General features: G+C 55.8%; 238 protein-coding genes, 6 tRNA genes, 9 pseudogenes and 1 riboswitch (2 of these 254 only partly in view). Of the genes and pseudogenes, 218 read left to right on the top strand and 35 right to left on the bottom strand.

Annotated features, from left to right (window positions below; genetic code table 11):
• The 7 genes from C1713_RS04360 to C1713_RS04330 all read left to right on the top strand — a co-directional run.
• On the top strand, nt 1-391 hold the 3' portion of the coding sequence (locus C1713_RS04360) for a SufD family Fe-S cluster assembly protein (protein WP_102493139.1). Its footprint begins 461 nt before the window's first position; only the last 391 of its 852 coding nucleotides appear in the window; its start codon lies off the left edge, out of view; it ends in the stop codon at nt 389-391.
• Nucleotides 372-1,610, top strand: a complete 1,239-nt coding sequence (locus tag C1713_RS04355; protein ID WP_102493138.1) for a cysteine desulfurase — start codon at nt 372-374, stop codon at nt 1,608-1,610. Before C1713_RS04360 ends, C1713_RS04355 begins: the two co-directional genes overlap by 20 nt.
• Nucleotides 1,600-2,046: a Fe-S cluster assembly sulfur transfer protein SufU gene (sufU, locus tag C1713_RS04350; RefSeq protein ID WP_061946556.1), complete on the top strand. Its 447-nt coding sequence runs from the start codon at nt 1,600-1,602 to the stop codon at nt 2,044-2,046. Before C1713_RS04355 ends, sufU begins: the two co-directional genes overlap by 11 nt.
• 215 nt (nt 2,047-2,261) lie before the next feature.
• On the top strand, nt 2,262-2,555 hold the full coding sequence (gene rpsF / locus C1713_RS04345; protein ID WP_050341109.1) for a 30S ribosomal protein S6: 294 nt from the start codon (nt 2,262-2,264) through the stop codon (nt 2,553-2,555).
• A 65-nt stretch (nt 2,556-2,620) separates the two neighbouring features.
• Entirely contained in the window at nt 2,621-3,070 is a 450-nt protein-coding gene (locus tag C1713_RS04340) for a single-stranded DNA-binding protein (protein WP_050341107.1), read from the top strand.
• A gap of 46 nt (nt 3,071-3,116) precedes the next feature.
• Nucleotides 3,117-3,350, top strand: coding sequence for a 30S ribosomal protein S18 (rpsR, locus tag C1713_RS04335; protein WP_006306231.1), 234 nt, complete (start codon nt 3,117-3,119; stop codon nt 3,348-3,350).
• Between the two features lie 109 nt (nt 3,351-3,459).
• Entirely contained in the window at nt 3,460-3,780 is a 321-nt protein-coding gene (locus C1713_RS04330; RefSeq protein WP_009442465.1) for a hypothetical protein, read from the top strand.
• Between the two features lie 45 nt (nt 3,781-3,825).
• Here the strand turns inward: C1713_RS04330 and C1713_RS04325 are convergent, their stop codons facing one another.
• The 5 genes from C1713_RS04325 to C1713_RS04305 are packed head-to-tail and all read right to left on the bottom strand — an operon-like array spanning nt 3,826 to nt 8,743.
• Nucleotides 3,826-5,073, bottom strand: a complete 1,248-nt coding sequence (locus C1713_RS04325) for a metallophosphoesterase family protein (protein WP_102493137.1) — start codon at nt 5,071-5,073, stop codon at nt 3,826-3,828.
• Nucleotides 5,070-5,795, bottom strand: coding sequence for a TVP38/TMEM64 family protein (locus tag C1713_RS04320; RefSeq protein ID WP_039980870.1), 726 nt, complete (start codon nt 5,793-5,795; stop codon nt 5,070-5,072). The genes C1713_RS04325 and C1713_RS04320 overlap by 4 nt, the downstream gene beginning before the upstream one ends.
• Before the next feature lie 23 nt (nt 5,796-5,818).
• Complete coding sequence (locus C1713_RS04315; RefSeq protein WP_102493136.1) at nt 5,819-6,166, bottom strand: hypothetical protein; 348 nt, start codon at nt 6,164-6,166, stop codon at nt 5,819-5,821.
• A gap of 29 nt (nt 6,167-6,195) precedes the next feature.
• Nucleotides 6,196-7,041: a peptidoglycan recognition protein family protein gene (locus C1713_RS04310; protein WP_050341093.1), complete on the bottom strand. Its 846-nt coding sequence runs from the start codon at nt 7,039-7,041 to the stop codon at nt 6,196-6,198.
• The gene (locus C1713_RS04305) at nt 7,031-8,743 is read right to left on the bottom strand and encodes an ABC transporter ATP-binding protein/permease (RefSeq protein WP_102493135.1); all 1,713 of its coding nucleotides are present in this window, start codon (nt 8,741-8,743) and stop codon (nt 7,031-7,033) included. The genes C1713_RS04310 and C1713_RS04305 overlap by 11 nt, the downstream gene beginning before the upstream one ends.
• 167 nt (nt 8,744-8,910) lie before the next feature.
• Here C1713_RS04305 and C1713_RS04300 point away from each other — a divergent pair, with 167 nt between their 5' ends.
• Both C1713_RS04300 and C1713_RS04295 read left to right on the top strand, forming a co-directional pair.
• A complete protein-coding gene (locus tag C1713_RS04300) occupies nt 8,911-9,576 on the top strand; it encodes a MotA/TolQ/ExbB proton channel family protein (protein WP_039980867.1) in 666 nt (221 codons plus the stop codon).
• Entirely contained in the window at nt 9,573-9,971 is a 399-nt protein-coding gene (locus tag C1713_RS04295; RefSeq protein ID WP_009442458.1) for an ExbD/TolR family protein, read from the top strand. The genes C1713_RS04300 and C1713_RS04295 overlap by 4 nt, the downstream gene beginning before the upstream one ends.
• A 57-nt stretch (nt 9,972-10,028) precedes the next feature.
• On the opposite strand, the gene C1713_RS04290 is transcribed toward C1713_RS04295, so the two are convergent.
• Nucleotides 10,029-11,723, bottom strand: coding sequence for a DUF4127 family protein (locus C1713_RS04290; RefSeq protein WP_102493134.1), 1,695 nt, complete (start codon nt 11,721-11,723; stop codon nt 10,029-10,031).
• A gap of 336 nt (nt 11,724-12,059) precedes the next feature.
• Between C1713_RS04290 and C1713_RS04285 the strand changes: the two genes are divergently transcribed.
• From C1713_RS04285 to C1713_RS04110, 35 genes and pseudogenes are all read left to right on the top strand, one after another.
• The gene (locus tag C1713_RS04285; RefSeq protein WP_170950765.1) at nt 12,060-13,799 is read left to right on the top strand and encodes a TM1812 family CRISPR-associated protein; all 1,740 of its coding nucleotides are present in this window, start codon (nt 12,060-12,062) and stop codon (nt 13,797-13,799) included.
• Between the two features lies 1 nt (nt 13,800).
• A complete protein-coding gene (locus C1713_RS04280) occupies nt 13,801-15,543 on the top strand; it encodes a TM1812 family CRISPR-associated protein (RefSeq protein WP_102493132.1) in 1,743 nt (580 codons plus the stop codon).
• Nucleotides 15,540-15,905 (top strand): CRISPR-associated protein, encoded by a 366-nt coding sequence (locus C1713_RS04275; protein WP_102493131.1) that lies wholly within the window; start codon nt 15,540-15,542, stop codon nt 15,903-15,905. The genes C1713_RS04280 and C1713_RS04275 overlap by 4 nt, the downstream gene beginning before the upstream one ends.
• 48 nt (nt 15,906-15,953) lie before the next feature.
• Nucleotides 15,954-16,775, top strand: a complete 822-nt coding sequence (gene cas6, locus C1713_RS04270) for a CRISPR system precrRNA processing endoribonuclease RAMP protein Cas6 (protein WP_102493130.1) — start codon at nt 15,954-15,956, stop codon at nt 16,773-16,775.
• 96 nt (nt 16,776-16,871) lie between these two features.
• Nucleotides 16,872-18,461, top strand: a complete 1,590-nt coding sequence (locus C1713_RS04265) for a Cas10/Cmr2 second palm domain-containing protein (protein WP_102493129.1) — start codon at nt 16,872-16,874, stop codon at nt 18,459-18,461.
• A 2-nt stretch (nt 18,462-18,463) separates the two neighbouring features.
• Nucleotides 18,464-19,321: an RAMP superfamily CRISPR-associated protein gene (locus C1713_RS04260; protein WP_009442451.1), complete on the top strand. Its 858-nt coding sequence runs from the start codon at nt 18,464-18,466 to the stop codon at nt 19,319-19,321.
• 5 nt (nt 19,322-19,326) lie between these two features.
• Entirely contained in the window at nt 19,327-20,925 is a 1,599-nt protein-coding gene (locus C1713_RS04255) for a hypothetical protein (protein WP_245870966.1), read from the top strand.
• Nucleotides 20,922-22,307 (top strand): RAMP superfamily CRISPR-associated protein, encoded by a 1,386-nt coding sequence (locus C1713_RS04250; RefSeq protein ID WP_102493128.1) that lies wholly within the window; start codon nt 20,922-20,924, stop codon nt 22,305-22,307. The genes C1713_RS04255 and C1713_RS04250 overlap by 4 nt, the downstream gene beginning before the upstream one ends.
• Nucleotides 22,304-22,906: a type III-D CRISPR-associated protein Csx19 gene (csx19, locus tag C1713_RS04245; protein ID WP_102493127.1), complete on the top strand. Its 603-nt coding sequence runs from the start codon at nt 22,304-22,306 to the stop codon at nt 22,904-22,906. Before C1713_RS04250 ends, csx19 begins: the two co-directional genes overlap by 4 nt.
• Complete coding sequence (locus C1713_RS04240) at nt 22,899-24,707, top strand: TIGR03986 family type III CRISPR-associated RAMP protein (protein WP_102493126.1); 1,809 nt, start codon at nt 22,899-22,901, stop codon at nt 24,705-24,707. Before csx19 ends, C1713_RS04240 begins: the two co-directional genes overlap by 8 nt.
• Before the next feature lie 1,603 nt (nt 24,708-26,310).
• On the top strand, nt 26,311-26,865 hold the full coding sequence (rsmD, locus tag C1713_RS04230) for a 16S rRNA (guanine(966)-N(2))-methyltransferase RsmD (protein ID WP_102493125.1): 555 nt from the start codon (nt 26,311-26,313) through the stop codon (nt 26,863-26,865).
• Complete coding sequence (gene coaD / locus C1713_RS04225; RefSeq protein WP_050341054.1) at nt 26,862-27,353, top strand: pantetheine-phosphate adenylyltransferase; 492 nt, start codon at nt 26,862-26,864, stop codon at nt 27,351-27,353. The genes rsmD and coaD overlap by 4 nt, the downstream gene beginning before the upstream one ends.
• 36 nt (nt 27,354-27,389) lie before the next feature.
• Nucleotides 27,390-27,929 (top strand): hypothetical protein, encoded by a 540-nt coding sequence (locus C1713_RS04220; protein ID WP_009442443.1) that lies wholly within the window; start codon nt 27,390-27,392, stop codon nt 27,927-27,929.
• Between the two features lie 64 nt (nt 27,930-27,993).
• Nucleotides 27,994-28,494: a YceD family protein gene (locus tag C1713_RS04215; protein WP_102493124.1), complete on the top strand. Its 501-nt coding sequence runs from the start codon at nt 27,994-27,996 to the stop codon at nt 28,492-28,494.
• A 15-nt stretch (nt 28,495-28,509) separates the two neighbouring features.
• Complete coding sequence (gene rpmF, locus C1713_RS04210) at nt 28,510-28,689, top strand: 50S ribosomal protein L32 (RefSeq protein ID WP_006306287.1); 180 nt, start codon at nt 28,510-28,512, stop codon at nt 28,687-28,689.
• 155 nt (nt 28,690-28,844) lie between these two features.
• Nucleotides 28,845-29,399, top strand: coding sequence for a transcription factor FapR (fapR, locus tag C1713_RS04205; RefSeq protein ID WP_009442439.1), 555 nt, complete (start codon nt 28,845-28,847; stop codon nt 29,397-29,399).
• A gap of 27 nt (nt 29,400-29,426) precedes the next feature.
• Nucleotides 29,427-30,443: a phosphate acyltransferase PlsX gene (gene plsX, locus C1713_RS04200; protein ID WP_009442438.1), complete on the top strand. Its 1,017-nt coding sequence runs from the start codon at nt 29,427-29,429 to the stop codon at nt 30,441-30,443.
• Nucleotides 30,436-31,440: a beta-ketoacyl-ACP synthase III gene (locus tag C1713_RS04195; RefSeq protein WP_102493123.1), complete on the top strand. Its 1,005-nt coding sequence runs from the start codon at nt 30,436-30,438 to the stop codon at nt 31,438-31,440. Before plsX ends, C1713_RS04195 begins: the two co-directional genes overlap by 8 nt.
• On the top strand, nt 31,440-32,387 hold the full coding sequence (fabK, locus tag C1713_RS04190) for an enoyl-[acyl-carrier-protein] reductase FabK (protein ID WP_009442436.1): 948 nt from the start codon (nt 31,440-31,442) through the stop codon (nt 32,385-32,387). Before C1713_RS04195 ends, fabK begins: the two co-directional genes overlap by 1 nt.
• An 11-nt stretch (nt 32,388-32,398) precedes the next feature.
• A complete protein-coding gene (fabD, locus tag C1713_RS04185) occupies nt 32,399-33,334 on the top strand; it encodes an ACP S-malonyltransferase (RefSeq protein ID WP_050341044.1) in 936 nt (311 codons plus the stop codon).
• Nucleotides 33,335-33,371: 37 nt separating this feature from the next.
• A complete protein-coding gene (gene fabG / locus C1713_RS04180; RefSeq protein WP_009442434.1) occupies nt 33,372-34,115 on the top strand; it encodes a 3-oxoacyl-[acyl-carrier-protein] reductase in 744 nt (247 codons plus the stop codon).
• A 34-nt stretch (nt 34,116-34,149) separates the two neighbouring features.
• On the top strand, nt 34,150-34,380 hold the full coding sequence (locus C1713_RS04175; RefSeq protein WP_009442433.1) for an acyl carrier protein: 231 nt from the start codon (nt 34,150-34,152) through the stop codon (nt 34,378-34,380).
• Between the two features lie 252 nt (nt 34,381-34,632).
• Entirely contained in the window at nt 34,633-35,580 is a 948-nt protein-coding gene (locus C1713_RS04170; RefSeq protein WP_102493122.1) for an NAD(P)H-dependent flavin oxidoreductase, read from the top strand.
• Nucleotides 35,581-35,599: 19 nt separating this feature from the next.
• Entirely contained in the window at nt 35,600-36,850 is a 1,251-nt protein-coding gene (gene fabF / locus C1713_RS04165; protein ID WP_102493121.1) for a beta-ketoacyl-ACP synthase II, read from the top strand.
• On the top strand, nt 36,847-37,563 hold the full coding sequence (gene rnc / locus C1713_RS04160; RefSeq protein WP_102493120.1) for a ribonuclease III: 717 nt from the start codon (nt 36,847-36,849) through the stop codon (nt 37,561-37,563). The genes fabF and rnc overlap by 4 nt, the downstream gene beginning before the upstream one ends.
• A gap of 192 nt (nt 37,564-37,755) precedes the next feature.
• Nucleotides 37,756-38,493 (top strand): GntR family transcriptional regulator, encoded by a 738-nt coding sequence (locus C1713_RS04155; protein ID WP_245870964.1) that lies wholly within the window; start codon nt 37,756-37,758, stop codon nt 38,491-38,493.
• Nucleotides 38,494-38,514: 21 nt separating this feature from the next.
• Nucleotides 38,515-38,979 carry a PTS sugar transporter subunit IIA gene (locus tag C1713_RS04150; protein WP_102493118.1) on the top strand — a complete coding sequence of 155 codons (465 nt, stop codon included), beginning with the start codon at nt 38,515-38,517 and terminating at the stop codon, nt 38,977-38,979.
• 1 nt (nt 38,980) lies between these two features.
• Nucleotides 38,981-39,262 (top strand): PTS sugar transporter subunit IIB, encoded by a 282-nt coding sequence (locus C1713_RS04145; protein WP_102493117.1) that lies wholly within the window; start codon nt 38,981-38,983, stop codon nt 39,260-39,262.
• 68 nt (nt 39,263-39,330) lie between these two features.
• Complete coding sequence (locus C1713_RS04140; RefSeq protein ID WP_102493116.1) at nt 39,331-40,701, top strand: PTS galactitol transporter subunit IIC; 1,371 nt, start codon at nt 39,331-39,333, stop codon at nt 40,699-40,701.
• Between the two features lie 2 nt (nt 40,702-40,703).
• Nucleotides 40,704-42,188: an FGGY-family carbohydrate kinase gene (locus C1713_RS04135; RefSeq protein ID WP_102493115.1), complete on the top strand. Its 1,485-nt coding sequence runs from the start codon at nt 40,704-40,706 to the stop codon at nt 42,186-42,188.
• Nucleotides 42,185-43,018 (top strand): class II aldolase, encoded by an 834-nt coding sequence (locus C1713_RS04130; RefSeq protein WP_102493114.1) that lies wholly within the window; start codon nt 42,185-42,187, stop codon nt 43,016-43,018. The genes C1713_RS04135 and C1713_RS04130 overlap by 4 nt, the downstream gene beginning before the upstream one ends.
• A gap of 166 nt (nt 43,019-43,184) precedes the next feature.
• A pseudogene (locus tag C1713_RS12340) lies at nt 43,185-43,406 on the top strand (transposase); the annotation flags it as partial.
• A gap of 80 nt (nt 43,407-43,486) precedes the next feature.
• Nucleotides 43,487-44,335 (top strand): IS3 family transposase, encoded by an 849-nt coding sequence (locus C1713_RS12150; protein ID WP_138774473.1) that lies wholly within the window; start codon nt 43,487-43,489, stop codon nt 44,333-44,335.
• A 191-nt stretch (nt 44,336-44,526) separates the two neighbouring features.
• Nucleotides 44,527-45,717 carry an efflux RND transporter periplasmic adaptor subunit gene (locus C1713_RS04115; RefSeq protein WP_102493111.1) on the top strand — a complete coding sequence of 397 codons (1,191 nt, stop codon included), beginning with the start codon at nt 44,527-44,529 and terminating at the stop codon, nt 45,715-45,717.
• A gap of 12 nt (nt 45,718-45,729) precedes the next feature.
• A complete protein-coding gene (locus C1713_RS04110; RefSeq protein WP_102493110.1) occupies nt 45,730-48,921 on the top strand; it encodes an efflux RND transporter permease subunit in 3,192 nt (1,063 codons plus the stop codon).
• A 92-nt stretch (nt 48,922-49,013) separates the two neighbouring features.
• Here C1713_RS04110 and C1713_RS04105 read toward each other — a convergent pair whose 3' ends face one another.
• Genes C1713_RS04105 through C1713_RS04095 form a run of 3 tightly spaced genes read right to left on the bottom strand, consistent with a single transcriptional unit; the run spans nt 49,014 to nt 50,604 of the window.
• Entirely contained in the window at nt 49,014-49,346 is a 333-nt protein-coding gene (locus C1713_RS04105) for a branched-chain amino acid transporter permease (RefSeq protein ID WP_102493109.1), read from the bottom strand.
• Nucleotides 49,343-50,050: an AzlC family ABC transporter permease gene (locus C1713_RS04100; protein WP_102493108.1), complete on the bottom strand. Its 708-nt coding sequence runs from the start codon at nt 50,048-50,050 to the stop codon at nt 49,343-49,345. The genes C1713_RS04105 and C1713_RS04100 overlap by 4 nt, the downstream gene beginning before the upstream one ends.
• The gene (locus C1713_RS04095) at nt 50,047-50,604 is read right to left on the bottom strand and encodes a DNA-3-methyladenine glycosylase I (RefSeq protein WP_170950769.1); all 558 of its coding nucleotides are present in this window, start codon (nt 50,602-50,604) and stop codon (nt 50,047-50,049) included. Before C1713_RS04095 ends, C1713_RS04100 begins: the two co-directional genes overlap by 4 nt.
• 261 nt (nt 50,605-50,865) lie before the next feature.
• Between C1713_RS04095 and C1713_RS04090 the strand changes: the two genes are divergently transcribed.
• From C1713_RS04090 to C1713_RS04045, 10 genes are all read left to right on the top strand, one after another.
• Nucleotides 50,866-51,861: an ABC transporter substrate-binding protein gene (locus tag C1713_RS04090; protein ID WP_050341026.1), complete on the top strand. Its 996-nt coding sequence runs from the start codon at nt 50,866-50,868 to the stop codon at nt 51,859-51,861.
• A gap of 24 nt (nt 51,862-51,885) precedes the next feature.
• On the top strand, nt 51,886-52,872 hold the full coding sequence (locus tag C1713_RS04085; RefSeq protein WP_050344134.1) for an ABC transporter substrate-binding protein: 987 nt from the start codon (nt 51,886-51,888) through the stop codon (nt 52,870-52,872).
• 224 nt (nt 52,873-53,096) lie between these two features.
• Nucleotides 53,097-53,978: an ABC transporter permease gene (locus C1713_RS04080; RefSeq protein WP_050341024.1), complete on the top strand. Its 882-nt coding sequence runs from the start codon at nt 53,097-53,099 to the stop codon at nt 53,976-53,978.
• Complete coding sequence (locus tag C1713_RS04075) at nt 53,978-54,772, top strand: ABC transporter ATP-binding protein (protein WP_009442419.1); 795 nt, start codon at nt 53,978-53,980, stop codon at nt 54,770-54,772. Before C1713_RS04080 ends, C1713_RS04075 begins: the two co-directional genes overlap by 1 nt.
• Before the next feature lie 411 nt (nt 54,773-55,183).
• The gene (locus C1713_RS04070; RefSeq protein ID WP_102493105.1) at nt 55,184-56,728 is read left to right on the top strand and encodes a TerB N-terminal domain-containing protein; all 1,545 of its coding nucleotides are present in this window, start codon (nt 55,184-55,186) and stop codon (nt 56,726-56,728) included.
• The gene (locus C1713_RS04065; RefSeq protein ID WP_102493104.1) at nt 56,715-58,040 is read left to right on the top strand and encodes a BREX system ATP-binding domain-containing protein; all 1,326 of its coding nucleotides are present in this window, start codon (nt 56,715-56,717) and stop codon (nt 58,038-58,040) included. The genes C1713_RS04070 and C1713_RS04065 overlap by 14 nt, the downstream gene beginning before the upstream one ends.
• Nucleotides 58,037-60,292, top strand: a complete 2,256-nt coding sequence (locus C1713_RS04060) for a DEAD/DEAH box helicase (protein WP_102493103.1) — start codon at nt 58,037-58,039, stop codon at nt 60,290-60,292. The genes C1713_RS04065 and C1713_RS04060 overlap by 4 nt, the downstream gene beginning before the upstream one ends.
• A 15-nt stretch (nt 60,293-60,307) precedes the next feature.
• Nucleotides 60,308-60,392 (top strand) — tRNA-Leu (locus C1713_RS04055).
• A gap of 217 nt (nt 60,393-60,609) precedes the next feature.
• A complete protein-coding gene (amrA, locus tag C1713_RS04050; protein ID WP_102493102.1) occupies nt 60,610-62,007 on the top strand; it encodes an AmmeMemoRadiSam system protein A in 1,398 nt (465 codons plus the stop codon).
• Nucleotides 62,008-62,042: 35 nt separating this feature from the next.
• Entirely contained in the window at nt 62,043-62,894 is an 852-nt protein-coding gene (locus tag C1713_RS04045; protein WP_102493101.1) for a class I SAM-dependent methyltransferase, read from the top strand.
• 27 nt (nt 62,895-62,921) lie between these two features.
• Here the strand turns inward: C1713_RS04045 and C1713_RS04040 are convergent, their stop codons facing one another.
• The gene (locus C1713_RS04040) at nt 62,922-63,134 is read right to left on the bottom strand and encodes a DUF1858 domain-containing protein (RefSeq protein ID WP_009442412.1); all 213 of its coding nucleotides are present in this window, start codon (nt 63,132-63,134) and stop codon (nt 62,922-62,924) included.
• Between the two features lie 219 nt (nt 63,135-63,353).
• Between C1713_RS04040 and ychF the strand changes: the two genes are divergently transcribed.
• From ychF to purD, 53 genes are all read left to right on the top strand, one after another.
• Entirely contained in the window at nt 63,354-64,460 is a 1,107-nt protein-coding gene (ychF, locus tag C1713_RS04035) for a redox-regulated ATPase YchF (protein WP_102493100.1), read from the top strand.
• A gap of 151 nt (nt 64,461-64,611) precedes the next feature.
• Nucleotides 64,612-65,565 (top strand): magnesium transporter CorA family protein, encoded by a 954-nt coding sequence (locus tag C1713_RS04030; protein WP_039981535.1) that lies wholly within the window; start codon nt 64,612-64,614, stop codon nt 65,563-65,565.
• Nucleotides 65,562-65,786 (top strand): hypothetical protein, encoded by a 225-nt coding sequence (locus C1713_RS04025; protein WP_102493099.1) that lies wholly within the window; start codon nt 65,562-65,564, stop codon nt 65,784-65,786. Before C1713_RS04030 ends, C1713_RS04025 begins: the two co-directional genes overlap by 4 nt.
• 63 nt (nt 65,787-65,849) lie before the next feature.
• Nucleotides 65,850-66,638: an enoyl-CoA hydratase/isomerase family protein gene (locus C1713_RS04020; RefSeq protein WP_102493098.1), complete on the top strand. Its 789-nt coding sequence runs from the start codon at nt 65,850-65,852 to the stop codon at nt 66,636-66,638.
• Between the two features lie 406 nt (nt 66,639-67,044).
• Complete coding sequence (gene nifJ / locus C1713_RS04010; RefSeq protein WP_102493097.1) at nt 67,045-70,572, top strand: pyruvate:ferredoxin (flavodoxin) oxidoreductase; 3,528 nt, start codon at nt 67,045-67,047, stop codon at nt 70,570-70,572.
• Nucleotides 70,573-70,764: 192 nt separating this feature from the next.
• A complete protein-coding gene (locus C1713_RS04005; RefSeq protein ID WP_102493096.1) occupies nt 70,765-72,084 on the top strand; it encodes a dicarboxylate/amino acid:cation symporter in 1,320 nt (439 codons plus the stop codon).
• Nucleotides 72,085-72,113: 29 nt separating this feature from the next.
• Nucleotides 72,114-72,902: an NYN domain-containing protein gene (locus C1713_RS04000; RefSeq protein WP_337956953.1), complete on the top strand. Its 789-nt coding sequence runs from the start codon at nt 72,114-72,116 to the stop codon at nt 72,900-72,902.
• Between the two features lie 225 nt (nt 72,903-73,127).
• Complete coding sequence (locus C1713_RS03995; protein ID WP_009442404.1) at nt 73,128-73,601, top strand: hypothetical protein; 474 nt, start codon at nt 73,128-73,130, stop codon at nt 73,599-73,601.
• A gap of 20 nt (nt 73,602-73,621) precedes the next feature.
• Nucleotides 73,622-74,257: a hypothetical protein gene (locus C1713_RS03990; RefSeq protein WP_102493152.1), complete on the top strand. Its 636-nt coding sequence runs from the start codon at nt 73,622-73,624 to the stop codon at nt 74,255-74,257.
• 127 nt (nt 74,258-74,384) lie between these two features.
• Entirely contained in the window at nt 74,385-74,657 is a 273-nt protein-coding gene (locus tag C1713_RS03985) for an ACT domain-containing protein (RefSeq protein ID WP_009442401.1), read from the top strand.
• A gap of 51 nt (nt 74,658-74,708) precedes the next feature.
• Entirely contained in the window at nt 74,709-76,034 is a 1,326-nt protein-coding gene (locus C1713_RS03980) for a PFL family protein (RefSeq protein ID WP_371137025.1), read from the top strand.
• On the top strand, nt 76,034-76,666 hold the full coding sequence (gene nth, locus C1713_RS03975; protein ID WP_009442399.1) for an endonuclease III: 633 nt from the start codon (nt 76,034-76,036) through the stop codon (nt 76,664-76,666). The genes C1713_RS03980 and nth overlap by 1 nt, the downstream gene beginning before the upstream one ends.
• A 27-nt stretch (nt 76,667-76,693) precedes the next feature.
• Complete coding sequence (locus C1713_RS03970) at nt 76,694-77,143, top strand: N-acetyltransferase (protein ID WP_102493095.1); 450 nt, start codon at nt 76,694-76,696, stop codon at nt 77,141-77,143.
• A gap of 12 nt (nt 77,144-77,155) precedes the next feature.
• Nucleotides 77,156-78,169, top strand: a complete 1,014-nt coding sequence (gene aroF / locus C1713_RS03965; RefSeq protein ID WP_009442397.1) for a 3-deoxy-7-phosphoheptulonate synthase — start codon at nt 77,156-77,158, stop codon at nt 78,167-78,169.
• Nucleotides 78,166-79,056 carry a prephenate dehydrogenase gene (locus tag C1713_RS03960; protein WP_102493094.1) on the top strand — a complete coding sequence of 297 codons (891 nt, stop codon included), beginning with the start codon at nt 78,166-78,168 and terminating at the stop codon, nt 79,054-79,056. The genes aroF and C1713_RS03960 overlap by 4 nt, the downstream gene beginning before the upstream one ends.
• Before the next feature lie 92 nt (nt 79,057-79,148).
• Nucleotides 79,149-79,763: a transcriptional repressor LexA gene (gene lexA, locus C1713_RS03955; protein ID WP_039980857.1), complete on the top strand. Its 615-nt coding sequence runs from the start codon at nt 79,149-79,151 to the stop codon at nt 79,761-79,763.
• 283 nt (nt 79,764-80,046) lie between these two features.
• Nucleotides 80,047-81,156, top strand: coding sequence for a cobalt-precorrin-5B (C(1))-methyltransferase CbiD (cbiD, locus tag C1713_RS03945; protein ID WP_102493093.1), 1,110 nt, complete (start codon nt 80,047-80,049; stop codon nt 81,154-81,156).
• Complete coding sequence (cbiE, locus tag C1713_RS03940) at nt 81,153-81,797, top strand: precorrin-6y C5,15-methyltransferase (decarboxylating) subunit CbiE (RefSeq protein ID WP_245870961.1); 645 nt, start codon at nt 81,153-81,155, stop codon at nt 81,795-81,797. Before cbiD ends, cbiE begins: the two co-directional genes overlap by 4 nt.
• Entirely contained in the window at nt 81,794-82,369 is a 576-nt protein-coding gene (cbiT, locus tag C1713_RS03935) for a precorrin-6Y C5,15-methyltransferase (decarboxylating) subunit CbiT (protein ID WP_009442392.1), read from the top strand. Before cbiE ends, cbiT begins: the two co-directional genes overlap by 4 nt.
• 7 nt (nt 82,370-82,376) lie before the next feature.
• Nucleotides 82,377-83,132 (top strand): precorrin-4 C(11)-methyltransferase, encoded by a 756-nt coding sequence (gene cobM / locus C1713_RS03930; protein ID WP_009442391.1) that lies wholly within the window; start codon nt 82,377-82,379, stop codon nt 83,130-83,132.
• Nucleotides 83,129-84,217 carry a cobalt-precorrin 5A hydrolase gene (locus C1713_RS03925; RefSeq protein ID WP_102493091.1) on the top strand — a complete coding sequence of 363 codons (1,089 nt, stop codon included), beginning with the start codon at nt 83,129-83,131 and terminating at the stop codon, nt 84,215-84,217. Before cobM ends, C1713_RS03925 begins: the two co-directional genes overlap by 4 nt.
• Nucleotides 84,205-84,960, top strand: a complete 756-nt coding sequence (cobJ, locus tag C1713_RS03920) for a precorrin-3B C(17)-methyltransferase (RefSeq protein ID WP_102493090.1) — start codon at nt 84,205-84,207, stop codon at nt 84,958-84,960. Before C1713_RS03925 ends, cobJ begins: the two co-directional genes overlap by 13 nt.
• Nucleotides 84,957-85,739 carry a precorrin-6A reductase gene (cobK, locus tag C1713_RS03915; RefSeq protein WP_009442388.1) on the top strand — a complete coding sequence of 261 codons (783 nt, stop codon included), beginning with the start codon at nt 84,957-84,959 and terminating at the stop codon, nt 85,737-85,739. The genes cobJ and cobK overlap by 4 nt, the downstream gene beginning before the upstream one ends.
• Before the next feature lie 9 nt (nt 85,740-85,748).
• Complete coding sequence (locus tag C1713_RS03910; RefSeq protein ID WP_006691336.1) at nt 85,749-86,384, top strand: precorrin-8X methylmutase; 636 nt, start codon at nt 85,749-85,751, stop codon at nt 86,382-86,384.
• 10 nt (nt 86,385-86,394) lie between these two features.
• Complete coding sequence (locus C1713_RS03905) at nt 86,395-87,774, top strand: cobyrinic acid a,c-diamide synthase CobB (RefSeq protein WP_102493089.1); 1,380 nt, start codon at nt 86,395-86,397, stop codon at nt 87,772-87,774.
• On the top strand, nt 87,753-88,325 hold the full coding sequence (cobU, locus tag C1713_RS03900; RefSeq protein ID WP_102493088.1) for a bifunctional adenosylcobinamide kinase/adenosylcobinamide-phosphate guanylyltransferase: 573 nt from the start codon (nt 87,753-87,755) through the stop codon (nt 88,323-88,325). Before C1713_RS03905 ends, cobU begins: the two co-directional genes overlap by 22 nt.
• Complete coding sequence (locus C1713_RS03895) at nt 88,326-89,867, top strand: cobyric acid synthase (protein ID WP_102493087.1); 1,542 nt, start codon at nt 88,326-88,328, stop codon at nt 89,865-89,867.
• Nucleotides 89,864-90,820, top strand: coding sequence for an adenosylcobinamide-phosphate synthase CbiB (gene cbiB / locus C1713_RS03890; protein WP_102493086.1), 957 nt, complete (start codon nt 89,864-89,866; stop codon nt 90,818-90,820). Before C1713_RS03895 ends, cbiB begins: the two co-directional genes overlap by 4 nt.
• Nucleotides 90,821-90,831: 11 nt before the next feature.
• Nucleotides 90,832-91,602 (top strand): adenosylcobinamide-GDP ribazoletransferase, encoded by a 771-nt coding sequence (gene cobS, locus C1713_RS03885; protein WP_102493085.1) that lies wholly within the window; start codon nt 90,832-90,834, stop codon nt 91,600-91,602.
• A complete protein-coding gene (locus C1713_RS03880; RefSeq protein WP_061946666.1) occupies nt 91,590-92,468 on the top strand; it encodes a GHMP family kinase ATP-binding protein in 879 nt (292 codons plus the stop codon). Before cobS ends, C1713_RS03880 begins: the two co-directional genes overlap by 13 nt.
• Nucleotides 92,469-92,492: 24 nt before the next feature.
• The gene (locus C1713_RS03875; RefSeq protein ID WP_102493084.1) at nt 92,493-93,116 is read left to right on the top strand and encodes a histidine phosphatase family protein; all 624 of its coding nucleotides are present in this window, start codon (nt 92,493-92,495) and stop codon (nt 93,114-93,116) included.
• Nucleotides 93,113-93,484 carry a fluoride efflux transporter CrcB gene (crcB, locus tag C1713_RS03870; protein ID WP_102493083.1) on the top strand — a complete coding sequence of 124 codons (372 nt, stop codon included), beginning with the start codon at nt 93,113-93,115 and terminating at the stop codon, nt 93,482-93,484. Before C1713_RS03875 ends, crcB begins: the two co-directional genes overlap by 4 nt.
• 168 nt (nt 93,485-93,652) lie before the next feature.
• Nucleotides 93,653-93,964, top strand: coding sequence for a 50S ribosomal protein L21 (gene rplU, locus C1713_RS03865; RefSeq protein WP_006691324.1), 312 nt, complete (start codon nt 93,653-93,655; stop codon nt 93,962-93,964).
• A 3-nt stretch (nt 93,965-93,967) separates the two neighbouring features.
• Nucleotides 93,968-94,288 carry a ribosomal-processing cysteine protease Prp gene (locus tag C1713_RS03860; protein ID WP_006691323.1) on the top strand — a complete coding sequence of 107 codons (321 nt, stop codon included), beginning with the start codon at nt 93,968-93,970 and terminating at the stop codon, nt 94,286-94,288.
• Nucleotides 94,285-94,587 carry a 50S ribosomal protein L27 gene (gene rpmA, locus C1713_RS03855; RefSeq protein ID WP_006691322.1) on the top strand — a complete coding sequence of 101 codons (303 nt, stop codon included), beginning with the start codon at nt 94,285-94,287 and terminating at the stop codon, nt 94,585-94,587. Before C1713_RS03860 ends, rpmA begins: the two co-directional genes overlap by 4 nt.
• 123 nt (nt 94,588-94,710) lie before the next feature.
• Nucleotides 94,711-95,994, top strand: a complete 1,284-nt coding sequence (gene obgE / locus C1713_RS03850) for a GTPase ObgE (protein ID WP_102493082.1) — start codon at nt 94,711-94,713, stop codon at nt 95,992-95,994.
• A gap of 13 nt (nt 95,995-96,007) precedes the next feature.
• Complete coding sequence (locus C1713_RS03845) at nt 96,008-96,307, top strand: YhbY family RNA-binding protein (RefSeq protein WP_040572717.1); 300 nt, start codon at nt 96,008-96,010, stop codon at nt 96,305-96,307.
• Nucleotides 96,304-97,428, top strand: a complete 1,125-nt coding sequence (proB, locus tag C1713_RS03840; RefSeq protein ID WP_102493081.1) for a glutamate 5-kinase — start codon at nt 96,304-96,306, stop codon at nt 97,426-97,428. The genes C1713_RS03845 and proB overlap by 4 nt, the downstream gene beginning before the upstream one ends.
• A 12-nt stretch (nt 97,429-97,440) precedes the next feature.
• Entirely contained in the window at nt 97,441-98,736 is a 1,296-nt protein-coding gene (locus C1713_RS03835; protein WP_102493080.1) for a glutamate-5-semialdehyde dehydrogenase, read from the top strand.
• Nucleotides 98,724-98,873, top strand: coding sequence for a hypothetical protein (locus C1713_RS12055; RefSeq protein WP_170950763.1), 150 nt, complete (start codon nt 98,724-98,726; stop codon nt 98,871-98,873). Before C1713_RS03835 ends, C1713_RS12055 begins: the two co-directional genes overlap by 13 nt.
• A gap of 5 nt (nt 98,874-98,878) precedes the next feature.
• The gene (gene nadD, locus C1713_RS03830; protein WP_009442375.1) at nt 98,879-99,499 is read left to right on the top strand and encodes a nicotinate-nucleotide adenylyltransferase; all 621 of its coding nucleotides are present in this window, start codon (nt 98,879-98,881) and stop codon (nt 99,497-99,499) included.
• The gene (gene yqeK, locus C1713_RS03825; RefSeq protein WP_102493151.1) at nt 99,483-100,058 is read left to right on the top strand and encodes a bis(5'-nucleosyl)-tetraphosphatase (symmetrical) YqeK; all 576 of its coding nucleotides are present in this window, start codon (nt 99,483-99,485) and stop codon (nt 100,056-100,058) included. Before nadD ends, yqeK begins: the two co-directional genes overlap by 17 nt.
• A 28-nt stretch (nt 100,059-100,086) precedes the next feature.
• The gene (locus C1713_RS03820; protein WP_102493079.1) at nt 100,087-101,151 is read left to right on the top strand and encodes an LCP family protein; all 1,065 of its coding nucleotides are present in this window, start codon (nt 100,087-100,089) and stop codon (nt 101,149-101,151) included.
• 3 nt (nt 101,152-101,154) lie between these two features.
• Nucleotides 101,155-101,499, top strand: coding sequence for a ribosome silencing factor (rsfS, locus tag C1713_RS03815; protein WP_102493078.1), 345 nt, complete (start codon nt 101,155-101,157; stop codon nt 101,497-101,499).
• Nucleotides 101,500-101,502: 3 nt separating this feature from the next.
• Entirely contained in the window at nt 101,503-102,402 is a 900-nt protein-coding gene (locus C1713_RS03810; protein WP_009442371.1) for a CvfB family protein, read from the top strand.
• Nucleotides 102,403-102,489: 87 nt separating this feature from the next.
• Nucleotides 102,490-103,440 (top strand): chemotaxis protein, encoded by a 951-nt coding sequence (locus tag C1713_RS03805; protein WP_009442370.1) that lies wholly within the window; start codon nt 102,490-102,492, stop codon nt 103,438-103,440.
• 105 nt (nt 103,441-103,545) lie between these two features.
• On the top strand, nt 103,546-104,034 hold the full coding sequence (gene purE / locus C1713_RS03800) for a 5-(carboxyamino)imidazole ribonucleotide mutase (protein WP_009442369.1): 489 nt from the start codon (nt 103,546-103,548) through the stop codon (nt 104,032-104,034).
• 39 nt (nt 104,035-104,073) lie between these two features.
• Entirely contained in the window at nt 104,074-104,787 is a 714-nt protein-coding gene (gene purC, locus C1713_RS03795; protein WP_102493077.1) for a phosphoribosylaminoimidazolesuccinocarboxamide synthase, read from the top strand.
• Nucleotides 104,788-104,792: 5 nt separating this feature from the next.
• Complete coding sequence (gene purF / locus C1713_RS03790) at nt 104,793-106,244, top strand: amidophosphoribosyltransferase (protein ID WP_102493076.1); 1,452 nt, start codon at nt 104,793-104,795, stop codon at nt 106,242-106,244.
• Nucleotides 106,245-106,250: 6 nt separating this feature from the next.
• The gene (gene purM / locus C1713_RS03785; RefSeq protein ID WP_102493150.1) at nt 106,251-107,300 is read left to right on the top strand and encodes a phosphoribosylformylglycinamidine cyclo-ligase; all 1,050 of its coding nucleotides are present in this window, start codon (nt 106,251-106,253) and stop codon (nt 107,298-107,300) included.
• A complete protein-coding gene (purN, locus tag C1713_RS03780; RefSeq protein WP_102493075.1) occupies nt 107,293-107,925 on the top strand; it encodes a phosphoribosylglycinamide formyltransferase in 633 nt (210 codons plus the stop codon). The genes purM and purN overlap by 8 nt, the downstream gene beginning before the upstream one ends.
• Nucleotides 107,922-108,515, top strand: coding sequence for an IMP cyclohydrolase (locus C1713_RS03775; protein WP_009442364.1), 594 nt, complete (start codon nt 107,922-107,924; stop codon nt 108,513-108,515). The genes purN and C1713_RS03775 overlap by 4 nt, the downstream gene beginning before the upstream one ends.
• 10 nt (nt 108,516-108,525) lie before the next feature.
• Nucleotides 108,526-109,785, top strand: a complete 1,260-nt coding sequence (gene purD, locus C1713_RS03770; RefSeq protein ID WP_061946679.1) for a phosphoribosylamine--glycine ligase — start codon at nt 108,526-108,528, stop codon at nt 109,783-109,785.
• Between the two features lie 58 nt (nt 109,786-109,843).
• Here purD and C1713_RS03765 read toward each other — a convergent pair whose 3' ends face one another.
• The gene (locus tag C1713_RS03765) at nt 109,844-110,749 is read right to left on the bottom strand and encodes a metal ABC transporter substrate-binding protein (protein ID WP_102493074.1); all 906 of its coding nucleotides are present in this window, start codon (nt 110,747-110,749) and stop codon (nt 109,844-109,846) included.
• A 287-nt stretch (nt 110,750-111,036) separates the two neighbouring features.
• Here C1713_RS03765 and rpsU point away from each other — a divergent pair, with 287 nt between their 5' ends.
• From rpsU to C1713_RS12555, 8 genes are all read left to right on the top strand, one after another.
• The gene (gene rpsU, locus C1713_RS03760) at nt 111,037-111,219 is read left to right on the top strand and encodes a 30S ribosomal protein S21 (RefSeq protein ID WP_005841552.1); all 183 of its coding nucleotides are present in this window, start codon (nt 111,037-111,039) and stop codon (nt 111,217-111,219) included.
• A gap of 63 nt (nt 111,220-111,282) precedes the next feature.
• A complete protein-coding gene (locus C1713_RS03755; protein WP_061946681.1) occupies nt 111,283-111,726 on the top strand; it encodes a GatB/YqeY domain-containing protein in 444 nt (147 codons plus the stop codon).
• Nucleotides 111,727-111,834: 108 nt separating this feature from the next.
• Nucleotides 111,835-112,974 (top strand): recombinase RecA, encoded by a 1,140-nt coding sequence (recA, locus tag C1713_RS03750; RefSeq protein WP_009442360.1) that lies wholly within the window; start codon nt 111,835-111,837, stop codon nt 112,972-112,974.
• The gene (locus C1713_RS03745) at nt 112,971-113,474 is read left to right on the top strand and encodes a regulatory protein RecX (protein WP_102493073.1); all 504 of its coding nucleotides are present in this window, start codon (nt 112,971-112,973) and stop codon (nt 113,472-113,474) included. The genes recA and C1713_RS03745 overlap by 4 nt, the downstream gene beginning before the upstream one ends.
• 19 nt (nt 113,475-113,493) lie before the next feature.
• Complete coding sequence (gene guaA, locus C1713_RS03740) at nt 113,494-115,050, top strand: glutamine-hydrolyzing GMP synthase (RefSeq protein ID WP_061946683.1); 1,557 nt, start codon at nt 113,494-113,496, stop codon at nt 115,048-115,050.
• Nucleotides 115,051-115,458: 408 nt separating this feature from the next.
• A complete protein-coding gene (locus C1713_RS12560) occupies nt 115,459-115,593 on the top strand; it encodes a hypothetical protein (RefSeq protein ID WP_256359023.1) in 135 nt (44 codons plus the stop codon).
• Nucleotides 115,594-115,642: 49 nt separating this feature from the next.
• Nucleotides 115,643-115,718 (top strand) — tRNA-Ala (locus tag C1713_RS03730).
• Between the two features lie 133 nt (nt 115,719-115,851).
• Nucleotides 115,852-115,983: a hypothetical protein gene (locus C1713_RS12555; protein ID WP_273078467.1), complete on the top strand. Its 132-nt coding sequence runs from the start codon at nt 115,852-115,854 to the stop codon at nt 115,981-115,983.
• 139 nt (nt 115,984-116,122) lie between these two features.
• On the opposite strand, the gene C1713_RS12330 is transcribed toward C1713_RS12555, so the two are convergent.
• The gene (locus C1713_RS12330) at nt 116,123-116,341 is read right to left on the bottom strand and encodes a hypothetical protein (RefSeq protein ID WP_102493072.1); all 219 of its coding nucleotides are present in this window, start codon (nt 116,339-116,341) and stop codon (nt 116,123-116,125) included.
• Between C1713_RS12330 and C1713_RS03715 the strand changes: the two genes are divergently transcribed.
• The 4 genes from C1713_RS03715 to C1713_RS03695 all read left to right on the top strand — a co-directional run bounded on the left by C1713_RS03715 (nt 116,258) and on the right by C1713_RS03695 (nt 119,650).
• On the top strand, nt 116,258-117,475 hold the full coding sequence (locus C1713_RS03715; protein ID WP_245870959.1) for a carboxylesterase/lipase family protein: 1,218 nt from the start codon (nt 116,258-116,260) through the stop codon (nt 117,473-117,475). The genes C1713_RS12330 and C1713_RS03715 overlap by 84 nt on opposite strands.
• 156 nt (nt 117,476-117,631) lie before the next feature.
• Entirely contained in the window at nt 117,632-118,285 is a 654-nt protein-coding gene (locus tag C1713_RS03710) for a flavodoxin (protein WP_102493071.1), read from the top strand.
• Between the two features lie 12 nt (nt 118,286-118,297).
• Complete coding sequence (locus C1713_RS03705) at nt 118,298-119,155, top strand: aldo/keto reductase (protein ID WP_102493070.1); 858 nt, start codon at nt 118,298-118,300, stop codon at nt 119,153-119,155.
• Between the two features lie 273 nt (nt 119,156-119,428).
• A complete protein-coding gene (locus C1713_RS03695) occupies nt 119,429-119,650 on the top strand; it encodes a hypothetical protein (protein ID WP_138774472.1) in 222 nt (73 codons plus the stop codon).
• Nucleotides 119,651-119,907: 257 nt separating this feature from the next.
• On the opposite strand, the gene C1713_RS03690 is transcribed toward C1713_RS03695, so the two are convergent.
• The 5 genes from C1713_RS03690 to ilvA form a co-directional block, all read right to left on the bottom strand.
• Nucleotides 119,908-119,984, bottom strand: a tRNA-Arg gene (locus tag C1713_RS03690).
• A 1-nt stretch (nt 119,985) separates the two neighbouring features.
• Nucleotides 119,986-120,062 (bottom strand) — tRNA-Pro (locus C1713_RS03685).
• 43 nt (nt 120,063-120,105) lie between these two features.
• On the bottom strand, nt 120,106-120,843 hold the full coding sequence (locus C1713_RS03680; protein ID WP_009442344.1) for a C40 family peptidase: 738 nt from the start codon (nt 120,841-120,843) through the stop codon (nt 120,106-120,108).
• 21 nt (nt 120,844-120,864) lie between these two features.
• Complete coding sequence (locus C1713_RS03675) at nt 120,865-121,176, bottom strand: ArsR/SmtB family transcription factor (protein ID WP_009442343.1); 312 nt, start codon at nt 121,174-121,176, stop codon at nt 120,865-120,867.
• Nucleotides 121,177-121,200: 24 nt separating this feature from the next.
• On the bottom strand, nt 121,201-122,448 hold the full coding sequence (gene ilvA / locus C1713_RS03670; protein ID WP_039980845.1) for a threonine ammonia-lyase: 1,248 nt from the start codon (nt 122,446-122,448) through the stop codon (nt 121,201-121,203).
• Nucleotides 122,449-122,589: 141 nt separating this feature from the next.
• On the opposite strand from ilvA, the gene C1713_RS03665 reads away from it, so the two are divergent.
• From C1713_RS03665 to C1713_RS12325, 45 genes are all read left to right on the top strand, one after another.
• Nucleotides 122,590-123,078: a universal stress protein gene (locus C1713_RS03665; protein WP_245870957.1), complete on the top strand. Its 489-nt coding sequence runs from the start codon at nt 122,590-122,592 to the stop codon at nt 123,076-123,078.
• A 28-nt stretch (nt 123,079-123,106) separates the two neighbouring features.
• Complete coding sequence (locus C1713_RS03660; protein ID WP_009442340.1) at nt 123,107-123,523, top strand: universal stress protein; 417 nt, start codon at nt 123,107-123,109, stop codon at nt 123,521-123,523.
• Between the two features lie 73 nt (nt 123,524-123,596).
• On the top strand, nt 123,597-124,331 hold the full coding sequence (locus C1713_RS03655) for a tRNA threonylcarbamoyladenosine dehydratase (protein ID WP_102493068.1): 735 nt from the start codon (nt 123,597-123,599) through the stop codon (nt 124,329-124,331).
• Complete coding sequence (locus C1713_RS03650) at nt 124,328-125,308, top strand: NAD(P)H-dependent glycerol-3-phosphate dehydrogenase (RefSeq protein WP_102493067.1); 981 nt, start codon at nt 124,328-124,330, stop codon at nt 125,306-125,308. The genes C1713_RS03655 and C1713_RS03650 overlap by 4 nt, the downstream gene beginning before the upstream one ends.
• A 3-nt stretch (nt 125,309-125,311) precedes the next feature.
• Nucleotides 125,312-125,710 carry a (deoxy)nucleoside triphosphate pyrophosphohydrolase gene (locus C1713_RS03645; protein ID WP_050344106.1) on the top strand — a complete coding sequence of 133 codons (399 nt, stop codon included), beginning with the start codon at nt 125,312-125,314 and terminating at the stop codon, nt 125,708-125,710.
• 53 nt (nt 125,711-125,763) lie between these two features.
• Nucleotides 125,764-125,852: transfer RNA gene (locus C1713_RS03640), tRNA-Leu, on the top strand.
• Nucleotides 125,853-126,099: 247 nt separating this feature from the next.
• Nucleotides 126,100-127,605: an IMP dehydrogenase gene (locus C1713_RS03635; RefSeq protein WP_102493066.1), complete on the top strand. Its 1,506-nt coding sequence runs from the start codon at nt 126,100-126,102 to the stop codon at nt 127,603-127,605.
• A gap of 148 nt (nt 127,606-127,753) precedes the next feature.
• Complete coding sequence (locus C1713_RS03630) at nt 127,754-128,404, top strand: HAD family hydrolase (protein WP_009442335.1); 651 nt, start codon at nt 127,754-127,756, stop codon at nt 128,402-128,404.
• A 24-nt stretch (nt 128,405-128,428) separates the two neighbouring features.
• Nucleotides 128,429-128,680, top strand: coding sequence for an IreB family regulatory phosphoprotein (locus C1713_RS03625; RefSeq protein WP_009442334.1), 252 nt, complete (start codon nt 128,429-128,431; stop codon nt 128,678-128,680).
• The gene (gene ruvX / locus C1713_RS03620; RefSeq protein WP_170950762.1) at nt 128,677-129,108 is read left to right on the top strand and encodes a Holliday junction resolvase RuvX; all 432 of its coding nucleotides are present in this window, start codon (nt 128,677-128,679) and stop codon (nt 129,106-129,108) included. The genes C1713_RS03625 and ruvX overlap by 4 nt, the downstream gene beginning before the upstream one ends.
• A 63-nt stretch (nt 129,109-129,171) precedes the next feature.
• Nucleotides 129,172-129,477, top strand: a complete 306-nt coding sequence (locus tag C1713_RS03615; protein WP_102493065.1) for a DUF1292 domain-containing protein — start codon at nt 129,172-129,174, stop codon at nt 129,475-129,477.
• Between the two features lie 96 nt (nt 129,478-129,573).
• Entirely contained in the window at nt 129,574-130,677 is a 1,104-nt protein-coding gene (mltG, locus tag C1713_RS03610; protein WP_050344101.1) for an endolytic transglycosylase MltG, read from the top strand.
• Between the two features lie 18 nt (nt 130,678-130,695).
• Nucleotides 130,696-131,937, top strand: coding sequence for a peptidase U32 family protein (locus tag C1713_RS03605; protein WP_102493064.1), 1,242 nt, complete (start codon nt 130,696-130,698; stop codon nt 131,935-131,937).
• Nucleotides 131,934-132,215 carry an acylphosphatase gene (locus C1713_RS03600; RefSeq protein WP_009442329.1) on the top strand — a complete coding sequence of 94 codons (282 nt, stop codon included), beginning with the start codon at nt 131,934-131,936 and terminating at the stop codon, nt 132,213-132,215. Before C1713_RS03605 ends, C1713_RS03600 begins: the two co-directional genes overlap by 4 nt.
• A gap of 9 nt (nt 132,216-132,224) precedes the next feature.
• A complete protein-coding gene (aroQ, locus tag C1713_RS03595; RefSeq protein WP_102493147.1) occupies nt 132,225-132,674 on the top strand; it encodes a type II 3-dehydroquinate dehydratase in 450 nt (149 codons plus the stop codon).
• The gene (locus C1713_RS03590) at nt 132,664-133,740 is read left to right on the top strand and encodes a M24 family metallopeptidase (protein WP_102493063.1); all 1,077 of its coding nucleotides are present in this window, start codon (nt 132,664-132,666) and stop codon (nt 133,738-133,740) included. The genes aroQ and C1713_RS03590 overlap by 11 nt, the downstream gene beginning before the upstream one ends.
• A 48-nt stretch (nt 133,741-133,788) precedes the next feature.
• Nucleotides 133,789-134,346 (top strand): elongation factor P, encoded by a 558-nt coding sequence (gene efp / locus C1713_RS03585; RefSeq protein WP_009442326.1) that lies wholly within the window; start codon nt 133,789-133,791, stop codon nt 134,344-134,346.
• A 32-nt stretch (nt 134,347-134,378) separates the two neighbouring features.
• Nucleotides 134,379-134,780 carry an Asp23/Gls24 family envelope stress response protein gene (locus C1713_RS03580; RefSeq protein ID WP_170950760.1) on the top strand — a complete coding sequence of 134 codons (402 nt, stop codon included), beginning with the start codon at nt 134,379-134,381 and terminating at the stop codon, nt 134,778-134,780.
• A 22-nt stretch (nt 134,781-134,802) separates the two neighbouring features.
• Nucleotides 134,803-135,378, top strand: a complete 576-nt coding sequence (gene amaP, locus C1713_RS03575) for an alkaline shock response membrane anchor protein AmaP (protein WP_009442325.1) — start codon at nt 134,803-134,805, stop codon at nt 135,376-135,378.
• A 12-nt stretch (nt 135,379-135,390) separates the two neighbouring features.
• Complete coding sequence (locus C1713_RS03570; protein ID WP_050344096.1) at nt 135,391-135,633, top strand: DUF2273 domain-containing protein; 243 nt, start codon at nt 135,391-135,393, stop codon at nt 135,631-135,633.
• A complete protein-coding gene (gene nusB, locus C1713_RS03565; protein ID WP_009442323.1) occupies nt 135,630-136,043 on the top strand; it encodes a transcription antitermination factor NusB in 414 nt (137 codons plus the stop codon). Before C1713_RS03570 ends, nusB begins: the two co-directional genes overlap by 4 nt.
• A gap of 71 nt (nt 136,044-136,114) precedes the next feature.
• Nucleotides 136,115-137,323: an exodeoxyribonuclease VII large subunit gene (xseA, locus tag C1713_RS03560; protein ID WP_102493062.1), complete on the top strand. Its 1,209-nt coding sequence runs from the start codon at nt 136,115-136,117 to the stop codon at nt 137,321-137,323.
• Nucleotides 137,313-137,549 carry an exodeoxyribonuclease VII small subunit gene (gene xseB / locus C1713_RS03555; protein WP_102493061.1) on the top strand — a complete coding sequence of 79 codons (237 nt, stop codon included), beginning with the start codon at nt 137,313-137,315 and terminating at the stop codon, nt 137,547-137,549. Before xseA ends, xseB begins: the two co-directional genes overlap by 11 nt.
• Nucleotide 137,550: 1 nt before the next feature.
• Entirely contained in the window at nt 137,551-138,426 is an 876-nt protein-coding gene (locus C1713_RS03550) for a polyprenyl synthetase family protein (protein WP_061946692.1), read from the top strand.
• Between the two features lie 9 nt (nt 138,427-138,435).
• Nucleotides 138,436-139,242, top strand: a complete 807-nt coding sequence (locus C1713_RS03545) for a TlyA family RNA methyltransferase (protein ID WP_009442320.1) — start codon at nt 138,436-138,438, stop codon at nt 139,240-139,242.
• A gap of 15 nt (nt 139,243-139,257) precedes the next feature.
• Nucleotides 139,258-140,112 carry an NAD(+)/NADH kinase gene (locus C1713_RS03540; protein ID WP_009442319.1) on the top strand — a complete coding sequence of 285 codons (855 nt, stop codon included), beginning with the start codon at nt 139,258-139,260 and terminating at the stop codon, nt 140,110-140,112.
• An 11-nt stretch (nt 140,113-140,123) separates the two neighbouring features.
• On the top strand, nt 140,124-140,576 hold the full coding sequence (gene argR, locus C1713_RS03535) for an arginine repressor (RefSeq protein WP_050344084.1): 453 nt from the start codon (nt 140,124-140,126) through the stop codon (nt 140,574-140,576).
• A 15-nt stretch (nt 140,577-140,591) separates the two neighbouring features.
• Complete coding sequence (gene recN, locus C1713_RS03530; protein ID WP_102493146.1) at nt 140,592-142,313, top strand: DNA repair protein RecN; 1,722 nt, start codon at nt 140,592-140,594, stop codon at nt 142,311-142,313.
• Nucleotides 142,313-142,828 carry a DUF4367 domain-containing protein gene (locus C1713_RS03525; protein ID WP_102493060.1) on the top strand — a complete coding sequence of 172 codons (516 nt, stop codon included), beginning with the start codon at nt 142,313-142,315 and terminating at the stop codon, nt 142,826-142,828. Before recN ends, C1713_RS03525 begins: the two co-directional genes overlap by 1 nt.
• A 133-nt stretch (nt 142,829-142,961) precedes the next feature.
• Nucleotides 142,962-143,795 (top strand): 4-hydroxy-3-methylbut-2-enyl diphosphate reductase, encoded by an 834-nt coding sequence (gene ispH / locus C1713_RS03520; protein ID WP_009442315.1) that lies wholly within the window; start codon nt 142,962-142,964, stop codon nt 143,793-143,795.
• Entirely contained in the window at nt 143,792-144,907 is a 1,116-nt protein-coding gene (gene rpsA, locus C1713_RS03515; protein ID WP_050749687.1) for a 30S ribosomal protein S1, read from the top strand. Before ispH ends, rpsA begins: the two co-directional genes overlap by 4 nt.
• A 246-nt stretch (nt 144,908-145,153) precedes the next feature.
• Nucleotides 145,154-145,600 carry an Hsp20/alpha crystallin family protein gene (locus C1713_RS03510; protein ID WP_102493059.1) on the top strand — a complete coding sequence of 149 codons (447 nt, stop codon included), beginning with the start codon at nt 145,154-145,156 and terminating at the stop codon, nt 145,598-145,600.
• A 43-nt stretch (nt 145,601-145,643) separates the two neighbouring features.
• Nucleotides 145,644-146,432, top strand: coding sequence for a CheR family methyltransferase (locus C1713_RS03505; protein ID WP_102493058.1), 789 nt, complete (start codon nt 145,644-145,646; stop codon nt 146,430-146,432).
• Nucleotides 146,429-147,352, top strand: a complete 924-nt coding sequence (locus C1713_RS03500; protein ID WP_102493057.1) for a phenylacetate--CoA ligase family protein — start codon at nt 146,429-146,431, stop codon at nt 147,350-147,352. Before C1713_RS03505 ends, C1713_RS03500 begins: the two co-directional genes overlap by 4 nt.
• Before the next feature lie 4 nt (nt 147,353-147,356).
• Entirely contained in the window at nt 147,357-148,070 is a 714-nt protein-coding gene (gene pyrF / locus C1713_RS03495; protein WP_039981513.1) for an orotidine-5'-phosphate decarboxylase, read from the top strand.
• A complete protein-coding gene (pyrE, locus tag C1713_RS03490; RefSeq protein ID WP_102493056.1) occupies nt 148,070-148,645 on the top strand; it encodes an orotate phosphoribosyltransferase in 576 nt (191 codons plus the stop codon). Before pyrF ends, pyrE begins: the two co-directional genes overlap by 1 nt.
• Before the next feature lie 12 nt (nt 148,646-148,657).
• Nucleotides 148,658-149,359 (top strand): hypothetical protein, encoded by a 702-nt coding sequence (locus tag C1713_RS03485; RefSeq protein ID WP_102493055.1) that lies wholly within the window; start codon nt 148,658-148,660, stop codon nt 149,357-149,359.
• A gap of 18 nt (nt 149,360-149,377) precedes the next feature.
• Entirely contained in the window at nt 149,378-150,616 is a 1,239-nt protein-coding gene (locus C1713_RS03480; protein WP_102493054.1) for a methionine gamma-lyase family protein, read from the top strand.
• 21 nt (nt 150,617-150,637) lie between these two features.
• Nucleotides 150,638-150,907, top strand: a complete 270-nt coding sequence (locus C1713_RS03475) for a hypothetical protein (RefSeq protein ID WP_009442305.1) — start codon at nt 150,638-150,640, stop codon at nt 150,905-150,907.
• 174 nt (nt 150,908-151,081) lie between these two features.
• Nucleotides 151,082-152,200 (top strand): ABC transporter ATP-binding protein, encoded by a 1,119-nt coding sequence (locus C1713_RS03470; protein ID WP_009442304.1) that lies wholly within the window; start codon nt 151,082-151,084, stop codon nt 152,198-152,200.
• Nucleotides 152,193-153,848 carry an ABC transporter permease gene (locus C1713_RS03465; RefSeq protein ID WP_050344073.1) on the top strand — a complete coding sequence of 552 codons (1,656 nt, stop codon included), beginning with the start codon at nt 152,193-152,195 and terminating at the stop codon, nt 153,846-153,848. Before C1713_RS03470 ends, C1713_RS03465 begins: the two co-directional genes overlap by 8 nt.
• Before the next feature lie 68 nt (nt 153,849-153,916).
• Nucleotides 153,917-154,957, top strand: coding sequence for an ABC transporter substrate-binding protein (locus C1713_RS03460; RefSeq protein WP_009442302.1), 1,041 nt, complete (start codon nt 153,917-153,919; stop codon nt 154,955-154,957).
• Nucleotides 154,958-155,241: 284 nt separating this feature from the next.
• Nucleotides 155,242-156,972: a sensor histidine kinase gene (locus C1713_RS03450; RefSeq protein ID WP_102493053.1), complete on the top strand. Its 1,731-nt coding sequence runs from the start codon at nt 155,242-155,244 to the stop codon at nt 156,970-156,972.
• Complete coding sequence (locus C1713_RS03445; protein WP_009442300.1) at nt 156,944-157,708, top strand: response regulator transcription factor; 765 nt, start codon at nt 156,944-156,946, stop codon at nt 157,706-157,708. Before C1713_RS03450 ends, C1713_RS03445 begins: the two co-directional genes overlap by 29 nt.
• A gap of 65 nt (nt 157,709-157,773) precedes the next feature.
• Entirely contained in the window at nt 157,774-157,923 is a 150-nt protein-coding gene (locus C1713_RS12325) for a secretion protein HlyD (RefSeq protein WP_245870955.1), read from the top strand.
• Here the strand turns inward: C1713_RS12325 and C1713_RS03435 are convergent.
• Nucleotides 157,920-158,264: a cupin domain-containing protein gene (locus C1713_RS03435; protein WP_102493052.1), complete on the bottom strand. Its 345-nt coding sequence runs from the start codon at nt 158,262-158,264 to the stop codon at nt 157,920-157,922. The genes C1713_RS12325 and C1713_RS03435 overlap by 4 nt on opposite strands.
• Nucleotides 158,265-158,469: 205 nt before the next feature.
• On the opposite strand from C1713_RS03435, the gene C1713_RS03430 reads away from it, so the two are divergent.
• From C1713_RS03430 to C1713_RS03345, 18 genes are all read left to right on the top strand, one after another.
• Entirely contained in the window at nt 158,470-158,823 is a 354-nt protein-coding gene (locus C1713_RS03430; protein WP_170950759.1) for a hypothetical protein, read from the top strand.
• A gap of 78 nt (nt 158,824-158,901) precedes the next feature.
• Entirely contained in the window at nt 158,902-161,316 is a 2,415-nt protein-coding gene (gene priA, locus C1713_RS03425; RefSeq protein ID WP_102493050.1) for a replication restart helicase PriA, read from the top strand.
• Nucleotides 161,317-161,421: 105 nt separating this feature from the next.
• A complete protein-coding gene (gene ispE, locus C1713_RS03420; protein ID WP_039980828.1) occupies nt 161,422-162,279 on the top strand; it encodes a 4-(cytidine 5'-diphospho)-2-C-methyl-D-erythritol kinase in 858 nt (285 codons plus the stop codon).
• A 30-nt stretch (nt 162,280-162,309) separates the two neighbouring features.
• On the top strand, nt 162,310-163,047 hold the full coding sequence (locus C1713_RS03415) for a GntR family transcriptional regulator (protein ID WP_009442294.1): 738 nt from the start codon (nt 162,310-162,312) through the stop codon (nt 163,045-163,047).
• Nucleotides 163,048-163,074: 27 nt separating this feature from the next.
• The gene (gene glmU / locus C1713_RS03410; protein WP_102493049.1) at nt 163,075-164,439 is read left to right on the top strand and encodes a bifunctional UDP-N-acetylglucosamine diphosphorylase/glucosamine-1-phosphate N-acetyltransferase GlmU; all 1,365 of its coding nucleotides are present in this window, start codon (nt 163,075-163,077) and stop codon (nt 164,437-164,439) included.
• 119 nt (nt 164,440-164,558) lie between these two features.
• Entirely contained in the window at nt 164,559-165,512 is a 954-nt protein-coding gene (locus C1713_RS03405) for a ribose-phosphate diphosphokinase (protein ID WP_102493048.1), read from the top strand.
• Nucleotides 165,513-165,648: 136 nt separating this feature from the next.
• Entirely contained in the window at nt 165,649-166,503 is an 855-nt protein-coding gene (locus C1713_RS03400) for an NAD(P)/FAD-dependent oxidoreductase (RefSeq protein ID WP_102493047.1), read from the top strand.
• A 38-nt stretch (nt 166,504-166,541) separates the two neighbouring features.
• A complete protein-coding gene (locus C1713_RS03395) occupies nt 166,542-167,258 on the top strand; it encodes a Crp/Fnr family transcriptional regulator (RefSeq protein ID WP_039980826.1) in 717 nt (238 codons plus the stop codon).
• Nucleotides 167,252-167,953 (top strand): hypothetical protein, encoded by a 702-nt coding sequence (locus C1713_RS03390; protein WP_009442289.1) that lies wholly within the window; start codon nt 167,252-167,254, stop codon nt 167,951-167,953. The genes C1713_RS03395 and C1713_RS03390 overlap by 7 nt, the downstream gene beginning before the upstream one ends.
• A 32-nt stretch (nt 167,954-167,985) precedes the next feature.
• Nucleotides 167,986-168,060: transfer RNA gene (locus tag C1713_RS03385), tRNA-Arg, on the top strand.
• Between the two features lie 121 nt (nt 168,061-168,181).
• Nucleotides 168,182-170,839 carry an Hsp70 family protein gene (locus C1713_RS03380; RefSeq protein ID WP_102493046.1) on the top strand — a complete coding sequence of 886 codons (2,658 nt, stop codon included), beginning with the start codon at nt 168,182-168,184 and terminating at the stop codon, nt 170,837-170,839.
• A gap of 25 nt (nt 170,840-170,864) precedes the next feature.
• Nucleotides 170,865-171,158 (top strand): late competence development ComFB family protein, encoded by a 294-nt coding sequence (locus tag C1713_RS03375; RefSeq protein ID WP_009442287.1) that lies wholly within the window; start codon nt 170,865-170,867, stop codon nt 171,156-171,158.
• Nucleotides 171,159-171,319: 161 nt separating this feature from the next.
• On the top strand, nt 171,320-172,042 hold the full coding sequence (gene cysE, locus C1713_RS03370; RefSeq protein ID WP_039980823.1) for a serine O-acetyltransferase: 723 nt from the start codon (nt 171,320-171,322) through the stop codon (nt 172,040-172,042).
• 9 nt (nt 172,043-172,051) lie between these two features.
• On the top strand, nt 172,052-173,482 hold the full coding sequence (gene cysS / locus C1713_RS03365) for a cysteine--tRNA ligase (protein ID WP_102493045.1): 1,431 nt from the start codon (nt 172,052-172,054) through the stop codon (nt 173,480-173,482).
• A 7-nt stretch (nt 173,483-173,489) separates the two neighbouring features.
• Nucleotides 173,490-173,990 carry a Mini-ribonuclease 3 gene (locus C1713_RS03360; protein ID WP_009442284.1) on the top strand — a complete coding sequence of 167 codons (501 nt, stop codon included), beginning with the start codon at nt 173,490-173,492 and terminating at the stop codon, nt 173,988-173,990.
• A complete protein-coding gene (gene thyX / locus C1713_RS03355; RefSeq protein ID WP_009442282.1) occupies nt 173,980-174,618 on the top strand; it encodes an FAD-dependent thymidylate synthase in 639 nt (212 codons plus the stop codon). Before C1713_RS03360 ends, thyX begins: the two co-directional genes overlap by 11 nt.
• 20 nt (nt 174,619-174,638) lie before the next feature.
• Nucleotides 174,639-175,436, top strand: a complete 798-nt coding sequence (gene rlmB / locus C1713_RS03350; protein WP_102493145.1) for a 23S rRNA (guanosine(2251)-2'-O)-methyltransferase RlmB — start codon at nt 174,639-174,641, stop codon at nt 175,434-175,436.
• A 1-nt stretch (nt 175,437) separates the two neighbouring features.
• Nucleotides 175,438-175,971 (top strand): NYN domain-containing protein, encoded by a 534-nt coding sequence (locus C1713_RS03345; RefSeq protein WP_102493044.1) that lies wholly within the window; start codon nt 175,438-175,440, stop codon nt 175,969-175,971.
• Nucleotides 175,972-176,015: 44 nt separating this feature from the next.
• On the opposite strand, the gene C1713_RS03340 is transcribed toward C1713_RS03345, so the two are convergent.
• The 3 genes from C1713_RS03340 to trkA are packed head-to-tail and all read right to left on the bottom strand — an operon-like array spanning nt 176,016 to nt 180,259.
• Nucleotides 176,016-177,464, bottom strand: coding sequence for a TrkH family potassium uptake protein (locus tag C1713_RS03340; protein WP_102493043.1), 1,449 nt, complete (start codon nt 177,462-177,464; stop codon nt 176,016-176,018).
• Nucleotides 177,465-177,470: 6 nt separating this feature from the next.
• Nucleotides 177,471-178,910 (bottom strand): TrkH family potassium uptake protein, encoded by a 1,440-nt coding sequence (locus tag C1713_RS03335; RefSeq protein ID WP_102493042.1) that lies wholly within the window; start codon nt 178,908-178,910, stop codon nt 177,471-177,473.
• Nucleotides 178,910-180,259, bottom strand: coding sequence for a Trk system potassium transporter TrkA (gene trkA, locus C1713_RS03330; RefSeq protein ID WP_009442277.1), 1,350 nt, complete (start codon nt 180,257-180,259; stop codon nt 178,910-178,912). Before trkA ends, C1713_RS03335 begins: the two co-directional genes overlap by 1 nt.
• 238 nt (nt 180,260-180,497) lie before the next feature.
• Between trkA and tgt the strand changes: the two genes are divergently transcribed.
• The 10 genes from tgt (at nt 180,498) to C1713_RS03280 (ending at nt 192,809) form a co-directional block, all read left to right on the top strand.
• Nucleotides 180,498-181,622: a tRNA guanosine(34) transglycosylase Tgt gene (gene tgt, locus C1713_RS03325; RefSeq protein WP_102493041.1), complete on the top strand. Its 1,125-nt coding sequence runs from the start codon at nt 180,498-180,500 to the stop codon at nt 181,620-181,622.
• 13 nt (nt 181,623-181,635) lie between these two features.
• Entirely contained in the window at nt 181,636-181,917 is a 282-nt protein-coding gene (yajC, locus tag C1713_RS03320; RefSeq protein WP_006691249.1) for a preprotein translocase subunit YajC, read from the top strand.
• A gap of 10 nt (nt 181,918-181,927) precedes the next feature.
• Nucleotides 181,928-182,524, top strand: coding sequence for a 5-formyltetrahydrofolate cyclo-ligase (locus tag C1713_RS03315; protein WP_102493040.1), 597 nt, complete (start codon nt 181,928-181,930; stop codon nt 182,522-182,524).
• 33 nt (nt 182,525-182,557) lie between these two features.
• A complete protein-coding gene (gene secD / locus C1713_RS03310) occupies nt 182,558-183,787 on the top strand; it encodes a protein translocase subunit SecD (RefSeq protein ID WP_006691247.1) in 1,230 nt (409 codons plus the stop codon).
• On the top strand, nt 183,780-184,697 hold the full coding sequence (gene secF / locus C1713_RS03305; RefSeq protein WP_061946731.1) for a protein translocase subunit SecF: 918 nt from the start codon (nt 183,780-183,782) through the stop codon (nt 184,695-184,697). Before secD ends, secF begins: the two co-directional genes overlap by 8 nt.
• A gap of 73 nt (nt 184,698-184,770) precedes the next feature.
• Nucleotides 184,771-186,759: a single-stranded-DNA-specific exonuclease RecJ gene (gene recJ, locus C1713_RS03300; protein ID WP_170950758.1), complete on the top strand. Its 1,989-nt coding sequence runs from the start codon at nt 184,771-184,773 to the stop codon at nt 186,757-186,759.
• On the top strand, nt 186,749-188,968 hold the full coding sequence (locus C1713_RS03295; protein WP_102493038.1) for a RelA/SpoT family protein: 2,220 nt from the start codon (nt 186,749-186,751) through the stop codon (nt 188,966-188,968). The genes recJ and C1713_RS03295 overlap by 11 nt, the downstream gene beginning before the upstream one ends.
• Before the next feature lie 255 nt (nt 188,969-189,223).
• On the top strand, nt 189,224-190,477 hold the full coding sequence (locus C1713_RS03290; RefSeq protein WP_102493037.1) for an Eco57I restriction-modification methylase domain-containing protein: 1,254 nt from the start codon (nt 189,224-189,226) through the stop codon (nt 190,475-190,477).
• 110 nt (nt 190,478-190,587) lie between these two features.
• Nucleotides 190,588-191,658 carry an IS30 family transposase gene (locus C1713_RS03285; protein WP_102493036.1) on the top strand — a complete coding sequence of 357 codons (1,071 nt, stop codon included), beginning with the start codon at nt 190,588-190,590 and terminating at the stop codon, nt 191,656-191,658.
• A 113-nt stretch (nt 191,659-191,771) separates the two neighbouring features.
• Complete coding sequence (locus tag C1713_RS03280) at nt 191,772-192,809, top strand: IS30 family transposase (protein ID WP_102493035.1); 1,038 nt, start codon at nt 191,772-191,774, stop codon at nt 192,807-192,809.
• Nucleotides 192,810-193,025: 216 nt separating this feature from the next.
• On the opposite strand, the gene C1713_RS03275 is transcribed toward C1713_RS03280, so the two are convergent.
• Together C1713_RS03275 and C1713_RS03270 are read right to left on the bottom strand one after the other, a co-directional pair.
• On the bottom strand, nt 193,026-194,264 hold the full coding sequence (locus tag C1713_RS03275; protein WP_102493034.1) for an aminotransferase class I/II-fold pyridoxal phosphate-dependent enzyme: 1,239 nt from the start codon (nt 194,262-194,264) through the stop codon (nt 193,026-193,028).
• A gap of 150 nt (nt 194,265-194,414) precedes the next feature.
• Nucleotides 194,415-195,647 (bottom strand): aspartate kinase, encoded by a 1,233-nt coding sequence (locus tag C1713_RS03270; protein ID WP_009442268.1) that lies wholly within the window; start codon nt 195,645-195,647, stop codon nt 194,415-194,417.
• A gap of 271 nt (nt 195,648-195,918) precedes the next feature.
• Here C1713_RS03270 and C1713_RS03265 point away from each other — a divergent pair, with 271 nt between their 5' ends.
• The 4 genes from C1713_RS03265 (at nt 195,919) to C1713_RS03250 (ending at nt 199,165) form a co-directional block, all read left to right on the top strand.
• Nucleotides 195,919-196,191: a hypothetical protein gene (locus C1713_RS03265; RefSeq protein ID WP_009442267.1), complete on the top strand. Its 273-nt coding sequence runs from the start codon at nt 195,919-195,921 to the stop codon at nt 196,189-196,191.
• Entirely contained in the window at nt 196,181-197,002 is an 822-nt protein-coding gene (locus tag C1713_RS03260) for a zeta toxin family protein (protein ID WP_170950757.1), read from the top strand. The genes C1713_RS03265 and C1713_RS03260 overlap by 11 nt, the downstream gene beginning before the upstream one ends.
• 28 nt (nt 197,003-197,030) lie before the next feature.
• Nucleotides 197,031-197,573, top strand: coding sequence for a hypothetical protein (locus C1713_RS03255; protein WP_061946741.1), 543 nt, complete (start codon nt 197,031-197,033; stop codon nt 197,571-197,573).
• 359 nt (nt 197,574-197,932) lie between these two features.
• A complete protein-coding gene (locus C1713_RS03250) occupies nt 197,933-199,165 on the top strand; it encodes an ankyrin repeat domain-containing protein (protein WP_102493032.1) in 1,233 nt (410 codons plus the stop codon).
• 384 nt (nt 199,166-199,549) lie between these two features.
• Here the strand turns inward: C1713_RS03250 and C1713_RS03245 are convergent, their stop codons facing one another.
• Complete coding sequence (locus tag C1713_RS03245; protein WP_102493031.1) at nt 199,550-200,959, bottom strand: DASS family sodium-coupled anion symporter; 1,410 nt, start codon at nt 200,957-200,959, stop codon at nt 199,550-199,552.
• 4 nt (nt 200,960-200,963) lie between these two features.
• Nucleotides 200,964-201,317: a hypothetical protein gene (locus C1713_RS12050; RefSeq protein WP_170950756.1), complete on the bottom strand. Its 354-nt coding sequence runs from the start codon at nt 201,315-201,317 to the stop codon at nt 200,964-200,966.
• A riboswitch (cobalamin riboswitch) is annotated at nt 201,276-201,450 on the bottom strand. It overlaps the preceding gene by 42 nt.
• Before the next feature lie 847 nt (nt 201,451-202,297).
• On the opposite strand from C1713_RS12050, the gene C1713_RS03240 reads away from it, so the two are divergent.
• From C1713_RS03240 to C1713_RS12665, 3 genes and pseudogenes are all read left to right on the top strand, one after another.
• Complete coding sequence (locus C1713_RS03240) at nt 202,298-203,053, top strand: class I SAM-dependent methyltransferase (protein WP_102493030.1); 756 nt, start codon at nt 202,298-202,300, stop codon at nt 203,051-203,053.
• Between the two features lie 63 nt (nt 203,054-203,116).
• Nucleotides 203,117-203,704: pseudogene (locus tag C1713_RS03235) on the top strand (magnesium chelatase domain-containing protein); the annotation flags it as partial.
• Nucleotides 203,705-203,731: 27 nt separating this feature from the next.
• Nucleotides 203,732-203,824 (top strand): annotated as a pseudogene (locus C1713_RS12665) (hypothetical protein); the annotation flags it as partial.
• 804 nt (nt 203,825-204,628) lie between these two features.
• Here C1713_RS12665 and C1713_RS03225 read toward each other — a convergent pair.
• Entirely contained in the window at nt 204,629-205,891 is a 1,263-nt protein-coding gene (locus tag C1713_RS03225; protein WP_245870953.1) for an MFS transporter, read from the bottom strand.
• 112 nt (nt 205,892-206,003) lie between these two features.
• Between C1713_RS03225 and C1713_RS03220 the strand changes: the two genes are divergently transcribed.
• From C1713_RS03220 to C1713_RS03210, 3 genes are all read left to right on the top strand, one after another.
• Nucleotides 206,004-207,410 (top strand): aminotransferase-like domain-containing protein, encoded by a 1,407-nt coding sequence (locus C1713_RS03220; RefSeq protein ID WP_102493028.1) that lies wholly within the window; start codon nt 206,004-206,006, stop codon nt 207,408-207,410.
• Nucleotides 207,411-207,503: 93 nt separating this feature from the next.
• A complete protein-coding gene (locus C1713_RS03215; protein ID WP_338063639.1) occupies nt 207,504-208,199 on the top strand; it encodes an aspartate/glutamate racemase family protein in 696 nt (231 codons plus the stop codon).
• Nucleotides 208,200-208,337: 138 nt separating this feature from the next.
• Nucleotides 208,338-209,519 carry a multidrug effflux MFS transporter gene (locus C1713_RS03210; protein WP_102493026.1) on the top strand — a complete coding sequence of 394 codons (1,182 nt, stop codon included), beginning with the start codon at nt 208,338-208,340 and terminating at the stop codon, nt 209,517-209,519.
• 102 nt (nt 209,520-209,621) lie between these two features.
• Here the strand turns inward: C1713_RS03210 and C1713_RS03205 are convergent, their stop codons facing one another.
• Together C1713_RS03205 and C1713_RS03200 are read right to left on the bottom strand one after the other, a co-directional pair.
• Entirely contained in the window at nt 209,622-210,191 is a 570-nt protein-coding gene (locus C1713_RS03205; RefSeq protein ID WP_102493025.1) for an RBBP9/YdeN family alpha/beta hydrolase, read from the bottom strand.
• Between the two features lie 84 nt (nt 210,192-210,275).
• Entirely contained in the window at nt 210,276-210,620 is a 345-nt protein-coding gene (locus C1713_RS03200; protein WP_009442236.1) for a winged helix-turn-helix transcriptional regulator, read from the bottom strand.
• A gap of 113 nt (nt 210,621-210,733) precedes the next feature.
• Here C1713_RS03200 and C1713_RS03195 point away from each other — a divergent pair, with 113 nt between their 5' ends.
• The 5 genes and pseudogenes from C1713_RS03195 to C1713_RS03175 all read left to right on the top strand — a co-directional run.
• Nucleotides 210,734-211,783, top strand: coding sequence for an oxidoreductase (locus C1713_RS03195; RefSeq protein WP_102493024.1), 1,050 nt, complete (start codon nt 210,734-210,736; stop codon nt 211,781-211,783).
• Nucleotides 211,784-211,997: 214 nt separating this feature from the next.
• Nucleotides 211,998-212,297: pseudogene (locus C1713_RS03190) on the top strand (magnesium chelatase domain-containing protein); the annotation flags it as partial.
• Between the two features lie 117 nt (nt 212,298-212,414).
• Complete coding sequence (locus C1713_RS03185) at nt 212,415-214,340, top strand: hypothetical protein (RefSeq protein WP_102493023.1); 1,926 nt, start codon at nt 212,415-212,417, stop codon at nt 214,338-214,340.
• A gap of 728 nt (nt 214,341-215,068) precedes the next feature.
• Nucleotides 215,069-215,503: pseudogene (locus C1713_RS03180) on the top strand (magnesium chelatase domain-containing protein); the annotation flags it as partial.
• Between the two features lie 165 nt (nt 215,504-215,668).
• A pseudogene (locus C1713_RS03175) lies at nt 215,669-216,168 on the top strand (hypothetical protein); the annotation flags it as partial.
• Nucleotides 216,169-216,309: 141 nt separating this feature from the next.
• Here the strand turns inward: C1713_RS03175 and C1713_RS12320 are convergent.
• Nucleotides 216,310-216,465 (bottom strand): annotated as a pseudogene (locus tag C1713_RS12320) (pyridoxamine 5'-phosphate oxidase family protein); the annotation flags it as partial.
• A gap of 380 nt (nt 216,466-216,845) precedes the next feature.
• Here C1713_RS12320 and C1713_RS03165 point away from each other — a divergent pair.
• The 3 genes from C1713_RS03165 to C1713_RS03150 all read left to right on the top strand — a co-directional run bounded on the left by C1713_RS03165 (nt 216,846) and on the right by C1713_RS03150 (nt 218,855).
• Entirely contained in the window at nt 216,846-217,163 is a 318-nt protein-coding gene (locus C1713_RS03165; RefSeq protein WP_037365557.1) for an ArsR/SmtB family transcription factor, read from the top strand.
• Nucleotides 217,164-217,245: 82 nt separating this feature from the next.
• Nucleotides 217,246-218,259, top strand: a complete 1,014-nt coding sequence (locus C1713_RS03160; RefSeq protein ID WP_102493022.1) for a permease — start codon at nt 217,246-217,248, stop codon at nt 218,257-218,259.
• A 224-nt stretch (nt 218,260-218,483) separates the two neighbouring features.
• A complete protein-coding gene (locus C1713_RS03150) occupies nt 218,484-218,855 on the top strand; it encodes a thioredoxin family protein (RefSeq protein WP_102493144.1) in 372 nt (123 codons plus the stop codon).
• A gap of 246 nt (nt 218,856-219,101) precedes the next feature.
• Here the strand turns inward: C1713_RS03150 and C1713_RS03145 are convergent, their stop codons facing one another.
• The gene (locus tag C1713_RS03145; RefSeq protein ID WP_102493020.1) at nt 219,102-220,037 is read right to left on the bottom strand and encodes a LysR family transcriptional regulator; all 936 of its coding nucleotides are present in this window, start codon (nt 220,035-220,037) and stop codon (nt 219,102-219,104) included.
• 122 nt (nt 220,038-220,159) lie between these two features.
• Here C1713_RS03145 and C1713_RS03140 point away from each other — a divergent pair, with 122 nt between their 5' ends.
• The 8 genes and pseudogenes from C1713_RS03140 to C1713_RS03105 all read left to right on the top strand — a co-directional run bounded on the left by C1713_RS03140 (nt 220,160) and on the right by C1713_RS03105 (nt 227,709).
• Nucleotides 220,160-220,972, top strand: a complete 813-nt coding sequence (locus C1713_RS03140; RefSeq protein ID WP_102493019.1) for an MBL fold metallo-hydrolase — start codon at nt 220,160-220,162, stop codon at nt 220,970-220,972.
• A 430-nt stretch (nt 220,973-221,402) separates the two neighbouring features.
• A complete protein-coding gene (locus C1713_RS12660) occupies nt 221,403-221,510 on the top strand; it encodes a 4Fe-4S binding protein (RefSeq protein WP_254654993.1) in 108 nt (35 codons plus the stop codon).
• 98 nt (nt 221,511-221,608) lie between these two features.
• A complete protein-coding gene (locus C1713_RS03130; RefSeq protein WP_245870951.1) occupies nt 221,609-224,149 on the top strand; it encodes an excinuclease ABC subunit UvrA in 2,541 nt (846 codons plus the stop codon).
• A gap of 5 nt (nt 224,150-224,154) precedes the next feature.
• Nucleotides 224,155-224,364 (top strand): hypothetical protein, encoded by a 210-nt coding sequence (locus tag C1713_RS12140; protein WP_102493017.1) that lies wholly within the window; start codon nt 224,155-224,157, stop codon nt 224,362-224,364.
• 259 nt (nt 224,365-224,623) lie between these two features.
• Nucleotides 224,624-224,764 (top strand): annotated as a pseudogene (locus C1713_RS03120) (magnesium chelatase domain-containing protein); the annotation flags it as partial.
• Between the two features lie 7 nt (nt 224,765-224,771).
• Nucleotides 224,772-224,922, top strand: a pseudogene (locus C1713_RS12605) (secretion protein HlyD).
• A gap of 19 nt (nt 224,923-224,941) precedes the next feature.
• Nucleotides 224,942-226,369 carry a DUF389 domain-containing protein gene (locus C1713_RS03110; protein ID WP_102493016.1) on the top strand — a complete coding sequence of 476 codons (1,428 nt, stop codon included), beginning with the start codon at nt 224,942-224,944 and terminating at the stop codon, nt 226,367-226,369.
• Between the two features lie 242 nt (nt 226,370-226,611).
• On the top strand, nt 226,612-227,709 hold the full coding sequence (locus C1713_RS03105; RefSeq protein ID WP_102493015.1) for a YifB family Mg chelatase-like AAA ATPase: 1,098 nt from the start codon (nt 226,612-226,614) through the stop codon (nt 227,707-227,709).
• Nucleotides 227,710-227,792: 83 nt separating this feature from the next.
• Here the strand turns inward: C1713_RS03105 and C1713_RS03100 are convergent, their stop codons facing one another.
• The 5 genes from C1713_RS03100 to C1713_RS03080 all read right to left on the bottom strand — a co-directional run.
• The gene (locus tag C1713_RS03100; RefSeq protein ID WP_245870949.1) at nt 227,793-228,101 is read right to left on the bottom strand and encodes an HTH domain-containing protein; all 309 of its coding nucleotides are present in this window, start codon (nt 228,099-228,101) and stop codon (nt 227,793-227,795) included.
• 35 nt (nt 228,102-228,136) lie between these two features.
• On the bottom strand, nt 228,137-229,048 hold the full coding sequence (locus tag C1713_RS03095; protein ID WP_102493013.1) for an ORF6N domain-containing protein: 912 nt from the start codon (nt 229,046-229,048) through the stop codon (nt 228,137-228,139).
• Between the two features lie 61 nt (nt 229,049-229,109).
• The gene (locus tag C1713_RS03090) at nt 229,110-229,481 is read right to left on the bottom strand and encodes an ORF6N domain-containing protein (protein ID WP_102493012.1); all 372 of its coding nucleotides are present in this window, start codon (nt 229,479-229,481) and stop codon (nt 229,110-229,112) included.
• 18 nt (nt 229,482-229,499) lie between these two features.
• Nucleotides 229,500-230,333, bottom strand: coding sequence for a DNA-methyltransferase (locus tag C1713_RS03085; protein ID WP_102493011.1), 834 nt, complete (start codon nt 230,331-230,333; stop codon nt 229,500-229,502).
• Nucleotides 230,333-230,686, bottom strand: the final stretch of a protein-coding gene (locus tag C1713_RS03080; RefSeq protein WP_102493010.1) for a DNA methyltransferase. 804 nt of this gene lie beyond the right edge of the window; the window shows 354 of its 1,158 coding nt (coding positions 805-1,158); the start codon falls outside the window, past its right edge; its stop codon occupies nt 230,333-230,335. Before C1713_RS03080 ends, C1713_RS03085 begins: the two co-directional genes overlap by 1 nt.

Here is a 230,686-nt window from a genome sequence, read left to right as displayed (position 1 = left end):
TGCCAATATGCAGGTGCGCGGCGCGCTTCTCGGGCACTGTGTCAAGAACTTTCGCGGAACGCTTGACTTTATCCAAGGCGCGCGCGGTTCGGTCGGCAAGGAAGATGAGGAAGTAACGATTCTTTCCCCACATGCACGGAACCGCAGTGTCCCGCTGATGCTTTCCCATGAGGGAGATGTAGACGGACACCATGCCGTCAGCATCGGGCGGATGGATGCGGACAAGCTGTTTTATCTGATGAGCAGGGGGCTCGACGAGCGCGCGGCACAGCAGCTCATCGTCGAGGCATCCTTTGCCCCTGTGCTGGCGCGCATCACGGATGAGAAACTGCGTACGGAGATTGGAGACTATTTGGAGAGGAGACTGTTGGGTGGAACGCAAGGTGAATGAGTATCTGCGGGATTTTCCCATCCTGCAGACGAAGATGAACGGCCGTCCCATTGTTTATCTTGACAATGGCGCAACGACACAGAAACCGGAGACGGTCATCCGTGCAGTCGCTGACTACTGTACGTACTGTAATGCGAACCCGCATCGCGGTGCGTATGAGCTCTCGGTCAAGGCGACGGATATCTATGAACGGGCACGCGTGCGCACGCAGCAGTTCATCGGTGCGGCGCGTCCGGAGGAGGTCGTATTCACGAAGAATGCGACGGAGGCACTGAACCTCGTGGCGTACAGCTATGGTCTTGCGAATGTCCATGAGGGGGATGAGATCGTCATTACGATCTCAGAGCATCACAGCAATATCGTTCCGTGGCAGTTCGTGGCAAAGTCGCGCGGTGCTGTGCTGAAGTATATCTATCTGGGCGAGGACGGCAATCTCTCCGAGGCAGATATTGCAGAAAAGATCACGGAGCGGACGAAGATTGTCGCTGTGACGCAGGTATCCAATGTGCTCGGTCTCGTCAACGATGTGCGCGCCGTTGCCGACCGTGCTCATGCGGTCGGTGCGGTCGTCGTTGTCGACGGCTCGCAGAGCGTACCGCACATCAAGGTGGATGTGCAGGCGATGGATGCGGATTTCTTTGCGTTCTCGGGGCATAAGATGCTTTCCCCGATGGGTATCGGCGTCCTCTATGGCAAGTACGATATACTCGATGCGATGCCGCCCTTCCTCTTTGGCGGGGACATGATCGACTATGTCGGCGAGCAGGAGACGACGTTTGCCGAATTGCCGGCAAAGTTCGAGGCGGGGACGCAGAACGTCAGCGGTGCATCAGGACTGATTGCGGCGATCGACTATCTGGACAAGATCGGCTTTGACCGCATCGAGGCGATTGAGCGCGATCTGCTCAGCTATGCACTGCCGCAGCTGCGGGAACTGCCCTTTGTGGAGCTCTATGGATGCGATTCGACCCGTGGAAATAAGACGGGCATCATCACATTCAACGTCAAGGATGTCCATCCGCATGATGTATCGACGATTCTTGACAGCTACGGCGTTGCGATTCGCGCGGGACACCACTGTGCGCAGCCGCTCATGCGCTATCTCGGACAGAACGCTACCTGCCGCGCGAGTTTCTACCTCTACAATACGCATGAGGACATAGATCAGTTTATCGCGGCGCTGAAAAAGGTACGGGGGGTGCTCGGCTATGCCGACTGAAAACGCAGCTCTCGGCGATCTCTATACAGAGGTCATCGGCGAGCACAGCCGCTCGCCCGAGAACAAGGGCGAGCTCGCAGCGGCGACCGTGCGTGAGCGCGGACATAATCCGAGCTGCGGCGATGAGATCACACTCGAACTCCAGATTGAGAACGGCATCATCAAGGATGCCGCATTTACTGGAGTCGGCTGCGCTATCTCACAGGCGAGCACGGACATCATGATCGACCTCATGCGCGGTAAGACCGTGGAGGAGGCACAGCGCCTCGCCCAACTCTTCACGTCGATGATCAAACGCGAGGTGACAGACGATGCCGCATTGGAGGAGCTCGATGAGGCAATCGCGCTCAAGAACATCTCCAACATGCCCGCGCGCGTCAAGTGCGCAGTGCTGGCATGGCATACGCTGGAAGACGTGCTGAAGAAGGATCAGTGAGATTGAAAGAGGACTGTTTTGAAATAATGCGTTCGAAGCGGTCCTCTTTCTGCTGATTGGATTCCTTTACAATAATGCGCATCGAGTACTTGCGGACTGCATAAAAACATGGTATACTGTCTCTTGTCGCGTGAGTGCGTATTTCGTGCGCGCTCGCAGAAGAATAACTCTGCCGCTGCAAAACGGCGGCCATAGACCAAAGAGGAGGTGATTTCGTGAGATTGTACGAAGTCATATTTATTGTGAAGCCGATGGAGGAAGATGCGACAAACGCCGTCATCGAGAAGTTCACAAAGCTCATTCAGGCAAACGGCGGTAAGATCGAGAAGGAAGACCGCTGGGGCAAGAAGCGTCTCGCCTATGAGATCAAGGACATGACCGAAGGATACTACGTTCTGCTGTACGTCAATGCAGAGCCTGCCTGTGTTGCTGAGTGCGACCGTGTGATGAAGATCACCGACGATCTGCTCAAGCACATGATCGTCCGCGCAGACGGCATCGAGGAGTAAGGGGCGTACGGAGTCATCCGTACGTTCTGTATGCGTGACGGGATTCATTCAGGAGAGAGAAACCCATGAACAGAGTCATACTGATCGGTCGCCTTGCGCGCGACCCTGAGATTCGCTACACACAGAGCGGCAAAGCATTTTGCCGTTTTACGGTGGCGGTTGACCGCCGCTTCTCGCGTGCAGCACAGCAGGAAGGCCAGCAGACGGCTGATTTCATCCCCGTGACATGCTGGGAGAAACTCGCCGAGATCTGCGGCAACAATCTCACCAAGGGACGCCGTATCGGCGTCGAGGGGCGCATCCAGGTGCGCAGCTACGACGGCAGCGACGGACAGCGCAAGTATGCGACGGATGTGGTGGCAGACAATGTGGAGTTCCTTGATTCCAAGAATGCCGGCAGCTCGCAGGGCGGCTATGACGCATCTGCGCCGCGTTCTGCCGCACCCGCTGCGGGCGGCGGAGCTGCACCGGATATGATGGGACCCGTCATTCCCGATGACGACATTCCATTCTGAGCATGAAGATGATCGAAATATCCTGAAATGAGGAGGGACAGCGAACATGATGAAACGAGATCGGGGCCGCAAGCCTCGTCGCAAGGTCTGCTCGTTCTGCGTGGACAAGGTAGACCATATCGACTATAAGGATGCCGCAAAGCTGCGTCGCTTTACGACGGAGCGTGGCAAGATCCTGCCGCGTCGCATTTCCGGCAACTGCGCAAAGCATCAGCGTCAGGTGACGCTTGCCATCAAGCGCGCGCGTAATATTGCGCTTCTTCCGTTTACGGCGGAGTAAACGGATCGCATGACCGCACCTTCGGGTGCGGTTTTTTGTTGGCATCTAAAGCATCCTTAACGCGGCTATGTTACTGTATAGGCAGTGTGATATGAGGAAGGAGTAACCTATGAAGAACAAGAAGTATATCGCCGGAGTGCTGGCTCTTGCCCTGGGCCTCGGTATTGCAGCAGTACCGAGTGCAGAGGCAGCAGCGCCGGCAGTTCAGTCGCTCGATTACATCAACGGGGCGACGAATGAGTACAGTTTTCGCATGAAGGAAGAAGCTCGTGTCCATGAGCAGAACGTGCGCAAGATCCGCTTTGAGTTCCGTCGGGACGGCGATCAGGAGAAGTATGATCGTGCGATGAAGGAAGAGCAGCGGCGTCACGACCGCGCGGTAAAGCAGATCAAGCGGGACTACGATCAGCGTACGCCCTGGCGTCGCTAAAAAAGACCTTATCCTATGCCATTTGACGTAGGATAAGGTTCTTTTTTATTTTTGTCGTTCAACAGTGTCGATCACAGTTCCATCCAGAGCCTCACAGGTGATGCGGAGATGATGTGCATCCGCCTCCAGATAGAGGTAGTTCGATGGTGCGGGATTCGCGGAGGCGGCGAGGTCGTAGGACTCGGGCGGGACATCGAAGTACTCATCGCCGCCCGGTCCGCCAAGGAGATAGAGCGTCCCCTGTGTGTCCGTCTGCCCCGCACGGATCTGACGCCGCCGATAGGCGTGGACGTGTCCCGTGACAACGAGGTCGATGCCGCACGCATCGAATGCATCCATAAAGACGCACCCCACGTCACTGATGCCGTGCTGCGTCTCCTGTACGGTCTGATACTCTCCGTAGGCGAGAATATCCTTGTGCATGAGGATGATTTTCCATGGGGCGGAGGATGCCGCCGCATCGCGTTTCAGCCAGGCGAGCTGCTCCTCATTCAGGGCCGCACCGCACGCACCGCACTCGAGGAACTGTGTATCGAGGACAATCACGTGCACTGCTCCGAGATCGAAGGAATAATAGTGGCCGCGAAATGCCGCGCTGCCATTTTCGGGCAGGGCAAAGGTCTTGAGATACCGCAGCGGCAGGGTATCCGTCCACGCGAGGCTATAATACTCGTGATTGCCGAGCACGGGGACATGAGGAATGCGAGCGAGCGGGGATGGACTCCCCTCCATCGCCGCGAAGAAGCTATCCCAATGCCACGTGGATTCGCCGTTGTCGGTGAGGTCGCCGACGAGTGCGGCAAAATCCGCATCGCTGTGACGCCGCCATGCTGCCTGATAGAGGCTGTTCCAGACGCTGTAATCCTCCCCGCATTGGCTGTCCGAAAAGAGCAGAGCACGCACGGGCGTACGGACTGCATGTGGGGCAGACAGGGGAATCCAATCGGATGCCCCAGCCGTATGCGTGACACGGTAGGCACCGCCGCCTGTAGGCAGAGGGATCTCTGCGTGGTAGACGAATTGCTCTGCGTCGTCTATGGTGAAATGCGTGTAAGAGGGAACGAATGCCGTGATATGTCCATCTCTTCCGCTGCGCAGCTCGACATGTGCGCCGCGCAGGAGAGTGGACGCGTCCCACTGGATCATGCGCGTGTTGCTTGGCTGTGCCGTAATGATCTGGCGCAGGTGGCGGATGCCGTCTGCTGCGGCTGCGGCACGAGATGAAAAGAGACCGCCGAGTCCCATTGTGAGAATGGACTGAAGGGCGGTCTGAAGGAAATGGCGTCGTGTCATGATTTTTTCTCCACATCCTGTACGGCGGCCTCTGTGCGCATCATGCGTCGTTCGAAACGGATGGCGGTGTAGATGAGAATGGCAGCGCAGATAACAACAACGACCAGGCGCGTCTTATCCTCCTGCTGCATGATGAGGTCATGCCCGATGATTGCCTCGATGCCCGTCGAGGGAAATTTTCCGACGAGAGAGGCGAGGACGTAGTCGCGCAGACGGATCGAGGAGAGGGCGCCGACGGCATTCATGATAGCGGAGGGCAGGTATGGCACCATGCGTCCGATGAGCATGATGATGAAGCCCTTGCTGCCGCTGTAGTGATCGACCTTTGCGAGAAAGGGGCTCTTCGCGATCGCCTTTTCTGCCGCATCGCGGAAGTAGAAGCGCATCAGCACGAAGGCAACCGTTACGCCGACGGTCTCTGCGACACAGGACAGAATGATGCCGGGGACAATGCCGAATAGGATGACGTTTGCCGTCGAGAAAATGACGGCGGGCGGAAAGCCAAGTGCATTGGTAAAGAGGGTGAGCAAAAAGGCGAAGAGGACTGCTCCATCGCCGAAGGTGTGAATGTACTCCACCGTCGCCGGAATATCACCGCTGGCAAGCAGCGTGAAGAGTGAGGGGAGGAACTGCGGTGCAATGAGATGGATGATGACAAAGAGAAGGATGATGGCGAGTGCCGCACCGAGTTTGAGGATGCCCATGCCCTGTGGTCGTTTCACGTGAGTACCTCCTCCTGAGGGAGTCAGTTCATAAATAGCATGGCGAATGCACCGAGGAGCAGGGCAAGACTAAAGCCCTGCATGGCGTTCGCAATGCTATTTCCGTAGGCGGCGGAAAAATGTGCTGCGATTTTGCGCAGCTCAAAGATGAGGAAGGACAGACAGAAGAAGGCGAGTGCCGTGTCGTCCTGTGTCCACCCATAGGCGAAGATCAGTGCCGTGAGGACGATGCCGGTCTGCTCCCCACGGGAGAAGAGACGCTGCGGCTCTTGTGCCCGCTCGCGCTCGTCGATCTGCGCGCGGGTCAGCGGAATGCCCATTTCGTCCATTTTTTCCTGATCGCGGTCAAACCACCGGTAGTGGAACCCCATGGATCTTCACCTCCATCGTTTTGTTCGGGCTAATTGGATGCGATGCGCCGCTGCGTCGGCAGATTGCCAGGTTTTGGTAGGTCAGGACGCTTGTTTGGACGCAACGACGGCTTCTCAGGCGCAGGCTGTACGGGCGGATTGGGTGCGCTCGGCGTGGGATGTGACGGGCGGCCGTTCTTATTCTGCGCCGCCTCCATACGCGTGCGCATGCGTGCCCGCTGTTGTTCCTGCTCCGCACGCTCCTGCTGCATGATGCGCAGGCGCTCCGTCTGCAGCTCATCCGAGCCGTAGTAGACGCGTGCCTCCTCCACGATCTCCGGCAGCTCTGCATAGAGATAGCGGCCGGGACAGGCTGTCGCGTTAAAGTCGCGGTGCCCCTTTACCGTGACGCCCCAGATGGGATCCAGCTGATAGACGGTGCAGAGGGCGGCGATCAGATGCGCGGCGCTGTGTTTCTGTGCCTCGGTCGGTACAGCGTCCTCGAAATTTCCGACGATGTTGATGCCGACGGTATGTCGATTCTCGCCGTAGACATGTGCGCCGACGGTGCCCATGGGGCGTCCCTCCTCGATCGTGCCGTCCTTGCGGATGAGGAAGTGGTAGCCGATGCCCGCCCAGCCATTGTGCAGATGCCACTCATGGACGGTCGCGGCGGAGACATCTGCGTTCGTGTTGCCGATGTGATGAATGACGATGCAGTCCGTGACAAAGCGGTTTTCGAGTGCGCCAAAGGAGAGATACGTCGGCTTTATCGTCACGCCCGGAAGGGCGGAGGGAATGTACCATGATGCCTCTGCCGCATCGGGAAAAAAGGGGAAAAGGGCTGCACCGATGCCAACGAGGGTCATGCGGCGCAGAAAGTCTCTACGGTTCATGTGGAATCTCCCGGGAAATGATCGTGTGGTCGTGGATGCGCAGCTCCGTCTCATGCAGCGCATAGAGGGTCGAGCGATGCCCGACGCTGATGATGCCCGACGCAGGAAGCTCCTGTCGGAGCAGCTCGTACAGGGCACGTTCGCGCGGCTCGTCGAGGGCGGATGTTGCCTCATCGAGAAAGATCCAGTCGGGGCGGATGAGCAGGATGCGTGCAAAGGCAAGACGCTGCTGCTCACCGAGCGACAGGATACGGCTCCAGTCGTCCGTGTCGGATAGGCGTGGCGCGAGGTGGGGGAGTCCAACCTGCGCGAGCACGTGCGCCATCTCCGTATCAGAGACGGCCGCCGTACACGGGTAGGAGAGTGCGCGGCGGAGTGTGCCGAGCGGCAGATAGGGATGCTGCGGGAGGAAGAGGCGCGACGAGCGTTCAGGCATCGTCACAGTGCCGCTGCCCGCAAACCAAATCCCTGCGACAGCGCGCAGGAGCGTGCTCTTGCCGACGCCCGACTCCCCCGTAACGAGCACGCGGCTGCCCTCTGGCAGGGTCAGTGCGGAGACGGCAAAGAGCTCCGCACCGTGCGGGAGCGCGACGTGCAGATCACTGAGACGCAATGCGTCCTCCGCATCGTCCTCGTGGACGATCATGGGCGGAACGGCAGCGGCCTCGTTGATATGCGCAGTAAAGCCCGACAGTCGCTGGATGACGGCGGACAGCTCGGCGATGGAGCTGTAGGAGTCAACGAAGAAGGACAGCGCATCCTGCACACGGCCGAATGCCGAGATGGTCTGCATCAGACCGCCGAGGGCGATCTCGCCCGCATAGTAGCGTGGCGCCGCCATGATGAGCGGAAAGATAATAGCGAGCTGCCCGTAGCCGTTCACATAGAAGTTCAGCAGCTTCGTCCGCCGCATCAGCCCCCAGTAGTTTTTAATGACATTGGCAAAGCGTTCCTTGAACCCCTGTGTCTCTGCCATCTCGCCGCGATAGAACGCGATGCTCTCGCTGTTCTCCCGCACGCGCATCATGCTGAAACGGAAATCCGCCTCGTAGCGCTGCTGATCGAAATTCAGTCGGATGAGTTTTCGCCCGACCAGATGGACGAGGACGCTGCCAACGCCCGCATAGAGGAGGGACAGCCAGAACATATAGCCGTAGATGGTGAATGCCTCACTCCCGATGGGGACGGTGAGCGCCCCCGACAGATTCCACAGCACGACGGCGAATGCGCCGAGTGTCGTGAGCTGTTTCAGTGCGCCGACGAGAAGCGTCAGCGTCAGCGTGACGAACTGGTTGATGTCCTCGCTGATACGCTGGTCGGGGTTGTCCGTGTCGCTGCGCAGTACCTGCAGACGGTAGTAGACCTGCCCACGCATCCAGCGCGTGAGATACTCCTCCGTCATCCATGTGCGCCAGTGGATCGTCAGCATCTGCCGCAGATAGACGGCATAGACGGCAATGACGATGTAGAGGAGGGCAAGCCCCGTAAACGTGCCGATGAGCGGCCAAAAGGAAGCCCAGTCATACGCTTGGAGTGCATCGTAGAAATTGCGGTACCAGTCATTGATGCGGACGAGCAGATAGACCATGACGAGATTGAGCACGATCACGGATGCAAGCAGTCCGCGCGCTTTCCACTTTTCCGCAGAGCTCCAATATCCCTTGAACAGCTGCCAAAAGCCACGGATGAGGGGCAGTTTCACGCTGTATCCTCCTTTTTTGAACGAACGGTATTTATTATAGTATTTTTTCATCAGAACCGCAAGGGAGCGCATCGGGAAATGAAAGATGCTATCATTGACGAACACATCAATATATAGTAGAATACAGCTGTATCGTCTATATGGGGATCGAGGGGAAAGGACTTGCCATGGATTCTATCGCGCAGGGCATCACATTTTTTAAGCAGGGCGGCATCGTCATGTATTTCTTGGCGATTGCGTCCATTTTTGTTGTCTTTATTGGAATCGAGCGCGCATTTTACTTTGCACGCGCGGATGCAGGACGTGCGTTTGCGCACGCCTTCATGCTCCATATTGCCAATGCTCGCTATGCGGAGGCGCTTGCCCTTGCACGCGACCAGCGCGGCGCGATTGCCGACATTCTGTTCAGTGCGATCACCAAGAACAGCAGCCGCGCCGATCGGATGAGTGCCTACATGGAGATCCAGTCCGGCATCGCCCTCTCCAAGATGCGGCGGCGCATCTACTACCTGAGCGTGATCGTGACGATGGCGCCGCTTCTTGGCCTCCTAGGGACGATCAGCGGCATGATTACGACGTTCAGCGTGTTCAACATCCAGGCGGGCGAGCCGGCGGCGATCACGGGCGGCATCGGTGAGGCGCTGATTGCGACGGCGATGGGACTCTGCGTTGCCCTCGTCGCCCTGATGGTGCATGCGTATTTCTCCCAGCGGATCGAGAACATCGTCACGGATATGGAGATGTGCTTTTCCGCTGCTGAGAGCAGCCGTCTCGCTCTCGCCGACGCTGCCGGCGTCACGGCGGACGATGCAGCGGAGGGGGCGGCACAATGAGACTGCGTGACCGCAGGGCATTCGGAAAGCCTGAGGTCGTCATCATCCCGATGATCGACATCATGTTCTTCCTGCTCGTCTTCTTCATCATGAGTACACTCTACATGGTCAACGTCAAGACCGTGGATGTCAACCTCCCCAAGGCGCAGTCGGCACAGACGCAGCTGAACGTGACCTATCTCGTCACGGTGCGCAAAGATGGCTCGCTCTGGCTCGAGGATCAGCCGATTGATGCGGATACCCTCGTACAGCAGGCACGCATGGAGTCACAAAAAAATCCGCGCTTTGCCGTCGTCGTGCGCGCGGATGGGGATATGAACTACAGCGGCGTCATGGAGCTGCTGGATCGCTTCCGCCAAGCGGGGATTACGCGCTTTGGACTAGCGGCGCAGTAAGGGAATAGAAACAGGGGCTGCTCTGTACGATTTCGCTTCGTACAGCAGCCCCTATCTTTATGGCATCTTTCGTTCCACCACGGGCGCAGCCTCCAGTCGCACCTCGAACGTGCGCGGCCACGGGTAGTACGCTGTGATATTGCTCCGCACGACCCGCAGCATCATGCCGTTTTGGATCACGGGCATGCGGAATGCGGCGGTTGATTCATAGCTCCTCATGCACCGGCTCAGATCGTTCATCAGGAGATCGTTCGCCCAGCGCCAGTTTCGCGTGAGATCGAGATCGGCACTGTTCGCATAGCCCGCACGGCGGAGCGCGTCGTTCACGCGGTCAATCGTCTCCTTGAGGTAGAACTCGTCCTCTGCCATGCGCCCTGTGAGAAAGGCGAGATTTGCAGCGGCGGCGCGTTCCCGCTCCTCTGCTGTCGCGGCATTTTTCATGGCGCAGTGGTAGAGAACGGCCTCCGCGACTGCCGTACCGATGGCGTTGCTCGCCGTATTCCACCCCGCGTATGCTGTCAGGGCGTTCACGGGGACATTTTTTTCGGTCAGAATGGGGAGCAGTGTCTCCTCCGCACGAAAATGGCGCGATAGATCGACGAGTGCGACGGATTTTTCTGCGGAAAGCAGCCGATGGATCGCGGCGGCAGAGGGTGTGCGTGTGCCAAGCGTATCCGCGTCATTGTCGCCCGCCGCGATGAAGAGGGTTAGGTCGCTGTTCGCATCATCCGGTGCGAGCGTGCCGCCGAGCATGGAGATCTTCTCCCGTGCCGTCACATCGTTCGAGACCGCCATAAAAGGAAAGACAGCGTCTGCCATATCGTCACGCGCATAGCGGAGTGAAATGCGTGGAGGGGCGCCGCCGCGCGCACGCAGATCATCGATGGCCATCCGCGCGAGCATTGAGAGCGCGATCTCATCCGCCCCGTGCACAATCATCGCCCGCTCCGGGGCGATATTTTTTTGTGTGAGCAGGGCGGAGAGCTCCGCCTTTTTCAGATTGCCGACGGAGAACTCCTCGCCGTCGTCCTGCCCGAGCACAAGGCGTGTGAGCGTGCCCTCCTCGGTGAGCGTAATGAGCATGGCGGCGAGTGCCGTGCTCTCGTCGAAGTGCGCAAGATACTTTTGCAGATCCGCATCGGGGATCTCGGCGCGCAGACGTGCCATTTCCTCCGCATCGACCGACAGCCCTGCGCCCGCGCGCCCTAGGAGACGGGCATAGGCGAGGAGCGCGCGCCGCTCGCGCCAGCCCTCGATACCGTCTTGCGGGATCGCGCGCGGCAGAATATAGAACGCGTGCAGGGGGACATCGGGATGCGCTGCGTGTAGGTCACGGAGATACGCGGTGAGCGCGTCGATGTCCTCCACCGAGATATGCGCCTCGCGTGCGGCGAGCAGACCGCCCGAGAGCAGCTGATCGACCGAGAGAATGGCGGCATCCGCCTCATGGATATGCGCAGCCACCCAGCTTCGCATCGCTGCCGTGTCGCCTGCCATGGAGTAGTAGTCCATCAGCTCGGACGGCGGCGTCATGACCTCCCGTCCAATGATTTTGCCGCCGTTTACGACAAACGCCCCGCACGGCGGACGCGAATCGAGCGGGACGAGCAAAATGGGGCGCCGCACTGCCCCATCCTCCATAGCGGTGGAGAGCGGCTGCCACTCTCCCGCGTATATGGGATGGAAGGCAAAATGAAAAAGGAGGAGGGAGAGCGCGAGAAAAGCGGTGATCATCCCGAAACTTTGCTTCATGCAGAATCCCCCTTCGTTTGCTTTATCAGAAGTATTTTACTGGATACCACACTGTTCTGCAATCCGTTGTTTGCTGTAGAAGCAACAAGCCGTTCGGAAAGGTGCAGGGAAAATGGGACAAATGTGTGCACTGCGACCGCTTGAGCATAGCAGATAATATGAGAATCTATTTCTTGCCTATTGCGTTAATTTTAGATAAAATAAGAGATAACTTAGGGGGGGTGCGCGTTCATGAATCAGAATATTGCAATTAATTTTTTCAGCCCGGTACGATGCGAAAAAGATCCCGATGCGGAAACCGGGCTGCGAATTTCTGTTGTCAGAGAAGGTGCTTTTGTGCTGGAGGTGGGAAGTGAGCCGTTCCCGGGATTCCAGACGAACGAAGCACCGCTTGCGAATGTGGTCGATCTGCTGGCACAGAAGAGGGAGCGTCTACACCGTGTCTATTGCCTCGTAACGCCGCAGTGCCTCTCGGCGGAGATGGGCGGCGAGGATAGAGGCCTTGTGGTCGAGGAGCACGGACAGCGCAGCGAATACCCCAGTCAGTTCGAGTTCTGGTGCAGTCGGATGAAACGACTGCGTCCTGCGCTCGTGGAGACGGACTTCATACCAATACTACTCCACTATCATGAGGATACACTGATCGAGGACATCGAGAGTCAGGTCGCATCTCTGACCGAACGCATCAAGGCAGATGCCGGTGGATTCGCCGAATGGCATGCCTGTCACATCTATGCGGATATTACAGGCGGGGCACGCTATGTCACCATGATGATGACATCCGTCATGCAGTTTTTGCAGTATGATGGAATGCGGGTTGAGAAGATGATCTATGCGGATTTCAAGACATTGTCGCTCGAAAACCGCATATTTGATGTGCATGGCACCATTGATGTCTATAAATTGGTCGCGGGAGCGGATGCATTCGTTTCCTATGGCATTTCCCGGACGATTGAGGAGTATTTTGACTACGATGCAGAAAGCGGCAGCTCCGGCAAGCCGATCAGCGACGCTCTCAAGGGCGTGCTTCGTGCCATGCACACGTTTTCGGATGCCATCCAGATCTGTCAGACGGGTAATATCCCACCGGCGCTTTCCGCACTGAGTACAGCGATTACGATATTTTTGGACGTGCCCGAGGAAGACCGTACGGTTGACGATCGTATGTTCATGCAGCTCATTGATACGATCACCGAGGGCTATGGCGAATTGCTCGGAGAGACAGAGGATGAAGCGGAGCGCTACGTGCCGATCATCCGCTGGTGCATAGAGAAGGGACTGCTCCAACAGGCCATGACACTCGCGACCGAGTGGATTCCCGTGTGCTTCGTCCGGCAGGGGATTGTCTATCCTGTGTCGGCGTATATGCCTTGCGCGGAGCAGGCGGTAGATCGGATGCACCCCGGCTGGATGCAGAACTTCATCATCAGTCCCGCATTCTATTGGAACGCGATTCAAGAGATGTGCGTTGATACCTACCGCCCCATACTTACGGATGCACTGGAATCCGGCATTGTTCCAGAGGGCGCACCCTCGCTCGTCTCAGCCGTGCGAGGCGTGAGGCAGACGTTTTCCCAGCTGCGGAGTAATATGGAAGGACTGAGGACGCTCCCAGCAGATGTTCTGGAAATTTATGAGCTCGTCTGCATAAGCCTCGAGAAGGGAAACAGCGGACAATCGTGGACAGTACGCGGGCTTTTACAAGACAACAATGCGTGGCATCTGATCAAGTCGCAGATTTTGAAGAAAAAGAACAATCTCCTGGTCTATCGTCTGCTCGGGATTAAGCAGTGTACCTTTCGGCAGGGCAACCCCAACGATATAGAGGAGCGCTGGGCAGCGTGGGAGGATACATGGATCAAAATGCTGGAGACCATGGGGATTGTGAAGACGGACTGCGGCAGGGAGCCGATGCTGTCCTGCCTGCGTGCGTACTTCTACCTGCGTGGGCAGCGCAATCAGGTCAACCATGCGACTGCAGAAAATACACTGGGGCGCAGGGAGATCGTAGACTTGCTGGACAATGTACTGGCAGAACTTTCTGCGGCAGCATCAAATTCACAGGAGGAGCGGTAATATGCGGACGAACATCATGCTATGCTTCTTGAGCGACGTCAAACTCGTTCGGGAGACGGGTGCAATATCCGTTGCAGACTACCAGAACATCGGCGAAAAAAAGAAATGCCATACGACAAATGAATCTGCCGTTCGCTATCTTCTTAGCGGAGCGCATGAGCCCGCAGACCGGCTGTCACGCCTCTTTCTCGTGCGGACGAACAAGGTGGCGGGGGCTATTCAAGGCTATAACGCCACGCATGACTGGGAGCAGACGCATTATGACTACTTCCTGCACCGGATATCGGATATCGTGCCGCACGCGGAGCAGATCGCTGAGGCGATTGACTTTGACGAGAATGAGCCGATAGAGGAAAATACGAACGTGCTCATCGACGTCGCCTCCCATGTGCGCCGCTATGCAAAGGCCGTCAGAAAGGATCATCCCGACACAGAGATTATCCTCCACGTTGACGTTACGGGTGGGCTGCGCAATGCCTCCATGATCCTCGTCGCGCTCATGCGGCTGCTCCAATATGAGAACATCCGCATCGGCAAAGTCCTCTACTCCGATTACAACAAAAAACGAGTCGAGGAGGTCAACCCGCTCTATTCCTTCTTCGACCTCGTCGCAGGGGCGGAGGAGTTCGTCCGCCACGGAGAAGTCACAGTGATGAACCGTTTCTTTGAGCAGCGCGAAAAAAGTCAGGCACTCAGAGCACTGCTTGCGTCAATGCGTAAATTCGCCGAGGAGCTAAAACTCTGCCACTATGGCGATCTGCGCGATGCGATTGTGGAACTTCAGCGGTCGATCACAGCATTTTCATCCGCCGCGACAGGCAATGCAACGGCGGAAGCAAAACAGAGTGATGAACTCATGCATCAGATGCTCGGGCGCATCGAGGAGGACTATGCGAAGATCCTGAAGGAGGAACTTGACGACATCGCGCTCATCCGCTGGTGTATTGCACATGACCTCCTCCAGCAGGCGATGACGCTCGTTACCGAACGCGTCCCGGAGGCACTCGTAGCGTCCGGCTTTCTATCACTATCGTCCGAGGAGGTGCAGGCGCTATTTGAATGCAAGCTGGAAGAGGACTCCATGCATCGGAACAGAGGGGTCTTTCTGGTCACTGAATTCAAGTGCAAAAATATGAAGAACTTTCAAAAAGCGAGAAATGAATGGCGAGAAAAACGACAACGGTTCTTTAAGGAATTTCGGCAGGAAGTGACGGAGGATAAAATTAACGAGTTTGTTGATGGGAGACTCTCGGATCGTTTCGAGGTTCGTCTGAAAGATGCGGAGACGCTGCGCGCCTTCCTCCTGTGGCTGAACCGTATGCGCAGCCCTGAGAAGTGCAGTTTACAGCATACAGAACATGGCCGTATGTATCTGGAACAGATCAAACCGATATACATAGACGCCACGAAGGGAGACTGGGATGCTTTGCTTGCCAATAAAGATAATTTCGTTGTAGCAAAGCTCATTAGAATCTTGGGCAGCCAAGACAGTAAATGTCCATTCCTTGACATTGAGTGGAAACCGGGGGCATGTCGGCTGTATGAGGCAGGAATCGAGCCGAGGGATAAAAATCTCGCAGAGGATATTCTCGACAAGTATTTTGTCATCAAAGATGAGCGCAACCATACCAATCATGCGCGCGCGGAGAAGGGGCGTATGGCGGTGGACAGCCTCAAGAACATCATGGAGAAGATCCTAACAGACACCGAGATCGCGTGCCGCATGGCAAAGGAGCAGGCATGACGGAATTTATCAACCATACCAACCACCCCTCCTCGCGTTGGGAGGATGGGCAGAGACAGGCCGCAGAGGCGTATGGAACCATTGTCGATCTTCCCTTCCCGCGCATCCCCGCCGACTGGGACGCGCAGGCGGTACACCGTCTGGCAGAGGAAAACGCGCAGGAGATTCTCGCGCGAAAACCGATGGCGGTGCTTGTGCAGGGCGAGTTTACCTATACCTTTGCACTCGTATCCCTGCTAAAAGACGCAGGGATTGCCGTCCTCTCCGCGTGCAGCGAACGCCTTGTACGCGAGCGCACGGATGAGAACGGGGAGATTGTACGCGAGTCACGCTTTCTATTTCGCCGCTTCCGCGCCTACTGATTGCAGGCACCCCTCTGCATAGAGTACCTGCGCCCTTAGGAGGAAAATATGTTAGGCATCCTTGTCCTCCGCCTGCGCACGGAGCGCGGCGGACACTACTCCATGTTCCCCGGCAAGCTGCTGCACGGAGCGCTCTTTCGCTGCATCGCTACATACGATGCGGCGTTCGCGAGCGAGCTTCATGCACGGAAGATGAAACCCTTCACCATCGGATTTTTTCGGCGCACTGGCAGAAGTGCCACAGCCGTCCTCCGCGCACAGGAGCTCAACGAACCGCACTACGCAGAGGGGGAGGAACTGCTGCTGCGGCTGACGGCACTCGACGAGAACGTACTTGCGGCACTCCTTCGGATTCCGCTCGGAACAGTGCTGGAGGCAGGGCAGCTCTCCTTCATCGTCGAGGAAATCCTTGCCGACGGACGGGAAAACACGGGTGTCATCGCGGAGGAGGAACTGATCGCTGCGGCACTTTCGGCGGAGGATGCACAGAAAATACGCGTTTCATTCCGCTCGCCGACCGTCTTTCGCGTGGACAAGGACGACTGTGCCGTCCCACGTCCCGCGCTCATCTTCGCCTCCCTCGCGGACAAGTGGACATGGCAGGGGCTTCCCTTTGCCGTGGACAAAGACATCGTGCGCATGGTCGCGGCGAAACTCATACCGCTGGACTGGCGGGGCGCGGGTGTCAGGATTCGTCAGAGTGAGCGCAAAACGATGCCGGGGTTCACAGGGACGTTTGCGTTCAGCATAGGACGACTCTCCCCAGAGGAACGGGAAATCATCCTCCTGCTCGCGCAGTTCGCCCCGTTCTGTGGCGTAGGTCGCCTGACCGCACAGGGCTTTGGGGAGACCATCGTGGCACTCGGATAAAAATAAGGATTGTCTTATAGAATTGCTATCAAAGATGAAGGGAAAAAGAGTAGAAATGCCGAAATAGAATGTATTCTATATTGAGGAGGTCGAGCTATGCAGTACAAGGCAATACTCTTTGATACGCGCTCCATACAGAAGTACATCTTCTCGAGCAATCAGCTCAAGACAAACATCGGAGCGTCCTATCTTGTGGAGGCTGTCTTCGAGAAGATACTTCTTCCGGCAGTGCGTGAAATCCTAGGGGCGGATACACTGGATGACATGTCGTGGAAGCGGCCGGAGGACACCGATTGGTCGTCCATGACGGCAGCAGCGCGTGTGGGCTACATCGGCGGCGGCAAGGCATTGCTTCTCTTTGCGGAGCATGTGGACGACGACATCCTGAGCGCCGTCATCGCTGCGTTCACGAAAAAGCTCCTGATCCATGCACCCGGGCTTCATACCGGTGCGGCGACCGGCACCCTCGAACTCGCGGCGGACGGACGCTACATTGGAGCGGAGCGGCTGAACCCTCTCTTCGACCGACTCAAGGAGGGGCAGAACACCGTATTTCCGGCAGTCAACGTACCCTACACCGGGCTGACCCTTGCGTGCAGCGAGACCGGGGAGACGGCAAACGCATGGGTAGGCGGTCGCTTCTGCTCGTGGGAAGTCGCCGCCAAACTGCATCCCACATTCCCGTCGGGAAGTGAAGAGGCGGATGTGCAGCAGGCACTCATGGACAAACTCATGACCGTCTTCACGCCCGAAGAGCAGGAACACTTTATCGGACGCTATGACTTCCCCGTCGAGTTCGCCCGCCTTGGACAGAAAACGCCGAAGAATGATATTGCCGTCGTGCATATCGATGGCAACAACATGGGGCGGAAATTTCAAGGCTGCGAAACACTGACCGCATACATCCGACGTTCGCGTGGCATCCGTCACGATACCCTTGCCGCCTTTGCCGCACTCGTCAAACACATCGTGGAGCATATTGACCGGTACAAGGACAGTCTCGATCTCAGAGACGAGCATGGGCTCTGCACCCTTCCCGTTCGTCCTATCGTTCTGGGCGGCGACGATATGACCTTCGTCTGCGCGGGCAAGGCTGCCGTGGAGTTCTCGGCATTTCTGATGCAGCACCTGATGGAGAAAAACATTGCCTCCTGCGCTGGCATCACCATCGTGAACACCTCATACCCGTTCTTTCGTGCCTACGAGATGGCAGAGGAGCTATGCGGCGCAGCGAAGAACGAGATGCGTGCGCTGGAACGTGCGGCAGGACACGAGGTGGACTCCTGCTGGCTCGACTTTGCCATCCTGCACGGCGAGCAGCCGCCGACACTGGAACAGTTCCGGGCACGGGAGTATCGCGGTGCGCGCGGCGATCTGCACTTTGGCCCGTACCGCGTTGATACGGACGGAGCGGGTGCGACGGATGAGCGGCACATCACCGCACTCCTTGCGGGCGTACGGGGGCTGCGTAGGCTTCCGCGGAACAAGGTCAAGGAACTGCGGCGCGTCCTTGCCTATGGAAAACACGAGCAGCAGCAGTTTATGACACAACTAGGTCATCTGAACCTGCAGCTGCCCGATGTACCTGCGTGGCGTGCCTACGCGGAGAACCTGTGGGAACAGGAGCGCACACCCTATATGGATGCGATTGAACTCATGGACTATGTCATGGATGGGGAGGTGTAGTGATGGCAAAGAACCGGAATAAAGACGGCAAAACAGGGCAGAAAAAAATCAAGTATGGAAAGAAAGAACCAATTGTCCGCCAGAGCACCCGAGAACCAGATGAACCGCAGATACGGCAGGCCGACACCGTAGATCCGTTTGCCATGATGCAGGCACAGCCTGCTGGCCTCGGAGATATCGACCCCGCTGCCCCGATTCGCATCCACATCCGAACATTCTCCCCGCTCCATCTCGGCACAGGCTACGCAGATATCCACGTCGATGCGGACGTGGTACAGGATGATGTCGGACTGCCGTATTTCCCCGCCAAGCGGCTCAAAGGACTGCTCTATGAGAGTGGCTGCGAGGTTGCAGAGATGGCAGAGACGGCGGAACTCGACCTCTTTGACAGGGCGGCGCTCGATACACTCTTTCAGCGCGGACGTGTGGGGCAGGTGCAGCTCATCCTACACAACCTCTATATGGAACAGTACGAGGAGATCCATGCAGATCTCAAGCATCTGGAGGAAAAGTATCCCTCCATCTTTCGTCCGGAAGACGTCCTCGGCGTCTACGCGAACCTGCGCTGGCAAACACGGATCAACCGTGAGACGGGCATAGCAGAGCAGACCACACTGCACAACATGCGCGTCATCGAAAAGGGGGCAGAGTTCAGTGGTGAAATCCGGCTAGTCAACGCAGACATAGAGCATCTGTGCATCCTCGCCCTTGCCGTACGTAACCTCTCGCAGTGCGGCGGAAAACGGACACGCGGATTTGGCAGGATCGGATGTACCCTGCGGCAGAACGGCAAAGACATCGTACCTGCGCTCATAACGAAGGCACTCGGGCGTCAGGGGCGGAAAGGGGGCAGACGCTGATGCAGATGATGAAGGTTCGAATCCGAACAAAAGCACCGATGATCCTCTCCGCACCGGGACATACATCCGTCATGACCGCGACGCAGGACAGCTTCAGCGGCTCCGTACTGCGCGGCATCTTTGCCGCACGCTTCATCAAGGCTGCTGCGCTTGAGAATGCGGCGCATGAGAATGACGACTTCATGCGCCTCTTTTATGGCGGCCTGCGCTTCGTTAATGCCTATCCCGTCGAGCCTCTGACGCAGACGCGCGCAATCCCGCTGCCGCTCTCCGTACAGCGCGCGAAGGACGGCAGTGCGATTTGTGACCTCATGTACGGAGAGGCTCCGCGTGATGGGGGCTTCAAGAGTATACGGGGCTTTGCCGCCGTCTGCGACAAAGGACTGCACCCCGTCGCCGTGCAGAAGGAGATCCGCCTCCACATCAGCCGCAGTGATCTGAATGGCGGCAGCGGCAAGGAACGTCTCGCCGGCAGGAGCATGGACGGCGGCATATACAACTACGAAGCGATTGCGCAGGGGCAGAGCTTTGAGGGACTGATCTGCGGCGCAGAGGAAGAGCTACGCCTTCTCTGCGGCACCATCGGCACAGAGACATTCTCTTGCTGTGCAGGACGCTCCAAATATACACAGTATGGACAATGCGAGATCACCGTGACGCCGGCAGAGGATATACTCCCGCCGCCCATCCCGACCGAGGAACGCTTCTGCCTCCGATGCGAGACACCCTTCCTGCCGCATAGAGCCGTGCCGGGGGATGCACGCTCCATGCTCGACGAAGTCGTCGACGCGCTCAATGCAGGGACAGATGGCGGCTTCCTACTGGCAGAGGAACAGCGCAGCATCTATGCGCAGGCGGAGGACATTGACAACTTTGTCGGCGTATGGGGAATGCGCCGCCCACGCGAGACGGCGCTCAGCGCGGGAACCGTGTTTGCCGTCCGAAAAACAGGCGGCTGGCAGCCCTGTGACATGGAGGCGGTGAACGCCATCCTGTGCAGCGGCGTTGGGCGCCGCACAGAGGAGGGGTTCGGACAGCTGCGCATCTGGGACGGCAGGGGGCTCTGCTGCATCGCGCAGGACCCGCCCACACCCGAAGCACGCGAGCTCTGCACAGAGAGCAGACGCATCGCAGAGCAGATCATCCTCGCCCACATCATCGAACAGATCCGCGTGCTGGCGGCAGAGGATGCAGGGCGCGCCCGCAGGACATTCCCGCCCGATGCATCTCATGCATTTGCACGACTAGACAGTGCTCTCGGCATACGCCCGCAGGGCGCATGTGAGCGTATACGGCAGATCGTATTGGACACAAAAAAAGAGATGCCGCTCGGCAAAATGCTGGAGAACGTCAGGGTCGAAGGGCGTCCCCTCCGATCCTACCTCGGAGAGATCATACACGAGGAAATGCCCTATGCTGCACGGGAGCGACAGAACGTCACCGCAGATCAAGACCTCATCGACGCAGGAAAAGAAATCGGCGTATGGGGCGGCACGGCGGCACTCCTGAAGCAGGAAGAAGTGTTTTACGCATACTGGCACACATTCTTCCGCTTTGCAAGAAAAACGGCAGGAAAGCCGGAGAAGGGGGGCGAAAGCGCATGAATACGAACGTGAACCCAGCGCAAATACTGGGACGCATTACCGTGCGGGGGAGACTGCACCTTGCGGCGCCGCTGCTCATCGGCGAAGGAGAAAGCGGGGAGGACCGGAACGATCGAGACATCCACGTCCTGCGCAGCAAGGACGGCGTACCGTTCATCCCCGGCACATCGCTGGCAGGAGCGCTGCGCAGCTTCATCGAAGCAGACACCCCATGTGCGGCAGACATCCTGTTCGGCACAATGCACCGCACCGGTGGGGAGAGCGTATGCGACGAGCGTCAGAGCGCTGTCTCCCTCTATGACGTAGAGCTCAACGATGCAGTGATCGGATCCCGTGACGGCGTCCACATCGACGACGTGACAGGGACGGCAATCGACGCACATAAATACGACTACGAAATCGTCGAGAGCGGGGCAGGCGGCCCGTTCTATGCCGAGATCCTCCTGCGCCGCGTCCATCAGAAAGACGAGCACATGCTGAAAGAAACTCTTCTCCGCCTGAGTGAACTCCTGCGCGGTGGCTTTCATGTCGGTGCGCTCACCACCAAGGGATTTGGACGCATGCAGCTGCGGGATATGGTCGTGGACTGCTATGACTTCCGCAGGACAGAGGACGCCATCGCGTGGCTCTCGCCCCAGCGGGGAAATGCTGCTTGGCACATGGCGTATGACGATACGGCGCAGGCAGAACCGCCGCCTGCAAAGGGGGACTTCGTCATCACAGCGGACTTTGCACTCACCGGCGCACTGATCGTGCGTGACAGTGTGGATCCACTAGCGGCGGCGGACGCTGAGAAAAGCCCTGACGCCCGCATGAAGACGAATGCTGCAGGGCAGAACATCATCCCCGGCACAAGTCTCAAGGGCGTCCTGCGCCATCGCGCCGCATACATCCTATACGCATTGGGAAAAGAACAGACACAGGCAGAGGCAGAGGCCTTCATCGACCGCCTCATGGGGACGACGGCCGCCCGCGGTCGCTTCATCGTCGAGGAAACCGTCGTCGACGCCGAGATGCACACACAGATGCGCAGCCGCATCGACCGCTTTACAGGCGGGACAATCCCCTCCGCACTCTTTTCTACCGCGCCGGTATGGCGGGAGAAAGACGGGGGTCGCTCCGTCACCCTCCGCTTCGGCGTGCGGCAGGCAAATGAGCAGGAGGCAGGGCTTTGCGTCCTCCTCCTCAAGGACCTCTGGCTGGGGCGTACGGCAATCGGCGGGGAGAAATCCATCGGCCGCGGCACACTGGAGGGACTGCACGCCGTCATCCATTACCGAGGGCGCTGTTACGAGCTCACGCAGGGACAAAGCTTTGCGGCGGACACTGTGCAGACACTGCAGGGATATGTGACCGCACTGTGCGAGGAGGATGCGACATGAGCAAGGAGAAGAAACAGAAAATGCGCTGCATTTGTGCGGGAAAAAGCGCAGTAGAGACCGTCGACATCCCTGCCTCAGCGGAAAAACTTTCTCGCGAACTTACACAACGGAACGTGCAGAAAGCGACCGCCGTACTCTGGCAGGTGAATGAAATACGCTGTGGGACATGGCAGCAGGGCACATTCTCCTTTCCCGATGAGGCGCCACTGAACACGAAACTGCTCATCGAACTCCGCATCTTCAACGAAACGAGCGAACTCCATCTGCAGCGCGAGAACGACCGACTCATCGGACGCTTTCGCACCGACGATGAGGGAGAGGCGGCGGAGTACGTCGACACCCTCGCACGCTTCTGGGGAAGCAGGAGCGACGCCGCGCGGGAAGAGGAGAAACACAGCGCATGGATGACCCTGCGCGACCCCGAGCGTAAACTGGAGCTGACCCTGCCCAAAATGGAGGACAGCACAGAGAATACCGTATATGTCGGACTCGTGACGCGTAGCTACATCGGCATCCATACCACAGGACAGGCGGGGTATGTCGATCATCGGTACTGCCGCATCACAGCGGCGGATATGGAGGAGGAGACCAATGGCTAAGGACTACGATACGGCAACAGCACCGTACAACTTCGTATCTCTGCCGCAGGGCGTACTCACCTCGCCCATCGAAGGGGATGCCATGAGCGATGCGGAGCGCGTCGAGAACTATTGTGCCCATGTTCTTGCAAAGGGACGCCTGAGTGGCCGAATCGATCTAGAGATCAAGACACTGACCCCCGTCTTTATTGGCACAGGCGTCGATGCGGGGGACGCCGTCGAGAACTTTTTCGCGCCGACGGGCATCCCCATCCTTCCGGGCAGCTCACTGCGCGGCATGATCAAAAATCTCTTTAAGATCGTCACCTGCAGCGCCATGCGGGCGGGCGAGGACTATCACGATCAGGTGCTCTACTTCCGTACCATGGCAGAAAAAAAGGACAATATGCGCAAACTCTACACGACGGAGATGGCGACGACCGTTCGGAAGGGGACGAACACCATATCCGAAACCAAGGCAGAGGCGGGCTATCTCGTGCAGCAGACCGGCGACGACGGCTACTATATCTGTCCGGCGGAATTTGACATCATGACCTACGGAGTGGGCAGACAGCCGGAGAATGAAGTCCGCTGGGGCGAACCGGGGAGTGGACGGGCGGACTGTTACACGGGACGGATGCACAAGAAAGGCACCTATACCCGCCATCGTGACCCGGACTGGACGCAGCGCATCCCCGTCCCCGATCACGTCGTGCAGGCATATCGTGAGGACAGCAGCCGCAAGGGCGTCGAACTGCTGGACAAAGAGAAGGGGCATTTTTGTGCAAAAAAGGGGGACGCCGCAGCGTCCTTCACAGGATGGGACGACATCCGATTTGTTGCCCCCTGCTTCTACAAGACAGATGCGCAGGGGGAGATTGCACATTTTGGCTTTGGCAGATTTTATCGCATTGCCTACCACATGAGCATCGGGGATCACGTCCTACGCATGGAGAGTGAACGGATCGACTACACCGATGCCCTCTTCGGACGCCGGGAAGAGCGGGAATGTGCGCGAGTAGGCAGGGAGCAGACGAATCGCCGCAGCGGGTGTAAAGAACTCTGGGCGAGCCGCCTTGCCTTTGCCGACGCCGTGCCAAAAGAGACCCCGCGGACCGAAGCCCCGCACTTCCCGCAGATCCTCAGCGCACCGAAACCCACCGCCGTACAGCTCTACCTCGAACAGAAAAACGGGGCGAATCGGCTCGCCCATTGGGACTCTGCAGGTGTCCCCATTCGCGGCTACAAACTCTACTGGCATCAGAAAAATGGGACAGCTTGGATGAACAGAGAACAGGATGAGCCGAACACACAAACCCAGCGCAAGATCCAACCCGTGGCCGCCGGAAACACATTCTACGGCAGCATCCGCTTCGAGCGCCTGTCCGAGGATGAACTCGGTGCACTGCTCAAGGTGCTCTGCCTATGCGGCGGACGCCTCCTCTGCAAGATTGGCAAGGGGAAATCCATCGGACTTGGCAGCATAGAGATCACCCCGCGGCTATTCCTCACCGATACGGAGGACTCCTACCACAGTGCCTTTGATGGAGAGGGCGGCTGGAATACCGCAGAGCGGGAAACCGAGATGAACGCCTACATACAGGCGTTCGAGAGAGAACTGGATCGTCTCGGTAAAGACGTACGCGCACGCTATGAAAAAGCGCAAAAGGAACTCGTCCACCTCCTCCGATGGGATCACACGAAAGACCCGAAATGGGAGGAGAAAATCGCACAGATGACTATTGGACAAGGGGACAAACGGTTCCAAGGACGCGCGATACTGCCAACAGCACTGGATGTAAAGGAAACACTGATAAAATGAGGTCTGCCAGATTGGCGTAGATTTTTTCGTCCGAACGAGGTGGAAAACCGGACGCAGAGTGGTGCTCTGTGGAGGATTTTCCGCCGAAGTGCGGGCAAAAAAGATGCGTCAAGATGGTTGTACCGAATTTATCAGTGCTTCCTAAAGTAAAGGACGCGGTGGAAGGGGGGCTTGCAGCGACACCGCCGACATAATGCCAAGGGGGTGCTGTACGAAGGTTTTCGCTTTGTGCAGCACCCTCTTTGCATGGGCAAACACTTGTCATTTGGCGTAGTCTCTGCTATGATATAGACGGTGCAGAGAACGAAATGGAACGTCGTGGGGATGTGCCGCAAAGCCGCATAACACCGTCGAGACTTTCCAATTTGCTCATGGGCGTGCTAGGTGCTGATCGCGCAAGGGATTGCGCCGGAGAGAGCAGCTGAATAGGAACAGATATTTCACATATTTTCCGTCAGAACGCTCAAATTTCCGGAGACTTTCCAAAAGGGCTTTTTCCCCCAGGGGGACAAGGGCTGCGAGCGATGAGGCTGCACCACACACAAAGCCGCGTGCGGCATTGAAACTTTCTTTTCATGAGGAAAACCTCCTATTGTCCGCTGCACCACACACAAAGCCATGTGCGGCATGGGCGCCCCTATCGGCTCGCTGCGCTCGCCACTTACTGACCTGTCCGAGAAGAAAGCCCATAGGGCACAGCTGAACGGGAAACAGGTCGTATGGGAAAACGTCCCAAGAACACGAGTAAAACGAAGTGTGAATGGCAGACGTTGACCGCTCTCCCGCATCGGCGGGGGAAGCTAAAATACCGTAGCCCTTCACGCTGCGACGGGACTTTGCAGCAGCCCGCATCCTGCGCATCGGAGCGAGAAGCTGACGTGCCGTAAACGAAAAGCCTCCCCTGCGCGAGCGGGGGAGGGGGACCGCGAAGCGGTGGTGGGGGCGAAAGGGAATAGCCGCGTGCGGCATTGAAACCAGAAGTAAGCAGACATAACCAATCCCTCCTCGTGGTTGCACCACAAACAAAGCCGCGTGCGGCATGAGCGCCCCTATCGGCTCGCTGCGCTCGCCACTTACTGACCTGTCCGAGAAGCAAGCCCATAGGGCACAGCTGAACGGGAAACAGGTCGTATGGGAAAACGTCCCAAGAACACGAGTAAAACGAAGTGTGATTGGCAGACGTTGACCGCTCCCCCGCATCGGCGAGGGAAGCTAAAATACCGTAGCCCTTCGCGCTGCGACGGGACTTTGCAGCAGTCCGCGTCCCGCGCATCGGGGCGAGAAGCCGACATGCCGTAAACGAAAAGCCTCCCCTGCGCGAGCGGGGGAGGGGGACCGCGAAGCGGTGGTGGGGGCGAAAGGAAACATTCGCGTATCGCTTCTTATATAGAAGCGTTTGCACAGAAGCTTCAACATGATCTGTGAGATATCGTTGTCAATATTGTCGGAACGAGCTGCATCGTTCCGGCTTTTTGCTGCGCGAAATTCTTTCCCTCAGAGCGGCAGCCACTTTTTTCATTTCGTGTGATACGGGAAGCAGGTTGAAATGCGAATGCGAATTGTGGTAAAATAGGAAAGTCTAATGACTGGCAGGAGGAATGCGATGCGGATCATCACGGGGAGCGCACGCGGTACGCGCCTGAAATCTCCTGCGGGGGATGGGACGCGCCCGACTGCCGACCGCACGCGTGAGGCACTTTTCAGTATGCTCGGCAGCCGCGTGGTCGATGCGCGCGTGCTCGATCTCTTTGCTGGGACGGGGGCGCTCGCGCTGGAGGCACTCTCGCGTGGAGCGGCGTCCGCCGTGCTCGTCGACCGCACGACGCATGCCATTCTCGCGGAGAATGCGGCACGCACGAAGCTCGCAGGGCGCGCGGAGATCCGCCGCAGTGATGTCTATGCCGCCGCCGCAGAGCTCGCACGTGAGGGACGTACGTTCGACCTCATCTTTGCCGACCCGCCCTATGCGCACGGCGATAATGCCCGCATGTTGGAGGCGGCGGCTCGCGGCGCGCTGCTCGCTGCGGGAGGTCTCCTCGTCCTCGAACAGGGGGCGGGAGAGGAGATCGTTCCGCAGGCGGGGGCACTCCGCATGGTGCGCGAGCGGCGCTGCGGTGCGGCGCGGATCTGTTTTTATGCAGAGGAGGAGCAGGGATGAGACGGGCGGTTTTTGCCGGGAGTTTCGATCCCGTAACGACGGGGCACATTGATATTGTGGAGCGCGCAGCGTCCATGTTCGATGAGCTCATTGTCTGCATTTTCCACAATGTCGCCAAGGAGGGATGTTTCCCTCTGGAGCAGCGCGTCGAGTTTCTCCGCACGGCGACGGCACATGTGCCGAATGTGCGCGTGGATGTGTCCTCCGGCCTGCTGACCGACTATATGCGGCGGGAGGGGGCACACGTCGTGGTGCGCGGCCTGCGCTCGGTGAAGGATTTTGAGTATGAGGAGAATCATGCGGCGATGGTGCGCCACCTCATGCCCGAGAGCGATACGATTTTTTTGCTCACGCGCCCGGATCTGACGTTCATCAGTTCCTCGGGGGTGCGCGAGCTGATCCGCTTCCGTGGGCCGGTGCAGGGGATTGTCCCGCCGCCTGTGGAGCAGGCGATTCTGAAACTGTATGAAAAACCCCGCCGGGGATAACGTGCCGTATGGTGCGCAGGAAAAGGAGCTAGATTTATGGCAGTAACGGATACGCTGAAGAAACTGGAAGACCTCGTTGCGGATGCCTCGCATCTTCCCTTTAGCGATAAGGCACTGGTGAATGATGATGAGATTGTGCATCTCGTGGAGGAGCTGCGCATGGATCTCCCCAAGGAGTTGAACCGTGCGGCGGAGATCATGCAGGAGCAGGAGGGGATCATCGCCCGCGCCAATGAGCAGGCGAAGAATATCGTCAGTGCAGCTGAGGCGCGCGCCAATCAGCTCCTCGAGGAGAGCGAGATCGTCATCCAGGCGAAGGAGCGTGCGCGGGCGATCATGCAGCAGTCGCAGGATCAGGCGCGCGAGCTGATGGAGCAGTCGCAGGCGAATGCCACGCGTTTGCAGAGCGATGCGGATGCCTATGCAAATCAGGTGTTCGAGCAGCTGATCGCCCACGTCGGCAGTACGTTCAAGGGCGTCCAGCAGGCGGAGGCCGGGCTGAATCAGGCGCTCAATGTCCTGCGCACGGCCAAGGCACAGATGAATGCGCCGCAGGGCGACGGACAGGAACTCTGAGCAGCATGAAAACCAGCCTTGACAATGGGGAAAACCACCGCTATAATGTGAAAGGTCATGCGTCATGATGAAGCTGGATGTCGCCGCTTTGGCATCTGCTCCGGGGGAAAGCCGTGAATTCACATTTGCGGTGACGCCGGAATCTCTGGATCTTGGGGACAGCACCGCTGCCTATCGTGGGGCGGTGCATGTTGAAGGAACGGTGATGGATACCGGGACGTCCTTCCGTATTGTGGGGACGGTGCGGGCTGTCCGTGCGTTTGTCTGTGACCGCTGTCTTGCCGAAGGCGAGCGGGAAAATACGTATGATTTTTCTGAGGACTATGCGAAGACTCCGGGAGAAGCGGATGAGACGGAGGGCTACGATGGTGAGACCATCGTCCTTGACCCGCTCGTGCGCGATACCCTCCTTGTGGCTGAGCCGCTGCGTGAGCTGTGTAAGTCTGACTGTAAGGGGCTCTGTCCGGTCTGCGGACAGAACCTGAATGAGGGGACATGTACGTGCAATACGTTTGTCCCCGATCCCCGACTGGCGGCTTTAGAGAGCCTGCTCAAGAACGATTAAGGAGGTGTATCCAAAGTGGCAGTACCAAAGAGAAAGACCTCGAAGGCACGTCGCGACCGTCGCCGTGCCAACTGGAAGCTCGAAGCACCGCACTATGTATCGTGCCCGCAGTGTCATGAGCCGAAGCTCCCGCATCACGTGTGCATGGAGTGCGGTTACTATGACGGAAAACCTGTGGCCGAGGCGGCTGAATGAGGACGAAGCGAACAGCTGCAAGAAGTCGAAAGGCTTTTTGCAGCTGTTTTTTTGCGATTTTCTCTTGCTTTTCTTTTTAGTACCTAGTATAATGCTTTCATACTGATAGCAGTAGGTGCTAAAGTGATAGTGAAGCGAGAGGAGGGAACGGCGCGATGACGGAGAAGAAACGACGGCGTCAGGAGTCGTTGGTGCTTGCCGTGCGCAAGGAGCCGTTCCTGACCGATGAGGCACTGGCGCGACGGCTCTCTGTGAGCGTGCAGACGGTACGGCTCGACCGCACAGAGCTGGGGATCCCAGAGCTGCGTGCCCGTGTGCGGACGCTCGCCGAGAATGCGCGTGAGAAGGTGCGCGCCATCCCGCATGCGGAGGTGGTCGGCGATCTGCTGTCCCTTGAGCTGGGAGTGCGTGGGACGTCGGCGCTGAAGGTGACGGACGATCACCTCTTTGCCGACTCGGAGATCGCACGCGGGACGGCGCTCTTTTCACAGGCAAACTCACTGGCACTTGCGATTGTCGATGCGCCGCTCGCGGTCACGGGGGTCGCAAACGTCAAATATAAAACCCCTATCTACAAGGGGGATACGGTCATCGCACAGGCGGAGATCGTGAAGATACGCGGCAATAAAATTTTTGTCTGGGTCAAGACCTACCGTGATGGGCGGGAGGTCTTCCGCGCCAAATTTATCGTGGTTTCACTCGGAAAATGAGGACGACAGGGGAGAAGGGAGTGCAGGATGCGTATAGCAGTTGATGCGATGGGCGGCGATTTTGCGCCGAAGGAGATTGTCCGTGGGGCGATTGATGCGGCGAAGAAATACGACTGCGAGATCGTACTGGTCGGCGATGAGGCAAAGATTCGCGCGGAGCTGGGCGGAGCGGATACGGATGCCCTGCATATCTCCATCGTCCATGCGGCGGATGTGATCGGCATGGACGAGGCTCCGGCGGAGGCAGTGCGCTCCAAGAAGGACGCCTCGATTGTCGTCGCTACGTGCATGGTGAAGGATGGAGAGTGCGACGCCGTGTTTTCCGCGGGCTCGACGGGAGCTGCGGTCACGGCGGCACAGCTCATCCTCCATCGCATCCGTGGGGTCAGCCGCCCCACGATCGCAACACCGATGCCGACCCCGGACGGTGTGACGCTAATGCTGGACTCGGGCGCCAACGTAGACTCGAAGCCCGAGCATCTGGTGCAGAGCGCGGTGATGGGCTCGCTCTACGCCCAGTATGTCTTCGGCGTCGAGCGTCCGCGCGTCGGCCTGCTCAACATCGGCGAGGAGGAGACGAAGGGGAATGAACAGGCAAAGGAGACGTACCCGCTCCTGAAGACCGATCCGAATATATACTTTTGCGGGAATGCTGAGGGGCGCGATGTACCCAAGGGGAATTTCGATGTGGTCGTCTGCGACGGCTTTGTCGGAAATGTCGTGCTGAAGTTCGCCGAGGGGCTTGCCAAGACGATTCTGGGACTGATCCGCGAGGAGATTCGCGGGGCAGGCCTGATGGCAAAACTCGGCGCGCTGCTCCTCATGCCGACCCTGCGGCATCTGGGCAAGCGCCTCGATGTCCGTGAGTACGGCGGCGCGCCGCTCCTCGGCGTGAACGGCTGCTGTGTGATCGGGCATGGCTCTTCGGACGCAAAGTCCATCGCGAGTGCGATCGGTGTGACCGTCAGCTATGTCAACGGCAAGGTGCTCGATCAGATTCGCGATGCACTCGCAAAGGATGAGGAGGAAACAGGCCGTGTCTAAGATTAGTGCAGGCATCCTCGGAACGGGGTACTATGTCCCCGAACGGGTGCTGACGAACTTTGATCTGGAGAAGATGGTGCAGACGAACGATGCCTGGATCGTTGAGCGGACGGGCATTCACGAGCGACGTATTGCTGCACCGGATGAGCCTGTCTCGGCGCTGGCACAGCGCGCTGCCGAGATGGCGCTTGCCGATGCCGGTGTTGCGGCAGCGGATCTCGATCTCATCATCATGGCGACGCTCACCTCCGACCGCATCATTCCCGCGACGGCGTGCGTTTTGCAGGATCGCCTCGGCGCGAAGCACGCGGCAGCGTTTGATCTCTCGGCGGCGTGCTCCGGATTCGTCTATGCTGCGTCGATCGCGGCGCAGTTCATCGAGAGCGGCGTCTATCGTCACGTCCTCGTGATCGGCGGCGAGACCCTCTCGAAGGTCATTGACTGGACGGATCGCAACACCTGTATCCTCTTTGGTGATGGGGCAGGGGCAGCGGTCTTCGGTGCCGTCGAGGACGGCTACGGCATGCGCGCGTTCGATCTCGGCAGCGACGGCTCGGGGGCGGATGCCCTCGATATCCCGTCGAGCGGCAGCCTTTGTCCCGTTACGCCGGAGACGATTGAGCAGCGGCTCAACTTCGTTCACATGGACGGCAAGGCGGTGTTCCGCTTTGCCACCAAGGTCATGGGAAAGACCGTTGAGACATCCCTCCATCGTGCAGGGATGGAGAGGGAGGAGCTGGACTATCTCGTTCCGCATCAGGCGAATATCCGTATTATCCAGGCGGCAGCCAAGCGATTGGCGATGCCGATGGAAAAAGTTATTATAAATATTCATCATTACGGCAATATGTCTGCCGCGTCCATCCCTGTCGCCCTCGCGGAGGCGGCGCACGCACATCGGTTCAAAAAGGGAGACAATATCGCCCTCGCGGGGTTCGGTGCGGGACTCACATGGGCATCGTGTATTATGAAGTGGGCGAAGGAGGAGAACGGTTAATGTTTGAACATAATCCGATCTGTCAGATGCTTGGCATCAAGTATCCTATTTTTCAGGGAGGCATGGCGTGGATCGGCACAGCGGAGCTTGCCTCCGCCGTCTCCAATGCCGGCGGGCTAGGACTCATCGGCGCAGGTCACATGCCGCCCGACGCACTCCGCGCCGAGATTCAGAAGGTCAAGGGATGGACGGATAAGCCCTTCGGTGTCAATGTGATGCTCATGAGTCCGTTTGTCAAAGAGGTCATGCAGGTCGTCCTCGAGGAACGCGTGCCGGTCATCACGACGGGCGCAGGCAATCCCGGCGAGTACGTTCCCGCACTCAAGGAAATCGGCTCGAAGGTCATTCCTGTTGTCGCCTCTGTGGCACTCGCACGCCGCCTAGAGCGTACGGGGGTCGATGCCGTGATCGCTGAGGGCACGGAGTCCGGCGGTCACATCGGCGAGATCACGACGATGGCACTCCTGCCGCAGGTGGTGGATGCGCTCCACGTTCCCGTCATCGGCGCGGGCGGCATCGGTGATGCACGCGGTATGGCGGCGGCGTTTGCCCTTGGCGCACAGGCGATCCAGATGGGGTCGCGCTTCGTCCTGAGCACGGAGTGTATTGCGCATCCGAACTACAAGAATGCCGTTCTGAAGGCAAAGGATCGCTCGACGGTCGTCACGGGACGCTCGCTCGGGCATCCTGCGCGCGTCCTCCACAATAAGCTCTCGCGCAAGTACGAGGAGATGGAGGCGGCGGGGGCGTCGCACGAGGAGCTCGAGCAGCTCGGTGTCGGCAGTCTGCACCGCGCCACCCATGAGGGCGATGTCGAGAACGGCTCGGTCATGATCGGTGAGATCTCGGGCATGCTCTCAGACATCAAGCCGGTCAAGGAGATCATCGAGGATATTGTGCGGGATCTGCCGGGCGCGATGGATGCCGCACGCAAGGTCTGTGACTAAGGAGTACCAGAATGGGAAAACTTGCATTTTTGTTCCCGGGACAGGGGGCACAGGTCGTCGGCATGGGCAGAGACTTCTACGATGCCTATGACCTCGCAAAGGAGCGTTTTGCCGAGGCGGATGAGGCACTCGGCTACTCCATCAGCAAGCTCTGCTTTGAGGGCCCTGCGGATCAGCTCCAGCTGACCGAGAATACCCAGCCGGCCATCCTCACCGTCTCCGTGATTGCGGCGCAGCTGCTGCAGGAACGCGGCGTTTCCCCGGCGATCGCGGGCGGACACAGCCTCGGTGAGTATGCAGCGCTCGTTCTCGCGGGTGCGCTCTCCTTCCGTGACGCCGTCGTGCTCGTGCACAAGCGCGGTGCCTATATGCAGGAGGCTGTGCCCGTGGGCGAGGGCGCGATGGCGGCGATCATCGGTCTGGACGACGCGACGATCATCGACGCCTGTGCCGCAGCAAGTGCACAGGGAGCGGTACAGGCCGTCAACTTCAACTGCCCCGGGCAGACGGTCATCGCCGGTGCCGAAAAGGGCGTCTCTGCTGCGGTCGAACTGCTCAAGGAGAAGGGCGCAAAGAAGGCGGTCATTCTCCCCGTCTCTGCACCGTTCCATTCGACGCTCATGGCACCGGCGGCAAAGAAGCTCGCCGCAGAGCTCGACAAGGTGGCGCTCCATGACGCAGCGTTCCCCGTCGTCTCGAACTATACGGGCGGACTGCAGCAGACGGCAGCGGAGATCAAGGAGAACCTCGTCGCGCAGGCGGATCATCCCGTGCGCTGGATCGCATGTGTTGCGACGATGCGTGACTTCGGTGCGGATACGTACATCGAGTGCGGACCGGGCAAGACGCTCGCAGGCTTCAACAAGCGCATCGACAAGACGCTGACGAGCATGAACGTCGAGGACGAAGCATCTCTGCAAAAAACACTTGACACACTTAACAAGTAATGATTAAATAAATTCGTTATGATGAAGGAGGGCTTTCATGCTTCTTGATGGGGAAATTGCTCTTGTTACGGGCGGATCCCGCGGGATTGGACGTGCGATTGCACTACGTCTTGCCGAAGAGGGGGCGAAAGTCGCGATCAACTATGCCGGCAATCAGACGGCTGCCGAGGAGGTCAAGGCGATCATCGAGCAGCACGGCGGTACGGCGATGATCGTTCAGACCGATGTCTCCGACAGTGCGGCGGCGGCCGAGATGGTCGCACGCGTGCATGAGGAGCTCGGCGGGCTGGATATTCTCGTCAACAACGCGGGCATCACGCGCGATACGCTCCTTGTCCGTATGAAGGATGAGGATTTCGATGCTGTCATCAATACGAATCTCAAGGGAATTTACGCCTGCACGAAGGCCGCTGCCAAGTTCATGACGAAGCAGCGCAGCGGACGTATTGTGAATCTCTCCTCCGTTGTCGGTGAGATCGGAAATATTGGACAGACGAACTACGCTGCTGCAAAGGCGGGCGTGATCGGCTTTTCCAAGGCGGCGGCAAAGGAGCTCGCCGCGCGGCATGTGACGGTCAACGTCGTTGCGCCCGGCTTCATCGACACCGATATGACGGCTGTCCTGAAGGACAGCATCCGCGAGAAGCTCATCGAGGGCATCCCCCTCGGAGCACTCGGCAAACCGGAGCATGTTGCCGATGCCGTTCTCTTCCTTGTAAGCGATGCGGCGTCGTATATTACCGGCCAGGTACTCAACGTAGACGGCGGCATGGTGATGTAGCATATAACATCCTATTTAAAGGAGGTGAGAACACATGGCAACGTTTGACAAGGTTCGCGACATTGTCGTTGAGCAGCTTGGCTCGGAGGCTGATGAGGTCACCTTGGAGTCGACGTTCATTGACGATCTTGGTGCTGATTCCCTCGACATCGTTGAGCTCATCATGGCATTTGAGGAAGAGTTTAACGTCGAGATCCCTGATGAGGCTGCTGAGAAGATCAAGACGGTTCAGGATGTCGTCAATTACATCGACCAGCACAAGTAATGGACTGCGGCCGCGCTGCGGCACTGCACCATATCGGTCTTTTTGGGAAATCCCGTGACAGCTGAGGCGCACGGGATTTTTCTCAAAAGGCGGAATTAATTATGTATAAAACCAGGGCTTCTGTGTGCCCTGCATGAATAGATCCGCCTTCCATCCGGCGGTACAAACGAACAGCAATGGGTGGAGGGGGAGCCGAAACTTCTACGGAGAGACCTGCCGGAGGCAGTGCACTTTCCCGATTGGAGGGCTTATATGAGACTACCCGAGGTGAGGATCGGCAAGAAAGTGGCTACGATCCCCATCATTCAGGGCGGCATGGCGATTCGCATCACGACAGCGCGTCTCGCTGCTGCCGCTGCAAACGAGGGAGGGATCGGGCTCATCGCAGCATCCGGCATGAAGCCGAAGGAGCTGCGCTATGAGATCCGGCTCGCACGCTCACTTTCTCCCCATGGGATCATCGGCATCAACGAGATGGTCGCGGCAAAAGACTTTGCTGATGCCGTTAAAATTGCCATCGACGAGGGCATTGATCTCGTCGTCGCAGGCGCTGGATTCTCCCGTGATATGTTCCAGTATGGCAAGGAATCGGGGACGCCGATCGTGCCGATTGTCTCCTCGGCCAAACTGGCGAAGATATCCGAAAAACTCGGTGCGGCTGCCGTCGTGGTCGAGGGCAAGGAGGCAGGCGGGCATCTCGGTACGGATCAGTCGGTGCGCAGCATCATCTCCGATGTCCGCGCCGCTGTGAAGATCCCCGTGTTCGCTGCCGGCGGCATTCTGACGGGACAGGATATTGCCGATCTGCACAAGATGGGTGCGGACGGCGTGCAGCTCGGCTCGCGCTTTGCTGCGAGCGTCGAGTCCAATGCGGCACCGTCGCTGAAAGAGTACTATTTGAAGACGAAGCAGGAGGACGTGGTCATCATCCACAGTCCCGTGGGGCTTCCCGGGCGTGCTGTGCGCACTCCGTTCTCCGCGCGGATCATGGAAGGACCCGTCCCGCCGAAGGTCTGTGACCACTGCCTCAAGCAGTGCGATCACCACTTCTGCATCATCCGTGCGCTCTCGCGTGCACAGCAGGGCGACGTGGAGACGGGACTTGTCTTTACCGGCGAATTTATGCCGCGTATTGATCGGATTATGAGTGTTCATGAGATATTTGAGGAGTTGAAACAGCAGCTCGCAGCAGCGAATTAGCGGAAAGGAGTCGGTTGGTTTGAAACAGAGGATAGTCGTTACGGGGGTCGGCCCGATCACACCGATCGGCATCGGCAAGGAGGCGTTCTGGGATGCGCTTCTCGCAGGAAAGAACGGCATCGACCGCATCACCCGCTTCGACGCGACACGCTACGCCGCGCAGATTGCCGGCGAGGTCAAGGATTTTTCCATTGACGGTTACATCGACAAGAAGGAAGCCAAGCGCATGGATCGCTATGCGCAGTTTGCCGTCGTCTCGGCGGGCATGGCATTGAAGGATGCGGGGCTCGATCTCGATAAGGAGAACCGTGACCGCATCGGCGCCTATGTCGGCGCGGGCATCGGCGGCATCGAGACGATGCACAGCACCTATGAGCGTCTCTTTGAAAAGGGCCCCGAGCGTGTCAGCCCCTTTTTCATCCCCATGATGATCGCCAACATGGCAGCGGGGCAGGTTGCGATCAACTACGGTCTGCACGGCCCCGTGTCCTGCATCGTGACGGCGTGCGCCACGGGCGCGAACTGTGTCGGTGACGCCTATCGCGTCATGCAGCGCGGCGAGGCAGATGTCATGATCGCGGGCGGCACGGAGGCGAGCATCTCCGAGGCGGCGAGTGCGGGCTTTGCGGCGATGAAGGCGCTCTGCACGGATCACAATGACGATCCTGCGCACGCTTCGCGTCCCTTTGACAAGAACCGCTCGGGGTTCGTCATGGGCGAGGGCGCAGGGCTGGTCGTGCTCGAGACGCTCGAACACGCCGAGGCGCGCGGTGCGCATATCTACGCAGAGCTTGTCGGCTACGGCTCGAACTCGGACGGCTATCATATCACGAGCCCGGCGCCGCACGGCGAGTATCAGGCAAAGTGCATGCAGCTGGCACTCGATGATGCAGGGCTGCGTCCCGAGGACGTCGACTATGTCAATGCACATGGCACGTCCACGCACATGAACGATCTCTGTGAGACCGAGGCGATCAAGACGGTCTGGGGTGCGGCGGCGAAGGATGTCGCCGTCTCCTCGATCAAGTCCATGACGGGACATCTTCTCGGAGCGGCAGGCAGTGTGGAGCTGATCGCGAGCGTTCTTGCGGTGGAGAACGATATGCTCCCGCCGACGATCAACTACGAGACGCCGGATGAGGGGCTGGATCTGGACTATGTGCCGAACAAAGCACGCGCTAAGACAGTGCGTGCGGCGATTTCCAACTCGTTCGGCTTTGGCGGACACAACGCCTGTCTCGTCGTTAAGAAATACGCGAAAGAATCATGACATATCCGATAACGGAAAAAAGGCGCGCGGAACTCGTGCGCCTTTCTGCGTCCCTCGGCATAGATTTTGCCAATCTCTCCACCCTCGACGAGGCGCTGACCCATCCCTCCTATGCCAACGAGGCACGGGGACACGCAGCACATAACGAGCGGCTGGAGTTTCTGGGCGATGCCGTTCTCGAGCTCGCGATCAGTACGTATCTCTACGACGCCTATCCGCACTGTGCGGAGGGGGAGCTGACGAAGATGCGCGCGAGTCTCGTGCAGAGCGAGACGCTCGCACGGCTGGCGCGCCGGCTGCATCTCGGAGCACATCTGCGCATGGGGCGCGGCGAGATGCTCGGCGGCGGAGCAGAGCGGCAGAACAACCTTGAGAACGTCTTTGAGGCGGTGATCGGCGCGGTCTACCTTGACCGTGGCTGGGATGCGGCACGCGCCTATGTGCAGCGTCAGTTTGCCGACGAGCTGCCGCATCTGCGGCAGGAACACGTCGCACAGGATTACAAGACGATGCTGCAGGAATACGTACAAGGTCACAGGCATGAATGTATTGCCTACGAGCAGGTCGCTGAGAGTGGTCCCGACCATGATAAGCGGTTTACCATGCGCGTTCGCATTGGGATGGAGGTCCTGGGCGAAGGAATAGGACGCAGCAAAAAAGAGGCGGAGCAGCATGCGGCAGAAGCCGCACTCAGATGTATAAAGAAGGAGTGAGTTGGGGCTGTTGCACGAAGCTAGAAAACTTCGTGCAACAGCCTCGCTTCTTTTATCATTTCATAAAAACTATATATTTTTCTCAATCGCTATTGACTTTATTGGAGAATGCTGTAAAATACAAGATGTACATAGTTGTATATAGACAAGTAAGTACATCTATATATTTCTATGAGACAAAGGATGTTTATCATGACAAACAATCTTCAAAAGAATGGTATGACGCCGTTGTACGAACAGGTTGCTGATTGGATACGCAATAATATTTATAACGGAACATGGGGGTATGGGCAGCAGATAGATTCTGAAAACAGTATAGTGAATTCTCTAAAGGTTAGTCGTGGAACTGTAAAAAAGGCAATCGCAATTCTTTGTGATGAGGGGTTGCTGTCACAGGTACAAGGGAAAGGGACTTTTGTTACAGATAATAAGATTTCCTATCCACTGAGTAAAGGGCTTCTCTCTTTTGCTGAGGCTCTTGCTGAGCGAAATATTCAGTTTGAGACAATGGTAATAGAGGCTCGTATTGAGCCGGCAAATCCTTACACAGCGGATCGATTGAATATTTCCCCGGGAGATGATGTCTTTTATTTGAAGCGTGTCAGAAGCGTTGATGGTGAGCCTGTCATGCTGATTGAAAATCGAGTAAATATTTCCTTGTGTCGGGGTGTTGAACATGTTGACTTTACCAAGGAATCTCTTTTTACTGCAATTGAACGAATTGCGGGAACAAAGATTAAGTTCTCGGAGAGTCAATATGCGGCTCGTGTAGTCGGCAGAGAGCGTGCAGCCTTCTTACAGGTTTCAGATGATGCACCTGTATTGCATCTAGTTCAGTTAGTCCATCTGGATTCGAGCAAAGTGGTCGAGTTCGGCAACGTATGGCTGAAATCGAATCGATATTACCTAGGTACAGTCTATCAAAGATAGATATTCTAAAGGAGGGCTTTTGTGAAGATTATTATAAACGAAGATCTTATTCAAACAGATGTTATTGCATCGACGCAGAATGAAATCTTTGAACAGTTAGCAAAGCCTCTCTATGATCTTAATCTTGTTAATGAGGGCTTTTTAGAGGGGGTAAGGAGGCGGGAACAAAATTTTCCGACAGGGCTACCAACAGAGCCCTTTGGGGTAGCCATTCCACATACGGATCCCGAATATGTCAAGCAGAATGCAATCAGTGTTGGCGTATTGAGACATCCTGTTACATTCACTGTCATGGGGACAGATGATGAAACCACAGATGTTCGAGTTGTATTTCTTCTGGCGTTAAATGAATCGCAGAAACAGTTAAACATCCTAAAAAGCATTACGGAACTGATTCGTGATGCAAAGCAATTGGAGAAATTGTTATCTTGTGATTCGACTGAAATTTATAAAATATTAGATAGCAAGTTGAAAGGAGAAATCTGATATGACGAAGCATGTACTCTTTGTTTGTGCTACAGGTATAGCGACATCTACAGAGGTTGCAGAAAAGGTCATTGCTTACTGCAAAGAACAAGGCATTGAGATGACGCACCAACAGATCAATGTTGCAAGTGTTCCGGGGTATGACGGAAGTGCAGATCTGATCGTTTCAACGACGAATATCCCCTACGAAACAACAATACCTGTTGTTAAAGGTCTGCCTCTTATCACAGGCATTGGGGAAGAGAAAGTCTATGAGAAAATACGTGAAATCTTAAAAGATTGAAGCATAGCGTAAGAGTGAAAATGCTAAGATGTTGAAAGTATATTTATTTTGGCAAGGAGGTAGGAATCATGGAAGCATTTGGAAACACACTCTTGGAAGTTGTCCAATTTATTTTGGGCATGGGTCCGACGGTGATGCTGCCGGTTGTATTGTTCTTTTTCGCACTTGTTTTCCAAGTTCCTCTCGCTAAGGCGGTGCGTTCAGCATTGACTGTAGGTATTGGATTTGTCGGTATTTATGCTATCTTTGGAATTTTGACGTCCAGTATAGGTCCTGCTGCTCAAGCAATGGTTATCAATAGTGGTGTTAATTTGCCTGTGACCGATCTAGGGTGGCCGCCACTTGCTGCGATTACATGGGGAGGACCCATTGCAGCATTTGTTATCCCCCTGACGATTCTCATTAACATTGTGATGTTGGCATTGCGTCTTACCAAAACGGTAGATGTTGATATGTGGAATTATTGGCATTTTGCTCTTGGTGGGACACTCGTCTATTACAGCACGGGGAGCTTTTGGCTGGGACTACTTGCTGCGGGAATTATTGCAGTGGTCATTCTAAAGCTTGCGGATTGGAGTGCCCCGATGTTGCAGCGTTATTTTGACCTTGAGGGAATTTCTCTTCCGACACTTTCTTCCGCGGTGTTTTTTCCCATTGGTTTGTTGGGTAATCTTATCATTGAGAAAATCCCTGTCATTAATAAAATCTCTATCGATCCGGCTACCATTCAGAAACGCTTTGGGCTTTTGGGTGAACCCATGATGATTGGGATTATTCTAGGCGTTCTTGTCGGTGTCATTGCGCAGTATGATCTGAAAGGTATCCTTTCTCTTGGGATTAATATTGGTGCGGTTATGTTTATACTGCCTCGCATGGTACGTATCCTTATGGAAGGATTGTTGCCGCTGTCTGACGCCATTAAGGGCTTCCTTAAAAAACGTTATCCGGGGCGTGAAGATCTTTACATTGGTCTTGATATTGCTGTTGCGATCGGAAATCCGGCGATTATTTCCACGGCACTTCTTCTTACGCCGATTGCCGTTATCCTTGCTTTTGTGCTGCCTGGCAATGGCGTTTTGCCCCTTGGTGATCTTGCAAACCTCGCAGTATTCGCCTCTATGATTGTGCTTGCGACAAAAGGAAATGTTTTCCGGGCAGTAATCATTGCAATTCCCTGTATCATAGCAGATTTGTTTGTGGCAACCAATATTGCCGGATTTGTTACGCAGATGGCTGCAGATGTCAATTTCCAGATGCCTGCCGGATCGACAGGAATGGTATCGAGTTTCCTCGACGGTGGGAATCCATTCCGCTTCTGGGTGCTGAAGATTTTTGATGGAGATGTGATGGCGCTAGCCTTCATTCCGGTTATTGCAGTTGTTGTCTACGGTGTGTATCGTATGACGAAGAATGTTGTATATGCGGAGGGGAGCGACTGATTGTGCAGGCAGCAGCGGTCGTTATCGATGTAGGAACAACGAATACGAAGATTCTTCTGTTCGATACATCCACAGCTGAACTTTGCAGCAAAAGGAGTTTTCGTACACCGAAGATTATTATTCGTGATGAAGTTGATTTTGACAGTGCACTGTTATTTCAGAATATCACGAATGAAATCAAAAATCTCGCAATGGCTGGTTGCTGGCATATAGAGCATATTCTTATTGCCAGTGTCGGAGAGATGGGCGTTATTGTAGATGCAGCAGGGGCTATTATGGGCCCCATGCTTGCATGGAATGATAGCCGAGGGAAAGAATATATCGATAGCCTTTCCTTCACAGATTGGCAGAGAATTCAAGAGATTACAGGATTGCCACCGCACAGTAATTACAGCATTGCTAAAATTAAATGGTTGGAACAACATTGCCATATTGCATGGGAAGAAGGACTGACCTGGCTCAATTTGCCGGATTATATTTCTTTTTTACTTACGGGTATTCGTCAGACTGTAAGCACGATGGCGAGTCGAACAATGGCGTTTGATCTGCGTCGTGGAGAGTGGTCTGAAGAGCTCATTATGTTGTATGGTGTGCCTCGGAGTATTTTTCCGCCTCTTGCATATGGAGGAGACGTTGCTCACGTGATTAAGCCTTCCATGGCTCGAAGACTAGGTCTTGACGAAAACACGCGAGTTTCAGTGGTCGGACACGACCACATGGTTGGTTCTCTTGCCGTTGGACTAAAAGAAGGCGAGCTGCTTAATTCGACAGGCACAACGGAAGGGTTCTTGCGAATCTCCTCTGAATATCCGATGGGAGAGTGTGAGCGTTCGGCTAAACTTGCAGGAGGACGGTTCGTTTTTCCTGAAAAATTTACACTATATGGCTCCCTTCCGGCAGCAGGCCTCTCTTATGAATGGGCTCGTAAGATGTTTCGGCTTAGTCAAAAAGAGGCAGATCAAGTTTATATGGAGCTGTTGGAGGATTATCGTGCAGGGAAGATGCAGAGTGCACAAGAACTTCTCTTTATTCCACACCTCGTCGGCAGCGGGAGTCCGGATAAAAATATTCATGCGCGCGGGATGCTTTATGGATTGACAGCGAATACGGGCATAAAAGATTTCTTTTATGCTGTTGCACAAGGTGTTTGTATGGAGCTACGGCATCTGTATGATACATTTATCGGGAAAGATAATGCCGTTTCCTCTATTAAAGTTATTGGTCCTGCAACCAAAAATGATCTTTGGCTTCAACTCAAAGCGGATGCATTGAACCAAACCATATTTGTGACAGAGGTTGATGAGGCGGTCTCTTATGGTGCTCTTGTCTATGCATATCCATCGCTTGCCAAGCGCGTGCCAATGTCGGTGCGTGCCGTACATCCGAATGCAGAATATGCGGAGAAGCTCAATCGCCTGTATACAGCCTATGTGGAACTATATGAAAGAAAAATAATGATGGAACATAGTATAGGAGGCTTCAAATGAAACTGATAAATGGCTTTGACTTGATGTCATATGCACAGCGCAGAAAACTTGTTCTTCCTGCATTTAATACGACAAATATGGAGATGACGTTTGCCATTGTCAAAGGCTTGAATGCAGCAAAACTACCGGGATATGTTCAGATTTCATCCAATAATCTCCGCCTGTCCGATCCTGATACGATTGCATATTTAACACGCCGCGCACAGGAAAATAATGATACACCGATTGGTCTACATCTTGATCATGGGAAATCCTATGAAGATGTATGTGCTTGTGTTAAGGCCGGATTCACCTCCATTATGATAGATGCTTCTCATTTGCCTTTTGAGGAAAATATTGCTGAAGTACGCCGTGCTGTGGAATACTGTCATTTCTATAATCTTCCCGTGGAAGCTGAGCTAGGTTCTATTGGCGGGAAGGAAGATGATTTGGTCAGCGAAGCTGATGCGAAAACGGATCCCAATATGGTCGCAGATTTTGTCGAGAGGACAGGATGTGACACCCTTGCGGTTGCTGTGGGAAATGTCCATGGAATCGACGCAGTACCTCATATCGATTTGCCTCTTTTGAAAAAGATTGCGGAAATAAGCCCCGTACCGCTTGTACTTCATGGCGGATCAGGTATTTCTTTCGACATTATTCATGAAGCACGCAAATATAATCTTATTAAAATCAACTATGGTGCGGATCTTCGTCGAGTTTTTGTTGCTACGTATGGAAAAGCTTACGAAAAGAATCATAAAGAAAATCAGATTATCTCAATTAGCTTACAAGCTGTGGATGAAGTTGCCCGTGTGACTAAGAACCTTGTCCAAAAAATTAATGAATAGAAAAGATAGAACTGTAGCTCGCTGTAAGATTATACAGCGAGTTTTTTGTATAAAAGAAAGGGGCTGTTGCACGAGATAAACGTGCAGCAGCCTCAATTGGATCTATACTAAAAAAGTAGACACAAAACAGGACTTTATATTACACTTCAGTAAACACAAAGGAGGAATGTTTTCTATGACACATCGTCCCTACGACGAGGATTTCAAAAAAACTATCGTCGCCCTCTATCAAAATGGAAAAACGCAATCACAACTCTCAAAGGAATATGGCGTTTCCCTTTCTGCTATTGGAAAGTGGATTCATCTTTATTCCGAGGTCAAAACCGTCGATGGCGATATTATGACTGCCAAACAGATCAAAGACTTGCAAAGACGTAACGCCCAGCTCGAGGAGGAAAATCTTATCCTAAAAAAAGCGATTGCCATATTCACGCCACACTCAAACAACGATGAAATGCCGTCCATCAGCTGCGCCTCCAACATGACATCAAAACCCTATGCAGGGTCCTTCACGTCAACCGCAGTTCCTACGATAAGCACTTTAATGCGCCTCCTTCTCCAAGAATCAAGGAGAATCAGAACATTCGTCGCCTCATTCTTCATATCTATGCCGACTACGACAACTGCATCGGTGCTTATAAAATAACGCATATCTTATCCCGTGACTATGGCATTTCCATCAGCAGCGGAAGAGTGTACCGCCTGATGCGCTCCATGACCCTTCCAAAGCCTTCCACCGTTAAGCCAAAACGAACCCCACAGAAAGACTCCGGTGAATGCCACGATCTCCTGCGTCGGCAGTTTCATCAGTCTGCCCCCAATCTTGTTTGGGTCAGTGATTTTACTTATCTTAGGGTCAATCGTACTTGGTATTTCCTTTGTATTGTGATGGATTTGTTTTCCCGAAAGATCATCGGTTGGAGTTTATCCTCCAAACACGATACCGCCCTGATTATCGCAGCCTTCCATAAAGCATATCAGAGCAGAAATATTTCCTACGGACTGATCTTCCATTCCGATCAGGGGGCGGAGTATACCGCTTCTTCTTTCCGTAAGCTTTTGGATGCAAACAATATTGTCCAGTCGTTCTCCAAGAAAGGATGTCCCTTTGACAATGCCTGTTGTGAATCGTTCTTTAAGTTCTTAAAGAAAAATTGTACCAATCGACGTACCTATCACTCTGTCGAGGAGTTACGTTTGGACATCTTCGACTATATCGAGAATCTTTATAACAATCGGCTTCCTCATGGATCTCTTGCATATAAAACCCCGAATGAATTTGAAGCCGATTTCTTCAACCGCTTCTCATCTGTTTAGTTGCTCTTTTTTGTGTCTACTCTATTGACTGTGGTTCAGCCGTGCATCATTTCTTGACTTTTGCCGTGCATTTCGATAAGATAAACACACTATGGCAGGGATTCCGACTATATGGATGCTTGTCCTTCTCTTGTGGGAGTATTTTGACAATTATCTCCTGTTGCGGGAAATGAGAAGAGGAGGTTATTCACTTGTTTGAGATAAGGAAAGGACTTGGCGTATTTGCCGCCGCTGCGCTGGCACTCAGCGTGGTGCTCACGGGCTGTGGCGGAGAAAAGCAGGGGGGCGCACGTCCCACTGCCGTCAAGGCGATGAATGTCCTGCGGCAGGACGCACCGCTGACGCACGTCTACGCCGGACAGATCATGGGCACGGACGAGGTGAAGATCCAGTCGCGCGTCTCCGGCAACATCGTGGAGAAATACATCACCGGCGGCCAGCCTGTACGCGCGGGACAGCCACTCTACCGCATCGACGCGCGCCAGTATGAGAGCGCACTTCTGCAGGCAAAGGCGAACCTCGCGCAGTCGGAGGCGACGCTCGCCAACGCGCGCATGGATCTCGACCGCTACCAGCAGCTCTATGCGAACGCGGCGATCTCAGAGCAGACCGTGAGCAACCAGCAGGCGCAGGTGAATGCCTACGAGGCTGCAGTTGCGGCGCACCAGGCAATGGTGCAGCAGGCGCAGGAGAACCTCGACGATACGACGATCTACGCACCGATGTCGGGGCAGCTCTCCGTCGATGATGTTGCCGTCGGCACCTTTGTGTCGGCAGGTTCGACAACGTTGGTCTCCATGGGCACGTCGAACCCCATCTATGCGAAGTTTAGTCTCTCAGAGAACGAGTACCTGAATTTTGTCGAGCAGGCGGTACAGCAGGGCGGTATCGGCTCTGTCGTAGTGACGCTGACTCTCTCGAACGGCTCGAAGTATCCGATCACAGGCCATATCGTTACGTCTGACCGCGCACTGACGGCACAGACGGGCACGCTGACGGTCAAGGCACTCTTTGACAATCCGGACGGACTTCTCCTGCCGGGGATGTTCGCGCGCGTAACGCTGATCGGCGATACGATTCCGAATGCACTTCTCGTTCCCGAGCGTGCTGTGCAGCAGCTTCTCGGCAAATCCTTTGTGATGGTCGTCGGCGCAAACAACAAGGCAGAAGCCCGCACGATCACCCTCGGGGATAAGATCGGCAGCTACTACGTCGTGAAGGACGGTCTGGATGCCTCGGACACGGTCGTCGTCGAAGGGCTCACGACGCTCCAGGAGGGCGGCGATCTCGCGGTGACGATGGTGACGCCGGACGATATGGGGTTCACGCTTGAGGGAGATTCCTCTGACTTTAATGCGAGCGCACCGACGCCCGCGCAGTAAGGAGGAAATCCGTTGGCAAAATTTTTCATTCACCGACCGATCTTTGCGATTGTTATCGCACTGATCATTGTTATCGTCGGAACGCTGGCTGGGTTTTCGCTGCCAATTGCGCAGTATCCGCAGATTTCTCCGCCAACGGTTTCGGTGTCGGCATCCTATACGGGCGCGAGCGCCGCCGTTGTCAATGAGACGGTCGCACAGGTCATCGAGGAGCAGATCAACGGCACACAGGGAATGGACTACATGAGCTCCACCTCTGATGATACCGGACGCTACAGCCTCTCTGTCACCTTTGATGTCGGTACGGACGGCGATATGGACGCGGTCAAGGTGCAGAACAACGCCGCCGGTGCTAACGCGAGCCTGCCCTCCGCGGTGCAGTCTGCAGGGGTCACAACGCGTAAATCCTCGGGGCAGATGGCGTACTTTGTTTCGATGTACTCCGAGGACGGCAGGTATGACCGTGCCTTTATGAAGAACTACGCGACGCTCTACTTCCTCGATGCGATCAAGCGCATCAGCGGCGTCGGCGACGTGCAGGTCTTTGGCTCAGACTATGCGATGCGCGTCTGGCTGAATCCCGACCGCCTCGCTGAGCTCGGCCTGACCGTCGCAGACATCACGGCGGCGATCAAGGAGCAGAACATACAGGCTCCTGCCGGAACCGTCGGCGGTATGCCGGCAGAGAATGGGCAGGAAAAACAGTTTACGGGCAAGGTGCAGGGACGCCTGACGACGCCGGAGGAGTTCGGCAACGTCATCATCGCCTCGGGCAAGGACGGCTCGTTCGTCCGCCTGAAGGATGTGGCACGCATCGAGACGGGCGAGCGGCAGAACAATATCGTCGCGAAGTTCAACGGCTACCCTGCCGTCGGTTTCGGTATCCGGCTCACCTCGGATGCGAATGCGATGATTACCCTTGCCGAGGTACGCAAGGTGCTTGCGGAGGCGGAGAAGACGTTCCCGCCCGGGCTCAAGATGAAGTCGGTCTTTGACAGCACGGACTACATCAATGCCTCCATCAAAGAGGTGGTTCACACCTTCGTCGAGGCACTGCTGCTCGTCGTGCTCGTCATCTTCGTCTTTTTGCAGAGCTGGCGCGCAACGATTATCCCACTGCTCGCCGTGCCGGTCTCGCTCATCGGTACATTCGGCACATTCGTCCTCTTGGATTTTTCCATCAATACGCTGACGCTCTTTGCGATGGTGCTCGCCATCGGTCTCGTCGTCGATGATGCCATCGTCGTTATTGAGAACGTAGAGCATCACATGGAGAGCGGACTCTCGCCTGTGGACGCAACAGAGCGTGCCATGGCAGAGGTGCAGGGGCCGGTTGTGGCGATTGCCTTCGTCCTTGCGGCTGTCTTTGTCCCCGTCGCCTTCTTGGGCGGCATGATGGGCGTGCTCTATAAGCAGTTCGCTCTGACCATTGCGATCGCGATGGCACTCTCCGCCTTCGTTGCCCTGACACTGACGCCCGCACTCTGTGCGATGATGCTGAAGCCAAAGAAGGAGAGCAATTCAGGGGGCGTACTCGACCGCTTCTTTGCTTGGTTTAACCGTGTCTTTGACCGTACGCGCAAGGGCTATGTAGGCGTTGTCTCAAGATTCATCCGCAAGTCGCGTATTGCCGTCGTATTCCTGCTCATCGTCTGCGGTCTGACTGCCATCATCTATCGCAACCTTCCATCTACGTTTGTCCCCGATGAGGATCAGGGCTATCTGCTGATCGCCATCCAGCTCCCGTCCGGGGCATCCACGAATCAGACACAAAAGGTCGTGGACAAGATCCAGCAGGCGGCGCAGAAGGAGATCAAGGGGCAGGATGCCGTCATGTCGATCAACGGCTTTGACATTCTCGCCGGGGGTGCAAACTCCAACGGCGCAGTTGTCTTCGTCGGTATGAAGGATTGGTCGCAGCGTCCTGGTCTGGCTGAGTCTGTTGCTGCCGCTGTCGGAACGATGTTCCGCGTGGGGGCAATGGAGGCGCCGGAGGCGACTGTCGTCGCCATCAACCCGCCGGCACTGCCGGGGCTCGGCAATGTCGGCGGCTGGTCGCTTCAGCTGCAGGATATGAGCGGTCACTCGGATACCGAGCTGAACGACATCGTGAATGCCATCCTCGCTGAGGCGCGGACGCGTCCTGAGCTGCAGGGCGTTCGTACGACGTTCAAGATCAATGCGCCGAGTTATCAGTACGAGATTGACCGCGAGAAGGTCAAAAATCTTGGTGTGCAGCTTTCGGACGTGTTTACGGCACTGCAGACCAACTTTGGCGGCTACGAGGTCAACGACTTTAATCAGTTCGGCCGCACCTATAAGGTCGTGCTCCAGTCTGCGACGCCGTATCGTACAGAGGCAGAGGCCGCGAAGTTCATCTTTGTCCGCAATTCGGCGGGAGAGATGGTACCGCTTGATACACTTCTGAAGCCGAAACTCACGACTGGTCCGACACAGATCAGCCGCTTTAACGGCGCACGTTCGATCAACATACAGGGGAATGCGGCATCGGGATACAGTTCGGGCCAGGCGATGAACGCCATCACCGAGGTGGTGCAGCATCACATCAACTCCGGCTTCTCGATCGCATGGTCTGGGCAGAGCCGCGAGGAGCAGAAGTCGGCGAACTCGACGATGCAAGTTCTCGCGCTCGCACTGCTCTTTGTCTTCCTCTGTCTGGCGGCTCTCTATGAGAGCTGGAGCGTGCCGTTTGCCGTACTCTTCACCGTGCCGACGGGCATCTTCGGTGCTCTCTTTGCCGAGTACATTCTTGCTGCGATCTTCGGGGCGATTGGCATTCCGGCACCGGGCTATCAGAACAGCGTCTACATGCAGATCGGTGTCATCATGGTCATCGGTCTTGCTGCAAAGAACGCCATCCTGATCGTCGAGTTTGCAAAGGTACGCGTGGATCGCGGCATGGATCCGCTGAAGGCGGCCATCCAGGCGGCAGGTCTACGCCTGCGCCCGATCCTCATGACCTCGTTCGCGTTCATCATCGGCTGTCTGCCACTTTGTATGGCGTCCGGTGCGGGCGCAGCTGCGCGCAACGGCATGGGGGTTGCCGTCGTCGGCGGAATGCTCTGTGCGACGGTGCTCGGCGTGTTCCTCATCCCTGTGTTCTACGTCATTGTCGACCGCATCTCGCGGATGCTCGGCATCAGTAAGAAAGCGAAGACACGCACGGCGGACGATTATATGTAAACCCAAAGGCCTTCCCCGTATGACGGGGAAGGGGCACAAAGATAAGGCTGCTGCACGAAGTTTTACGCTTCGTGCAGCAGCCTTTATTGTCTTTATGCAGCAAATACGAACTGGACGAGGAGCATATAGACTGCCGTTCCGCCGCCGATGGAGAGGAGCATCTGACGGAATTTCAAATGCAGGAGTGCCGTGACGGCGATGGCAATCCCCTCAGGTATGCCGTGCGTCCCGCTGAGGAGAGACACATCTTTCAGGCAGTAAACGACGAGCATTCCGAAGACGGCGGCGGGGAGGACGTTGCCGAGGTAGCGAACAAGCGGCGGCGTCGGCTTTTTCTCCGAGAGGAGGAGAAAGGGGAGTGCGCGCGTGAGCACGCTCGCAAGCGCACAGAGTCCGATCGTGATGCACTGCTCGGTAAGACTCATGCCGTCTCCCTCCTCTCGATGATGGGGCGCAGGATGAGGCATCCGAGGAGGAGCATCCCCATGGTCGGCAGCATGAATGCATCTCGGCCGAATATTACGAGCGCAAGTGCAGCAGCGGCGATGCCGAGGATGCCCGTCAGATGCTGCGGATCGTTCTTCCACTGTTCAATGAAGATCACGACAAAGAGTGCGGTCATGGCAAACTCAATGCCGGATGTGTTGATGGGCAGAGCGCTCCCGATCAGTCCGCCGAGCGTGGCCCCTGCGACCCAGTAGAGCTGGTTCAGCAGAGTGACGAAGAACATGAACCAGCCTGTGTCGATATGCGGCGGGATCTTTGCCGTGTAGTTGATGGAGAATGACTCGTCACACATTCCGTAGATCAGGTACGGTTTTTTCCATCCCGTTCCACGGTATTTCTCAAACATGGAGATGCCGTAGAAGATATGCCGCCCCTGCACCATGAGGGCGAGCAGAAACGTTTCGAGCGGGGCAAAGGGAGCGAGGAGGAGCGCCGTGGCGATGAACTCAAGCGAACCGCCGAAGATGATCGCGCTCATCGCCATTGGGTAGAGAAAGGAGAAGCCCAATGCATTCATGTAGATGCCATAGGCAATCCCAAGGAAAAAAATTGCGAGGATGGGGACGGTGTAGGGGAAGGCGGCGCGCAGGGCAGCGAGCGGAACGTTCGTCATTCCTTTCATGGCTGCCTCCAGTCGCAGTCCTCTGCGTGTGCGGCAAGCACGCCGATTGCCTGCAGTGTCGAGTAGATCGACGTCGAGCCGACAAATTTCATCCCGCGTCGCTTCAAATCCTTTGTGATGCGGTCGGAGAGGGGAGATGTGGTGCGGAGCTCCCAGCTCTCGCGGATGGACTTTCCCTCGGTGAAGCCCCAGATATAGGCGTCGAACGAGCCGTATTCACGAACGATGTCGAGAAAGACGCGGCTGTTCGTGATGCTCGCCTCGATCTTGCGGCGGTTGCGGACGATGCCCGCATCCTGCATGAGTGCATCTATCTTTGCTGCGTCGAATGCGGCGACGCGCTCCGGGAGAAATCCTTCGTAGGCACGGCGGAAATTCTCGCGCTTGTGCAGGATCGTCGCCCACGAGAGTCCCGCCTGAAATGTCTCCAAGAGGAAGAGCTCATAGAGTGCGTGATCGTCGTGGAGCGGGATGCCCCACTCCTCGTCATGGTACTTGATATAGATGGGATCCTCTGGATTGACCCATGCACATCGTCTGCATTTTTTCTCCATATATACACGCTCCATTAAGAAAAGCCGATGCCCCTAGGACTTCGGCCTTTGTCCTCTATTTCACTCTGAATTGCGATACGTCGTATTCTAGTAGGCTTGGAGTGCGTTGTCAAGGACAGCGGGCAGCGCATCTTCCGTGCGATAGCAATAGATTCGATAGATTAGCGCATCATTTGACGTTATCCCACTAGCTTTTTTCTTGTTGTCCATGTATAATGAAAAAGATTCAAAATTTGATAGGAAAGAAAAGGTGGAGATTCGATGCGGATGAAAACGGCAATGAAGGCAGTTGCTCTTGGCGTCGTCGCCCTCGGGCTTCTGTCTCTCTCAGGCTGTGGAAAAAGTCAGCAGGCGAGTGGAGAGAAGACCTATAAGATCGGTGTCGTTCAGCTGGTGGAGCACAATGCGCTCGATGCGGCGAACCGTGGTTTTGTCGATGGCCTGAAGGCGCGTGGCTACGAGGAGGGGAAGAACCTCACGATCGACCGCCAGAATGCACAGGCGGATCAGTCCAATCTCCAGAATATCGCACAGCGTTTTGTCAGCGACAAGGTCGATCTGATCTGCGCGATTGCAACACCCGCGGCACAATCGGTAGCAAATGTGACGAAGGATATCCCCATCGTCGGGACGGCGATCACGGACTATGTGAGCGCAAAGCTCGTCCAATCGAATGAGAAACCGGGCGGAAATGTGACGGGCACGAGCGATCTGAATCCGATCAAGAAACAGATCGACCTCCTTATGCAGCTCTACCCGAATGCAAAGGTCATCGGGACGGTGTACTCCTCGAGCGAGATCAACTCTGAGACGCAGATCAAGGCGATGAAGGAGTACGCGGAGTCGAAGGGGCTGACGGTACGCGCTGCGACGGTATCGACGGTCAATGACATCCCGCAGGCGGCACAGAGTCTGGTCGGTGATGTCGATGTATTCTATGAGCCGACGGACAATGTGATTTCCTCCTCGATCCCGACGCTCGTCAGCGTTACGGATGCGGCGGGCAAGGCAGTTATCTGCGCCGAGCCATACATGGTCACGGGCGGCTGTCTCGCGACCTATGGCATCGATTACTACAAGCTCGGCGTGCAGACGGGCGATATGGCGGCCGACATTCTCGACGGCAAGGCAAAGCCCGCAGATATGCCGATTGAGACGGCGCGCGACTTGACGCTGGTCGTCAGCAAGGGCAACGCAGAGCGGCTCGGACTGACGATTCCGGAGGAGGTCCTGAAGGATGCAACACTGGTGGACTGATGAATGGATGATGATGGGACGTTGATGCGGATGAATAATTGGATGAAATGTGCCGCTCTTGGACTGACGGCACTCGGACTTGTGGCGGCGGGCTGCGGACAGCAGGCGCAGCAGGGAGAAAAGACCTACAAGGTCGGAATTGTTCAGCTTGTGGAGCACAGCTCGCTTGACGACGCAAACCGCGGATTTGTTGACGGGCTGAAGGAACGCGGCTATGAGGAGGGGAAGAACCTCACGATTGACCGTCAAAATGCGCAGGCGGATCAGTCCAACCTCCAGAATATCGTTCAGCGTTTTATCAGTGACAAGGTTGACCTAATCTGTGCGATTGCAACACCGGCAGTACAGTCTGCTGCGAATGCGACGAAGGATATTCCCATCGTCGGTACGGCTGTGACGGACTACGTGAGTGCGAAGGTCGTCGCATCGAATGATGCCCCGGGCGGCAATGTGACAGGGACGAGCGATCTCGCGCCCATCGCGGAGCAGATTGACCTCCTGATGCAGCTCTATCCGAATGCCAAGACCATCGGAACGATCTACTCATCGAGTGAGATCAACTCGGAGATTCAGGTCAAGGCAATGACGGAGTATGCACAGTCCAAGGGGCTGACGGTGCGTACGGCGACGATCTCGACGGTCAACGACATCCAGCAGGCAGCGCAGAGTATGGTGAACGATGTGGATGTGTTCTATGAGCCGACGGATAATGTGATCGCATCGGCGATTCCGACGCTCACGAGCATTACGGATCCTGCGGGCAAAGGCGTGATCTGCGGTTACGTCGGTGGTGTTACGGCAGGTGCGCTTGCGACGAAGGGCATCGACTACTACAAGCTCGGCGTACAGACGGGCAATATGGCGGCGGATATTTTTGAAGGAAAGAAGCCGGCTGCGATGCCGATCGAGACGGCACATGACCTCACAGTGGTCATCAACAAGAAGAATGCAGAGAAGATCGGGCTGACGATTCCTGCGGATGTGTTAAACGGTGCGACCATTGTCGAGTAACAAGCAATCGACACAAAGAGGAACTATTGCATCCCCCCATCGGCTCGCCATGCTCGCCACTTCCCCCGTAAACGGGGGAAGCAATTTAGAAAGGTCGTAAAGCCTTCCCCGTATGACGGGGAAGGGGGACCGCGAAGCGGTGGAAGGGGCACAAGAAAGGGCTGTTATACGAGGTGAATACCTTCGTGCAACAGCTTCTTTTTACGGAGTTTGGGAGTGACATTATGGATCTCGTTGTAGCGACGGCTGCGCAGGGGGTTCTTTGGGGACTCTATGCACTGGGCGTCTATCTGACCTATCGCGTACTGGATATTGCCGACCTGACCGTGGAGGGCAGCTTCCCGCTCGGTGCAGCAGTCGCCGCCTCAATGCTGATGGCTGGCTATGCGCCGATCACTGCGATCTTTGCTGCCTGCATGGCGGGGTGTGCCTCCGGGATCGTGACGGGATTTTTCTGCACGAAACTCAAGATTCCTGCGCTGCTCGCTGGTATTTTGACCATGATCGGGCTATACTCCATCAACCTGCACGTCATGGGAAAGGCAAATCTGCCACTCCTGCAGCGTGAGACGCTGTTTACCCAGTGGAACATCTGGGGGCTTGATGCCTCGACCAATATTCTCCTCATCGGGACGGTCGTTGTTGTTCTTGCCATCCTGCTGACGTACTGGTTCTTTGGCACGGAGCTCGGGACGGCGATTCGTGCGACAGGCGCGAACCCTCACATGATCCGCGCAAACGGCGTGAACACAGATGTGATGATCGTCCTCGGACTGCTTCTCTCGAACGGGATGGTCGCGGTCTGCGGCGCCCTTGTCGCGCAGAGCAACGGCTTCGCCGACGTCGGTATGGGGACGGGCACGATCGTTATCGGACTTGCCTCCGTCATCATCGGCGAGGTGCTCTTTGGCACGCGCAGCTTTAAGAACTGGCTGATCTCCGTGGTGCTCGGCTCGGTCGTCTATCGCGCCGTCATCGCGATCGTGCTCCAGCTCGGCATGCAGCCGAATGACCTCAAGCTCTTTACGGCGATCCTCGTGGCGATTGCGCTCTCGCTCCCGCTCATTCAGGAGAAGTACCATGCAATGCGGAAGGGGGCAGAGTGATGCTGCAGATCGAGGATATTAAGAAAACATTTAACCCCGGGACGATTACGGAGAAAAAGGCGCTCTCGGGCATCAGCCTTCACCTTCGCCCCGGTGATTTCGTCACCGTGATCGGCGGCAACGGTGCGGGCAAGTCCACGCTGATGAATGCTATCGCGGGGGCGATTTCGGTCGATGCGGGGAAGATCTACATTGCGGGCGAGGACATTACGAAGTGGCCGGAGCACCGCCGTGCAAAGTTCATCGGACGCGTTTTCCAAGATCCGATGATGGGGACGGCGGCACGCATGATGATCGAGGAGAATCTCGCCATCGCGGCGCGGCGCGGGCAGACGCCGACACTCAAATGGGGCTCGACGAGTGAGATGCGCGATGTGTTTCGTGAGAAGCTCGCACGCCTGAAACTTGGTCTGGAGGATCGCCTTTCCTCGCGTGTCGGGCTTCTCTCGGGCGGACAGCGGCAGGCACTGACACTTCTCATGGCGACGCTCGTCAAGCCGAATTTGCTCCTCCTCGATGAGCATACGGCAGCCCTTGATCCGAAGACGGCGGCGAAGGTGCTGGAACTGACGCAGCAGATCGTCGCGGAGGATCAGCTGACGACACTGATGATTACGCACAATATGAAGGATGCCCTGCGCTATGGCAACCGCCTCATCATGCTGCACGAGGGACGCATTCTCTTCGATGTGCCGCAGGAGAAAAAGGAGGGGCTGACCACGCGCGACCTGCTCTCCATGTTTGAACAGGCGGCGGGCAGCGAGCTGGCGAGTGACAGCCTCCTGCTGAGCTAGGGATGCACGGATAAATTCGGCACAGCTGAATTAGCGTTGATTTTTGATCTTGCTTTGGTGCGAAATCCCGGTACCAGTGTGTAAAATAATAGGCAAACGATAGTTCTTAATTAAAACCTAACGCCCCTCACAAGACGTTTTAAAATCGCTCCGTTATAGTAATCAATGTAAGCGAGAGAGCGACGCAGGCATGCTGAACCAAACGCTTACGACCGATTCCGGTGAATCTCCTGCGGTCTTCCCTTCCGTAGGGTTCACATACATTCCCTACATTTCTTTCTCTCTATCGAAAAGCGTCTTCCGCTGCCCGGCGGGAGGCGTATTTTCTTTGCGTACAATTCTTGCCTTTTCGCTAATTCGTAGTACAATAAAAGGATGGATTCGAACGCATGAACGAGAGGAGGGAGCAATATGGTATGGGAGTGGAGGCCTGCAGACGGCAGGCATACAGGGGGGAATCTCTATGGCGATGAGGCAATCCCGCCGCAGCCGCCGGCGGAGAAAACACCGAAACTGCTCCGTGCCATGCGCTCTCTTGTCAAAACCTCGACGAACTTCTGGCAGTCCCGTTCCGAGCTTTTCCTCAAGCAGGCGCGTCTCATGGCGAACTACGAGGACGACTATGACTATCGGGGAACGGTCAATCAGTATTTCCCAACGTACGATTCGCTCACCGATCCCGAGCTGCGCGGGTATTTTGCTTGGCGGACGAAGGTGCGGCGCGGGGAGGTGGAGCGGCGGGGAATGTCCTACGCGTCGCTCTACGCCTATGAACTCCTGGCACTCGTTGGCTGCACATCGCCGATGGATGCCTATGAGCGCCTGCATATCTTCGGTCACGCCTATGGTGCTCTGGATCCGCAGATTCTGCGCTGCCTCAAGGATTGGGAGCGTGCGCTCATCATCTACTACGGGCTCAGTCCTGCGCTGTTGGAGGAGCATGATGGGGCGGTGCAGGAGCGCAGACAGGATGATGCTGTCTATGTGATGCTGCATCAAGAGGAGCATACGGCAGAGGAGATCATGGCGGCAGTGTGTACGCTTTCCTCGTATCGTTTGGAGCGCTCCAAACTTTATCGTGCACATACGGCGGAAGCGGATGCCATTGTTCTCCGCGTCCTTGCACGTGTCAAAGAATACTATGAAAAACACCGCATTTGCGATTTTTTCTCGGACTGTATCGCACATTCCTGTACGAGGTCGGTGGATCTCTTTGCGTCGGCCGTATTTCATCCGCCGCGCGCGGAGGAGGACCGCATCTATGCCGTGCATCCTCTGCGGCAGTATGAGTGCGCAGGCGGCGCATGGCAGCTGCATTCTTATGAGCGTACGGATGGTGCGGCGCAGCGTATCGGTGGGCTCCTGCGCGGGGTGGATACGCAGCTGCGCGAGCACTATGGGCTCACGGAGATTCGTCTGCCGCAGCTTCTAAAATGGCAGTGGAAGATCATCCGTGAGGAGACGGCAGAATTTTTCGCGGCACAGCGCGAGATCGAGGCACGCCGCGTTCATTTGGATTTCAGTCAGCTTGACCGCATCCGCGCCGATGCTGCTGTCACCGAGGAGCGCCTGATTGTGGATGAGGATGATGAATTGCTCCCCGTCGCAGGGGAGAACATATCACCTCTTATGCAGGAGCATTCTCCGCAACCCCCTGCAGCGCAGGATGCAGCGGCAGCGCCATATACGAATCCGCAGCAGCAGTATACACCGTCCTCGTCGTCCGTCGATTATGGCCTGACACAGGCGGAGAAGCGTCTCCTCTGTGCACTCCTCACTGGTGGGACGCTTGACTGGGTGCGCGCGGAGGGACAGATCCTCTCCGTGCTCGTGGACAGCATCAACGAGAAGCTGTATGAGGACTTTTCCGATACGGTGATTGAGGGCGAGCCGCCTGCCGTTGTGGAGGACTATCGTGATGAATTGGAAGGGCGGTACAGTCATGGCATCGAATGAAACGCGGAAGGTTCCGCGCCGCATCGCACAGACGCTCATCAATGCGCTCAAGGGGGGCGTTGTGCCGCGTGTCGGGCTTCCCTATATCACGGTGGGGCGTCGGCGTGAGATCGAGGCGCTCCTGTCGGATGTGGATATGATTGCGGAGGGCGGCGCATCCTTTCGTTTTATTATGGGGCGCTATGGGAGCGGCAAGAGTTTCCTCCTTCAGACCCTGCGCAGCTATGTGATGGCGAAGAATTTCGTCGTGGTGGACGCAGATCTCTCCCCGGAGCGCCGTCTCCAGGGGACGCGCGGGCAGGGGCTCGCAACCTATCGTGAGCTGATCCGCAATATGGCGACCAAGACGACGCCCGAGGGAGGGGCGCTCACCCTCATCCTCGACCGCTGGATCAGCCGAATCCAGCAGGAGACGGCGGACGAAACGCCGCCGGACAGTGCGAACTTCTCGGCGGCAGTGGATCGGCGCATCGCTGCGATGATTTACGGTCTGAATGATCTTGTCCACGGCTTTGATTTTACGCGTCTTTTGACGCTCTACTATCATGCTTATCGCGACGGTGACGATGCACTGCGTGCACAGGTAGCGCGATGGTTTCGTGGAGAGTATACGACCAAGACGGAGGCACGGCATGCGCTCGGCGTGAATATCATCATCACAGATGATGACTGGTATGAGTATCTGAAGCTGTTCGCCGCATTTCTGCGGCAGGCAGGCTACGCGGGGATGCTCATCTTTATCGATGAGTTGGTCAATATCTACAAGATTCCCCATGCGATTACGCGCCAGTATAACTATGAGAAGATCCTCACGATGTATAACGACGCCATGCAGGGGCGCGCCAAGTATCTCGGGATGGTTCTCTGCGGCACGCCTGCCTGCATGGAGGATACGCGCCGCGGCGTATACAGCTATGAGGCGCTGCGCTCGCGCCTTGCCGAGGGGCGCTTTGCAGGCGAGCACCGCGATCTGCTCTCGCCCGTTATCAAGCTGTCACCCCTGACTCACGAGGAGATGCTGGTGCTGGTGGAAAAGCTGTCAGGCATCCATGCGGAGCTGTACGGATACGAGACGACCGTCACGCAGGAGGATCTGGCGGATTTCATCCGCATCGAGTTCGGGCGTATCGGCGCAGATGACCACATTACGCCGCGTGAGGTGATTCGTGACTTCATTCAGGCACTGGATATCATCTATCAGACACCGACGCTCAAGATGGCAGATTTGCTCCTGTCGGAGAACTTTTCCTATGCCGCCAATGCGGTGGAGGGGGCGGAGGTCAGCGCGCAGTTTGCGGAGTTTGATCTATGAACGTGTTTGACCGCTATGCGCCCTGTGTCCGTGAGTACATCTACGGGCAGGATTGGCGCAGTCTGCGCGGGGTTCAGGTCGCGGCAGGCGAGGCGATCTTTGGGTCGGAGGAGCACGTCCTCCTCACCTCCTCAACGGCGTCGGGGAAAACGGAAGCGGCGTTCTTTCCGATCATCACCTTGCTGCTGGAGAGCCCTCCCAGCTCCGTCGGCTGCATCTACATCGGCCCGTTGAAGGCACTCATCAATGACCAATTTGAGCGGCTGACGCCGCTCTGCGCGACGGCGGGGATCCCCGTGCGGCATTGGCACGGCGATGTCGGCCAGACGCACAAGGCGCGGCTGATGAAGCATCCGTCGGGCATTCTGCAGATCACGCCCGAGTCACTTGAGGCGCTCCTCCTGCATCGGCATGCGGCGATCCCGAAGCTCTTCGGCGATCTGCGCTTCGTCGTGATCGACGAGGTGCATTCTCTCCTGCGCGGGGATCGCGGCGGGCAGACGCTCTGCCTGATCGAACGTCTTTCGCGTATCGCCGGTGTGCAGCCGCGCCGCATCGGGCTGTCGGCAACCATCGGCACGCCCGCAGAGACGGGGGCACTGCTTGCGGCGGGGACGGGGCGCGGGACGCTGGTGCCGGAGATCGCAGCGAAGGGAAGCCGATGGCGGCTTTCCGTGGAGCATTTCTACGTGCAGGACACGCAGGCGGGAGAAGGCCGTACGGATATTGATCTGCCCACCGCGCCGGATGCACCGACCGATATGGCACCGGAGGGGGCGGATCCGGGGATTGCCTATATCTTTGAGCATACGCGCGGGAAAAAATGTCTCGTCTTTGTCAATTCGCGCGAGGAGTGCGAGGCGGTGACGAATACCCTGCGCTCTTACTGCGAGCGCAGGCATGAGCCGGATCGGTTCCTCATCCACCACGGCAATCTCTCGGCTGCCTTTCGTGAGACGGCAGAGGCGCGCATGAAGGATGAGGAGAGCTGTCTCACGACGTGCACGACGGCGACGCTTGAGCTCGGCATCGACATCGGCAGACTTGAGCGCGCGTTTCAGATCGATGCGCCGTGGACGGTGTCGTCCTTCCTCCAGCGCATGGGACGGACGGGGCGGCGCGGGCAGCCGCAGGAGATGCACTTTGTCGTGCGCGAGGATGTTCCCGATGCACGCGCTCTCCTGCCTGCAGCGATCCCGTGGAAGCTCCTGCAGGGGATTGCCCTGATTCAGCTCTATCTTGAGGAGCGCTGGGTGGAGCCGCCGCGCCTTCATCGTCTCCCGTTCAGCCTCCTCTACCATCAGACGATGAGCACCCTCGCCTCCTGTGGCGAGCTCTCTCCACGCGCACTGGCGGAACGGGTACTCACACTGCCTGTTTTCGCACGCGTGACGCAGGAGGACTATCGCACACTCCTGCGCCATCTCCTGCAGGAGGAGCATATCCAGCGGACGGAGCGCGGCGGCCTGATCGTTGGGCTGGCAGGGGAGCGCGTCGTGCAGTCCTATCGCTTTTACGGTGTCTTTCAGGAAAACGAGGAGTACACGGTTCGCTGCGAGTCCCAGGAGATCGGAACGATTGTCACACCGCCGCCGGTCGGTGAGAAAATTGCCATTGCGGGGCATGTGTGGCGTGTACTGGAGGTGGACCGCAAGCGGCATCACGTCTACTGTGAAATGGTCAAGGGGAATGTGCCCGCGTATTTCGGCGAGTGTCCCGGGGACATCCATACGCATATCCTGCATCGGATGCGGCAGGTGCTCGCCGAGGATCTTCTCCCTCCGTATTTGCTGAAAAATGCCGCGGCGCGTCTCATGGGAGCGCGGAGGGCGGCACAGCATTCAGGGGCAGGGCGGGACGTGCTCATACCGCTCGGCGGAGCAATGTATGCACTTCTGCCGTGGCTTGGCAGCTATGCCTTTCTCGCGTTGGAGCGCTTTCTGCGGATCCGCTGTGCTGCGCGTCTTGGCCTGCGCGGGCTGGAATCCATGCGGCCGTATTTTATGCAGTTTACGATGAAGGCGTCTCCTGCCGACTTTTTCCGCATTCTCGCGGAAGAAGCTGCGGCAGACTTTACGCCGATGGAGCTTCTCTATTCGGATGAAGTGCCTGTGTTTGACAAGTACGATGAGTATCTCCCCGCGGAACTGGTACGGCGCGGATTCGCGGAGGGCGTGCTGCACACAGCAGAGATGCGGAAAACCGTTCTCTCGTGGCGGGGAGCGCGGATTGACAGTATTGCGCGTGCATGATAGAATGATTTCCATGCGGATGTGGCGGAACTGGCAGACGCGCTGGACTTAGGATCCAGTGCCGCAAGGCGTATGGGTTCGACCCCCTTCATCCGCACCATTTTGGCTTATCGGAACCGCTGACGGGATAGTGGTCAGCGCTTTCTTTCATTTGTTCTCGTGGGTTCGCTGCAGGTTTATATCGTCTTCTTTTCCTTGGCAGGACGAAGCCGCACCCATGGTGCACCGTTCCTTCCGACTGCAGTGCAGTCGGTATTTTTTTAGGGAATCGCGGATAAGATGAAGTCCATCATTCGTTGTATAGGAGTGTGAATCTTATGTCTGTTCTTGCTGCTTATGCTGTACCACATCCGCCGCTCATTCTTCCCGCGATCGGCGCGGGACGCGAGCAGGAGATTGCGCACACCGTCGCCGCCTATCGTGAGGTCATGCGTGCGGCGGCAGAGCTTCGTCCCGATACCGTTGTTGTCATCAGTCCGCATGCTGTCGTCTATGAGGATTACTTTCATATCTCGCCGGGAGAGCATGCGGAAGGAAATTTTGCAGCATTTGGACATCCCGCGATCTCTGTCGGTGTCGACTATGACGAGGATTTCGTACGGGCGCTTGCCGCGACGGCGATGGATCACGATATTCCGGCGGGCACCCTCGGTGAGCGGGCGCCGGCACTCGATCACGCGACGATGATTCCGCTGGCTTTTTTGAGCGATTATCTCGGAGATGCGCCGGTTAAGGTGGTGCGCATCGGTGTTTCGGGGCTGTCGGCCTATCTGCACGCACGGCTCGGACAGTGCATTGCTGCCGTGGCAGAGCGGCTGGGGCGGCGCACTCTGTGTATCGCGAGTGGCGATCTCTCGCATCGGCTCAGTCCTGCGGCACCGAATGGTTTTGCGGAGGAGGGACCGGAGTTTGACCGCCTTTGTACGGCGTTTATGGGGACGGGGGATTTTTTCTCCCTGCTGCAGATTCCGGGGAGCTTTGCCGAGGCGGCAGGACACTGTGGGCTGAATGGGCTCTGGGTGCTCGCCGGTGTGCTCGACGGCAGTGCAATAGAGAGCCGTCTCTGCAGCTATGAAGGACCCTTCGGCGTCGGCTATGCAGTGGCTTCCTTTACGGTCACGGGAATGGATGAGAGCCGCGACTATACGGCACAGCTCGTTCGTGCGGAGGATGCGGCGATGGAGAAGCTGCGTGCATCGGAGGATATGTATGTACGTCTCGCGCGGGCGAGCGTGGAGCACTTTGTGCGGACGCATACCTATGCCGCTCTGCCGCAAGATATGCCGGAGGAGCTGACAGAGGGACGTGCTGGGGCTTTTGTCTCCATCAAGAAATATGGAAAACTGCGTGGCTGCATCGGGACGTTTCTGCCCGCACAGCAGAGTCTCGCCGAGGAGATTCTCTACAATGCAGTTTCGGCAGCGGCACACGACAGTCGATTTGAGCCGATTGCCGTGGAGGAACTGGATCGTCTCGTCTACAGCGTGGATGTGCTCAGTACGCCTGAGCCGATCACGTCGGCAGAGGAACTGGATCCGCATGTCTACGGCGTTATCGTAAAAAGCGTGGCGGACCGTCGGCGCGGTCTCCTGCTGCCCGATCTCGCGGGGATCGACACGGCGGAGCAGCAGATCGCCATTGCACGGGAGAAGGCACACATCATGCCGAAAGAGCCGATTTCTCTCGCACGATTTACCGTCATTCGGCATCATTGAACAGGAGCATTTCGCCGCGGGAAAGGAGTATTTGCATGGGAGATAAGCCGGACTTTTCTTTTTGGAATGCCTGGTGGAAGGAGAAATTTCACGAACGCGTGGAGCACATACGGGCAAACCCGCAGGTGGATTATTGGGACAAGCGCGCACGAGATTTCTCCGCCATGCGCCGCAGCAACGATTATGACTACGGGCGGAAAACCTATGCGGCATTGCGGCACATTCTGAGCGCGGACGCGACGATGCTCGATATCGGCGCGGGACCCGGCTCCTTTATTATTCCCTTTGCCGAGAAGATCAAATTCGCTGCGGCAGTGGAACCGTCGCATGAGATGGTACACCTCCTGCGGGAAAATGCCGCTGAGGCAGGTGTGTCCAACTATGCGGTGATCGAGGAGCTGGTGCAGGATCTTCCTGTCGGCGGGGCACTTGACCGTGCATTTGATCTCGTGACGGTGTCGCTCGTCTTCTGGATGTATGCGGATGTATGGCCGCTCATCCTGCAGATGGAGGCATATACGAAGGCATACTGCGCCATCGTGGCGGAGATCCCCGACAAGAAAAATCCGCGCTCGGCGAGCAGCTGTGACGTGGAGGAGTTCCAGATTCTCTACAATATGCTTGCTGCGCAGGGACGGTTCGCCAACGTGCGCACAATTGACTATCGCTGTGAGCGCAGTATTGAGGATGAGCTGCGGTATCGGCTGCTCGCCTATGAGCAGTATGAGGGCGATGTCACGGATGCCGTGCGTGAGGAGCTGCACCGTGCCGTCTGCGCGGAGGCAAAGAACGGAAAATGCACTGTTGCAACGCGCTCGGCCGTGATTTGGTGGGATGTGCGGGAATGCTCTAACAACTGCATCAAAAAAGCCGCCTCGTTGTCGTGAGGTGGCTTTTTCGTGCGTATTTTGTGCTTACTGTGCCGCGGCTGTCTCGCCGACCGTCTCGTTGAGCTTGTCGATGAGTGCGTCGATGTCGATGCCATGTGCCAGTGCGCCCTGCTCGATGTTCTCGAAATGTGCCGCCGCGCAGCCGAGGCAGCCCATGCCTGCGTTCATCAGAACCTCGACCGTGTCGGGGTACTTCTGCACAATCTCGATGATGCTCATATCTTTGGTAATTGCCATAATGACCTCCTATGGGAAAATACAGTGAAAAGAAGGAAGATATCCTTGACTTTTTCACATTATAGCACAAGATATAAAAATTGAAAGTACCATTTGCAACATATACGTCCATGCTGTGAAGAAAAGCGTCGGAGAACTGTGTTGGAATTGACCTGTGCATGGGTTGTGTGCTATAACATAACGTGTATATCTGTCATAACGTGTTTTGGAGGAATATCTGTGAGCAATCTTGAAGTCGGAATCGTCGGTCTGCCGAATGTGGGAAAAAGCACGCTGTTCAACGCGATCACGAAGGCGGGCGCAGAGGCGGCGAACTATCCGTTCTGCACGATTGAGCCGAATGTGGGCGTCGTGGCCGTGCCGGATGCGCGTCTCAAGGTGCTGACGGATCTCTATCATTCCAAAAAGACGACGCCCGCCAGTGTGCGCTTCGTCGATATTGCAGGCCTTGTGAAGGGCGCCTCGAAGGGCGAGGGGCTGGGCAATAAGTTCCTCGAGCACATCCGCCAAGTGGATGCTGTCGCCCATGTGGTGCGCTGCTTTGAGAGCTCGGACATCACGCATGTAGAGGGCGGCATTGACCCTCTGCGCGATATTGACATCATCGAGACGGAGCTGTGCCTTGCCGATCTGGAGGCGGTGGAAAAACGCCTCGTCAAGGTGACGAAACTGCTGAAATCGGGGAGCAAGGAGGCAAAGGCGGAGCACGCGGCACTGGAGCGCCTGAAGGAGGCGCTCGATGCGGGGCGGCCTGCGCGCGAGATGGAGCTCTCCGAGGAGGAGCAGGGGATCCTGCGTGATCTGAATCTCCTCACGCGTAAGCCCATCCTCTACATCGCGAACGTCGGCGAGGATGAGGCGGCGACAGCGGATGCGGAGAATCCTCACGTGCAGAAGGTGAAGGAGTATGCTGCGCGTACGGGTGCGCAGGTGGTGACGGTATCGGCGCGCCTCGAGGAGGAGATTGCCGAGCTCGATGACGAGGAAGCAGCAGCGTTCCTTGAAGATCTTGGCCTTGCGGAGAGCGGGCTGGATCGCCTGATCCACGGTGCGTTTGCCCTGCTCGGCCTGCAGACATTCCTCACGGCGGGAGAGGATGAGTGCCGTGCGTGGACGATTACGCGCGGAACGACCGCGCCGAAGGCGGCAGGAAAGATTCACACGGACTTTGAGCGTGGGTTCATCCGTGCGGAGATCGTGAACTATGACGATCTCGTCTCGCTCGGCAGTGTCGCGGCAGCGCGTGACAAGGGTCTGGTGCGGCTTGAGGGCAAGGACTATGTCATGCGCGACGGTGATGTGGTGAATTTCCGTTTTAATGTTTGAGCGTAATTTCTGAGCACGATGAAAGGAAGTGAAGAGCATGGACGATACACCTTTGCAGCCTCCGCCGCATACGTGTATTTTGTCCTCCCTTCGCTGCGCAGCTATGATGCGGTGACAGCGGGGGAGGACGATCGGAAAGGAGCGTTCTCCCTTGCTGCAGATTTATAAATCCATGGAATCCGGCCCCTTGCAGGAGCTGTCACTCAAGACGCTGTCCAAAGGGGCATGGATCAATATCGTCAATCCGACGCCATACGAGCTGAAGGTCGTCAGTACCCTCACAGAGGTTGATCCCGATTTCCTGCGTTCCGCTCTCGACGATGAGGAGCGTTCGCATACGGATGTTGAGGATGACTCCGTCATGATCCTGACCAATGTCCCCGTCTATCGCGGCGAGGACAGCTACGACACACTGCCGCTTGCGATCATTCTCACGGATGAGCATGTCATCACCGTCTGTCTCGAAGAGACGCCCGTCATCGCGGAGTTCAACGAGCGGACAGCGAAGATGTTCCGCACGTACAAGCGGACGCGGTTCCTCTTTCAGATTCTCTATAAATCCGATGTGTTCTACCTGCGCTATCTGCGGCAGATCAGCAAGCTGACCGAGGAAATCGAGGATCGGCTGCGGCATGATATGAAGAACAGCGAAATCCTGCGTCTGCTGCAGCTGCAGAAGGGCCTGACGTATTTCAATGCAGCACTGCGCTCGAACGGAGCGGTGCTCGACCGCCTGATGCGCCTGCGGACGAATACCTCCCTCCATCATATCTTTCGCATGTATGAGGAGGACGAGGATCTCCTGGAGGATGTCATCATCGAGAATAAGCAGGCGCGTGAGATGGCGGATCTATACAGCACGATCTTGGCGCGTCTTGCCGATACGTTTTCGTCCATCGTCTCGAACAATCTGAACCTCGTGATGAAGTTTCTGACCGCAATTACGATTATTCTCGCCATCCCGACGGTGATCTCAAGTTTCCTAGGGATGAATGTGCCGGTGCCGTATCAGGATGATCCGACGGGCTTCCTGCGCGTACTCATCTTTGCTGTCTGCGTATCGACGCTGGCGGTCTACCTGCTCTGGCGGAGGGATATGTTTTGATACGCGAAGCACAGCTGGATCGCGGCATCATCTTTGGTGATGCGCATACGGCGGAGTATGTCTATATGCCGGGCAGCGAGGTCGGCGTGGAGTATCCTGTCTACGTGTACGAGAACGGCTCCGAACGTCGAGACATTGATCTCGCGGAGGCACTGCACCTCATCCGCGTGCGTGACCTGCGTCCGACCGCACATCCGCTCCTTGGCAGGACAAGCTGCTGAGAATGTCCCGTGCGCTGCCCGAGCGGGACATCGTCCTTTGTGTATTCCGATAGGAGGTTTCCCATGGATCAGCATATCAAGCAATCCATTCAGGATGGCATCGCGCAGATCGTTATGGATCGTCCCGCATCAAATAATGCACTGGACGCGCAGATGTTCCGCGATTTGATTGCGGCTGTGGAGCATTGTGATGCGGACGAAGCGGTGAAGGTGATCATCCTCACGGGTGCGGGCAAGAATTTCTCCGCAGGCGGCGACATCAAGGAGATGGCGACCTTTTCATTCATCAGCTATGAACTCTCCATGCTGACAGGGCAGGCGTCGCTTGCTCTGCGAAAGTGCCGAAAACCTGTGATTGCGATGGTGAACGGCACGGCTGCGGGCGCCGGCTGCGGCCTCGCGCTCGGCGCAGATTTCCGCATCATGACGGAAGGGAGCTGCCTGCTCACAGCGTTCTCGAACGTCGCTCTGCCCGGGGACACGGGCTGCATTTATCATCTACATCAGATTGTTGGACTCGCGAAGACGATTGAGCTCATGGCGTTGAGTACCCCCGTCTACGGTGAGGAGGCGCTGCGTCTCGGACTGGCCACGCGGGTCGCTGCCGCAGGAAAACTGGAAGAGGAAACGCGTGCCTTTGCCATACAGCTCCTGCGCCGTCCTCTTGATGCCATCGCCATGCAGAAACAGCTTTACTATGAGGTTTTTTACCGCGACTATATGGCATACAGTCGCATCGAGGCGGAAAATCTCGGGAAGGCGGGGGCCTCTCCGGATCATCGTGAGGCTGTGACGGCATTCTTGGAAAGACGCGAACCGAGCTTTAATCAGAAGGAAACAGGAACGAAATAGGGCGTTCGGATGCTTGCATCATAAAAAACAATGATAGAACACCGTAATATCGGAGATACAAAGCACCTGTCTTGTTTACAAGGCGGGTGTTCCGTTGTATAATAAACAGAAAGTATAGAATTGATACTTCTCCATAGATATTGTTTCTCGTTCGACGGAGGGGAAGAAATTCTTTGCTCATGTGTATATATTTTAATATTCGATGAAGTGCAGAAGCATTTCTAGGGAATCGCTGATAAAACAGTCTCTCAGATTGGCGTAGATTTTTTGTCCGCTTGATACAGCAAACCGGACGTATAGCGAGAGCTATGTCGAGGATTTGCTAACGATAAGCGGGCGAAAAAGATGCGTCAAGATGGTCGTGCCGAATTTATCGGCGCTTCTCTAAAGAGAGGAGAGCAGTACTATGGCAAAAAAGATGAAGACGATGGACGGAAATACCGCCGCGGGCTATATTTCCTATGCCTTTACGGACGTGGCAGCGATCTATCCGATCACGCCCTCGTCGCCGATGGCGGAGTATGTCGACAGCCTTGCTGCCAAAGGAATGAAAAATATCTTTGGACAGAAGCTGCGTCTGATTGAGATGCAGTCGGAGGCCGGTGCTGCAGGTGCTGTCCACGGGTCTCTGCAGGCGGGTGCGCTGACGACGACCTACACAGCATCGCAGGGTCTTCTGCTGATGATCCCCAATATGTATAAAATTGCAGGTGAGCTGCTGCCGGGCGTGTTCCACGTCAGTGCACGCGCCATTGCCGCCTCCTCGCTGAACATTTTCGGCGACCATCAGGATGTCATGGCAGCGCGTCAGACAGGTGTTGCCATGCTCGCCGAGTCGAGCGTGCAGGAGGTCATGGATCTCTCTGCAGTAGCGCATCTCGTCGCCATCAAGGGACGTGTGCCGTTCATCAACTTCTTTGACGGATTCCGCACCTCGCATGAGATCCAGAAGATCGAGGTCGTGGACTATGCTGACCTCGCGAAGATCCTCGACTGGGATGCCGTTGAGGCGTTCCGCCGCCGTGCGCTCAACCCGGATCATCCGGTGGTGCGCGGCACGGCACAGAACCCTGATATCTACTTCCAGGGGCGTGAGGCGGTCAACCGTTACTATGATGCCATTCCTTCCCTCGTTGAGGAAGCAATGGCACAGATGGCAAAGATCACAGGCCGTGAGCACCATCTCTTTGACTACTACGGCGCACCTGATGCGGACCGCATCATCATTGCGATGGGCTCGGTCTGCCAGACGGCGGAGGAGGTCGCAGAGTATCTCAATGCACAGGGCGAGAAGGTCGGACTGCTGTCCGTTCATCTCTATCGTCCGTTCTCCGTCGAGCATTTCTTCAAGTATCTCCCGAAAACGGTGAAGAAGGTTGCTGTCCTCGACCGCACGAAGGAGCCGGGTGCCCTTGGCGAGCCGCTCTACCTCGATGTCAAGGCGGCGTACTATGGCTCAGGCATGGATCCCGTCATCGTCGGCGGCCGCTATGGTCTCGGCGGCAAGGATACGACGCCGGATCAGATTTTTGGCGTCTACGAGGAGCTGAAGAAGAACGAGCCGATGCACGGCTTTACGCTCGGCATCGTCGATGATGTGACGAACCGCAGCCTGAAGCCCGCACACAGAGATGTCAACCTCACGAAGGAGGGGACGACGGCGTGCAAGTTCTGGGGACTCGGCTCGGACGGCACGGTCGGCGCGAACAAGAGCGCGATCAAGATCATCGGCGACAAGACGGATATGTATGCGCAGGCATACTTTGCCTACGACTCGAAGAAGTCGGGCGGCATCACGATGAGTCACCTGCGCTTTGGCAAGTCGCCGATCATCAGCCCGTATCTCATCAACCGTGCGGACTTTATCTCCTGTTCGCAGCAGTCCTATGTACGTCAGTATGACCTGCTCGCAGGACTCAGAAAGGGCGGCACGTTCCTGCTCAATACGTTCTGGTCGGATGAGCAGCTGGATACGCATCTGCCCGCATCAATGCGCCGCTTTATCGCACGCAACGACATCCAGTTCTATACGGTGGACGCCGTTCACATCGCGCGTGAGCTCGGACTTGGCGGACGCTTCAACATGGTCATGCAGTCCGCGTTCTTCAAGCTCGCCAACATCATTCCGCTCGACGATGCAGTCAAGTATCTCAAGGATGCGGTTGTCACCTCCTACGGCAGCAAGGGCGAGAAGGTCGTCAACATGAACAATGGTGCGATCGACAAGGGCATCGAGGCGCTGCATCGCGTCAATGTTCCTGATGCGTGGAAGGATGCTGTGGACGAAGAGGTGCCGGTCAACGAGAAGACGCCTGCATTCATCACGAACGTCCAGAATGTCATGAATCGTCAGGAGGGCGACAAGCTCAAGATCTCCGAGATCCTCAGCATGGAGGACGGTACGTTCCCCGTGGGCGGTACAGCCTATGAGAAGCGCGGCACGGCGATCTCTGTCCCCGTATGGCGCCCTGAGAAGTGTATTCAGTGCAACCAGTGCTCCTTTGTTTGTCCGCATGCGACGATTCGTCCGATCCTGACGACGGACGAGGAGCTTGCGGCAGCACCTGAGGGGATGCAGTCTGTGAAGTCGCGTCCCGCAAAGGGAATGAACCTCACCATCGCCGTCTCGACACTTGACTGCCTTGGCTGCGGCAACTGTGCACAGGTCTGCCCGGGCAAGGCACTTGATATGACCCTGCTCGATGACAAGCTCCGCGATGCGCAGAAGTACTTTGACTACGGTGTCGATACGACGAAGGTCGCGGTCAAGAATGTCCCGATGAAGAAGACAACGCTGATCGGCTCGCAGTTCGAGCAGCCGCTCTTTGAATTCTCGGGGGCGTGCGCAGGCTGCGGTGAGACACCGTATGCCAAGCTCATCACGCAGCTCTTTGGAGACCGCATGATGATCGCCAATGCAACGGGCTGCTCCTCCATTTGGGGCGCCAGTGCACCTGCCATTCCGTACACGAAAAACCAGAAGGGCTGCGGTCCTGCATGGGCGAACTCCCTGTTCGAGGACAACGCAGAGTATGGTCTCGGTATGCTGCTCGGCACAAAGTCGGTACGTGAGTCGCTCGCTGCCGCTGTGACGGAGGCGCTGGAGGCCAAGAAGGGCTCGGCGGAGCTCCAGGCGGCGATGCAGCTCTGGCTCGAAAAGCGCAACAGCGGTGAGGGAACGCGCGACCGCGCCGACCTCCTGCGCGAGCTGCTCGAGAAGGAGAAGGGGACGGACGAGCTCCTCTGCCGCATCTACAGTGACAACGACTACTTTGTCAAGCGTTCGCAGTGGGTCTTCGGCGGTGACGGCTGGGCATACGACATCGGCTACGGCGGTGTGGATCACGTGCTCGCCTCGGGCGAAGACATCAACATCATGGTCTTTGACACGGAGGTTTACTCCAATACGGGCGGTCAGGCGTCGAAGTCCACGCCGGCGGCGGCGATTGCAGAGTTTGCTGCAACGGGCAAGAAGACGAAGAAGAAGGATCTCGGCATGATGGCGATGTCCTATGGCTACGTCTACGTTGCCCAGATCGACATGGGCGCCGATCAGAATCAGGTGCTGAAAGCGATCAGCGAGGCGGAGGCATATCCGGGACCCTCGCTTATCATCGCGTACTCGCCGTGCATCAATCACGGCATCCGCAAGGGCATGGGCTGTGCTCAGCTTGAGGGCAAGCTCGCCGTGGAGTGCGGCTACTGGGCGAACTATCGCTACAACCCGCAGCTTATCGAGACAGGCAAGAATCCGTTCAGCCTCGATTCGAAAGAGCCGGACTTCTCGAAGTTCCGTGAGTTCCTGCTGGGTGAGAACCGCTACATCAATCTCCAGCGCAGCTTCCCCGAGGCGGCGGATGCACTCTTTGAGAAGACGCAGAAGGACGCGGAGACGCGCTACAACAACTACAAGAAACTTGCAGGCAAGGCATAAGGACGTACCGGATTTTCTCGTACACTTTGCTGCTCCTGCTGAGAAAAACTGCCGTGCTGTCACGGCAGTTTTTACTTGACATATCATTAACATAGAAATATAATATGCAAACAATGTTTTTGGAGATCGCTGATCTGCTCAGTATCATCTTACCAGCGATTTCTTACATCTTGGGATATGGAGGAATTCTCTATGGCAGATCAACATAAACATACGCCTCATGATGAGGTGGAACAGCAGGCGCAGGCGGCGCTCTCTGCCGCGAAGCTCAGCGGGCAGAAGCGTCAGCTCGCACTGTGGATCGCGGCGCTCATCGTCGGCGGCATTCTTGGCTGGGCGAACGTGCCCGCGCTGAACAACCTGTTCAGCTTTATCGCAACCGTCTTTACGCGCCTTTTCCAGTTCGTCGCCGTGCCGACGATTGCTCTTGCCGTCATCACGACGCTTGCCGCGCTTGGGACGAAGCGCGACACGGGGCGCATCTTTGCCCACGCCGTCACCTATACCCTGCTGACGACAATCTGTGCGGCGGCGGTCGGGCTGGCACTTTTCCTCTGGCTCGCACCTGTGAACCTGCCCGCCGATGTCGTCGGCGCGGGCGCATCGGATGTGCCGGGCAAGCTGGAGGGGCTGTCCTACTACGATCACTTTCTCTCCATCGTGCCGAACAATGTGCTCGCTCCGTTTGTCTCGGGCAACGTCCTCTCGGTCATGCTCGTTGCGGCTGCGGCGGGGCTCGGACTTGCCTTTGCCCCCAAGACGGAGAACCGTGAGATGCTCCTCAAGGGGATTCACGGTCTGCAGGAGCTGCTCTTCACGCTCATTCGCGCGCTGATCACTGTTCTGCCTGTGGGAATTCTCGCCTTTGCCGCACAGCTCGCGGCACAGATTGAGGCGGGCGTCATCATTGGCTCGCTCGGTGTCTATACCGCGGTTGTTATCGGCGGCAATCTGATTCAGTTCTTCGTTGTCATTCCGTTCTTCCTCGCTGTACGCGGCCTGAATCCCGTGCGCGTGTTCCGCCAGATGATGCCGGCGGTCGCGGTCGCTCTCTTTACAAAGAGCTCGGCAGGTACGCTCCCCGTGACACTCGCTTCTGCCGAGCAGCGTCTTAAGGCGCATCCTTCGGTGACACGTTTCGTCCTGCCAATCTGCACGACAATCAACATGAACGGCTGTGCTGCGTTCATTCTCGTGACCTCGCTCTACGTCATGCAGAATGCAGGGATGGAACTCTCGCTCGGCACGATGATCAGCTGGCTCTTTATCGCCGTGCTCGCCGCCGTCGGCAATGCGGGCGTTCCGATGGGCTGCTATTTTCTGACGCTCTCTCTCATGGCGTCGATTGGCGCACCGGTCGGGCTCATGGGGGTCATCCTGCCGATCTACTCGATCATCGATATGATTGAGACGGCGGAAAATGTCTGGTCGGATTCGGCTGTCTGCGCGATCACAAATCACGACCTTGAGGGAACTCTGTCGGATGAGGATGTGCCGGTTCCAAGCGTGTAAGTAAAAATATCATAGAACTGTTCTGCTGCGTGCGGAACAGTTCATTTTTAAAAAGAAGGAATCAGGCGTTCGCAAGTAGAATAAAAGAGGTATGGCAACACAGGAGTGGAGTTTTGCGACACATACAGCAGAGGAGCATCCTCATGAAAATACACGCTTTTATCGATGCAGAGAATATCAGTCAACGCCTGTTTATCGAGGGATGCAGCCGTCTGCAGGAAGATCATGAGCTCGTTCAGATCGATGTATTTGGAAAAGTCTGTCCCAAGTGGGCTGCTGGACACAACTACGTGCGCGCCTTCGTCGGAAAAAATAGTGCCGATACCTTTATGACGGCGGCCATTGTACGTGCAATCTACGAAGAAGCGGAGATCGGCGGGGTCGCCATATTTTCCCATGATCGGGATTTTCTGCCCGCCATCAAGGTAGTGACAGAACATAAGAAGCGCGTTTTTATGGTGGCGGCGCGTCAGATGCGTGAGGAACATCTCAAGCGGCTGGCGATCGACCTCGGACTGATTGACCGCATTGACATTGATCCCATGGGCGCCCACCTCGTATGTCATGCGATGCTTTCGTCCAAAGAGTTGAAAAAGTTGCAGGCGTATGATATGACGACGTGTTTTCTCAAGACACAGAGTGGGCTGCTCGAAGTCCCATTTGCACGCGGGATCGATATGAATCTCTTCTGCCGTCTCATCCCACTCACGGAGATACGGAAAGGGTATGGGAAAACGCGAAAAATGAAGGATATACTCGCCGAGAGTCACCTTTGTGTCCAACAGAATCGGGTGTATATCGACATAGATCGACTCTAAGGAATCATGGATCATCAGAGTTTTCCCGTTATTTACGGGGAAGGGGGACCGCATAAGCGGTATAAAGGGCACAAGAAAAACGGGCGAAAAAGATGCGTCAGGATACTTGTACGGAGTTTATCCGTGCTTCCCTAAGATATGAAAAGCCTCTGAAAGGAAATATTCAGAGGCTTTTCAGCGTTTTATCCTATATTTTTATTAATAACAAAATAAGGAGAGAACGTGATGATTTTTTACAGCAAAATCGCAGGATTGGCTCTTGGCATCAGTTTCCTCGGTATGACCGCTGTGCAGGCGTCGGTGCCGCAGGATGCGCTCGCTGCCGGCGGGATTGCATACGGTGCGTCGGAGAGCTATGTGCGCAGTATTTACGGCGCGCCGCGCGAGGTGGAGACGAAGTATGACTCCATGTACGCGGGCAGTCATGTGACCGAGTGGGAGTACGGCAGCGATTTTGACATCATCTTTGTGGACGGCGTCGTTCGGCAGATTGAGGTCGGTGCGCGCAACGGCATCTATACGCAGGATAACATCACGGTCGGCAGTGATCTGAGTGCACTGATTGCGGCATACGGGCAGCCGGATGTGATCCATGGGGATGACTACATCTACCGCGTGGATGGGGATAACAGCGTCGGTCTTACCTTTGAAATCGAGCACGGCCGCGTTGCTGAGTTCTGCGTGGGCACAATCCGCTGAGGGAGAGATGGTCGGTGAAGATGCGAAAGAACGCAATGTATGCGGGAATTGCCATCGCAGGAGCCGCAGCTGTTCTTACCGCCTATTCTATGTTTCCGGGCTGTGCGGAAGAACCGCAGGACGGTACGCATAGCGGACATGTACCGATTGCACGTGAGTCTGTCAAAAAGACGTTGATGGCGGATGATGCGGCAAAGCGTGAGGCACAGCTGCTTCGCCAGCACCGTACAGAGGAGCAGACCTCGGCCGTTCGGCTGGAACGCAAATCACTGCTCCTCGGCGGCATCGCGTATGGTGCGGGGGACGCAGAGGTGCGTGCCAGCTATGGAACACCGCAGGAGACGACATCGCAGAAATCCATGCGCTATGCGGGCAAGGATATCGTTGCCTGCAGATATGAGGATGGCCTTCTCGTCGAGACGGTGGACGGTACAGTGCGCATGGTGCGCGTACGGTCGCACAATACCATTGCCTCCGGCAAGGGCGTACGCATCGGCACGCCCGTCGAGGAGCTGCGGCGTGTCTACGGCGAGCCGAGCATGATTTATGGAAAAGACTACATATATTTCTTCGAGGAGGATCCCACGGTCGGATTTGCCTTCTCCATCACAGACGATCATGTGTCGGAGATGCGGATGGGCGATCTGGGGCTTTGATGCGGCATGGACAGCACGTTGCAGTGTGGTTCATGCCGTATTTGCATTTGACGCTGTCTGTCTTTTTTGATATGATGCAGGGTATATTGCATAGCCCATGTGGGCAAATGGATGAGGAGTGGCAAAGATGAAGCTGGTTGTAACGATAGTCGGACGGGATCAGGTCGGTATTGTGGCGATGGTGAGCGGGATTCTTGCCGAGCAACGCGTCAACATCATGAATGTGAACCAGAATATTATGGACGGTTTTTTCAACATGGTGATGATTGCCGAGATGCCGGATGATGCAGAGATCAAGCTCAAGGAGCTGCAGGAGATTCTGCGGAAGAAGGGCGAGGAGCAGGGACTCGAGATCAAGGTTCAGCATCAGGAGATTTTCCAGGTCATGCACAAGATTTGAGCAAGGAGCGGCAGATTGATTACATTTGAGAACATCCGTGAAACCAATCGGATGATTACGGAAAACCGCCTCGATGTGCGTACCATTACGATGGGAATCTCCCTGCGGGACTGTGCCCATCCAAATCTCGAGAAGTTCTGTCAGAATGTCTATGAGAAAATCACGCGCTCAGCGGAGTATCTCGTTCAGACGGGCGAGGACATCGAGACGGAGTACGGCATCCCCATCATCAATAAGCGTATCTCGGTCACGCCCATCGGGATTGCAGCGGATGCGTGTCAGACGGATTCCTTCGTCCCTGTGGCAGAGGCGCTCGACCGCGCGGGCAAGGCGGTCGGGGTCAACTTCATCGGCGGATTTTCGGCACTCGTCGAAAAGGGCATGACGCACGGCGACCGCGTGCTCATCGACTCCATTCCGCAGGCGATGGCAGCGACGGATATTGTCTGCTCGTCGGTCAACATCGGCTCGACGAAGGCGGGCATCAATATGGATGCTGTGCGCGAGATGGGCGATGTGATCAAGCGCACGGCGGAGCTGACGCGCGAGCAGGAGGCGCTCGGCTGCGCCAAGATCGTCGTGTTCTGCAACGCACCCGGAGATAATCCCTTCATGGCGGGCGCTTTCCACGGTGTTGCCGAGGGCGACCGCGTCATCAATGTCGGGGTCAGCGGCCCCGGTGTGGTCAAGCATGCCCTTGAGGATCTGAAGGGCGCGGACTTCACGGAGATCGCCGAGACAATCAAGCGTACGGCGTTCAAGATCACGCGCGTGGGACAGCTCGTCGCGCGTGAGGCGTCACGCCGCCTTGGCGTCCCGTTCGGCATCATCGATCTCTCTCTGGCGCCGACCTCGGAGGTCGGAGACAGTGTGGCGCGCATCTTGGAGGAGATGGGGCTCGAGGCGTGTGGGGCACCCGGTACGACGGCGGCACTCGCACTCCTCAACGATGCAGTCAAGAAGGGCGGACTGATGGCGACCTCTCATGTCGGCGGCCTGTCAGGGGCGTTTATTCCCGTCAGTGAGGATGAGGGCATGATCGACGCCGTTCAGCGCGGCAGTCTTTCCATCGAGAAGCTCGAGGCGATGACCTGTGTCTGCTCGGTCGGACTGGATATGATCGCGATTGAGGGCGATACGCCTGCCAGCACGATTGCCGGCATCATTGCGGATGAGGCGGCGATCGGCATGGTGAACAACAAGACGACAGCGGTGCGCGTCATTCCCGTGCCCGGGAAAAAGGTGGGGGAGACGGTCTCCTTCGGTGGGCTCCTAGGTTACTCGCCCATCGTCCCCGTCCGCAGTGCCTTCAGCTCGGCGGCGTTCATTGCACGCGGCGGGCGTATCCCGGCGCCGACGCGCGCCCTGACGAACTGATGCGCGTCACGAAGGCCGTTAAGGTGGAGCAGCTGCGTATCCTGCGGTCCCTCTATCCGAATGCAAAGCCCGCACTCACATTCCAGACGCCGTTCGAGCTCCTCATCGCCGTCATCCTTTCGGCACAGTGTACGGATGCACGCGTCAATGTGGTGACGGGACGGCTCTTTCCAAAGGCAAATACGCCTGCTGCGATTGCTGCGCTCGGACAGGCCGCACTTGAGGCGGAGATTCATGACTGCGGATTTTTCCGCATGAAGGCGAAGCACATCATAGAGACCTGTCATATCCTGCTGAATGACTACGGCGGCGAGGTGCCGGCGGACTTTGAGGCGCTGCAGAAGCTCCCGGGCGTCGGACGCAAGACGGCGAATGTCGTGATGAGCGTTGCCTTTCATACGCCCGCCATCGCCGTGGACACGCACGTGTTCCGCGTGGCGAACCGCCTGCGCCTTGCGGTCGGTACGACGCCGCTCGAGGTGGAGAAGGGGCTGCAGAAGGCGATTCCACGCGCGGATTGGAGCGACGCACATCATTGGCTGATCCTGCACGGCAGACAGGTCTGCAAGGCGCGCAAGCCGCACTGCGATACGTGTGCTCTCGCAGCAGTCTGCCCGAGTAGCACGGCATAGGATACGGGGAAGAGAGGAGGTATATGCGTGATCTATCGCAAGGCGAAATTTGACGACGTTGAGCCGATCTATCAGCTCGTACGGGACTATGCGGCGCAGGGGGATATGCTGCCGCGCTCGCGCAATACGCTCTATGAGAACCTGCGCGATATTGTCGTCGCTGAGGAGAACGGTACCGTCGTCGGTGTCGGGGCACTGCGCATCATGTGGGATCGTCTCGCCGAGGTGTGCATGATGGCGATTGCACCGACGCATATACGACAGGGGATCGGCGCAGAGATCGTGCGCTGCCTCCTCGATGAGGGGGATACGCTCGGCATTGAGAAGTTTTTTACTCTCACCTACAAGCCGGCATTTTTTGAGACCCTAGGCTTCCTCCGCATCAGCAGGGAGGAGCTGCCGCAGAAAGTTTGGAAGGAATGCATCGACTGCCCCAAGTATCCGAACTGTGATGAAATCGCCATGATAAAGGTATGACGGAGGTACGCTATGATCGTCGTTATGAACGCAGGAGCTACGCAGGAGAACATCGACCATGTGATCGCCAAGATTGAGCAGGCAGGACTGCGCACGCATCTCTCGAAGGGAGAGGACCGTGTCATCATCGGGGTGATCGGGGACAAGCAGCTCATTTCAGGGCTCGAAATGAATATGATGGAGGGCGTCGAAAAGACGGTGCGCATCACGGAGAAGTACAAACTCGTCAGCCGCGAGTTCCACCCCGAGAGCAGCATTGTCTACGTGTCGGGCTTCCCTGTCGGAGGTGAGCAGCTGGCAATCATGGCGGGACCGTGCTCCGTCGAGAGCTACGATCAGGTCTATGACGCTGCGGTCAAAGTCAAGGCGGCGGGAGCACAGTTCCTGCGCGGCGGCGCGTTCAAGCCGCGTACGAGCCCGTACGACTTTCAGGGGCTCGGCGAGGAGGGGCTGAAGATCCTGCGCGATGTCGCGGATAAGACGGGACTCCGCGTTGTTACGGAGGTTGTGGACAAGGACGACATCGGACTCGTCTCGGAGTATGCCGATCTCCTGCAGGTCGGTGCGCGCAATATGCAGAACTTCCAGATGCTCAAGGCACTTGGCAAGACGCAGAAGCCTGTGCTCTTCAAGCGCGGGCTCTCCGCAACGATCAGCGAGTGGCTGAACGCGGCGGAGTATATTGCGGCGGGCGGCAACGAGAACATTATCTTCTGTGAGCGCGGCATTCGTACGTATGAGACCTATACGCGCAATACGATGGATCTCAACGCGATTGCAGCACTCAAAGAGCTGACGCATTTCCCCGTTATTGCCGACCCCAGTCATGGGACGGGTCGGTGGCAGATGGTGCGCCCGTTGGCGCGTGCCTCCGTCGCCGTCGGCGCGGACGGGCTCATCATCGAGGTGCACTGCCGTCCCGAGCTGGCACTTTCCGATGGCGATCAGAGCTTGATCCCGCGCAACTTTGAGATGCTGATGGATGAGGTGCGGCAGATTGCTCCTGCCGTTGGGCGGCGCGCATGACGCGGACGAAGCTTGCCATCATCGGCGTCGGACTGATCGGCGGCTCACTCGGGCTGTGCCTCAAAGAGGCTCTCGGTGACGAGATCTACATTACAGGGCTCTGCCGTTCGGAGCAGTCCATGCGCGCAGCGATGGACTGCGGTGCAGTGGACTATGCAGGGGCGGATCTGGCGAAGGTAGTCGGGGATGCGGACATCGTGTACCTCAGCCCGCCCGTCCTCCAGATTGTTCCGATGGTACAGAAGATCCTGCCGTATCTGAAACGCGGTGCGATCCTGACGGATGCAGGCAGTACGAAGGGCGAACTCTATCGGCAGCTGCATGAGATCCTGCCGGCGGATATCTACTATATCCCGGGGCATCCGATGACGGGACGCGAAAAGAGCGGCGTAGCGGCGGCGACAAAGGATCTCTTTGCCCATAAGGCGTACGTCATCATCGACGATCCGGCCGTCTCGCAGGAGGTCAAGGAGCGTCTGATGGATGTCCTGCGCCTCACGCGTGCCCGATTTACGACACTTGATCTCGCACAGCACGACCGCTGTGCCGCGGTCATCAGCCATGTGCCGCATCTCGCGGCGGCAGCCCTCGTCACCCTCCTCAACCGCAGCGGGGATGATCTCTCCTCCTGCCTGAAGCTCATCGGCGGCGGGTTCAAGGACACGACGCGCATCGCCTCCTCGAATGCCGATATGTGGGCGGACATCTGCATGACGAACGCGGAGGCGATCACGGATGCCCTGCGCGAGCTGCAGACGATCATGGGGGAGGTCATCACGGCCATTGATGCAGGAGATCGACAGGCGATCCACGACTATTTTTCCGCTTCGAAGGCACGCCGTGACAGTATCCTCCACGATGCAGAGCAGAAATTTGATACGAATTAGTGGAAAATCTTCTCTTACCCCTTTTTTTTAGAACGTATATATGCTATGATATCAATAATAGTATGTATGCGGACCTGTCAGGGGGTATCACGGTGAAGAAGACAAGAATATCCACGCGGCGGCAGTCGGAGATCTTGGACTACATCAAGGAGTTCTTGGTGGAGAAGGGGTATCCGCCCTCGGTTCGTGAGATCGGTACGGCGGTCGGGTTGAAATCCAGTTCGACGGTGCACCGCTATCTGTCGATGCTCGAGGAGAACGGCATGATTCGCCGTGATGCAACGAAGCCGCGCGCGATCGACATCATGGGGGAAAATCCGTGGGGGCGTACGATCCCCGTACCGCTGGTCGGTGTTGTGACGGCGGGCGAGCCGATCCTCGCCGAGCAGAACGTGGAGGATGTATTCTCCTTCCCGCGCGGGCTTCTCGGGACGGCGGAGGATGTGTTCATGCTCCGCATCCAGGGGGATAGCATGATCAACGTCGGCATCTTCGACGGTGATTTCGTGCTCGTGCGTCAGCAGCCGACAGCGAACAACGGCGATATCGTCGTGGCGCTCGTCAACGGTGAGTCGGCGACAGTGAAGCGTTTTTTCCGTGAAAAGACCTGCATCCGCCTGCAGCCCGAGAATGATTCCATGGAGCCGTTCTACGAGACGGATGTCCAGATTCTCGGCAAGGTGATTGGGCTCTATCGTAATATTTGACAGGACACTGGGGAGCACTGTGTAAAATGCACGGTGCTCCCTTTTCATTTTGTCGGCAGAGTGTTATAATAAATCAGTTTTTCTTCGATAAAGGAATCACTGATAAAATGAGGTCTGCCAGATTGGCGTAGATTTTTTCGTCCGAACGAGGTGGAAAACCGGACGCAGAGTGGTGCTCTGTGGAGGATTTTCCGCCGAAGTGCGGGCAAAAAAGATGCGTCAAGATGGTTGTACCGAATTTATCAGTGCTTCCTAAATTTCTTGTTTTGGACGGAGACGATGTATGGCGACAGAACTGCGCAGCGGATATACGACAGGTGCATGCGCGGCGGCAGGGGTCAAGGCGGCGTTCCTCTTCCTGCAGGGGAAGGCGTGGAATGAGATTTCCCTCACAGCACTGGACGGAACGCCGCTGACGATTCCCGTTAAGGCGGTCACACGCACGGAGGACGGGATCTGTGCAGAGGTCGTCAAGTTCTCGGGCGATGATCCCGATATCACGAACGGCGTTTCCGTCTTTACGACGGTCAGGCTGTGCGATGATGCAGGCGGAATTGTGTTCCGTGCAGGCGAGGGTGTCGGCACGGTGACAAAGCCGGGGATGAGCCTTCCTGTCGGTGAGCCGTCGATCAATCAGGGGCCGCGTGCGCTCATCCGACGTGTTGTCACTGAGATGACGGGGCGGGAGGATGTTGGCGCAGAGGTGACGATTGCCATCCCGGCCGGGACAGAACTGGCAAAGAGAACGCTCAATCCCGTGCTCGGCATAGAGGGCGGCATCTCCGTGATCGGTACAACGGGCGTGCTTCGCCCCATGTCGGAGGAGGCGTTCAAGGACTCCCTTGTTCCACAGATCGATGTGGCACGTGCGGCGGGGGAGGAGGTGCTCGTCTTTGTTCCCGGGAAGATCGGGCAGCGGATTGCCCTCTCTCTGGGGATTTCGCAGAAGGCGATTATTGAGACGAGCAACTTTATCGGCTTTATGCTGGAGCGCGCCGCCGAGCGCGGTACAAAGGGTGTACTGATTCTCGGTCATACGGGCAAGCTCGTGAAGATTGCCGCCGGCATTTTCCATACACATAACCGCATGGCGGACGCACGGCTGGAGACGCTCGCGGCGTATGCTGCCGCTGAGGGGCTCAGCCAGACGGATGTGCGCGCCGTACTGGCATCGAATACGACGGAGGATGCCTTGGCGGTGATCGCGTCGGCAGGGCTCGCTGAGCGGGTCTGCGCGGTGATCGCCGCACGCGTGCGTATCCGTGCGGAGCGGTATCTCTTCGGGAAAATGAAGGTCGGTGCCGTCATGGTGAATTTCGCGGGGGAGATCCTCGGTGTGGATGAGCAGGCGCGGGCTTTTGCCGATGCCTGCGGATGGAGACTGAACGCATGAGACATACGATCACCGTCGTCGGCATCGGCCCCGGCGACCCCGCCTATCTTCTGCCGCAGGCACGGGCGGCGATCCATGACGCGCGCGTCCTCGTCGGCGGGCGGCGCGCGCTCGCCGATCTTGCTCCTGCGGGGGTACGTACGCATGCGATCGGAGCGGATATTGCAGAGGTGCTGACCTTTATCCGGGATGCGCTCCGCGACGATGATGTGGTGGTCATGGTCTCGGGAGATCCCGGCTACTACTCGATGCTGGATGCTCTGCGGCGGACGTTCCCGCCCGAGCAGATGGCTGTGATCCCGGGCATCAGCTCGCTCCAATTTGCCTTTGCGCGGCTCGCCCTGCCGTGGCACGATGCGCGTCTGCTCAGTTTTCACGGGCGCGAGCCGCGGGCAGAGGAGCTCGCGCGTACGGCAGATGCCGTGCTCGGGATGCTGACGGACGGGAAGCACAACTCGCAGACCATCGCGCAGCGCCTGCTCTCATCAGGCTGGCGTTCAGATGACATGATGTATATAGCGACGCGCCTTTCCTATGCGGATGAGAACATTGTTCGGACGACGCTGGGAGATGCGGCGCGTGATGAAGGAATTGGGCACGGCGTGATTATCGTCTGTGCGGTGAAGGAGGATGATGCATGAATCTCGGCATAAAAGATGACGCTTTTGTGCGCGGTAATGTGCCTATGACAAAAGAGGAGATACGCACTCTCACGCTCGTCAAGGCGCAGATTGCTCCCGATGCTGTCGTCTATGATGTCGGTGCGGGGACGGGCTCACTCTCGGTGGAGGCAGCGCGTCTTGCGCCGCAGGGGCATGTCTACGCCATCGAAAAAAATCCCGAGGGAATCGCCCTCATCAAGGAGAATGCGGCACGTTTTTCCACGCCGAACCTCACGGTGATCGAGGGGGCGGCTCCCGCCGCGCTGGATGGGCTTCCCCATCTCGATGTCGCTTTGATCGGCGGCAGCGGACGGCGTCTGCCCGAGATTCTGGACATCATCGGAACGCGGATGAACAGCGGCGGACGCATCGTGACAAATGCGATTACGATGCAGACGGTCGCCGCCTGTCTGGATTATTTCCATGCGCATGCGGAGCTCTATACCTACGAGGCTATACAGGTGCAGATCAGTCGGTTGGAACGCGTCGGTCCCTACGATATGGCAAAGGCACTGAATCCGATTTATATCATTACGGCACAGAGAAAGTGAGGAATACATGATTCATATTGTCGGTGCGGGTCCCGGTGACCCTGAGCTCATCACGGTGAAGGGCGCACGCTATCTGGCTGAGGCGGATGTCGTTATCTATGCCGGCTCGCTCGTGAACCCCGCCCTCCTCGATTTCTGCAAGGAGGAGGCGGAGATCCACAACTCGGCGCACATGACGCTTGATGAGGTCATTGCGGTGATCGCGCGTGCGGAGACGGCAGGGAAGATGACCGTGCGTCTCCATACGGGTGATCCTGCGATCTATGGGGCGATTCAAGAGCAGATGGACGCGTGGGAAAAGCGCGGCTTTTCCTATGATGTTGTGCCGGGCGTCAGTTCCTTTCTCGGGACAGCGGCGGCGCTGCGGCAGGAGTATACCCTGCCTGGCATCTCACAGACGGTCATCATCACGCGCAACGAGGGGCGCACACCCGTGCCGGAGCGCGAGAAGCTGCGCAGTCTCGCTGCACACCATTCGACGATGTGTATTTTCCTCTCGATCACGATGATCGAGGAGGTGGCGGCAGAGCTGACAGCGGGCGGGTATGAGCCGACGACCCCCGTCGCCATTGTGCAGCGCGCAACATGGCCGGAGCAGAAGATCCTGCGCGGTACGCTTGCGACGATTGCGGAGCAGGTGAAGGCGGAGGAGATCGACCGCACGGCGATGATCGTGGTCGGCGACTGCCTCGATGCGGTGTATGAGCCGTCGCGGCTCTATGCTGCCAATTTCTCGCACATGTTTCGGGATGCAAAGCAGTGAGAGCTGCTGTCTTTGCCTTGACGGACGGCGGAGCTGCGCTTGCGGCGCGTCTGTGTGCCGCCCTTGACGGAGAGGCGCAGCTCTATTTGCCGGAGCGGCTGAATGGCAGTGCACCAACGGCAGGACATACTGCCTGTTTTGCCCATCTGTCCGCGGCGATTACGACGGCGTTTTCACGCTATGATGCACTCGTCTGTGTCATGGCGACGGGGATTGTCGTGCGTACGCTTGCCCCCTGTGTCCGCAGCAAACTGTACGACCCCGCCGTGATCGTTTTTGACGAGCAGGGGCGGCATGGCATCAGTCTCCTTTCGGGCCACGTCGGCGGGGCGAATGATCTGACGCGCACGCTTTGTGCGGCGGTGGGCGCGGATCCCGTCATTACGACGGCAACGGATGTGACGGGTGTGCTCGCTCCCGATGCTGTCGCTGCGCGGCTTGCCCTGCGCCCTGTGCCAAAGTCTGCCATACAGGTGCTGAATACGGCGCTCATGGCAGGCGAGGAAGTGCACTACGATATCGACAGTGATCTGCCGCAGGCCGCCTTCTATGAGGCACAGCTGCGGGAGCAGGAGATCGGCGCACGGCTCTTTCGCGGCGAGGTTCCCCCTGCGGATGGAGCGAGCTGTCGCGTTGTCATCGTTGGGGCGGAGCATGTGCCTGCCACTGCGGAGGAGCGGACGCTCTATCTCGTTCCACGGCGCCTGATCGCGGGCGTAGGATGCCGTGCCGGTGTAACGGAGGCCCAGATTCTCCGCGCGTTGACGGAGGCATGTGGGATGATCGGACGGGAACCATCCGCGATCGATTGTTTTGCGAGCACCGAGGTCAAGCGTAATGAGACAGGGCTTCTCGCAGCCGCGCGGACGCTCGGCCGTGAGATTGTCTTTTTCCCGCAGGAGGAGCTTCGGCAGATGATTGAGGACTATGGTCTGACCGAATCGGATTTTGTGCGGAAAACAATCGGTGTCGGAAATGTATGTGAGGCGGCGGCACTCTGTGCAGCAGGCACGGAAGGCGGCCGCATGGCACTCGGAAAAACAGTATTTGGGAAAGTGACGGTGGCACTCCTATGGGAAAAATAAGTGTTGTGGGCATTGGCCCCGGCAGTACGGATGATATGACCTATCGTGCACATCGCACGATTGAGGAAGCAACGGCAGTTGTCGGCTACAGCCGCTATATCCAGCTGATCGCCGATCTGGTCGAAGGGAAAAAGGTGCTCGATACGGGCATGACGCAGGAGATCGATCGCTGCCGTGCGGCACTGGAGGAAGCAGCAGCGGGGGAGAATGTCGTCGTGATCTCAAGCGGCGATGCCGGCATCTATGGTATGGCCGGGCTGGTGCTCGAACTCCTCATGAAGATGGATGAGGATCTGCGTCCCGAATTCGGCGGTGTGATCCCGGGTGTCTCGGCAATGAGTGCGGCGGCAGGGCTCCTTGGCGCGCCGATCATGCACGACTTTGCCGTCATCAGTCTTTCCGATCTCCTCACGCCATGGGAGCTGATCCAGGAGCGTGCAGAGCTCGCGGCGAAGGGAGACTTCGTCACGGTGCTTTACAATCCGCGCAGCCATAAGCGCGTCGGCCAGATCCAGGCCGTGCAGGAGATCTTCCTGCATGAGCGCACGCCCGAAACGCCCGTCGGCATTGTGACGTCGGCGAGCCGTGAGGGAGAGAACGTGGTGATCTCAACCCTCGGTGCGTTTACCAAAGAGGACATCAATATGTTCTCGATTGTGATCATCGGCAACTCGAAGACGAAGCAGAACGGGCAGTGGATGATTACGCCGCGTGGCTATCAGAAGCGGGAGCCGGGACTGTGATCTTCACGGCAGCGGGGACGCAGGACGGGCGTGCCGTCGTCCGCCGTCTCTGCGAAGCGGGATACGACGTGACAGCATCTGTTGTGAGTTCCTACGGGGAGCAGCTGCTCGAGGCGCAGCGTGCGGCAGGCGGGCATCTGACGGTGCATGATACGCCGCTCAATGCGGATGAAATGGCGGCGTATTTTAGGACACATGACGTTCGCGTCTTTGTCGATGCGACGCATCCTTACGCTGTCAATGTTTCGCGCAACGCCATGGCGGCGTGTGCGGCGGCAGATGTTCCCTACATCCGCTACGAGCGCGATCTGAGCGATATCTCGTATGAGAAGGTGCATCTCGTACACTCCTATGAGGAGGCTGCGGAGACCGCGGCGGGCTTGGGGCGGCATATCTTTCTGACGACGGGCAGCCGCAATCTGGAGCGTTTCGTCCATGCAGCAGCGACGTTTGACTGCGTGCTCACAGCGCGCGTTCTGCCGACGGCGGAGGTCGTGGCACTCTGCGCGGAGCTGGGGCTGACGCCCGCGCAGATCATTGCGATGCAGGGGCCCTTTTCCCGTGCGCTGAACCGTGCCATGTACGAGAAGTACGAAGCAGACGTGATTGTGACGAAGAACAGCGGCACTGTCGGCGGGACGGATGCGAAGTTTCAGGCGGCGGAAGATCTCGGTCTGCCTGTCGTGGTGATCGACCGCCCCGTGCTTTCCTATCCGCATCTGGCCCATACGGCGGAGGAAGTTCTGACATTTGTTGCTGATATTTACGATAGAAAATAGGAGACCTTCATGGATTTTATCAAAGAGCCGATGACCATTGAAAATCGCAGTATGGAGCTGATCGCACCGCATCTGGCAGAGCTGCATCTCGACGAGCGTGAGACGAAGCTCTACTCGCGCCTCATTCACGCATCGGGAGATGTGGGCTATGCGCCCATTACACGCGTACACCCGCAGGCGATCGACGCGGCGATTGCCGCTCTGAAACGCGGGGTCGATATCTATACGGATGTCGAGATGGTGCGTACGGGCATCAACAAGAAGAAACTTGCCTCGTTCGGCGGTACGGTGCACTGCCTGGTGGCGGATCCCGATGTTGCCGCACGCGCAAAGGCGGAGGGGATTACGCGCTCAATGGTTGCCATGCGTACGTTTGGCAAGGATATGGACGGCAGCATCGTCGCCATCGGCAACGCACCGACGGCGCTCTTTGAGGTTCTGCGCCTGGTTCGTGAGGAGGGGATTCGCCCTGCCTGTATCGTCGGTATTCCCGTCGGCTTTGTCGGTGCGGCAGAGTCCAAGGCGGAGCTCGCCGCAAACGACATCGTTCCCTACATTACGGTCGAAGGGTCGAAGGGCGGCAGTCCGATTGCGGCGGCGGCAGTCAATGCGCTGATGTATATGATCGACAATACCCGTCCCTGAGGAGCACATCATGCAGTGGAATATTCCGCGCATTGTGATCGCGGCAACGCAGTCGGGGGCAGGAAAGACAACGCTGACGGCAGGACTGCTTGCAGCACTGCGGGCGCGCGGCCTTTCCGTACAGTCCTTTAAGGTCGGCCCCGACTACATCGACCTCGGCTATCACCGCATCGCAGGCGGGCGTACGGGGCATAATCTGGATACATGGCTTGTGCCCGAAGCACGGCTCGCGGAAATCTTTGCCCGTGAGTGCCGCGGCGCAGACATTGCCGTGATCGAGGGTGTGATGGGGCTGTACGACGGCGGCCGGCGCGGCATCAGTTCGACCGCCGCCATCGCAAAGGTTCTGGATGCGCCCGTGCTCCTCGTCATGGATGTCAAATCCGTCGGGGCTTCCGCTGCTGCGACAGCACTTGGCTTTCGCAGCTACGATCCAAGCATAAAACTCGCAGGTGTACTGCTCAACCGTCTCGGCAGCGGGACACATGAGGCGATGGTTCGCACGGCTATGGTGGGGATTGATATGCCCGTCTATGGGTCGCTGCGCCGCGATGCGTCTTTCGTTCTTCCCGAGCGGCATCTTGGTCTGACCCCCGTGGAGGAGCATGAAGCAAAGGCGATGATTCAGAGCCTTGGGACGTGCGTTGAGACGGGACTCGACATCGACCGCATTATGGCTCTGGCTAAGACGGCACCGCCCCTTTCGGCAGCAGCAGGGGGGGGAGAACGCCCACCGCAGCATCCGTGCCGCATTGCCGTTGCGCGCGATGAGGCGTTTTCCTTCTACTATGCGGCGAGTCTCGACGAACTCCGTGCATGCGGCGCGGAGCTGGTGGAGTTCAGCCCGCTGCACGATGCGGCACTGCCGGATGTGGACGGCATCATCATCGGCGGCGGCTTCCCTGAGATGTTTGCCGCAGACCTAGCGCAAAATACGGCAATGCGCGCTGCGATACGTGCAGCGTCGGAGGCGGGGATGCCCATCTACGCCGAATGCGGCGGCTATATGTACCTCATGCGCTCGATGGTGGATTTCGCGGGAGCAGAGCATGAGATGGCGGGGGTGTTCGCGGCGCGGGCGCGCATGACCGAACGCCTGCAGATGGTCGGCTACGTGGAGGCGGAGCAGACGGAGGATACGATACTTGGTGCGGCAGGGCTTATCCTGCACGGGCACGAGTTTCACTTTTCCGTCGAGGAGACGGAGGCGGAAGAGAGTGAGCTCCGTCCTTTCCGCTTAACGAAACTGCGCAGCGGCGCGCAGTATCCAGCAGGACATCGTCGGGGGAATACGCTCGGCAGTTATCTGCACCTGCACTTTGCAGGATGCCGCAGTGCGGCTGAGCATTTTGTGGAGGCGTGTCATCAATGGGGCAGATCATTCTCGTAACGGGCGGCGTCCGCTCGGGCAAATCCTCGTTTGCCGAACGCTGTGCGGCGCGCTGCGCCGCAGAGAGCGGCACGGCCGTCGCCTATATTGCGACCGCGCAGATCTATGATGCAGAGATGCAGCTGCGTGTCGATTTGCATCAGTCGCGCCGTCCGGCAGACTGGACGACCTACGAGGCACCGTTTTCCTCTGAGAACGCCATCCGGGAGGCGGGGCAGGCGCACGGCGTCATCCTCTTTGACTGTGTGACGATGTTTCTCAGCAACGATATGCTCCGGTATTCGGAGGAGGAACAGGAGCGCGACTCCTTTGCACGCCATGTCGAGGCGCGTATCCATGCGCTCATTCGTGCCGCTGAGGAAGCCGATGCGACGACAATTTTTGTCACGAATGAGGTGGGGGACGGGATCGTTCCTGCCAATCGCCTCGGGCGGCTCTATCGGGATATGGCGGGGCTTGCTAATCAGCAGCTCGCCCGTCACGCGGAAAAAGTCTATCTCGTCACCTGCGGCATTCCCGTTGATCTAAAAAAACTGGCGGAGGCGGTGTAAATGGCGAAGAGCATCATGCTGATGGGGACGAGTTCTCACGTCGGCAAGAGCATCCTGACGACGGCACTCTGCCGTATTTTTCATCAGCAGGGTAAGCATGTCGTGCCCTTTAAGGCACAGAACATGGCGCTGAATTCCTATGTCACGCTCGACGGGCGGGAGATGGGAAGGGCACAGGTCGCGCAGGCGGAGGCGGCGGGACTCGCCCCCGAAGTCGATATGAACCCTGTCCTCCTCAAACCGACGGGGAACGCGCAGTCACAAGTTGTCATCATGGGTGAACCGGTCGGCAATATGAGTGCTCGGGAGTACCACACGGGCTATTCGCTCAAGGCATGGGAGGCCGTTGAGGTGTCGCTGGATCGCCTGCGTGCCGCGTATGATCTGCTCGTGATCGAGGGCGCGGGCAGCCCCGCCGAGATCAATCTCAAGGCAAACGATATCGTCAATATGCGCGTGGCAAAGCATCTTCGCGCGCCCGTCCTCCTGATCGCCGACATCGACCGCGGCGGTGCGCTTGCCGCCCTTGTGGGGACGCTGGAACTGCTCGACGCGGAGGAGCGTGCGCTCGTCAAGGGCCTTGTCATCAACAAGTTTCGCGGTGACGTGAGCCTCCTGACGCCTGCCCTTGACTTTTTGGAAAAAAAGACGGGAAAGCCCGTCCTTGGGGTCATCCCGCACATCGACGCGCTCGGCATCGATGAGGAGGACTCCGTCTCCCTCGACGAGCAGCACTATGGCGATACGGCCGCCTTCGATGGGCAGCTGCGCATTGCGGTCGTTCGTACGCCGAAACTATCGAACTTTACGGACTTCGACGCGCTGGCGCACGAGCCGGATGTCGCGCTCTATTACGTGCGCACGCCAGAGGAACTGGGTCATCCGGATCTCATCCTCCTGCCGGGGTCGAAGAATACGACGGAAGATCTCCTCCATATCCGACAGGTGGGCCTCGCGGATGCCATCCGTGCGTGCGTCACGGCGGGGACGCCGCTCTTTGGGATCTGCGGCGGCTACCAGATGCTCGGGGAGAGGATCTCCGACCCGCTCCACACCGAGTCGGCGCATGATGCGGTGGAGGGGCTGGGGTATCTGCCGCTCACGACGACCTTTGCCGCGCGCAAGCATCTGCGGCAGGTCACGGCGGACTGTGCGGCGTTTCCCTTCTTGGGGGAGAACATCTCTGTGCACGGGATGCGGGGCTATGAGATCCACATGGGCGACACAAGATTTGCCGAGGAGGTATGCCGTCCGTTCCGTATCGTCCGTGCGGGCAATACAGAAGCGTCGGTATTGGACGGTGCGGTCTCGGCAGACGGAGGAGTCGTGGGCACGTATATCCACGGCATCTTTGACGACGATCATTTCCGTCGGGCAGTGCTCAACCGTCTGCGCGCGCGGCGCGGCATGGAGGAGCTTCCCATTCAGTACCGCTGCGGGGCGGAAAAGGAGCACGCCTATGACCGCCTGGCTGCGACGGTGCAGCGGAGTCTCGATATGGATAAACTGGCGGCGATCATTGCGGCAGGAGATGCACGATGATCACCCCGCCCATCGCCGCCATGGCGGCGTTTTTTCTCGATACGATAGCGGGGGATCCGCAGAACCGCCTGCATCCCGTCGCCTTTCTCGGGCGATTTATCGGATGGCTGGATCGGCACCTCTATCCATCCTATGGAGGAGACGGCAGGAAGTTCGCCATGGGGACTCTGCTGGTGCTGATTGTCCTCTCGATTTCCTACGCTGCGGCGGAGGGGCTGATCCTTGCCGCGCGGCATCTGCCTGTGGCATGGGGGGCAGATGTCCTCGAAATCATCCTGCTCTATTTCTGTATCTCTCCACGGTCACTGGCAAAGGCGGGGCATGAAATCTATGCCCTGCTCGACGGGGATAACCTTGTGGGTGCACGGGTGCGCGTCGGCTATATCGTCGGGCGGGATACGGCGGAGCTCGACGAGGAGGACGCTGCGCGCGCGGCGATTGAGACCGTCGCGGAGAATACAGTGGACGGAGTCATCTCGCCGCTTTTCTTCTTTCTCCTCGGCGGCGCACCGCTCGCCGTGCTCTATCGGGCAGCGAATACAATGGACTCCATGCTCGGCTACAAGAATGACCGCTATCTCTACTTCGGGCGCATGGCGGCGCGTGTGGACGATGTGCTGAACTATGTTCCCGCGCGCATCACGAGCATCCTCTTTGTGATGGCGGCCTTCCTCCTGCGCTATGATGCACGCAACGCGCTCTTTATCCTGCGGCGCGACGCGGCGGGGCATCCCAGTCCGAACGGCGGATATGCGGAGGCTCCTGTGGCGGGCGCACTGCACATCCGTCTCGGCGGCATCAACTACTACTTTGGACAAAAGCACTTCCGTGCTTATATGGGCGACGCCCACATGGACATTGCCCCCAAACACATCTTGGGCGCGGTACGGCTCATGTATACGGCGACGGTTCTCTTTCTGCTCTTTGCCTATTTGTTTTCGCTCTATCGTTAAGGATCGGTTCTATGCATTCTTTTTTGATCGGCCTTCAGTTTCTCACACGGATCCGCTTCGTCCGACAGACGGCGTGGACGGCGGAGGACTTTGGGCGCAGTACGCGTTTTTTCCCGCTGGTCGGGCTCGTGCTCGGCCTGTGCTACATGCTTGCGGCATGGGTGCTCATCTACTTCCTCGGCGTGCGGTCGCTGACGTGCGTCCTGATCCTCATCCTGCCGATTCTCCTGACGGGCGGCATCCATGCGGACGGTTTTATGGATACGGCGGACGGCATCTTCTCGGGGCGGGAGCGCGCACGTCAGCTCGAGATCATGAAGGACAGCCGCGCGGGCGCATTTGGCGTCGTTTCTTTCGTCATGCTCATGTTCGTGCAGTTTGCCCTGATCTCCGATATGCATCCGCTCCTCTTTGTGCCCGCGCTCTTCGTCATGCCAATCATCGGCAGGCTTGCCATGGTACTTGCGATCGCGCTCTTTCCATACGCCCGTGCGGAAGGTGTCGGAAAGACCTTTGCCGATATGGCAGATCGACGCACCGTTCTCATCGCTGCTGTGACGACGGCGGTGCTTGTCCTGCCGTGGGGCGTATTGGCGGCACTTTCGCTGCTGTTGGGCGTGCTCTTTGCCCTTCTTTTCTGCCGCACGATCACCAATATCCTCGGCGGAGTGACAGGTGATGTCTATGGTGCGGTCACCGTATTGACGGAGACTCTGGTTCTCGCCACCTTTTCCCTGGCATCAACACATCCGAACATTTGGGGGTTATTATGGAAATTATAGCAAAAGCGCCCGCGTCCTGCGGGGAGCTGATCGAGGGCTCTCTTGCGGGAACGCCGTTTCTTGTCACCGCACCGATCAGTATGTATGCGACGGCGACGGTCTCGGATGCGTTTACGGGGATACATGCACTGGGAACCAAGGCGCAGGAAGCACTGCGGCGGACGCTCGCTCACATCGGTGAGGAGGCGTTTCGCTTTGGCATCCGTCTTGAGACGGAGATCCCGCAGGGAAAGGGCATGGCATCCTCGAGTGCGGATATTGCAGCGGTCTCCTATGCCGCAGCGCGTGCATACGGACGGGAACTGACGGGACGCGAGATCATGGACATCGCCATCGCCATCGAGCCGAGCGACGGCATTGCCTTCGCGGGGCTTTCGCACGTCAGTCATACGACGGGGGAACTGTTCGGTCAGTACCATAATGTTCCGCTGCTCGGCGTCTCCATCTTCGATGCGGGCGGTGAGGTCGATACTATCGCCTACTATCAGAGCAAGGGCAATGCAGGCGACCAGGACGACGCCTATCGCGCTCTGCTGCATACAGTCGATCAGGCATTTGCCGTGAGTGGGGCAGAAAAAGAGCGCCTCCTCGGACAGGCGGCGACCGAGAGCGCACGGCGCAACCAGCAGCACCTAGAAAAACCGGAGCTGGAACGATTCATCACGGCGGCGCAGAGCAGAGGCGCGCTCGGTGTACTGGTGGCACACAGCGGTACGGTGGTCGGTGCACTCTGGGCATCCGATCTGTCGACGGCGGCGATCGACGCGCGTACGCATCAGCTGGCACAGGAATTTTACGGCACGTATGCCTTTATGCGTCAAGAACGGCTGATCTCGGGCGGCGTTGTCTGTGAGATTCGCGCATAGAAAACCATAGGAAGGGGAAGGGAAATGACGGAAATCATCATCATACGTCATGGGGAGACCGAGTGGAATAAGACGGGACGTTTTCAGGGACAGTCAGATGTGCCGCTCTCACCGGAGGGACACGCACAGGCAGCACTGCTTGGACAGCATCTCGACGTCGGCCATGCAGATGCGTTCTATGCGAGTGACCTCATACGGACGATGGAGACGGCGGCACCGCTTGCAGCGCGGCTCGGTCTGACCGTTGTACCCGATCCTGCTCTGCGCGAACTTCACTTCGGGGCATGGGAAGGGCGCTTCTTCAGTGAGATCAACACCGAGGATCCCGAGACGCTGAAGCATTTTTACCGTGATCCGGAGCATGCGAATATTCCGGACAGTGAGGACTTTTCCGTGTTCCAAAAGCGCATCGCAGGGCGTGTGCGCACGATCGCCGCAGAGCATCGAGGCGAGCGCGTCATCATCGTCTCGCACGGTGCGGCAATCCGCATTCTGATCGCCGATATACTTGCCATGCCGATCCGCTCGATCTGGCACGTTTCTCAGCTCAACACGGCGGTTAACTGCATCCGCTTCGAGGACGACGGTTTTGCTGTATTGACGCGCATGAACGATGTGGCACATTTGCGTGCGGGAACGGTACAATGAGCGTCCTCGCCGTCGGGCTTGGCGGAGCGGTCGGAGCGATTTTGCGCTTTCTGTTGGGACAGATCGTGCCGAAAATCGGGAGCGGTTTTCCTCTTGCCACGTTTGCTGTCAACGTCCTTGGCTGTTTCGCCATCGGCGCTGTCGTCGGCATGGCGGGACGTCAGAGCGGCCTTGACCCGCGCCTTGTCCTCTTCCTCCAGACAGGGATATGCGGCGGCTTTACGACATTCTCCACCTTTTCGTTGGAAACGCTTTCTCTCATCGAGAACGGAAAGCTCGCCGTTGCTCTTGCCTATATCGCGCTGAGCATCGTGTTCGGCATCCTTGCCCTCCTTCTGGCAAAACATCTGGTGAGCGGGTGGGAATAGGGGCTGTCCAATCTCCGTCTTGACAACTGCCCTTTTGATATGCTATTATCCCCTAATGTAGGCGTATAGCCTGTTTGGGCGAAAGCCCATCCCCAACCGCACGGCGAGGTCACACAATCGGCGCTGCCGAACCGCAGCCGGCGAGTAACGTGATAGGGAGGTGTTTTCATGTATGCAATCGTAAAGACGGGCGGCAAGCAGTACAAGGTCGCTGAGGGCGATACCATTTTTGTGGAGAAGCTCGAGGCGGGTGAGGGCGAGGCTGTCGTTTTCGATCAGGTTCTGACCGTTGTCAACGGTGCAGATGTCAAGATCGGCCGTCCGATGGTGGACGGTGCGAAGGTGACGGGCAAGGTCGCGGCACACGGCAAGGGCAAGAAGATCCTGGTCTTCAAGTACAAGGCGAAGTCGAACTATCGCAAGCGTCAGGGGCATCGTCAGCCGTTCACGAAAGTCGTTATCGAGAAGATCGAGGGCTAATCCGTGATTTCGGTCAAGATCTTCGTGAATGAAGATGGGATGATCGACGGTTATGCTGTTTCAGGGCACAGCGGAACGGCGGCACGCGGACAGGATATTGTCTGTGCCGGTGTATCTGCGCTCACGCAGTCCGCGCTTCTCGGAATAATGGAGCATCTGCATCGCGCCGTCACCTATGACATTGCGAGCGGCAACCTCCGTGTGCGGCTCTCTGAACCGCCGGATGAACGCAGTGAAGCGATTCTGCGAACCATGTGGATGGGACTCGCAGAGATTGAAAAGATCAGCCCGAAAGGCATTCAGATTCAGGCAGTAAAGGGGTGAATAATTTGTTCTCGTTTGATTTGCAGCTTTTTGCACATAAAAAGGGTGTCAGCTCGACGCGCAATGGACGTGACAGCCATTCGAAGCGCCTTGGCGTGAAGGAGCAGGCGGGCACGCATGTGACGGCAGGCAGCATCATCGTACGTCAGCGCGGTACGCATTTCCATCCGGGGCACAATGTCGGCATCGGCAAGGATGACACGATCTTTGCAAAGATTGACGGCAAGGTCGCCTTTGAACGCAAGGGACGCCATCAGCGTCAGATCAGCGTATATCCGCTCGCGGGCGCAGCGGTCTAAGCACGGAAGTTTGATATGCAGAGATGCCTGTACTCTCTAGTACAGGCTCTTTTAGAAGCTGTTTTCGCAGGTGAGAGTGCACTTGCGAAAACAGCTTATTGTGTAAAGAGGGAGGAGGGACGTATGCAGTTTATCGATCGTGCCCAAATCACGGTGAAAGCGGGGGACGGCGGTCACGGCAAGTCCGCGTTTCGCCATGAAAAGTTTATGCCCAAGGGCGGTCCTTCGGGCGGTGACGGCGGACGCGGCGGCGATGTGATCTTTCGTGCCGACCGCAATCTGAATACGCTGCTCTCCTTTCGCTATCGCCGCAAGTTCGTCGCGAAGAACGGCGAGAACGGTGAGTACAAGAACCAGTTCGGTAAAAATGCGCCCCCCCTCTATGTCGATGTCCCGCCCGGCACGATTGTGACGGATGAGGCGACAGGAGAGGTGCTTGCCGACCTCGCAGAGATTGGGATGGAGGCGGTGATTGCACGCGGCGGACGCGGCGGGCGCGGCAATGCCAAGTTTGCCAACTCTGCCAACCGTGCGCCGTCCTTTGCTGAGTTCGGTGAGCCGGGCGAGGGACGAAAGCTTCGCCTTGAGCTGAAGCTGCTTGCCGATGTCGGGCTGGTCGGCTATCCGAGTGTCGGGAAGTCGAGCCTTGTCGCTTCCTGCTCGGCTGCACGTCCCGAGATCGCAGACTACCATTTTACGACGATTACGCCTGTCCTCGGCGTTGTCCAGACGGACTATGAGAAGAGCTTCGTCATGGCGGATATCCCCGGGCTGATCGAGGGCGCCGCCGACGGCGTGGGGCTGGGGCATGACTTTCTGCGCCATGTGGAGCGCACACGGCTGATCCTGCACATTGTGGATGCTTCCGGGATCGAAGGCCGTGACCCTGTAGAGGACTACTACAAGATCAATGCAGAGTTGGCACGCTACAGCGAGAAGATTGCACGGCGCACACAGTTCCTTGTCGCCAACAAGGTCGATCTTCCCTCTGCGGCGGAGCATCTGCCGCGTCTGAAGGAGCTCGCCGTACAGGAGGGGCTTGCGTTCTTTGCGATCTCTGCGGCGACGCGTGAAGGCGTGCAGGAGCTGATTGATCGGGTCGGTGCGTGGCTAGACGCCTATGTCCCTGAGCCGGAGGCGGAGGAGGACGATGTCGTCGTCTACGATCAGAATGCGGACGATGACGAGAAGGTGACGGTCTCACGCAACGATGCGGGCGATTTCACCGTCTCGGGAAAGGCCATCGAGAAGCTGGTCGCTATGACCAATTTCAACAATGATGAAGCCGTGCGCCGATTCCAGTATATATGGCGGCTCAAGGGGCTGGATGAGAAGCTCCGTGCACGCGGCATCAAGGAAGGCATGACCGTCCACATCGGTGATATGGCGTTCGATTATCAGGATTAACGGAGGAAAGACGTTGCTGCGAAAATCACTTTCCAGTAAGCAGATACGAAAGCTGCGCTCCCTCGGCATGACGGAGGAAGCGGTCGTCATGATCGGCAAGGAGGGAGTCAGTCCTGCTGTAGTGGCATCCGCACGTGAGGTGATAAAAAAGCGCGAGCTGATCAAGGTGCGTGTTCTGCAGAATGCGCCGGAGGAACCGGCAGACGCGATTACCATGCTTGCCGAGCGCGCCGACGCCAACCTCGTTCAGGTGATCGGCAGGAACGGGCTCCTGTTCAAACGAAATTTTGACAAGCCGAGGATTGAGCTGTGAATGCGCGGGCGCGTCTCTCCGAGGCGAAGCGCATTGTCGTAAAGGTTGGAACAAGTACGCTGACGCATCCCTCGGGCGGAATGAATCTGCGCCGCATCGAGCATCTTGTGCGTGAGCTGATCGACGAGGCCAATCAGGGCAAGGAGATTCTCCTCGTTTCCTCCGGTGCGATTGCGGCGGGGATGAATGCGCTCGGCATGAAGGAACGTCCTGCAGCGGTGCCTGCGCGGCAGGCCCTTGCAGCGATCGGTCAGGGATACCTTCTCCACATTTATGAAAAGCTCTTTCATGAGTATGGACGAACGATGGCACAGGTGCTCCTGACCAAGGAGAATGCGGCGCGTCATCATCAGTACATCAACTCGCGCCGTGCCCTTCTCGCCCTGCTCGATATGCAGGTCATTCCCGTCATCAATGAGAACGACGCTGTGGCGGTGGATGAGATCAAAATCGGAGACAACGACAGCCTTTCGGCGGTTGTCGCGGCACTTGTCGATGCCGATGCGCTCATTATCCTTTCGGATATCGACGGAGTCTATACGGCAAACCCGCGGACGGATGCGTCGGCGCAGCTGATCTCCGAGATCGCAGAGATTACGCCCGAGATTGAGCATCTTGCGGGCGGTGCCGGATCAGTGCAGGGCACGGGCGGGATGCAGACGAAGATCGAGGCGGCGAAAATTGCGCGCAATGCCGGTGCGACGATGGTGATTGCGCGCGGTGATGAGGACGGCATCATCCGCAACATTCTGCGTGGGGAGGAGATCGGGACGATCTTCCCTGCGCGTGAGGCGCATCTCAGGACGCGCAAGAGCTGGCTCGCCTTTGGCAAGAAGCTCGCGGGAGAGCTTTCTGTCGATGCCGGGTGCGCGGCAGCGATGCGGCGCGGCGCGAGTGTTCTCGCTGTCGGTGTGACGGCAGTGGACGGCGACTTTGTTGCGGGCGAGATGGTACGTGTGCTCAGCCCCCTGGGGCAGGAGATTGCGCGTGGGATCACTGCCTACGGTGCGGCGGATACAGCGCGGCTGATGGGGCATCAGACACAGGACTTTCAAGGCCTTGTCTCGGACGCATCACATGAGGAGATCATACACCGGGATAATTTGGTGCTGATGCAGTAAGGAGCGACGGCGATGATGGAGCAGGCAGTGCGGGCACAGGCAGAAGCGGCAAAGGAGGCATCCTATGCCCTTGCGGTGCTCCGCAGCGATGTGCGTGATGCGGCGCTGCATGCGATGGCGGCGGCACTGACGGAACATGCGGCGGAGATCCTGCATGAGAACGCCGCCGATGTGGCAGACGCCGAGGCGGCGGGTGTGCGTGCTTCCTACATCGACCGCCTGCGGCTCACGTCGGAGCGCATTCATGCGATGGCGGAGGGGCTGCGGCTGACCGCAGCGCTTCCTGACCCGCTTGGGCGGGAGGACTACGCTGTGCGCCGTCCGAATGGTCTGGAGATTCACCGTGTCCGCGTACCGCTCGGGGTTGTCGGCATGATCTACGAGGCGCGCCCGAATGTGACGGCGGATGCGATCGGGCTCTGTCTGAAGTCAGGAAATGCCGTGCTCCTGCGCGGCGGCTCGGATGCACTGCGCTCCAACGCTGTTATTGCCGATGTCCTTTCACGCGCTGCCTATGCTGCCGGCATTCCTGCGGGAGCCGTTCAGATGCTCGCGATGAAGGAGCGCAGTGCCGTGGATGTGATGACGCATCTCACAGGGCTGCTGGATGTCCTTATTCCTCGCGGCGGGGCGGGGCTGATCCGCCACATCGTGGAGAGCAGCAGCGTCCCTGTGATCGAGACGGGATCCGGCATCTGTCATATCTATGTTGACCGCGGCGCGGACCTCACGATGGCGTGCCGTATCGTGAGGAATGCCAAGGTCTCGCGCCCCTCGGTCTGCAACGCGGCAGAGACCGTGCTCGTGCATCGTGATATTGCCGCTGCATTTTTGACGCAGATGGCAGAGCAACTGAGTGTCGATGGAGTGGAGCTGCGCGGCTGTGCAGAGACGTGTGCGATTCTCAGCGACGTGGCTGCGGCAACGGAGGAGGACTGGGCGACGGAGTACGGTGACCTCATCCTCTCCGTCCGTGTCGTCGCGGATATGGATGCCGCACTGCGTCACATCAATCGCTATGGGACAGGGCATTCCGAGGCGATTGTGACGAATGACATCCGTACGGCACATGCCTTTCAGCAGAGGGCAGATGCCTCGACGGTTTATGTCAATGCTTCGACGCGGTTTACGGACGGGTTCGAGTTTGGCTTTGGTGCGGAGATCGGCATCAGCACACAGAAACTTCATGCACGCGGTCCGATGGGGCTCGAGGCTCTGACGAGTACGAAGTATCTTGTCTATGGCGAGGGGCAGGTGCGGGAAAATACGCCTGCTGCATCGGAGTCGTGCGGCGGATGCGGCGCCTGATCGGATATTGGCGCACCATGCGGCAGTATGCAGAATCGCCGAAGGGACGGCATGATCTGCGTGACTATCTGTATGCGGGGGCGACCTTCCTACTGCTCTGCACCGTTCTTTTGCTGGCAGTCTGCATCGTGAGGTGAATCAGATGGAAAAGCGCATCGGAATCATGGGTGGAACGTTCGACCCAATTCACATGGGACATCTGATTACGGCGGAGATGGTGCGCGCGGAGGCGGAGCTGAATGAGGTGCTCTTTATCCCTTCCGCACGTCCCCCGCACAAGGACGGCACACGTGCGGCATCCATTGCGGATCGTTTTGCCATGACGGCGTGTGCCATACAGGACAATCCGAACTTTTCTCTTTCGGACATGGAACTGCGTCGGGAGGGACCGTCCTATACGGTGGATACCATAGCGGCGCTCCACGACCAATTTGACGGGGCGGCGCTTTTCTTTATTACGGGTGCGGATGCGATGAATGATCTGTACCGATGGCATGAACCGCATCGCCTCTTGCAGTCCTGTCAGTTCATCGTGGCGACGCGGCAGGGGACTCCGCTTGATGAGACGCTTCTCGCGGAGCAGTTTACAGCGGAGGAGCGCCGCCACATTGACGTCGTTCCGACGCCACATCTGGAGATCTCGTCGACGATGATCCGCGCACGCGTACGCGCAGGAAAATCCATCCGGCATCTTGTACCGCGTGCCGTAGAGGAGTATATTGTAGGGAGGGGGTTATATCGTGCGCATGGACATGACGTATGAGGAGATGCGCGCTCGTCTGGAAGAACGTCTTGCGCCGGGACGCTATCAGCATTCGCTCGGGGTGGCGGATACGGCGGCGGAACTGGCACGACGCTTCGGCATGGACGAGGAACGCGCACGTACCGCAGGGCTTCTGCATGACTGCGGGCGCACCTACGCGACAGCGGAGCTTCCCGGAGAGGCGCGGCGGCGCGGGATTCCCATCGGCAGGATCGAGGCGGCGATGCCCCTGCTCCTGCACGCCTACGTGGGCGCCTATCTCATCTATGAGGACTATGGCGTCGATGACGCGGGCATTGCGCAGGCGATCTGGCGGCATACGGTTGGGGGAAGAGGGATGACCGCGCTCGATCAGATCATCTACTTTGCAGATATGATTGAGCCGTCGCGTGAATATCCGGAGGTGGAGCATCTGCGGGAGCTCGCGCGTACGGCATCACTCGACGCGATGCTGCTGGTCGGACTCACGGAGTCCATCCAATTCGTTCTGAAAAAGGGAGGGCTCGTTCATCCGGATACGGTGGCGGCACGGAACGAACTGCTTTTGCGGCAGCGCTGAACAGAGGGAAAAAGGGGGGAGAGGGGCGTTGTCCGATTATGATACGGAGGATCTCGCGGCACAGCTGGCAAGCGAAAACTCGCGCGAGAACATAAAGCGACGCCGCACACAGCGTGCACGCCGCCGACGCATGGCCGTCCTGCGCGGACTTTTTCGCCTGATCTGCACGGTCTTTCTCCTCGTCTTTGTCGGCATCTCGGGCTATTATCTGATCGGATGGGGTGTTGAGGCGTACCATGATATACGGGAAATGTATGAGGCATATCTCGTTCGTCAGGAGGAAAACCGCGGCGAGGTCGATGTGCGGTTTGACGGCTATACGAATGTTCTCGTGCTCGGTCTCGACGATGCAGTGAATATGGACGAAGCATCGGAAAAGCGTGCGGACGCCATTCTGCTCATGAGCATGGAGAATGCGACGGGCAAGGTACGCATCCTCAATATCCCGCGCGATACGTGGGTGCCCATGGCTCAGGGGAAGGGGGAGACGCGCCTTTCCCACGTCTATGCAGTGGGCGGAGCACCGTTGATGGTGCGGACGATCAATCAGATGTTCGACATCTCGATTCATCAGTACGTTGTCATCGATATGGATACCTTTGAGAAGATTGTCGATGCTGTCGGGGGGGTCGATCTCTACGTTGAGCGGGATATGGACTATGACGATCCGGAGGCGGGTCTTTCCATTCACATGCGTCAGGGATATCGCCATCTCGATGGGGCAGAGGCGGAACAGTACCTGCGCTATCGTGGGGATGATCTCGGCGATCTCGGGCGTACGCAGCGGCAGCAAAAGTTTGTCAAGGCGTTCTACGCCAAGCTGCTCCGTGTAGATACGCTGCCCAAGATCCCACAGCTTGCCGATATACTGAAACAGGATGTCACCACGAGTGCCGAGCTCTTTGACTCGGTGCACATCGGGAATGTGGTGCGGAAGCTGAATGCACAGCCGCCGCGCACCATCATGCTGCCGGGCGATTTTGCGCGGGATGATGATACGGTGTGGATTATGGATCGTGCGGCGACCGATAAGATCATACGTGAACTCTTTCCGTCGGAGGAGACGGAAGGAGAGCAGAAGAAGGAGGAGTAGAGTTTGACAGAGCAGGAAAAAAGCCGTGTGATTCAGGCGGCAGCGGATGAAAAGAAGGCGCGCGACATCGTACAGATGGATATGGTCGGACTGATGTCGACCAATGACTATTTTATTATTTGCTCCGCAAATACTGCGACGCAGGTGCGCGCGATCGCAGACAATATCGAGGAGAAGATGGAGGAGGCAGGGGTGAACTTTCTCCACAAGGAGGGCTACCGAGAGGGCGAGTGGGTGCTGCTCGACTACGGTGATACGGTGGCACACATATTTCAGCAGGATGCGCGCGAGTACTATGCGCTGGAGCGGCTCTGGGGCGATGCCAAACTTACGCCCTATGAAGAATAGGCCGTGGCGGAGCTGCAAAAGCCCGTGCCTGCGCACCGTAAATACGGCCCCAGTCAGGTGGCGGAACTCACTGCTGTGCGCGAATCCGAGTGGGGCGTCTTTTTGGATGCAGAAACGGGCAATACGAGTGATGATATTCTGCTGCACACGATGCAGCAGACTGCACCGGTCAAGGTGGGCGACCGCGTCCGCGTCTTTCTTTACCTCGATCCGAAACGGCGGCTGACGGCGAGTATGCGTACACCGCGCATGAAGGAAGGGCAGGTTGCTCGTCTGCGTGTCATCAACGTGACGAAGGAAGGCGCCTTTCTCGATGTCGGAGCAGAGCGCGGCATTTTTCTGCCTTACGCAGGGATGCGCGGACGGCCGCAGGTCGGTGAGGTAGTTTGGGCGAAGCTCTATACGGATAAGTCCGGGCGCCTTGCCGTAACGATGGAGGTGGAGGATGAGCTGCGCCGTGCCTCTCGCCCTGCCACGGGTGTGCATGTAGGCGATCGGCTGAGAGGCTCTGTCTATAACATTACAGAACGCGGTATTTTTCTCTTTACTGAGGAGCACTATATTGCGTTCATCGATCATCAGGAGGCTCCGTGGCGGCCACGCGTCGGCGAGACCGTCGAGATTCGCGTGACTTATCTGCGTGAGGACGGGCGGCTGAACGCGTCCCTGCGCCCCCCGAAAGAGGACGCGCGCAAGCTGGATGCTGATCGCCTGCTCGCACTTTTGATGGAACATGGCGGAAAGATGCCGTATACGGACGCGACATCTCCTGCGGTGCTTAAGGATCGTTTCGGGATCAGTAAGGCCGCATTTAAGCGCGCCCTTGGGCGGTTGATGAAGGAAGGCCGCATCCATCAAGAGGATGGATGGACGTACTTATTGGAAGAACACAAAAAGAACTAGTTTTTTCTTAATCCAAGGAAGGATTTTTTCTTCCAAGGGCGAATAGAGAGCATAGCGAAGAATGTTGACGTGCAGGGGGAGAGATAAATGGCAGATACGGTAACCGAAGAGAAAAAGGGCATCCTGCTTGAGACAGGAACAAACGAATTTGAGATTGTTGAGTTCAGCATAGGGAAAGTGAACTACGGCATCAATGTCGCGAAGGTACGCGAGGTCATTACGCGTGTGCCGGTGACTGCCATGCCAGAGGCCCATCCCTATGTCGATGGCTTGTTCACACTGCGCGGTAAGGCAATCCCTCTTGTCAATATGGCACGCTGCCTTAATCTCCAGACGTCGGATGAGCTGCAGAACATCATCGTGACAGAGATCAATAACTATGACATCGGTTTCCTCGTTGGCAGTGTTTACCGTATCCATCGTATCTCGTGGAAAAATATGGAGCCGGCACCGAATGTTGGTGAAGGGTCGCGCGTGGTCGGCATCATCAAGATGGAAGATCGTATCGTTCTACTGCTGGACTTTGAGACGATCATCGCGGAGATCAATCCCGAGATCAACCAGAAGCTCACGACGGTTGCCGAGGCAACACAGGATGCCAAAACGCGGCGCGGTACGGCGCATGTCGTCGTTGCCGAGGACTCCAAGATGCTGCGTGAACTCCTCGTGACGACACTGCATGAGGCAGGCTACAAGTTCATTCGTGACTTCGGCAACGGACAGGATGCATGGGATTATCTGCAGGATCTTGCACGCAAGAATGGGCCGATCGAGAACCACGTCCGTATCATCATCTCCGATGTAGAGATGCCAAAGATGGATGGACATCGTCTACTGAAGCTCGTGCGCGAGGATGACCGCCTTGGGGAGGTTCCGCTTGTTCTCTTCTCCTCGCTCATCAGCGAGGAGATGAGGCGCAAGGGCGAGAGCCTCGGTGCATCGGGACAGGTATCGAAACCAGAGATCAATCAACTGATCGATCTTCTGGACACACTGATCTTTGGTGAGCCCCTGCACGATACAAGCAAAGAAAATTGAGACTTGTTCTATGGGACTGCTGTATCCTGCGATACGGCAGTCCTTTTTTCGTTCTATTGACATGAATTTGAAATCTCGCTATCATAGGCATGAGGAGATGATAATATGAAGGTAGCAGTTTTGATGGGCAGCGATTCTGATTGGCCGATTCTGAAGCCGGCAGTTGAGCTCCTGAAACACTTTGGTATCGAGCCAGTTGTTAAGGTGGCGTCAGCACATCGTACGCCGTCTATCGTTCGTGATTTTGTTATGGAGGCAGATCACGACAAAGAATTTGCCGCATTTATTGTGGCGGCAGGGGCAGCGGCGCATCTCGCAGGTGTCGTAGCGAGCTATACGATCAAACCGGTGATCGGAGTTCCGGTCAATGCGACGCCGCTGAACGGGATGGATGCGCTGCTCAGCACGGTGCAGATGCCGTCGGGCGTACCCGTAGCGACCATGGCGGTCAATGGTGCGAAGAATGCGGCAATCTTTGCAGCGGAGATCCTCGCCGTATACGATACTGCCATCGCCGAGGCACTCATGGACTATCGGGAAAAGATGGTGCTGGAGGTCGAGAAGAAGGCAGATCGCGTCGCGGCACAGCTCTAAGGGATTTTTCTATTATTTGGGAAGAAAGGCAGGACAACGATGGAGCGTAAAGAGGCTCTTTATGAGGGAAAAGCAAAGATCATTTATGCCACGGACAATCCGAATGAGTACCTTGTCTACTACAAGGACGACGCGACGGCGGGGAACGGTGCCAAGCGCGGCACGATCGTGGGCAAGGGGATCATGAACAACAAGATGTCGGCATTTTTCTTCGACCTGCTGGCGAAGGAGGGCATCGCTCATCACTATATCTCCATGCCGAGCGATCGTGAGATGCTCGTGAAGAAGCTCACGATTATTCCGCTTGAGGTCATCATCCGCAACGTGGCGGCCGGTTCACTCGCCAAGCGTCTTGGACTCGAGGAAGGCGTTCTGATGCCGTTCCCGGTCATCGAGTACTGCTATAAGAACGACGATCTCGGCGATCCGATGCTCAACCGCTATCATATCCGCGCCATGAAGATCGCGACGGATGCGGAACTGGACGAGATCGAACGCATGTCGCTGAAGATCAATGATATCCTCACGAAGTTCCTCAAGTCCAAGAAGGTGGATCTCATTGACTTCAAGCTGGAGTTCGGCAGAGATGCCGACGGGAAGATCATCCTTGCCGATGAGATTTCGCCGGACAACTGCCGTTTCTGGGACAGCGATACGAAGGAGAAACTGGATAAGGATCGTTTCCGCCGCGACCTCGGCAACGTAGAGGATGCCTATAAGGAGATGCTCCGCAGGCTGACGGGAGAAGCATAAGAGCGATGTACGAAAAAGTGCCAAAGTGGAAGGAAGAGTGCGGCATCTACGGCGTGTATTCTCCGACGGAGGATGTGTCCGAGATGACGTATCTCGGTCTCTTTGCGCTCCAGCATCGCGGACAGGAGAGTGCGGGTATTGCGCTGACGGACGGTGCATGGATTGACGTCAAAAAAGGGATGGGGCTGGTGACCGAGGTGTTTCGCTCGGAACTGCCTCATCTTGACCATGCCAAAATTGCCATCGGCCATGTGCGCTATGCGACGACGGGGTTCAGCCTTGCGGCGAATGCACAGCCGCTGCGCGTCAACTATGCCGGCGGTGCGCTGGCACTGGCGCATAACGGCGACCTCACCAATGCAGCATGGATTCGCCGTGACCTTGAGAGCAAGGGTACGGTGTTCCAGACGACGATCGACTCGGAGGTCTTTGTCCATCTGATCGCACGCTCACAGAAGGCGACCATCGAGGAGCGCATCTTGGAGACCGCGCAGAAGGTACGCGGCGCATTCTGCCTGACCATCATGACCGAGAACAAGCTCATCGGTGTGCGCGATCCGCAGGGCTTTCGTCCGCTTTGTATCGGACGGACGGAGGAGGGCGGCTGGGTGCTTTCCTCCGAGACATGTGCGCTCGATGTCAACGGAGCTTCCTTCGTGCGCGATGTGCTGCCGGGAGAGATGGTCGTCGTGGAGAACGGCGCACTTAGGTCCTACCGTTTCACCAATGGGCAGGATGTTGCTTCCTGCATCTTCGAGTACATCTATTTTGCACGCCCCGACTCGATCATCGATGGACAGAGTGTTCATGCAGCACGCTTCGAGATGGGGCGTGTTCTGGCGCGCGAGTCCGGGCTTCGCGGTGATGTGGTCATCTCGGTGCCGGACTCGGGAACGACGGCAGCGACGGGATTCGCCTATGAGACGGGCATCCCGTTTGCGGAGGGCCTCATCAAGAACCGCTACATCGGACGGACGTTCATCCAGCCGACGCAGAAACAGCGCGATACGGCGGTCAAGCTGAAGCTGAGCCCCGTGCGCTCTGTTGTTGAGGGAAAGTCCGTCATCATGGTGGATGACTCCATCGTGCGCGGCACGACGAGCGGCAAGATCGTACGGCTCCTGCGGAATGCCGGAGCGCGTGAAATCCATGTTTGCATCAGCAGCCCGCCGATCACCGATCCCTGCTACTACGGCATCGATACGTCGGTGCGCAAGGAGCTGATCTCGGCGACGAAGAGCCTTGAGGAGATTCGCGATTTCATCGGTGCGGATTCCCTTCACTTCATCTCCATCGAGGGATTGCGGACATGCGTACCTGCCCTCAATCCGGATCACATGTGCTACGCATGTTTTAACAATCAGTACCCGGTTCCCGAGGAAGATGCCGCCCTCGACGCGGGCGACGCGATCACGCGTGAGCAGCAGCGGCTTGCACAGCGCGAAAGGGGGATGTAAGTGTCCATGGAAAAGATGACCTATCGTGATGCGGGGGTCGACATCGATGCGGGCAACGAATCCGTATCGCTGATCAAAGACAGCGTGCGTGCGACCTATCGTCCGGAGGTGCTCGGCGATCTGGGCGGCTTCGGCGGTCTGTTTGCCCTGCGTGCGCAGGACTATCGTGAACCCGTGCTCGTCTCCGGAACGGATGGAGTCGGGACGAAGCTGCGGCTTGCCTTCCTGCTGCATCGGCATGATACCATTGGGCAGGATGCCGTGGCGATGTGTGTCAACGACATCCTCGTGCAGGGGGCAGAGCCCCTGTTTTTCCTCGACTACCTCGCCGTCGGCAAACTTGAGCCAACGCAGGTTGCCGATGTGGTCTCGGGTGTTGCCCGAGCCTGCAAGGAATCCGGCTGTGCGCTCATCGGCGGTGAGACGGCGGAGATGGCGGGGTTCTACCCCGTGGGTGAGTACGATATCGCGGGGTTTGCCGTCGGTGTCGTCGAGCGCGAACGCCTCATCACGAGTGCGCGTGTGAAGGTAGGAGACGTCCTGCTCGGACTGCCTTCCTCGGGCGTACATTCCAACGGATACTCCCTCGTGCGCAAGATCGTCTTTGAGCACAAGGGCTTCCGCGGCGATGAGTATATGGAGGAATTGGGACGCAGCATCGGCGAGGAGCTGCTGACGCCGACGCGTCTCTATCCGCAGGTGTGCCTGCCGCTGATTCGTGAATTTGATCTTCACGGTATGGTGCACATCACGGGCGGCGGTTTCTATGAAAACATCCCGCGTGCCCTCCCCGATGGGATGGGCGCGGAGGTCGATGCCGCTGCGTGGGAGATGCCTGCGGTCTTCCGCCTTCTGCAGGAGTGGGGCAACGTTGACTGGGCGGAGATGTACCGCACGTTCAACATGGGGATCGGCATGGTGCTCATTGCCTCTGAGGAGGTGGCGGCACGCATCGAGGCGCATCTCGGTGCACAGCATGAGGCGGTCTTCCGAATCGGACGCGTGACCGAGGGCGCACATGAGGTGACGATCAAGGGCGGTGCCTTTGATGCCTAAGGAAAAAATCGGTGTGCTCTGCTCGGGGCGCGGGTCGAACCTTGCGTCCATCATCGACGCTATGGAGCGCGGAGACATTCGTGCGGAGATTGCTGTCGTCCTTGCGGACAAGGCGGATGCCTATGCGCTCACGCGTGCACGGGAACATGGCATCCCTGATGTTGCTGTTGTACGCAAAGCGTACGCTGCGCGCGAGGACTTTGAGCGCGCCCTGCTTGAACAACTGCACGCGCACGGGGTCACCCTCGTCGTGCTGGCAGGGTTTATGCGAATCCTGTCACCGCTTTTCGTGCGTGCTTATGCGGGACGCATCCTCAATATCCACCCCGCTCTGCTGCCAAGTTTCCCGGGGGCACATGCCCATCGAGATGCATTGGCCTACGGGGTGAAGGTCAGCGGATGTACGGTGCACTTTGTGGATGAGGGGACGGACTCCGGCCCCATCATTCTTCAGGCAGCTGTGCCTGTAGCAGAAGGGGATACGGAGGACAGCCTTGCCGCACGCGTTCTAAAGGAGGAACATCGGATCTTTCCTGCAGCAATTCGACTCTATGTTGATGGCAGACTTCGTACAGACGGCAGACAGGTACACATCCTGCCCCCTGCCGAAGGAGGAGCATTATGAAGATAAAACGTGCCCTGATCAGCGTATCCGATAAGAGTGGTGTCGTCGAATTCGCACGGACACTGCAGAAGGCAGGCATTGAGATCGTCTCTACGGGCGGGACGATGAAGGCGCTGCGTGAGGCGGGGATTCCCGTTATCTATGTCAGTGATGTCACCGGGTTTCCTGAGATTATGGATGGCCGCGTCAAGACCTTGAATCCCCTCGTGCACGGCGGGATTCTCGCTGTGCGCGGCAATCCGGAGCACGAGAAGGCGCTGCGGGAGCTGAAGATCACACCGATTGATCTCGTTGTCGTCAATCTCTATCCGTTCGTAGAGACCGTGGCGAAGCCCAACGTTACACTTGCCGAGGCGGTCGAGCAGATCGACATCGGCGGTCCCGCGATGATTCGTGCCGCAGCGAAGAACTTTAAGTTCGTCACTGTCATTACCAATCCGTCGCGCTATGCAGAAATCGCCGCGATGATCGAAAAAGACGGTGCGGTGGACGGCATGACGCGGATGCGTCTGGCGCAGGAGGCATTTGCTCATACGGCAGAGTATGACCGTGCCATCGGAGCATATCTCTCACAGCAGATAGAAAAATGAGGAAGACGACGTGAATATTCTTGTCATCGGCTCGGGCGGGCGCGAGCACGCTCTGTATTGGAAACTCTCGGAAAGCCCGCAGACGGAGCAGATTTACGCCATCCCCGGCAATCCCGGCATGGACGCGTCGGCGGCGATTGCACTTGACGATCATGCGAAGATCCTGCGCTTTGTCAAGGAGAAAGATATCGGACTTGTCGTCGTTGGCCCCGAGGTGCCGCTGATGAATGGGCTGGTGGATGAGCTCGAGGCGGCGGGCATTCGTGCCTTTGGCCCGCGCGCGAACGCAGCGGAGATCGAGGGCTCGAAGTCCTTCGCTAAGGATCTCATGAAAAAGTATGGAATCCCGACGGCGCGCTATGAGGTCTTTACCGCGGCAGAACCCGCACGCGCCTACATCCGTCAGGAGGGCGCTCCCATCGTCGTCAAGGCGGATGGCCTTGCGGCAGGCAAGGGCGTTATCGTCGCCATGACGGAGCAGGAGGCACTCGATGCCGTCGATGCCATCATGGAGGATCACTCCTTCGGTGATGCGGGGGCACGCGTCGTCATTGAGGAATTTATGGAGGGGGAGGAGGCATCCCTTCTCGCCTTTACCGATGGGACGACGATCCGTCCGATGATCAGCGCGCAGGATCACAAGCGTGCCTATGACGGTGACCGCGGACCGAATACGGGCGGCATGGGGACCTATGCGCCTGCGCCGGTCATGACACCGGAGATGACGGAGCGTGCCGTGGAGGAGATTCTAAAGCCGACCATCGCCGCCATGGCGAAGGAAGGACGCATCTATCGCGGCTGTCTCTATCTTGGTCTGATGGTGACGGCGGATGGCCCGAAGGTCGTGGAGTTCAACGCGCGGTTCGGCGATCCAGAGACGCAGGTTGTTCTTCCGCTTCTCGACAGCGATCTCGTGACAATCATGTGTGCCTGTGCAGACGGAACTCTCGCCGACGTTCCCATCCGTTGGAAGGACGGCGCGGCCGTCTGTGTCGTGCTTGCTTCGGGCGGCTATCCGGGACATTATGACAAGGGGCAGGAGATCCATGGGCTTGCCGACGCCGAGGCGATGGGTGCACTCGTCTTCCATGCCGGAACGGCGATGAAAGATGGGAAGCTCGTCACCAATGGCGGACGCGTGCTCGGCGTGGTTGGGCGCGGTGCGGATATATCCTCCGCCGTCGATGCCGCCTATGCCGCTGCAGCGAAGATCTCCTTTAAGGATGTCTACTATCGCAAGGATATTGCACATCGCGCACTCGGACGATAATTTCACAGAAAAAGAGCTTGCCGTGTTCGGCAAGCTCTTTTTCTATATGTGTATGCTGTTATTGAAGGGCTTCCTTCAGTACTTCCATATTCTTCTTCATGGTGTCGATGTATGCATCCTTTGCCGCAGGCGTTGCTTCTCCCGTGACGACGGGATCGAGCGTATAGATCTTTGCGCCCGTCTCACGTGCAATCGTCTCTGCGGCGGCAGGGGAGTACTGCGGCTCGGTAAAGAGCACCTTGGTCGGGAGTGCATTTACCTGCTCGATGGTTTCCTGCAGCTCGCTCGGTGTCGGCTCCGTCCCCGGCTCGCGCTCGACGACGGCAATGATGTTCAGATGGAACTCCTTCGCAAAGTAGGGGAATGCCTCGTGGAATGTCACAATGTCCTTATGTGGAACACCGTCGAGCGCGGCGTGCATCTCTGTTTTCAGTGCCGTGAGTTTTTCGATGTAGGCGGAAGCATTTTTCTCATAAGCGTCTGCATGGGCAGGATCGGCTTCCTTCAGCTGATCGGCAATGTTGCGCACCTGCGCGATGGCGTCGGTGACGCTCAGCCAGACGTGGGGGTTGTCGCCCTCGTCGTCGTGGATCAGCTCGATGCCGCGCGACGCATCGATGATCTTCATTTCCTTCTGTGCGCCCGTTACCTTGTCCATGAAGTCCTCCATGCCGGCACCGTTGATGACAAAGGCATCGGCGTGTTCGAGTGTCTTCATATCCTCGGTCATGAGCTGGTAGTCGTGCAGGCAGCCTGTCTGCGGCTTCGTCATGTTGGTGACCTCAACGCCGTCCACTCCGTCCGTGATGTTGATGGTCGCCAAATACATGGGATAAAACGACGTGACGATGCGGAACGGTTTCTCCGCTTTCTTCTCCGCGGGCTGCTGCGATCCGCCGCAGCCGAGGAGTGCTGTCGTGAGGAGGACGAGCAGCAGGGATAGAATCTTCGTTGTGATTTTCATGGATACAGCTCCTTAAAACACTGAACATTTGGTAGATTGGTGAAACGATGATAGGAAAATGATACGCCATAGTGAGATAGATTGTCAATAGGTAAAGCACAAAATATAGAAAATTTTTATCAATAGACACTATATATAAATAAATGTTCAGATGTCGATGGGAGAAGCATGCTCCGTTTTGTGAAAATTTGATTACATGATTGACACGAATTATCTTCATGGAGTATAATGACAGAGCATCATTTTTGGATGCAAAAATACTCCGCGCGTGGAGGGAGGGGAAATGCATGGCAAATGAAATCAAGGTCGGCAAAAATGAGTCGATCGATAGTGCTCTCCGCCGCTTTAAGCGTATGTCACAGAAGGCCGGTACTCTTGCCGAAGTTCGTAAGCGTGAACATTACGAGAAACCGAGCGTTCGCCGCAAGAAGAAGTCTGAGGCGGCACGCAAACGCAAATACAGGGGCTGATTGCATAAGGCATCCGTGGCGCAGTGCTGCGGGTGTTTTTCTTTTTATGAAAGGATGAGAGCAATGTCACTTATGGAAAAGCTCACAGCGGATATGAAGGAAGCCATGAAGCAGGGCGAAAAGGAGCGCCTTTCCGTCATTCGCCTCGTGCGTGGCGCGGTGCGTCAGGCGGAGATCGACGGGAAGAAGACGCTCACGGACGATGAGGTGATCGGTGTCATCTCGAAGGAAGTGAAGATGCGCCGCGACTCCATTGAGGAGTTTGCGCGCGGCAAGCGCGATGATCTTGTCGCCAAGACCAAGGCGGAGATAGATCTCCTCATGCCGTATCTGCCTGCTCAGCTCAGCGTCGATGAGCTGAAAAAGATCGTGGCGGACGTTGTCGCCGAGGTCGGTGCTGAGACGGCAAAGGATATGGGCAAGGTGATGGGTGTTCTCATGCCGCGCGTGAAGGGACGTGCGGACGGCAAGCTCATCAATGAGATCGTTCGTGACCATTTGAAATAATCTTCTTTTCCGAACATATCCCCGCATTCTTTTCTTTGACAAAGGAGCGGGGATTTTTATATAATTGAAGGAGAGAATTCTTTCACAGAAACGAACAAGGAGATACAGATGGCAGAAAAGGACAAGCGGGCAAGCAAACTCGATAAGCCGATGACGCGTGAGGAGGCACTTGAGAATGCCCTGCAGAACATCGAGAAGGCGCATGGCAAGGGGGCGATCATGCGCCTCGGTGAAGCCAAGGCGAACATGAACGTCGAGGTGATCTCCACGGGGATCCTGCCGCTCGATATCGCACTTGGCGTCGGCGGCATTCCGCGCGGACGCATCATCGAGGTGTTTGGCCCCGAGTCCTCGGGCAAGACGACGGTCACGCTGCACATGATCGCCGAGGCGCAGAAGGCAGGTGGTATTGCGGCATTCATCGACGCAGAGCATGCCCTTGACCCGGAGTATGCACGCAAGCTCGGCGTCAACATCGAGGAGCTCCTCATCTCACAGCCGGATACGGGCGAGCAGGCACTTGAAATCGTGGATGCGCTCGTGCACAGTGCCGCGATTGACATCATTGTCGTGGACTCGGTCGCAGCTCTCGTGCCGAAGTCCGAAATTGAGGGCGATATGGGCACCTCTGTGGTCGGTCTGCAGGCGCGACTCATGAGTCAGGCGATGCGCAAGCTGACGGGCATCATCAGCAAGACGCGTACGGCCGCCGTCTTCATCAATCAGCTGCGCGAGAAGATCGGCGTTACCTATGGCAATCCGGAGGTGACGACGGGTGGGCGCGCGCTGAAATTCTATGCATCAGTGCGCATTGATGTGCGTCGCGCCGATTCCATCAAGCAGGGCACGGAATCCCTCGGCAATCGTACGCGTGCCAAGATCGTTAAAAACAAGGTCGCGCCGCCGTTCAAGACAGCGGAGTTTGACATCATGTACGGGGAGGGTGTCTCACGTCTCGGCAGCATCATTGACATGGGCGTCGAGCTGGACATCGTCGATAAGAGCGGCGCATGGTTCTCCTACGAGGGAACACGCCTCGGACAGGGCAAGGAAAACGCCAAGGCGACTCTTGAGGAAAAACCCGAGATGATCGCCGAGATCGAGGAGAAGATCCGCACGAAGCTCCTCGTCGAGGGAGTGAAGCCGAAGAAAAAGGGAGCAGGCAAGAAGACTGCTGCCACTGAGGCAGCAGCGCAGGATCCTTCGGATCTGCCGACACAGGAGCCGCCGATGGGAGAAGATGAATGACGCCTGCGCAGGCTGAAGCAGGGCGCGGGGGCAAAAAGCGGGAGGAGCGCACAGCCCTCATGACAGCGGTGGACTATCTTGCGCGTCAGGCACACAGCGAAAAAAGGCTGCGGGAAAAACTGATGCGTAAGGGCTTTTCGGCAGAGGAGGTCGATGCTGCGATTGCACGGCTGATCGAACGACATTACCTCGATGATGCTGATCTGTGTGCTCAGCAGTTCATGTATCTTTATCAGGAAAGCTGCAGCTCTGTGCGTCAAATTTGTGTAAAGCTCATGCAGCGCGGGTTTGATCATGATCTCGTGTGGAGCGTTGTTCCCGAGGATATCGATGAGCGTGAAGTGGCGGCAGCAGAACGTGTCCTTGCCATGAAGTACAAAGCGGGCGACAGGGAACAGAAGATGATGGCAACGCTCTACCAACGGGGATTTTCGGTCGATGTGGCACACAGTGCCGTTCGGCACTTTAGGGATTCCTTTGCCGAGGATATGGAAGAATAACGTGAGAAGGGGAACGAAGATGAACAGACCCGATGCCACAGAAATGATCTTGGTGCTGGACTTCGGCGGACAGTACAATCAGCTCATCGCGCGCCGCGTGCGTGAGAACCATGTCTACTGCGAGGTGCATCCGCATACGCTGCCATTGGAGCAGATTCGTGCACTCGCTCCGCGCGGTATTATCCTGACGGGCGGTCCGAACAGTGTCTATGGCGAGGGGGCTGTTACCGCCCCCAAGGATCTCTTTGCCCTCGGCATCCCCGTGCTCGGTATCTGCTATGGAGCGCAACTGATGGCGCATCTCTGCGGCGGACGCGTGGAGACGGCGCCGACGAGCGAGTACGGGCGTACGGAGGTGGAGATCGTCGACACCTCGTCGCCTCTCTTTCAGGGGATACCGCAGACGAACGTCTGCTGGATGAGTCATACGGACTACATCAGCGGACTGCCGCACGGCTTTCACGTGACGGCGCGCACACCCGTCTGCCCCATCGCGGCGATGGATAACCCCGCAGAGCGTCTCTATGCCGTGCAGTTCCATCCCGAGGTGATGCACACGGAGCACGGGACAGAGATGCTGCGCAGCTTTGTCTATGATGTCTGCGGATGCACGGGAACGTGGCGCATGGATTCCTTCGTGCAAAAGACCATTGAGGAACTGCGTCAGCAGATCGGCGGTGGGCGGGCTCTCTGTGCCCTGTCGGGCGGTGTGGACTCCTCCGTCGCCGCCGTGCTCCTCTCCAAGGCAATCGGCAGTCAGCTCACCTGCGTCTTTGTCGATCATGGTCTCCTGCGCAAGAATGAAGGCGATGAGGTCGAGGCCGTCTTTGGGCGCGGCGGCACCTATGATGTCAATTTTGTCCGCATCAACGCCCGTGATCGTTTCTATGCGCGGCTTAAGGGCGTAACGGAGCCAGAGCAGAAGCGCAAGATCATCGGCGAGGAGTTTATCCGCGTCTTTGAGGAGGCGGCACGTGAGATCGGTGCGGTGGATTTCCTCGTGCAGGGGACAATCTATCCCGATGTCATTGAGAGCGGACTCGGAAAATCTGCGGTGATCAAGTCGCATCATAACGTTGGCGGATTGCCCGATCATGTGGACTTTAAGGAGATCGTCGAGCCGCTGCGTCTCCTCTTTAAGGATGAGGTGCGTGCGGCGGGGCGTGAGCTCGGTATCCCTGACTATCTTGTTGATCGTCAGCCGTTTCCGGGGCCCGGTCTCGGCATCCGCATCATCGGAGAGGTTACGGCGGAGAAGGTACATATCGTTCAGGAGGCAGACGCCATCTACCGTGAGGAGATTGAGAAGGCGGGCATCCACAAAAATCTCGGGCAGTACTTCGCGGCACTCACCAATATGCGTTCCGTCGGGGTCATGGGCGATGGGCGTACGTACGACTATGCGATCGCCCTGCGCGCCGTTGAGACCAGCGACTTCATGACAGCGGAGTCCGCGCAGCTCCCATGGGAACTTCTTGCGCGCGTGACGACGCGCATCGTCAACGAAGTGCGCGGCGTGAACCGCGTGCTCTATGACTGCACGGGGAAGCCGCCGGGAACGATCGAGTTCGAGTGAGAGAAGAACGATTTGACGAAAACGAGGAGAGAGATTATAATAGACACAGAAAGGTGCTGCCGGCAGACGGTCAGCAGCCCCATTTAGACTTTTGGTTTAGAAAACCCGCCTAAACTTTGCTGGGGCTAGGCGGGCTTTCTTATGCTTTTAGAACGACGAGGATAAACAGCGTCACGAGAAGCAACGCGAGTAAATCGTTGATCGTCATCAGCATCGCCCTCTCTAGGGGCTAAGATTGACCGCCTACCGTCTTGGCAGCACCTTTTGACAGTATATCATATATGACAGCTTTGCGCTGTCTTTTTTGTTGGAGACGAGACAACATTGATCAAGGAGCATCCTATGTACCACTACCACCATCTTACACTAATTGAACAGGTGCTGGATCCGTTTAAGAGGGCCTTCGGATTGCAGAGCGTGACACGGCAGGATTTCTTCCGATATCTACGTGATCCTGCATACAAGTATCATGATGCGGCCATGTCCTATTTCATGTCGGCACTCGAAGATGAGGCGGAGGTATTTATTTTTGGCAGCTATTGACATGCTGTCTGCTTTTCGCTATACTTTCCTTTGTCAGCGCGAAGAGCGCGGGGGCATAGCTCAGCTGGGAGAGCGCTTGCATGGCATGCAAGAGGTCAGGGGTTCGATCCCCCTTGTCTCCACCATATCGACACTTACGGATGCAAGAGAAATCCTGCATCCGTTTTTTTGCAAGAATAAATGGGGCTGTTGCACGATTGAAGATCGTCGGATTGATTTGGATTTTTGGTTTACGGTGGAGAACAGTTTAAGCGAACGATGATTTTTGCTCTGGCAGAGGATTTGCGAGAAACGTTAGAGAAAAAAGTAGATGTTTTTGAGATCGGTGAAGTCAACCCGGACAGTAATTTCTACAAAACAATTATGAAAGAAAAGGTTTTGGTGGCATGAAGTATTCCGATCGACAAAGAGTTCAAAACGATATATGACTATGCCGCTCGCATGCAGGAATATATCCTAAAAATAGCTTTAAAAAATGACTGCCGCATAAGGAAACGTATCCTTGTGCAGCAGTTATTTTCTTATAGAATCACCCATGTGCAGAGCTCTCTTCTGCAGATTCTGCATCTGCTTCATTCAGGAGAAGATTGCTGATGTAGGGCGTGCGCCCTGAGAGCACATCGTCATAGAATCCCTGCTTCCAGTCGATGTAGTCGATGGATGCTTGGACAACAACTGTCAGAATCTCAACATCTGGACGCCCGGCATCGCGGACGGCAAGAAATGCCCCGTCATGGTCTGGCTGCACGGCGGCGGATTCTCCGCAGGTTCGTCTGCCGAGATTTTCGCCTATGACGGTGCCAATCTCAGCCGCGCGGGCGATGTTATCGTTGTTTCTGTCAATCATCGTCTGAATGTGCTCGGCTATATGGATCTCTCCGCCTACGGGGAGAAGTATCGGGACTCCGCCAACGTCGGTATCTATGACCTCGTTGACGCGCTGCGCTGGGTGCGGGACAACATCGCACAGTTCGGCGGCGACCCTGCAAACGTCACGATCTTCGGTGAGTCGGGCGGCGGTGCAAAAGTGCTCGCACTGATGACGACGCCCTATGCAAAGGGGCTGTTTCACAAGGGCATCGTCGAGAGCGGTGCAACTGCGACCATGGGACCCGTATTCATGCCAAAGGAGGCGGCGCGTGTGACGGAGCTGACGCTGAGGAACCTGGGGTTTGACGCAGACCGCGTGGAAGAACTTCAGACGATTCCGTACGACCGCCTCACGGAGGCATCGAACACCGCTCTGCAGCAGGCGGGCGAGGAGTTCCAAGTACCGCGTGCACTGGGATCGGGCTACGGGCTCAGCTGGGAGCCTGTGGTGGACGGCGACTTCATGCCGACGAATCCTGTAACGGCAGACAGCTTTGCCGTCGCAGGGAAGGACATCCCACTGCTCATTGGTTCGAATCGGACGGAGTGGACGAATTTCTCCGACATCATGGAGATGGAGAGAGCACAGTCCAACAACAAGAATACCTGGAGCACAGAGGAAGTTGACCGTCGTCTCAAGGACGCATACGGCGATAAGGCGGAGAAAATCGCGGCGGCATTCCTGCGCGCCTATCCGCAGAAGAAACGTGCAGATGCACTCTATGTCGACACGATGATCTGCCTGCCGATCAAAGAGATCATGGATCACAAGGCAATGCAGGGCGGCGCACCTGTCTACGCCTATCTCTTCGCGTGGGATTCGCCGATGATGGGCGGAGTCTATATGTCCTACCACACGGCAGAGATCCCCTTTGTTTTTCACAACATTGACCGCGCGGAGAAAAGCATCGGCGGGAGCGCGGAGGCAAAGAAACTCGAAGCGCAGATGAGCCGCGCTTGGATTAATTTCGCCCGCACGGGAAAACCCGAAGCACCCAGCATGCCGAATTGAGATGCCTATACACTGCAAGGAGGCGCAACCATGATGTTTGACGCTGATACGAAGCTCGTACATCACCACGATGCAGAATTATTGAAACTGCTCGCACCTGCGCAATAGATTTGGCAAAGTAAACATATGGGAATCGAATGAAATGGAGGTCATGACATGAGAACCCTATTGACAATCCTGATGACGACGATGATGCTGCTGCTGACAGCGTGCGGCGGAGGCAATGCGCAAACGGGCGCAGATACTTCTGCACAGAAAGAAACACAGACGACAGCATCTGCACGAAGCGATCAGCGTGTCCTTGTCGTGTACTTCTCGCGCGCCGACGAAAACACAGGCGGTGTCGGCTACATCGAGAAGGGAAACACAAAGATTCTTGCAGAGATGATCGCCGAACGCACGCACGGTGACCTCTTTGAAATCAAGACCGTCAAGCCGTATCCGAAGGAATACCGTCCCGCGACAGAAGCCGCCAAGCAAGAGAAGGAAGAAAACGCCCGTCCTGAAATCGTCGGCGAGCTGCCCGATCTCAGCAAGTACGATGTCGTCTTTCTCGGTTATCCGATCTGGTGGAGCGACATGCCGATGCCTGTCTACACCTTCCTCGATCGGGAGAATTTCGTGGGCAAGATCATCCTGCCGTTCTGCACACATGAAGGGAGCGGGCTCTCTGATACGCAGCGGTCGATTGCGGACGTGACAAAGGCGGATGTCAGGGAGGGCTTTGCACTCCAGGGACATATCGCGCAGAAGTCGCCCGAGGAGGCGCGGACGGCACTCTATGAATGGATGTCGAAACAAGGATATTAAGGAGGATTTCAAATGGCAGTGGAAAATGTAAAACTCAATAATGGTGTAATGATGCCGCTTGAGGGCTTCGGCGTGTTCCAGATTCCCGACCTTGCAGAGTGTGAGCGCGTGACCATCGAGGCGATTCGGCAGGGCTACCGCCTGATCGACACGGCGGCAGCATATCAGAACGAGGAGGCGGTGGGTGCGGCGATTGCAAAGTCGGGTGTGCCGCGTGAGGAACTGTTCATCACAACGAAGCTCTGGGTGCAGGATATCTCCTATGAGGCGGCGGGTACGGCGTTTGAGCGTTCCCTGCAAAAACTCGGGTTGGACTATCTCGATCTCTACCTCATTCATCAGCCGATGGGGGATTTCTTCGGCGCGTGGCGGCGGCTCGAGGAGCTGCACCACGCGGGGAAGATTCGGGCGATCGGCGTGTCGAACTTCTATCCTGCCGTGCTTGCGAACTTCTGTGAGACGGTGGAGATAAAGCCAATGGTGAATCAGGTGGAGCTGCATCCGTTCTTTCAGCAGGAGGCGGCACTCGCGACGATGAAGGAGTACGGTGTCGTGCCGCAGGCATGGGGACCGCTCGCCGAGGGCAAACACGGCATCTTTACGCATCCCGTACTGACGAAGATCGGGGAGAAGTACGGAAAGACGGCGGCGCAGGTGGCACTCCGCTGGAATACGCAGCGTGGCGTGTCGATCCTGCCGAAGTCCGTGCGTGCTGAGCGCATCGCGGTAAATCTCGATATCTGGGACTTTGCACTGAACGAGGCGGAGATGGCAGAGATCGCAAAGCTCGACCTCGGGCACAGCGAGATCGTCAACCACGACGACCCTGCGTTCGTGAAATGGCTGCACGAGCTCAGGATTCACGATTGAGATATGCCGGAGGAGGGCAGGGCGGCACGTCGACCCCGGGTGGGTGATGTCGTATTCCACCGAACGTGAAGGATTGGCATGGCGCACAGGTAGATCGTTGGTTCAGCCATATTGCTGTCGAGGTGCCGAGGACAGACGCCTCGAACGAATGGTGTGAACTGGCGACGGATAAAAATTACGAAGCACTTTGAGGAGAGGGGCATCGAAGTGAAAGGAGGTGGTATGCAGCTTTTTGTTTGTTCCGGTATGATCGCATCCTTGGATGTTTGCGCTGTGTTTTGGCGAATGTTTATTCATCGTTTCTATGATCCTGTGGAGAAGGGCAGTCTCTCCTGGAATCTTGCTTCCCTTTTTCAAGGGGCATCCCCTGAGACATGGGCGATGGGAGCGGGTGAATACACAGTGCATCGTTTTGCCAATCTCTATGGATTGACTTATCTCGGTATGGCGACGAAGGAGTACGAGGCAGATGTGCTTGCGGCGAAGATCGGCTAAGAATATTTTAGAATCAAAAACCTCGGACTGAGAATAGGAAGTCCGAGGTTTTTGTGTATGAAGATTCTTTAATCAAGAATACGGGTGTGAAGTTCAAGTCTGTGGGTGTAATGGTCACTATCGTCCTTGTTCGTGTACCCTATTTCTGTAGAGGTGTAAGTTTCCGTTATCGTTGTTTCGTCAATCCATCCCTATACGAAAAAAAGGCCGTTACACAAAGATAAATTTACCTTCGTTCAACAGCCCCGTCTCTCCGATGGTGCGCCTGGGGGGATTCGAACCCTCGACCCACGGCTTAGAAGGCCGTTGCTCTATCCAACTGAGCTACAGGTGCATGGTCGGGATGACAGGATTTGAACCTGCGACATCTTGCTCCCAAAGCAAGCGCGCTACCAAACTGCGCTACATCCCGATACCGCATTATTATAATGAGCGGTTAGGGAAAAGTCAACTCATCATTTTACGATGTGCTTTCCCCCGAGAAAGCGTGGCTGCCAATAATCGTTGGAGAGTTCATCGATGCGTACGCCCTTGCTCGTAGAGGCGTGAATGAACTCCCCCTTGCCAAGGTAGATGCCGCAGTGCGATGCGCCCTTTTCGTAGGTCTCGAAGAAGACAAGGTCGCCGGGCACGAGTTCCTTTGTACTCTTGGTGCGCAGACCAAGTTTGTACTGTTCATCTGCGGTGCGCGGGATCGTGATTCCCTGCTTCTGAAAGACGTACTGGAGGTAGCCCGAGCAGTCAAATCCCTTCGGGGTAGCCCCGCCAAAGACATAGGGTGTGCCCATATACGTCTTTGCCGTCTTGATGAGATCCTGCACCTTGTTTGCGGGCAGGATCGGTGTCCCATTCGGTGCGAGTGGGATTTTTTTCGGCGCTGGGCGCGGCACGTCAATGCCCCATGGACGCTTGGCTGGTGCGTTGCGCAGGGCACGCCACGTCGCATTGTTGACGACGCCTGTGATTTTTATCTTATTGTCACGCTGAAAGGCAGCAACGGCGTGTTCGGTCTCCTTGCCGAAGTTGCCGTCGATCGATTTGATCTGGTAGCCAGCATTCTGCAGGGCTCGCTGCAGGACGAGCACATCGTGTCCATGGGAGCCCTCGCGCAGGGTGGGGGAGGCGGATGCCGTTCCTCCAATGAGAAGCAGGGCGATGCCCATGCAGGTGAGGAGGCGGTACAGGCGATTCATCGCGATCTTCCTTTCATGCGGTTATGCGTGCTGTACGTGCTCGAGTCCCTGGCCGAGCAGCTTCATCACGTGGTCATCATCAATCGAGTAGAGCACTTCTTTGCCGTCACGACGGAACTTGACCAGACGCGCGCTGCGGAGCACGCGGAGCTGATGGGAGATGGCCGACTGTCCCATCGTCAGGCTGTCGGCGATGTCATAGACACGCATTTCCTCCGTCTTTGTGAGCAGGGAGAGAATTTTGATGCGGGTCGGATCGCCGAGTGTTTTGAAGAGGTCGGCGAGATGCTGTGCTGTATCTGCGTCGATCGATTTTACGGGGGCGGAGGTCATGCGTTCCCATATCCTTTCGCGGGGTCAGTAGATCTTATTGATTTCAAAGCCATTTTCTTCCAGTGCGTGCACGATGCGGTCGACGTGATCCTGTCCATGCGCCTCTACGGTAACGGTCAGCTGCACCTTTTGGAAGCTGTCAGTCACCATGGTCTGATCGTGGTCAAGACGGATGACGTTCGCGTCCTGCTCTGTGAGGATCTGAGCGACATTGAGCAGCTGTCCGGGCTTGTCGGGCAACTGTACGGCGAAGCGGAAGACGCGTCCGCGCGAGATGAGTGCCTTGGAGATCAGTGCGGAGATGGTGGAGATGTCGATGTTGCCGCCGCTGATGAGGACGGCGATCTTCTTGTCCTTCATGTGGAGCTTCTGCAGTGCAGCGAGTGAGAGTACGCCTGCGCCCTCGGCAATCAGCTTGTGTTTTTCGATGAGGGAGAGCAGGGCACTCATGATCTCCATCTCGGAGACGGTGATGATCTCGTCGAGGTAGCGGCGGCAGAACGTGAGCGTGAGTGCGCCCGCCGTGCGTACGGCGCAGCCATCCGCAACGGTATCGGCAGACGGGAGGGTGATGGTGTGTCCGCAGGAGAGCGCTGCTTTCATACAGGCGGCGTTTTCTGGCTCGACGCCGATGACCTTCACCTGCGGGTTGACGGTTTTTGCCCCGAGGGCAATGCCGGAAGCGAGTCCACCACCGCCGATGGGGACGAGGATAGCATCTACGTCCTTGAGCGCGTCGATTACTTCAAGGGCGATCGTGCCCTGTCCGACGATGACGTTGCGGTCGTTGAACGGATGAATGTAGACGTAGCCATGCTCTTTCTGCAGTTCGAGGCTGTGCGCATAGGCGTCGTCGAATCCGTTGCCGTGGAGTACGACGGTCGCGCCGAGTGCCCGCGTCGCCTCCACCTTTAGGATCGGTGTCGTTGCCGGCATGCAGATGACCGCCTTGACCCCAAGCTTTTGCGCGGAGTAGGCAACGCCCTGCGCGTGGTTTCCGGCCGATGCGGTGATGACGCCGCGTGCGCGCTCCTCCTCGGTGAGCATGCTGATGCGGTTGTATGCACCGCGCAGCTTAAATGCTCCCGTCGTCTGGAGGTTTTCGAGCTTTAGATAGGTCGCGTTCCCCGAGAGCTCAGAGAAATAGTCGCTGTATACCAGCGGCGTCTTGCGGACGATCCCCTCCAGCCTCTTGGCGGCGGCGTATATATCGGATATGCCTGTGGATGCGACGATCTCTTCATCGGTCGGTACGTGCTGTTCTTCTCCCATGATAATCTCCCCTTGTCTATTTAATGAAGTTAGTCTATCATGTTCAATGAAGCGCGTCAAATTCTTTTCCATCAACGAAAAATTGTCGGAATAAAGAAGGAGTTTGCCCGTATTTCGCGAATAAAATAAGGAAAAGAAAGCATGAAATACCGTGCTTTCCGTGTCAAGACGAAGCGGAGGTGCGCGATGGAAGATTCCCCCTATGGGCGCATCCTGATTCCCGTGGATGGGACCAAGGATGCGCTGCGTGTCATTCGTCCGGCGGGAGAGCTTGCGCGTCTCATGGAGGCATCCGTTGATTTCCTCTATGTTTCCCCGTTTGACGAGAGCACGGACGAGGGGGATGCGTCGTGGCTTCCCGCGAGTATTGTACGCCCTGCGGCAGAAGAGGCGCAGGAGATTTTTGCCGTGGCGGAGTCCCTGCTTCCGCAGGAGGTCGCCCGTGCATGTCATCATCGTGCGGGGATGCCGGCGGAGGAGATCCTGCGCTTTATCGACGTGATGGGCATTCGTCTGGTTGCCATCAGCGGGCGCAAGCATTCACGCGTGAGCGGTCTGCTGCTCGGGAGTGTGATGCAGACTGTCTTGGAGCGTGCACATGCATGTGTCCTCGTGGCGGGAAATGATTGAAGTATAGGAACAGTGAGGAGGTACTTCCATGATGAAGAATATTTTAGTTCCTGTCGATGGTTCCGAGGGAGCAGATCGTGCGATTGAGCAGGCGGTGACGCTGGCGAAGATCTGCGGTGCAAAGCTGAATTTTCTCTATGTCGCAAACATCAACCAGCTCGCGATCAATGCCGTCCTGTCGGATGCGATTCTCGACTCTGTGACAAAGGCGGGGAATGTCGTCCTCGACCGCGCGATGGAGATGGTGCCCGAGGGAATCGAGAAGGAGTCGTTCTCGGATACGGGGTCGCCCGCTGTCGTCGTGCTCGATTTTGCAGAGACGAACGACATCGATCTCATCGTCATGGGCAGCCGCGGCCTTGGGGTCGTCAAGGGGGTTCTGCTGGGCAGCGTCAGCCAGTATGTGGTCGAGCAGTCCAAGTGTCCTGTTCTCGTGGTAAAGTAATGACCGTTGATTGATTCTTTCAAGCTGCCGCTCAGTTGCGGCAGCTTTTTCGATGTAGAATGGGGAGGGAATGATGGAGGATCAGCGCTTTGCGCGGACAGAGATGCTGCTTGGCGACACAGGACTTGCACGCCTTGCAGCGAGCTCGGTGGCTGTGTTCGGCGTCGGCGGGGTCGGCTCATTCACGGCAGAGGCGTTGGCGCGCGCCGGTGTAGGCAGTCTGACGCTCATCGACCACGATACGATCGACGTGACGAATATCAACCGCCAGATTCACGCACTCACCGAGACGGTGGGAAAAGCCAAGACCACGGTCATGGCAGAGCGCATCCGAGCGATCAATCCCCATTGTGAGGTACGCGAAATTCGTGCGTTTTATCTGCCTGAGGAGGCGGATTCCTTTTTTGAGACGCATTATGACTATGCCGTGGATGCAGTGGATACGGTGACGGCGAAGGTGGATCTTGCCGTGCAGTGTCAGGTGAGGAATATACCGCTGATTGCGAGTATGGGAGCGGCCAACAAACTTGACCCCACGCTCTTTGAGGTGATGGACATCTATCGCACTAAGGGTGATCCATTGGCACGTATTCTGCGGAAAAAGCTGAAGGAACGCGGCGTGCGGCGTCTCACGGTCGTCTGCTCGCGCGAGCGTCCGAAGCGTCCCGCCGCGGGCATCTGTGCGCCGGCACCGGGACGGCATCTGGCACCGGGCAGTGTGTCCTTTGTACCGCCTGTGGCGGGGGGGATTATGGGGGGGGTTGTCGTACGTGTGCTGACGGGTGCAGCGGTGGAGGTATCGTCATGAGGGTTACGGTTCTCGGATGTGGGCGTTGGGGCTCGTTTCACGCATGGTATGCCCAGCGTGTCGGTCATGCGGTGACGCTGTGGGGGCGCAGCGGGTCAGAACATCTCGCGGCACTGGAGAAGACACGGACGAATGAGTTTCTGACTCTCCCACCAGAGGTTCATCTGACGGATGATCTCGCAGCGGTGCTGCAGACGGCGGAGATCGTTATCATCTCCATCCATGCACAGGCACTGCGTGCCTTCCTGCACGATGTATGCGCACACGGCCTTATGGAGGAGCTCCGCACCAAGCGGATGATCCTCTGTATGAAAGGGCTTGAGATCGGCACGGGAAAGCGTCTGACCACCGTGGTCAAGGAAGAGCTCGGCGCAGACATACAGCCCGTCGTCTGGGTTGGCCCTGGGCATGTGCAGGACTTTGTGCGCGGCATTCCGAACTGCATGGTGCTCGCAGGGGAGGAGCGGGCAGTGCTGCACGATCTGGTGGACGTGCTTGGCAGTCCACTCATCCGCTTCTATTATGGGGATGATCTCCTCGGCACAGAGGTCGGCGCAGCGGCGAAGAATGTGGTAGGGCTCGCGGCGGGGATGCTCGACGGCTTTTCCTACGGCAGCCTGAAGGGGGCACTTATGGCGCGCGGTGCGCGTGAGCTCTCGCGTTTGGTGCATGCGATGGGTGGCGATGGGGACACCATCTACGGGCTGTCGCATCTTGGTGACTACGAGGCAACGCTCTTTTCTCCGCACAGCAACAACCGCCGCTATGGGGAGGCTGTTGTGCGCGGTACGGCAGGCGACTTTCATAAGATCGCCGAGGGGGTCTACACCGCTGAGGCATTGATGGCTCTTGCCGCGGAGTATCGTGTTGAGCTGCCCATCTGCACGACGGTATACGAGATCGTCGCGCATGGATGCGACCCGCGTGCACAGCTGATGCAGCTGTTTCTGCGGCGCAATAAGAGCGAGAAGGAGTAGGGCATGGAGGAGCGAAAGCACATCGATGTCGTCGCAGGAGCGATCCTGCGTGACGGGAAGGTGTTTGGCGCATGCCGCTCCTATGGAGCGTATGCGGGCACGTGGGAATTCGCGGGCGGAAAGGTTGAGCCGGGGGAGACGGATGCGGCGGCACTTGTGCGTGAGATGCAGGAGGAGCTCGGCGTTATGGTCACAGTGGAGGAACTCCTCGGCACGGTTGACCACGATTATCCGGAGTACCACATGAACATGCGCCTCTACCTCTGCCGACTCGCAGCGGGAGAGCCGCAGCTGCGTGTCCACTCCGAGGGGCGGTGGCTCGGGCGCGCCGATCTCTACAGTGTCCCGTGGTTTGCGGCAGACATGGATCTCATCCGGAAGATCGAGCCGCGCCTGCGCTGATATTTGACAAGAGACCGTGCGGAATGCTATAATACATCTCGTATTTCCCCCAAGCCGAAGTGGCGGAATTGGCAGACGCAGCAGACTCAAAATCTGCCGCTGTGTGAGCAGCGTGCCGGTTCGACCCCGGCCTTCGGCACCATTTGAAGATCAGCCATTATGGCTTCCGAAAACTCCCTAAGAGAATGTGAAACTCTTAGGGAGTTTTTATCCATACACCTATATTTCTCATACTGATTTATTGGTTGACACAGCGCGTGGAAGCGCGTATATTTAACAGAAAAATTTAAGGAAGCACTGATAAATTCAGTACCGCCATCTTAGGTAAGCACTGATAAATGGGTGAATTTTTCAGTACTTTCTTCGAAAAGTGGAAAGGATGGGTTCCCTTGGCGCATTATTACACTGAACCGTCGCATACGTTCGGAGAGTATCTGCTCGTACCCGGCTACTCCTCGGCGGAATGCTTCCCCGCAAATGTTTCTCTGCGCACGCCGCTCGTCAAATTTCGTCGTGATGAAGAGCCGGCGCTCACGATGAATATCCCGCTGACCTCTGCGATCATGCAGGCGGTCTCCAACGACACGATGGCGATTGCCCTCGCCAAGCAGGGCGGTGTATCGTTCATCTACGGCTCGCAGTCCATCGAGGCAGAGGCGGCGATGGTCTCGCGTGTGAAGAACTATAAATCGGGCTTTGTCAGCAGTGACTCGAACATCAGTCCTGACACGACACTCGGTGGGGTGCTCGATCTTCTCGCTAAGACGGGACATTCGACTATGGCGGTCACGGAGGATGGCTCCGCGAACGGCAAGCTCGTCGGCATCGTGACGAGCCGTGACTACCGTGTCTCCCGCATGTCGCTCGATACGAAAGCGCATACGTTCATGACGCCGTTCGAGAAGCTCGTCTGGGCCGATGCGGATGCGACCTCACTGACGCTCGCCAACGATCTCATCTGGGAGCACAAGCTCAACATGCTGCCGCTCATCGACAAGAATCAGCGCCTGCGCTATATGGTGTTCCGCAAAGACTACACGGACAACAAGGAAAATGAGTTGGAGCTGACCGACGACAACAAGAGCTACATTGTCGGCGCGGGCATCAATACGCGCGACTATACGGAGCGTGTTCCCGCGCTCATCGACGCGGGCGTCGATGTCCTCTGCATTGACTCCTCGGAGGGGTTCTCCGAGTGGCAGCGCATGACAATCCAGTACATCCGCGAGGAGTTCGGTGATTCGGTTAAGGTTGGCGCGGGCAACGTCGTGGACGGTGAGGGCTTCCGTTTCCTCGCAAATGCGGGGGCAGACTTTATCAAGGTCGGCATTGGTGGCGGCTCGATCTGCATTACGCGCGAGACGAAGGGCATCGGGCGCGGACAGGCCACGGCACTCATCGACGTGTGTGCCGAGCGTGACAAATACTACAAGGAGACGGGGGTCTACATCCCCATCTGCTCCGACGGCGGCATCGTCTACGACTATCACATGACGCTCGCGCTTGCCATGGGCGCGGACTTCCTCATGCTGGGGCGGTACTTCTCACGCTTCGATGAGAGCCCGACGGACCGCGTCATGGTGAACGGCACCTACTATAAGGAATATTGGGGCGAGGGTTCGAACCGCGCGCGCAACTGGCAGCGGTATGATCTCGGCGGGAGCAAGAAGCTCTCCTTTGAGGAGGGGGTTGATTCCTACGTCCCCTATGCAGGACCGCTGAAGGAGAACGTGCAGACGACACTCTCCAAGATCCGCTCTACGATGTGCAACTGTGGTGCGCTCAGCCTCCCGGAGTTCCGTGACAAGGCAAAGCTCACCCTCGTCTCCTCGACCAGCATCGTCGAGGGCGGCGCACACGATGTAATCCTGCGCGATAAACTCGGACGGGATTGACGAAGATCAGAAAAGACGCACGGCGAGTGCGCCTTTTCTTTTTTCACATTTTGTGGTAATATCAACCATAGGATTTTGGGGAATCACGGATGGAATGACATTTGGCTGATCCGGTGCGGATTCATTTCTGCAGTATGGCGGAGGAGATATGCAGCAAGGCGCGATCTTTGATATGGATGGACTGCTCTTTGATACGGAGAAGATGTATCAGCATGGATGGCTGGTCGTCGCCGATGAATTTGGTGTGCCGCGCAGCCCGGAACTGGGCAAGGCATGCTGCGGCACGAGTGGGGAGACGATGGCGGCGGTGGTGCATTCCTTCTATCCAATGGTAGATGCCTACGCCTATTCGCGCCGTGTGGCGGAGTACGTTCGTGATGAGGCAGCGAAGAACTTGCCGATCATGCCGGGGGCGCGTGAGCTGCTCCATTATTTTCGTGCGCATGGCGTCCGTATCGCAACGGCAAGCAGTTCGACGGTGACGCAGATCGAGAAAAATCTCGCGCAGAGCGGCCTGAGAGAGTACTTTGATGCCATTGTCGGCGGGGATATGGTCGAGCGTGGGAAACCCGCCCCTGATATTTTTCTGCGCGCGGCCGCGGCAATCCAGATCGCACCGGCGGACTGCTATGTCTTTGAGGATGGCTACAATGGGCTGCGCGGTGCATCGACAGCGGGCTGTGTGGCGGTGATGATTCCCGACACATTGCCGCCGACAGAGGAGATGCGGGGAATCTGCACGGGGATTTATCCATCGCTGCACGCGGCGCTGGATGCGATCAAGCAAGGGAAGCTGTGACTATTTCCATAGTGAGGTAAGGTAATGGACGAACAGAAAACCATGATGTTCTCCTTCGGGGAGGATAAGCCAAAGGCAGATGTCGTCATACGGGATGTGAGTGCGGCGATGCGGGAGAAAGGGTATAACCCGATCAACCAGCTGGTCGGCTATTTGCTGTCCGGTGATCCCGCGTATGTGACGAGTCACCGCGACGCGCGGAGCAAGATACGGAGTCTTGAGCGGGACGATCTGCTCGATGAGCTCGTGCGCTTCTATCTGGAACACGAGAAATGAAACGCTATATGTCACTCGATCTCGGTGATGCGACGATCGGGGTTGCGGTCAGTGACCTTCTCGGGCTGACGGCGCAGGGCGTTGAGACAGTGCGGCGCACGACACTCGAGGCAGACATTGCCCGCCTCGGACAGCTCATGCAGGAGTATGAGGTCGATGCGCTCGTGGCCGGTCTGCCAAAGCACATGAACGGCGATGAGGGCGAGCGCTGCAGCATTGTGCGTGCCTTTATGGCGGAGGTGGAGGAGCACTTTCCGAGGACGGAGGTACACTACTGGGATGAGCGCCTCTCGACCGTCGCCGCCTCGCGCGCGCTCATTGCCGGAGATGTCTCACGCAAAAAACGCCGCAAGGTGATCGATAAGATGGCGGCGGTCTATATTTTACAGGGATTTTTGGATCGACAGAATATGGAAAATCACGGATAAAAGATGCGCCGGGAGACGCACACAGTATTTATCCGGGCTTCCTTGATTGAAGGAGCAGAGAAGATGACTGAGCAGGAAGAACTTCACGACGAGGACGTTATTGTCGTTATCTCCGATGAGGAGGGAGTGGAACACTACTATCGCGAGGAGATGATCGTGCCGCTCGGAACGGAGCGATTTGCCGTGCTCGTGGCACTCCACATGGATGCGGATGGAGCACTTAAAGACAGCGACGATGAGGACGAGGCGACGATTGCCAAGATCATCGTGGATGAGAGCGGCGAGGACATCTACACAGATCCGACAGACGAGGAGTTCGAGGCGGTCTGCCGCGCCTATGAGCGTCTTGCAGAGCAGGAGGAAGAATAAGGGACTCGCAGATCGCCGCCGCATCAGCGGACCATGATGTTCTGTGGAGCAGGAGACTGCGTGGGCCTACGACACTGAGACAAGAGAGGATGGATTTTGTTGCGGGAGTCATTGCAGGAGTTGTGGCAGAAGACACGCGACTTTCTGGAGCACGCCGAATGGCAGGAGGCCCTGCGGGCGGTTTACCGCGGAAAGGGAACCCCAAAGCAAAAGAGAATGATATTCGGCGGGGCGGCTGCGGTCGCCCTCCTCTTCCTTGTTTTTGTGTTTTTGATTGCGTCGCCGTCCGCCTCGCCCACCAATGAGGGGACGCCTGTATACTTTACCGTACGCCCCGGGATGAGTGTCAGCAGCATCGGCAAGGAACTGCACGAACGCGGTGTGATCGACAGCGAGATGAAGTTCTGGTGGACGGCGAAGCTGAACGGACTTGAAAACAAGGTCAAGACTGGTACGTTCGCCATGCAGACCGGGATGACGCCGCGTGATGCGCTGGAAAAACTCGTCTATGGCAATACCGTTACGATCCGCTTCGTGATTCCCGAAGGGTTCGGCGTGAAGGAGATCGCCGAGCGGTTGGAAAAGGAAGGGCTCGTGCGCGCGGATGACTTTATGGAGCGAGCCAAGACCTTTCGCCCCTACCCCTATATGGAACAGCATGAGAATGTACGCTATGCGGCGGAGGGATTCCTTTTCCCCGACACCTATGAGCTGAGCGATTCGTTCGATGCCGACTCGATCATGACGATGATGGCGGAGAATTTCGATCATCGCCTGACGAAGGAGATGCGAGACCGCGCCAAGGAGATGCACCTCTCAATCTATGAACTCGTGACGCTCGCGTCCCTCGTGGAGAAGGAGGCGTATCATGATGAGGATCGCCCGATCATCGCGCAGATCTTTTTGAAGCGTCTGCGCCTTGGTATGCCGCTGCAGGCTGACCCGACGGTGCAGTATCTGCTCGATGAGCCGAAGGAGGATCTTCTCTACAGCGACACGGAGGTCGCGTCGCCCTATAATACCTATCAGAATGTCGGCCTGCCGCCAGGACCGATTGCAAGCCCCGGTACAGCGTCGCTGATGGCCGTGCTGCATCCCGCACATACGAACTATCTGTATTTCGTGGCGGATCGGAATGGAAAGAATTACTATGCAACGAATTATGCGGATCACCTCGCCCTTGTCGATCAGGTGCGCTGATGCAGTGAAGGTGCTCCGATGACGCGCAGACCTGAGCTCCTTGCCCCTGCGGGGACGATGGAGAAACTGGAGGCGGCGCTCCGCTATGGTGCGGATGCGGCGTATCTCGGCGGACGGCAGTTCGGCCTGCGTGCCTTTGGCGGAAACTTTACAGAGGACGAGATTGCGGCGGCCGTTCGCCTTGCTCATGGGATGGGAAAGAAGATCTATGTGACGGTCAATGTGTTCCCGCACAATGAGGATCTGGTGTCACTGCCGGACTATCTGCGCTTTCTTAAGGAGGCAGGGGCAGATGCCGTCCTCGTTGCCGACCTCGGTGTCTTTATGTGTGCACGCGAGGCGGCCCCCGGACTTCCCATCCATGTCAGCACACAGGCGAACAATGTCAACTGGCGCACGGTGCGCGCGTGGCAGGAGCTTGGCGCGGCGCGCGTCGTGCTCGCACGCGAGCTCTCGGCGGCGGAGATACGGGAGATTCGGCGGGCAACGGACGTGGAGCTGGAGCTGTTCGTGCACGGTGCGATGTGCATCTCCTATTCCGGACGATGTCTGCTCAGCAGTTACTTCACGGGGCGCGATGCGAACCGCGGAAGCTGTGCCCAGTCCTGCCGATGGAAGTATGCACTGGTCGAGGAATCCCGTCCCGGAGAGTACTATCCCATCGCCGAGGATGAGCGCGGCACCTATATCATGAACTCGAAAGACCTGTGCCTGCTCACGTATCTGGACGAGGTCGTCGCATGCGGTGTGGACAGCCTGAAGATCGAGGGACGCATGAAGAGCGTTCACTATGTGGCGAGCGTTGTGAAGGCGTATCGCATGGCGCTGGATGCCTGCCTGTCAGAGCAGCCCTACCATGTCGAAGCATCGTGGCTGGAGGAATTGAACAAGGTATCCCACCGTGCGTACACGACAGGCTTTTTCTTCGGAAAGACGACGGCAGAGGATCAGATCTATGGGTCTTCGTCCTATGAGCAGAACTCGGAGTTCGTCGGGCTGGTGCGTGCCTATGATGCCACGACAGGGCTGGCAGAGGTGGAGCAGCGCAATCACATGCGCGTCGGTCAGGAGATTGAGATCTTTCAGCCGAAGGGGCCGTCCTTTCGCCAAATTCTCGATGCCATGTGGGATGAGGAGGGGACGCCAATCGACGCCGCACCGCACCCGCAGCAGATCGTGCGCATTCGGCTGGTGCGTCCGGCAGAGCCATACAGCATCCTGCGCCGCGATGTGCCAATGAAAAAGGGGGATGGATCATGAGCACGGTGATTCGCCGCTTTGCATGTGCCGAAGGGCGTGTGCAGGGCGTGGGCTTTCGCATGTTTGTCCGCCAGCAGGCGGTGATGCGTGACATCACGGGGTGGGTCAAGAATATGTCGGACGGCACGGTGACAATGGAACTGCAGGGCGCAGCGGATGCCGTCGAGGCGGCATTTGACGCCATGCGTGCAGGAAATATGTTTATCCACGTGAATCATCTCACGGTCGAGGAACGCGCTCTGCTTGAGGGGGAGCGCAGCTTTGACGTGCGCTATTAGAGGAGTATGATGGGAAAAATATTGGTGCTGAATGGGCCGAACCTCAATATGCTCGGGACACGTGAGCCTGAGATTTACGGCGCGCTGACGCTCGCCGACATCAACGAACGCCTGCGCCGTCGTGCGGAGCGTGCAGGCCTTGCCATCACATTTCTGCAGTCGAATCACGAGGGCGTCTTGGTGGATGCCATTCAGGCAGCGCGCGGGAACACGAACTACATTATCCTGAATGCCGCTGCCTTCACGCATTACAGTATTGCCATCCGCGACGCCATTTCTGCCGCTGAGGTTCCCGTCATCGAGGTACACCTCTCGAATATCCATCAGCGCGAGGAGTTTCGGCATCACTCGGTGATTGCGCCGGTCGTTTGGGGGCAGGTTGCAGGGCTGGGGGCGGAGAGCTATATGGCGGCACTTGAGGCAATCATCTGCCGCATGGAGGGATACAATGGAGATTGAGAGACGAGTCGCGCGACTGCGTGCGCTCATGGCAGAGAAGGTTCTGGACGGGGTGCTTGTCACGAAAGAGGAGAGTGTCCATTATTTTAGCGGTTTTCGCGGTGACTCCACGGCACTCCTTATAACCCCCGAGCGGCTTCTTCTCATGACAGACAATCGCTATACGGAGCAGGCGCAGCTGCAGGCACCAAGCTATGATGTCGTCGAACAGCATGAGGGGCTGAGCAAAAAGATTGCAGAGGCCGCGCAGGATATTGGGATTCTTGCGCTTGGCTTTGAGGGCGGTGCACTGACCTGTGATCGGTATGAACAGCTGAAATCTATGCTGGGAGAGATCTCCTTTGACACGTCGCTCTCCCTTGATGCACTGCGCATGGTCAAGGATGCGGATGAGATCGCCGCCATTCGCCGTGCCTGTGCGATTGCCGATGCGGCATTCGCGCACATCATCACCGTTATTCGCCCCGGCATGACGGAGTGTGAGGTGGCCGCTGAGATGGAGTACTTCATGCGGCGTGAGGGCTCGGAGCGCCCTGCCTTTACGACGATTGTCGCCTCGGGGGTGCGGGGCAGTCTGCCGCACGGCGTGGCAAGTACGAAGGAGATCGCGCGCGGCGAGCTCGTGACGATGGACTTCGGCGCGGTCTATGAGGGCTACTGCTCAGACATCACGCGGACCATCTGCGTCGGACGGGCAGACGCGCATCAGCGCGAGCGCTATGATGCTGTGCTTGCGGCGCAGGAACGTGCACTCGCGGCACTGCATCCCGGGGTCACAGGGATCGAGGCAGACCGCGTGGCACGCGATGCTCTCGCTGAGAAGAATCTTGCACAGTATTTTGGACATGGGCTCGGGCATAGCCTTGGGCTTGAGATCCACGAGGAGCCGCGCCTTTCGAAGTCCTGTCCTGTCGCACTGCAGGAGAATATGCTGATTACCGATGAGCCGGGAATCTATATTCCGGGCTGGGGCGGAATCCGCATCGAGGACACGGTGCTCATCACACATGACGGAGCGGAGCCGCTGACGCACGCGCCAAAAGAATTTATTGAAATATGTATATAAACCCGCTATAATGTGTAAAGGTATAACAGATATGGAGGAACGAACAATATGATTAACAGCACCGATTTCCGCACAGGCCTGACCATTGAGTACGATGGGGGTGTCTGGCAGATTGTTGATTTTCAGCACGTGAAACCGGGAAAGGGTGCCGCGTTCGTCCGTACGAAGATCAAGAACGTCGAGACCGGTGCTGTGGTGGAGCGCACGTTCAATCCGAACGAGAAGATGCCTGCGGCGCATCTCGAGACGCATACCATGCAGTACCTCTATGAGGCGGACGGCGTCTATACGTTCATGAACACGGAGACCTATGAGCAGACGGAGCTGACGCGCGAACAGCTGGGCGATGCGCTGAACTACCTCATGGAGAACATGGAGGTGGCGGTGCAGCAGTTCAAGGGGCGCATCATTGGCATCCAGCTGCCGAACTCCGTCAATCTGAAGGTCGTCGAGTGCGAGCCGAGTGTCAAGGGAAATACGGCGACGGGCGCGACGAAGATGGCAAAGGTTGAGACCGGTTATGAGGTGCGTGTGCCCCTCTTCATCAACGAGGGAGATGTTCTGCGCATTGATACGCGCACGGGCAACTACATCGAGCGCGCCTGAGTATAATCATATTAAATTTGGAGGGTATGAACATGGACAATGAGAAGGATGTTGTAAAGAAGGAAACAGGCCTTGGGACGATTCGCGTTGCCGATGAGGTCGTCAGCATTATCGCGGGGCTTGCCACGACGGAAGTCGATGGAATTGCGGGCATGAGCGGTGGTATCGCCGGCGGCATCGCTGAGATCCTGGGGCGTAAGAATTTCTCCAAGGGGGTCAAGGTCGAAGTCGGTGAGAAAGAGGCTGCGGTTGATCTCTACATCATCGTCAAGTATGGCATTCGCATTCCTGAAGTTGCCCTTGCGGCGCAGGAGAATGTCAAGCGCGCCATCGAGACGATGACGGGGCTGTCTGTGGTCGAGGTGAACGTGCATGTGCAGGGCGTCGGATTCCCTGAGGAGGAGCCGAAGGTCGAGGAGTCGCGTGTACACTAAGTGCAGTCGGGGGCTATGAACCATGGGGATTCTTAACCGTCTGCTTCTCCTGCCGTATGCGATTCTCGGCATGGCACTCGCCGTTGCCGTCGCAGCGGCAGTACTGCGTATCCTGCCGGAGAGTATCTGGCTGAATGAACTGCGCTATGCACTGTCCCGTCAGGAACTCCTTATAGGCTGTGCGGTGTATTTTCTGTTCAGCCTAAAGTTCTTCTTTGCGGTGTTTTCGCGTTTCTCATCTTCTACACGTACGGACGGGGAGTTTATGGTGATCGAGACACCGGCCGGTTCCGTTCAGGTAGCACTCCCTGCCGTGCAGGGCATCGTCGAGCGTACCACGCTGGCTATGCAGGAAGTGCGTGAGGCAGCGGCAGTCATTGTGGTGCATGAGCAGCGGAAGGACAGCGCAGATCCGCCCATGCATATTGAGCTGAAGATCAGCATTGCGGATCACGCAGCATTGGGACAGGTGACGGAGCAGCTGACGCAGAGTGTGCAGCAGCATATTCATGAGGTCCTCGGTGTAGCCGAGGTGCCGGTCAAGATCAGTGTGACGGAAATCGGCGCGTCCGGTGCGGCAAAACGCTCTGTGGCGTAGTGGGAGGTGCGCATGAAAGAATATCTGCTGCAGCTCCTGCAGGAACAGTGGATGTACCATCGCGGACGGACAGGCGGACTGGTGCTCGGAACCCTGTTCGGCGTCTGTGTCCTGCTGTTTGGTTTTTGGAATATTGTCTTTGTGATTCTCTGTGCCGGTATCGGCATGTATATTGGATTGCAGTCAGAGCATCGACATTGGTCAGAGATCATTGATCTGTCGGGACTGCGGAATCTCTTTCGGAGGATGTCATGAGCCGCAGACACGCGCGTGAGGCGGCGCTTTTGACACTTTTTCAGCGGGAGTTCGATCAGGATCGTCCGCCGACTGTCGCGGCAGGGGATCTTGCCAGCGACGCTGTGGACGGGTTGACGGAGAAGGATCTTGCCTATGCAAACGGGCTCGTGCAGGGTACGTGCTCCGTTCAGCCGGAGATCGATGCGGCGATTGAGCGCATGGCGAAGGAGTGGAAGCTCCATCGCATGGCGCCCGTGGATCGCAATCTCATCCGCATGGCGTACTATGAGATGTGCTATCAGGAGGAACGCATTGACCCTCCGATTGCCATTAACGAAGCAGTGGAGCTGGCAAAAAAATATGGGTCGGACGATGCGGGCCGCTATGTAAACGGTATCCTTGCTGCGTTGCAGAAATCAATGGGATAACTGATGAAAAAGAATCCGTTGCACAGTCGGTGCAATGGTTCTTTTTTTATCGTCATGGGGGAGAGGTGGTTATGACCGTTCACAGTGTCAGTGATGTAACGCGCTATATCAAGGGGATGTTTGAGCATGAGCCGATTCTGTCGGATCTTTTGATACGCGGCGAGGTGTCCAACTATAAACGCTATCCGTCGGGACATGCCTACTTTACCCTAAAAGATGCAGGCTCAAGTATGAAGTGCGTCATGTTCAACGGCTATGCGCGAAATCTGCGCTTTGCACCCGAGAACGGGATGCAGGTGATCGCGGGCGGCAATATCTCCGTCTATGAGCGTGACGGAGCATATCAGCTCTATGTCAGCTTCTTGACACCCGAGGGCGCGGGGGCGCTCGCCCTCGCCTTTGAGCAGATGCGCGATCGCCTCGCCGCCGAGGGGCTTTTTGATGAAGGACATAAACAGCCGCTGCCGTGCTTTCCGCGACGCATTGGGATTGTCACGTCGTCGGCAGGAGCGGTGCTGCGCGATATCCACAATGTCTCCAAGCGACGCTGGCCGGGTGTGCAGCTCATCCTTCATCCCGTTCTGGTGCAGGGCGCAGGAGCGGCGGAGCAGATTGCAGATGCCGTGGCGTTTTTCAATGAGAAATATCCGGTGGATGTCCTGATCGTTGGCCGCGGCGGCGGGAGTGCAGAGGATCTCTGGGCGTTTAATGAGGAGGTCGTCGTCCGCGCCGTCTATCGGTCGCGTATTCCCGTGATTTCGGCCGTGGGGCATGAGACGGATACGACACTTGTGGATTTCGTCAGCGACCGGCGTGCGGCGACACCCTCGCAGGCGGCGGAGTTTGCCGTTCCTGATGCGGCGGAAATGGAGCGATTCCTCATGGGGCTGCGTGCACGTCTTGACGCGGGGCGGAAGCGACAGATCGATCACGCCGTCGCGCGCCTGAGCACGCTCGTTCAGCGGCCTTGGTGCACCAATCCGCGCATGTTGATCGCCCCGCTGATGCAGCGCAGTGACCGTGCCACGGCAGAGCTCCATCGTGTGGCAAAGGAGCAGAGCGTCGCAGCGCGGCATCGTCTTGAGCTCGTGCTGAAGCGACTGGAGCTGCTCAACCCCGTACGGGTTCTCTATCGTGGGTTCAGCATTGTGGAGAAGGACGGGCGTGCCGTGAGCCGCGTGAAGGACGTCACGGCGGGTGACCGCGTGAACATTACATTTGCGGACGGCAAGATATCTGCCGTCGTAGAACAGGCAAAGGAGCAGCAGAATGGCGCGTAAAAAAGAGATGGCGTTTGAGGAAGCACTGGGGGCGTTGGAGCAGATTGTTGCTGAGATCGAGGCGGGTGATTTGGCCCTTTCTGATCTCATGGCAAAGTACTCCGAAGGAATTAAGCTCTCGGAGTTCTGCGCCACGTCGCTGCGGCGCGCGGAGGAGACGATGGATCTCCTCGTGCGGGAGACGGCGGACGGCGTTGCACAAGAACCACTGAAGATCGGAGGCTGAGATGAAGGAACGTTGGCGGGCGCGGCAGGAGCTGGTGGAGCGTGCGCTGCAGGCGGAGCTGGATCGGACGGATGTGCTCGATGATACGCTGCGGCAGGCGATGGCGTACAGTCTGATGGCAGGCGGGAAACGTCTGCGACCTGTGCTCCTCATGGCGGCAGCGGATGCGGTAGGAGCGGATGGCGCCAAGTTCCTGTCCGTGGCGTGTGCACTTGAGATGATTCACACGTATTCCCTCATTCACGACGATCTCCCGGCGATGGACAACGACGACTATCGGCGCGGCAAATTGACCAATCACAAGGTCTTTGGCGACGGCATTGCCATCCTTGCAGGTGACGGACTTCTAACGCTAGCGTTTACGGTCATCCTGCGCCAGCAGGATGTATCCGCCGATACACTTCTGCGCGTGGTGGATGAGATCAGTCGTGCTGCCGGTGCTGAGGGCATGGTGGGCGGTCAGGTGCTCGACCTGCGTGCAGAGGAACATCGCATCTCGATGGAGGAGATGCGCCGTGTCCACATGGGTAAAACGGGGGCACTCTTTCGTGCAGCGCTGCGCAGCGGCGCAATCCTTGGCGGTGCGTCCGAGGCACAGCTTGCATCACTTACAACGTATGCGGAGCAGTTCGGGCTTGCCTTTCAGATCACGGACGACATTCTCGATGTCGTCGGGACAGCAGAGGACATCGGTAAGCCCGTTGGAAGCGATGAGAAAAACCACAAGTCGACCTATGTCTCCCTGACCTCGCTCGATGAGGCGCAGGAACTTGCAGCACAGACGGTGAAGGATGCGTGTGCGGCGCTCCGTGATTTCGGCGCGGAGGCAGATTTTCTGCGTGAACTGGTGTCCTATCTCGTGTATCGGAAGCAGTAGGGGGCGCCGTTGAAGAAAGAGCGTTTGGATGTGCTGCTCACCGTACAAGGGCTTGCACCGAGCCGTGAGCGCGCGAAGCGCCTCATTATGGCAGGACAGGTGCTTGTCAACGAGCAGCGTGTGGATAAAGCAGGCGCAACCGTTCCCGCTGATGCAGTACTGCGCGTCGTGGGAGAAGATCTTCCGTATGTCAGCCGCGGCGGACTGAAGCTCGCAAAGGGGATCACTGCGTTCGGCATTTGCCTTGCGGGGCGGACAGCGGCAGACATTGGTGCGTCCACGGGCGGATTTACGGACTGTATGCTGCAGAATGGCGCGGTCAAGGTCTATGCGATTGATGTGGGATATGGACAGCTCGACTGGAAACTGCGCACGGATGCACGCGTCATTAACATGGAGCGTACGAACATCCGCAAGGTAACGCCGGATATGCTGGATCATGCGCCGGACTTTGCCTCGATCGATGTGGCATTCATCTCGCTGGATAAGGTGCTCCCCGTTGTGCGGACGCTCCTCTCACCGGAGGGAGAGGTGCTCGCCCTCATCAAGCCGCAATTCGAGGCGGGAAAGGATCGCGTCGGAAAGAACGGTGTTGTGCGTGACCCTGCAGTGCACGAGGAAGTGATTGCACGCGTCCTTGCCACCGCAGAGGGGCTGGGCTTTGTTCCGCGCGGACTGACCTTTTCTCCGGTCAAGGGACCAAAGGGGAATATCGAGTATCTCCTCTATCTGGGGATGCAGGGCGGACGTACGGCTATCGCGGATGAGGAGATCGCCGCTGTGGTGGCAGAGGCACATCGTACACTGGATGGATGAGATGCGGAGCGGATTATGTTGACGGTTGCAGTTTTTCCCTATGTCGAGCGTCCGGAGATGCGGGATATTGTCCTGCGCATCCGCAGCTTTCTTACGGCACGGGGCGCGCGTATCATCCTGCCGCGTGCGCGCGCGGCGGAGTTCGGCATGGAGGAGTGCGGTGCAGACGACATCGAGCGTCTGCCCGCCGACTTTGCCCTGAGTCTCGGCGGAGACGGTACACTGCTCGGCATCTGCCGACGCTACGCGGAGAACCCCGTGCCGGTCTGTGGCATCAATTTGGGGACACTCGGCTTTATGGCGGATATTGAGCTCAATGAGCTGGAACGGCGTCTGAAACAGCTCTGTGCGGGAGATTACCGCGTGGAGCAACGGCCGCTGCTCGCGGGCTATGTGACGCATCCATGCGGAGAAGAGCATTTTCTCGGCTATGCGATCAACGACATTGTGGTGACCAAGGGCGATGTGGCGCGCGTTATCACGCTGGGGCTGACGGTGAACAGTACACCGCTGGTTGCATGCAAGGCGGACGGATTTATCGTTGCCTCGCCGACGGGCTCAACGGCCTACTCCCTTTCGGCGGGCGGGCCAATCATGAACCCGATGGTGCGCGGCATTCTGCTCACGCCCATCTGCGCACATACGCTAAACATCCGCCCGCTAGTCATACGCGAGGAGGACGTGGTGCACATCCATCTGCTCGATACGCGCCAGAGCATCATCGTCACCATCGATGGGCAGGAGACCACGCCGATCCGTCCTGACGATACCGTGACGGTACGCTGTTCCGACGTGCGGGCGGGCATCATCAAATTTGAGGACAAAGACTACTATCAGACGCTGCGGACAAAACTCTGGAGAAACTGCTAGGAGAGAGCGGAATGAAACGTCGTCGTCACGACCTCATCAAACAGATCATCCGTGAAGAAATCATCGAGACACAGGAGGCACTTGCGGCAGCGCTCTGTGCGCGCCATGTGCACGTCACGCAGGCGACGATCTCGCGGGACATCAAGGAACTCCTGCTCATCAAGGTACCGGCAGGCGGCGGACGCTATCGCTATGCTGTCGCGCCGCAAGAGGGACAGCGTTTTTCCGAGGCACGCATGCGTCGTGTCTTCAAAGACAATGTGCAGAGCTGCGATTTCAGTGAGAACATCGTCGTCGTGCGCACTGCGCCAGGGGCAGCGGGAACGGTGGCATCCGCGCTCGACGCGTCGGCATGGTCGGAAGTCATCGGAACGATTGCAGGCGACGACCATATTTTCGTGCTCATCCGCCCGAAGGAGGCAGCGGCGGATATCGTTGCACGTATTCAAAAACTCATGCACTAAAAGGAGGGATGTGTGGTGCTGCACAGCCTACGGATTCAGAATTTTGCCCTTTTGGAAGAGGTGACCGTCAAGTTCGGCACGGGGCTGAACATCCTCACGGGTGAAACCGGTGCGGGCAAGTCCATTCTGATTGGTGCACTGGGGACAATCCTCGGTCAGCGTGTCCTTGCCGACGTCATACGCAGCGGCTGTGATTTTCTGCGTGTGGAGGCTGTTTTTTCCATCGAGGAAAACTCTGTCGTGTCCGCATTGCTCGCCGAACAGGAGATCGAATACGATGATGAGCTGATCATCGTACGCAAGGTATCACGTGCGGGGAAAAGCTCCATTCTTGTCAACGGTGCCCATGTGACGCTGACCTTTCTCAAAAAACTTGCGCCGCATCTCGTGGATATCCATGGACAGAACGAGAACTTGGCACTCCTGCGCGAGGAAGCGCAGCGCAGCCTCCTTGAAGGCGATGATGCCGATCTCGCGGAGCGCCTATGTGCCTATCAGGATGTCTATCGGGCCTGGAAGGCGCGGACGAAAGAGCGTGAGATGCGTACGGAGGAAAATGCGGAGATCGCCGAGCGTCTGGATATGCTCCGCTGGCAGGAGCAGGAAATCGCAGAGGCGGAACTCACAGAGGGAGAGGATGAGGAACTCGAGACCGAGATTCGACGTCTCTCCCATGCGGAACGCTTGGTGGAGCACGCTGCCGAGGCGAGTAATCTCCTCAGTGAGGATACGGAGGAGGGGGCTGCCGTCCTGACGGCACTATCGCGCGTCACGCACGCACTGGAGGAGATTGCACGCTACGATGAGAGCCTTGCGGGGGCGCAGGCAATGATCGAGGAAGCGTATATCTCCCTGCAGGAGGCATCCTATGAGGTGCGGGACTACCTAGAGGGCATCGACGCGGATCCCGCCTCGCTGGACAAGATCCAGCTGCGCATGGATGTGATCGAGCGCCTTAAGAAAAAATACGGCGGAAGCATCTCTGCTGTCCTAGCGCGCCTCGAAGCACTGCGAACAGAGATCTCCTCCGCTGAACGCTATGATATGGACATAGAGGAACTGAATGCGGCGATTGCAAGGCTCCGGCAGCGCATGGAACAATGCGCCGCGGAGCTGACGAAACAACGGCAGAAGGTCGGTGCGGCGCTCTCCGCGAAGATCGAACGGGAGCTGCAGGGGCTTGGCATGAAGCAGGCACGTTTTCACATTGTTGTCACGCCGGAGGAGCAGTATACAACCCATGGTGCAGATCGTCTCACGATGCTGTTTTCCGCAAATGTCGGCGAGGTGGAAAAGCCTCTGGAGAAAATCGCCTCGGGCGGTGAACTCTCGCGCATTGCACTCGCCATCAAGTCCATCGTTGCGGCACGGGATACCGATGGGACAAGCATGGTGTTTGATGAAATCGACACGGGGATCGGCGGGCGCACTGCGCAGATGGTCGCAGAGCGGATTGCGTTCGTCGCGCAGTATAAGCAGGTGCTCTGCATCACGCATTTGCCGCAGATCGCCTGCATGGCGGATGTGCATCTCTATATCGCAAAATCCGTCGTCGACGGAGCGACAGTGACGCGCGTCGAGCCGCTCAGTGAGAAGGAGCGCGTCCGCGAGATCGCACGCATGGCATCGGGGGACGATGTCACATGGGCGGCACTTGCGAATGCCCGTACCATGCTCGCGGGCGCAGCGACGAAGAAGAATGAGTTGAAGCAGTCGGAAATAGGAACGATATCTTGATGAAGTACAATGATGTAAAACGTCTGATGATGGCTGGTTTGATTGCTTCGTGTGCAGCGTTTGCCACAGCGGCAGAGGCAATGCCGACGGCCGTCAGTGCAGAGCCGATGGTCGGAATGCCGTCGCCGCTCGTGGAGTATCCGAGCGTCCGTGACGCATGGGCGGTGGCAGGACTGCCGGTCTACACACCGACACTCCTTCCTGTGGGCTATGCACAGAAGAATGTTATCGTAATCGACAAAAGCCTCGCCGAAATCTTTTATCGCAACAGCGACGGCAAGGAGATCCTCTTCCGCATGGCGGCGGGGAATGCAGATATCAGCGGTGACAGCACGGCGTACGAAGTGAACCAGGTCGTTCAGGCCGGACGGCAGTACATCCGCGTCAAGGGGTCGGGGCGGCTGGTGCATCTTGCCCTTTGGTCGCGCGGCGGGTATACCTTCTCCCTCTCCTTTGAGGAGCCGGTTTCCGTTGAGGCCGTGGAGGCAATCGTCACCACGATCGCGTGGAACTAAACCCCGCGCCAAAGTTTTTGCGCGAATTGAAAAAATTTATTTGCACGCCCGCGATAGCCGTGTTATACTGTTCAACAGATTGTGTGAGTGGGATAAGAGTCGCCGTGTATTTCGGTATGTGTTGGAGAGGTCTATGGAGGTTATTTTAGCGGAACATCTCGGCTTTTGTTATGGCGTCAAACGCGCCATTGAGATTGCCAGAGAGAACGCTTCCCCCGATGGGACATCCAGTACACTCGGTCCGATCATCCATAATCCGCAGATGGTGGAACGCCTGAAAGAGGAGGGCGTCGGCACGGTCAGCACACTGGACGAGATGCAGGATGGGACGACGGTCATCATCCGTTCGCATGGCGTGGGTCCGTCGGTGTATGCACAGGCGGAGCAACGCGGTCTGAATCTTGTGGATGCAACCTGTCCGCACGTCAAGAAGGCGCAGCTTTCGGCAAAGCAGCTCTCGGAGGAGGGCTATACCGTTGTCATCATCGGCGAAAAAAATCACCCGGAGGTCAAGAGTATCTTCGAGTGGACAGCACAGCGGGCACACATTATTGAGAGCGAGGAGGAGGCAGCGGCGCTGCCAACCTTTGGGAAGCTCGGCGTCGTCTGTCAGACAACGTTTTCGAGTGATCGCTTTCGGCGCATCGCGTCTGTCCTTCTGGAAAAGTCGCGCGACATCAAGATCCTGCGGACGATCTGCACGGCGACGGATATGCGTCAGTCGGCGGCGATGGATCTGGCAGAGCACGTGGATGCAATGATTGTCGTCGGGGGGAAGAACAGCGCAAATACGATGCGACTCGCGCAGCTGTGCAGCGAAAAATGTCGAACCTATCACATTGAGACAGCAGATGAACTGCAGTCTGATTGGTTGAATCATATTAATAAAATTGGTATTACAGCCGGTGCTTCTACACCGGACTGGATTATCAAGGAGGTTTTTAAACAGTGTCAGAGCAGAGCATGAAGGAACTTTTGGAACAGGAAGATATGCCCGATATCCAAGAGCGCACCGTGGTCAAAGGGGTTGTTGTCCAGGTATCCCGTGATGAGGCGTATGTGGATATTGGCTACAAGCAGGAAATTCCTGTCTCCAAGAGGGATCTTGCCGTTCCTGCGCCGGACGATGCACGCGATGTCGTGAAGGTCGGCGATGAGATTGATGTCTACATCAAGTCTCTCGGCGGCGATAACGGCGGCAGCCTCTCGAAGGTCGAAGCTGACAAGATGGCCGCATGGAAGGACATCGAGGTCATCAAGGAGAAGGGCGAGACCGTCGAGGCGAAGGTCGCCAAAGAGGTCAAGGGTGGACTTGTCGCCTACGTCATGGGACTGCGCGGCTTCATTCCTGCCTCCCAGATGGAGCTTCACTTCGTGAAGGATCTTTCGGTCTACGTTGACCAGACGGTTGAGGCGGAGATCATCGAGATCGACGTGCAGAAGCGCCGTCTCGTCCTTTCGCGCCGTAAGCTGCTCGAGCGTGACCGCGCGGAGAAGGAAGAGGCTGTGTTCTCTGCCATCGAGCCGGAGCAGATCGTACGCGGTACGGTCAAGCGTCTCGTGGACTACGGAGCCTTCATCGACATCGGCGGTGTGGATGGTCTGGCACATATCTCTGATCTCGCGTGGCATCGCGTCAAGCATCCGTCAGAGGTGCTCGAGGTTGGGCAGGAGCTCGACGTCTACGTAAAGAGCGTGGATCGCGATGCGAAGCGCATTTCCCTCTCGGTCAAGGATACCCTTCCGGATCCGTGGGTCGAAAAGGCAGAGAAGTACGCAGAGGGCGACTTCATCGAAGGCAAGATCATTAAGCTGACTGACTTCGGTGCATTTATGGAAATCGAGCCGGGCTTTGATGGACTGATCCCGATGGGTGAGCTCGCCGAAAAGCGCATTGAGCGTGCGGACGAGGCAGTCCACACGGGCGACGTCGTTGTGGTCAAGGTGCTCCGCATCGACACGAAGCGCAAGCGCATCTCCCTCTCCATCACGAAGGCAAAGCGTGATGCAGACAGTGCTGACATCAAGAAGTATGCGGCGGAGAGTGCATCCGAGGGCGACGAGACGGTGACGGACTGATCGTATAACTCGATAGAGACTTGAAGGAGTGATGTTATGTCACTCCTTTTTTGTATACCTACGTTTCTTATAACATGGCATCAGTGTTTTACGAGGAAGAGGAACCGCTATAGGGTTGTTTGACGAAGCTCCTGTTTTTCGTTGAACAACCCTTTTCTTATGCGTATGTGCCATATTGAAAAAAAGGCGGGTTATTGCTATAATGATACGGTAGATTGGTACGTTATAGGGTCGGAGGTGGCTGTTATGTTTCGTCCATTGCCATTTAATTTGAAGGAGAATGCCGAGAAGGGGCAGGAGATGCTGAGCAAGGCGTTGGATACGGTGATGGAACATTCCTTCAATCCGTTGGACAAGGTCGGCGGCGTGCTCTTTCCGTTTCGTGTCGATGTGATTGATACGGAGACGCAGTACGAGATCTTTGCCGAGCTGCCGGGCTTCTCCAAGGATGCAATCGAGGTGTCGTACAGTGAGGACGACCGGCTGAAGATCAAGGCGGAGCGCAGTGCGGCCGATGTTCCGGAGACGCGGTACCTCTGCCACGAGCGCAGGACGGGGGCTTTTGAGCGCTCTTTCCTCATCGACGATGTAAACGATGCGGATGCATCCGTTTCCTATGAGGCGGGCATTCTTCATGTGATCCTGCCGAAGCTGGCGGAGAAGCAGTCGCGCCGCGTCTTTACGATACAATAATTTGGACGGGAGCAGATCGAGAGAGGTAGAACGGGAGGACGTTATGTCGGAGGATCGCGATTGGGAGCTTTTCAAGCAGAAGCTCAAGGCAAAGACGGAGATTGATCTGGATCTCTACAAAGAACCGCAGATGAAGCGACGTATCAACAATCTGATCACGCGCGCCGGCTACAAGGAATGCAGCGAGTACTTTGACCATGTGTGCGGGAACAAGGACGATTTTGCTGCGTTTATCGAGTATCTGACGATCAACGTGTCGGAGTTCTTCCGCACGCCGGAGAAATTCGGCAAACTCGAGACGGATGTCATCCCTGACCTCCTAAAACGCTCGTCGAAGCTCAATATTTGGAGCGCTGGCTGCTCCATCGGCGCAGAGCCGTACTCGCTTGCCATCATTATGAAGGAGATGACGCCCGGGACGCGTCACCGTATCCTTGCGTCTGATCTCGATATCGAGATCCTGGCGAAGGCGAAGCGCGGCGTTTATACGGCGGATGAAATCAAGTGTATGTCACCAGAGCGCCGTCGTAAATACTTTGATGAGGACGGTGACCACTATGCCGTCAAGCAGGAGATCAAAAGTATGATCGAGTTTAAGCGTCACAATCTCCTGCAGGATAAGTTCGAGACGGGCTTCGATCTCATTCTCTGCCGCAATGTGGTCATCTATTTCACGGATGAGGCAAAGGAGCAGCTCTATCGCCACTTCTTTGAGGCGCTGAAACCGGGCGGCATTCTCTTTGTCGGTGCGACGGAGTCGATTCTCAACTTCCGCAAGATGGGCTATACGAGCTTTCAGCCGTTCTTCTATCAGCGGCCGCTCGAGTCATGAGCGGTGCACCGCAGCTCACGCAGGAACAGCGGCGCGCGCTGCTCCTGCGCGAGGTCAAGTGGGCAGAGGAAAAGTCAGCGGCATACCGTGGCGCGTTCGCACGTGCCGGTGTGTCCCATGCTGACGTGAAGGATTTCGCAGATATGGTGCGGCTCCCGTTCTTGGATGCCGTGGCAGAGGAGGGGGCGAACGCCCCTTTTTTCATGCTTACGTTGCCCTTATCGGGACTTATGCGCGTGAGTGTGCTGCGGGATACCACTGGTGTTGGCGGGCAGGTGCACTGCTATACGCAGGGCGATGTGGTGCGGCAGGTGCAGGCAGCGACAGATATGCTCCGTACCTGCGACGTGCACCGTGCGAGTACGGTGCTGCTCGTCGGGAATGCTGCGGACAGCCGCACACTCGATCTCCAATATGCGCTCGACGGTCTCGGCGCGACGGTTCTCCCCTGTGCCTCGGCGGCAGATGCTGTGCGGCTCATGGATGCCGTTGTCCCCGATACGGTGATCGCATGGGAGCAGGATATTCCTCTGCTCGAAGAGACATTGGATAGGATGGCACTCTATCGGCTGATCTCCATCGGTGCACACCCATGTCCGCAGGAGCGTACGCAGCGGATGGTGGCACGCATGGGAGCGCATCATACGCACATCTTTACACGTGCCTCGATGGGGGTGCTGATTGGATGCAGCGACGATGATGGTACGGGCATTCATCTCGATGGACGTCTGCTTTTTGCTGAGGTCATTGATGCAGCAGGCCAGGGCTCTGCTGCGGATGGGGCGTGTGGGGAGCTTGTCCTCTCCTCACTGACGGCTGAGGCCGAACCTGTCCTGCGTTGTCGTACGGGACTGCACGTGCGCCTCTTACGAGAGCAGGATCGTAGGGGATATGAGCAGGTGCGGATGGTGGAGGAGTGATATGATGGCAGATGAACGTCTGATTGCTGCACTGGATGTCCATACACGCGAGGCTGTAGAGAGACTGGTCGGACAGTTGGGGGACAGTGTTTCCTACTACAAAGTTGGCATGGAGCTCTTCTATGCGCTCGGCGGTGACGTTGTCACATGGCTGAAAGGAGAGGGAAAGAAGGTATTTCTCGATCTAAAGCTGCACGATATACCGAATACTGTAGCAGGCGGGCTCTGCTCTCTGCTGCGTCTGCGTCCCGACATTCTGAATGTCCATACGGCGGGGGGTCTGCGCATGATGCGGACAGCCGCAGAGGCACTGCACCGCGCGGCAGAGGAGGAGGGCGTCCCCTGTCCGAAGCTGATCGGTGTGACGGTGCTCACGAGCATGGATGCGGAGGACTGGACGGGGCTCGGTCATACGGGAACCGTCGCGGATGCAGTGCTGCGCCGTGCATCGCTGGCGCAGGAGGCGGGACTGGATGGTGTCGTTGCCTCCCCCGTGGAGGCGGAGGCGATTCGACGCGCCTGCGGCCGCGATTTTTGGATCGTGACACCGGGAATTCGTCCCGCCGGTGCGGCGCATGACGATCAGCGCAGGGTAATGACTCCGGCGGCAGCACTTCGCGCCGGCTCGTCGCAGATCGTGGTGGGGCGTGCCATCTATGCGTCGGAGGATCCGCGTGCGGCCGCAGAGGCTGTTTTGAAGGAGTTGGAGGAGATATGATGACGCAGGATGAGGTGCGCGCACTGCTGGTTCAGACAGGCGCGATTATGGACGGGCATTTTCTGCTGACATCGGGGCTGCATAGCCCGCACTATGTGGAGAAGTTTAACGTGCTGCAGCATCCGCAGTACACGCAGCAGCTCTGTGAGGCGATGGCGGAGAAGTTCAAGGATGCGCGGATTGAGACGGTCGTTGGCCCCGTGACGGGCGGCATCCTGCTTGCGCATGAGACGGGGAAGGCACTCGTAACCCGTGCAATCTTCACGGAGCGCGTGGACGGCAAGATGACATTCCGCCGCGGTTTCTCCCTGCGTGAGGGCGAGCGTGTGCTGATTGTCGAGGACATCGTGACGACGGGCGGCTCGATCAAAGAGGTGATCGACGTGGTGAAGGCGGCGGGTGCTGTCCCCGTGGCGGTCTCGATGCTCGTTGATCGCAGCGGCGGCAAGGCGACGTTCGGTGATGTGCCTGCGACCGCCCTCCTCACGATGGATGTGGAGACCTATACGCCCGAGCATTGCCCGCTCTGCGCCAAGGGAATCCCCATGACGAAGCGCGGTCGTACGGGGAAGTAACGGACGCGTACGATGGCGGAGGAGTTTACGAAGGAAGTAGACGAAGCGCTTGCGGCATGGACGGTGCTCGATACACTGCCGAAGGAATTGGATGGGTTTACACTCTCCAAGATGCGGCAGGAGCATGAGGGGCAGTATGATTTCTTTCGCTATGACGCGCCTGCAGAGCACCGTGCGATCGTGGGCTTCTATGACGACGGCACAAAGACTTACAAGGTGCGCGTTGCGGTCGGGGTGGTGAGTTTTGCCCTGCCCTCCTTTGTCTGTGGGGATTTGGAGACGTTCGGGCGGGAGCTCACACGGAATCTGCCGCGTGTGACGGCGGAGCTGCATGCGGAGGCGTTGGCGACGCAGGAGCTTGCTCCCGTGTGTGATGCGATCCGTACGTGGGCGTATGGAGCAGCTCTTGCCGAGGAGATGGAGGGATTTTCGCTCTTCGTCCGACCTGCGGCTCCGGCACAGCTGACGAACGGTTCATTCCTCATCATCGACTATGTGGACTTTGCCAAGGGGAACGACGTCGGCATCTATTATAACTGCTATCGCAATGAGTTCTTTGGTGAGTACCATGTGGCAGGGATGCCCTATGTGAGCTATGACTTTGATGCGTCCGATCTGGAAGAGCTGGAGCAGCGGCTGGAGCTGCATCTCGTGCGCTATCTGCATCTTACAGCGGAACAATGGGCGAGGGAGCAGGAGGAAAATCGCGGATGATGGAAACGGGAGGACATTGTGCAGAGAGATGAACTGAGCAGCCTGCGGGCGGATGTACTGGCACGCGCGCGCAGTGCGTTTGAGCGCATGGATGCAGTCGCGGAAGAGAACACGAAGAAGGTGCTCGATGCGATGCGGGAATGCCGTGTCTCCGATGCGCATTTTAACGTGAGTGCGGGCTATGCGTACAGCGATCTCGGGCGCGAGAAACTGGATGAGCTCTATGCACGCGTCTTTGGTGCGGAGCGTGCTCTCGTGCGGACGCAGTTCGTCTCGGGGACGCACGCTCTCGCGACGGTGTTGTTCGGGATTCTCCGTCCCGGCGACCGCCTCGTCTCCGTCACGGGCACCCCCTACGATACGATGCAGACGGTGATCGGGTGGGCACATGAAAGCTGTGGATCGCTGAAGGAGTTCGGCGTCTCCTACGATGAACTGCCCATGCGTGATGGGCGCGTGGATCTGGCCGGTATCGCACGCATCGTGACGCCCGAGACGAAGGTGGCACTCGTCCAGCGTTCGCGCGGCTACAGTGAGCGTCAGCCGCTCAGCATCGCAGATATCCGTGCCGTCAGCGCGCGCATCAAGGCGGCGAATCCCAACTGCATTGTCTTTGTGGATAACTGCTATGGCGAGTTTGTGGAGACGGAGGAGCCGACGGCAATCGCGGATGTGGACATCATGGCGGGGTCTCTCATCAAGAATCCCGGCGGCGGACTTGCCCCGACGGGCGGCTATATCGCAGGGCGCGGTGACCTCGTCGAGATGGCGTCCTACCGCCTCACTGCACCGGGGATGGGCGATGAACTCGGTGCGAGTCTCATCTCGAATCGCCTCCTCTTTCAGGGGCTATTTCTTGCCCCACATGTTGTGGCACAGGCACTCAAGGGAGCGGTCTTTGCCGCTGGTATCTTTGAGGGGCTTGGCTGCCGTACGTTTCCACGCTTTGACGAGGTGCGCGGCGACATCATCCAGGCGATTGAGCTCGGGGATGCTGCGCGGATGAAGGCGTTTGCACGTGCCATTCAGGCGATGTCCCCGGTCGATGCATTTGCCGCACCGGAGCCGTGGGATATGCCGGGCTATACCGATCAGATCATCATGGCGGCAGGGACATTCGTGCAGGGGGCGTCGATCGAACTGAGTGCCGATGGCCCCATGCGCGCGCCATATTGCATCTATCTGCAGGGCGGGCTGACGTTCGAGCACGCAGCGCTCGGCGTGATGGCGGCAGCAGAAGCTATCCTGACGCAGTAGATTTCACTGGGAGGAATGAATGTGTGCGGACATTGCTCAGAGGTCGAGGAAGTGCCTCATTTCTCCTCTCCGCGCCAGTATGAGCGAACGATTGAGCAGATGAAGCGATTGGTCGCCGACGAGGGCTTTATCCTCGTGGAGGGAACCTGTCCTCTCGGAGAAGAGAAAAAAGATGGATGTTGGGTGGACGACATCATCGATCATGTGATTCAGTGTCCGACGTGCGGACAAGTATTCACCTGCGTTGTCAATACGTACCGCGGCGGGGGATCGTTCCATCGAGGACGGTAGTATAGTTCTCAATGCGCTGCAGCTCATTCGCGAGGATGGGCTGTTTTTGTATGTTCAGTTTTCCGGATATTTTTGCAGTTTTAAGGATATTATTCTATCGCAAATATTTGTATAATACATACAATTAAATAAATAATAGTGTGATCGTGCGTATTTCCGATTGGAGGAGTGAAAATGAGCGTAGCGATAGAGATCGAGAATGCCGTCAAGAAATACGGTGATCTCACCATTATCCCGGGGATCACGGAGCATATCCGAAATGGAGAGTTTTTTACCCTGCTTGGTCCCTCAGGCTGCGGCAAGACGACGCTCCTGCGCATGATCGCAGGATTCAACAGCATCGAGGGTGGCGACATCTGCTTCAACGAGAAGCGCATCAATGACATTCCCGCGCATCAGCGCAACATCGGCATGGTGTTCCAGAGCTATGCGATCTTCCCGCATCTCACCGTGCGGGAGAATGTAGAATATGGGCTGAAGCTGCGTAAGGTGCCAAAGGCGGAGATGAAGGAGCGCGTCGATAAAATCCTCGACGTGGTACAGATCACGGACTATCAGGATCGCCTTCCTGAACGTCTCTCGGGCGGTCAGCAGCAGCGCGTTGCACTTGCCCGTGCCATCGTCATCCATCCGAGCGTACTGCTCATGGATGAACCGCTTTCCAATCTCGATGCAAAGCTGCGCGTGGAGATGCGTTCCGCGATCCGCGCGGTACAGAAACAGGTTGGCATCACGACGGTCTATGTCACCCATGATCAGGAGGAGGCACTCTCGATCTCCGACCGCATTGCTGTCATGAACAAGGGCGAGATCCAGCAGACGGCGCGTCCGCAGACCATCTACGAGCGCCCGTGGAACATCTTTGTCTCGACCTTCATCGGGCACTCCAATCTCTTCCGCGCCACGGTGAAGCGGGCGGGAGAGAAGACGAGCGTCGTCTTCCGCAATGGCTGGGAGATGCCCATGGAGGGGATCGAGGATGCGGCAGAGGACGGAATGGAGGTCGTCGTCTCCGTGCGCCCCGAGGAACTGTCCATTCAGTCCGAAGGACTTTCGTGTGAGGTGCGCACAAAGGTGTTCCTCGGCAAGTACATCAACTACAGCCTCGGCTTCGCCGATGAGATGATCCTGCCGCATCAGGCATCCATCGAGTTCTCACAGGATCTCGGCCATGCTGAGCAGCAGCTGGAGGTTGGGGATACGGTCTGTCTGCGCCCCAATGCAAAGCGTGTCAATGTCTTCACGGCAGACGGCTCACGCAATATTTTGAAGGATGTGGTGCACTATGAGTAAGCATGGCGTGCGCCTCGACTTCTGGACGGGCATCACGGCTCTGTCGATTGCCGTGTTCGGACTCTTCCTCATCTATCCGCTCTTTTCCCTCTTCATCTCGGCGTTTCAGGATGCCGTAACGGGGGAGTTCACGCTTGAGCACTTCACACATTTCTTCGAGCGAAAATATTACTATCAGTCGATGATCAACAGTTTCAGCGTGACGGCCTGTGTGACGGTGCTTGCCATCGTAATCGGAACGGCACTCGCGTACTGTATGACACTCTTCCGTGTGCGTGGCAAGACGGCACTCGAGATCTGCATCATCATCTCGCTGCTCTCGCCGCCCTTCATCGGCGCGTACTCATGGATTCTCATCGGCGGGCGCAGCGGCATTCTGACGCAGTGGCTGCAGACGACGTTCCACTATGAGTTCCCGTCGATCTACGGCTTTTCAGGCATTCTGCTCGTGCTGACGTTGAAGCTCTATCCATTCATCTACCTCTATGCCGCCGGTGCGATGAAGAGTATCGATGCGGCCTTGGTGGAGGCGGCAGAGAGTCTTGGCTGCAGCGGTATCCGCAAAGTGGCGACGGTCATTGTACCGCTCATCACACCGACCATTCTCGCAGGGGCACTCATGGTGTTCATGAATGCGATGGCGGACTTCGGTACGCCGATGCTGATCGGTGAGGGGTTCAACGTCATGCCCGTCATGATCTACTCGGAGTTCATCAACGAGGTCGGCGATCAGGCGAATTTCGCGGCAGCGATGGCGGCGATCATGGTCGTCATCACCTCGACGATCTTCCTGCTGCAAAAGTATGTGGTGAGCCGCAAGTCGTTTACGATGAGCTCCCTGCGCCCGATTGCGGTGAAAGAGCTGCACGGTGCACGGAATGTACTGATGCACGCCGCCATCTATCTGCTCGTCGCACTGTCGCTCATCCCGCAGCTCGTTGTGGTCTACACCTCATTCCTGGAGACAAATGGTGCGGTCTTTACGGGCGGCTACTCACTTGAGAGCTATACGACGATCTTCAGTAGTCTGGGGACGGCGATCTCGAACACCTATCTTTACAGTACGGCGGCCATCCTCATCATCGTCTTCCTCGGTATGACGGTCGCTTATCTGACAACGCGGCGCAAGAGCCTGCTCACGGACATCATCGATACGCTGACAATGTTCCCGTACATCATCCCGGGCTCTGTTCTTGGTATCACGCTGCTCCTCGCGTTCAATGAAGAACCGCTGCTCCTCTCGGGGACGGCACTCATCATCATCATCTCTCTCGTGATCCGTCGCCTCCCGTATACCCTGCGCTCAAGTTCGGCGATTCTCTATCAGATCAGTCCGAGCATCGAGGAGGCGTCTATCAGTCTTGGTGCGTCCCCGCTGAAAACCTTCTTTAAGGTGACGGCGGTGATGATGCTCCCGGGTGTCATGAGCGGCGCGATCCTCTCGTGGATTACGGCGATCAATGAGCTCAGTTCCTCGGTCATCCTCTTCACGGGCGCGACCAAGACCATGTCGGTCGCCATCTACACGGAGGTCATTCGTGCAAGCTACGGTACGGCGGCAGCACTCTCGACGATCTTGACGCTCACGACGATCGCCGCGATGCTGATCTTCTTCCGCGTGTCGGGCAGCCGCGACGTTACCCTCTAATGCGTTTTTTTCGGGCACGTTCCCGATGATGTTATAGGTTTGGCAGTTTTGTCAAAGGAGGTCATCTCATGCGATTCAAAAAGGTGATTGCCGCCGTCGCGGCATCCCTCGTTCTCGGCACCGCGCTCAGTGGCTGCGGCGGCGGGAGCGGTGGTGAGAAGCAGGCGGCAAAGGCAGACGACAACAGTCTCGTCATCTACTGCCCGCATCCACTTGCCTTCATCAACCCTCTTGTCGAGGAGTTTGAGAAAGAGAGCGGTGTAAAGGTGGAGGTCATCGCCGCCGGTACGGGCGAGCTCCTAAAGCGCGTCGAGTCCGAGAAGGCAAATCCTCTCGGGGATATTTTCTGGGGCGGCTCACTCAATACGATGAAGCCGAAGGCGGCGCTCTTTGAGAACTATACTTCGGTGAACGAGGATCACATTCAGCCCGCGTTCAAGAACACCGAGGGACCGATGACGCGCTTTACGGATATTCCGAGCGTTATCATGATTAATACGAACCTCATCGGCGATGTGAAGGTTGAGGGCTATGAGGATCTGCTGAACCCTGCGCTCAAGGGCAAGATCGCGTTTGCCGATCCGTCGAAGTCCTCGTCCTCCTATGAGCATCTCATCAATATGCTCTATGCGATGGGGAACGGTGATCCGGACAAGGGCTGGGACTATGTGGAGAAGCTCTGCCGCAATCTGGACGGCAAGCTCCTCTCCGGTTCGTCTGCCGTTTACAAGGGCGTTGCTGACGGTGAGTACGCTGTCGGTCTGACCTTTGAAGAGGGCGGCGCGAAATACGTCGCCGACGGCGCTCCCGTCAAGCTCGTCTACATGAAGGAAGGCGTTATCTCAAAGCCGGACGGCATCTATATCATCAAGAATGCAAAGCACATGGAGAATGCGAAGAAGTTCATCGACTTCATTACGAGCAAAGAGGCACAGAGCATTATCGCCTCGCAGCTCCATCGCCGCTCCGTGCGTGACGATGTGGATCCGCCTGTCGGCCTCCTGCCGAAGGATCAGATCAAGATCATCGATGATAATGAGCAGGTTGTCGAGAAGAATAAGAAGTCGTGGCTGGACAAGTTCAAGGACATCTTTACGAGCGTCCAGTAAACGCTGTGTGAGGATAAAGATACCGAGGCGCAACACCTCGGTATTTTTGTTTTTGCCCAAATTTGGTATAATAGAGTCGGATGTTAAGGAATCGCTGATAAAATGAAGTCCGTCGGATTGGTGCAGATTTTTTTGTCCTGTCAAGGAGACAAACCGGACGCATAGCAGAGGCTATGTGGAGGATTCTAGGGCACAGACAGGGCGAAAAAGATGTACTAAGACGGCGGTGCTGAATTTATCAGTGCTTCCTTAATTAGTTCGTATGCCGTATGAGGAGGGAGTGCGTGCGGAAATTTCAAGATGAGGTGCGTAGTGCACTCCTTCTGTATGCCATTGTACCCGTCGTGCTCATCACGGTGATCTGTCTGTTGCTGGCAGCGTTATACTGGCAACGGAATGTTGCCGCCCACACGGAGGAGGAGGTACGGGCAACAGGGGCAATCTTTACGGAGCTGACGCAGGACTATGAGGAGCGTGCCGCAGCGATCGCAGCGGGTGGACTCGATGGATTCCATGCGGACGGAAATGGGCGAAGTGCCGCGATGGAGCGCATCTACGCACAGCTCAACCGCTATGGTTCACAGCCGCATTTCTTCCTCCTAGACGTGGAGCGGCACGTTCTCTTTTCCACAGAGCAAGAGGTTCCGCCATATCTTCTGCCTCCGTCAATGCACTGGGGCGTACTCTCGCGCATGGAGCGACAGGAGGGGAGCGTAGCGGAGTTTGTCCCAAACGGCGCGCAGGATTGGGACTATGTTGTCGGGCAGGCAGTTCGCTATGCTCCTAGCACGGGGGACGCTACATCGACAATCGAAGGCTATGCCGTCTTTGTCCTGCCCGCGCGGGAACTGGGACAGCATTTGCAGACGGGGGAGAAGTTACACATCGTCATTACCGACCGCGCGGAACGTGCACCATTTGTCACAATGCCCACACTGCGGGACAGTGCGTTTCAAAAAATCGTGCCCGCATTGGACGGTAGGACGGGGCTGGTCAGCGTGGATGGGCAGCACTATTATGCGGCATCTGAGGTGTTGGACGGGGGATTTACCATCTATGCGCTTTTTCCGCTCGGCAGTCGAATCGCTCAATTTGCAACGGGGGCGGCGATTCTTCTCGGCGTCTTTTTGCTCATGCTGCCGCTGATTGTCGTCAGTGTGCGGCGTGAGACGTGCGATAAGACACAGGCGGTCAGCGAAATCGTGGATGCGTTTCGCGCGGTGCGCCACGGCGATCTGCAGAGGAGACTTGTGATCCGCTCAGATAATGAGTTTGAGGAGATTGCCGCCGCCTATAACCGCATGGCGGAGAGTCTCGTCCGCCTGATGCGTGAGAACGAGGAGGAGGCGCGCGCGGGGGTTATCTCGGAACTCCGCCAGCTTGAGTCACAGTTCAATCCGCACTTTCTCTTTAACACGCTCGAGAATATCAAGTTCATGACGAAGCTCGCCCCCGACGATGCCGTGCGTATGATTTCTGCTCTTTCGACACTCCTGCGCTACAGCATTGACAATCGTGTGCGGCAGGTGACGCTCGCCGAGGATCTCTGTCATCTGGAACGCTATATTGAGATTCAGCGGCTGCGTTTTGGGGCGCGGTTTTCCTATCGCGAGGAGATGGAGGAAGGGGCAGAGACTTGTCTCGTCCCAAAGCTGTTCCTTCAGCCCATTGTGGAAAATGCCATCCACTATGGTGCGGATGCAGAGGGGAACATAGAGATCGTGTCGCGGATGACCATGGAGGCAGAGCAGCTGCATATTGTCATTGAGGACAGAGGGCTGGGGATGGATGCAGAAACGCTGCATCGTCTGCGGACGATGATGGCGGAGGGGGAGAACCGCTCCGTGCATACGGGGCTTTATAATATCGACCGTCGGATTCGCCTGCTCTATGGCGTGGAATACGGTGTGAAGATTTCGTGCCCACCATCGGGCGGTACGCGCGTGGAGATGGTGCTGCCGATTCGACGCAGCGGAGGTGAGGAAAATGCAGCGTGTGCTGATTGTCGAGGATGAGGAGATCATTCGCAAGGGACTGGTATGTACCATTGACTGGGCGGCGATGGACTGCGTTGTCGTCGGTGATGCCGCCGACGGTGCGGCTGGGCTGGAGCTGCTGCGCACAACGCATCCCGACATCCTCCTGACGGACATCCGTATGCCGCGCATGGATGGGATCACGATGGCAGAGCACGCACGCGATGAGGGGATTCTGCCGCAGCTCATCTTTCTCACGAGCTATGCGGAGTTCGATTATGCCAAAAAGGCGATTGAACTCCATGCCGCAGATTATTTGCTGAAACCGGTCAACGAGGAAGAACTAGCAGCGCTTCTGCATCGCCTTGCAGAGCACGGCAAAGAAAAAATAGAGCCTGCTCCACTGTCGGAGGGGCTCGATTGGGCACGATATTTTTCGGATGAGGGGCTGAACCCCTACGTCCGCCATGCGATGGAGCGGATTCGCAGCGATTATCATGAAAAACTCAGCATTGAACAGCTGGCGGAGGAAGCTGGTGTGAGTGCGAGCTATCTCAGCCGCAAGTTCAAAGAGACGACGGGTCAGACATTCCTCGAGGCGCTGACGCGGGAGCGTCTGCATAAGGCAGTAAGTCAGCTGGCATCAGGAAAATATCGCGTCTACGAGGTCGCCGAGGCGAATGGATTTGGCGACTATAAGAATTTTTGCAGTGTGTTCAAAAAGTATATGCACACGTCGCCGCGTGCCTTCATGCAGGAGCGGCAAAAAAAATAGAACTGTGTTATGGAACGCAGCTCTATTTTCGCGAATCAGTGATTCTCTAGGGAATCGCTGATAAAATGCAGTCCGTCGGATTGGTACAGATTTTTTGTCCTGTCAAGGAGACAAACCGGACGCATAGCAGAGGCTATGTGGAGGATTTGTCGACACAGACAGGGCGAAAAAGATGTGCTAAGACGGCGGTGCTGAATTTATCAGTGTTTCCCTAAGCCTCGGGGAATGCGACGACGAGAAGCATCTTAAACGGCACATCTTTTGTCGCATAGACGGAATGCGGGTGGTTGGCGGGCATGACGATGCTCTCACCGGCGTGGAGTTCGTATTTCTCACCGTCGATGGTGATGATGCCCGCACCGTCGAGCGCTGTGACGAACGCGTCTCCCTTGGATTCGTGCGTGCTGATGCCCTCGCCCTTGGCGAAGGCAAAGAGTGTGATGCCGAGACCTTTATTTTGGACGAGCGTCTTGCTGACGACCTGTCCGTCTGCATAGGCAACCTGGTCCTTGAGTGACAGCACCTGTGCGTCCTCGATATTGTTTAAGATTGACATGGTAATCCCTCCTTTATGCTGATAGTATAACATCTGGTTTGTCAAAAAGTCAAAGATGTGCAGAAAAAATAATATTTATTCTCAAATAAAGATTTATAATAGTTATGTTTATTTGGCTGTTTTCTGTTGTCAAACACTGTGTCATGCCCTATAATAACAAATAGATTATGTTATCGTATCAATGACTTCGAAGGGAGATGTTGTTATGGCACTCAGTCGTGAAGAGGTGATTGCTCAAGTAAAGAAATTGGCAGAAGCACCGTCGGTCTATGCGGGACTGAAGGAGAAGGCAGAGTATTTTCTCCGCGCAGCGGGAACTGCAGAGGAGCACGCTTCCTTCCACACGCTGGTCGAGGAATTGAAGGGCGATGTGCTGACGATTGATCAGCTCATTGGGTTCACGGATTCACCGGACGGCGTCAAGGTCTTTGGTGAAAAGAAAGCGCAGGAACTGGCAGCTGCTGCGAAGAAGGCAAAAGAGCAGGGCGAGGATACCTGTATCTGTCCTGCCTGTCAGGCAGGCAAGGCGATTCTCGCCAATCAGGCGGTCATTGGATAATCAGACGAACGGGAGGGAAGGAGCTGCTGCACGGATGTGTTCGTGTGACGGCTTCTTTTTTGCGGAAAAGGGGAAGGCATGACGGTTGCCGATGTCTATGTCAACATTCCCGTCAAGAGTATTGCCACGGCGTTTACCTATGTCGTGCCGGATGCGCTGCCGCAGATCGATGTAGGATGGCGTGTCTTCGTCCCGTTTGGCAAGGTGCGTGTTGAGGGATTCGTCGTCGCCGTACGCCCCTACGATGCGGCACGTGATGGCGCACATCGTCTGCGCGCGATTCTCGAGCCTGTGGATGAGGAGGCGTGGTTTACGCCGCAGCTGCTTGCAGCGGCACAGGAGCTGGCGGCATTTTATCTCTGCTCTGCGGCAGAGATGATGCGGCTCTTTATGCCGGGCAAGAGTGGGCTGCGTATTTTTTCCGCCTATGTGCCGGCAGAGGATGTGGATGAAACGCATCCCATCCTCATGGATGCGGCAGCACGCGCCGTTTACGACTGCCTCTGCGAGTATGGCGAGCAGCGCGGGGCACAGCTGCGGACGGCTCTGCCGGCGTGCGATGTGGATGGGGCATTGGAAAAGCTCCTGCGCTATGGCCTCATACGCAAGGAATACCGTGCCGATCGGCGTGACAAGGCAAAGTATGAGAAGTACTATACGGCGGGCGAGATTACGGAGGAACTGCTCCGTGCATTCACGCGGAGACCGGCGCAGCGGCGCGCATTGGAGCTCTTTCGCATGGAGCGCGAGCACACGCTCGCAGAACTGAAGCAGGCAGGGATTACGACCGCGACCATCCGACATCTGACCGATGCGCATATTCTCATGGAGCACCTGCGCCGTCAGGTGCGTGACAGCTATGCGGCAGGGGCGCGTGAGACGTGCGGGGAGACGCTGACGGAGGCGCAGCAGCATGCCGTCGCCGCACTGCAGGCAGGCGCTGCCGCGGAGACGTTTCACGGCTATCTCCTTCATGGGGTGACAGGGAGCGGCAAGACGCGTGTCTACATGGAGACAGCTCGAGCCGTTCGGCGCGCAGGGCGGCAGGTCATCGTACTCGTGCCGGAGATCGCGCTCACGGGTCAGCTCATCACGGCGTTTCAAGAGAGCTTTGCCGGAGATATTGTCGTCTTGCACAGCCGCCTTTCACTTGCCGAGCGCAACGATGCCATCTTCCGCGTGCGGCGCGGCGAAGCGGGGGTCATCATCGGCGCACGGTCCGCGCTCTTTACGCCGGCGGGGAACGTCGGCTGCATCATCCTCGATGAGGAACAGGATATGTCCTATAAGCAGGATGAGTCCCCACGCTATCACGCACGCGTTGTCGCAGAGATCCTGGCACGTCGGCATGGGGCGATCCTCATCATGGGGAGCGCAACGCCCTCGCTTGAGACGTATGCACGGGCGCTCTCCGGGGAACTGACGCTCCTCCGCATGCCGGAGCGCATCGGTGCGCAGCCACTGCCGCACGTGCGTGCTGTCGATATGCGTGAAGAGCTGCGTCATGGGCGGCGCACGATCCTCTCCAACGATCTGCGTGATCTCCTGACGGAGACGCTGGCGCGCGGTGAGCAGGCGATCATCATGCTGAATCGGCGCGGCTATTCGACGTTTGTCCTTTGCCGCGCTTGTGGCTTCGTGCTCTCCTGCCATGCGTGCGGGCAGCCGATGGTCTACCATGCCAACGGTACTCTCGTCTGCCATCACTGTGATCTGCGTGCCGATGTACCTACGGTCTGCCCCAAATGCGGCAGCCGCTGCATCAAATATTTCGGGGCGGGCACGGAAAAGCTCGAGGCAGAGTTGGCACAGCTGCTCCCACAGGCTCGTGTGATCCGCATGGACCGTGATACGACGGGACGCAAACACGCCCATGAGGAGATCCTTGCGCATTTTCGTCGACGCGACTACGACATCCTCCTCGGCACACAGATGGTGGCAAAGGGGCACGACCTGCCCGGCGTTCAGACGGTCGGCATCATCAGTGCGGATGCGAGCCTCAATCTTCCGGATTTTCGTGCGGCAGAACGATGTTTCATGCTCATCACGCAGACGGCGGGACGCGCAGGGCGCCATGGTGCGCGCGGCGAGGTCATCGTCCAGACGTACAATCCGGAGCACTATGCGGTGCAATCTGCTCTGCGGCAGGATTACGAGGCGTTTTACGCACAGGAGATCGTGCTGCGGCGGGAGCTGTTCTATCCGCCGCTGAGCCGTCTCGTCAAGCTCCTCTTTCACCAGATGGATCGGCAGCGCGCATGGGATGCAGCAGCTGCGTTCGCGGATGTGTTTCAGAACGAGTTTCATGGGCGACAGGGATATATGCTGGTTGGGCCGTCTCCGGCACTCATCGCACAGGAACGTGGGGAGTATCGTTTTGTCGTACTCATCAAGGTAGCCGACTTGGTCGATGTGCAGGACTTCCTGCGGGAACAGGGGATGCATCTGCGCGATGATGTTGCCATAGATATCGATCCAATTACTATTTTTTAATTGGAAACTATTGAATATAATTCAAAATCCTGCTAATCTGAGAGAAGAAGGAGTTTGTGACGTTATGTGGTGCAAATCCTCTGCACAATGGAAGAAGGTCTGCCGATGGTGGCGGTAAATGGGTATGCGAAGATCAACCTGCTGCTCGACATTCTCGGGCAGCGTGAGGACGGCTACCATGAAATCGCGACGGTGATGCAGTCCCTCGCACTCGCCGATACGCTGACGCTCACCAAGCAGGAGTCGGGGATCACGCTGACGGTTGACCTGCCGGGACTCGAGGCGGATGAGCGAAATCTCGCCTATCGCGCAGCGGCGCTTCTCATGCGGGAGTGTGGCGTGCGCGGCGGCGTTCACATCCGCATCGACAAGCGAATTCCCATTGCAGCGGGCCTTGCCGGCGGGAGTGCAGACGCGGCGGCTGCGCTGCGCGGCGTGAACGAGCTCTATGCGCTCGGACAATCCGATGCAGAACTTTGCCGTCTTGGAGCGCAGATCGGCTCGGACGTACCGTTCTCCCTGATGGGAGGGACGGCACTTGCCACGGGACGCGGCGAGGTGCTTGAGCATCTGCCCGCTGCATTCGATCTGCCGGTCGTCCTCGCAAAGCCGCCTGTGGCGGTCTCAACCCCGTGGGCGTACCGATCCTATGATGCAAATCCGCCGACGCAGCATCCAGATCGTGCGGCATTCCTGCGTGCGCTCCATGCAGGGGATATAGCGGCGTGCCTGCGTATGGCAGCAAACGTGCTCGAGCCCATAACGGAGGCGGCACATCCCGTCGTCGGCGACTATCGCGCGCGCCTGCGTGCGGCAGGGGCGGTCTGTGCGATGATGTCGGGCAGCGGCCCCACGGTATTCGGCATATTTACTGATGCAGATGATGCAGCGCGTGCGGCAGAAATGATGCGGCAGGAGACAGATGCTGACGTACATCTGACGCATACGATGGGGCAGATGTGAGGGGTCAGCAGTAGGCAGAGGGATATAGCTATGCAAGGAAAATTATCGCCGGTTGTGGTCAACAGTTATCAGCCCCTGCGCGAGATCGTCTGTGAGGTGCTGCGCGAGGCGATTCGCGGTGGCGTCTTGAAGCCGGGGGAGTGGCTGAAGGAGAACGATCTTGCCGATGAGCTGCTCGTCAGTCGTACCCCCGTGCGCGAGGCGATCCGCAAGCTGGAGCAGGAGGGCTACGTCGTCACCGTTCCGCGGCGCGGTGCCTACGTGGCGAGCGTCTCCATCCGTGACATCAACGAGATCTTCGAGATCCGTGCCGCACTTGAGGTACTGGCCTGTGAGCTGGCGGCAGAGCGCATCACGGAGGAGGAGCAGGAGCGGCTGGAACGCCTCCTGGTCGCCATCGGACGCGCGATCGAGGAGCATGATATGGAGCGTATCGTGCAGACGGACATCGAGTTTCATGAGCTGCTCTATCAGGCAGCGCGCAACGAGCGCCTGCTCGCGATCATCGGCAATCTGCGCGAGCAGCTGACGCGGTTTCGCACGATTTCCATGTCGTATCCCGGGCGTCTCAAGGCGACTCTGGAGGAGCACCGCTCTCTTGTCGATGCCATCGGTTCGGGCGATGCCCGCCGTGCGCGCAAAATGGCGGCGAAGCACATGGAGAACTCGGAGCAGACGCTGCTCTGTGCGATTGAGGAACAGGAAAAGAAGACGGGGACGCCCTTGCTCAAGCGGCGCTCCAAACGGAATGGCAGCGATGCCGAATAGGCAGCGATGGAAAAAGGGAGGCGTGTCATGTTGGATTTTATAACGGTGATACTGGCAGCAGGCAAGGGAACGCGCATGAAATCGAAGCTGCCGAAGGTGCTGCACCGCGCAGCAGGAAAACCGATGCTGCAGCATGTCATAGATGCAGCAGATGCGGCGGGCGCACGCCGCAATATTGTCGTCACGGGCTTTGGCGGCGAAACAGTGCGCAGGGCGATCGGGGACAGCGTGGAGTACGTTGAGCAGAAAGAACAGCTCGGGACAGGGCATGCCGTTCTGCAGACAAAGCCGCTCCTCGGCGAGGAGCACGGGACGATCATGGTGCTCTGTGGCGATACCCCACTCCTTACGGCAGAGCTCTTGGCACGATTCCACGAGGAACATGTCCAGGCGGGGGCAAAGGCGAGTGTGCTCACAGCCATCATGCCGAACGCCAAGGGCTACGGGCGTGTCGTGCGCCGTGACAATGGCGAGGTTCTGAAGATTGTCGAGCACAAGGATGCGACGGAGGAGGAGCGTCAGATTCACGAGGTCAATGCCGGGATCTACTGCTTTGACGCACAGGCGCTTTTTTCGGCGCTGGCCAAGGTGACGAATGACAACGCACAGGGTGAGTACTATCTGCCCGATGTGCTCAGCATTCTGCGCGATGCGGGGGAGAAGATCTGGGCGGTTGCGGCAGACGACTACGAGAGCACACTCGGCATCAACTCGCGCAGTCAGCTCGCCATCGCTGAGCGCATCCTGCGGAGGCGCAAGACAGAGGAATTGATGGCGGACGGGGTGACGATTATCGACCCGCATACGACCTTCGTGGATGCCGATGTTCGTGTCGGCATGGACACGGTAATCTATCCCTTTACCTTCCTTGAGGGCGATACGGTGATCGGTGAGGACTGCTGCATCGGTCCTCATGTGCGTTTTCAGAACACCGTGGTCGGCAATGGCGTCAAGGCACACTACGCCTATGTGCACGATGCACAGATCGACGATAATGTGGATCTTGGGCAGTTCAATCACATCCGCCCCGACAGTCATATTTCTGCGGACGTTAAGCTCGGGAATTTCGTCGAAGTCAAAAACTCCGACATCGGCGTGGGAACGAAGCTGCCGCATCTCTCCTACATCGGCGACTGTGATATGGGCGCGCACGTCAACATGGGCTGCGGCACGATCACGGTGAACTACGATGGGAAGAAAAAGTACCGCACGGTGGTCGGAGATCATGCCTTCGTCGGGTGTAACTCCAACCTCGTTGCTCCTGTGACGGTCGGAACGAATGCCTACGTCGCTGCGGGATCGACCATCACACACGACGTCCCGCCCGATACACTTTCCATCGCCCGTGCACGTCAGAAGGAGGTCGAGGGCTGGCACGACAAGCGTAGCTAATAACAGAAAAATGAAAAAGCCCCTGTTAGGCTTCCCAAATGCTGGTGTGCGTGCTATACTAAGTATGAATTGTGTATTCACTAATAACCGCACGCTCGGTATTTGGGAGGAACAGAGAGATGAGTTTTCCGGCCGATAATGTATGCATCCTGACGGGAAATGCCAATCCACAGCTGGCGAAAGCAATCGCAGACCGCATTGGCATTCCGCTCTGTGAGGCATTCGTCGGACAGTTCAACAACGGTGAGATCCAGGTGATGATTGAGGAGAGTATCCGCGGGAAGGATATTTTCATCATTCAGCCGACCAGCTATCCTGTGAACGACAACCTCATGGAATTGCTGATCTTGACGGATGCGTGCAAACGCGCGTCGGCACACAGCATTACGGCGGTCGTCCCCTACTATGCCTATGCGCGGCAGGATCGCAAGACGCGCGGTCGCGAGCCGATCTCGGCGAAACTCATCGCCGATCTGATGACGACGGCAGGGGTGACGCGCGTTGTCACCGTCGATCTGCACGCAGGACAGATTCAGGGATTCTTTGATATTCCTGTGGATCACCTTGCCGCAGCACCGGTACTAGCAAATTACTTCCGTGAGCAGAACATCGAGGATCTCGTTGTCGTCTCGCCGGATCTGGGCGGTGTGACGCGTGCGCGTATCATGGCGGACTTCCTCCGTGCGCCGATTGCCATCATTGAAAAGCGACGTCCGTGTCCCGGCTGTGCTGAGGTCATGAACCTCATCGGTGATGTCGAGGGCAAGACGGCACTCCTGATCGACGATATTGTCGACACAGCTGGGTCGCTCTGCGAGGGCGCAAAGGCACTTGCCGCGCGTGGTGCGAAGCGCGTACTGGCAGCATGTTCCCATGCGATTCTGACCGATCCGGCCATGGAGCGGATCAACGCGTCCGTGATCGATCAGCTGGTCATTACGGACTCGATTCCGCTCGCACCGGAGAAACAGTCGGAAAAACTCGTCGTACTCTCGCTCGCACAGTCGCTCGCCGATGTGATTGTGCGCATTCAAAGTCATCGTTCGGTAAGTCTGCTCTTCAATCATCACTGAGCCGACGATATCGATGGAGGGAGGAAGGGGCGTCCCATGAGACGTCCCTTTTTCGCATCTGTAGAAATCACTGATAAAATGATGCGTCAGGATGGTAGTGTTGAACTTATTCGTGCTTCCTATATAGGAGACAGGTATGCATGTTGTGATTGTCGGCACCGGTCCCGCCGGTGTCTCGGCTGCGCTCTATGCGCGGCGCGGCGGTGCCGATGTGACGGTAGTCGCCAAGGACGACGGGGCACTCTCCGCTGCCGATCGGATCGAGAACTACTATGGTTTCGAGGAACCTATCTCCGGGGCGGAGCTTCTGCATCGCGGCAGTGAGGGTGCCCGTCGTCTGGGCGTTGTATTTGAACGCGATGAGGTGGTGGGCTTTGCCTCGCCGCCGGAAGGTAACGGCTATATTGTCGTCGGACGGCAGCGCAGCTATGAAGCAGATGCCTTGATTCTGGCTGCAGGAGCACAGCGTGCGGGACTCCCCGTCGCGGGCATCCGCGCGTTCGAGGGTCACGGTGTCAGCAGCTGTGCGGTCTGCGATGCGTTCTTTTATCGCGGACGGCATGTCGCTGTCATTGGGGCAGGGGCATACGCGCAGCATGAGGCGCAGATCCTGCTCCCGCATGCTGCACGCGTGACGCTCCTGACGAATGGCGCCGCACCAGAGGTTTCCTTTCCTCCTGCCGTCTCCGTCGATACGCGCCGTCTGCTTCATGTCGAGGGGGAGCGCCGCGTGGAGCGCGTTGTTTTTGCCGATGAGACGTCGCTGGACGTGGATGGAGTCTTTCTTGCCGTCGGTGTAGCAGGGAGTACGGCGCTGGCACAAAAACTGGGCGTTCGGCTTGACGGCAGCAGGATCGCCGTCGATGCACACATGGCGACTAATGTCCCTCATGTCTATGCAGCAGGGGACTGCACGGGTGGTCTGCTGCAGATCGCCAAGGCTGTGTACGAGGGGGCACAGGCGGGACTGTCCGCTGTAAAAACGGCATAGCCGTGGAAAGGAAATGAAACGAAAAAGGGGGGATGATTATGTCGGAACATGTGTCAAAGGCACGTCCTTTTCAGGATTATATCGATACATTTGATCTGTGGAAGCCGCTGACGACAGAGCAGCGTGCTCTCCTAGCTGCTCATACGCACTATCGCCGCTGCACCAAAGGGGAGATCATTCATCGCGGTGCGCTTGGGCATCTCGGAACACTGCACATCGTATCCGGCACACTGCGCGTCTACGTCGTCACGGATGAGGGGCGCGAGTTGACCCTCTGCTTCATGCGCGTCGGCGAAGTCGCCCTCCTTTCGAGCGCAGCATTTCTCGGCAGTGTTTCCTGCGAGGTCACGATTACGGCGGCGGAAGATACGGAGCTATTCAGCTCGGAGATGGGCGTCTGCCATAAGATTCTCGAGGAGAACATCCACGCGCGGCTGCTGGCGTATGAGGGTGCCGTTCACCGTCTCTCAGAGATGCTGTGGCGGTTTCAGCAGATGCTCTTTACTCCCGCCGACCAGCGTTTGGCAAAATTCCTGCTGGCAGAGACCGAACGCACGGCGGGCAGTGAGATTCGCCTGACCCATGAACAGACGGCACAGGCGCTCGGTACGGCACGTGAGGTCGTCAGCCGTCTGATTGGTGAGTTTGCGCAGGAGGGCATGGTACGTGCCTCGCGCGGCTGTATTCACATTCTTGATCGTGCGGCACTCCGTCGCCGTGCTGATGAAGGCGTGGGGGATCGTAAGCGATGCTGATCTATGCTCTTGTCGTCCTTGTCCTGCTGCTGCTCATATTGCTGTTTCGCTATCTGCCGCATCGGATCTTTATTGTCTTTGTCGCGCTTGCTGCAGTACTCTGTGCCATCGTTGTCCACATGCAGCTGCCGGAGCGTGCTCCTGCTCCGCTGACGCAGGAGCAGCGCGCCGCGATTGCGCGGGATCAGGACTACTTCATGCCGTGGTGGGCGGCGTATCAGAAGCAGGTCGCAGAGCTCGACCGCGGCTGGACGCGCTATCATCAGATCCTCTCCGATGCCAAGGCGGGGAATGTACGCCTGTCGGTGACGCGCGAGCGGCTTTCGTCACTCGAACAGGACATGCAGGAACAGCGCAGCCGCATCGAGAAAAATGCACCTCCGCTGGAACTGTCGGATGATGTCTACGACCATCTCGCGTCCATTCTCAGCAAGACCGATGACTATGCGGCGGCGCAGCAGAAGGCAGTGACGCTGACGCGTGCAGCCGCCGAGTCTGCAGCGATGAAGGAGAAGGATGCTGCGGCGCAGGCACGCCTTTTGGAGCTCGTCATGCTGCGTGAATCGCCTGTAGCACTCTTCATCGAGGACGATATCATTGCGGTTCGCGACTATTTTGCACCCATCTCGGCGGCACATCGTGCCGATGAGGAGGATGGCGCACGCGCGGAGCAAGAAAAAAATATCGACAAATAGATACTTTTGCGTTATAATGCACCATGTGCTTTGCGCTCGTAGTCCAGTGGATAGGACGTTAGCCTCCGGAGCTGAAAGCGTGGGTTCGACTCCCGCCGAGCGCACCATGATGATCCATCACCCCGCGAAATATCGCGGGGTTTTTTCATGCAGAGAAGAAAAGGATTTTTCTGAAATACGAAGAATATTTATATAAAGGAATTTTGTTTTTCGTTAGGAGATGAATGAATGACGCGAAAAGAGGTGCAGGCGACGGCGCGTCCGGTGCTCATGCGCAGCTTACATCTGAAAAAGAACGCATTTCGGCAATTCTTTTACGAGAGTACGCTTCGTTTTGGAAAGCAAATCGGCAGAGATATTGCTGCGCTCAAAGATGAGACAGCCTCCATTGTCAATAAGAAGTATATGTTCTCCCTTGGGATGGAGACGAGCGGCGCACAGAGCTTCCTGAAATGGATTTCGGATGAGTTCAACGCCGAGGATGTCTCGCACGAGCAGGAGGAGCGTCTGCGCCGTCTGGTGGCGGAGTATCCGAAGATCCGTGCCTACATCCGCATCGAGGAGGATCAGCTCATCTTTGACCATGAGCGTTTTGCCGAGGATGTGGTGGCAGGGCGGTTCAAGGAGACGATCTTCGGCACGACCTTTGACATCCAGAGCGTTATTGAGACGGCGATCAATACGGGCTCGGTTGCCCTCGATTTTTCCATCGAGCCGTTCAAGAAATCTCTCCTGTATACGGACCATGTCCGCGCCAATATCCAGCCCTATGCGGAGCGCATCCTGACGGATATGAGCCTGGGGCATTGGGATCTCTACGAGGAACTGACGGATGAGGGGCGTGAGGACAGCGTCTGTCTGCGTCTGCCGCCGACGGATTTCCTCGTGGCACGTCCGCCCCAGATGGACGTGATCATGAACGGAACCTGCGCGATCGACTTCGGTACGCGCAGTACGGTCGTCGTCTGCCGTGACCGCGAGGCACGTCTCCTGCGCATCGGCAAGGGCGACTACTCCAATGAGCCGACGATTCAGGACTATGAGAATCCGACGGCGATTGAGCTGATCGATATTGAAAAGTTCAAGCAGCTCTACCGTGCACGCGAGGGACGCCCCTATACGGAGTGGGCGCAGGTGACCGCGTCGCATCAGGCGGCGGATGCGATCTTTGAGCGTCAGTCGACGGAGGGGATCGCTGTCTACTACTCCGTGTTCAGCGAGCTGAAACGCTGGACAAGGGACACGGCGAACTCCCCGATCCTGAAGGATCGGCACGGCTACATTCAGGAGGTAAAGCCGTATGCGGAGACGCAGCCGCTCGATGCGGGCGGCTTCGACCCCATCGAGATCTACGCCTACTATCTCGGACTCTATATCAACAATATGCATCGCAGCATCTATCTCGACTATATCCTCTCCTTCCCCGTGGGCTATGAGAAGAGCGTACGCGAGCACATCCGCCAGAGCTTTGAGCGCGGACTCAGAAAGACGCTGCCGAAGGCTCTTCTCGACGATGCGGATATGATGCGCCGTTTCCGCGTGTACGATGGGGCAAATGAGCCCGCTGCGTACGCGATCAGTGCCCTTGAAGCATACGGGCTTGAGCCGAAGCGTGCGGGCGAGGAGGTCGCCTACGGCGTGTTTGACTTCGGCGGCGGCACGACGGACTTTGACTTCGGCGTGGAGTCCGTACCGGAGAATGGGCGGCGCAAGTTCATCATCGAGCAGTTTGGTTTCGGCAGCGATATGTATCTCGGCGGAGAGAACATCCTCGAGCTGCTTGCCTACGAGGTATTCAAGGACAATCTGCCCGAGATGCGCCAGCATAAGATCACATTTGCGCTCCCGCCCGAGAGTGAGACATTTGCGGGGGCGGAGGCACTCGTGCGCGAGACGCGCGATGCGGCGTCGCATCTCAACAACAAGATCCTCGCCGAGCGGCTGCGTCCCTTCTGGGAACATGGCGCAGGCTATGAGGAGTTCGCGGCTGGGGATGCGTTCGATACGGAGATGACACTGTTCTCCTCGGAAAAAACGGGGAATGCAGGAAACCGTGCGGATGTCCGCCTGCACATCGACGTGAAAAAGCTCGAGCGCACACTTGAGAACCGCATACGGCGCGGCGTAGATAACTTCTTTCAGGCGATGGCGGCAGCCTTCAAGGGACGTGATGTACGGCAGGTACACATCTTCCTCGCGGGCAACTCCTGTAAGGCACCCATCGTACGGAAGCTGTTCGATGAGTACATTGATCGTCAGATCGGCGCCATATCGCCCGCAGCGAAAACGGCAGGCGAGAAAACGGACGGAAAGAAGCAAGAGCATACAAAGTCTACGATGCAGCGCAAGGACGCACCCTTCATCCTCTACCTCCCGCTCGGTATGGAGCATGAGGAGAAGGAGATGGGCAAAAAGCTCCTCGATGGTTTTGACCGCCTGCGCACGGGAAAGACGGGCGTGGCCTTTGGTCTGCTCCGCTGCCGTAAGGGCGGGAAGGATGTCAAGATCATCAACAAGAATGTCGATGCGCATGACGAGCTGCTGTTCCCGTATTTTCTCGGCAGCCTGAACGAGCATGGCTGCTTCCATGTGGACATCGATGCACGCGTCGACTACGGTGTATGGACCTACTTTACGTATGCGGATGAGGATGAGTTCGAGCTGTACTACACGCAGGAACCGCGTGCGCTCAAGGGGAACATGAAGGCGGCTGAGGTGCGCATGGTGCGGTGCATGATCGACGACAGCGATGTGAGTGACGACGACGATGTCGGTGTCTATATCCGCAAGAAGTCGCCGAATACGATTGAGTACACGGTTGCTGCGGAAAAGGCGCTCATGGCGAAGAACTACAAGGGAACCATCTATACCGTTCGTCTGGGCTGAACCCACGGTGGGGAGGAATGATGCGATGAATCATCTGCCATTTAAGAACTACATGGAGGATGCCGTCGATCACATGCTGAAGCGTCTTGCGCCGCAGTACCCCGACATCTGTATGTGCGATCGGTGCAGGACGGATATGATGATGATTGCCCTCAACAATCTGCCCCCGCGCTATGTGTCGACGCATAAGGGCGACGTCCTGAACCGCGCTGAGGGCATGGAGCTCCAATACGAGGTGGAGGTGCTCACAGAGACGGTGCGCGCAATGCAGATCGTCGATGGACAGCCGCATCATGGCCGTGATGAGGAGGGGCTCTGAGCGTGCCGACAGCTGCAAGAAAACACTCGTGAGGCGTGGCTCTGCGGGTGTTTTCTTGCGGTTGCGCGGCAGCTCTTTTTTTGATAAAATAAAAAAGCACGGCACAAACTTCGATGTTACCCGTGTTGTTTTTTGTGTTTTATCACAGAGAGGATTCTTTCATGTTCGCACAGATCAGGCGCGATATTCGCGTCGTTTTTGAGCGTGACCCGGCGGCGCAGAGCGTGATCGAGGTGGTGCTCTGCTACGGCGGGCTGCATGCCATCTGGCTGCACCGTATCGCCCACGCACTCTTTGTGCGCGGCTGGGTGCTGATTCCGCGCCTGATCTCGAACTTCGGGCGTTTCCTGACGGGGATTGAGATCCACCCGGGAGCGAGCATCGGCGAGGGGCTCTTTATCGACCACGGGACAGGCATTGTCATCGGGGAGACGGCGGAGATCGGGCGGAATGTCACGCTCTACCAGGGGGTGACCCTCGGTGGAACGGGCAAAGAAAAGGGAAAGCGCCATCCGACGCTCGGCAACAACGTCGTCGTGGCATCGGGTGCCAAGGTGCTTGGCTCGTTCACGGTGGGCGACCACGCCAAGATCGGTGCGGGCTCTGTTGTCCTGCGACCCGTTCCCGCACATGCCACAGTGGTTGGCATCCCGGGGCGCATTGTCGTGATGAAGGGACAGCGTGTCCGTACAGAGGCAGAGCTGCTGAGGGCACGCGCCTACTCCATAGACTGTGAGGAGAGTGCCGAGGAGATCGCGAGTGAGCTGGATGTTGACCTCGATCATGACATGCTGCCCGATCCGGAGGCGGAGATGATCGAACAGATGCGTCAGGAGATCGCCGCACTGAAGGCGCGGCTGGATGTCCTTGAAAAGCGTGAATAAGGAGATACGATGATTACTGTTTACAATACAATGACCCGAAAAAAAGAAGAGTTTCACCCGCTGCGTGAGGGCGAGGTCAGCATTTACTGCTGCGGTGTAACTCCCTATAATGACCCGCACATCGGAAATGCACGTCCCTTTGTGACGTGGGATGTCATACGCCGCTATCTCGCGCACAAGGGCTATCGCGTACGCTACATCCAGAACTTCACCGACGTGGATGATAAGATCATCCATGCGGCGAATCGCGAGGGCGTGACGTGGAAGGAGATCTCTGACCGCTATATCGCCGCCTACTTCACGGCGATGGATGCGCTGAATGTGCATCGTGCCGATGTATTCCCGCGCGTCTCCGAGACGATGGACGACATCATCCGCATGATCGAGACGCTGATCGAGCGCGGCTATGCCTACGTTACGGAGGCGGGCGACGTCTACTACAGCGTCGAGGCATTTGCTCCGTACGGATGCCTCAGCGGACGCAGTCTTGACGACATGGAGGCAGGTGCGCGCGTCGAGGTCAACGAGACGAAGCATCATCCGATGGACTTTGCTCTGTGGAAGGCGGCAAAGCCGGGCGAACCCTCGTGGGACAGCCCATGGGGGAAGGGACGCCCCGGCTGGCACATCGAGTGCTCGGCAATGTCTGTGAAGTATCTCGGTGAGGCGTTTGACTTCCACGGCGGCGGCAGCGATCTGATCTTCCCGCATCACGAGAATGAAATTGCACAGGCAGATCCATGCATCGACGCTGACGTAAAATTTGCACGTTACTGGCTGCACAATGGCTTTATCACCATCGACAACGAGAAAATGTCGAAGTCGAAGAATAACTTCTTTACGGTCAAGGACATTCTGAAGGAATATCCGGGCGAGGTGATCCGTTTCTTCATCCTCCAGACCCATTACCGCAGCCCGCTCGATTTCAGCGATGAGCGGCTGAAGGAGGCACAGGCGGCTCTTGCGCGTCTGAAAGGCGCGAATGACGTGATCGACGAGCTCCTGAAACGGGAGGGAACAGCGGACACGGCGGCGGATCTTGCCGCGCAGGCGGAGACATTTCTGCGCGACTTTGATGCAGCGATGGACGACGATTTCAACACGGCACTTGCGATCAGTCAGATGTTTGGGCTCGCGAAGGAGATCAATCGCTATCATCAGGAGATCGAGCGCGGCGCAGCGTTTGACATGGCACATTTCCGCATGGCAGCCGAGGCATATCGCAAAATGGCCGGGATCATCGGCATCTTTGAGCAGGATGAGGTGGCTCCCGCAGACGATGGCCTGACTAATGCTATCATGGACTTTGTTATCTCCCTGCGGCAGGAAGCGCGTGCACAGAAGAACTGGGCACTTGCGGATAAGATTCGCGACGGGCTGAAGGAGGCGGGCGTTCTCATCGAGGACACGCCGACTGGTGTGCGCTGGAAGCGGGCGTAACAAGCGCATGAAGTTTGAACGCTTTCAGCAGCTCGTTCGCACGATGTTCCTGCCGGATGGCGACGGGAATCCCGCCGTGCGCTATGACCATGTGGATGCCGCCCAGGTGCATCCGCTCGTGCTTGCCTACATTGGCGACGCATATTTTCACCTCTATGTACGCATGCGTCTCCTCTCGTACGAACAGACGCAGGTGCAGGGGCTGCACGCATTCAGTGCTCAGATCGTCTCGGCGGTCTGGCAGGCACGCGCCTATCGCGGCATCGCCCCTATGCTGACCGAGGAGGAGCAAACGATCTACCGCCGTGCACGGAATACGAAGAGCCATGCGCCGCGCAGTGCATCAGTCGCGGATTACCATGCGAGTACGGGCTTTGAGGCGCTTCTCGGCAGCCTCTACATTCGCCATGAGACAGAGCGTCTCGAGGAGATTACAGAAGCGGCATTTCAGATCATTGCCAAGGCAATGATGGAGGAGATGCAGGGGGAAAAAAAGCATGGAAATTAAACTGATCTCGAAGACGCCGAATTACCTTAAAACTTGCTGGACAGCGGCGCGCACCTGCTACAGCGCAGACTCGCCCATCGAACTGCTCACGGAGGAAAAGACGGAGGAGGAGATGCTGCGTCTCCTCACGCGCATTATGACGAGCAAACATCTTTCTGTCGTCGAGCACTGCTCCATGACCTTTGCCGTTAAGGATGTGTCGCGCACGCTCCTCGCCCAATACAGCCGTCATCGCATCGGCGTTTCACTGAGCGTGCAGAGTCAGCGCTATGTCTCGGAGCAGTCCGAAAAGCAGACGGACGGGCTCTTTGAGCATGTCGTCCCGCAGACCGTGGCGGAAAACGCAGAGGCGTATGCACGCTATATGGCTTGTATGCAGGAGATCCAAAAGACATACGACGAGCTTCTCGCGCTCGGTGTCGCAAAGCAGGATGCGCGCTTTGTTCTGCCGGGCGGAGCGTGCACGAATTTCGTCACGACACTCAATCTGCGCTCCTTTATGGATGTCTATGAAAAGCGCGTCACAACCCCCGGGGCGCAGTGGGAAATCAAAGAGATGATGCTGCGGATGCGCGATCTCATCGTCGCAGAGGAGCCGTGGCTTGAAGCGTTTATCCCGCGCAGCTGATGGTGCAGAAGGTGAATCCGATGAAAGAAAAGCATGCACAGCGCAATGCTGTGCCGCAGGAGGAAAAGGCCCCGCCCATCTTGGCGGGACGGCATGCCATCATCGAGGCGATCAAGGCGGGGCGCGGCATCAACCGCATTCTGCTCGCCGACAATGTGCGCGGTGGTGGCGTCAACGAACTGCGGGATCTCGCACGCGAGCATGGCATCACGGTGGACACGGTCGGCCGCAGCAAGCTCGATGCCCTCGTGTCGCAGGATGTGCGGCATCAAGGGGCAGTCGCCTATGTTGCACCCGTCGCCTACGCTGCGGTGGAGGAGATCATCGCGGGCGCGCGGGCGCGCGGGGAGAATCCGCTCCTCCTGCTCCTCGACGGCATCGAGGATCCGCAGAATCTCGGCGCATTGCTCCGCACAGCAGATGCGGCCGGCGTCCACGGGATTCTTCTCCCGCGCCGCCACAGTGTCCCCCTGACGGAAACCGTCGCGCGCGTTTCGGCGGGGGCACTCGAATACGTGCCCGTTGCGCGCATCGGCAACATCGCACAGACCATGCGTGCGCTGAAAGAGCAGGGCTTTTGGATTGCGGGGGCGGATATGAGCGGCGAGGAGACCTATGACCATGCCAATCTCACAGGCGCTCTCGTCCTCGTCATCGGCAGCGAGGGACGCGGCATGAGCCGCCTCACGCGTGATCTCTGTGACTTTACCGTACGCCTGCCCATGGTGGGGAAGATCAACTCCCTCAATGCCTCCGTTGCGGGGGCGATCCTCATGTACGAGGCACAGCGGCAGCGCAGGGCAAAGGCTGCGGTGTGACATGGCAATGCAGCGGGAACCCGCGTATTACCTCATCGACGGCTACAACGTCATCAACGCGTGGCCGGAGCTCATTCGCCTGCGCAGCAACCTCGACGAGGCGCGTGATGTCCTCATCCGTATTTTGACGGAGTACGGTGCGTTTGAGAACTACGAGATGACCGTTGTCTTTGACGCATTTGCTACGGACGAAGAGGAGCATGCGCTGGAGATCAGCAGTCGTATGCGTGTCATCTATACAGCGACGGGGGAGACGGCGGACAGCTGCATCGAGAGGCTCGCCTATACAGCGGTGCGCATGGGACGTGAGGTACACGTCGTCACGTCGGACGGAGCAGAGCAGAGCCTTATCCTCGGGGCAGGCGCGTATCGCATTACCTCACCCGAGCTGCGGCGTTCGGTAAAAAAGGCAAAAAAATTGATGCGTGCGGAGTACATCAGCACGCACACGAAACCGCTCGGGCGCATCGAGGTGCACGAACGGATCGATCGTGCAACACTGGCGCGGCTCGAAGAACTGCGGCGTAAAAAATAGTAGGGACTGTCAGCGAAGATGTTTCGCTGGACAGTCCCCATTTTTTACCACCGATACGTCCTGCGCCAGAACGACGGCTGCAGGAGAATGAGCAGGGTGAAGATCTCAAGGCGGCCGAGGAGCATCGTGAGGCAGAGTATCGCCTTTGAGAAATCGGAGAGCGGTGCGTAGGTGGAGGTCGCGCTCACGATCCCAAATGCGGGGCCGATGTTGCCGATGGTCGTGATGGCGACGGCGACAGCATCGAACGGGAGAAGACCGTCCATGGCGAGCAGGAACGCCGTGACAAAGATGACGGCGAGGTAGAGAAAGAAAAATGTCCCGACGCGCAGCAGCATTGCGCCGTCGACATGTGCGCCCGTGAGCGTGATATCCACCACGCGGTTCGGATTCAGCTTTTGGAGGACGACGGCACGTGCGTTGCGCACGAGGAGGATGAGGCGTACCACCTTGATGCCGCTTGCTGTCGAGCCTGCGCAGCCGCCGATCACCATGAGGAGGAGCAGTACCATCTTGGAGAAGGTCGGCCACGTCTCAAAGTCCGCCGACACGAATCCCGTCGTCGACAGCGAGGTCACCTGAAAGATTGCGACGCGTGCCGCCATACTGCCGTCCATCCCCATCGAGAGGATGAGGTTGAGCGCGATGAGGAGCGTCGCCGCGAGAACGATGCCGAGATAGGTGCGAAACTCCGTGTTGTGCAGAATGACCGCAGGTCCCTTGACATAGGCACGGTAGTAGAGTGAGAAGCTGCCGCCTGCGAGGAACATGAAGAGCGCCGTCCACAGCTCGAATGGGAGATTGTGAAAGTGCATCGTGCTGTCGTCGTAGGTGGAGAATCCACAGGTTCCGATGGTGGACATTGCGTGGGCAAGAGCAATACTGAAATCGACACCGCACAGCATGAAAACAGCCGTTGTTATGATGGTGAAGATCAGATAAATTTTAAAGAGTGCGACGGTCATCTCGTGCAGGCGCGGCATGACGCGGTCGAGCGTCGGACCGCTGCCCTCGGCACTGTACATATAGATCGTGCTTGCCCCGGACTGCGGGAGCAGCGCGATAAAGATCACGATGATGCCGAGGCCGCCGATCCACGCTGTCATCATCCGCCAGAAGAGGATGCTGTACGGCACCCCATCGAGTGTGACAAAGACCGTCGCGCCCGTACCGGTAAAGCCCGAGATACTCTCAAAGAGTGCGTCGAGAAAACCGAGGTAGTGGCCGAGGAGGTAGGGAAGCATCCCGAGAAAAGTCCCCGTGAACCAGCCGAACGCTGTAATGGCGATCCCCTCGCGCGGGGTCAGATCATCGGAGCGTTCCCCGTAGCGGCGAAAGGCAATGCCGAAAAAAATGCTGACGAAGACGGACAGCATGAACGCCTCGCGGCTTGCCTCCTTGCCGACGATGGCGAGGACGAGGGGGATCGCGAGTGCCGCCGCCATCGCAAAGGAAAGGCGTGACAGAATATAGTTGACCGTATAGATATTCATAGCGTCCTACCAGTTATGCCCGGTGTCCTTGAACAGCGCACCGATGAAAAGGAAAAAGGCAAAAATCTCGATGCGTCCAAGGATCATGAGAAAGACACAGACGATCTTTGTCCATGCCGGGAGCGCCGCTGCTGTGTCCATGTGTACCAGCCCCGCGACACCGCCCGTCGTTGTGAGACAGGAGACCGTCAGAGCAATCGTCTCGATGGGGGCGAGGTTTGTCAGAGAGATGAGGAGACTGCTGACTGAAAAGACTGCAGCGAAGAAAAAAGAGAGGACGAGCACCCGTCCGACCGAGTGGATGGGGATCGGCATTCCCCCCTGCCGCACGGCGAATACAATGCGCGGGTGCAGGGTGCGCCGCAGTTCCGTCCATGAGAGTGCGAGCAGTACGAGCAGGCGCGAAATGCGGAAACCGCCTGCTGCCGAGCCCATGCAGCCGCCGATGATGGCGAGGAGCGTCAGGAGCAGCACAGCACCGCCGTGGACGGGGATCGCTCCCGCGAGCAGCAGCCCATTCGTGGAGAGAAAGGAAATGGCGTAGAAAAATCCGTGGGCAATGGCATCGATGGGGGAGGATGTGCTGGACAGAAGAGCTGGAATGGTGAGCACCAGCCCGGCGGAGAGAAAGAGCAGGCAAAAGGCCTGCAGCTCTGTGTGGCGCAGTACGTCCACCTCGCTGCGTCGACGCAGGAGCTGTCGGATCGTGAGGAGCGGCAGTGCTGAGAGCAGAGCGCTGAGACCGCCGGCGAGCATCAGAGATGGTGTTGGCGGGAGGTCGCCCGCCATCGGCCCTGCCCCCGAGGCAATCGTATAGAGGGCGAGCAGCAGTGCTGAGAAGACCGTGTCGCCCGCCGCAAGATAGAGGAGAGCCGCAGCAATTGTGATGGCAATGTAGAGCAGCGTCATCTCGTGCATGGGGCGCGTCATGCGGTTCCATAGAGGGCTGAAGAGCCGCTCCTGCCGCACCGAAAAATCCACGCCGAAGCAGCCGCTGACAACGGGCTGCACCGTCACAAGAATGACGACAAAGAGCAGTCCGCCGAACCAGCTCATGAGTCCGCGCCAGAGGAGGAGTGCGGGCGGCAGATCCTCGGGCAGTGCCGTCAGACCCGTCGTCGTAAGTGCTGAGATACATTCAAAGAAGGTATTGATCGGCGAGAGATGCAGCCCCGCCAGATGAAAGGGCAGCATGCCGAGCAGCGCGAGGAAAAACCACACGACGAGCAGAAAGAGCGTCCCTTCCTGCACGGATAACTGGCGCATGTGACTGCGCCCCATATTGCCGAACACCATGCCGAGGATAAAGGTCAGTACACTGAGAACGAGAAAAAAACCGGTCGAGGCATCGCCGACGATTATCCCATAGGCAAAGGGAATAAGATAGAGCGGAGCGAAGACGTACGCCGTGCGCCCCATGAGCACCCAAAAGAGATCAAAACGCATCAGTCGTCTCCAAAGTAGGTGAGAGCCTTATTGGCAAAACTCTTCAGGACGAAGAGAATGACACGGTCTCCCGGCTGCAGCTCCGTCGTGCCGTTCGGGATTGCCGCTTTCTCTCCGCGCACATAGGCACAGACGAGACATTCGCGCGGGAGCCGTGCATCCATCAGTTTTTTTCCTGCGACGGGAGCACCGGGGCGGACGATCACCTCGAGCGCCTCTGCACGTGCGCCCTCGAGCAGGGTGACACGCGCCACATCGCCGCCTCGCGCAAAGGCGAGCACCTCGCTTGCGGAGAGCAGACGCGCCGAGAGCGCGATGGTTACGCCGACCTTCTCCATGAGATCGATATACTCATTGCGGTTGACGCGTACCAATGACTTGATGCTGCTGTTTGAGAGATGGCGTGCGAGGAGGGCAAGCATCAGATTCAGCTTGTCGTCCTCCGTCAGGCAGACGATGGCATCCGCCTCGGCGATTCCCTCCTGCATCAGGAGATCCATATCCGTACCGTCGCCGCAGATTGCAAGGCCTGTTGACATCATTCCTGCGAGCAGCTCGCAGCGCTCGCGGCTGCGGTCGATCACCTTTACCTGTACCCCTTGACGCTCGAGCATGAGCGCGAGCGCACGTCCCGTTCGGCCCGCACCGATGATGGCGACGCGTGCGAGCTTCTTCGTGTCGCTGGGCACGAGGCTCTGGCTGAACTCCTCGATCCGCTCCTGCAGGCCGATGAAGTAGGCATTGTCACCTGGGAGAAACATATCATCGCCATGGGGGATAATCATTCGATGGTCACGAAAGATCAGCCCTGCCAAGACACCTTGCGGCAGGGTTAAGTCCTTGAGCGGAATGCGGGCGATCGGCGCATGACGGCGGATGCGCGTCTCGAAGAGCTGCACCTTGCCCTGTGCAAAATCCTCCACGTTGAGTGCGGCAGGGGTCATGAGGATGCGGTTGATTTCATTCGCCGTGATGAGCTCGGGGTTCAGCACGAGATCAATGTCAAAATTTTCCTTGAGATACTTGCCTGCCTCCACCGTGACCTTCATATCGCGGATGCGGGCAATCGTATGACGAATGCCGTGTTTCTTCGCGAGGACACAGGCGACGATGTTCACCTCATCGCTCTCCGTCACCGCGATGAGAATGTCCGCACTATTGATGTCGGGATCGTTCATCGTTATGGGGCTCGCGATATTTGCCTCGACCGTGAGCACATCGAGCGTCGTCTTCGCCGCCTCCAGCTGCTTTGACACGCCGTCCACCACGACGACGTCCATGCCCTCCTCCGAGAGCAGCGAGGCAATGCTGTATCCAAGCTGTCCCGCGCCTGCTACTACAATTCGCACATTCCTACCTCCTGCACACGATAAATCATGGCAAGTATACCACACTGCATGGCATGATGCCATATTTTGACCGATTTCGGCTCTATGATAAATGTTATGGAATGTAAAATTTGGATTTGCTCATTGAATTGTCGCGAATCGGCTTGACAATGTCGGGCGTGATACATAATATAGTAGTGTTGTGAGTCGGAAGAGTTTGCGCCAATAGAGAGAATTTGGCAGGCGTGGAGGTGGATGATTGGCGGCGATTACCTATGAGTTGATTCGGAAAGATCCTGCGACGGGTGCGCGTGCCGGTGTCATTCACACCCCCCATGGGAGCTTTCCAACACCGATCTTCATGCCGGTGGGGACGCAGGCGTCCGTCAAGGGCGTTTCACCCGATGAGCTGCGTGATCTCGGCGCGGGGATCATCCTCAGCAATACCTATCATCTCTTCCTGCGCCCCGGAATGGAGCTTGTGCGTGAGGCGGGCGGACTGCATCGCTTCATGCACTGGGACGGTGCGATCCTCACGGACAGCGGAGGATTTCAGGTGTTCAGCCTCGGCGATCTGCGCAAGATCACCGAGGAGGGGGCGACGTTCCGCTCGCATATTGACGGGGCGAAGAAATTCCTCTCGCCCGAGGTATCGATGGAGGTGCAGCGCGCGCTCGGCTCGGATATCGTCATGGCGTTTGACGAGTGCATTCCGTATCCTGCCGACCATGACTATGCGAAGGCCTCGACGGAGCGCACACAGCGCTGGCTCATCCGCTGCCGCGATGCGATGGCGGGCGCAGAGGAGCAGGGGCTTTTCGGCATCGTGCAGGGCGGGATGTACCGCGACCTGCGCGCATGGCACGCCGCCGCTGCAACGGAGCTCGATCTGCCGGGCTATGCCATCGGCGGGCTGAGCGTCGGCGAACCGCATGCACTGATGGAGGAGATCCTCTCCTATACGACAGAGCTTCTGCCCGAGGAGAAACCGCGCTACCTCATGGGTGTCGGGACCCCCGACTACCTCCTCACGGGGGTACGGCACGGCATCGACATGTTTGACTGCGTATTCCCGACGCGCGTGGCGCGCAACGGCATGGCAATGACATGGACGGGGCGGCTCGTGATGAAGAATGCGGCGTATGCGCATGACCATACCGTCATGGAGGACGGCTGCGGCTGCTATGCCTGCCGCAATGGGTACACGCGTGCGTACATCCGTCATCTCGTACGGGCGCAGGAGATCTTTGGACTGCGGCTGCTCTCCCTGCACAACCTCTACTTCCTGCAGGAGTTCATGCGGCGGATACGTGCGTCAATTTTGGATGGGACGTTTTTATCGTTTTATCAGGACTTTATGAGTCACTATCATAGAAATAAGTGAAGGAGTTGTCTTTATGGATGCAGAAATGATGGCACAGCTGAGTTCGTGGGGCCCGATTGTTATACTGGTGCTCTTCTTTTACTTCCTCCTCTACCGCCCGCAGAAGCAGGCACAGAAGAAGCGTGAGGAAATGCTCAGCCGTCTGAAGGTCGGCGATGCGGTCATTACGCTCGGCGGGATGCATGGCAGGATTACTGCGATTGATGAGAAAACCGTTACCCTCAGTGCTGCCGAGAACGTCAGCATCGTCTTTGAGCGCTCTGCGATCAGCGGCGTGAGTGAGGGACAGGAGTAAATCCGCTGTGATGGCAGAGGATATACGTGCTGAGAAAAAGGCTCTGCGGCGGGAGATGCTGAGCCGCCGCCGTGCAGTTTCACCGGAGCAGCGGGCACATGCGGGCAGTGTCATCACGGCGCAGGTCCTGCCGGAACTGAAGCAGGCAGGGACGGTCATGCTCTACGCATCCATGCCGGAGGAGATTGATCTCTTTCCGCTGATGGAGAAGCTGATCTCTGCGGGGAAACGCATCGCTTTGCCCGAGATCACGGGGCGCGGCACAATGGAGGCACGGGAACTGGCTGCCATGGATGCTCTGATCGATGGTGCATTTGATATACCGACACCTGATCCTGCACGTGGGGCGCAGATTCCGCCCGAGGAGATCGATGTCGTCATCGTCCCCGGTGCGGCGTTTGATGCAGACGGCGGACGGCTGGGACTGGGCGGCGGATATTATGACCGCTTCCTGCCGCGTGCGGTGCATGCGGAACGTCTCGTTCTGGCATTTGATTTTCAGATCGTTCCTGCCGTTCCCATGGCGGCGTGGGATGCACGCGTTGATCGGATTCTGACCGAGCGGCGCAGCATGGACTGCCGAAACGGCAGAGTGAAAGAGGGGTAAAGGCTGTTGAGACAACATAGTCTGTTAAAGCTGGTGATTACGGTCGCCGTCATCATCGCAGCTTTTTTCGTGTGCGTTCGGCCGCTTGCGAGCTCCATACGACAGGGGCTTGACCTGCAGGGCGGTACACACGTCGTCCTGGAGGCGGTCGATACGGAACAGGCACAGGTCAACGACGATGCGATGAACCGCGTGGTGGCGATCATGGAGAAGCGCGTCAATGCACTTGGCCTCACCGAGCCGATCATCCAGCGCGAGGGTGAGCGGCGCGTCATCATCGAGCTGCCGGGCGTCAAGGATCCCGATGCAGCGATCAAGACCATTGGCAAGACGGCGATGCTCGAGTTCCGTGATGAGGAAGGAAATACCGTCCTGACCGGTACCGATCTGAAAGATGCACAGGCATCGACGAATCCGCAGACGGGGCAGAACGTCGTCAACCTCGAGTTCTCAGATGAGGGTGCACAGAAATTCGCCGACCTGACGATGAAGAACGTCGGGCGTACGATTGCGATCCTGCTTGACGGTGAGGTACTCACTGCGCCAAACGTACGCGAGCCGATTCTCGGCGGACGTGCGGAGATCACGGGACAGAAGACGCTCGAGGAGGCACAGAACCTCGCCGTCGTCCTGCGCAGCGGCGCACTGCCCGTGAAGGTCGAGATCATCGAGACGCGCACGGTCGGCCCGACGCTCGGACAGGACTCGAAGGACAAGTCCCAGTTCGCCTTTGCGGTCGGCCTTGGTGCGGTCGTCGTATTCATGATTTTCTTCTATCATTTCTCGGGGTTCATTGCCGACGTGGCACTGATGGCATATACGATCATGCTGCTCGGTATCCTCTACCTGATGGATGCAACCCTGACTCTCCCGGGCGTTGCGGGCATCATCCTCTCCATCGGCATGGCGGTGGATGCGAACGTGCTCATCTTTGAGCACTTCAAAGAGGAGTATCAGATCAATGGGAAGTCCCTGCGCCTTGCCATGGACGCGGGGTTCAAGCGTGCATTTACAACGATCTTTGACTCGAATGTCACGACGCTGATCGCGGCGGGTGTGCTCTTCTTCCTCGGGACGGGGACGATACGCGGCTTTGCCATCACGCTTGGCGTCGGCACGATTCTCTCCATGTTTACGGCGATCACGCTGACGCAGTTCATGCTCAAGCTGATGATCAACTCGAAGCTGTCAGAGAATCCGCGCCTCTATGGTGCGACGGGCTTTATGCTCGAGGGAAAGAAGGGGGCTGAGAAGAATGCCTAAGTTCGATATCGCAGGACATCGCAAAATATGGTTTCTGATCTCCCTGCTCGTCATTATCCCTGGGATTATCTGCATGGGCGTGCGCGGATTCAACTTCGGCATCGACTTCACGGGCGGCACGATCATGGATCTGCGCTTTGAGCAGCCTGTGACCCTGCAGGGGGTGCGCAGCAGCCTCGCAAAGTATGATCTGGACGGCAGCACGATCCAGTTTGCAGGTGCAGAGGCGGGGATTGATGCGTCTGAGAACGTGATGATCCGCACGATCGACCTTGAGGAGAACCAACGCAAGGAAGTCATGGCATCACTCACGCAGGATGTCGGTCCCTACACAGTGCTGCGCGAGGAAAAGGTCGGTGCGACCATCGGCGGCGAGCTGATTACGAACGCCGTGCTTGCTCTCGTGATCTCATGGGCACTCATCATCCTCTATGTCGCGTATCGCTTTGAGTGGCGTTTTGGGGTGTCGGCCGTGCTCGCGCTCATCCATGACATCATCATCGTCATGGCAGTCTTTTCGTTCACGCAGCGGCAGATTGACTCTTCGTTTATCGCCGCTCTGCTGACGATTGTCGGATACTCCATCAACGATACCATCGTTATCTTTGACCGTATCCGTGAGAATCTGAAACTGCATTTCCGCCGCGGCGGGGATGTGAACGAGCTGGTCAACCGTTCCATCTATCAGACGCTGACCCGCTCGCTCTATACGGTGTTCACGGTGCTGTTCACGACGTTCGCCCTGTATTGGTTCGGCGGCGAGACGACGAAGGACTTTGCCTTTGCACTGCTCATCGGCTTTGCGGTTGGCTGCTATTCCTCCATCTTCATTGCGAGCCAGCTCTGGATTGAGCTGCGCAATCGGACGGAGCATCGCCGCCCTGCGGTAAAACCTGCAGCGGCGGAGTGATTTCATAGGGAAAGAGCCTGCTTGGGTCGCTGAGCAGGCTCTTTTGATGAGGTGGGAAGAGGAGGAGAAAAACGTGCTGAAAGAATGGATCGTCGCACAGCATACAGACGAGGGGGACGCGCTCGCCGCAGAGATCGGCGTCACGTCCATCATCGGACAGCTCCTCTGGCAGCGCGGCATCCGCACGGCAGAGGAAGCGCGAGCTTTTCTCCACCCCGCGGATACGCCGTTTCATGATCCCTTTCTCATGGCGGATATGGAGCGCGGGGCAGAGCGCGTCCTGTGTGCCATCCGCCGTGACGAGCCGATCGTGATCTACGGGGACTACGACGTGGACGGCATGACGGCAACCGCCCTCCTGATGCGGAGTATCCGCACGCTTGGCGGCAATGTCTCCTACTATATCCCGAACCGTTTCACGGAGGGCTATGGGCTGAACGCCGATGCCCTGCAGCAGATCGCGGGGGAGGGCTGCCGCCTTCTTGTGACGGTGGACTGCGGCATTGCCTCGGTGGATACTGTGGCAGAGGCGGCGGGCGGCATGGACATCGTCATCACGGATCATCATCTGCCGGGGCAGATGCTCCCGCCTGCCTATGCCGTGATGAACCCGCATCGTGCAGACTGCGCCTATCCGGAGAAGAATCTCGCAGGTGTTGGTGTCGCGTTTAAGCTCGTTCAGGCACTTTGGCAGATGGAGAGAAAGGAATCCTTTGCAGAGTATCTGGACATCGCGGCACTCGGCACGGTCGCCGATCTTGTGCCGCTCGTCGGCGAGAACCGAAAAATTGTACAGATGGGACTGCGGCATATGGCAGAGCACCCTTGTGTCGGCATCCGCGCCCTCATCGAGGTCGCGGGGCTTGCGGACAAGAGCATCAACACGGGACAGGTCGGATTCCAGCTTGCCCCGCGTCTCAATGCGGCAGGCCGTCTTGAGACAGCACGTCATGGGGCAGAGCTCCTTCTAACCGAGGATACGGCGTGTGCCTCCCGCATGGCAGGGGAGCTGAATGCACTCAATACGGAGCGGCGTGATCTGGAGCAGGACATCTTGGCGGAGGCGGAGCGGCAGCTGGCGGATTTCACTCCCGATGTTCCTGCCATTGTCGTGGCAGGAGAGGAATGGAACGCAGGCGTAATCGGCATCGTGGCATCTCGCCTGGTCGAAAAATATTATCGACCGAGCATTGTCCTCACGCGTCTGGACGATGTCTATAAGGGCTCATGCCGCAGCATCGCGGGACTGCATCTCTATGAGGCACTTTCCGCCTGTCGTGACACCCTCATCCAGTTCGGCGGACATGCTATGGCGGCAGGACTGACACTCTCCTGTGAACGGCTCTCGGACTTTCGCCGTGCCTTTTCGGAGGCGGTGCGCACCAGACTGACCGCGCAGGACTTTATCCCGAAGGTCGCCGTTTCTGCTCTTGCCGCTCCTGCGGACTGGACCGTCGAGACAGTGGAGGAGCTGGCTCTGCTGGAGCCGTATGGGATGGGAAATCCGCGCCCGATCTTCGGCGTGCGGAACGTCCGTCCGCAGAAGGCATCGTCCATCGGTGCGGAGGGAAAGCATCTGCGCATGGACATCGGCACGCGGGAGCATCACATCACGGCACTTTACTGGAATGCGGGCGATCTCGCGACAGTGCTGACGGAGGAGGACAGCGACCTCGCCTATACGCCGGGCATCAACGAGTGGCAGGGCGAACGCTCCGTGCAGTGCATGGTGGATACGGTCACGCCCGCCGCACACGAACGCATCTTTCCAGAGCGGGAACTGCTTCGCAGGATCTATGCCTTCCTGCGTTCTCTTGCGGCGGAGGATGGGACGATACGGGGGAGTGTACCTGTGCTTACCCACCGCTTTTCATATACGATGGAACATATCTCACATTACACGATGGACTGCGCCCTGCAGATCTTTTTGGAGCTCGGCGTGCTGAATGTATCGTCTGAGGGGTGGAATTTTGTTCCGCCGCGGGGTACAATGGAGCTGATGGATGCGCCGACCTATCGTCAGCATCAGGAGAGAAAGGAGGCGACAAAAAATGTCGGATGAACTGAAACCTGTGACACTCGATATGATCCTGGAGGAAATTGCCGCATATCAGCCAAACGCGGATATCAACAAAATTATACGCGCCTACGAATTTGCGGCAAACGCTCATCGGGGACAGGAACGTGTCTCGGGTGAGCCATATATCGTCCATCCCATGCACGTCGCCTATATCCTTACAACGCTCCATCTTGACGATGAGACGATATGCGCCGCATTTCTGCACGACGTGGTGGAGGACACGCAGACTACCCTCGAGGAGATCGAGGCGGTATTCGGAAAGAACGTCATGACGCTCATTGACGGCGTGACGAAACTCGGGCGCATTGAGTCCATGTCCAAGGAGGATGTCAAACTCGAGAACTACCGCAAGATGTTTCTCGCCATGGCGAAGGACATCCGCGTCATCATGATTAAGCTTGCCGACCGTCTGCACAACATGCGCACGCTGAAGTATATGCGTGAGGACAAACGCCAGCGCATCGCACGGGAGACACTCGAAGTCTATGCGCCGCTCGCGAATCGTCTCGGCATCTCCGGCATCAAGGCGGAGCTCGAGGATCTTTGCCTGCGGTATTTGGAACCCGAGGCATACTATACGCTCGTGGAAGAGGTTAAGCAGAAGCGGCGTGAGCGGCAGGAATTTATTCAGGATGCCGTTCAAAAAATCCGTGCCCAGCTTGAGGCGGCGGGAATCGAGGCAGAGATCAAGGGCCGCGCGAAGCATTTTTACAGCATCTATCGCAAGATGAAGCGGGACAACAAGAGCATCAATGAGATCTACGACCTCTCAGCGGTGCGCGTCCTCGTCTCGACGGTCAAGGACTGCTACGGTGTGCTCGGCGTCATCCACGCGATGTGGAAGCCGATCCCGGGGCGGTTCAAGGACTATATTGCCATGCCGAAGTCCAACGGCTATCAGTCCCTGCATACGACCGTCATGACGGAGGGGGATCCGCTCGAGATCCAGATCCGCACCAAGGCGATGCACCAGATCTCCGAGTTCGGTATTGCGGCGCACTGGAAGTATAAGGAGGCGGGGCGGAGCGTCGGCGCGGGCGATGAGAACGATCAAAAGATGTCGTGGCTGCGTCAGATGGTCAGCCTCCAGAAGGAATACGACGATCCGAAGGAATTCTTTGAGGCGCTGAAGCTCGATGTGTTCTCCGACGAGGTCTTTGTCTTTACGCCGCGCGGTGATGTCATTGATCTGCCGAAAGGCTCGAACCCCATCGACTTTGCCTATCACATCCACACGGAGATCGGGCATCACTGCGTCGGCGCAAAGGTCAACGGGAAGATCGTGCCGCTCGAATACAAGCTGAAGAATGGCGACATCGTCTCCATCGTCACGAACAAGGCGAGCAGCGGACCGAGCCCCGACTGGCTGAACACCGTTGCCTCCTCGGCGACGCGCGGGAAGATACGCGCATGGTTCAAACGGGAGAACCGCGAGGCGAACATCGAGCGCGGCATGACCCTCATCCGCGATGAGGCAAAGCGTCTTGGCTATGCGGCAAAGGATCTCATGACGGATGGGCGACTTGCCAAGGTCGCGGAAAAGCTCAATGTGCAGAGCGAGGACGATCTGCTCGCCGCACTCGGCTACGGCGGTGTCAGCCTGCGCGGAGCGATGACGAAGCTGATTGAGCTCTATCAGCAGGCAATCAAGGACAGCACACCGCCAGAGGTCTCGCAGATGCTCTCGGAGCTCAAGGCGCCACGCCGTGGCAAGCGGAAAAAGGCAAGTCATGGCGTCCTCGTCGAAGGGGAGGGCGGCTACCTCGTGCGCCTCGCGCGCTGCTGCAACCCTGTCCCGGGCGACCCAATCACGGGCTACATCACGCGCGGACGGGGCGTCTCCGTGCACCGCTCCGACTGCCCGAACGTCCTCAACGACACCGAGTTTACGCGCATGATCGAGGTGAGCTGGGACATCGGTCTGGACAAGGAGTACACCGTCGGCATCGAGATCATCTGCAACGACCGCAACGGGATGCTCTCGGAGATCCTCGCCGTGCCGTCTGAGATGAAGATCAACATCCAGACCATCAACGCCACGCCGAACCGCCGCAATAAAACCTCCACCGTCCAGCTCGGACTCAGCGTCAGCAACATCGACCAGATCGAGCGGGTCATGACGCGTGTCCGCCAGCTCAAGGACGTCTACCGCGTCACGCGCACCCTCGGCGCAGGAAACGGAGAGGGATAACAGAAGCACCCCCGTATGTCGGAAGAGCATTCGATATATGGGGGTGCTCTTTGTTGAGAAAACAATGTGCCTACTGGAAGAAATACGTGATGTCTGATAAAATAAAAGGAAATGAACGAAAGAAAGGAGCTAGCGATCATGGATCCTGCAATTAAACAGCCACCAGATGGATCGTGAGGCGCGACATCGGCTCTATGAGAAGTATCATATCGAATAGCAGATCATACGAGAGAGAATGGGAAAAGGAGGTGTATCTTGCTCGTCGGAATACAGGATGAGATTCTGCGGCTGCACGCGAAGGGCCTCCTTGCCCCGCTTCTCGCGGATAAGACGACCAAACGGAATATCATTTGGGCGACGGACGCCTACCGTTCCCTCGGTTTTCCGTACGAGCGGACACAGGAGATCCGACCTGCCCTGATTACGGGAGAGCACTCGGATGTAATCAAGACGCGGGCGCGCAAGGAGATGGAACAGCAGTCGGAGCGCACGCGCCGGCATGCCGAGGTGTTTACCCCACTTTCCGTCTGTCGGCAGATGATCGGCGATGCGGATGCTGCGTACTTTGGCGGTGTGGATCCGTTTATGGTGGACGGTGTGCCGTCCGCGCGCGTCAGTTTTCCGCGCCGCAGAAAATGGCAGCACTATGTCGATGCGCGGCGGCTGGAGATCACCTGCGGCGAGGCGCCCTATCTCGTGCACCGCTATGATGTCGCGACGATGGAGGGCGTACCGCTCGCGGAGCGGCAGGGCGTTCTTGACCGCAAACTGCGCATCGTGTGCGAGAATGTCGCGGATGAAACGGAATGGATGCGGTGGACAGTGCGCGCCTATCAGGCGACGTATGGCTACGAGTTCCAAGGGGACAATCTCCTCATGACGTTCGAGAAGTATCTGCGTGCACGCTGGCGGCGAAAGCCGACAGCACAGGAGTACCGCGCCATCATCCGCACGATAGTGTGGAATCTCTGGCAGATGGACGGGATACGTGGGTCGATTCCCTATGCCGAGGAGAGTGAGCCGATGGAGCTGATGCTCTTTGATCTGCCCGAGGAGATCGAGGAACTCCGACTGTTCCCCGCGCATACGGGAGAGATGCCGCCTGTGCGCATCTATGACTGGCGGCGGAAGAGCGGACTGGAGTATCGTAGGGTGAATACGGGGGGAAGAACAATGAAGTTTGATTTTGTGATTGGAAATCCGCCGTATCAGGATGAATCTAATGGAGATTTGCGTAATTATGCTCCTCCGATTTATCATTTATTTCTTGATGAAGCATATAAAATTGCTGATAAAGTTGAACTTATACATCCTGCAAGGTTTCTGTTTAATGCAGGGTCGACGCCGAAGGCGTGGAACGAAAAGATGTTGCAAGATCCACATTTCAAAGTGTTGGAATATGAGGAAGACAGTGACAAAGTTTTCCCAAATTTGTCCACACCAATCAAAGGCGGTATTGTAATCACTTATCGAGATGAGAAAAAGAAATATGGGTTCATTGTAAAATGAAATCGGACCGTAAGTTGTAAAATAAATTGACGCAAAAAGTTCCATATTGCAAACGGTTCAGTTAAACTTTTAGTCACAACACAAAAAGAAACTGAAAGTGAGACTGCAAAATGGAACAGAATCATTGTACTACAAAAACAGGGAAATGGAAACAGCTGACGGAGCGGGATCGGTACAAAATCGAAGCCTATTTCCAGGCCGGGTTGAAGCCGCAGGAAATCGCCGCGTACATTGGCTGCTCCAAGCGTACGATTGAGCGGGAGCGGCGTCTTGGAATGACAGCACAGCTCAAACCTGCGACAAAGAATATCAAGACCTGCGAAGACCTGCAGGTGCAGTGGGTGTATCTTGCCGATGCAGCACAAAGACGACACGAGGAAAACGCTGCTCGTAAAGGGCGGGGGCTGAAAATCGATAAAGACCACGCGCTTGCTCGACACATTGAACATAAGATCAAAACAGAAAAATGGTCTCCTGCGGCAGTTATCGGTGAGCTCTGTCAACGCGGCTGGAGCTATGATGTCCGCATTTGTGTCAAGACCCTGTATAACTATATCGATCAGCAGCTGTTTCTCGAACTCACAAACGACGACCTCCTCTACAAAAAGAATCGAGACAAACAGACAGAAAACAGCAGGCGCGGTGTTGCGTGGAATAACCGGGACGGGAAAAGCATCGACGAGCGCCCTGAGCCGGTGAATCGGAGAGAGGAGTTCGGACATTGGGAGATTGACTTGGTCGTCGGTCGCAAAGGGACAAAGCCGGTAATTTTAACATTGGTCGAACGGCAGACGAGGAAATCACTCTATGTTCTGATAAAGAACAAGAGCCAAAAAGAAGTACTGCAAGCACTTCGTCGGTTGCAGCGGCGCGTCAAAGGAGACTTTACGCACGTATTCAAGAGTATCACGGCAGACAACGGGTCAGAGTTTTTGGATGGCGAAGGAATGAAGCGTGCCGCCAAATGCGGCGAGGTATATTACGCGCATCCGTACAGCAGCTGGGAGCGTGGAAGCAACGAAAACGGAAATCGGATGCTGCGCAGGTTTCTTCCCAAGGGAACGGACTTCAGCAAATTGAAGCCGAAGGAACTGCAGCGGATCGAAGATTGGGTTAACAACTATCCGCGCAAGATTTTCGGATATAAGTCAGCAAATGATATGTATGCTGCGATGATATAACTCGCTAAAAGTTTAAGGTTCATTGTAAAATGAAATCGGACACATAAAAAAGTAGAACATACAGAATCAATCTGGTAAAATATCTTTGCACAAACACTACCAGGAGGTTCTGTATGTCCCACACTCATTCTACCACAAAACGCCGCACATTCAAGCACTTAAACGCCTATCAGCGCGGGCAGATCGAAGCGATGCTGCGTCTCGGTGTCCCCAAGGTGAAAATCGCCAAAGACCTTGGCATCGCCCGCTCCACCTTGTACGAGGAAATAAAGCGCGGCACGGTAGCGCAGAAGCGTTCCGATTGGACGTACTATGAGCAGTATGTTGCACAGTCCGGTCAAATGCGCTATGGGCGCAATCGTGAGAACTCCGGAAAACCGTCCAAATTTAATGCTGCACAGAACTTCATCCGGTATGTAGAAAACGCCATTCTCAAAGACAAACACTCTCCTGATGCAATCTGCGGGCGTGCCAAGCGTATGAATCTGCTCGAGGTGTCTGTCTGCACAAAGACCATCTACAACTACATTGCGATGGGGCTGCTCAAGGTCAAAAACATCGACCTGCGACAGAAGGTACGCCGTCGTAAGCGCAAAGAGAAAAAGAACCATGACGACGGCAGGACGCTCGGTGAGAGTATTGACCGCCGTGACCCTCTTGTTGACGAACGCTCCACCTTTGGAAATTGGGAACTTGACACCATCGTCGGGAAAAAGGGAACGGATCCTGTTCTGCTTGCCGCAGATGAATGTAAGAAGCGAAAGAGACACCTTATAAAGATTCGTGCAAAGACCGCAGAGGCGGTTGCCGAGGGGATTGCCAAACTAAGAGAGCTCTATGGGGCACAATTTTCACAGGTATTTCGTACGATCACCTGCGACAATGGGAGCGAGTTCGCTCGTCTGCAAGAAGCTGTTCCAGAGGCGAAGGTGTACTATGCTCATCCTTACGCACCTTGGGAACGTGGAACGAACGAGAAGCAGAATGCCCTCGTTCGGTATTTCATTCCGAAGGGCATGGATATGACGAACTTGAGCGAGGAAGAAGTGCAGCGCCTAGAGGATTGGATCAATTCACTGCCACGTAAAATTCTAGGTTATGAGACGCCACAAGAGCGCTTCGATGCCGCGCTAAAAAATCTTCACCCATAATTTTTGATTCTGTTATGCTCTACTGTCCGATTTGATATTGCAATTTAGGGCTTCGATTTTGTACCGATCCCGCTCCGTCAGCTGTTTCCATTTCCCTGTTTTTGTAGTACAATGATTCTGTTCCATTTTGCAGTCTCACTTTCAGTTTCTTTTTGTGTTGTGACTAAAAGTTTAACTGAACCGTTTGCAAAATGGAACTTTTTGCGTCAATTTATTTTACAACTTACGCATAGCACGCTTTACTTTTTCTGCAACCCCGTGCATTTTCGATTTCGGCACAGAGCATGCCGCAATACGCACGCCCATTTTCAGTGGAACAGCGAAGATGAGATCCTCGTGGAGAGCGTCGCAGACCGCCTGTGGATCGCTCGAAGGAATAGCGAGAAAGAAGCCGCCCTTATAGGGGAGGGCGGGCAGACCGCACGCGGCAGCCTCCTGCATGAAGATATCGCCGCGTTCCTGTACGAGGCGGTACAGTGCGTCGCGCTCCCTCTCATAGGCGGCATACGCTGCGCTGTCCTGCTGAATACGCGTCAGGAGGGTCATTGCACCGCGGTTGATGTTCGACCACGTTGCGCGTGCAGCGTACTTGCTGATCTCGCTGAACTCATCGATGACCATCTTGTTTGCAGAAAGAGCAATGAGTGCGCCGCAGCGCTGTCCGTAGAATGTATACGCCTTGGACATGGAGAAGGCGAAGAGTGTCAGGATGTTTTCGGGGAGTCCCGCAAACTTCTGCATGAAGGCGCGTGTCGCATGCTTTTCGCCCGCAAAGTCAATGTAGGCGATATCGACGAGGAGCTGTATCTTCTTTCCGGTCTTTGCCTGTGCCTTGACCGTGTCCAGAACGTGATCCCAGTCCTCCGCAGAAAGACTGTAGCCCGTCGGGTTATGCGCAGGTGTGTTGAGGATGACGAGCAGGCTGTCCTGTTTTTTGCAAAGAGCATCGACGGCCTCTGAAAACGCCTTATGATTGAAGTTGTTGGCTTCGTCGAACAGCGTGAAGGTCGTGACGGAGGAGCCAAGTTCCTGACAGATGATGTTGTACGTTCCCCAGAACCAGTCCGAGGTGAGCACCTGATCGCCTCGCTCGACGTAGTCGTCGACGGCGGTGCGCAGAGCTCCCGTTCCACCTGCCGTTGCGACAGCGGCGAGATAGCCCGCAGGACGCTTGCCGGCGAATGTAATATCAATCGCTGCCTCGAGATACTCCGGAAGCCCAGAGATCGGCGCATAGGCGATATAGTCCTCGATGGGGAGGGAGCGGAAGACGCGCTCGACCGTCGGCAGGTGTGCCAGTTTACCGCTGTCGTCCATGACGGCACCGATTGTCGCGTTGACAACGCGCTCCTCACCGTGCTCTGCGATTGCGGCGCGGCATGCCGCATTGGCGCCGAAGATCGCGTCCTTCAGGCGGCGCGATGCCGCGTGTGATGCTGCCATTTGAATTGCCATGTTATATGCTCTCCTTTTCGATGGAAAGCACGGATCATCGTGTCCTCCGCAGGGGTAGGGCGTCGTTGATCCGTGCCGTCGTAGCGTAATATGATGATAGCGCGCGACTCTCCTTATGTCCACAAGCCGCACAGGTGTATACACGTATTCTTATGCCTCGTTCGGAAAGAACTCGTCGTGGATGCGGTTGACAGCGTCCTTGACGCTGCCGCCCTTGATGAGGCAGGAGATGCTGATCTCGGAGGTGCTGATAATCTCGAGGTTGATGCCTGCATTGGAGAGTGCCCCGAACATGCGGGAGGCAATACCGGGATTGCCGAGCATACCGGCTCCGACAATGGAGATCTTCGCGACATCATTGTCAATGGATACACCAGATGCGTGAATGTCTGCCGAAATCCCTTCGACAACGCGGCGCGCTTCCTCGGCGTCAATGGATGCAACAGTGAACACCATATCGGTTACATTGGAGTCGGCACTGCGGAGGCTCTGCACGATCATATCCACGTCGATGTTCGCATCGGCGAGGGCAGAGAATATCTTGTAGGCAACGCCCGGGACGTTGGAGACACCGAGCACTGTGATCTTAGCGACGTGCTCATCGTGTGCGACACCGCGAATGATAAAGGACTTTTCTTCCACTGTATATTCCTCCCTAATGATGGTTCCGGGTTCTGAGGTAAAGGTCGAACGAACGTGGATGGGGATGCTATAGAGCTGTCCCATCTCCACCGAGCGTGGCTGCATAACGCCCGCGCCGAGACGTGCCATCTCGAGCATCTCGTTGTAGGTAATCTCCTTCATGCGGCGCGCGCCCTTGACAATGCGCGGGTCGGCGGAGTAGATTCCATCAACGTCCGTGTAGATCTCGCAGGTATCCGCGCCGATTGCGCCCGCGATCGCCACGGCGGAGGTATCCGACCCACCGCGTCCAAGCGTCACTGGGTTGCCGTCGACATCTGTACCCTGAAAGCCAGCGATAACGACAATGTTGCCCTTTTCAAGCTCCTCGTGCACACGTTTTGGCTCGATTCCGAGAATACGCCCCTTGGTATGCGCATGATCTGTGCGCATTCCTGCCATGCCACCGGTGAGAGATATGGCGGGCTGTCCCAGAGCACGGAATGCCATCGCGAGCAGTGCGATCGAGACCTGCTCCCCCGTCGTCATGAGCATATCCATCTCGCGCGTGTACTGATAGGGGCTTTCCACCACTTCGCCAGCTAGCGCGATGAGATCATCCGTCGTATCGCCCATGGCAGATACCACCATGACAATGCGATCATCGGGGGCTTTCTCACGCAATATGCGTTTTGCTACGTTCTTGATCTTCTCCGGGGTAGCCACCGAACTTCCGCCAAACTTCTTTACAATTAATGACATACAATGTCCCCCTATGGATTGGTATAATTCCCATCATGGTGAATTCTCAACGCATTATACGCTAAAATGCGCCGTATTTCAATAACCCTTTGATGTAGAAGGGATGCGCGGCACTTGGTATACATACAATTGATGAGAATAGGGGCATCGCCAACAATCATGTGATACAGGAAGTGAGGTGAATCTATCCCACAGGCAAGTGCGGTACAGGGAAGATCGCTATGGTCAACACTGCACCATTGTGGTATCATGAAAGAGAGGAGGCGATGCTATGATTCCGTACGAAGTAATCGAAGCGAAAGAAATTTTGCATGAAGGTATAGCAGAGCTGCTTGCCGATGTGAATCGAATCAAAGAACGTATGGGCATTGATCGGTATGATACCGTTCAGCCGATTTCCCTCGTTCAACAGAATCTACGAGTGACGCTGCATAATATTCTTGGAGATTCATACAATACCATGGAGGATATACAAAGACTCCGGCAGACCTTTGAAAATGCCCGCACCTATATACGGGAACTGGAGACCAATCATGCAGGATAACTACACTCCGCAGGAACTTAATGAACAAAAAGAACGCATCAAAGACGATCTTTTGGTCAGTGCAGCACCTGATACGCATCCGCGTGCCTATTTGCTTGCAGGACAGCCTGGAGCAGGGAAAACGAAACTGGCAGATATCTGTGCACGAGCACATGGTGGAAATATCATCTTTATTTCGAGCGATGATTACCGCAGGTATCACCCTCGTTTCATTGAGCTGCAAGCACAGTACGGTGATGATGCTGTCCTCCATACACAACAGTTCGCGGGGAAGATGACGGAGGCTCTGATCGACGATCTGAGCCTGTCGCGGTATCATCTCATCATTGAAGGGACACTGCGGACGACCGAGGTGCCGCTACGGACGCATGATCTTCTTGCCGCACGTGGATATGATGTCTCTCTAAATGTGATTCTCGTGCGTCCCGAAAAATCATATCTCAGTACACTGAAACGCTATCGACTGATGGAGGAGGCAGGGCTTACTCCGCGCATGACACCAAGGGAACATCATGACCGTGTTGTTCGCTCTCTCGTCGACAACCTGCATACGCTCTACGAGCAGGATACCTTTCAAGGCATTCGCATCTACAATCGAGCGGGGGAGTGTCTCTATGACAAGGAGAAAACGCCATTTCGCGATCCGGCCGATCTCTTCCGTGAGGAGTTCTCACGGGAATTGACAAGCCGCGAAAAGACAGATATTGAGGAGGATTATACGCCGTATGTCGGACGGGCAAAGGTCGAAGAGACTCTGCGCGCCTATGCGGAGTTCTTCTCGCAGGAGGAGCGAGGAAAAGGCGGACACTGAACAGGGAAAACAAACAGGAGGGATTTTCATGTATCGGAATATCTTTTGTTTCACAGTGGCACTGATGCTGCTCCTCATGAGCAGCGCGCTGGCTGCGCCACGTGACATGACACTTGAGGATGCGTCAATCGCAGGGATTTCCCCCGGCAATGATCTGATGTATGTGCGAAGTATCTACGGCGAACCGGATGGAGAGAAGACACGAAAAATAGGAAATTATCCATCCTATTTGGTAGATTATTATGGGCAGGGGTTTGTCATCACATACGACATTATTGGCGGTAAAACGAATCCACTCGTTCAGACCATTGAGAGCACGAACAGTGCACTGGTTATGCCATCCGGGGTACGTGTTGGAATGAAAATTGCTGACGTACTGAAGATCTTTAAAAACTTAGAGGTACGTCCTGCAGCAGAAAAAAAATATGCGAAGGATTACATGCCGCCGTTTGGGGCGCTTCCTTTCTCCCTTCCAAGTGGCGAGGTGGGCATTCGCTTTGTTGTTTTCATGACGGATCAGAATGGCGTTATTCAGAAAATCCTCATCAAGGATAAATACGGTGACGTATAAAACAGCATAGAAAAATTGCCTGTTCCAGCTCCTGCCGGGGGCCAATTCCCCATGGCAGCTGGAACAAGCAATTTTCATATTGTTAGTATTGCACGAAAAACAAGCATGTCAACAAAAAGCGATACCCTTCAAACCAAGCCCAAAGATGGCACGCATCAGTGACTGAGAGGTATCGCTCTTTCTATACGTAGTCGCTACGCGGGGAGGATGCCAAGCCGTTGCCTAATACAATGGTCGATCTGGCAGGGGAGGAATAGGCTCTACTCACAAAGCAGTGGAAATGGTATAATTACTGTCGATTGAATGTCTCTTTCCGATGTCTGTTTCGTTGCTGTTATCTGTTGTAGGAGATGTATAGCATGAATATTTCCGATATCTATAGCGTGAACGATTGTCTGCGAAATGCGGATATACGGACTTATAATTGCGGATATTTTCCAGTGGCGATAAGCAGACCAAAAGAAAGCATTCGGATTTATGGACAAACGCATGATGAATTGCCCTTTGATACGTCAATTCTGAATCAAATTACATCACTTAAGCTGTCCTATGCCATGCAGCTAATCGTTATGTCATTGGGCGTAATGAAATCTAAATACTCCTCGGCCTTTGATGTGAAATGGGTTCCTATCAACAGTTCCTTTAATAAACTGGTCTATAAAAATGGTACACCTAATGATGCAATTGATTCACTGTATGAAACGATGGCGTCGATTGCAGAATCTGGAATCATAAGAGTTTCCGAGGGGTATTCAGTTTCCACGGAATATCAAACAACAGATTCTACCTTTATTGATGGGCCTTCGTTGAGCATGACTCCGGCCCCTGTTCTGAACATTATCATCGACACAGATGACGTAAAAAAAGATTATGGAGCTCACGATTTGCTCAGCTGGAACAGATATAAACGAAAGGACATTTCTTATGGATGGGACGAAATCAAGGATTATTTTACGACGCTTTCTCTCAAGGATATGGAGCTACTACACGGCGAGAAGATAAATCGCTTTACAGAGAAGGATATATCACTATTTAAGGCCTGTGATAATCTCGACATAGATGCCATACGGATTGCAATAGAAGCCGGTGCAGATGTACTGGCGATAGACCAAGACGGTGGGACTCCGGTCTATAAATGTGTTGAGGCTGTCGCAGATGATTATTTGGATGAATGTGATCCTAGGAAATCCATGGACGATGTGGAACGAAAAATTTCCCAGATGCAGAAGTGCGTTGATTACCTTCTCGAGCATGGGGCTGATATCAATTTATACGGATTTGGGTGTCTGTGTACTCCGCTATGCGAATCGGTATATATTCCAGACGCTCGTATTATGGAATTTTTACTAAGCAGAGGGGCTGACCCTAATTACAATACGGATTTCGATTCTATGTGCAGTACGAAGGATGAGTGGCATATTCGGTCATCGGCGTTAAGCATGGTTTATGATGAGCTGTCTGTTGTAGGAGAAAAATACAACGAGGAACAAAAAGAATTGTTGTTGGCACATGGTGCAGAGCTATTTATAGATGGGGTCAATCCAAAAACCGGAAATATGGAGGAAACCTATGAAAATGGCAATTCGTACTGACAGCTGTGATAGTTCATACTGCTTAGTCAGCTGTACTTCATTACAAGCATATGGCAGAGCGATTTGATGAAGGTCAACCTATCACAGGAAAATAGGATGTCCGTCCGTACGTCTGAACGAAGAAAAACTCTATCATACAAGAGATCCCAGTCACTGTACTAGCGTTTGGGATCTCTTGTAGTTTTGCAAAGAATCATTAGCCATTTTCCCCTACACTAAGTCATAATTCTCTTATTCTGGAATTATATCAAGAATCAGTTACAAGAGGATATTATGACAGACTCAGGGAGCCAAAAGAGTTTGTCGTCCTGTTTACGGGCAACGAGGGAGGGGAGAATGGTATATAAAAAGCCCCCACGTAGGGGGCTGCCAGTGATTTACTATTTACCAAAGGCCCAAGACTTTCCACCATGCCGCGCCAATTGTCAGGTAGATCAGCGTCGTAATGGTCGTCATGATGAAGCCGTTCTTCCACCATTCGCTTTGCGAGACATAGCCTCCGCCAAAGTAGATCGGGGCACAGCCGTTGCCGTAATGCGTGAGGGAGATCGGCACATCGGCGAAGATGCCGAAGATGATGGCGACCAAAAGGGGCGGTGCACCGACGCTGACGCTGACAGCGATGAATGCCGCATAGAGGGCACTGATGCGTGCCGTGACACTGGCGAAGGCGTAGTGGATGTAGGTGTAGAAGAGCAGGATGATGAGGCAGGAAATAAGCCAACCGAAGCCGAGCGAGGAAATCGCCGCGCCCGCACCATTGGCGATCCATGTGATGATGCCCGATTTTGCGAGAGCCGAAGCGAGTGTCATCAAAGAGCCCATCCAGAACATCGCGTCCCATGCACCCTTTTCCTGGATGACGTCCTGCCAGTTGATGATGTCGAGTATCAGCATGAGGCAGACTGCGCCCATGGCAACGGGTGTCGCGTCGATGTTCGTGAGGCCGGAGCTTGCCCAGAGTGCGAGAGAGACGACGAAGATGACGGAAAGTCCCTTTTCCGCAAGGCTCATCGGCCCCATTTCGGAAAGCTCACGCTGTGCCAGATCCTTGGCGTCGGGAATACGCACGAGTTCAGGCGGCGAAAGTTTCATCATGACATAGGGGACGAGCAGGAGCGCGATGAGTCCCGGCACAATTGCAGCGCTCGCCCAGCCCATCCACGTGACCTGAACACCCAGCGTCTTCTCAGCGAGCGCCACGCAGAGCGGGTTGCCCGCCATCGAGGTCACGAACATCGTGCAGGTCACGGCGTCCGTATGGTAGCCGACCTGCATGAGGTAGGTGCCGATGCGGCGTGCGCTCTCACCGGGTTTCGAGCCTAGAGCCTCCGCGAGTGAACGCACGATTGGATAGAGAATGCCGCCGCCGCGCGCTGTGGCCGAGGGCGTCGCGGGCGAGATCACAAGCTCGCTCAGGGCGATGGCATAGCCGAGCGACAACGCGCTCTTGCCGATTGCCTCGATGATGCGGAAAGCGATGCGTTTGCCGAGTCCGCTCTTGATGAAGCCGCGGGAATAGAGGAACGCACAGACGATCAGCCAGATCGTGCTGTTGCCGTAGCCTGCCAAGGCATCGGACGTCTTTAGCAGGCCTGCCCATGCGGAGAAGGAAATCGCGATGAAGGCCACCGCGCCGATCGGCAGCGGATGCAGGATAAAGCCCAGCACTGTCGCGATAAAGACCGCAAGCAAATGCCAGGCGAGTACTGTGACTCCGTCAGGAACCGGCAGGAACCATAGGATGAGTCCGACGCCGATCGTGATGAGTGCATTTCTTCTCTTCGTGTTCATGTGTTCACCCCATCAAAAATATGAGTTCTCCGCCGCAGTCCCCTTTTTGCTGAAAGCATTTCCTGCGACGCCCATGGAAGCTGTAGATTTGCAGAGCATACGTCCGAGGTCTGTGAGAAGAGGTGCTGTTTTGCGTCTTGGACATTCGCAAAATAAAGGCAGCCCCTTTCTGCGAATGAGAGAAGAGACTGCAAAATATCCTTGCCTCGCCGCGTGCAGCGCCGAAGTGCAGAAAATCACCACCGAAACGACGCCGCAAAGATGCGGATCGATCCGGCGCAAGACGCAGATCCCCTCCCCGTCGCTCGCAGGTCAGACGGTGATCGTTGATCAGGCAGTTCTCCTGGCTCCAGTTCATCGCTCCTCTGCGCCTTCCCAAGTTTCCTCAGTGACGTTTCCTGCAGATTCGCTCGCTGACACAGTGGCGGGACCGCGCCGGCTCTTCCGGCTTCTCTATTGAGTCTTGCGACACCTGATTCATCAGTATGCTGTTTGTCGTGATAATGGCTTCCGTGAGGAAGAATATCACTGCTTCTGCCTATTGTCAAGAGAGAGGCGGAAGGAGTCGAATCATCGGCTTGACTGTACGCGCTGATTGACGTTTAGATGTTTGAATACACGGTGTTTTATGGTAGAATGAGCGTCGAATATACTGGCCTTGGCAAAGGTGTTTTGCCGGAGCGATTTTGTATGTTCGACTTTTTATGTGTCCCATTTCGTTTTACAATGAACGAAAAAATCTTCACCCATAATTTTTGATTCTGTTATGCTCTACTGTCCGATTTGATATTGCAATTTAGGCAGGCATGAAAATTTAGCGAATCATTAATAAAAGAGTTGATATTAATGAGCGTCCTACTGAACCGCAAATGCTGTGCTACTTGTGAACATTGGATGGGCAAGCGAGAATCCGGCAAGTCTGTTCGCTGTGAAAATGATCGAGTTTTGGGCGTGTGCATCAATAAAAAGAGTTCGTTCAAGGGCAAAGAAACCAAGGCGGGTTACCACTGCGCCAATAAATATGAACAGTGGACTGGGTACAAAAAATAGAGGGATTGGCCGATGCCCTATCGGCGATAATGCCACTCAAAAATATAATTACTGAACAAAATAATGCACATCCAATATGCTATACAATCTTTGGTTTAAGGATGTGTATTTTCTTTTAGTTGAAAGACTCTCAACATAACAATGGGTGTGAAGAATTCAAGATCAACACAGATTCCATTCGCCCGACCTAGCGTTTGGAATCTCTTTTCTTTTGTAAAGAATCATTAGTCATCTTACCCTCTCCTGTGTTATAATTTTCTTATATTTGAAGCGTAGGAGGGAGAGCCGTTGTTTGCAAAGGTCTATCAAGATATAAATAAAGAAACGATTGATCGGTGGGTTGAAGAAGGGTGGATATGGGGAAAATCTACGTCTCATGAGGAGTATCTTGAAGCGAAGCAGGGGAATTGGAATGTCTTACTGACGCCTACGGTTTGTGTTCCGCATGAATGGTTTGGTGATCTAAAAGGGAAGAAGATTCTGGGGTTGGCATCGGGCGGCGGTCAGCAAATGCCAATCTTTCATGCGTTGGGCGCAGAATGTGCAGTGCTTGATTACTCCTCGAAGCAGATAGCATCTGAATTGTTGGTAGCTGAGCGGGAAGGCTATCATATTGATGCGATTGAGGGGGACATGACAAAAAAATTCCCTTTTCCAGATGAAAGTTTTGATATTGTATTTCACCCTGTTTCAAACTGCTATGTGGAAGATGTGGAGTTTGTCTTCCGTGAAGCGTACAGAGTTTTGAAACAAGGCGGCATGTTGCTTTCTGGATTGAACAGTGAAATCAACTATATGGTTGACAATGAAGAAAAAGAGATTGTTTGGAATATGCCGTTCAATCCATTGAAAGATGAAAAAGCTAGGGCGTTCATGCTGGCGGAACGCTCTGGGATGCAGTTCTCTCATACGATGACCGAACAGATCGGGGGACAACTGAAAGCAGGATTTACGCTGCTTGATCTATATGAAGACACCAATGGTTTTGGCAGACTACATGACATGAACATCAAAACCTATATTGCAACAAAATCTGTCAAATAAATAGGCTTCATGGGGGCAGATGGTTAACAGGAATCATCATGTGAAACGTGGGAGGGAAGGCCGTTGTTTGCAAAGACTTATGGTGCGTGCCCCTCGGGATTGACGGACGGATTATCGACGTTGAGGTGGATGTGTCACCGGGGCTGCCGGGCTTTGAGCTGGTCGGGCTTCCCGATACGTCGGTGAAGGAGTCGAAGGAGCGGGTACGGACGGCGATTCGCAACTCCGGCATTCAGCTGCGGCAGGAGCGGGTGACGGTGAATCTTGCGCCCGCCGATGTGCGAAAGGACAGCTCCGGGCTTGATCTTCCGATTGCCGTCGGACTCCTTGCATCCTACGGTATGGTTCCGGAGGCGGCGGTGCAGAGTGCACTTTTCTCAGCGGAGCTTTCTCTCGATGGGAACTGTCGTCCGACCAGCGGCATTCTCCCAATGGCGATTACGGCGCGTGAGCGGGGACTTACGGAGTTCTACGTTGCACCGTCCAATGCAGATGAGGCACTGCTCGTTTGACGGACTAAAGGTCTATGCGGTCGAGAATCTGGCGCAGCTCGTGCGTCATCTGACGGGAACGGAGACGCTGACTCCTGCTGTGCCACATCCAACAGAACAGAAAAAAGATGCGGCTTTTACCGATGACTTTGCGGACGTATAGGGACAGTATCAGGCGAAGCGTGCGCTTGAGATTGCAGCGGCGGGAGGGCATAATGTATGGAATCTCTTGCATAAGGGTATGTTTCCACCCGACGATCATGTATATATGACACATTAGCTTTCAGATACTCCAGATAAATCAGGTCAAGTACTTGATCTGCATTCACTAAACGCCGCACATTCAAATACTTAAACGCTTATCAGCACTGACCGATCGGAGCGATGCTGCGTCTTGGAATTCCTAAGGTGAAAATCGCCCAAAACCTCGGCATCGCATGCTCCACTCTGTACGCTGAAATAAAGCGCAGTACAGCAAGGCAGATGCGTTCAGACTGGACATACTATGACCAGCATTTTGACGAAACTGGTCAAATCGTTTATGAGCGTAATCGCAAGAACGCAGTAAAGTCCTCCAAGCTCATTGCGCGCGGGATTTCATCCGATATGTTGAAGCCCCCGCATTCTTAAAGACAAGCATTCCCCTGGTGCGATCTGCGGGCTCAACAGACGTACATATCTATTTGAGGTCCAGATCTGCACGAAGACCACCTAACTAAGAGATCGCTGCGGGGCACATTTTCACAGGTGTTTCATACGACCATCTGCGACAATGGGAGCGGTTTGCTCGTCTGCAAGACGCTGTTCCGGAGGCGAAGGCGTACTATGCTCGTCCTTACGTCCATAGGGAATGTGGAACGAAGGGGAAGCAGAATGCGCTCATTTGGTATTTCATTCCGAAGGGGATGGATATGACGAACTTGAGCGAGGAAGAAGTGGAGCGCGTAGAGGATTGGGTCAATACGCTGCCACTCAAAATTCTAGGTTATGAGGCGCTGCAAGAATGCTTCGATGCCGCACTAAAAAATCTTCGGCCATAGTTTTTGATTCTGTTATGTTCTGCTGTCTGATTTGATATTGCGACTTAGGATACATTTTGCGTGGCGGTGGGGATACGGCTGAGGAGAGCGGCGCAGCAGAGTGCAGCCGATGCGGCGCACACCTGAAGGGCGAGACCGTCCACATAGGTGGCGGGAGAGCTGAGGGATGCGCCGTCTCCCATGAGAAACTCGCCTGCAAGCACAATCCCAAGCGCACCCGCAAGTTGCTGTCCCGTCGTCAGGATGGCACCACCAACGCCAGCGTCCGCCATCGGCAGATAGCGCAGGACAACACCCGTTGCAATGGGAATCACTGTGCCGTTGCCGACACCGAGGACAAACAGAGCGAGAATGACGAAGGGAATCGCAGTGGCTCGTCCTGTGATTGTACCAAGCAACACGGCGAGGATGCCCACGCTGGTACAGATCGTTCCGCAGATCAGTACGCGCGGCGGCGCGAACTTCCGCATGAGTGCAGGTCCTGTGGACGAGGCGAGGACGAATCCCGTGCCGACCGCCATAAAGACGAGCCCCGCCGTCTGCGGTGTGAGGTCACAGATATTCTGCAGGTAGAGACCGAGCACGACGAAGAAGGGGACAATGGCGGCGTACAGGCATACATTGAGAAAAATTCCGACCGTATAGCCACGATAACGAAAGAGTCGAAGAGGATTTCCGAACTGCTTTTGGTATGCCTCGTGTGCAGAGTTTGGGCATGCGGGCAGCGACCTGCAGCCAATGCCGGCGATCAGGCAGATCGGCATGTTGGCAAGGAAAATCATGCGCCAACCGAGTCCGAGGAAATCCCATGCGGGAATCCAGCCGCCGAGTACCTGCCCCATGATCTGCCCGAGCCCAATGGACACGCCGAATGCAGATAGTGCCTGCACACGTGCATTCTCTTCGTATGAGACACGAATCAGAGCAAGTACCTGCGGCACCATGACGGCGCCCGAAAGCCCCTGCAGAAGGCGTGCGACAACAAGCTGCAGTGCTGTCTGAGCAGCACCGCAGAGCAACGAGGTCACGGCAAAAAGAAACAGTCCGAGACGATAGATACGCCGCCGTCCGAAACGGTCGCCGAGGTGTCCCCCGACCATCAGCCCCGCCCCATAGACGAGCGCGTATCCGCTCATAATGCCCTCGAATTCTGCAGCCGACGGATGTAAGGAGGAAATGATGGCGGGGGCGGCGACATTGATAACGAACTGGTCGAAGATGGACAGAAACGAGCCGACCAGGATAAAGGGCAGGATATAAAGTGAGGCGGATATCGCTGTGCACGTTGAAGTAACGTTATTTTTCATCTCCACTGGCATCCCCTTTGTGATATAATACATACAATTATTATGTTAGACTGCCTATTGTGTGATTTCAACAGTAAAATTGTATGTATGACAATGTTGCAGGAGCTGTTATATGCCCATCAATTCGTTCGATGATTATCCGATGACGTGGCGTCCAGAACGTATCCATCTGCATCCTCCGTTCTACCGTGCGCTTGCCGCGCAGCTTGAACGTGATATCCTCAGCGGACGGCTGTCGCCGCATACAAAACTCCCGCCGCAGCGGGAGCTTGCCGACTACCTCGATCTCAATCTGAGCACGGTGACGCGCGCCTTTCGTCTTTGTACGGACAAGGGGTTGGTCTATGCAGTTATTGGACGCGGGACGTTCGTCTCGCCGAATGCAGCATTGTCGAATACAACAGCAGATACGAAAAAGTCTCTTATTGAACTTGGCAGCATTCATCCGTACGATTCACTTAGCGAGATTCTTGCAGACACCGCACGGGAGATCCTGCGCGGCAGGGAGGCAACGCACCTCTTTGCGCTTCTCGGTGCAGAGGATGAGGAGCGTCATGCGCGGACTGCATGCCGCTGGCTTGCACGTTTTTCTCTTGAGGCAGAGCCGACGAATCTCCTTCTTACTGCTGGCACGCAGAGTGCACTTGCAATCGTACTCACTGCGCTGTTCGATGCAGGGGATCGAATTGCGGTGGACAGGTATACGTATGCGAATTTCATCAGCCTTGCAAAACAGCTGAACATCCGACTCATCCCCATCGAGGGGGATGTGGACGGGATGCTGCCGGATGCGCTCGCACAGCAGCATCAGCAGATAAACATCAAGGGTGTCTATCTTATGCCGTCCTGCGCGAATCCGACTGGCATCGTCATGCCTGAGGAGCGGCGCAAGGAGATTGCAGCAGTGCTGCGTAAGCACAACATCCTTTTGATTGAGGACGATGCCTACGGCTTTACGGCACGCGGGAACGCTGCGCCCATGACCGTGCTCCTCCCACGGCAGTCCGTTTATCTGCACAGTCTTTCAAAACTTACCTGTCCCGGACTGCGTGTTGCATACATGCTTGTTCCATCGCATTTTAGGCAGCTCATTCGAAGAGCGGCGCGCAGCATCAGTATGGCGATCCCGCCGCTGAGTGCCGCGATTGCATCAGAGCTGATTGCCAGCGGCGCGGCGGAGCGTATAATGCGGGAGAAATGTCGGCTGACTGAGGAGCGCAATCGCATCTTTCGAGGGCTCTTCCCTGCACATACGGGGAATACACGCAGCTTCTTCCAATGGATGTCGCTGCCTGTGGGATGCGGTGGGGCGAATTTTGAGGCGCAGGCGCAGCATCGCGGTGTGCGTGTCCTCTCGTCGGATTGCTTTGCCGTCGGCAGCGAGGCGGAGCATTCCTTTATCCGTCTTGCCCTCTGCTCGCCGCCAACGAATGAGGAGCTCGTGCGCGGACTGCGGATTGTTCATGATTTGATGGAGGAAAATACGATCCCGCCGCAGACGGAGACATTGATTCTCTAGGAAGAACAAAGGCAGAGCGGGGTGAATTGTCCTCCCTACAATTTTTACCTTGTCATGACGGACGGGCGGTGCTATCGTAATGGCAGAGGTGATATGATGAAAACAATAGGGCTGATCGGTGGTATGAGCTGGGAAAGCACCGTGACATACTATCAGGTCATCAACGAAACGATAAAAAAGCAGCTGGGCGGTCTGCACTCTGCAAAATGTATTCTATACAGTGTTGATTTTGATGAAATCGAGAAATATCAAGCAGGCGGAGAATGGGATAAGAGCGCAGATGTTTTGTCTGAAGCCGCACAAGCATTGGAACGGGCGGGGGCAGATTATATCGTAATCTGCACCAATACGATGCACAAGGTAGCGCCTGAAATCGGCAGGAGAATTCATATCCCAATCCTGCATATTGCGGACATGACCGCTGTGCAGCTAAAGAAACACGGCATCCGAAAAGTCGGTCTGCTCGGTACGAAATACACTATGCAGCAGGATTTCTATAAAAATATTTTGATCGAACAGGGAATTGAGGTTCTCATTCCAAATGATGCTGGTGTCGATATCGTCAATCGCATTATTTACGATGAACTGTGTCTTGGAAAAATTTCTGAGAAGTCCAAAGCCGCATATCTGGACATTATTCATGAACTCGCACGAAACGGGGCGCAGGGGATCATCCTGGGATGCACGGAAATCGGACTTCTTATTCAGCAATCTGATACCGATATTCCACTCTTTGATACCACACGCATTCATGCGAAGCAGGCAGCACTCAAATCACTGGAACAATAAAAATGCGAAAAAAGAGATTCCATTCGTCCGATTGACGTTTGGAATCTCTTTTTTTACAGATACCGATGCAGTAGTTATAATATGCAATATCAACAAGAAAAAGAGCATCCGTTATGCGGAAATGGAAAGGAAATTACTATGCAGGAACCGAAACGCAGTCTGTCCTTTATGATGATCCTAAGTGCCTTTATGGCATTCGCCTCGCTGTCGACGGACATCTACCTGCCCGCGATGCCTGCGATGCAGGATGACCTCGGCGGTGCAGTAGCCCTGACGATCACGAGCTTCCTCGTTGGCTTTTCCATTGCCCAGCTCGTCTGGGGGCCGATCAGCGATCACATTGGTCGTCGCATTCCGCTCGCGATCGGTGCACTGCTCTTTTTCATCGGATCGGTCGGCTGCGCACTGGCACCCTCGATGGAGGCCGTCATCGGATTCCGTGTGGTACAGGCCGTCGGCGCATGTGTCGGCCCGATGCTCAGCCGCGCGATGATGCGTGACCTCTACACGAGCAGTCAGGCGGCAGCAATGCTCTCGACACTCGTCCTCATTATGTCGGCGGCGCCGATCGCGGGACCACTGCTCGGTGCATTTCTCATGGGCGCCGGTGGTTGGCGCATGGTTTTCTGGCTGATGGCTGCGATTGCCGTACTGCTCGTTTTCTCCGTGCATTTCCTGCCGGAGACGCTGCCGCACGAAAAACGCTCTGCCGAGAGCCTCGGTGCGGCATTCAAGAGCTATGGGAGGCTCGTACGGATGAAATCCTTCATGATGAATACCCTCAGCGTGACGTTCTTCTATGTGGCGGTGTATGCCTTCATTACGGAGTCGCCTGTCATCTACATCCGTCACTTCGGTATTGATCCGCAGTACTATGGGCTGTTCTTCGGTGTCAACATCATCGGCGTTGCAGCGGTGAGTTACTTCAACCGCATGTTTGTGACACATTTCTCCCTCTCACGGCTGCTCAAGGCAGCAACGAGCATTGCTGCACTCTTTTCTCTCTGGCTGCTAGCGGATGGACTGACGGGTAAGCTCGGTCTGTGGGGGATTGCCATTCCCATGTTCTTGGTATGCAGTACAAATGGTATTATTACCGCGTGCTCCAATGCGGCGGCACTCTCCAAAGTTCCGGATGAGATCACGGGTTCTGCGGCGGCACTCATCGGCGCACTCCAATACGGCAGCGGCATGATCTCCTCCGCTCTCCTCGCTGTGTTCTCGGACGGCACGCCCGTCGCCATGTGCTGCATCATCACTAGCTTTGTTTTGCTCGCCGCTGTCTTTGCATTCGTGGCAGGAAAATTCGTACGTGCATGATGGGGATACACCATTCTCCGGTTAGGATAGAGATTTTCATTCGCCCTATCTAGCGTTTGGAATCTCTTTTCTGCTTCATCGGACACGGTATTCTATTTGCAATTATTCCATCATGCGAGACAGTACATCGGCAGCGATGGGGAGTGTTGTCACGCCGTCAACGTCCAGATAGTGTCTGCCCGTCTTGGTCTCATAAAAGACTGCGTCGAATCGTTCGGCAAACGAGCGGCTGAACTCGTGGGGGACAATCGGATCGTCTATGGCGGAAACAACAGCTCTGTTTGGGATTGTTCTTGAAAGCAGTTTATAGTTCGGGGGTGTGGCGGTGAATTCATCGAGGAACGAAAAGTCTGGAATCGACTGATCGAATCCGGAAACGAGTACAACGCCGCCGATTGGTGCAGCGACTGTTTGTAAATATCGCAGCGTTGTAATGCATCCCAGACTATGGGCAACAAAATAGGTGTTTGATGTTATGCTCGTGAGATGCTCTGAGAGAAATGATATCCATGTTTTGCAGTCCGGCTGTGCTGGTGTCGGCATATCGATGGATTCAGTGGTAACACCTTTGTCTGTCAGAAATTTGTTCAGCCAGGGGAACCAGTGCCGCGTGGATGATGCGTCAAACCCGTGAATGATATATACGTTCTTATCATGTGCCTGCTTACTCATTTCATTCTCCTTTGCAGTATTATATGTCGTAAAACGCTTGATTTATAGTACTGCGTGTCGGAGACTGGCACAAGTAGGCACTTTTTAGTGAGTGCCGAATGAGCTGTTGATGGGATACGCTTTTCCCCAATCGCACATTGCGTTGATGATGGGGACGAATGTTTTTCCTTTATCGGACAGGGAGTATTCGACCTTTGGGGGCACTTGTGGATATTCCTTGCGTATAATCATGCCATCTTTTTCAAGCTCCTTCAGCTGCGTACTCAGCATTTTGTGCGTGATAGGAGCCAGATTTCGTTTCAGAGCGCCATATCGTAAAATGGAATCACATGAAAGCTCATAGAGGATGCGCATTTTCCACTTGCCCCCGATGACCGCTAAGGTTGATAAAAACGGAGCCTCTTTGCTGCGGCAGAGATTTTGAATCATGTAATTCTCTCCTTTTAGATAGTATCTTACAAATTAATGCGTACTATATTGAGTGGTATACAACGATTATAATGATGCTGACAAAAATAGCAAGATTTAGGAGGGAGTCATGTATGAGCAATATTTTTTCATCCTATCAGATCAAAAAAGTGATGTTCAAAAACAGAATCGTTATGGCGCCGATGGTACGGTTCGGGTTTCCTTGCAGTGACGGGATTATGGGAGATGTGCTTATCCGCGAATACCTTGAATATTGCGATCAAGAGATTGGGCTTCTCATCAGCCAGTCTCTGAGCATATCAGCATCAGACGATCCCATGGCGCGTTCTGCCGGAACATCCGGTGGAGCAGGAGCGTATTCAAAGCGACATATTCCATATCTGCAGCAGCTTGCAGATCGTTGTCATAGGTGTGGAAGCAGGTTCTTTGTACAGTTGGGCAAAGGTGGATATGATTTTTTGGCATTTGATTCCAAAGATGTCAACACGCTGACAATAGCAGATTTGGAGCGCATACGAGATGATTTTATAAATGCCGCATATATTTGTTTCTGTGCGGGAGCAGATGGTGTCGAACTACACGGCGCACATGGTTTTTTTCTGAATATGATGACCTCCGCCGAGGCGAACCGACGCAGCGACAAATATGGAGGAGATCTGTATGGGCGGCTGACGTTTGCCCGGGAGATCGTGGGCGGTATTCAGAAATTCGCCGATGACCATTTCATCCTGTCCTATCGAATGGGCTGGACAAATTCACTGGAGGAGGATATTGCAGTAGCGCAGGCGTTCGAGGATATCGGCATCGAAATGCTACATGTCTCGCACGGGATACCGCAGACACGGAACTTCCATCTGCCTGCCGATTATGAATATAGCAGCATTGTATACGCAGGTTCTTCGATCAAGCCGCACATACACATCCCCGTCATCACCGTATGGGGGATTGACACGCTTGCACGAGGCAACGTTCTCGTGGAACATAATTCCTGTGATTTTGTCGCCTATGGTAGGGCGTTTCTTGCCGATCCATCATTTGTCGTGCGATCGATGGAGAATATGAATTATCGCCCCTGTCTTGGTTGTAAAACATGTCGATGGTTCACCGATGGCAGGAAATGTCCCGCACGCATTATGCGGAAAAAGAATCCTGCGCGAAGATGATCTTCAAGGCACGGTTGGCGTTATATGATACGTTCAAATTTTTATGGCTGAGAGAGCCTGCTTGTTGAAGGATGCCTCTCAAACCAACAAACGAGAGCTTCCATTCGCCCTACCTAGCGTTTGGAATCTCTTTTCTTTTGCAAAGAATCATTAGCCATCTTCCCCTTTCTTGTGTTATAATTTTCTTATATTTGAAACGTAGGAGGGAAGGCCGTTGTTTGCAAAGACCTATGGTGCGACGACCCTCGGGATTGACGGACGGATTATCGACGTTGAGGTAGATGTGTCGCCGGGGCTGCCGGGGTTTGAACTGGTGGGGCTTCCCGATACGTCGGTGAAGGAGTCGAAGGAGCGGGTACGCACTGCGATTCGCAACTCCGGCATCCAACTGCGGCAGGAGCGGGTGACGGTGAATCTTGCGCCCGCCGATGTGCGAAAGGACAGCTCGGGGCTTGATCTGCCGATCGCCGTTGGTCTGCTTGCATCCTACGGTATGGTTCCCGAGACGGCAGTATATTTACTTGATGAGATTCACGAAAAAAAGTCCAGTTTTTATTCAATTTGTATTTTTGATTGTAATCCAATTCATTTTGGAATATACAATATGTAGAGGAATGTGTGGAGGAAACAAATGAACAACAATCCGACTTCTATACTGGCATCGTTTTCAACGATAAAAAGCATGGTAGATGCAAAACAGTACCAGAGTCCGTATCAAATTTTAGCTGAATTTGTTCAGTATGTTATAGTAAAATGTAGACTTCATTCATTTACTGCAATAGAGATGAAGAACAAGCTTATCGAAATATTTGGTTTTGATATTCCTGAAGCTGTTATTAAAACATCTGTTCGAGGATTAGCATTTATTAAGACAGAGAACGGGGTTCATTATGTTGATCGCTCTGGGATTAAGGAGATTTCTTCTTTTGAGGAGATGAACGTTGCTGCTGAAGCCAGTAACGCTCACGTCATCGATTTGCTTATCTCTTTTATAAAAGATAATAATGTGTCAAATACAGTAGTGGTTGACACTGTTACACAAGAATTCATAGCCTATCTTCTCGATGACCAGAGATCAACTGCTTCAGGTAGATATACGGATTTAATTAGTCAATTCATTCTCAAACATGAAACTGACGAGAAAATACAGACGTCTTTAGCAGCAATACGAGAAGGTGGTATTTTATATATTGGCCTTAATCACAATATCAATGAAATAGGAAGCGTTAGAAATGAGTTGACACTTTTTTTAGGCACAGAGGTTCTGTTTAGCTTATATGGGTATAATGGTGAAATATATAGGAAGTTGGCACAGGATCTGTACATTCAGATCAAGGCTGCAAATATTGAAACTAAGCGAATTTCACTTCGTTATTTTTCAGATGTAAGAAAAGAAATAGACAAATTCTTTTCTAGTGCAGAAAGTATTGTAGATGGAAAACAGTTGTTGTTTGATACTGTTGCTATGAAGGCTATAATAAACGGCTGTTCAACATCTGCTGATGTAAGAATTAAAATGTCTGATTTTTATCATAGATTACAGTATACATACGGAATAGTTGAAGATGAACGGATGGACTATTATGAAATAGATGATGTTCCGTATAATCTCGAGAATTTGTCAATTGATCCGAGAATGTATGATAGCATAAAACTTATCAGTCACATCAACAAACTTCGAAAAGGCATAATATACTCTAATGATTTAGATGCCAAATTTTTAATTGTAACAAATACAGGATTAACATTGAATGCATCAAGGGATCAAGTTGAGAGAGTTATGAAAGAACAATCTCTCGACAATGTTTGTGATTATGCAGTTTCTGTAGAGAAGTTAACCAATATCCTTTGGTATAAACTAGGGAATGGATTAGGTCGAAAAACCTATCCTACGAACGTAAATGCAGTGTTAAAAGCACGTATGCTGCTTGCATCAAAAATTTCACATAACATTTCAAAACTCTATACTGAAACCAAAGAACTGTTTAATTCTGGGGAGATAACAGAGGCTCAATTAGCTTCGAGAATTATTGCTCTTCGAAAAAAACCGATTACACCGGAAGAGTTAACTTCTGAGACAATTGAAGACGATCTTGATTTTTCCTTAGAGTATCTTGCTCGCTATGAAGAAGAAGTTAATCGTAATAAGGAAACGATACAAGAAAAGGATCGCCTACTACAAGATTTACGTGATCAAAATGATCGACAACTGTCTGAGAAGAATAATGCTTTAGAAGAAAAAAACCGACTTATTCTATCCCAACAAGATCGAAATAAAAAACTTGAAGCAGAATTGGCGGAATATCATAGAAAGGAGGAAGAAAAAAAGAGAAAACAGTTGATACGAAAAAGAAAAAAATGTCTAATTTTTAATATTATGTGCAAAATAATAGTTCTTGTATTATTAGTAATCATCTTAACCTATTTTTGTAGTGAGGTTGATCCATCTATTCCAACCGCTGTAGGTATTGTGTTTGGATTGATTGGTGCCATTCCTGTAGGTTTTTCTTTTATAAAAAAGGATCTCAAAAATTATAAAAGAATAGATGAAAGGTAATGTTCTATGAGTCCGCTAAGGCTGTGTTGTCGCAGTTGCTCCGTATTCTAAAGAAGGACAGGAAAAGTATGGTTGTTGACTTCTTAGCCATCAAAGTAAGGGGACAGTCATGGCTTACCAAGGAATAATTGCGCATGGATGTATTTGAGAACAACGGCGAAATCTATATTCAATCTGCTGCATCCGGACAAGATCGTTGTTGTGGATCTGACCATTTTCCCTGATACCTAGCTGATGAAAGATGTCCGGTAGGGCGGCTTTCAGGAGGAAATAGAGGGGGAGCGCATTTTGGAACTGAAGGAGTTTTACAGGATCTGGAAAATTCGACGCTAATTGATGCGACAAACGATTCTATTATTACTACGATATATGGAAAAATCCAGATCAGAAGTAAGAGATAATGGAGCATCTCCAGACGATTTATGATTCGTATGGGGAAAAGGGGCTCTGGAACATGAGAGAGTCTCTGGGTGCGAGCTAAAGGAGAAAATGGTTATAGGAAAAACGTGCTTCTAATCGGGAAAAGCAGTGATATGATGGAGGGCGTCATCGAAAGTTTGATGGGATTGAGATTGGCGTTGATGAATGATGCTTCAAGGATAACAAGAGAGATTCCACCCGTCCTGCCTAGCGCCTGGAATCTCTTTTTTGTTGCAAAGAATCATTAGCCATCTTGCCCTATCCTGTGTTATAATTTTCTTATATTTGAAACGTAGGAGGGAAGGCCGTTGTTTGCAAAGACTTATGGTGCGACGACCCTCGGGATCGATGGACGGATTATCGACGTTGAGGTGGATGTGTCGCCCGGACTGCCGGGCTTTGTGTTGGTGGGGCTTCCCGATACGTCGGTAAAGGAGTCGAAGGAGCGTGTGCGGACGGCAATCCGCAACCCCGGCATCCAGCTGCGGCAGGAGCGTGTGACGGTCAATCTTGCACCCGCCGATGTGCGAAAGGACAGCTCGGGGCTTGATCTGCCGATTGCCGTTGGTCTCCTTGCATCCTACGGTATGGTTCCGGAGACGGCAGTGCAGAGTGCGCTTTTCTCTGCGGAACTCTCCCTCGATGGGAACTGCCGTCCGATCAGTGGTATTCTTCCGATGGCGATTACGGCACATGAGCGGGGACTGACGGAGCTCTACGTTGCTCCGTCCATTGCGGTGGAGAATTTCATCTGACAACATTTCTATTTTTGTATACTTTCTAGACATGACGAATCCCTACTGTTGTAATTTTTATTTTACAACAGTAGGGATCTTTTTACTGTCCGTTCTCTAGGGAGCAGACCACTACAACAGGAGGGATTTTCTTGCTTGTCCTCTATCTAGGGAACTGTCCACTTGACCGAGGAGGAGAGATCAAAGAGCTTTTCGTCAAGGCACTGAACTCGTTGGTGGAAGTCAAAGAGAACGTAATCGCGGAACTCCATTCCCTGATTGACAGTGTTTGCCAAACGGAGGAGCTTGTCGAGGAGCGTAATAGAGCAGAGCAGGAACTCGGCGTTTTGGCAGAACGTCTTGAAATACTGATTCGTGAGAATGCGCGGGTGGCACAGGATCAGAACGCATATCTGAAACAGGAGAATGAGATTCGCGCACGCTATCTGGAAAAGCAGGGGCATCTAGCGAGGTTGGATGAGCAAATTGCCGAGAGGGAGGGTAAGAGAAAGACTTTGGAGACCATAATTCAAGTGGTATATGGTATCAACGGGGAACAAGTCGAGTTTGACGAGGAGCTATGGAGTGGGCTGCTCGATCACATTGTAGTTAAGGAGGATGGCGCGGTGACTGTTGTTTTCAAGGGCGGGATTGAGACTGCAGTTGAGGGATGAAGATATAAATTCAAGAGATCACCTTTCACGCAAAAGATTCCATTTACCAGAAGTGGCCTCGCAACAGACGCCGCAAAAAGGACGACCTTTCAGTCACCCTAAGAAAGATGCCCTTCAATCATCGGTATGGGGCAGCAACACTCAAATCGTCACCGTTCCACTGTGTTCCATATCGACGGTCACTGTCGCAGTGGGAAATGTGATCTCGTAGACAATGAGTGCGTCACCGACCGCAGCAATTGTTTCGTCGTAGCCCGGAATCTTTGCTGTGAATGTATCGGCGAGGTCGAAGATACTGCGCTTCGAGCAGGGAGTTTTAGGTTGGCGTTGGGAGAACTACAATGGTTTCTAATCAAGATTGACGTGACTGCTTGCCTAAGAAGATGATAAACTCCAACAAGATGGGAAATTGATCTCTATTAGGGGAATCTACACAATTCTCTTTTGGGGGTTCGTTGTAAAATGAAGTTGAACAGCTAAACAAAAACAAAATCCATAGTGACATCCCGTGCTATAATGCTCATGTGCGGCAAAGTAGCACACAAGAATTTTGCAGACAGCAGGCCCTATTATTCCGTATCTGTTTATCAAAATTTAGAAAAACTATAATTTCATATTGACTTTTTTCGATTTGAAGCATACACTTAAATCAAGAAATTTGGATTTGAGGTGAGAGCATGGCAACTATTTATGAGGAAAGAGCAAAAATCTTTAAAGCTTTAAGTGATGAACGTAGATTACGCATTTTAGAACTTTTGCAGAATGGAGAAAAGTGTACTTGCACTTTAACCGATGAAGTGAATATGCCTCAATCTTCGCTTTCCTATCACATGAAAATCCTATGTGAAGCAGGTATTGTGACAGGTCGTGAGGACGGTAAATGGACACATTACCAAATCAGCAAGCAAGGCAGTGAAAAGGTACTGGCTTTATTGAAAGATACGATTGCTATTGACGAAACAAATATGAGTTGTAATAAGTGTTCAAACACCTAAAAGCCGTTCCAATATGGCAACGGTTTTTTTTTAGGAATATCAAATCGAAAATTCTTGATTTATAAGAAAGAGAGGTTAGGATATGCAGGCACTAAAAAGTGTTTGGGATTTCTTTCAGAATGAAATCCTCGGTATGAAATGGCTAAACCAACTGATAGGAAATCTGTTAGAAGCATGTGGTCTATCTACTGAAACTCGGTTAGGGGGAAGCGTTCAGTTTTTCATCTACGACACCATAAAAATTATGCTATTGCTGGGCGTTTTAATTTTGATAGTTTCGTATATTCAAAGTTATTTCCCGCCTGAGAGAACCAAAAAGATATTAGGGAGATTTCGAGGAATAGGGGCAAATATGATAGCTGCCCTTTTGGGGACAGTTACGCCGTTTTGTTCTTGTTCGTCCATTCCATTATTTATCGGTTTTACCAGTGCCGGGCTGCCGCTGGGTGTTACGTTTTCTTTTTTAATTTCTTCTCCTATGGTAGACCTCGGCTCTCTTGTACTCCTTATGAGCATATTCGGCTGGAAAGTGGCAATCGTGTATGTTCTGCTCGGACTTATAATTGCTGTTGCAGGAGGGAGTTTAATCGAAAAATTACACCTTGAAAATGAAGTAGAGGAATACATTAAAAATGGAAAATCTGTTGATATTCCGCAGGAAGAATTGCACTTTAAGGATAGACTTCATTTTGCATGGGAACAGGATGTATCTACTGCGAAAAAGGTTGCACCTTATGTCTTGATTGGTGTAGGTATCGGGGCTATTATTCATAACTGGATACCGGAAGAAATCATTGTTAAGATACTCGGAGCTAATAACCCATTTGGTGTAATTATCGCAACTATTGCCGGAGTACCCATGTATGCAGATATTTTTGGAACAATTCCGATTGCAGAAGCACTACTTGCAAAGGGCGCATTGTTGGGCGTTGTTTTATCTTTTATGATGGGCGTTACTACTTTGTCCCTGCCTTCAATGATTATGCTTCGTAAAGCTGTAAAACCTAAACTTTTATGGATTTTTATCGCAATCTGTACTGTCGGAATTATACTGGTTGGCTATCTCTTTAATGCCATTCAGCCAATACTAATTTGAAATGAGGTAGAAAAATACACTGCGAAAATGTAAAAGAATGTATTTGTCCTAAAATATCGTGCCAAAATCATGGGAGGTGTTATGCTTGCGTCATAAAGCACCGTACAACGGATAGTTTGCCTTATTGCTTGTTCCCGGATAATGGTGGGGATAAAAGCAATCGAAATCATTATGAGGTTTTGAAAAAACGCTTTGAAAGCGAAAAATAAATGGAGGTATTCATTATGTCATTATTTAACAGAAAAAACAAAGAAGAAAAAACGCCTGCGTGTGCTTGTAATGCCGGCTGCCCGACAAGCGAGGCAACAGAAATCAAGCTGGAAAAAGAGTGTTGCGGAAAAACAGTGGACGGAATTTGCTGTATTAAGGTTTTAGGTTCTGGTTGCAAAAGCTGTCGTGCACTGTTAGAAGCAACTCAGGAAGCGGTTCATTCAATGGGACTTACTATTGAGATTGAATATGTTACAGACATGGAAAAAATCATGCAGTATGGAGTAATGAGTATGCCAGCTCTTGTTGTAAATGAGCAGGTTGCTTCTATGGGAAAAGTGTTGAAATCAAAAGAAGTAGAAACACTTTTGAAAAAATTGATTTAGCAAATCCAGCCGAGCCGATCAACGGCAAGTGAATGGGCTGCGCCCACCGTTGACAGCCCCGTCTGTCCTTGCTGGTGGGTAATCAAAGGGGGCTGTTGCACGAAACAAACGTGCAGCAGCCTCAAATTTTGTGCAAAAAACACAGAAGGAGGTGTTGCCCCATGAGTGACCGACTTCTCCCCTATGAAACCATTGTAAAGGCACATGAGGGCGACCCCATAGCAATAGAATGGTTCTGTTCATCAGTTACCATATGATACGATCCTTTCTCGTTTTTTTCAGCCAATCCAAGAGGAATTGACGGAATGTACGCGCCGCTTCGGTGAGGATGACGGTCTTGTCCTGTATGAGGCATACCTCCTGCCCCACATCTTTTCCGTCGCCAAGTTCTCGCATGACAATGTCCGGCTGTCTGTTCATGACGGCTGCGTAGTCGTAGCCGAGATTGATCGCAGGATTATGACGCAGCAGATCAACAATGAGGGATTCATCGGCAGTTTCGGCTAGAATCTCGATTTTGAGACCTGGCAGGAGAATGTGTTTGTCGATATTATGACGGAAACAGTGATAGGCGCGTCCTTTACTGATGATCATTTGTCCGTCGAGATCTGTGTAGGAGATACGGCTCTTTTCTGCCAAGGGATGATGCGCAGAGAGACGAGCACAGTAGCGGGAGAAAAAGAGTACGTCCCCTTGAAAGCGTGTCTGATCAAAAGGGGCGGTGACAATGGAAAAATGAGATCGCTTTGTTAGAAGTCCCTCCATTGCATCGTCGTCTGTTGTATCGACAATGCTCAGAATAATGCTCGGATGAGTAGTATGAAAATCCTGTAGAAATTGCGATCCAAGATAAGAAAAGACGTGATCCAGTGCAAAAATGGTAACAACACTTTTTGAATGGGTGGCGAGGGATTTCATGCTTTCGATGGATTGATATTCATCCAGCATACGTTGAACGTGGGGCAGTAGCGCTGCTGCATAATCGGTCGGAATGATTCCGCGTGGGGTACGGGTGAAAAGCGGCTGCCCAAGCTCCGCCTCCAATGATCTCATCGCTCTGCTGAGACCTTGTCTTGCAACATAAAGATGATCTGCTGCCGTCTGGATATTGCCGCAGCGATAGACCTCAATAAAATACTCCATCTGTTTTCGATTCATCTTCATACCTCCCAGCTTTTTCATCGTTATCTATTTTACCGCAACAATATTGTTTCGGCAAGCCCCGTTGTTTTTCTTGTTATCATTTGGGAAGTTCGATATACTGCTGAAACAGATCAACCAAATGATGAACAGGAGGAACACTTATGAAACTCACACAGATTCGCAATGCAACGAACCGTTTGGACTATGCAGGGAAAGTCTTTCTGATTGATCCGTGGCTTGCACCGAAACACCAGATGTCATTTGTCGATATTCCGGACATGCCGTTCCACATCCCCGATCCGATGAAGGAGCATCTTCCGATGCCGTTCTACAATTTGCCGATGGATATGGGGCAGATTTTGAGCGGTGTCGACTACTACATCGTTACGCATCTGCATCCCGATCATATTGATATGGCACCGGACGGGACGGTCGGTGCGCCGCTTGATAAGGCGGTTCCAGTCATCTGTCAGTCGGAGGAGGATGCCTCTGTTCTGCGGAGTTCCGGGTTTTCAGAGGTAATCGTCCTGCCGACAAGCGGTATGGAGTTCGGTGCGGCGAGACTGACCCGCGTCCCTGCCCTGCACGGCACCGTTGTTCCGTGCGGTGACGCGATGGGGATTGTGTTTGAGGCATCGGAGGAGAACACCTTCTATTTGGCAGGGGATACGGTCTGGTATTCCGGCATAGCTGAGACACTGCGGAACTATCAGCCTGAGGTGATTGCCCTGAACTGTTGTGCCGCAGAGACCGTGGAAAATGGACGCCTCATCATGAACGATGAAGATGTTCACTGCGTTGCAATGACTGCGCCTAACGCCCGTCTTTATCTGACGCACTTGGACAATGTCGCACATGCTGCGCTTACGAGGCATACACTGCGAGGATGTTTGGCACGTCGCGGCGTGGTGAATTATGATATGCCGTCCGATGGTGCGTCGGTTGAATATAAAGCCGCAACAGCCAGAGCTTAATTCCTGTCATACGGTAAATTCCGCACACAACAGAGATTCCAATCGCTCCACTTAGCGTTTGGAATCTCTTTAATTCCGTGATTCTATTTGATAGGAGCTTGTATGCCCAAAGTCGCCATGACACCAAAGGAGAATCCGCTTGGTGTCGCACCTGTCGGGGGACTGATTCAGAAAACCTCTTTATGATCGGATTTGGGTGGGAGATTGAGGGTGCGGCACTCGCCACAGTCGTCATCCAAATTATATCGTTTCTCATCTTGCTTCCTTGTCTCTTTGGTTTGGATGGCGTGTTCTACGCGGGATCCATCGCGGAAATTCTTGCATTTATCCTTGCAATGTCGACAATGTATCGGCATTGGCAGGAGTTGATACATATGGAGCAAGATGTTCCTACTTAGGAGGTTCACGGATAAAATAAAGTCTATTAGACTTGGATGTCATCGCCGCAGCGCATTGTCTGCACTGCGACCTGTGCCATGAGAGCTGTCCTGTGGAGGCAATCGAGCGTTTAGGCAACACAGCGTGTTCTGTGTTATGATTTTTTTATTTGAAATGCAGGTGGCTGCTGTTTGAATATGTGCGGCAAGGCGGTATGATGATTTCGGCAGCACAAAGAAAGCGAGGAGGCATGTGGTAATGGAAAAGCAGCCGATGGCGATTGAAGTCCGCGGGGCGCGCGTCCACAATTTGAAAAATATATCTGTCGATATTCCGCTGCATCGGATTGTAGGTATTGCGGGCGTCTCCGGCTCGGGAAAGTCCTCGCTCGCACTTGGCGTGCTTTACGCCGAGGGTTCACGCCGCTACCTTGAGGCATTGTCAACGTATACGAGGCGGCGCATGACACAGGCAGAGAAGGCATGTGTCGATGAGGTGCGCTATATCCCTGCGGCGCTTGCGCTGCATCAGCGCCCCGGCGTGCCCGGGATGCGCAGCACGTTTGGAACCTCCACGGAGCTGCTGAACATTGTGCGGCTGATGTTCTCTCGTTTGGCAAGCCATCGCTGCCCGAATGGCCACTATGTACCGCCGACGCGCAAGGTGGCGGCGGAGCAGGAAATCGTCTGCCCGACGTGCGGCGCACATTTCTATGCGCCGGGTGCGGAGGAACTCGCGTTCAACAGCGGCGGTGCCTGTGAGACGTGCGGAGGGACAGGTATTGTGCGCGTCGTTGACGAATCGACGCTCGTGCCCGATGACTCCCTCTCGATCGACGAGGGGGCGGTGCTGCCGTGGCAGACGCTCATGTGGTCTTTGATGAAGGAAATTGCACAAAAATTGGGCGTACGGACGGATGTACCGTTTCGTGAGCTGACTGCACGGGAAAAGGATATTGTCTTTCACGGATCGCCCGACAAGGTGCATATGATCTATCAGATCCAAAAGACCGGTGCGGCGGGGGAGATGGACTTCACCTACTTCAATGCGATTTATACCGTAGAAAATGCACTTGCGAAAGTCAAGGATGAAAAGGGCATGAAGCGTGTGGAAAAATTCCTGCGCCAAGAAATCTGTCCGTCCTGCCATGGCACGCGCCTCTCGGATGCCGCACGTGCGCCGCGCCTCGCCGAGCACTCTCTGCCGGATGTCTGCAGGATGACGCTGACGGAACTTGCGGCGTGGATCGCAGATGTTCCAAAGGCTATGCCGCGGGATATGATTCCGATGGCGGAAAGCATCTGTGAGAGTTTCCGGCATACGGCGGCGCGCCTCATGGAGCTTGGACTCGGCTACCTCACGCTCGACCGCGCGGCCTCGACGCTCTCGACGGGGGAGCGGCAGCGTATGCAGCTCGCGCGTGCCGTGCGCAATCGGACAACGGGCGTGCTCTACGTTCTTGACGAGCCGTCCATCGGACTCCATCCCTCGAACATTGACGGACTGCTGAACGTCATGCGGGAGCTTATGTCCGACGGGAACTCCATCGTCCTCGTCGATCACGATGTGCAGATTCTGCGCAGCGCAGATCATTTCATCGAGCTCGGGCCGGAGGCGGGCGCAGGCGGCGGTACGATCATCGCGCAGGGAACACTTGCAGAGATGAAAAAAAGTGCGAACTCACGCATCGGTGGTTTTCTTGACGGCAGGAAAAAGGTGCAGGTTCATACACCTGCGGCGGCCGAGGACATGTTCAAGCATGGGCGGATTGTGCTCAAGACAGAGCAGATTCATACGGTGAAGCCGCTCTCCGCCGTGTTTCCGCAGGGACGGCTGAGTGTTGTGACCGGTGTTTCTGGCTCGGGCAAGACGACGCTCATTCTGGAAAGCCTGATTCCGGCACTGGAAGCACAGCTCGGCAGGACATCGCTGCCCGCGCATGTCCAGTCGATTGCCGCCGACGGTGTGCGGCAGGTGCGGTTGATCGACGCTGTACCGATTGGCGCCAACGTGCGCTCGACCGTTGCTACCTACGCGAACGTGCACGATGAGCTGCGAAAACTTTATGCGCGCACGCCGGCAGCAAAGGAGAAGGGGTATAAGGCCGGGGATTTTTCCTATAATACGGGAAAACTTCGCTGTCCGACCTGCGACGGAACCGGCTCGATCAGCCTCGATGTCCAATTTCTGCCCGACGTCACGATCGACTGCCCCGACTGCGGCGGATCCCGATACCGCAAGGAAGCTGCCGAGATTCTTCGTGTGCCGCGCAAGGGGAAGCAGCCGTGCTCGCTCCCCGCGTTGATGTCCCTGAGCGTTGACGAGGCACTGGCGGTTTGCAGTGATTTGAAAACGGTGCAGCGGCGCCTTCAGATCCTGCACGATCTCGGACTCGGATATCTGACGCTCGGTGAGGCGACGCCCGGGCTCTCGGGCGGCGAGGCGCAGCGTCTGAAGCTCGCGAGCGATATGGGCAGGGGGCAGGAGGGCTCTGTATTCGTCTTCGATGAGCCGACAATCGGTCTGCATCCGCTCGATGTAGAGACGCTGCTCAGTGGGCGCATGGGATCGGCATTCGTGTGCGGTGTTCAGAGTCGACCGAACTGCGCCGCAACAATCAAGCATTTTGCCTGCAACAATCAGGAAACGAACCGCTATACCTCGAATAGTGTTCTGGGTCTGCGTGAGATCTATCTGAAACCGTTTGAGATCTGCGTGCGGGAGGCAAAGCCGCGCACCGTAATGATGGCGTACAATCTTATCAACGGGAGCACGCATCGAGCAGCAGAGAACTTCTGACCGATGTGCTGCGCAATGAATGGGGATTTGACGGCTTTGTCATTATGGTGGTATTGACTTACGAACTCTATGCGGATACCAATTTAATCAATATACGCTACAACTGCGTCGAGGTCTTTCAGAAAGAGGGCAATGAATGGCGCGTGATCCATTCCACACGGTCATTTATCCGCCCTATGGACATGGACTTTGGGTATGTCAAGAATGTTGTGTAGGAATCGATGGCAAGATGACAGCGCTGAATTTGTCAGTGCTTCCTATAGATCGGAAAGAGGGAAGTCTAGCGAGGGAAAAGCAGCCGATTGCAATCTAAGTGTGCAGAGCGCACGTGTACAATCTGAAGGAGAAATTCATCGATATTTCACTGTCCCATTCGGTATTTTGATCACGTTTTCTTTTGCAAAGAATCATTAGCCATCTTGCCCTTTCTTGTGTTATAATTTTCTTATATTTGAAACGTAGGAGGGAATGCCGTTGTTTGCAAAGACCTATGGTGCGACGACCCTCGGGATCGATGGACGGATTATCGACGTTGAAGTGGATGTGTCGCCCGGGCTGCCGGGGTTTGAACTGGTGGGGCTTCCCGATACGTCAGTGAAGGAATTAAGGAATCGCTGATAAAATGAAGTCTGTCAGATTGGTGCAGATTTTTTGTCCTACCAAGGAGACAAACCGGACGCATAGCAAAGGCTATGTGGAGGATTTGTCGACACAGGCAGGGCGAAAACAGATGAATCAAGATGGCAGTACTGAATTTATCAGTGCTTCCTTAACGATGCTTGTAAGAGCGTAATGATAGAGACCGAAGGAGCTGTTTGTTTGATTTGGGAGAAACTAAAAGATTTTTTTGACTTGCATGGTGACATTGCGTCAATACAGGAGATTACAGAGCGGATCAATGCCGGCGTGCAGTTTCGGGGGACGAATCTCAGTGTCCTGATGCTGGCGATCTTTATCGCCTCCATTGGGCTCAATATGAACAGCACGGCGGTCATCATCGGTGCGATGCTGATCTCTCCGCTGATGGGGTCGATCCTTGGAATTGGCTATGGGCTTGCCCGTTATGACAGCACATACATTCGTTCCAGTGCAGGAAGTCTGCTCGCCCAGGTGATCATTTCGGTTGCTGCATCGACGCTTTATTTTTTCCTCACACCGATCGATGGCCCTTCGTCGGAACTGCTTGCACGAACATCGCCGACCATCTGGGACGTTTTGATTGCTGTCTTTGGCGGCCTCGCAGGCATCATCGGCGTAACACGCAAAGAGGGCGGGAATGTCATCCCCGGTGTTGCGATTGCAACAGCTCTGATGCCTCCTCTCTGCACCGCAGGATATGGCATTGCTACGGGCGTTATGGCGTACACCGTGGGTGCACTCTACCTGTTCTTTATCAACAGCTTCTTTATCTGTCTGACGGCGTTCATCGTCCTGAAAATCATTGACATTCCCTCCAAGATAGAGCGCAACTCCGTGGAATTTTCAAGACAGAAACGCTACCTGATGGCCTTTGCAGTGCTTGTCACGCTGCCCAGCTGTTTCTTTGCGTATCAAAGCGTGCAGGAAAATCTGGAGAACGAGCAGGCGAAGATTTATATCGAGGAGAATTTCAAAGCACCGCCCCGTCTGGCAATCTCCTATACGTTGGACAACGAGAAGAAAATGCTGACGGTATTTACGGTTGCAGGAATAGCGGAGGACGACTTGGCGGCATTGACGGAGAAGCTGCATGAAAAGAAATACCTCAGGCCGTTCCGGTTGGAGGTGTTTTCTGCGGAAACGGTGGAAGAGAGAGAAAAGATGGAGGCAATGATCGATCAAAGACTCGGCGAGGTCGAAAAAAGTGCCATTCCCTCTATGCAGGAGCAGCAGACCGTGACCGCACTCAAGTCTGCCCGCGAGGAAAGTGAGAAGAAGGGGACTTACATCTTGGACTGGAACCGTGAGGCACGCATCGTATTTCCGCAAATCTCCCGCATCGCTGTCGGGAGTGTACGCGTACCCGCCGGGACTGGGGATAAATCGGCTGCTCTGAGTGAAACGCAAATTGCGTTCATATATCTGCAATCGGATATGGACGAAGCGTCGCGTGCTCGCTTGACCGAATGGATTTCGGACAAAGCAAAGAACCGTGTAGAGGTGCACTTCCTTCCTGAAGTCCCGGCAACAAATGAAAACAAAGGAGGAACTGTATCTGAGGACGGAGTCCACATATCGTGAAAAAACATGAAACTACATAATCATTCAGATTGTGTAATTCTGTGCGTTTTTCATTGAGGCTCTTCATGGAGAAGGAGCCCATCTTTTTCCAGATAAGCTCCAAAGTTTATAACACACAAGAGAGATTCCATTCGCCCTACTTAGCGTTTGGAATCTCTTTTTTCTTTGCAAAGAATCATTAGGCAACATACCCTCTCTTGTGTTATAATTTTCTTATATTTGAAACGTGGGAGGGAAGGCAGTTGTTTGCAAAGACCTATGGTGCGACGACCCTCGGGATTGACGGACGGATTATCGACGTGGAGGTGGATGTATCGCCGGGGCTGCCGGGCTTTGAGCTGGTGGGACTTCCCGATACGTCGGTGAAGGAGTCGAAGGAGCGGGTACGGACGGCGATTCGCAACTCTGGCATCCAGCTGCGGCAGGAACGGGTGACGGTGAATCTTGCGCCCGCCGATGTGCGAAAGGACAGTTCGGGGCTTGATCTGCCGATTGCCGTTGGCCTCCTTGCATCCTACGGTATGGTTCCCGAGACAGCGGTGCAGAGTGCACTCTTCTCTGCGGAACTCTCCCTCGATGGAAACTGTCGTCCGATCAGCGGCATTCTCCCAATGGCGATTACGGCACGTGAACATGGTCTCACAGAGCTTTACGTTGCTCCCTCCAATGCAGACGAGGCACTCCTCATTGATGGACTGAAGGTCTATGCGGTCGAGAATCTGGCGCAGCTTGTGCGCCATCTGACGGGAACGGAAACGCTGACTCCTGCTGAGCCACACCCAACAGAACAGAAAAAGGACGCTGCATTTACCGATGACTTTGCAGATGTGCAGGGACAGTATCAGGCGAAGCGTGCGCTTGAGATCGCAGCGGCAGGAGGGCATAATGTCCTGATGGTCGGCGTGCCCGGTTCAGGCAAGACGATGCTGGCACGTCGGATGTCTTCGATCCTGCCGGAGCTGACGAAGGAAGAGGCCATCGAGATCACGAAGATTTACAGTATCTCGGGACTGCTCGGCAAGGATACGGGACTTGTGACGACGCGTCCATTTCGCAGCCCGCACCACACCTCCTCGACGGTAGCGATGATCGGCGGTGGGAGCATCCCACGTCCGGGCGAGGTGACACTCGCGCATCACGGCGTGCTCTTTCTCGACGAGCTGCCGGAGTTCAGCAAGAAGACGCTTGAGGTACTGCGAGAGCCAATTGAGGATCGTCAGATTACGGTGTCGCGTGCGAACGCAACACTGACGTTTCCCTCTAGTATCATTTTGGTAGCCGCGATGAACGAAGTAACGTCGATAACGATACAATGCAACGACGAACGAGATTCTGCTTAATGCTTTATTGAATCACACAAATCAATTCCATAAAACTATAGGGTCGAGTGCATGGGAGTTTCTTATGCCTCGACCCTATAGTTTCAATTGTTGATTTTCCAGTGTCCGAATCGCTTGTTGCCGATGCGCTCGATGCTGCCTGTTTCACGAAGCAGTTTTACCTCGTGCTCAATTGTTCTTTTTGTGACACCTAGCCTTTCTGCCATTTCAACCATTGTTATTTTAGGATTAGCTACGACCAGTTCCAGAATTTTATACGCTATACCGACATCCAAACCGACATTATGTCGGTTTGGGGATTTAGGATGAGAGACAAGTGGACTATGGGGAGCCTTAAAATGAACTCGAAGTCCATTTCTTCGTAATTCATAAAACGGAAGGTCTGCCCCCAACTCCTTGCAGGCCTCGCAGAGCTGTGAATGTCTTTTCACAAATGTGTCAGAAGTTCCTGTAGGAGAGCCTCATCTTGCAAAAGCGTGATGGCAAAACATTTCTTTCCGGCATCTTTGAGCGATGCGCCGATGTGATATGCCTCTTGGTGGTCAAGAATAAGGAAACGATCGTGAAAGGCATTGGTGTGATTAATGGTAAGCGTTGGATATTGACTGTTGAAGGTCGCAACATCTGCTGCCGTCAATCTCGTATTGTTGAATGTGTGGATTTCCACGGAAACATTAGCTTGTTTTTTTGCCAGCAGATTGAGCGTTCCTATATCTACATAGCCGTCAATGAGAATGATGTCCTTGGTTGCCTTTTGAATCAAGCTCGCCAATAAGCTGAATGCATCGTAGATTTGCCCGTTGAAGAATATCTTTTGACTGGACTCCGTGTGGGCGTGGATAAAGTCAAAGACTTGCTCGAATTTTTCATCGGTTTCTTTTTGAGAGACGAGTTGCTTTAGCTCCATTCGTTCTATGCGCTCGAAAAGATGGGCATTGCTGGCGATGAAATGTCGCATCTCAACAAAAGCCCGCATAATGCCGATGCTGACCTCTATGGCGACATCACTTCGCAGTACTCCGGACAGCATGGAAATCCCTTGCTCGGTGTAGACGTAGGGGAGATAGCGTCTGCCGCCATGCACAGTGTCACTTGAAATCCCAATTTGGGATTTCAAGATTTCAAACTCATCTTCTGTGAGTTGAAAGCGAAAATCCTCTGGAAAGCGACGGGCGTTGCGGGCTACATTACGGTTCAGTATCCTTGTTTCTACCTGATAAAGCCACGCCAAATCTGAGTCTAGCATGACTTGAATGCCACGAACGGTGTATACCAAATTCCGTATGTGGCTTGTGTCTATCGGCGCTATGGATGTCTGATCAGGGGCTTTCTCACTCATAAAAGCTCCTTTCCTTTTGAGGTGCCAAATTGGGATCTCAAATTTTGCTGGTGAATAGCAATTAACCAAATTTTCTTGAGGTAGTCTTTACTAATTCCACAGAAATATTCCTGCGGAGAATTGCTGACAACATAGCTATACTCTGTTCGGTAAACGCGTAAGGAGGGCTTCGCTGCCCGCCATATGCGGAACTTGACATCACAATTTGTGATGTCAAGTTTGCCTCCTCCTTGGTTAACTGGAAGCAATATCTTCCGGGAAATCTTTTCTGATTCCGCTTCACAGCCTGATTCAGGACTCGTGTCTCCACTTGGTAGAGCATAGCAAGGTCGCTGGCAAGGATTACCTGTTGACTGCGCGTGGTGTAAATAAGTCGGTTGATATTTGTAGTGTCCGTGGTCGCCGAGATGGAGACAGACTGAATTTCTTTCATAACTGTCATACTGTTTGTTTATGTAGGAGAACAGTTCAGGGTGCTTAGGCGTTCTGTAGCAATATCACACCATCTTTGCTCAAGTTCGATTCCTATCCACTCGATTTTGTGACCTTCTCTATTTAGCTTCTCGCAGCATACGCCTAATGTACCAGAACCATGAAATGGATCTAAGATGGTGCCTCTATAAAATCCATTTGAATCCTTGGGGCAAAAGGCCTTTATAATTTCAGTAATGAGGGATTCAGGCTTCTGGGTCGGATGAGGTGTTTTTTCATGTTTAAAAAGTTTTCCCGCGAGAGTAGGGAATGCCCATACGTCACCACGCATTGCACCAAGAGGGTGGGGAGTCCACTTTACTCGCTCGCCTTTAGAGTTCTTGTAATAAACAGGGCTTTTTAGGCGTTCGGTGCTTTTATATGGAATACGAACATCATCAACGTTATAAATCCAGTCTTTAGGAGACTTTGAAAACCACAGAAATGGCTCATATTGGGTAAGGGGAGCCGTGGTCAACCTACTAAAACCGTTTTCGTAGTACCAAATATTCATGCGTCGATAATTCAGTCCAACTTCATACATGATGGATTGAATGAATCCAATATAGTGATGGATGCCAAACCATATTATACTTCCCTTTGGTACGAGTAGATCGCGACATAGTTCAATACGTTTTTTAGAAATTTTCAAGAAGGCCTCTAGTGAGAGTTTATCGCTGTCATTTCCAAAATTCTTATTGAGGTTATAAGGCGGATCCGTCAATATAAGGTCGACTTTGAGATTAGAATTTAGCATTTCTTGAAGGAGAATATCTGAATTTCCACAAACTATCCCAGTATAATGCTCCTGCATTATTTTTTTTCCTTTCTAAAAATCAGTATGTATTGGTGATGAATATTTTCGACATAAGCAAAAGGATATCCATACGGCAAGAGTGTTTTATGATTTTGAAGTAGAACTTTAACACCTTGCAGCGTAATCTTGTAATTATCTTGAGTTGTTCTACCATTTAGTTGCTGAATTAAATCACTATGGAAACTAATAAACTCAGATTTATTTCTGAAATCAGAAACTACTAAGCACATATATTTTTTTGGGCGAAGGAGCCTACCACATTCTAAGAATACATCATTGACAAGAATGTGAAGAAAATCTTCGTAGTTTTCTATATTCGCAAGGTCGTTTTTATCATCATTAGAATAATT

The sequence above is a fragment of the Centipeda felix genome (assembly GCF_900186465.1).
Lineage (GTDB): Bacteria > Bacillota > Negativicutes > Selenomonadales > Selenomonadaceae > Centipeda > Centipeda felix.
This window is presented reverse-complemented; position numbering and strand designations above follow the sequence as displayed.

Bases quoted from the DNA above. Each gene is read 5' to 3' on its own strand.
- C1713_RS03245 (WP_102493031.1), bottom strand. From the start codon at position 200,959: ATGAACACGAAGAGAAGAAATGCACTCATCACGATCGGCGTCGGACTC.
- C1713_RS12555 (WP_273078467.1), top strand. From the start codon at position 115,852: ATGATTTTTGCTCTGGCAGAGGATTTGCGAGAAACGTTAGAGAAAAAA.
- C1713_RS03090 (WP_102493012.1), bottom strand. From the start codon at position 229,481: ATGAAAGAAATTCAGTCTGTCTCCATCTCGGCGACCACGGACACTACA.
- C1713_RS04075 (WP_009442419.1), top strand. From the start codon at position 53,978: ATGCTGCAGATCGAGGATATTAAGAAAACATTTAACCCCGGGACGATT.
- C1713_RS03340 (WP_102493043.1), bottom strand. From the start codon at position 177,464: ATGAATATCTATACGGTCAACTATATTCTGTCACGCCTTTCCTTTGCG.
- cysE (WP_039980823.1), top strand. From the start codon at position 171,320: ATGTTCGCACAGATCAGGCGCGATATTCGCGTCGTTTTTGAGCGTGAC.
- C1713_RS03990 (WP_102493152.1), top strand. From the start codon at position 73,622: ATGCGAAAGAACGCAATGTATGCGGGAATTGCCATCGCAGGAGCCGCA.
- C1713_RS04290 (WP_102493134.1), bottom strand. From the start codon at position 11,723: ATGAAGCAAAGTTTCGGGATGATCACCGCTTTTCTCGCGCTCTCCCTC.
- C1713_RS03580 (WP_170950760.1), top strand. From the start codon at position 134,379: ATGGACAATGAGAAGGATGTTGTAAAGAAGGAAACAGGCCTTGGGACG.
- nadD (WP_009442375.1), top strand. From the start codon at position 98,879: ATGGAAAAGCGCATCGGAATCATGGGTGGAACGTTCGACCCAATTCAC.
- C1713_RS03460 (WP_009442302.1), top strand. From the start codon at position 153,917: ATGCGATTCAAAAAGGTGATTGCCGCCGTCGCGGCATCCCTCGTTCTC.
- C1713_RS03705 (WP_102493070.1), top strand. From the start codon at position 118,298: ATGGCAGTGGAAAATGTAAAACTCAATAATGGTGTAATGATGCCGCTT.
- C1713_RS12055 (WP_170950763.1), top strand. From the start codon at position 98,724: ATGCGGCGCCTGATCGGATATTGGCGCACCATGCGGCAGTATGCAGAA.
- C1713_RS04310 (WP_050341093.1), bottom strand. From the start codon at position 7,041: ATGAACCGTAGAGACTTTCTGCGCCGCATGACCCTCGTTGGCATCGGT.
- C1713_RS03335 (WP_102493042.1), bottom strand. From the start codon at position 178,910: ATGCGTTTTGATCTCTTTTGGGTGCTCATGGGGCGCACGGCGTACGTC.
- nth (WP_009442399.1), top strand. From the start codon at position 76,034: ATGCGCGTCACGAAGGCCGTTAAGGTGGAGCAGCTGCGTATCCTGCGG.
- nusB (WP_009442323.1), top strand. From the start codon at position 135,630: ATGAGCCGCAGACACGCGCGTGAGGCGGCGCTTTTGACACTTTTTCAG.
- csx19 (WP_102493127.1), top strand. From the start codon at position 22,304: ATGAGCAAGGAGAAGAAACAGAAAATGCGCTGCATTTGTGCGGGAAAA.
- C1713_RS04280 (WP_102493132.1), top strand. From the start codon at position 13,801: ATGCGGACGAACATCATGCTATGCTTCTTGAGCGACGTCAAACTCGTT.
- C1713_RS03465 (WP_050344073.1), top strand. From the start codon at position 152,193: ATGAGTAAGCATGGCGTGCGCCTCGACTTCTGGACGGGCATCACGGCT.
- C1713_RS04175 (WP_009442433.1), top strand. From the start codon at position 34,150: ATGGCAACGTTTGACAAGGTTCGCGACATTGTCGTTGAGCAGCTTGGC.
- C1713_RS04005 (WP_102493096.1), top strand. From the start codon at position 70,765: ATGGCAGATCAACATAAACATACGCCTCATGATGAGGTGGAACAGCAG.
- recA (WP_009442360.1), top strand. From the start codon at position 111,835: ATGGCAGAAAAGGACAAGCGGGCAAGCAAACTCGATAAGCCGATGACG.
- guaA (WP_061946683.1), top strand. From the start codon at position 113,494: ATGAACAGACCCGATGCCACAGAAATGATCTTGGTGCTGGACTTCGGC.
- C1713_RS03680 (WP_009442344.1), bottom strand. From the start codon at position 120,843: ATGAATCGCCTGTACCGCCTCCTCACCTGCATGGGCATCGCCCTGCTT.
- C1713_RS12325 (WP_245870955.1), top strand. From the start codon at position 157,774: ATGCAGTCCGTCGGATTGGTACAGATTTTTTGTCCTGTCAAGGAGACA.
- purN (WP_102493075.1), top strand. From the start codon at position 107,293: ATGCCTAAGGAAAAAATCGGTGTGCTCTGCTCGGGGCGCGGGTCGAAC.
- C1713_RS03880 (WP_061946666.1), top strand. From the start codon at position 91,590: ATGGAAATTATAGCAAAAGCGCCCGCGTCCTGCGGGGAGCTGATCGAG.
- pyrF (WP_039981513.1), top strand. From the start codon at position 147,357: ATGGCAGATGAACGTCTGATTGCTGCACTGGATGTCCATACACGCGAG.
- fabD (WP_050341044.1), top strand. From the start codon at position 32,399: ATGGGAAAACTTGCATTTTTGTTCCCGGGACAGGGGGCACAGGTCGTC.
- C1713_RS03130 (WP_245870951.1), top strand. From the start codon at position 221,609: ATGGAAAAGCAGCCGATGGCGATTGAAGTCCGCGGGGCGCGCGTCCAC.
- C1713_RS03835 (WP_102493080.1), top strand. From the start codon at position 97,441: ATGATGGAGCAGGCAGTGCGGGCACAGGCAGAAGCGGCAAAGGAGGCA.
- fapR (WP_009442439.1), top strand. From the start codon at position 28,845: ATGACGGAGAAGAAACGACGGCGTCAGGAGTCGTTGGTGCTTGCCGTG.
- sufU (WP_061946556.1), top strand. From the start codon at position 1,600: ATGCCGACTGAAAACGCAGCTCTCGGCGATCTCTATACAGAGGTCATC.
- C1713_RS03665 (WP_245870957.1), top strand. From the start codon at position 122,590: ATGAAATACCGTGCTTTCCGTGTCAAGACGAAGCGGAGGTGCGCGATG.
- C1713_RS04340 (WP_050341107.1), top strand. From the start codon at position 2,621: ATGAACAGAGTCATACTGATCGGTCGCCTTGCGCGCGACCCTGAGATT.
- C1713_RS04295 (WP_009442458.1), top strand. From the start codon at position 9,573: ATGAGACTGCGTGACCGCAGGGCATTCGGAAAGCCTGAGGTCGTCATC.
- C1713_RS03215 (WP_338063639.1), top strand. From the start codon at position 207,504: ATGATGAAAACAATAGGGCTGATCGGTGGTATGAGCTGGGAAAGCACC.
- ilvA (WP_039980845.1), bottom strand. From the start codon at position 122,448: ATGGGAGAAGAACAGCACGTACCGACCGATGAAGAGATCGTCGCATCC.
- C1713_RS03905 (WP_102493089.1), top strand. From the start codon at position 86,395: ATGCAGTGGAATATTCCGCGCATTGTGATCGCGGCAACGCAGTCGGGG.
- pyrE (WP_102493056.1), top strand. From the start codon at position 148,070: ATGACGCAGGATGAGGTGCGCGCACTGCTGGTTCAGACAGGCGCGATT.
- C1713_RS03960 (WP_102493094.1), top strand. From the start codon at position 78,166: ATGACGCGGACGAAGCTTGCCATCATCGGCGTCGGACTGATCGGCGGC.
- amaP (WP_009442325.1), top strand. From the start codon at position 134,803: ATGGGGATTCTTAACCGTCTGCTTCTCCTGCCGTATGCGATTCTCGGC.
- C1713_RS04265 (WP_102493129.1), top strand. From the start codon at position 16,872: ATGCAGTACAAGGCAATACTCTTTGATACGCGCTCCATACAGAAGTAC.
- xseB (WP_102493061.1), top strand. From the start codon at position 137,313: ATGGCGCGTAAAAAAGAGATGGCGTTTGAGGAAGCACTGGGGGCGTTG.
- C1713_RS03645 (WP_050344106.1), top strand. From the start codon at position 125,312: ATGGAGGAGCGAAAGCACATCGATGTCGTCGCAGGAGCGATCCTGCGT.
- C1713_RS04145 (WP_102493117.1), top strand. From the start codon at position 38,981: ATGACGAAGCATGTACTCTTTGTTTGTGCTACAGGTATAGCGACATCT.
- C1713_RS04215 (WP_102493124.1), top strand. From the start codon at position 27,994: ATGATGAAGCTGGATGTCGCCGCTTTGGCATCTGCTCCGGGGGAAAGC.
- C1713_RS04315 (WP_102493136.1), bottom strand. From the start codon at position 6,166: ATGGGGTTCCACTACCGGTGGTTTGACCGCGATCAGGAAAAAATGGAC.
- coaD (WP_050341054.1), top strand. From the start codon at position 26,862: ATGAGACGGGCGGTTTTTGCCGGGAGTTTCGATCCCGTAACGACGGGG.
- cobU (WP_102493088.1), top strand. From the start codon at position 87,753: ATGGGGCAGATCATTCTCGTAACGGGCGGCGTCCGCTCGGGCAAATCC.
- C1713_RS03710 (WP_102493071.1), top strand. From the start codon at position 117,632: ATGAGAACCCTATTGACAATCCTGATGACGACGATGATGCTGCTGCTG.
- C1713_RS03910 (WP_006691336.1), top strand. From the start codon at position 85,749: ATGGATTTTATCAAAGAGCCGATGACCATTGAAAATCGCAGTATGGAG.
- C1713_RS03360 (WP_009442284.1), top strand. From the start codon at position 173,490: ATGAAGTTTGAACGCTTTCAGCAGCTCGTTCGCACGATGTTCCTGCCG.
- secF (WP_061946731.1), top strand. From the start codon at position 183,780: ATGCCTAAGTTCGATATCGCAGGACATCGCAAAATATGGTTTCTGATC.
- C1713_RS03875 (WP_102493084.1), top strand. From the start codon at position 92,493: ATGACGGAAATCATCATCATACGTCATGGGGAGACCGAGTGGAATAAG.
- cysS (WP_102493045.1), top strand. From the start codon at position 172,052: ATGATTACTGTTTACAATACAATGACCCGAAAAAAAGAAGAGTTTCAC.
- C1713_RS03250 (WP_102493032.1), top strand. From the start codon at position 197,933: ATGAATATTTCCGATATCTATAGCGTGAACGATTGTCTGCGAAATGCG.
- cas6 (WP_102493130.1), top strand. From the start codon at position 15,954: ATGTTAGGCATCCTTGTCCTCCGCCTGCGCACGGAGCGCGGCGGACAC.
- glmU (WP_102493049.1), top strand. From the start codon at position 163,075: ATGTTGGATTTTATAACGGTGATACTGGCAGCAGGCAAGGGAACGCGC.
- C1713_RS03085 (WP_102493011.1), bottom strand. From the start codon at position 230,333: ATGCAGGAGCATTATACTGGGATAGTTTGTGGAAATTCAGATATTCTC.
- fabK (WP_009442436.1), top strand. From the start codon at position 31,440: ATGTTTGAACATAATCCGATCTGTCAGATGCTTGGCATCAAGTATCCT.
- C1713_RS03615 (WP_102493065.1), top strand. From the start codon at position 129,172: ATGACTGAGCAGGAAGAACTTCACGACGAGGACGTTATTGTCGTTATC.
- C1713_RS03755 (WP_061946681.1), top strand. From the start codon at position 111,283: ATGTCACTTATGGAAAAGCTCACAGCGGATATGAAGGAAGCCATGAAG.
- C1713_RS03995 (WP_009442404.1), top strand. From the start codon at position 73,128: ATGATTTTTTACAGCAAAATCGCAGGATTGGCTCTTGGCATCAGTTTC.
- purC (WP_102493077.1), top strand. From the start codon at position 104,074: ATGGAGCGTAAAGAGGCTCTTTATGAGGGAAAAGCAAAGATCATTTAT.
- C1713_RS04060 (WP_102493103.1), top strand. From the start codon at position 58,037: ATGAACGTGTTTGACCGCTATGCGCCCTGTGTCCGTGAGTACATCTAC.
- C1713_RS03395 (WP_039980826.1), top strand. From the start codon at position 166,542: ATGTCGGAACATGTGTCAAAGGCACGTCCTTTTCAGGATTATATCGAT.
- C1713_RS03505 (WP_102493058.1), top strand. From the start codon at position 145,644: ATGTCGGAGGATCGCGATTGGGAGCTTTTCAAGCAGAAGCTCAAGGCA.
- yajC (WP_006691249.1), top strand. From the start codon at position 181,636: ATGGATGCAGAAATGATGGCACAGCTGAGTTCGTGGGGCCCGATTGTT.
- C1713_RS03280 (WP_102493035.1), top strand. From the start codon at position 191,772: ATGTCCCACACTCATTCTACCACAAAACGCCGCACATTCAAGCACTTA.
- rplU (WP_006691324.1), top strand. From the start codon at position 93,653: ATGTATGCAATCGTAAAGACGGGCGGCAAGCAGTACAAGGTCGCTGAG.
- C1713_RS03985 (WP_009442401.1), top strand. From the start codon at position 74,385: ATGAAGCTGGTTGTAACGATAGTCGGACGGGATCAGGTCGGTATTGTG.
- C1713_RS03140 (WP_102493019.1), top strand. From the start codon at position 220,160: ATGAAACTCACACAGATTCGCAATGCAACGAACCGTTTGGACTATGCA.
- ruvX (WP_170950762.1), top strand. From the start codon at position 128,677: ATGAAACGCTATATGTCACTCGATCTCGGTGATGCGACGATCGGGGTT.
- crcB (WP_102493083.1), top strand. From the start codon at position 93,113: ATGAGCGTCCTCGCCGTCGGGCTTGGCGGAGCGGTCGGAGCGATTTTG.
- C1713_RS03775 (WP_009442364.1), top strand. From the start codon at position 107,922: ATGAAGATAAAACGTGCCCTGATCAGCGTATCCGATAAGAGTGGTGTC.
- amrA (WP_102493102.1), top strand. From the start codon at position 60,610: ATGTCTGTTCTTGCTGCTTATGCTGTACCACATCCGCCGCTCATTCTT.
- C1713_RS03255 (WP_061946741.1), top strand. From the start codon at position 197,031: ATGTATCGGAATATCTTTTGTTTCACAGTGGCACTGATGCTGCTCCTC.
- purE (WP_009442369.1), top strand. From the start codon at position 103,546: ATGAAGGTAGCAGTTTTGATGGGCAGCGATTCTGATTGGCCGATTCTG.
- C1713_RS03605 (WP_102493064.1), top strand. From the start codon at position 130,696: ATGACGCGCAGACCTGAGCTCCTTGCCCCTGCGGGGACGATGGAGAAA.
- C1713_RS04085 (WP_050344134.1), top strand. From the start codon at position 51,886: ATGCGGATGAATAATTGGATGAAATGTGCCGCTCTTGGACTGACGGCA.
- xseA (WP_102493062.1), top strand. From the start codon at position 136,115: ATGACCGTTCACAGTGTCAGTGATGTAACGCGCTATATCAAGGGGATG.
- C1713_RS03510 (WP_102493059.1), top strand. From the start codon at position 145,154: ATGTTTCGTCCATTGCCATTTAATTTGAAGGAGAATGCCGAGAAGGGG.
- C1713_RS03470 (WP_009442304.1), top strand. From the start codon at position 151,082: ATGAGCGTAGCGATAGAGATCGAGAATGCCGTCAAGAAATACGGTGAT.
- C1713_RS03430 (WP_170950759.1), top strand. From the start codon at position 158,470: ATGGCACTCAGTCGTGAAGAGGTGATTGCTCAAGTAAAGAAATTGGCA.
- C1713_RS03210 (WP_102493026.1), top strand. From the start codon at position 208,338: ATGCAGGAACCGAAACGCAGTCTGTCCTTTATGATGATCCTAAGTGCC.
- C1713_RS03625 (WP_009442334.1), top strand. From the start codon at position 128,429: ATGGACGAACAGAAAACCATGATGTTCTCCTTCGGGGAGGATAAGCCA.
- C1713_RS04325 (WP_102493137.1), bottom strand. From the start codon at position 5,073: ATGACACGACGCCATTTCCTTCAGACCGCCCTTCAGTCCATTCTCACA.
- argR (WP_050344084.1), top strand. From the start codon at position 140,124: ATGAAACGTCGTCGTCACGACCTCATCAAACAGATCATCCGTGAAGAA.
- C1713_RS03390 (WP_009442289.1), top strand. From the start codon at position 167,252: ATGCTGATCTATGCTCTTGTCGTCCTTGTCCTGCTGCTGCTCATATTG.
- C1713_RS04065 (WP_102493104.1), top strand. From the start codon at position 56,715: ATGGCATCGAATGAAACGCGGAAGGTTCCGCGCCGCATCGCACAGACG.
- C1713_RS03160 (WP_102493022.1), top strand. From the start codon at position 217,246: ATGCAGGCACTAAAAAGTGTTTGGGATTTCTTTCAGAATGAAATCCTC.
- C1713_RS04095 (WP_170950769.1), bottom strand. From the start codon at position 50,604: ATGGAGAAAAAATGCAGACGATGTGCATGGGTCAATCCAGAGGATCCC.
- plsX (WP_009442438.1), top strand. From the start codon at position 29,427: ATGCGTATAGCAGTTGATGCGATGGGCGGCGATTTTGCGCCGAAGGAG.
- C1713_RS04220 (WP_009442443.1), top strand. From the start codon at position 27,390: ATGGCAGTAACGGATACGCTGAAGAAACTGGAAGACCTCGTTGCGGAT.
- C1713_RS03590 (WP_102493063.1), top strand. From the start codon at position 132,664: ATGGAGATTGAGAGACGAGTCGCGCGACTGCGTGCGCTCATGGCAGAG.
- cobJ (WP_102493090.1), top strand. From the start codon at position 84,205: ATGGGAAAAATAAGTGTTGTGGGCATTGGCCCCGGCAGTACGGATGAT.
- C1713_RS04330 (WP_009442465.1), top strand. From the start codon at position 3,460: ATGAAGAACAAGAAGTATATCGCCGGAGTGCTGGCTCTTGCCCTGGGC.
- C1713_RS03570 (WP_050344096.1), top strand. From the start codon at position 135,391: ATGAAAGAATATCTGCTGCAGCTCCTGCAGGAACAGTGGATGTACCAT.
- C1713_RS03380 (WP_102493046.1), top strand. From the start codon at position 168,182: ATGACGCGAAAAGAGGTGCAGGCGACGGCGCGTCCGGTGCTCATGCGC.
- C1713_RS03405 (WP_102493048.1), top strand. From the start codon at position 164,559: ATGAGTTTTCCGGCCGATAATGTATGCATCCTGACGGGAAATGCCAAT.
- nifJ (WP_102493097.1), top strand. From the start codon at position 67,045: ATGGCAAAAAAGATGAAGACGATGGACGGAAATACCGCCGCGGGCTAT.
- cbiB (WP_102493086.1), top strand. From the start codon at position 89,864: ATGATCACCCCGCCCATCGCCGCCATGGCGGCGTTTTTTCTCGATACG.
- C1713_RS04255 (WP_245870966.1), top strand. From the start codon at position 19,327: ATGATGAAGGTTCGAATCCGAACAAAAGCACCGATGATCCTCTCCGCA.
- C1713_RS03980 (WP_371137025.1), top strand. From the start codon at position 74,709: ATGATTACGGAAAACCGCCTCGATGTGCGTACCATTACGATGGGAATC.
- rpsA (WP_050749687.1), top strand. From the start codon at position 143,792: ATGAAGGAACTTTTGGAACAGGAAGATATGCCCGATATCCAAGAGCGC.
- C1713_RS03435 (WP_102493052.1), bottom strand. From the start codon at position 158,264: ATGTCAATCTTAAACAATATCGAGGACGCACAGGTGCTGTCACTCAAG.
- C1713_RS04090 (WP_050341026.1), top strand. From the start codon at position 50,866: ATGCGGATGAAAACGGCAATGAAGGCAGTTGCTCTTGGCGTCGTCGCC.
- C1713_RS03345 (WP_102493044.1), top strand. From the start codon at position 175,438: ATGGCAATGCAGCGGGAACCCGCGTATTACCTCATCGACGGCTACAAC.
- C1713_RS04250 (WP_102493128.1), top strand. From the start codon at position 20,922: ATGAATACGAACGTGAACCCAGCGCAAATACTGGGACGCATTACCGTG.
- C1713_RS03285 (WP_102493036.1), top strand. From the start codon at position 190,588: ATGGAACAGAATCATTGTACTACAAAAACAGGGAAATGGAAACAGCTG.
- C1713_RS03150 (WP_102493144.1), top strand. From the start codon at position 218,484: ATGTCATTATTTAACAGAAAAAACAAAGAAGAAAAAACGCCTGCGTGT.
- obgE (WP_102493082.1), top strand. From the start codon at position 94,711: ATGCAGTTTATCGATCGTGCCCAAATCACGGTGAAAGCGGGGGACGGC.
- C1713_RS03415 (WP_009442294.1), top strand. From the start codon at position 162,310: ATGCAAGGAAAATTATCGCCGGTTGTGGTCAACAGTTATCAGCCCCTG.
- C1713_RS03630 (WP_009442335.1), top strand. From the start codon at position 127,754: ATGCAGCAAGGCGCGATCTTTGATATGGATGGACTGCTCTTTGATACG.
- fabG (WP_009442434.1), top strand. From the start codon at position 33,372: ATGCTTCTTGATGGGGAAATTGCTCTTGTTACGGGCGGATCCCGCGGG.
- C1713_RS03205 (WP_102493025.1), bottom strand. From the start codon at position 210,191: ATGAGTAAGCAGGCACATGATAAGAACGTATATATCATTCACGGGTTT.
- C1713_RS03895 (WP_102493087.1), top strand. From the start codon at position 88,326: ATGGCGAAGAGCATCATGCTGATGGGGACGAGTTCTCACGTCGGCAAG.
- C1713_RS03745 (WP_102493073.1), top strand. From the start codon at position 112,971: ATGACGCCTGCGCAGGCTGAAGCAGGGCGCGGGGGCAAAAAGCGGGAG.
- C1713_RS03275 (WP_102493034.1), bottom strand. From the start codon at position 194,264: ATGGCAATTCAAATGGCAGCATCACACGCGGCATCGCGCCGCCTGAAG.
- purF (WP_102493076.1), top strand. From the start codon at position 104,793: ATGTACGAAAAAGTGCCAAAGTGGAAGGAAGAGTGCGGCATCTACGGC.
- C1713_RS04155 (WP_245870964.1), top strand. From the start codon at position 37,756: ATGACAAACAATCTTCAAAAGAATGGTATGACGCCGTTGTACGAACAG.
- C1713_RS04275 (WP_102493131.1), top strand. From the start codon at position 15,540: ATGACGGAATTTATCAACCATACCAACCACCCCTCCTCGCGTTGGGAG.
- C1713_RS03315 (WP_102493040.1), top strand. From the start codon at position 181,928: ATGGCAGAGGATATACGTGCTGAGAAAAAGGCTCTGCGGCGGGAGATG.
- C1713_RS04040 (WP_009442412.1), bottom strand. From the start codon at position 63,134: ATGGCAATTACCAAAGATATGAGCATCATCGAGATTGTGCAGAAGTAC.
- C1713_RS03805 (WP_009442370.1), top strand. From the start codon at position 102,490: ATGGCAGATACGGTAACCGAAGAGAAAAAGGGCATCCTGCTTGAGACA.
- C1713_RS03185 (WP_102493023.1), top strand. From the start codon at position 212,415: ATGAACAACAATCCGACTTCTATACTGGCATCGTTTTCAACGATAAAA.
- C1713_RS03500 (WP_102493057.1), top strand. From the start codon at position 146,429: ATGAGCGGTGCACCGCAGCTCACGCAGGAACAGCGGCGCGCGCTGCTC.
- C1713_RS03110 (WP_102493016.1), top strand. From the start codon at position 224,942: ATGATAGAGACCGAAGGAGCTGTTTGTTTGATTTGGGAGAAACTAAAA.
- C1713_RS03675 (WP_009442343.1), bottom strand. From the start codon at position 121,176: ATGACCTCCGCCCCCGTAAAATCGATCGACGCAGATACAGCACAGCAT.
- cobS (WP_102493085.1), top strand. From the start codon at position 90,832: ATGCATTCTTTTTTGATCGGCCTTCAGTTTCTCACACGGATCCGCTTC.
- priA (WP_102493050.1), top strand. From the start codon at position 158,902: ATGACGGTTGCCGATGTCTATGTCAACATTCCCGTCAAGAGTATTGCC.
- yqeK (WP_102493151.1), top strand. From the start codon at position 99,483: ATGGACATGACGTATGAGGAGATGCGCGCTCGTCTGGAAGAACGTCTT.
- purM (WP_102493150.1), top strand. From the start codon at position 106,251: ATGGAAAAGATGACCTATCGTGATGCGGGGGTCGACATCGATGCGGGC.
- C1713_RS04100 (WP_102493108.1), bottom strand. From the start codon at position 50,050: ATGAAAGGAATGACGAACGTTCCGCTCGCTGCCCTGCGCGCCGCCTTC.
- C1713_RS04260 (WP_009442451.1), top strand. From the start codon at position 18,464: ATGGCAAAGAACCGGAATAAAGACGGCAAAACAGGGCAGAAAAAAATC.
- C1713_RS03265 (WP_009442267.1), top strand. From the start codon at position 195,919: ATGATTCCGTACGAAGTAATCGAAGCGAAAGAAATTTTGCATGAAGGT.
- C1713_RS03655 (WP_102493068.1), top strand. From the start codon at position 123,597: ATGGAGGATCAGCGCTTTGCGCGGACAGAGATGCTGCTTGGCGACACA.
- C1713_RS03540 (WP_009442319.1), top strand. From the start codon at position 139,258: ATGTTGACGGTTGCAGTTTTTCCCTATGTCGAGCGTCCGGAGATGCGG.
- C1713_RS04170 (WP_102493122.1), top strand. From the start codon at position 34,633: ATGAGACTACCCGAGGTGAGGATCGGCAAGAAAGTGGCTACGATCCCC.
- C1713_RS03200 (WP_009442236.1), bottom strand. From the start codon at position 210,620: ATGATTCAAAATCTCTGCCGCAGCAAAGAGGCTCCGTTTTTATCAACC.
- C1713_RS03650 (WP_102493067.1), top strand. From the start codon at position 124,328: ATGAGGGTTACGGTTCTCGGATGTGGGCGTTGGGGCTCGTTTCACGCA.
- C1713_RS04105 (WP_102493109.1), bottom strand. From the start codon at position 49,346: ATGAGTCTTACCGAGCAGTGCATCACGATCGGACTCTGTGCGCTTGCG.
- C1713_RS03400 (WP_102493047.1), top strand. From the start codon at position 165,649: ATGCATGTTGTGATTGTCGGCACCGGTCCCGCCGGTGTCTCGGCTGCG.
- aroQ (WP_102493147.1), top strand. From the start codon at position 132,225: ATGGGAAAAATATTGGTGCTGAATGGGCCGAACCTCAATATGCTCGGG.
- cbiT (WP_009442392.1), top strand. From the start codon at position 81,794: ATGAATCTCGGCATAAAAGATGACGCTTTTGTGCGCGGTAATGTGCCT.
- C1713_RS12050 (WP_170950756.1), bottom strand. From the start codon at position 201,317: ATGAACTGGAGCCAGGAGAACTGCCTGATCAACGATCACCGTCTGACC.
- C1713_RS03525 (WP_102493060.1), top strand. From the start codon at position 142,313: ATGAAGTACAATGATGTAAAACGTCTGATGATGGCTGGTTTGATTGCT.
- C1713_RS03260 (WP_170950757.1), top strand. From the start codon at position 196,181: ATGCAGGATAACTACACTCCGCAGGAACTTAATGAACAAAAAGAACGC.
- C1713_RS03225 (WP_245870953.1), bottom strand. From the start codon at position 205,891: ATGAAAAATAACGTTACTTCAACGTGCACAGCGATATCCGCCTCACTT.
- C1713_RS04140 (WP_102493116.1), top strand. From the start codon at position 39,331: ATGGAAGCATTTGGAAACACACTCTTGGAAGTTGTCCAATTTATTTTG.
- rpsR (WP_006306231.1), top strand. From the start codon at position 3,117: ATGATGAAACGAGATCGGGGCCGCAAGCCTCGTCGCAAGGTCTGCTCG.
- C1713_RS04080 (WP_050341024.1), top strand. From the start codon at position 53,097: ATGGATCTCGTTGTAGCGACGGCTGCGCAGGGGGTTCTTTGGGGACTC.
- cbiD (WP_102493093.1), top strand. From the start codon at position 80,047: ATGGCGACAGAACTGCGCAGCGGATATACGACAGGTGCATGCGCGGCG.
- C1713_RS03375 (WP_009442287.1), top strand. From the start codon at position 170,865: ATGAATCATCTGCCATTTAAGAACTACATGGAGGATGCCGTCGATCAC.
- C1713_RS04045 (WP_102493101.1), top strand. From the start codon at position 62,043: ATGGGAGATAAGCCGGACTTTTCTTTTTGGAATGCCTGGTGGAAGGAG.
- C1713_RS04020 (WP_102493098.1), top strand. From the start codon at position 65,850: ATGGATCAGCATATCAAGCAATCCATTCAGGATGGCATCGCGCAGATC.
- rnc (WP_102493120.1), top strand. From the start codon at position 36,847: ATGACATATCCGATAACGGAAAAAAGGCGCGCGGAACTCGTGCGCCTT.
- C1713_RS03165 (WP_037365557.1), top strand. From the start codon at position 216,846: ATGGCAACTATTTATGAGGAAAGAGCAAAAATCTTTAAAGCTTTAAGT.
- thyX (WP_009442282.1), top strand. From the start codon at position 173,980: ATGGAAATTAAACTGATCTCGAAGACGCCGAATTACCTTAAAACTTGC.
- ispE (WP_039980828.1), top strand. From the start codon at position 161,422: ATGGTGGCGGTAAATGGGTATGCGAAGATCAACCTGCTGCTCGACATT.
- C1713_RS03095 (WP_102493013.1), bottom strand. From the start codon at position 229,048: ATGAGTGAGAAAGCCCCTGATCAGACATCCATAGCGCCGATAGACACA.
- C1713_RS04070 (WP_102493105.1), top strand. From the start codon at position 55,184: ATGGTATGGGAGTGGAGGCCTGCAGACGGCAGGCATACAGGGGGGAAT.
- efp (WP_009442326.1), top strand. From the start codon at position 133,789: ATGATTAACAGCACCGATTTCCGCACAGGCCTGACCATTGAGTACGAT.
- C1713_RS03445 (WP_009442300.1), top strand. From the start codon at position 156,944: ATGCAGCGTGTGCTGATTGTCGAGGATGAGGAGATCATTCGCAAGGGA.
- C1713_RS03660 (WP_009442340.1), top strand. From the start codon at position 123,107: ATGATGAAGAATATTTTAGTTCCTGTCGATGGTTCCGAGGGAGCAGAT.
- rlmB (WP_102493145.1), top strand. From the start codon at position 174,639: ATGAAAGAAAAGCATGCACAGCGCAATGCTGTGCCGCAGGAGGAAAAG.
- C1713_RS03550 (WP_061946692.1), top strand. From the start codon at position 137,551: ATGAAGGAACGTTGGCGGGCGCGGCAGGAGCTGGTGGAGCGTGCGCTG.
- C1713_RS03195 (WP_102493024.1), top strand. From the start codon at position 210,734: ATGAGCAATATTTTTTCATCCTATCAGATCAAAAAAGTGATGTTCAAA.
- C1713_RS03485 (WP_102493055.1), top strand. From the start codon at position 148,658: ATGGCGGAGGAGTTTACGAAGGAAGTAGACGAAGCGCTTGCGGCATGG.
- cbiE (WP_245870961.1), top strand. From the start codon at position 81,153: ATGAGACATACGATCACCGTCGTCGGCATCGGCCCCGGCGACCCCGCC.
- C1713_RS03295 (WP_102493038.1), top strand. From the start codon at position 186,749: ATGTCGGATGAACTGAAACCTGTGACACTCGATATGATCCTGGAGGAA.
- ispH (WP_009442315.1), top strand. From the start codon at position 142,962: ATGGAGGTTATTTTAGCGGAACATCTCGGCTTTTGTTATGGCGTCAAA.
- C1713_RS03220 (WP_102493028.1), top strand. From the start codon at position 206,004: ATGCCCATCAATTCGTTCGATGATTATCCGATGACGTGGCGTCCAGAA.
- C1713_RS03600 (WP_009442329.1), top strand. From the start codon at position 131,934: ATGAGCACGGTGATTCGCCGCTTTGCATGTGCCGAAGGGCGTGTGCAG.
- rsmD (WP_102493125.1), top strand. From the start codon at position 26,311: ATGCGGATCATCACGGGGAGCGCACGCGGTACGCGCCTGAAATCTCCT.
- C1713_RS04300 (WP_039980867.1), top strand. From the start codon at position 8,911: ATGGATTCTATCGCGCAGGGCATCACATTTTTTAAGCAGGGCGGCATC.
- C1713_RS03145 (WP_102493020.1), bottom strand. From the start codon at position 220,037: ATGAAAAAGCTGGGAGGTATGAAGATGAATCGAAAACAGATGGAGTAT.
- cobM (WP_009442391.1), top strand. From the start codon at position 82,377: ATGATTCATATTGTCGGTGCGGGTCCCGGTGACCCTGAGCTCATCACG.
- rpsU (WP_005841552.1), top strand. From the start codon at position 111,037: ATGGCAAATGAAATCAAGGTCGGCAAAAATGAGTCGATCGATAGTGCT.
- C1713_RS04240 (WP_102493126.1), top strand. From the start codon at position 22,899: ATGGCTAAGGACTACGATACGGCAACAGCACCGTACAACTTCGTATCT.
- C1713_RS03765 (WP_102493074.1), bottom strand. From the start codon at position 110,749: ATGAAAATCACAACGAAGATTCTATCCCTGCTGCTCGTCCTCCTCACG.
- C1713_RS04130 (WP_102493114.1), top strand. From the start codon at position 42,185: ATGAAACTGATAAATGGCTTTGACTTGATGTCATATGCACAGCGCAGA.
- aroF (WP_009442397.1), top strand. From the start codon at position 77,156: ATGATCGTCGTTATGAACGCAGGAGCTACGCAGGAGAACATCGACCAT.
- C1713_RS03270 (WP_009442268.1), bottom strand. From the start codon at position 195,647: ATGTCATTAATTGTAAAGAAGTTTGGCGGAAGTTCGGTGGCTACCCCG.